We start from the raw sequence: 209,925 nt of genomic DNA on the forward strand, positions 1-209,925 counted from the left end.
CACCTGACCCTGAAGGCCGAAGAGGATCATCACCGTCGCGATCAGCCCGATCACCGACCACGGCTTGACCCGGGCCTGAAACGCCGCGATCCGCGCCTCGGACGCCAGTCTGCGCCGGGTCCAGATGCCCGCCGCGAGGGGAAGCGCCACGAAGAGCAGGACCGAGAGCAGCAGCGTCTGCCACGGGACGGTGATGTCAGTCACGCCCAGTAAAAAGGCGACGATGGGCGCAAAGGCAAAGACCATCACCACGTCGTTCACGCTGACCTGTAGCAATGTATAATTCTCATCGCCCCGGGTCAGTTGCGACCAGACGAAGACCATCGCCGTGCAGGGGGCCGCGCCCAGCAGGATCAGACCGGCGATATATTGCTGTGCGTCGGCGGGCGCGATGAGATCGGCGAAGATCCCTTCGAAGAACAGCACCGCGAGGGCGGCCATGGTGAACGGCTTGATCAGCCAGTTGATCGCCAGCGTGATGCCCAGGCCGCGCGGTTGCCGCAGCACGTCGCGCAGGCTGGAGGGATCGACCCCGACCATCATCGGGTAGACCATCGCCCAGATCAGCACCGCCACCACGAGGTTGACGCGGGCAACCTCCGCCGCGGCAATGGCATTGACCAGCCCCGGAATAGTGTTGCCCAGGGCGATGCCCGCGATCATCGCGAGGGCGACCCAGAGGGTGAGGTAACGCTCGAATGTGCTCATGTTGGTGTCTCCGATTCTTGGGCCGCATCAAGCCGCCCGGACGCGAGGGCCGAGACGGCGATCATCGTGCTTGCCGTGCCCAGCATAAGGGGCAAGCCGCCCGCCTGATAGGTCAGCCCCGAGAGCACCGTGCCCAGAAGCCGCCCGCCCGCGTTGGCCATGTAGTAAAAGCCAACATCCATTGTCACCCGTTCCGCCTGCGTGAAGGCGAGGATCAGGTAGGAATGCAGCGCCGAATTCACAGCGAAGATGGCCCCGAAGGCCAGGAGCCCGGCCACCAGTGTCACCGTCAGCCATGTCTGCGGCCCGCCCGCCAACAGTGCCGCGACGGTCAGGGCCACCGGCACCGCCAGCAAGGCCAGGGCCCAGCCCCGTGCCGCGCGAATGAGATCGCCTTCAGGGCGGAAGGCCGCGCGCATCAAACGCGGTGCGCTTGCCTGCACCGCGCCGTAAAGGATGATCCAGCCCGCCATGAATGTGCCGATCAGGAAGAACGCGGCGCGGTTTCCGGCCTCGGACCCGTCCGAGAGTACCCCGTAGAAATAGATCGGGATGCCCACCACGAACCACACGTCGCGCGCGCCAAACAGGAACACGCGCGCCGCCGAGAGCCAGTTGACATTGGCGGATTTCGAGAAGACCTCGGAAAACTTCGCGCCCTTGCGGCCCGTCGGCAGGCCTGGCGGCATGGCCAGCGCCACGGCCAGAAGGATCACCGCCAGTATCGCCGCCATCGCCCAGACCGCGCCGACAAAGCCGATCCCGGCCAGCAGCGCCGCGCCCAGCAGGAAGCCCAGCCCCTTGACCGCGTTCTTGGACCCGGTGAGCACCGCGACCCAGCGAAACAACCCGCCATCGCCCGTCGGTGCCAGCAGCTTGACGGCGGATTTCGAGGACATCTTGGCCAGATCCTTGGCCACGCCGGACGCGCCCTGCACACCCATCACGTAAGCGACCGACACGGCGACGGTCCACGTGGGATCAAGCTGCGCCAGCGCAATGAGCGCCACCACCTGAAGGCCGAGGCCCGCATAGAGCGTCGAGGTGAGGCCAAAACGCGCGGCGATCCAGCCTGCGGAGAGGTTGGTCACCATGCCCGCGATCTCGTAGAGGACAAAGAGATAGGCCAGCTGCACCGGGCTGAACCCCAGCGTGTGAAAGTGCAAGAGCACCAGCATGCGCAACGCGCCATCGGTCAGCATGAACGCCCAGTAGGCCGCCGTGACGGCAATATAGGCGCTCAGTCCCTCGGGCCGTGCCGTCACACCGTCGCCCCCACCATGCAGGCCACATCGACGAGGCGATGCGCATAGCCCATCTCGTTGTCATACCACGCATAGACCTTTACCTGCGTACCATTGATGACCATGGTCGAGGGCGCATCGACGATGCCGGAGCGGGGGTCGTTGGTGTAATCGGCGCTGACCAGCGGGCGCGTCTCATAGCCGAGGATGCCCGCGAGCGGCCCGTCGGCGGCGGCCTGAAAGAGGGCGTTGACCTCCTCCACTGTGGTTTCGCGCTCCATCTCGAACACGCAATCGGTGATCGAGGCATTGAGCAGCGGCACCCGCACGGCGTGGCCGTTCAGGCGGCCTGTCAGTTCGGGATAGATCAGCGTGATCGCCGTGGCGCTGCCCGTGGTCGTGGGGATCAGCGAATTGAGCGCCGAGCGCGCGCGGCGCAGGTCCTTGGCGGGTCGGTCCACGATGGTCTGCGTATTGGTCACGTCATGGATTGTGGTGATCGAGCCGTGCTTGATGCCGATGGCCTCGTGCAGCACCTTGACCACGGGGGCGAGGCAATTTGTGGTGCAGCTTGCCGCCGTGACGATGTGGTGGCGGGCGGGGTCATAGATATCGTGATTGACGCCATAGACGATATTGGCGGCACCGCCGTCCTTGACCGGGGCGGAGACGACGACCTTTTTCACGTCGGCGTCGAAATAGGGGGCGAGTTTCGCCTCGGTTTTGAAAACGCCGGTGCAGTCGATCACCACATCGACGCCGTCGAGCGGCAAGGCGGCCAGATCGCGCGTGCCGATGAAGGGCAGGCGGGTGCCGTCGATGGTGATGCTGCCTGCGTCATGGTCGAATGTGGCATCCCACCGGCCATGCACCGTGTCGAACTCCAGCAGGTGGGCGTGCATTTCGGCATCGCCCACGGCGTCGTTGATCCACGCGATCTGCGCGCCGCGCTCCAGCAGCGGCTTGAGGATCAGCTTGCCGATCCGGCCCAGACCGTTGACTGCATAAACCGTCATGCGCGGGCCTCCTCTGCCGCGCGGCCGATCTCGTCCACAGCGGCTTGCAGGCTGACGCGGTCGAGCGTTTCGACGGGAAGCGCGGCGAAGGCGGTGATCCGGTTCCTGAGCGTGCCGTAGGCCTGTTGGAAGGCGAGGCTTATCTGCGCGTCGGTGCCGGTGGCCAGCACCGGGTCGGGGGTGCCCCAATGGGCGCTGACCGGCTGTCCGGCCCAGGCCGGGCAATCCTCGTTGGCGGCGCGGTCGCAGACGGTGAAGACGAAATCCATCACCGGGGCATCTGGCGCGGTGAACTCGTCCAGATGCTTGGCGCGCAGGGCGGAGACGTCATGCCCCTTGGATTTCAGCACCTCGAGGGCGAAGGGGTTCAATTCGGAAAACGGCCGCGTGCCTGCGGACCAGGCGGTGAACCGGTCGCCTGCCATGTCGCGCAGGATGGTCTCGGCAAAGATCGAGCGGGCGGAATTGCCTACGCAGATGAAGAGCGCGTTGTAGGTCTTGTCGGCCATGTCCGGGCCTCCTTGCAGGGTGGGGGGCAGGGTGGCGACGGGGGCGCAGATATCGGGCCGCCCGCGACAGCAATCGTTGAGCAGGTAATCGAAGGTGCGACGCACCTCTGTCATGTTCATGGAATATCGCAGCGACGTGCCGTTGCGTTCCTGCGTGACCAGCCCGGCGCGCATCAGCGCATTGAGGTAAGCCGAGAGGGTCGAGGGCTTGAGGCTGAGCGCCTCGGCCAACTCGCCCGCCGGAACCCGGTCGGGATAGCGCCGCATCAGGAGCCGGAACAGCTCCAGCCGCTGCGGGTGGCCGAGGGTGGCGAGCCTGTCGGGAATCTCTTTTTCCATATTTCGTGAATATGTGAAATATAGAAGGGAGTCCAGTGAAGGTTTGATGACAGGGATGTGTCGAAGGGGACGCGCGGGGCGGGGGCCGCTCCGCGCGCGATGGTCTAGGTTACTTGACTGGCTTGCCCGCGATCACCGTGGGGTTTTTTCCGGCGTTGGAATTCGCGGTGGCAAGGACCTTGGGCGTTTCCTTCTTCGGCTTCTTGGCCTCGCGGTTGCCCCGGTTTTTCTCTTTGGACATGGGTTCGACTCCTGAAAGATCCCGGTCTGGCGGGGTGCCGGATCGGGCCGTGCTCAGGGGATCAGGGGAGCCTGACAGGGTCAGGGCGATGAGCCCTCGGGCGCAGCAGGCACGGCGCGGGGCCGGTGCTGCACCTTGGAAGATAAGCGTGCGGGGGCGTGTCGGCAAGAGGGGTGAAGGGGGCCGCGCGGTCGTCGGGCCGCGGTGCGGCGATCCAACAGGGGTTATGGGCACTTTATGGCCGCCAAATCCGGAAAACATCGGGGCGATGCGCGGGGGGTTGCCAAATCGCCGTGCCGTCACGCCAAAGGCGTGCCGATTATTAATGACGCACCTCCGGTGCGCGGGCGGCCCGGCACCGGAGGTGCGTTTCGCGCGGAAGGTGTCCAATATATCGTGTATCGTGACCAAAATGACGACTCTTGCCCTGTATGTCGGCCTTTCACTTGATGACCTAATGGAAATTTATACTTGGTTGACATATATGTGGTATGAACATCATACGCGCATGGACGCAGGCCTTGGGAGGTGTCTCTATGTCTATAAGATTCGATACCGCCGCACAGTACATTTGTGAGAAGTCTGGTTGGAGCCTGACCCAACTGTCGCTGCAAAAGATTCTCTATATCGCCCATATGGTGCATATGGGGCGTGAACGGGGACCACTTGTAGACGGGCATTTTGAGGCATGGGACTACGGACCGGTGCATCCAAAATTATACCAAAAAGTAAAAGCCTTTGGTGCTAAACCAATACCAAATGTCTTTTGGTCAAAGGAGGAAATTGACGAAGACACGAAGGCGATTCTAGACGAGGCTTGCGAAAATTTGCTCGATAAATCACCGGCAGATCTAGTGCGAAACACGCATTGGGAGGGTGGCGCTTGGGCAAAGCATTACCTTCCGAAAGCGCGTAATGTTCAAATACCAAGCAGTGCGATAATGGATGAATACAGGAACAGAATGGGACGTTCCGAAGCCGCTTGACGGCGAGGTTCTGTCCCATACACCGACATCAACCGAGAGAAGCGCCGCTCAGCTTGAAAGCGACCTCCAAGCGGAACGAGACTCGCGGAAAGAGGAGCGCTTTTATTGGATTGCGGCCCTTGTGATCGTGGGAAACGTACCGATTTTCAATGCGTTTTCTTCGGCATGGGCATTACTTCCCACCTTCCTACTTGAGCTTATCGTCCTGATCGGACTGGCCGACTGGTTGGGAGTTGACCGGGTAAAGGTTCTTTTGGAGAGGCTCTACTCAAGATTTCACAATGGAGATAAAGGGGCGTAGATTTCCCCTCATACATCCAACTCCTCCACGAACCTTGCATTCTCCGAGATATACTGGAACCGCAGTTCCGGTTTTTTCCCCATCAGGCGCTCCACGAGGTCGCCGGTCTGGCCGGGTTCGTCCTCGTCGATGGTGACGCGGATGAGTTTGCGGGTGGCCGGGTCCATCGTGGTTTCCTTGAGGTCCTTGGCGTCCATTTCACCCAGACCCTTGAAGCGGCTGTAGTCGATCTTGCCCTTGCCGCCGAGGCCCTTTTCCATCCAGGCGTCGCGCTCGGCCTCGTCGAGGCAATAGACCCGTTTCGCCCCTTGCGTCAGCCGGTAGAGCGGCGGGCAGGCGAGGTAGAGGTGGCCTGCGTCGATCATCGGGCGCATCTGGGTGAAGAAGAAGGTCATCAGGAGCGCCGCGATATGCGCGCCGTCGACATCGGCGTCGGTCATGATGATGACCTTGTCATAGCGCAGATCGTCGAGGTTGAATTTGGTCCCCAAGCCGACGCCGAGGGCCTGCGTCAGGTCGTTGATCTCCTGATTGCTGCCCAGCTTGGACGAGGCCGCGCCCAGCACGTTGAGGATCTTGCCCCGGAGCGGCAGGAGCGCCTGTGTCTTGCGGTCCCGCCCCATCTTGGCAGAGCCGCCCGCGCTGTCGCCCTCGACGATGAACAGTTCCGTGCCGTCGCGGGTGTTCGAGGTGCAATCCACCAGCTTGCCGGGCAGGCGCAGTTTCTTGGTGGCGGTCTTGCGGGCGGTCTCTTTCTCCTGCCGCCGGCGCAGCCGTTCCTCGGCGCGCAGCACGAGGAAATCTAGGATCGCACCTGCGGATTTGGTGTCGGCCGCCAGCCAGTTGTCGAAATGGTCGCGCACCGCCCCCTCGACCATGCGCTGCGCGTCGGTGGTGGCCAGCCGGTCCTTGGTCTGGCCGACGAATTCCGGCTCGCGGATAAAGCACGAGACCAGCGCGCAGCCCCCCGATATGAGGTCCTCGCGGGTGATCTGCGCGGCCTTTCGGGTGTTGCTCAGTTCGCCATAGGCCTTGATCCCCTTGAGGATCGCGGCCCAGAACCCGGCCTCATGCGTGCCGCCCTCGGGCGTGGGGACGGTGTTGCAATAGGACTGGATGAATCCGTCGCGCGCGGGCGTCCAGTTAATCGCCCATTCGACCTTGCCGGGCACGTTGTACTTGTCGCGAAAATCGACCGTCCCGGCAAAGGGGCGCTCGGCATAGGTGGTGCTGGTGCCAAGCGTCTCGGCCAGGTAATCGGCCAGGCCGCCTGGGAATTTGAACGTGGCCTCCTGCGGGGTGTCGCCATCGCTGATTTCGGTTTTCCAGCGGATTTCGACGCCCGAGAACAGATACGCCTTGGAGCGCGCCATCTTGAAGAGCCGCGCGGGCTTGAGCGTGAGCGCGCCGAAAATCTCGGGGTCGGGGTGGAAGGTGACGGCGGTGCCGCGCCGGTTGGGGGCGGCACCCACCTTTTCCAGCGGGCCCTGTGGCAACCCGCGTGAGAACGCCATGCGATACAGCTCTCGGTTGCGCGCCACCTCGACGCTCAGATGATCGGAAAGCGCGTTCACCACCGAAGAGCCGACCCCGTGCAAGCCGCCCGAGGTCTGGTAGCTATCGCCCGAGAATTTGCCGCCCGCATTGAGCGTGCAGAAGATGATTTCCAGCGCGGTCTTACTCGGGTCCTTGGGATGCGGATCAATCGGGATGCCGCGCCCGTTGTCGCGCACGCTGACATGGCCGTTTGCGTGCAGTTCCACCTCGATCCAAGTGGCGTGGCCCGCCACCGCCTCATCCATCGAATTGTCGATGATCTCGGCCACCATGTGATGCAGGGCGCGGTCGTCCTTGCCGCCGATATACATACCGGGGCGCAGGCGGACATGCTCCATATCCTCGAGCACCTGAATGGAGGAGGCGTCATACTCGGATTTCGGGGTGGACGAGAGAAGATCGTTCATGCCGCTGCTCTTTGCTTTTATGGGTTGGCGGGCATTATGACAGAGGGGGAGAGGCGGGGAAAGGGATTGTGCTCCCGGCGCTCTGTTGCGCAGATTGTAACTTCTGCAACACCGCTTTGTGATAAACTGCAATGTCGTTGCCTCAATTCAGCCACAGTTAACCAACAACCTTAGCGTGTAGTTATTTACCGCCTCCTGTTTTGTTTGAACGAAACCTCAACGCGGAGACAGAGCAAATGAAATACTGGTCAGCGTCGGCGCGTGCGGCCGAAAATTGGGTCGAAGTGCCCCGTGGGTATCGCAAGGTGCATGCCTGGACGCCACAGATCGGCGATATTTTTCCGAACTTCAATGTGCAGAGTACGCAAGGTGCGATCTCGTTCCACAATTGGGCCGAGGGCGAGTGGATCTATCTTTTCAGCCACCCGTCGGCCTTTACTCCGATCTGCACCACCGAACTCGCATCGATGGCGATGATGCTGCGGGATTTCGAGGACGCCGGGATCTCTGTCGCCGCGCTATCGATGAGCGGTCAGGCGGAAACAGCCCGCTGGGTGGCGGATGTCGAGGACACGTTCGGCCTCGATGTGGATTTTCCGGTGATGTCCGATCCTGGTGGGCGGGTCTCGCGGGAGATGGGGCTGATCCATCCCAAGGAGAATGCGGGCTGCACGATCCGCAAGAGTTTCATTATCGACCCGTCGCTGAAACTGCGGATGATGTTCGATTATCCGGCATTGGTGGGTCGCTCGAGTGAAGAGGCGCTGCGTGCCATTCTGGCGCTACAGGCGACCGATCGCACATCGCTCGGGGTTCCGGCCGACTGGCAGCCCGACGACGATCTTCTGGCGCGGGCGAGCGATTGTGGCGATGCCGATCTCGATGTCCGATACGGCAGCAAATGGACGCGGATGTGCGATTACCTGAAGGTGGTTCACGCGGGGGCGGTGAACTGACCGGCGGCGCGCGCGGGCCTCAGCCCGCGCGCGCCCTGAGCCAATCGGCCAGTGCGCCCGCATCGATCCGGCCCCGGGCGAGGCGGATGATTTGTTGGCCGGTGTCTTCGGTGTCATGCGTCAACAGCACACCATTGAGTTTCAGGCAAACGATCATCGCGCGGTAAGCCGTGCGCTTGTTGGCATCATTGAAGCAATGCCCCTGCGCGATCGCCTCGGCATAAGCGGCGGCGAGGTCGAACACGTCCTCGATCATGCCATAGAGAATGCGGTTATCGACGCGCGCCAAGGCCTCGTCGAGGGACTTGTCGCGCGCCCTGCCTGACAACTCTCCGGGGTTCAGCACCAGATCATGCAGCGTCCCGACCTGCTCGACAGTCAGAAGTAGAAGCTCATTTGTCTTTGAGATAGTCGCGCACGGGCCGTGCCTGCGCACGCGTCCATCACCTCGTCCATCGTCGCGTGGCGCGGTTCGTCCTGGAGGGTGGCGGCTTCAGGCGCGAGATAGCCGATGCATTAGGAGTTCTTCATGATGGCCACGGGCTTGCCCCCCGCCGCGTCGAGCACTTCTTGCGGCTCACGCAGTTCGGTCATGGTACAGATCTGGTTGGTGAAGAGGCGTTTCATGGAGTGCTCCATGTTTTAGGAGTGCTCCATGTTTTAGGCACTGGAAAATACACCTGAATGGTCATTACTGCAATATGTGACGCAGATGATGCAGGCACCCAAGCAGTGCCGCGTGGTCATCGGTGACAAGTGATATCGGCGTATTGCAAAGGATCTGTTTGTAGGGCCCTTTGGTGCAGAAATGGCGATGACAGCCCAGAGCGGTGAAATGAGGAGCGATGGCGCGGGCCAGTCCGCCACTCAGATAGACGCCTCCGGTGCTCATATGAGTGAGCGCCAGATTTCCCATTACAGCACCTAATATATTCCCGAAGGTTTCGAGTGTTTCGCACGCGTTCGGCAAGCTGGCCTTAAATCCGGCGATGATCCGGTCCGGGGCCTGCTCCTGTCCCGTGCGCAGCCGGTGCAGCCGCGCAAGACCCGGCCCCGACAGAAACGCCTCACAGGGTTTGTGCGCCATTTCGCGCCCAAGGGCGGCAATCAGGCCATTCTCTGCCGTCCCCATATGCGGCAAGCCGGACTGCCCGGCCTCGGCAGGTGGTACGTAAACCTTGCCGTTCACCCGATGCGCGACCGCGATGTTGCTACCCGTCCCCAGCCCCATGACCATGCGCGGGCCATTCGGATCCGGCACCCCCGGTACGAGGGGCAATAGGCTGGCGGGAGGCAGATCATCGAGCGCCTGCGCCTGCGCCTGGAGATCGTTCAGAAGATGCACCGCAGTTGCACCGGTGGCGCGGGCAAGCTCAGCGGGGTCGATAACCCAGTCGAGATTTGTCAGCCGCGCGGTGCCGTGGCGCACCGGCCCCGCAACCCCGGCGCAGACCGCATCGACTGTCGCACCGTCGAGATAGGCGGCCATCAGGGGGACCAACCCGGAGAATTCGGCATTGGCAAATCGCTGCGCCGTGCCCGGGCAAATCCCTTGCCTCGTGGCGCGCGCAAGCCGCGTATGGCTCGCGCCGACATCGGCCAGCAGCCAGTCAGCCATCGCGCCAGCGCGCTACGGTCGCGCTCGCCGCCTGCGCCAGCATCACCACGTCGACGCCGACGGCAATGAACTGCGCGCCCCAGTCGGCATAGCGCCGCGCCGTATCGTGATCGAGGGCGAGGATACCGGCCGCCTTGTCCGAGGCGGCGATACGCGCCAGAGCGTCGCGAATGATCTCCTGCACCTCGGCCGCGTCACTATCGCCGTCAAGGCCCATATCGACCGCCAGATCGGACGGGCCGATAAAAACGCCATCCACCCCATCGACGGCCAGAATATCGTCGAGCGCCTCGATTCCGGCGATGCTCTCGACCTGCACGATCAGGCAGATCTGGGCATTGGCGGTGGAGATGTAATCGCGGATCCGAGAGAAATCCGAGGCCCGCGCCAATGCCGCCCCGGACCCGCGTATGCCCTCTGGCGGGTAGCGGGTGGCGCGTACCAGATCGCGGGCCTGATCGGCGCTGTCGACCATCGGGATGAGCAGGGTTTGCGCGCCCGCGTCAAGGACCTGCTTGATCGCCCAGGCCTCTCCCATCGGCAGGCGCACCATGGGCAGGCTCTGTCGTCCAGTCAGCATGGCCAGCTGCGCCGAGATCGAACGCAGGTCGTTGGGCGCATGTTCGCCGTCGATCAGCAGCCAGTCGAACCCGGTACTGGCCAGAACTTCGGTCGCGTAGGGATCGGCGAAGCCGGCCCAGCATCCAATCAGGCGCTCGCCGCCTGTCAGGGCGGATTTGAAACGGTTTTCGGGGGCGGGCATGGCTGTCTCCTCTGGTGTAATCGGGCACAGCATAGACCGGGGCGAGGGACGATGGCGAGGGGGCAAGTGGCTGAAACCGGTTGCCGCGATACGCAGCGTCCCGCAAAGACAGATGGGTTTGAACGGAGGACGACATGACCGCACGCGATGACACGCCCCAAAGCGACGCAGGCCACGATCTAAAGATCCTGACGCCGAACATGGGCTGGAAAGGTCTGACCGTTCTGGGCGTTGTGATGCTGATCGGAGGTTTTCTGGCCTTCCTCAATCCGCTCGCGGTGACGCTGGCGCTCATTTCGCTGGCCGGGCTGGTGACGCTGATTGCCGTTGCGGCGGTGCTCTTGTGACGGTTCTGGGTGCGTTGCGTGTCGGTTTGGCATGGCATCTGCGGCCCGCGCAGGGCTGGGGCTGCCCGGTGCGGTGCTCGGGATTTCCGGCCTGTTCCCGGGGATCGACCTGACCATGACCGGGGCGGCGTCACTGGTCCTCGCCCGGGCGAAATAGACCCGCAGCTGAGCCTGACGCCGCCGCATGGACAGCGCCGCCGACCTGTGATTTGACTGACCCCCGATTAGGGAGGAGACAGCGGCGCATGTCCGAACATCTCAAGGGGCTTTTGGTCACCGCGCTCGGCGTGCTCTTGGTGGTGCCGGATTCGCTGTTCGTGCGGCTGATCGATGGGGACGCCGCGAGCATCGCCTTTTGGCGCGGCATCACGGCGGGGGGTGTGATCCTGCTCGGCGTGCTGGCCGTGACTGGTGTGCGCGGCTTTGCCGAGGTGGCGCGCACCGGGCGGCCCGGGCTGATCTATACGGTGTTGATCGGCGCCACCGCGCCCGGGTTTGTCTTTGCCGTCAGCATGACCAGCGTGGCCAATGTGGTTTTTATCCTTGCCTCGATGCCGGTCTTTGCCGCGATCTTCAGCCTGGTGTTTCTCAAGGAACCGATCAGCCGCCGGATGATCCTGACCATGCTGGGCGTGTTCGCGGGGCTGGCGGTGATCGCCCGGGGGTCGGGTGAGACCCATGGCGCGCATTGGAGTGGCGATCTGGTGGCGCTCGGGGTCTCGGCCAGCTTTGCCGCCGCGATGACGGCGGCCCGGCAGTTGCGCGCGGTGTCGATGATTCCGGCCATTCCGGTGGCGATGATCGCGGCCTCATTGGTGTTCTGGCCGCTGGCGCAGCCGCTGGCGGTCTGGTCGCTGAACTGGCCGCTGATCCTCGCGCATGGGGCGTTCATCAGTGTCTCGACCTGCCTGCTGACGCTTGGGCCGCGATATATCGCCTCGGCGGAGGTGGCTCTGCTCATCCTGCTGGAATCGGTGCTGGCACCGCTGCTGGTCTGGGCGGTGATCGGTGAGGACCCGGGCGGCTGGACCATCGTCGGCGGCGCGGTGGTGATCGGGGCGTTGTTCGCGTCAAACCTCTGGGCGCTGATGCATCGGCGCCGCTTGCGCAACCGGCCGCAACCGCGCACCGGACCGCCGGTCTGAGCCTCAGTTGTCGCGGTAGATCGCGAAACAGGACCAGCCGTCGTCCACGAGTGCGTCGGTCATCTCGCCGGGCCAGTCCTCGTGCATGTAGCGCCAGACTTGCGGATCGCCCAGAAGCTGCCAGAAGGCGGGAAGAACATCGCCTTGCCAGCGGCGGAATTCGAGAAGGTGGTTCGGTTTTGCCTTCCATGACAGCGGTGCAGAGGGCACGGCGTCGGGGCAGACGGTATCCTTGTCGGCGATGACCCCGCGGATCTGCATAGGATCATTTGCCAGCCGGGTGCCATTGGCCTCGCAGCTTGCCATTTGATCGGGGTTGAGAGGGCCGTCCCATCGCGATGGAAGGGTCGAGGCAGGCAGGTGTCGCCTTGAGGATATCTTGTCTCGCGCCCGTCGATCTGCGTGCTAGAATTTCACCGTGACGCCCGGCAGGTTCAGTGCCTTGATCAGGTCGCGCAATTCCTGACGCGCCGCGATATTCGAGATGTTGAGCCCCTTGACCCCGATATCCTTGAGGTCGAGCAAGGTCAGGCCGCGCGGAAACAACTCTCGAAAGATCACCCGTTCATTGAACCCCGGCGCGACGCGAAAGCCGATCCGCTTGGCAAGATTTTCGATGGCACGGCCCATCTTCTCCTTGTTGACCATGGCCTGAGCGCCCACCCGGTTACGCAGCACGATCCAGTCGATCGCCTTCAACCCGGCTTGCGCGCGCAACTGGCGGGCGTTCCAGACCATTTCGGAATAGACCGAGGGTCCGAGGATCTTCTGTCCGTCGCTGTCGATGCTGGCGAGCAGGTCGAAATCGATAAAACTGTCGTTGAGCGGCGTGATCAGCGTGTCGGCGAGGCTGTGCGCCACCTGGCTCAGCCGGGTATGCGAGCCGGGGCAGTCGATCACGATGAAATCGCTGTCGGATTCCAATTCCGCCACCGCCGCCGAGAGCCTGCGGTCATAGACGTTCTCGCCCGGCTTGAGCTGATCGGCGGCCACTTCGGGCAGGTCGTGATAGCGCGGGCTGGGCAGTTCGAGCCCCTCCGCCTCGAGGAACCGCTTGCGGTTCTCGGCATAGCGGCCAAAGGTCCGCTGCCGCAGGTCGAGATCAAGCGCGCTGGTCTTGTGCCCCATCCGTGCGAGCGCCGTCGCCACATGCATCGACACGGTGGATTTGCCCGCGCCGCCCTTTTCATTCCCGACGACGATGATATGCGCCATGGTCCCGTTCCCCTTGGTCGCGGGGTGCGCGGCCTGCGCGCCCCCGGTCTTTTTGTCAGACATTACCTGTCCCTGTCGCAATAGGGAAGGTGCGCAGGCGCGGTCAAGCGCCATCGCCATATCGCCTGCGTCTTTCGCTGGCACCTCATCCGCCCCGGCGTTAGGGTCGCGCGCATGACCGAGACCGCACTTATCTATTCCCCCGATCAGGCCGAGGCCCATGACCGCATCGCGGAGGCGCTGCGGAGTGTGGGCGTGGACCTTGAAGAGGGGCTTCTGACGCCCCCGCGTGAGGGCAAGCAGGCGGTGCTGGCGGTGGTGGGTAAGGCCGGATCGGGCAAGACGCTCTTGCTGGCCGCGCTCTACCGCGCGCTTGAGGAGGCGGGCGTCGATGTCGTTTCGGGCGATTGGGAGGGGCGCAAACGCCGCGACCGACGCACGCTGGCCATTCTCGCCCCGACCAACAAGGCGGCAAGCGTGCTGCGCCTGCGCGGGGTGCCCGCGACGACCATTCACCGCATCCTCTATACCCCGGTCTATGATCCGGAATATGAAAAGATCGCCGAATGGCTGGCCGGGAATGGCGACCGCCCCGAAATCGAGGGGCTGACAGATCTTGCGCTCGACCGGGCGCTGACCTTCTACCAGAGCAACAAGTCGATTCCAGGTGCTTTGGCGGCGGCGGGGCTGCGCGGGTCGGATTTCATCACCGGCTGGAAGCGCCGCGAAGAGCCGCTCGATATCGGCTTCGTTGATGAGGCGAGTATGCTGGATGGTCAGCAATTCGAGGATTTGAAAGAGATTTTCCCGACCTTGCTGCTGTTTGGCGATCCGGCGCAACTGCCGCCTGTCAAGTCCAATGACGGCATGGTGTTCGAGACCTTGCCCGCGCCCGCGCGGCTGGAGCTGAGCCGCATTCACCGGCAGGATGCCGACAACCCGATCCTTGATCTTGCCCATGCGCTGGCCGATCCGGCGCTGGAATTTCACCATTTCGAACGGATGATCGAGGACGCGGCCAAGCGCGATGAGCGCGTGCGATGGGCTGAGCGGGTCGAGGTCGATCTGATGGCGCGTTCGCCGGTGCTGGTCTGGCGCAACGCCACGCGCATTCGCCTCATCAATGCCTTTCGCGCGGTGCATGGCGCGCCCGAGACGGCGTTGCTGGAAGGCGAGCCGCTGGTCTGCGACGGGATCGAGCTACCGCTCAAGCACCGCAAGAAGCGGCTGGATCTGGAGGCGCGCGGGCTGATCAAGGGCGCGCAGGTGATCTATCTCGGCCCCGGCAAACGCCCCGGCTTTTCGCGCCTGCATGTCATCGGGGCCGAGGATCCGCGCCTGTCGGCAGCCTCGATCGTCAAGATTGAGAAGCCCGGTGAGGAAGAGCCGTTCATCCCCTATGCGGCCAATATGGGGGCCACCTTTCTGCATGGCGCGGCGGTGACGATCCACAAGGCGCAGGGTAGCCAATGGCGCGATGTGCAGGTCTTTGCCCCGGATATCTATGCGGCCGCCCGGATGGGCCGCTCGGAAGCCGGACAGCCCTTGTGGAAGCGGCTGTCCTATGTCGCGATTACGCGGGCGGAGGAGCGGCTTCACTGGGTGGTGCGTAACCGGTTGTCGAAACCGACCGCGCTCCTGAGCATCGATGATCTGCTCACCGCGCCTGTGCCACTGGAACTCGAACAGGAGGAGGAGACATGAAATCCGTTCTCGTCACCGGCGCAAGTGCCGGCATTGGGGCCGCCTGCGCGCGCGCCTTTCTTGCGGCTGGCTGGCAGGTCGGCCTGATGGCGCGCCGCCCCGAGGCGCTGAAAACCGTGGCAGAGGGAAATGACCGCGCGGTGATCCTGCCCGGCGACGTGACCGATCCGCAGGACGTGGCGCGCTGCTTTGATACGTTCACCGCCAAGGCGGGCCGCCTCGACGTGCTGTTCAACAATGCGGGCAGCTTTGGCCGCGCGGCGATGATCGACGAGCTGGGCTATGACGAATGGCGGCAGGTGGTCGAAGTGAACCTGCATGGCATGTTCCTCTGCGCGCAGGCGGCGTTCGGCCAGATGCGGCGGCAGCAGCCGCAAGGTGGGCGGATTATCAACAACGGCTCGATCTCGGCCCATGCGCCGCGCGAAGGGTCGGTTGCCTATACCACGACCAAACACGCGATTACCGGGCTGACCAAGACGCTGAGCCTCGATGGTCGCGCGTATGACATCGCCTGCGGACAGATCGACATTGGCAACGCGCGCACCGAGTTGCTGGAAGGGATCATCGCCGCCAATCCCGATACCCCGCCGCCGACTATGGACGTGGCCGAGGTCGGGCGCACGGTGCTGCACATGGCCGAGTTGCCGCCCGAGGCGAATGTGCAGTTCATGACGCTGATGGCGACCAAGATGCCCTATATCGGGCGCGGCTGAGCCCCTGTTGCCTCAGGTGGTGGCGAAGATATCCGCATACTCGGCGCGCAGCACGTTTTTCTGGACCTTGCCCATCGTGTTGCGCGGCAACTCGTTCAGGACGATGAGCTTGCGCGGATGCTTGAACCGCGCAAGGCTGTGCGACGCGGCCCCGGCGATGGCGTCGAGATCGAGCGTTTCACCCGTTTGCGGCACCAGAAAGCCCACCACCGTCTCACCGAAATCGGGATGCGGCACGCCCACCACGGCGCTTTCCAGCACGCCGGGCTGGTCGTCGAGCAGCAATTCGATCTCCTTGGGATAGATGTTGTAGCCACCAGATATGATCAGATCCTTGTTGCGCCCCACGATCTGCACATAGCCCTGATCGTCGATCAGCCCAAGATCACCGGTGATGAAAAAACCGTTCTGTCGCAACTCCTCGGCGGTCTTTTCGGGCATGTTCCAATACCCCTTGAAGACATTCGGGCCGCGCACCTCGATGAGGCCGATTTCGCCCTGCGGGAGGGTCTCGCCGGTCTGCGGATCGGTGATCTTGAGTTCCACCCCCGGCAGCGGAAAGCCCACCGTGCCCGCCCGGCGCGCGCCGTCATAGGGGTTGGAGGTGTTCATGTTGGTCTCGGTCATGCCATAGCGTTCGAGGATGCGGTGGCCTGTGCGTTCCTCAAAGGCGACATGCGTCTCTGCCAGAAGCGGGGCCGAGCCGGAGGTGAAGAGCCGCATATGCGCCACCGACGCGCGGGTGAACCGCGGATCGTCCAGCAGGCGGGTGTAGAAGGTCGGCACGCCCATCATTGAGGTGGCGCGCGGCAGCTGCGCGATCACCGTGTCCACGTCGAATTTCGGCAGGAAGATCATCGATCCGCCTGCGAGCAGGATGATGTTGGTGGCCACGAAGAGCCCATGCGTGTGAAAGATCGGCAGCGCGTGCAGCAGCACGTCCTTGGCGCTGAACCGCCAGTAATCGACCAGAACCTCGGCATTGGACAAGAGGTTGGTCTGCGTCAGCATCGCCCCCTTGGAGCGGCCCGTGGTGCCCGAGGTATAGAGGAACGCCGCCAGATCATCGCCCTCGCGCGCGGTGGTCTCGAATGTCTCGGGCAGGTCACGCGCCGCGTCGGGCAACGTACCGTTGCCGCCTGCATCCAGCGTCATCAGCGCCGCGCCTGCCGCCTCGGCCATCGGCGCGAGCGCGTCGGATTTGGCCGGATCACAGAGCAGCAGCTTCGCGCCGCTGTCGCTCACGAAATATGACAATTCATCGCCGGTATAGCCGGTGTTGAGCGGCAGAAACACGATGCCCGCCTGCACGCAGGCGGCATAGACCGCAAGCGCCTCGGGCGATTTCTCGATCTGCGCCGCAAGCCGGTCGCCGGGCGCAAGCCCCGCCGCGCCGAAGGCATGTGCATAGCGCGCGGTCAGCCGTAGAAAGGCGTCATAACTGAGCGTTTGCCCGTCGCCGAGGTGGAGAAACGGGGTGGATCGGCCCGCATGGCGACCGAACAGCGTATCATATAGGGGGTTGGCCATGGTCTTGTCCTTCATTCCGTCGTCTTGGCGACCGCAGCGGCGAGGGCTGTCACCTCTGTCGAGGCGGCGATCTCGCCCGAGGCTGCAAATCGCTCGTGGTTCTGCGAAATCTGGCGCAGGTCGTAAAGGTAATTTACCATCACGCCGCCCGATTGCTTTTGCCCGTTGCGCGACCGATCGGCCCCCGCATGGATCGCATGGATCGAGGCCCCGTTGCCGAGGTGAAAGCGCGCCACAGGGTCATAGGGCCCGCCCTTGTCGCGCTTGCCATTCAGAAGGTAATGCGCGGTGATCTGACCACGGGCTTCGTCATCCTCGGGCATCGTTTTGTCATGCTCTGACAGCCAGCGGGTGAGGCCGGGAACCGGCGAGAGGGTGACGAAGGTCTTGAGATTGGGCAATTCCTGCGACAGGTCCGCCACTACCTGCTTGATCAGCGAATTGCCGAAGGAAATGCCCGCCAGACCCGACTGGCAGTTGGAGATCGAATAGAAAACCGCGGTATCTGCGTCATCCGGCGCGATCGCCTCGCGCTCTTCCGACAGCACATCATGGATCGCGCCCGGAATGCCATGGCTCAGCGCCACTTCGACGAAAATCAGCGGTTCGTCGGGCATCGCGGGGTGGAAAAACCCGAAGCAGCGCCGGTCGGCCGGTTGCAACCGTCGGCGCAGGTCGTCCCAACTGTCAATGGCATGCACCGCCTCATAGGCGATGATCTTTTCCAGCACATCCGCCGAACTGGTCCAGTTGATGGGGCGCAGCACCAGAAAGCCGCGATTGAACCACGAGGCGAAGAGATGCTTGAGATCGAGATCGACCACCGAAAGGCTCGGATTTTCGTACGTAAGGCGTAAAAGGTCGGAGCGCATCGCCACAAGCTGCGCCGTGGCCCCCGGGACCTGGTTGAGACGGCGGGCAAGCTCTTGTCGTGGCGGCTCTGCGGCGGACAGGAAGGCGCGGTAGGTGTTGCGGTCGGGCGTGGTCTCGAACGCATCGAGCGTGTCGCGTACCGCCTCCGGATCAATACCCATGTCCTGCGTCAGGAACTCGAAGAACCCCAGTTTACCCGCATCGTCCATGCCCGCATACCGATCCAGGATCAGCCGGGCGAGCGCCATGCCCGACACCTCGCCGGAACTGCCCAGAAGATCGCGGCACAGCGCCTCGATGCTGCGGTTTTGCCGGTCAGGTTCGGCGGCACCGCGATAGCGCCGCTCGAACACCGTTGAAAGAAGATCCGCCAGTACGCTCATCAGCCCAATCCCATCACTGCGTTCGGCAACCATGTGGCCAGCCCCGGAAAGAGGCACAAGAGGATGATCGCGAGAATCATGCAGCCAACATAGGGAAGCGAGCCAACCAGGATCGTCTTGAGCTTGATATCGGGGGCGATGCCGTTGATCACGTAGAGGTTGAGGCCCACGGGCGGCGAAATCAGGCCGATCTCCATATTGATGGTCAGGACCACGGCAAACCAGATCGGATCAAAGCCGGCTGTGGTGATGATCGGCAACAGGATGGGTGCCGCCATCAGGATCACCGCGACGGGCGGCAGAAAGAAGCCCGCGATCAACAGAAAGACGTTAATCGCGCCCATGAGAATCCAACGATTGACGTCAAGCGTGCCGATCCATTCGGCGATGGATTGGGTGATGAAAAGCGACGAGAGCATGTAGGAGAACACCCCCGCCGCCGCGATGATGAAAAGGATCATCACGCTTTCACGGGTGCTGTCGCGCAACACAACCCAGAGCGCGCGGGGATCCCACAGCTTGTAGATCACCATGGCGATCACGAGGCAAAGAAGCGCGCCGACGGCCGCAGTTTCGGACGGCGTGGCGATGCCGCCATACATCGCATAGAGCACGCCGAGGATGATCGCGAGGAACGGCAGGACGCGGGGCAGGATCTCGATTTTTTGTGCCCATGTGTATGGCTTGGCACCGATCAGGCGCACATCGCCCGCCTTCCATGTCTGATAGAGCGACCACGCCATGAAGAGCGCGACCAATAGCATGCCCGGAATGACCCCCGCCAGAAACAGACGGCCAATCGAGGTCTCGGTAGCAATGCCGTAGACGATCATCGTGACCGAGGGCGGGATCAGAATACCGAGCGTGCCGCCCGCCGCGATGGAGCCCGCGGCGACGGAATCAGGATAGCCGCGCTTGCGCATCTCGGGGATGCCCATCTTGCCGATGGCGGCACAGGTGGCGGGCGAGGAGCCCGACATTGCCGAGAAGAGCGCACAGGCCCCGAGATTGGAGATCACGAGGCCACCCGGCACGCGGGTGAGCCACCGCTCCAATGCCTCGTAGAGGTCAGCGCCCGCCCGGGTCGAGGCGATAGAGGCCCCCATGATGATGAACATCGGAATGGACAGCAGCGCGAAATTGTCGAGCTTGCCGAAGAAGATTTCCGGCATGAGTTCAAGCGAGCGCATCCCGTCGAAGATGATCAGGAAGCCGCCAGAAACGATCAGCAGACCGACCGCGACGGAGACGCCGGAAAACAGCACGACGATGGTCGCGAGGGCGACGATAAGACCAAGCAGAAGCGGATCCATCAGGCGTCCTCCAGTCCGAAAGGGGTGTCGATGTCGAGGATGAGGGCCACGAGATCAGCAACCAGTTGCAACAAGAACAGGCCGAAGCCGACCGGGAGCGCGAGATAGGGGATCCACAGCCGCACCGCCCAGACCGTGTCTGACGTCCAGCCGCGCGCCCAGGCGAAATGCCAGAATTCAAAGCCATACCAGAGCATGACGCTGACTACGGCAATGGAGAGCGACAACGTCAACACCGCCAGCCCCTTGCGCATCCGGCGTGGCAGTGCGAGCGGGATCAGATCCACGTTCACATGCCCGCGCAGGCGTTGCACATAGGGCAGACCCAAGAGGGTCGCGGCGATCATGAGGTAGATAACCGCCTCGGTCTGCCAGATGGTCGAGCCGTTCAACACGAAACGGATCCAGATCATCTGACAGGTGATCAGCACTGCCGAGACGATCATGCCCGCCGAGATCCAGCCCGCGAGGCTGGATATCGCGGCGACGGCACGCAAGAAGGGGTTGTTGCCGGTGCGCGCGACGGCGCCCGAGATCTGGCCAGCCATTTGGCACTCCTGATGGTGGTCGGGGTTTCAGCCGAGACATGCCGCGCCCGGTCAGGGGGCGCGGCACGCATATCAGATCACTCGACGGCGAGCGCCATGTCGAGCAGTTCCTGTCCGTCGGGCACCTGCTCTACAAACGCCTTGTAAGAGGTTTCCTGCGCAATGGCCCGCCAGGCATCGAATTCCTCCGGCGTCATGTGAGCGATCTCGACACCCGCCTTCTCGAACACCTCGACGGAGTTGGCATCCTGCTTCTTGGCCTCTTCCAGGTAAAAGGCCTCGGCCTTTTCCGCCCCGGCCATCAGCGCGGCCTGCTGGTCTTCGGACAGTCCTTCGAAGGTGGACTTGTTCATCAGCAGCGGCTGATACATGAACCACAGCGCCACGTCGCCCGCGGGCGTGTAGCAGCTGACCTGCTCGTAGATGCGGTAAGAGACGAAGGACGAGGACGAGGTGTTGGCCGCATCCAGAACGCCGGTCTGCATGGCGTTGTAGATTTCCGACGACGCCATCGAGGCGATGGAGGCCCCGGCACCCGCAAGCATCTGCTCGAACGCCTTGCCCGCCGCGCGGGTCTGGAGGCCCTCGATATCCTCTGGCTTGGTGATGCACTTTTCCTTGCCGGCAAAGCCGCCCGCGAGATAGCCATGCACCAGCACCATCACGTCATCCTCGGCCATCTTGGCCTCAATCGCGTCCATGAAGGGGCTGTCCGAGAGGCGCGCGGCGTGGTCGTGGTTCTTCACCAACCCCGGCATCAGGGTGAGGTTGTACGAGGGCTGCTGCCCGCCTGCATAGCTGAGCGGCAGCACCGACATATCAAGCTGTCCACGGCTGAGCGGCGTGTACTGCTCGCGCGGCTTGAACAGCGATTTGGACCCGAAGATCTTGATCTCGAGATCGACATCGGCGGCGGCCACCTCATCGGCGACGATCTGTGCCACCTTGTGCCGCACGTCGTTGTTGGACCACTGATGCGACAGGCGCAATTCGGCGGCGTTTGCCATTCCTCCCAGAAGCAGCGCGCTTGCGGCGGTGGCCGCATAGAATGTGTGTTTCATGTATTCCTCCCATAACTGCCTTGGGCCAGATGACCCGTCAGCATGGAATCAGTCTTTGGTGTTTTGAATTCAGAGTCAATATTTTTGTATACAATAACTTCCTTCTTGCGCACAAAGGTTACGCCGCCTAAAGTTTTTCCATGTCACCACGCCGGGCCGATATCATTGCGGATGCGCTGGAAGAGCTTGTCTTCACCGGCGGGTTCAGCGACGGCGACCGGCTCGACGAGATCCGGCTGGCGCGGCAATTCGAGGTCTCGCGCACGCCGATTCGAGAGGCGTTGCAGCGGCTGGTCGCCTCGGGCCTTGCCGTGCAGATCCCGCGCCGTGGCGTGTTCATCCGCCATCCCGGCCCGGTCGAGTTGATGGAGATGTTCGAGACCATGGCCGAAATCGAGGGCGTCTGCGCCCGGCTCGCGGCGCAGCGTATCACCGAGGTGGCATTGCAGGATCTGGACGCTGCCAACGCGCGCTGTACGGCGGCGATCGAGGCGGGCGATACCGATGGCTATTACCGCGAGAACGAGCGATTTCACCACATGATCTACCATCAGACGGGCAATGGCTTTCTCGAACAGGAGGCGCTGCGCCTGCATCGCCGCCTGAAGCCCTTTCGCCGCATGCAATTGCGCCTGCGTGGCCGTATGGCGCAATCCATGGCCGAGCATGAGGCCGTGGTCAGCGCCCTGCGCGCGGGCGAGGAGCAGCGCGCCGCCGAGGAGCTGCGCGGCCATGTCGCCATCCAGGGCGAGAAGTTTCACCTGCTGATGTCGAGCCTGCGCGACGCGGCGGAGTGAGCGCGGCGGTGGCCCTCGCCCGCGCCGTGGTGTAAGGCGCGCGCATGTCCGATTACGCACCGCCCACAGATCCGCTCGACATCCTGCATCACGATCATGAAATCGTCGTGGTCAACAAGCCCGCGGGCCTGCTCAGCGTGCCGGGCAAGGGCGAGCATCTGGCCGATTGCCTGATGAGCCGCCTGCAAGACGCGTTTCCGACAGCCTTGCTGGTGCACCGGCTCGACCGCGACACCTCGGGCGTGATGATCTTTGCGCTGAGTCCGCATGCGCAGCGTCATCTTGGCCTGCAATTTGAGAAGCGGCAGGCGAAAAAGAGCTATGTGGCGCGGGTGGCGGGGCTGCTTGCGCCAAGGACCGGCGTGGTTGATCTGCCACTGACCGTCGATTGGCCGAACCGTCCGTTGCAAAAGGTTTGCCACGAGACCGGGCGCGCCGCATGGACCGAATGGCGCGTACTGCGGCAGGGCGAGGGCGAGAGCCGGGTGCGGCTAAGCCCGAAGACCGGACGCAGTCATCAGTTGCGGGTGCATATGCTCAGCCTCGGGCATCCGATTCTTGGTGATCCGCTCTATGCCAGCGGCGCGGCGCGGGACTATCCGCGCCTGATGCTACATTCCGAAGAGTTGCGCCTGCGCCACCCCGATGGCGGCGCAGGCGTGAAGTTTCGCGCCAAGGCCCCGTTCTGAGGCGCGGCCCTCACTCGGCGGGCTTTACCTCGAACCCGACCGAGGAATACCATTCGGCCACCGCGCGGATCTCGTCATTGGTCATCTCGGCGGCGATGGGGCTCATCACCTCATGCGTACGCTTGCCGGTTCGGAACGCCTTGAGCTGGGTATCGATATACATCACCGTCTCACCGGCAAGATTGGGTGCATCCTCGATCTGCGCGATGCCATCGGCTCCGTGGCAGGCAATGCAGGCCTCGGGCGCGTTCGCCGGGTCCTGTCCCGGGCCAAGCGTCGCCACCGGTTCCTGCGCGCTGTACCATGCTGCGAGATCGGCAATCGCCTGATCGCTGAGGCCCTTTGCCACCACGCTCATCATTTCATGCACGCGCTGGCCGTCGCGAAAGGCGGTTAGCTGATGTTCGATATAGGCCGGATTCTCGCCGCCGATATGCGGCACGATGGGCATTTTCGCGTGTCCCTCGATGCCGTGACAGGTGCGGCACTGCATGGCCTGCTTGCGCCCGGCCTGCGCGTCGCCCGTCACCTCCTGGGCATAGGACATCTGGGCGAGGAAAATCCCGCCCAGTGCCAGCAACATCATCGGTCGCATCAATTGCCCTCGTAGGAGATCCGGTAGATCGCTCCGGCCAGATCATCGGAGACGAGGATCGAGCCGTCGCGCAGCTGCGCCACGTCGACCGGGCGCCCAAGATATTCGCCATCATCGGTCAGCCAGCCCTCTGCAAAAGGCTCCATCGTGGCGTTGCCCTCGTCATCGATATGGGTGACCATGACGCGCGCGCCCACCGGATCGGTGCGGTTCCACGAGCCATGTTGCGCCGAGAAGATGGCATTCTTGTAATGGTCGGGGAACATGTTGCCGGTGTAAAACGTCATGCCGAGATCGGCGGCATGGGCGATCGTTTCGACGGCGGGCATCACCACGTCTACGGGCACCTCTTCGCCCTTGTACTCGTTGGTGCGCACATCGCCGCCGCCGAACCACGGGTGGCCGAAATGCTGACCCATCTCGGTCTGGCGGTTCAACTCACCGGGCGGTATGTCATCGCCCATGCCGTCAACCTGATTGTCGGTCCACCACAATTCGCCGGTTTCGGGGTGGAAATCCTGGCCGACCGAGTTGCGCACGCCGTAGGTGTAGACCTCGCGGCCGGTGCCGTCGGTGTTCATCCGGATGATGCCGCCGAGGCCCCATTTCCTATACTTGTCCAGCCTGTCCGCCGGGGCCACGTTGAACGGCTGACCGAGCGAGATGTAGATCTTGCCATCCGGCCCGATATCGCAGACCCGCGCGGTGTGGTTGAAGCTTTCCTCGTCCTCGGGGATAAGATCGCCCTTGGCCACGAGGTTGAACGCCGCCACGTCGGGGCTTTCGTAAAAGAACTCGGCGGCGGGGAAGAGCAGAACGCGGTTCTGTTCGGCGATATAGAGGAACCCGTCCGGCGAAAAGCAGGGGCCGTTGGGGATCGAGAATTGCAGCGAGGGCGCGAAATCCTTGACCTCGTCGGCGACGCGATCCTTGTTGCGGTCGGTGACCGACCAGACCTTGTCCTTGCGGGTGCCGACGAAGGTCACGATGCCCTGCGGGCCCACCGCCATGTGGCGCGCATCGGGCACCACGGCGTAAAGCTCGATCTTGAACCCGTCGGGCAGGGTGATCTTGTCCAGCGTAGCCTTGATCCCCTCGGCATAGTCACCGCCCTGCTCGATAAAGGTGAAGTCGGTGACGCCGGTGGTCTGGAAATTCGACAGCTTGTCGAGATTGTCCGGGACGTTCGCCGCCTGCCCCTGCGCCAGACCGGCGGTAAGGGCGAGCGTTGCGATGGATGACAGCAGATGTTTCATTTGGTTCCTCCCTGATACCTCTGTATGTCGGGCCACCGGATCACCGGCAGGCCAATCATCAGCATGTGACCCCACGATGCTGAACCGGCGCACGCTCTCCCCTTCGCACACCCGTAGCGAATACCGTTTGCGTTGTATTCACCAGGCAAGAGCCTATCGCGGTTTCCCCAAAGCGCAAGAGGTTGCTGCGGCCATCCGCTACAGACAAAAGGAGGAGACAAGTGCGGCGCGTCCCCGCTTGCGCGCCGCCGCATGTCGCGGGGCTGGACATTCGCGGCGCATTCTGGCTTTAGATCCCGCATGACCCAGCCGATCTACGCAATCCCCGATATCCACGGTCAGGACGCACTGCTTGCCGCCGCGCTCGATCTCGTGCACCGCGATGGCGGCGCCGAGGCGCGCATCGTCTTTCTCGGCGATCTGGTGGATCGCGGCCCCGATAGCCGCGCCGTGATCGACCGGCTGATGGAGGGGCAGGCCCAGGGCCGCCCCTGGACCGTGCTCAAGGGCAATCACGACCAGCTCTTCCTTGACTTTCTCGACGGCGGCGCGCTCCAGTCCCCGCAGGTCCGCTCTGGTCTGACGTGGCTAAATCCCCGGCTCGGCGGGGATGCGACGCTGGCCTCCTACGGGGTCGGCGCGTCCGAGACCAGCCCCGCCTGGCAGGCCGCCCGGGCCGCCGTGCCCCAGGCGCATCGCGACTGGCTGGCCGACCTGCCGCTCTTTGAGGAGGCGGATGAGTTGCTCTTCGTCCACGCAGGCATCCGCCCCGGCGTTCCCCTCAGTCAACAGAGCGCGACCGATCTGATGTGGATCCGCGAGGGCTTTCTCGACCACACCGCGCCGCATCCCTGGCTTGTCGTGCATGGCCACACCGCGCTCGACTGGCCGCAGCATTTCGGCAACCGCGTCGACCTTGACGGCGGCGCGGGCTATGGCCGCCCGCTCTGGCCTGCGGTGTTTCACGGCCCCATCTGTCATCTGATCACCGACAGCGGACGTGAGTTGCTCGGGCCGGAGGAATGATCCCTGTGCCCGCCATCCCCGCGAAAGCGGGGATCTTCCACATGGCAGTTCCGGGACAGCTGCGAGATCCTTGGATCAAGTCCGAGGATGACGGAACCGTAGAGGCGTGCGGGTGCGTCGGACAGCACGGCCTGCCCAAATGCGCGGTCGCCGCGCGTTGACACCACGTCCGCGTTGCCTTTTGCCCTGTCCTGCCGCTAGGGTCCTACCAACGTAAACCTGGGGGAGGATGACCCATGACCGATATCGTTATTCTGGATGGCTGCCGCACCGCGATAGGTACGTTCGGTGGGGCCCTTGCGGGCACGCCGCCCACCACGCTCGGTGCCACGGTGGCCCGCGAGGCGCTGGCCCGCTCGGGTGTCGAAGGCGGGCAGATCGGTCATGTGGTCTTTGGTCATGTCATCAATACCGAACCACGCGACATGTATGTCAGCCGCGTTGCCGCGATTGACGCAGGGATTCCCGATACGGCCCCGGCAATGAACGTCAACCGTCTCTGCGGGTCGGGCGCGCAGGCCATCGTGTCGGTTGTCCAATCGCTGATGCTGGGTGATGCCGATTTCGGCCTCGCGGGCGGGGCCGAGAACATGAGCCGCTCGCCCTTCATCGTGCCCGATCAGCGGTGGGGCGCCAAGATGGGCGACGTGAAGACGCTCGACATGATGCTGGGCGCGCTCAACTGTCCGTTCGGCACCGGCCATATGGGCGTCACCGCCGAGAATGTCGCGACCGAACATGACATCAGCCGTACTGATCAGGACGCCTTTGCCCTTGAAAGCCAGCGCCGTGCGGCGGATGCGATTTCAGAGGGCCGATTTACATCGCAGATCGTGCCGGTGGAGGTGCGCGTGAAACGCGACATGGTGGCGTTCGACACCGACGAGCACCCCAAGGCAACCACCGCCGAGGCGCTCGCCGGGTTGAAAACCGTGTTCCAGAAGGATGGCACCGTCACAGCCGGCAATGCCAGCGGCATCAATGACGGGGCTGCCGCCCTCGTGCTCGCCCGGGCCGAGGCGGCGGAGGCCGCAGGCCTCAAGCCCCGCGCGCGCGTTCTCGGTTACGCCCATGCCGGGGTGCGCCCCGAGGTGATGGGCATCGGCCCGGTCCCGGCGATCGAGGCTCTGCTCGCCAAGACCGGGCTCAGCGTGGCGGATTTCGACGTGGTGGAATCGAACGAGGCGTTTGCCGCGCAGGCGCTTGCCGTCAACAAGGGGCTTGGCCTCGATCCGGGTCGCGTCAACCCCAATGGTGGGGCCATCGCACTCGGCCATCCGGTGGGGGCGACCGGCGCGATCCTCACGGTCAAGGCGCTTTACGAGTTGGAGCGGACAGGGGGCAAGCGCGCGCTGATCACCATGTGCATCGGCGGCGGTCAGGGTATCGCGCTGGCGATCGAGGCGCTTTGACGGGTTTTTTGATCGGGTGAAGCGGGACGCGTAACCGGCCTTGAGCGGACATAGCGCCCCGCCAGAAGGTGCCGCAGGACGGCCCGGCGATCGCGCGGCACCTTCGGTGCGTTTCGCGCGGGATGCGGTACGACCGCTCGGGGCCCTTCGCGACCCGCGTGATGCTTACCAGTCCACCGGACCCTTGTCGGCGAATTGGTGGACCAGGAAATCAATGAAGGCGCGCACCTTGGGTTGGGTGAATCGCCCCGGCGGGTAGACCGCGTAGATACCCTGCATGTCGACCGGCAGGTCGGGCATCGCATCCTCGACCAGCCCCTGCGTCATCGCCTTGGCGTAAAGGAACGATGGCAGGTAGGCGATACCGAGCCCGGAAATCGCGGCATTGAGCAGCGACTGGCCGTCATTCACACTCAGGCCGCCCGCCGTGCGCACTTGCCGCTTTTCGCCCGAGGGGGCGGTCAGCTTCCAGACCGCGTTGCCCGCCTGACTGGAATAATGCAGCAGCTTGTGCTCGTTGAGATCGTCGATCTTTTGTGGCCGCCCGTATTTCTGGAAATAGGCGGGGCTGGCGATCATGCGCTTGGTGGTCTCGGTCAGTTTGCGGGCGCGCAGCGTGCTGTCCTCCAGCTCGCCGATGCGGATCGCCATGTCGAAGCCTTCGGAAATCAGCTCCACATAACGGTTGTTGAGCACCATGTTGACGGTGATGTCGGGGAATTCGTCCAGGAAAGATCCTAGGATCGGGCTGAGATGGTTGACGCCGAAATCGGTGGCGACCGAGATGCGCAAAAGGCCCGAGGGGTCGGACTGCATCGAGCTGACCAGCGCATCCGCCTCGCCTGCATCATTGAGCACCCGCAGCGCCCGGTCGTAATAGGCAAGACCGATTTCGGTGGGGCTGACGCGGCGTGTCGTGCGGTTGAGCAGACGTGCGCCGAGACGGGCCTCCAGGGACGAAACGTGTTTGGATACGGCGGATTTCGAAATGCCCAGCTTGCGCGCAGCGTCGGTGAACCCACCTTGATCCACCACCGTGGCGAAGGCCTCCATTTCCGTCAGGCGATCCATACTGATACCTCTTCTTGCGTGTCAGGCTCTGTTCTGCCCAATAAATCAGGCACAACTGCGGCGCATGCCCGACAATATCTTGATATTCCGAAGATCGTTCCCGGCGGGGAAACGCGGAAACACCAAGCTGTAAGTGGCGAAACACTGCATCGAGGCGCAACCTGTGTTAGTCTCGGGGCAGGAGGATCTACCATGACACGTATTGCAGCATTAATCACCGCAGGCCTTCTGGCCGTCGCCGCGCCCGCACTCGCCGGGGACACGCCCGCGCCCGAGGGGGCAGACGTCTATTTCGTCAATCTCTCGGACGGCGCGACTGTCGAGGCCCCGGTCACGGTGGTCTTTGGCCTCAAGGGCATGGGCGTGGCGCCTGCCGGCACCGAGAAGGAGAATACCGGCCATCACCATGTGCTGGTCGACCGCCCGCCTTTGGGTGAGGGGCCGGACGGGGCAGAGGAGTTGAACACCAGCCTGCCCGCCGATGAGAACCACATTCATTTCGGCGGCGGTCAGACGCAAGTGAGTCTTGACCTGGAGCCGGGAGAGCACACGCTGCAATTGGTTCTGGGCGACATGAACCATGTGCCGCACGATCCGCCGGTGACGTCCGAGGTAATCACGATTACCGTGGAATAACCCGCCTCAGAGCGTGGCTGCCAGCCGCGTGCCCTGATTAATAGCGCGTTTCGCGTCAAGCTCGGCGGCCACATCCGCGCCGCCGATGACGTGGCACGTCACGCCCTCGGCCTCCAGCGCATCTGCAAGGCTGCGTTCGCTCAACTGTCCGGCGCAGAGCACGATGGTGTCGGCCTCGATGAGTTTGGGTGTCTCGCGCGCCTCGCCAAAGCTGACATGCAGGCCGTCGGCGTCGATGCACTCATAATTGACGCCGCTCACCATCTCGACGCCTTTCATCCGCAGCGCAGCGCGGTGAATCCAGCCGGTGGTCTTGCCCAGCCGCTTGCCGGGGCGTTCGGCCTTGCGCTGCAATAGCGTCACGGCGCGGGCGGGCGGTTCGGGCTGCGGGCCTTGCGGTGCCAGCCCGCCGCGCACCTCTGCGGGGTCGCCCACGCCCCATTCCTCGCGCCACAGCGACAGGTTCTCGGTCGGGCTCTCGCCTTCATGGACGAGGAATTCGGACACGTCGAAACCGATCCCACCCGCGCCCACCACGGCGACGCGCTTGCCCACATTTGCCTTCCCGCGCAGCACGTCGATATAGCTGAGCACGTTTGGGCCGTTCTGCCCGGGGATACCCGGGTCACGCGGGATTACTCCGGTGGCGATGATCACCTCGTCAAAGCCCGCAAGGTCATTCGGCCCGACCTCAACGCCCAGCTTGACCGCGATGCCGGTCTCCTCGACCATCACCTCGAACCAGTCGACGAGGCCGTGAAATTCCTCCTTGCCGGGGATGACGCGGGCCATGTTGAGCTGGCCCCCAAGCCTATCTGCGCGGTCGAAGAGCGTGACCTTGTGTCCGCGCTCTGCCGCCGTGATCGCGGCCGAGAGGCCCGCAGGCCCGGCACCGACAACAGCGATGCGTTTCGGCGTGTCGGCGGGGGTGATTGTCAATTCGGTCTCGTGGCAGGCGCGCGGATTGACGAGGCAGGAGGTGAGCTTGCCCGAAAAGGTGTGATCGAGGCAGGCCTGATTGCAGGCGATGCAGGGGGCGATGGTCTGGCTGCGCCTCTCCGCCGCCTTGTTGACAAAATCCGCATCGGCCAGGAACGGTCGCGCCATCGACACCATGTCGGCCACGCCCTGCGCGATCAGGTCTTCGCCTACCTCCGGCGTGTTGATCCGGTTCGAGGTGATGACGGGAATGCTCACCTTGCCCATCAGCTTTTGCGTGACCCAGGCCCAGCCCGCGCGCGGGACGGAGGTGGCGATGGTCGGCACCCGCGCCTCGTGCCAGCCGATGCCGGTATTGAGGATCGAAGCCCCCGCCGCCTCGACCGCCTGGGCCAGTTGCACTACCTCGGCGTGGGTGCTGCCCTCGGGGATGAGGTCGATCATCGACAGGCGGTAGATCAGGATGAAGTCGGGGCCGACGGCCTCGCGGGTGCGGCGCACCACCTCGATGGGAAGGCGCATCCGGTTCTCATAAGAGCCGCCCCAGCGATCCGTGCGCTTGTTGGTGTGGGTGACGAGAAACTGGTTGAGGAAATAGCCCTCGGAGCCCATGATCTCGACCCCGTCATAGCCCGCCTCGCGGGCGCGTTCCGCCGCGGTGACGATATCGGCGATCTGCTTTTCGATGCCGTCCTCGTCGAGTTCGGTGGGCACGAAAGGCGATATCGGCGATTTGATTGCCGAGGGGGCGACGCATTCCTTGCCGTAGGCGTAGCGCCCGGCGTGCAGGATCTGCATGGCAATGAGCCCGCCCGCGGCATGCACCCGGTCGGTGACGACGCGGTGATTGGCGATATCCTCGGGCGTGAAGAGACCCGCCGCGCCAGGGAATACGCCGCCCTCGCGGTTGGGGGCCATGCCGCCGGTGACCATCAGGCCCACACCACCGCGCGCGCGGGCGGCATAAAATTCGGCCACCCGGTTCCAGTCCCGCGTCTCCTCCAACCCGGTGTGCATGGAGCCCATGAGCACGCGGTTCTTGAGCGTCACATGGCCCAGATCGAGGGGGGCAAGAAGGTGAGGATAATCGGTCATGGCTCTCTCCCTTGGTTCAAGCAATCTCAGAAAAGTTGACAGGTTCTTTCGGTTCGAAATTGCGCCAGAACATGCGCATTGATGCCTCGCCTGCGCGCGCTTGTCACCCATGAACGCTGCGTTACGTGGGGTGGGTGAGGGGCTGTGTTGCGGTAGGTTGTGGCGAGTCTTCGGAATTTGGAGAACTGAGCACGTCCAGTTGCATGCGGTTGTTGAAAAGTAGGATGCCAAGGTCCCAAGAACCGAAAGGCTGTCGTTTTGGCGCTGAAACTGACTGTTGATAAGGCGACAATAAGAATAAGGCACCTCCGGCGATGCTAGACAAGTTGTAAACCTGTCCGAAAATGTAGGACAACTTCATCAGCGCGGGCCACAGCCCGAACGACACGCCGAGCACCCGCGACACCGACAGGATCATGCGCGTGAGGCGCAGGCCCAACTGGCTGACCACCCGGCCGCGCAGGTGGATCAGTCACCCCGCGCGCACCCCCGACACGCGCTGTCCGAGCGGCTATCCTAAGGGGGCTGACAGCACGCCAAGGATGGCATGCGCGCCAGCAATGCCGCATTACCCAGAGCGAAAGCCCTGTTGCCTGCGCGTCGGGCGTGTCTAGACAGGCTCCGACACCGGATCACCGGCCCCCGCGCCGATATCCCAGAACAGCCCCGCCATTAGCCGCAGCGCGTCGCGGCAGACGGGTTTCAGGACATGCTCATCGGGCGCATGCTGCGAACAGCCGCGATAGGAATGCGGCACCCACACGGTGGGAAGGCCGAGGATTTCGGCAAAGGCGTCATTGGGTAGCGATCCTGCCAGATTGGGCAGCACATGCGGTGCCTGCCCCGATGTCCGCTCCAGTGACGCGGCGGTGAATTTTACCCAAGGGTGATCGGGGTCGAGCCGCGTGGCGCGGAAGAACCCGCGATCGTGCGGCACGATCTCGACCGCCTCGAACCCCTTCGCATCCAGATGCCGCCGTAGCGCGGGCAGGATATCTTCGGGCGTCGTGCCCACCACATAGCGCAACTGACAGGTCGCGCGTGCATGGGCTGAAATGGCATTGACCGGGGCCTCAGGCACGCCGCTCTTCATGGCCAGAATGGCAAAGCTGTTCCAGCCATAGGCGCGTTCGGCGGGGGTCAGGCTTTCCTCGCCCCAGTCGGGGTCGATCGCCGGGCCGTCGCCGCCCTCGATTGGCAAGCCGCCCAAGGCCGCGCGCACGCTGTTGCTCAGACTGTCGGGCCGCCATTCGGGAATGCGGATCTGCCCGCGCGCATCGGTGATGGATGACAGCGCCTGCGCCAGGATCATCGCCGGATCGGCGAGCAATCCGCCCCAATTGCCCGAATGATGCGCCCCTTCGCGCAGATCAACCACCAGATCAAACGTTACGCCCCCGCGCGAGCCCATGAACATGGTGGGCGTCTCGGGCTGCAACCGCGGGCCGTCCGAGGCGATCAGCACATCGGTCTTGAGCGCGTCCTTGTTGGCGGCAAAGAAATCATGCAGCCCCGGCGATCCGGTTTCCTCGCCGGTCTCGATCACGATCCGGCAGTTGAACCCCAATTGCCCGCGCGCCGCGATCACCGCCTCCATCGCCGCGATGTTGATCAGGTGCTGTCCCTTGTTGTCGGCGGTGCCGCGCCCATAGAGGCGATCACCCTCCTCGACCAGTTTGAAGGGATGCAGCCCCTCGCGCCACTGATCGGTCTGCGCGCGGATGACATCGCCATGCCCATAGCTCAGGATCGTGGGCAGGTCGTCGCCCTCGTGCCGTTCCCCCACCAGCAGCGGGCCCGCCCCCGGTGCGGGATTGTCGTGGATGGCACAGGCAAAGCCCATGCCCGTCAGCCGTGGCAGCATCGCCTCGTTCAGATAGCGCAGCAGTTCCGGGGCCTGATCGGGGTTCTGGCTCTCGGTCTCATAGGCTACCAGATCGGCCAGGTCGGTCTGAAACCGGCCGTCATCGAAGTAATCGGAAATCGTGGTGATCGCGGCATCTCTGGTCATGATGGTCCTGTCTGTTCTTCTGAAACGGCGTCACCCCAGGGTGACATGATCTCGGTGCAGCCGGTGTTCACTGCGCCCCGCCGCATCACCCCCGCAGGGCAGGCAAAGGCATAGGGGAACGGGCTGCGCCGGGTGGTATGCACGGTATATTCACTGCGCAGACGCGCCAGCACCGCATCGGGCAGCGTCTCATCGGCGACCACCGCCGCCGCCCCCGACACGTCGATGCGCGGATGATGAAAGGCCGCGCCAATCTCCATCCCGTAATCGGCGACAAACGACGCCATCTGCACCATTGCCGAGACGATCTTGCGCCCGCCCGAGGCACCGAAGGCAAACCGCGCCTCGCCCGCCGCGCCCAAAATCGGGCAGACATTCATCAGGCAGCGCTTGCCGGGGGCCAGCGAATTGGGCCGCCCCGGCACAGGATCGAACCACATGATCCCGTTGTTCATGGTGAACCCGGTCGAGGGCGACACCACCCGCGACCCGAAAATCGACAGCAGCGTCTGGGTCTGCGCCACCATGTTGCCCTGCCGGTCCACCACCGAGAAATGCGTGGTGCAGCCGGAATGCGCCTCGCTCTCGCCGGTGTCGCCCATCGACGCCAGCCGCTTGGCATAGGCCGCGTTCAAGCCGTCCGCATAGGCGGCAAACCCGTCGGCACCGGGCTGCGCCCCCATCTCCCGGCCCTCTATCACCCGCAATGCATCGGCAAAGGTCGGCCCGGCGGTCAGCCCCGGCGGAACATCGAACCGCGCGCCGCGATAATCGACGCACAGCGGGTCGCGAAACACCGCCTCATACCCGCGCAGATCGTCATGGCTCAGGCTGCCGCCCTTGGCCTGAATGTCGGCGGCCATCGCCGCCCCCAGATCACCATCGTAAAGCGCCCGCGCGCCATGCCGCGCGATCTGATCGAGACTGTCGGCCATCCGCGCCTGATCCAGCCGCTTTTCCGCCAGCGCCGTCCAACCCGAGATCGTCGGCCACTGCCCGTCCTCCAGAAAGAGGGCGGCGGCATCCGCATCCTTTGCCAGTTCCCGCGTTGTCGAGGCGATGATCAGCGCGGCATACCAATCGACCAGCATCCCCTCGCGGGCATGGGCGATGGCCGGCACCAACAGATCGGCCCAGGGCATCCGGCCATAGCGCGCATGCATCCGCCCCATGCCGTCAACCAGTCCCGGCACCGCCACGGCGGTGGCCCCTTGCACGTTGCGGTCGCCCTCGACCTGCTCCCACGGGAAGAGATCGCCCGCCACACCCTTACCGGTCAGCGGATAATCGGCGGGATCAAGGGCGACCGGCGCGCGCATGCCGTAATCCAGCGCCTGGGCCTGACCGTCCTCTGCGCGCCACAGCATCAGCGCGCCGCCCCCTGCCGGGCCGCTCATCCATGGCTCCAGCACGCCCACGGCAAAGGAGGTGGCAATCGCGGCATCCACCGCATCGCCGCCCGCCGCCAGCACATCCGCCCCGGCCTGCGCGGCCAGCCGGTGCTGGGCGGCAACGATGCCGTATTCGGTCTCAATGACGGTCTTGGTTGTGGTCGCCGTGCGCGATAGATTTACTGACATCTCAAGCCGCCTTTGGATTGTGCATCGGGCTTAGCGGATCGTGCAGGTGACATTCCACCCGCCCCGCCGACGTCTCGACGGCACGCGGTGCGGTGGTCTTGCACAGGTCCGTCGCCATCGGGCAGCGCGGGTGGAAATGACAGCCCGACGGCGGATCAATCGGATTGGGATAGGCCATGCCAAGCTGCGTGTCGGGCACGCCCAAGCCCGGCTCCGGCGTCAGCACCGACTTCAAGAGCGCCTGCGTATAAGGATGCGCGGCCTCATCGAACAGCCCCGCGACACCCGCCTCCTCGACGATGCGCCCCAGATACATCACCGCAACCCGCGTCGCCAGATGCTCCACCACCGCCAGATCATGGCTGATGAACAGATAGGTCAGCCCGAACTCGCGGCGCAGATCGCCCAGCAGGTTCAGGATCTGGCTCTGCACCGACACATCCAGCGCCGAGGTCGGCTCGTCGCAGATCACGATCTCGGGCTTCATGATCAGCGCCCGCGCAATCGCCACGCGTTGCCGCTGCCCACCCGACATCTGGCTGGGAAAGGTGTTCATCACCCGCGCGGGCAGACCGACGATATCGAGGATCGAGCGCACTTCCTTTTCCCAATGCGCCCGGTCGCCGATGCCATGCACCCGCAAGGGCAGCGACACGATGTCAAAAATGCTCTTGCGCGGATTGAGCGACGAATAGGGATCCTGAAAGATCGGCTGAATTCGCCGCGCCAGCGTCATGCGGTCCTGCGCGCCGATCTCTTCGCCATCGACCAGAACCTGCCCCGCCGTGGGTGCCTCTAGCCCCAAGAGGATTTTGGCCAGCGTAGACTTGCCACAGCCTGATTCACCCACCAGCCCCAGCACCTCGCCGCGCGGCAGCGAGAGCGACACGTCGTTGACCGCCGTCAGGGGCCGCGCGGTGCCGAAAAGGCCCTGCTTGACGTGATAGGTCTTGGTCACGCCGCGCAGTTCCAGAACAGCGGATGCAGATGCGTTGCTCATGCGGTGACCTCCTCTTCGGCATGGCGTTTGCCGTCGGGGTGAATGCAGCGAAACATATGCGTGCCCTCTTCCCGGCGCGGGATATCGGCCTTGCACTCCGCCTGCGCAAACGGACAGCGCGTGCGAAATGCGCAGCCCTGCACATCGCCGATCAGCGACGGCACGATACCTGGAATGGTGCCCAGCGTGCTGCCCCGCTCGGTCTTGCCCGGCTGCGGAATGCAGCGCAGCAATCCGCGCGTATAGGGGTGCGACGGCGTGTTGAACACATCGGTCGCCGGGCCGGTCTCCACCAACTCGCCCGCATACATCACCGCCACCTTGTCAGCCACGCGCGCGACCACGCCCAGATCATGGGTAATCAGGATCATCGCCATGTTCATCTCGCGCCCCAGATCATAAAGCAGCCGCAGAATCTGCGCCTGAATGGTGACGTCGAGCGCGGTCGTCGGCTCATCCGCGATAATCAGTTCCGGCTCGCACATCAGCGCCATGGCGATCATCACCCGCTGCCGCAACCCGCCCGACAATTGATGCGGATACTGGCCCAGACGGCTGCGCGCGGCGGTGATCCCGACCTTTTCGAGCAGTTCCACCGCACGATCCCGCGCCGCCTCGCGCCCCACGGATTTGTGCAACAGCAGCGCCTCGGTCAGTTGATCACCGATCGTATAGGCCGGGTTGAGCGAGGTCATCGGCTCCTGAAAGATCATCGCCATGCGATCACCGCGCAGGGCGCGCATGGCGCGCGGCTTGGCGGTCAGGATATCCGTGCCATCGAAATCCATCCGGTCGGCGCTGCGCCGGATGGTCTTGCCCAACAGGCCCATCAGCGCCAGCGAGGTCAGCGACTTGCCCGACCCGCTCTCACCCACGATGCACAGCGTCTCGCCGCGCATCAGGTCGAAATCAATGCCACGCACCGCGTGCAATATGCCGCCACCCACGGGAATATCCAGCGTCAGGTTGCGCACGCTCAACAGGGGGGTCTCCATGGTCTCAGCTCCGGTTTTCGGGGGCGGTGACGTCGCGCAGACCGTCACCCATCAGGTTGATCGCCAGCACGAGGATGAACAGCACGGCCCCGGGGATCAGCACCATCCACGGCTCGAAGAGCATCATGTTCTTGCCCTCCGACACCATCAGGCCCCAGCTTGGGGTGGGCGGCTGTACACCGAGGCCAAGGAACGATAGCGCCGCCTCAAGCAGGATCGCATGCGCCATTTCCAGCGTCACAACGACGATCAGGTTATTGGCGATATTGGGCATGATCTCGGACAGGATCACCCGCGGGGTCGAGGCACCGATCGCCCGCGCGGCGGCCACGTATTCGCGGCCCCGCACCTGAAGCGTCGAGGCGCGCATCACCACCGCGAACCGGTCCCAGAGCAAGAGCCCCAGCACCACGATCACCACCTGAAGCGATCCACCCAGAATGGCGACCACCGCAAGGGCCACAAGAACCACCGGCATCGCCAGCCGCACGTTGATGAGAAACGTCACCACCATGTCCACGCGGCCGCCAAAGTATCCGGCGGCCACGCCCATCGCGGTACCGATCACGCCCGAGATCAGCGCCGCGATCACCCCGATCATTAGCGACACGCGCGCACCATAGATCAACCGCGACAGGTAATCGCGTCCCAGATGATCAGTGCCCAGCGGATGCTCCCAGTCGCCGCCCAGAAACACCGGCGGCTCCATCCGGGTCATCAGGCTTTGGGCATAAGGGTCATGCGGGGCCAGCAGCGGCGCAAAGATCGCGATCAGCGTGAGGATCACCAGCACGACGACGCCGATCATCAGGCCCTGATGGCCAACCACGCGCTTGCGTAACATCTGCCCGGGTGTCGGGCCGGTGATCTCTGCCAGAATCGGATCCTGCGTATCAGGTTGGGTCATCTCAGCTGCTCCGCATACGGGGGTCGAGCCAGGCATTCAGCACATCGGCCAGAAAGGTGAAGACGATGTAGAACATCGAAAAGACGAGGATCAGCGCCTGCACCGTCGGCAGATCGTTGCGCGCGATACTCTCCCACGCAAGGAACCCCGCCCCGTGCAGCGCAAAGATCGACTCGACCACGATCGAGCCACCCAGCATGAAGCCCATCTGCACCGCAGCCAGCGACACCACCGGAATGATCGCGTTACGCAGCGCGTGCCGGAACAGCACCCGGCCCTCCGGCGCGCCCTTGGCCCGCGCGGTGCGGATGTAATCCGACGACAGCACATCGAGCATCCCGGCCCGCGTCAGGCGCATGATCGCGGGCATCGCGTAATAACCCAACACGATGGTCGGCATGATGAAATGCGCAGGTGTTGACGCGCCCGAGGGCGGCAGCCAGCCCAGTTGAATGGCAAAGATCACGATCAGTATCAGGCCGAACCAGAAGCTCGGCATCGCCTGCCCTGCCACCGACAGGAACAACGCCGCCCGGTCGATGATCGAATTCGGGCGGATCGCAGCGGCCACGCCCAGCGGTACGGCGGTCAACAGCGCGAAACTGATCCCGCAAACGCCCAGCGTCATGGTCACGCCCAGCCTATCGACGATCAACGACGACACCGGCAGGCGGAAATAATAGCTTTCCCCGAAATTGAACTGCAGCGCAGAAATCAGCCAGTCGCCGTATTGCACCAGCATCGGACGATCAAAGCCATAGAGCTTGCGCACCGCCTCGATATCCTCGCCACTCGCGGTCTCGCCTGCCAGCGCCGCCGCAGGATCGCCCGCCATGAACAGCAGGCTGAAGCTGATGAAGGACACGGTAAAGGCCACCAGAACGGCAAGGCCAAGTCGTTTGAGAATGAACACGAGCACGGTCAGGCCCCTCGTTTACTGGCAGGTCGCGGGATGTGCGGGCGACGGGGGATACGGAGGGCCGCAGGCGCGGCCCCCCGCTCAGACGGTGCGGATCACTTCCACTCCATCGTGGTGAACCGCAGCACCTCGTCGGCGGTCGGTGTGTATTCCACCTCGTTGGTGGACACGTAGTTGGTGTTGTACGAGAACATCGGCGCCCAATAGGCCTGCTCGGTGATCCGCTTGATGGCCTTGGTGTAATGTTCCACCCGGGTGTCGGGATCGGTCGCGCTGTCGGCCACCTCCAGATCGGCCAGCACCTGATCATCCCGCGCATCGTCCAGAGAGCCGTGCTTGAAGAACTGGCTGACCATCGCCGAGGCATCGTTGACCGAGAAGCTGCCCCAGGTCAGGAAGGCCAACGGCACATCGCCGGTCATGTTCAACTCACGCAGCGCAGAGTACTGCAGGAACTTGAAGTCTGACTTGATGCCGACGGCATTGAGATAGCTCAGGATCGCCTCGGCATATTCCCGGTCGCGATAGGCGTAGAGCTCGGTTGTGAACCCATCTGGATAACCCGCCTCGGCCAGCAGCGCCTTTGCCTTCTCGGGGTCGTATTCATAGGTCTCGGCGGCCTCTTCCACGCAGCCGAACTGGCTGGGGAAACACGGCGTCCAGACCACCTTGGATTTGCCCTTGAGCAGCGCCGCCACCAGCTCTTCGCGGTTGATCGCGTGGTTGACGGCTTGGCGCACCTTGAGGTTGGTGAATGGCGTGTCGCCCGAGCGCCCGGCGGCATCCATCGACAGATACCCGACCCGCATCGTGGATTCGTTGGTGACCGTGAACTGATCCATCTCCGCCAGCTTCTCGGCCTGGTCCGCAGGCACCTGCCAGATCAGGTCGAGCGAACCGCTGAACAGCTCGGCCATCTGCGTGTTGACGTCCGGTATGGTGCGGATATCGACATTGGTAATTTCGGGCTGACCCTTGGGGCTGTCATGGTAAGTCTCGTTCCTCTCCAGAACGAAATGCTGCCCCGGCGTGACCGACACCACCTTGTAGGGGCCGGTGCCCACGGGCTCCAGACCCATGCCCGACGGGCCCGCCTCGGCGTAATACTCGTTGGGATACATCGACACCGGGCCGGACAGAAATTCGATTGCCGCCGGGAACTTGTCCTTGAGATGGATGCGCACGGTATACTCGTCGATCTTCTCGGCGGATTTCATCCAGTTGACATTGCGCTGCGTCTTGACGCCGTTTTCTTCCTTGGCCACGAAATTGACCGTGTAGACCACGTCATCGGCGTTGAACGGCTCGCCATTGTGAAAGGTCACGCCTTCGCGCAGCTTGAATTCAAGCGTCAGGTCGTCGATCCACTCCCAGGACGTGGCAAGGTTGCCCTTGTATTCGTTGGTGGCCGGATCGCGGTAGATCAGCCCGTCCCAGATCGCGCGTTGCAAAACGACGCCCTCGCGCGACGAGTTGAAGTAGCTGTCGACGTTCTCCAGCTCCTTGGTGAAGGCCACGCGCAGCGTGTCATTGGCCTTGTCGGCATAAGCCGCACCAGACGCCGCGACGATCGCCAGACCGGCAATCGCATGTCTCAAAGAGGACTGTTTCATGTCTCTCTCCCTATGTTGGTCGCGCGCCGATATGGCGAGGCGCGTGATGTTGGCTTTTCGTTGACGTATCATATTATGATACGTATAATCGCCATATGATCCATTAATGCGGACATCCTTCACCACGTCAAGCCCGGGTTGCGACATCCCGCCACATTATACGAGCGATGCATGAAAACAAAGCAGGATACCCTCTACGTCGGATCGCTCGCCAAGGGGTTGCGCCTGCTGCGCGCCTTCGACGAGGGCCATACCGACCTGTCGCTCAGTGAACTCGCGCAGCGCACCGGACTGGACAAGAGCGCCACACAGCGCCTCGCCAACACGCTGCATGTCGAGGGCATGCTCGACAAGGACCCGGCCACGCGCCGATTTCGCCCCTCCCATGCCTGGCTACAACTGGCCTATGCGTACTATTGGTCCGACCCGCTGATCGGTCAGGCCATGCCCAAGCTCATCAACCTCAGCCAGGAATTGGGCGAGACGGTGAACCTTGCCGAGATCTCCGGCGATCACATCATCTATGTCAGTCGCCTGCCCTGCAAACGCACCTATTTCGCGGCCACCATCATCGGGCGGCGTCTGCCCGCGCTCTCCACCTCGGGTGGGCGCGCGATGATCGCCACCTTCCCCGAAGACGAGCGCCGCCACGCAATCGAGACATGGCCGATCACCCCCTTCACCCCCAGTACGACCCTCGACCGCGCCCTGATCGCCACCAGCATCGATGACGCCGCTCGCGACGGCTTTGCCGTCTCCACCGGACAGATGATTCTCAACGAGATCGGCGTCGCCAGCCCGATCATCGGCCATGACGGGCGCGCCTGCGCCGCCGTGCAATGCTCGGTCTCGGCCCATACCTGGACACGCGAACGCATCGTCGCCGAGATACTGCCCAAGCTGCAGGACACCGCCAACGCGATTTCCCCCGCCTTCCGTGCGCATCGCGCAGGCTGGGACTGACCGGCGCGCACCGGAAACGAGTATGCCCGCCGGTGCGGCAGGTATTCGGCCCGGACGTGACCGGTGATCTTACCGCGCGCCGACGCGCAGGGCGGCACCAGACCCCTCGGGTCTGCGCCCGCGACCGAACCGGACCGCAGCATCGCACCACGGCGCGCGCGCCGCAGGCAAAGCGGCGCGCCCAACCTCGGATCATTGAGCTTGTGGCGCATCTCGGGCCGGTTGGTGCCCGCGACGCTTGTCCGCAAGCGCGGAACCACGCGGTCTAAAGCAGGCCACTGGGACCGGATCATGGACGCGACCGCCAGGTAGATCAGCCCATGGAATTCGGGCGCGCAGAACATGGAAAATCCCGTTGATCACACGCCGGTCATCACCGCACCTCTTGACCCCGCGTCTTGTTGGGCAAGACCGCTTTGCTGAGTTCCCATTCCAGATCGCTCATGTCTGATCGCGGCATTTGACTGCTCCCGCCATTGATGTCGCGAGGATTGAATCACAAACACATGCGATAGATTAGGAATCCATGGATGTGCTGCCTAGTCCTCGCCGTCCACCCGGCCCCGTAATGCCTTGACTTCGCCACGAACCTTCTTGGCCTTGAGGCGGCGTTTCTTGGCACCGAGGGTGGGACGTGTCGGGATGCGGCGTTTGGGTTTGACCGTGGCCTGCAGGATCAGGTCGGCCAGACGGTCGCGGACGATGTCGCGGTTGCGGGTTTGGCTGCGGGTTTCGTCGCATTGCAGGACGAGCGCGCCTTCCTTGGTCCAGCGCCGCCCCGCAAGCCGTTTGAGCCGCGCCTTGACTGGGTCGGGCAGATTGGGTGAGCGCTCGGCCTCGAAGCGCAATTCGACCGCGCTCGCCACCTTGTTGACGTTCTGTCCGCCGGGGCCGGAGGCGCGGATGAACTGCTCGGTCAGTTCCCAATCCTCGATGGCGATCTGGTCTGTGATCCTCAGCATGGGGCGGTCCCGTTGACGACGTTTTGATTTCTGGCAGGCGTGGCAATTCAAAAGGGCCGCCCCGGATGGGAGCGGCCCTCTAGAAGCTACGGAGGTGGGCCGGTTAGGCGCACCAATCCGGGTGGCTTTCGCCTCGGGGCTGCCCTAGACGGCGGCCTCCCGAACTGTTCCGACACCTCGCTCCAATACCTCTATAGACACTGGACCACCTCCTTTCGCATTGTTGAACCTGACCCGAGCCTGCCACAAATTTCACCCATGTCAAAACAAAATCATGTGGCGGCGAAGAAATTTGACGCAGGATGCTGATTTATTGATCTTGCAGCACGGCCACGCATTGGCGCGGTAGATCTTCCATCGTCAGTTCGCGGCGGGGCTTGGGCTTTGGTGCGTCCGGGTCGGGCGGCGGCGGGTTGAGGATGTTGCGCACCCACTGCTCGGCCTCGGCGCAGCCATCGCCGGGCGGGGGGGCGACCTGCTCGACGCAGCCGCGCGCCTTGTCGGGGCAGTTCAGGCGGACGTGGAAATGATAGTGATGGCCCCACCACGGCCGGACCTTGCGCAGCCATGCGCGGTCGCCGGTCTCCTCGCGGCACATCTGCGCCTTGGCCCCCGGAAAGATGAAGATGCGCGCGGTGCGCGGGTCCTGGGCGGCGGCCTTTACGATTTCATGGTGCGCGCGGGTCCAGTTGCCGTTGATATAGGCGCCATTGGCCCGGCGCATGGAAATCGACGAGATATTCTCGCGCGCCGTGCGGCTGAGGGCCATGTTATCGGCGGGGCGCAGCCAGATATCGGCGTCGAGCCCCATCTGGTGGCTGCGATGCCCCGATAGCATCGGGCCGCCTCGTGGCTGGCTGATATCGCCCACGTAGATGCCGTTCCAGCCCGGTTGCGCTGCGGCCTTGCGCGAGAGGTCTTGCAGCAGGTCGATGGTCTCGGGGTGGCCCCAGTTGCGATTGCGGCTGAGGCGCATGGCCTGCCATGTGGGCCCGGTCTCTGGCAGGGCCACGGCCCCCGCGATGCAGCCCTTGGCATAGCTGCCATAGGCGGCGGGGGCGTGTTCGGAGCCTTGCCCTTGCGCGCCGAAAAGCTGTTTGGCCTGCACGCCTTGCATGGCCGCAGGGATGCTCTGGCTAGAGACGATGCCGGGGGCCTGCGCCTCCGGCGCGGGTTGCGTGCAGGCCGCAAAGCCCAGACAAAGTGCGGCTGTTATGACGATCCGGCCCATTGTTCCCTGTCCCCTTCCGCGTTGACCCAGCGTAGCAGCACAAGGCCGATCAGGAAAAGGAAAATCACCGGTGAGATGCCGATCCGGGCGCTGTCCGAGAGCGAGGTCACGAGGCCGATCAGCGCCGGGGCGAGAAACGCCGTGGCCCGCCCCGAAAGGCCATAGAGGCCGAAATTTTCGGTCGGGGTCGCGGGGTCGGTATGGCGCACCATGAGCGTGCGGCTTGCGGCCTGAACCGTGCCGCCCAGGCCCCCGATCAGCACGCCGCAGCCGAAGAAGATCGCGTCGGGGAGGGTGGAGCCGGGGGCCAGCACAATGCCGAAGATCTGATTGCGATCCATGCCGACGACCATGACGCAGACCGCGATCAGCCCCCAGATCGCCGCGATGATCACTGGCTTGGGGCCGAAGCGCGCATCGAGCCTGCCGCCCACCCAGCTGAAGACCGCCGCCGAGATCGCGCCGATGATGCCGAAGATGCCGACCGAGGTGATCGACCAGTCGAGCACCAGGATCGCATAGGTGCCGCCAAAGCCGTAAAGCCCGTTGAGCGCGTCGCGGTAGAACATCGACGAGCCGAGATAGGTGCTGAGGCTGAGGCGGTGGCGCAGCCCCTTGACCGTCTTGGCCAGCAGCCCGAGCGCATCGCCGATGCCGCGCCCCGTGCCCGCAGGCCCGGTGTCGCGCACCCAGAGGAAATAGGGGATCATGAAGACTGCGAACCAGAGCGCGGTGAACGGCCCGACAAAGCGCGTGCCCTCGCGTGTGGCGGCGTCAAGACCGAAGGCCGGCTCAAAGCCGATCAGGGTCTTGCCGCTGGGCTGTTCGACAAAGAGCGCCAGCATGATGAGCAGCGATACCACCCCGGCCACATAGCCGAAGGCAAAGCCCGAGCCTGAGATCGCGCCAACCTCGTCCTGCGTGCCGAGCGAGGGCAGTTGCGAGTTGATGAAGATGAGCGCGTATTCCGCGCCGATAAAGCCAAGGCCAAAGGCGATGAGCCCGAACCACAGGTTCGCGCCGTCCGGGGTCATCCCCCAGATCGAGGCGGCCCCGGTGACGTACATCAGTGAAAATACGATGATCCACGGCAGCCGTCGCCCGGTGGTGTCGGCAAAGGCCCCCATGATCGGCGCGCCGAGGCCGATGATCAGGCCGGTCACCGTCAGACAATAGGACCACATGGCTTGCGCACGCGCATCGGCGATGTCTTCGGTCAGCCCGGTTGACATGAAGTAATCGGAGGCGACCGAGGCGAAATAGGGACCGAAGATGAAGGTGATCAGCAGGGTGTGATAGGGTTGGCTGGCCCAGTCGAAAAAAAACCAGCCCCAGATACGCTTTCGCTTGGAAATACCCGTCATGCCTGCCCCAATGATCTTTGGGGGATATGAGCCCGGCAGGCGCGCGGGTGCAAGTTATTCTTGCACGGCGTCCTGCATCGGGGGCCAGGGGCGCAGGGCATCGGCCTCGATCCAGGCACGCACCCAGTCGGGTTGCGGCGGGCAGGGGGTGTCGCTGCCCAGTTCGACCATGACGGTCTCGGGCGGGACGATGCCGCCCTTGCCGGTCACGGCAGAGCGATAGAGGATGTGGTTGGCGCATTCCCCGTCGGATCTCCACATGGATTGTTCGACATAGACGAACTTGTCATCCCACCACGCGAGGCGCGAGCGCATCTCGACGCGGTCAAACATGCGGATGCGGCGGCGGTAGCGCACGCTTGCCCCGGCCATGGTCAGGCCCCAACGCTTGGCGCGCAGGACCTTGATCAGCCCCACGCGCCCCGCGAGCGGAATGCGCCCCAGATCGTAGAGCGTGAGCGTGCGCCCGTTGTTCAGCTCCATCCACAGGTCGATATCCCAGGGCAGGCAATAATGTTGCGACACATGCAGCCCCGTCACCGGCAGGGCGGGCGATTTGCGATGCTTGTAGAGCTGCCAGATCAGGCGCAGGACGGGATACATGGGCGGGTCTCCTTTGACCCGCGCCTGCCACCCTTGGGCGCTATGGTCAACCGCGACCGCGCGTCAGGCTTGCGCTCAGGGGCAGGCTTGCTTAGGTGAGAGGCGTTTCTGAGCCAAAGGACCACCGCCCATGCAATCGCTTTTCCAGATCCTGATGCTGCTGCTCGATATCGTGTGGTTCTTCATCCTCGCGCATGTGATCATGTCGTGGCTGATCAATTTCCAGGTGCTGAACCTGCAACAGCAATTTGTTGCGCAGATCTGGTACGGGCTCAACCGTCTGCTGGAGCCGATCTATTCCCGCGTGCGCCGGTTCCTGCCGCCGATGTCAGGCATCGACCTGGCCCCCCTCGTGGTGCTGGTGGCGGTCTATGCACTGCGGATCATCCTGATCAACAACGCGGCGGCGTTTTACTGATCCGGGGTCTTGTTCACCGAATCTTGGTGTGAAACACTGACTGTAAGAGCAGATATATAAAATCTTACAGGACTGCCATGCCGAGCGCTGCCACGCTTTTGCGCGATGTCTACGGGTTCGATGCGTTTAGGCCCGGACAGGAAGAGATCGTTCACACCGTTGCCAGTGGGTGCAACACGCTGGCGATCATGCCCACGGGGGGCGGTAAATCCCTGTGCTTCCAACTGCCTGCGCTGCTGCGTGACGGGGTGACGGTGGTCATCTCGCCGCTGATTGCGCTGATGCGCGATCAGGTGCGGGGGCTGCGCGCAGCGGGGGTCGAGGCGGGGGCGCTGACCTCGGGCAATACCGAAGAAGAGACGGCAGAGGTCTGGCAGGCGCTGGAGGCGGGGCGGCTCAAGCTGCTATACATGGCCCCGGAACGGCTGGCATCGGGGGCTACGCGCGGGATGTTGCGGCGCATCGGTGTCAGCCTGATTGCCGTGGACGAGGCGCATTGCGTTAGCCAATGGGGCCATGATTTCCGTCCCGATTACCTGGCGATTGGGGAACTCAGGCGCGCCTTGGGAGTGCCACTCGCCGCCTTCACCGCCACCGCCGATGCCGAGACGCAAGCCGAGATCGTGGACAAGCTCTTTGACGGGCAGCCGCCGCAGACCTTTTTGCATGGGTTTGACCGGCCCAATATCCACCTCGCCTTTTCCGCCAAGGACGCGCCGCGCCAGCAGATCATGGGCTTTGCCGCCGCGCGCAAGGGGCAGTCGGGTATCGTCTATTGCGGCACCCGCGCCAAGACCGAGAGCCTTGCGCAGGCGCTGTCGCAGGCCGGCCACAATGCCTGCGCCTATCACGGCGGGATGGAGCCGCAAGCCCGCCGCCGGGTGGAGCATCGGTTCAACACCGAGGACGGGCTGATCGTGGTGGCGACGGTGGCCTTTGGCATGGGTGTGGACAAGCCTGATATCCGCTGGGTCGCCCATGCCGATCTGCCCAAGAGCATCGAGGCCTATTATCAGGAAATCGGTCGCGCGGGCCGTGATGGCGCGCCTGCCGAGACGCTGACCCTCTTTGGTCCCGACGATATCCGCCTGCGTCGCTCGCAGATCGACGAGGGGCTGGCCCCGCCGGCACGCCGCATGGCGGATCACGGGCGACTCAATGCGCTCCTGGGTCTCGCCGAGGCGCTGACGTGCCGCCGTGTCACGCTGCTCGGCTATTTCGGCGAGACGGCGGAGCCCTGTGGCAATTGCGATCTGTGCGAGACGCCGCCCGAGACGTTTGACGGCACCGAGGCCGTGCAAAAGGCGCTGTCGGCCATCCTGCGCACCGAGGAACGGTTCGGCGCGGGGCATCTCATTGACATCCTGATGGGCAATGCGACCGACAAGGTGCGCGCGCGCGGGCATGACAACCTGCCGACCTTCGGCGTAGGCCGCGACATGGACAAGCGCGGCTGGCAGGGCGTGTTCCGGCAGATGTTGGGGCATGATCTGGTGCGCCCCGATCCCGAACGCCATGGCGCATTGGTGATGACCGAGGCCGCCCGCCCGATCCTGCGGGCGGAAACCCCGATCCACCTGCGCCGTGAGGTGGCAACCCGCACGCCGCGCCCCGCCGCCCGCGCGCTGGTGTCGGAGGAGGACGCGCCACTTTTGTCGGCGCTCAAGGCCAAGCGCCGAGCGCTCGCCGAGGCGGCGGGCGTGCCTGCCTATATCGTTTTCAACGACCGCACGCTGATCGAGATGGCCGAGACGCGGCCCGCCAATCTGGATGCGATGGCGCGCGTGGGCGGCGTGGGGGCGACCAAGCTGGAACGCTATGGCACGGATTTTCTGGAGGTGATCAACGGCGAAGCCGAACAGTTGCACCCCAAAAGGCGCAAGCTGGCAGGGCGCGCGGCGGGCGAGCTCTATGACCAGCTGATCGAGGCGCAGGCGCGGCTCTCGCGCGGGCCCGAGGGCATCGACAAGCCGCTGAGTTGTTCGGCCTCGCTGCTGGCACGGGTGGCAAGCCAGCGACCGCGCGACAGTGATGCGCTTGCGCGGCTGATCGGCGAGAAATATGCCGAACGCTTCGGTCCGGCCTTTCTGGACGTTCTGCGCATGGCGGACTAAGTCTGCCTCAACGCTGTCACGGAGGTATGTCGCGCATGCTGGTTGCTGTCTCGCCCGCCAAAAAGATGGATATGAGCCCGGTCGAGGGCGTCACGCCGACGCGGCCCGCGTTTCGCGCCGAGGCGGAGGATCTGGTGCAGGTGGCGCGCGGTCTCGATGTGGGCGATCTGCAAAAGCTGATGAAGATCAGCGAAAACCTTGCCCGGCTCAACGCCGACCGCTTTGCGGATTTCGGCACGATGGAGGAAAAGCCCGCAGCACTTGCTTTTGCCGGTGACACTTATCAGGGGCTGGAGGCGGGATCTCTGGATGCCGAGGAAATGGCCTGGGCGCAGGATCATTTCCGCATCCTGTCTGGTCTTTATGGTCTGTTGCGCCCGCTCGACGCGATCGAGCCGTATCGGCTGGAAATGGGCAGTCGGCTGGCGACCGACCGGGGCCGCACGCTCTATGACTACTGGGGCGACCGGATTTCCAAGGCGCTGAACGCACAGGCGCGCGAGATCGGCACCGACACGCTGGTCAACTGTGCAAGTCAGGAATATTTCGGCGCGGTGGACCGCGCGGCGCTCGACCTGCGGGTCATCACGCCGGTCTTCATGGAGGAAAAAGCGGGTACGCCGAAGATCGTCAGCTTTTACGCCAAGAAGGCGCGGGGGGCGATGGCGCGCTTCGTGATCCAGCACCGGTTGACCGACGCGGAAGCGCTGAAGGACTTTGACACCGGCGGCTATCGCTACAATGCCGAGATGTCCGACGGCGATAGCATGGTGTTCCTGCGCGACTACCCGGCCTGAGCCTCGGCCGTCTTGGGCTGTGGCGGCCGCGCCTCGGGCGGGCAGGCGTCCTGTATGCGCGCGACGATGGCATCCTTGCGCAAGGGTTTGGTCAGGTAATGATCCAGCCCCGCCGCGAGGATCTCGGTATCGTCGCCGGTCATCGCATGGGCGGTCAGGGCGACGATGGGCACGCGCCGCCCGCTCCCGGCTTCCAGCGCGCGGATCGCGCGCGTTGCCTCCTTGCCATCCATCTCCGGCATCGAGATGTCCATGAACACCAGATCGGGCTTGAAGCTCTGATAGAGGTCCACGGCCTCGCGGCCATTCTCGGCAAAGATCAGCTCGATCTCCAACGCCTGCACCATCTTGGAGAACACCAGCCGGTTGGTCTTGTTGTCCTCGGCGGCCAGCACGCGCATTAGGCGGTCCGGCGACGCGTCAGACTTCGCTTCACCGGAGAAGATGCCCGCGACATTGCGTAATAGCTCATGCCGGGCGACTGGCTTTTGCAGCACTGCCTGAAGATACCTGCGGCCCGGCTCGACTTCGGCCTGCCCGGCAGTCTGGCTGAGCAGGAGGATGGGCATGGCATGACCAGCCTCGCGCAGCGCTTCGGCCAGTTCCAGCCCGTCCATCCCGGCCATGGCGTGCGCTGTCACGACAAGGCCGACGCTCTCCCCTGCGCGGTCGAGCGCCTCTGCCGGGCTGCGGCAGGCGATCACCTCGAACCCCAATTGGCCCAGTTGGCGTTGCAGGAGCGCGCGGCAGGCGTCCTGGGGCTCGACGATCAGGGCACGGCCCGGGCTGCCCGGCAGGCGCGGCAACTCGCCTTGCGTCGGCTCTACGACCGGCAAGCGGACCGAAAACCCGAATACCGAGCCTTCGCCCGGGGTCGATTCGACCCAGATCGTGCCGCCCATCAGGCGCACCAGCTTTTGCGAGATCGCAAGTCCGAGGCCGGTCCCCTCGAACTTGCGATTGCGCGCATCGTCCACCTGGTTGAACTCGCCGAACACGTGCTCGATCTTGTCGTTCGGGATTCCGATCCCGGTATCCTCGACCGTGACATGGATATCGGCCATTTGCCCGGCCTCTTGCACTACGCCCGTGACCCGCACCAGCACATGACCGGCCTGCGTGAATTTCACCGCATTGCCCAGAAGGTTGGTCATGATCTGCCGGACCCGTCCCGCATCACCCGTGAAACGCGTGGGCAGGAACAGATCGTAATCCACCAGCAGATCGAGCCCCTTGCCGCGCGCATCGCTCTGCATCAAAGTGACAAGCTCGTGAATGCAACGCTCCAGATCGAAGGCGTCCTCGACCAGCACCAGTTTTTCGGCCTCGATCTTGGAATAGTCCAGCACGTCATTGATGATCACCAGCAGCGCCTCACCGGAATTGCGGATGGTCGAGACATAGAGCCGCTGTTCCTCGGTGAGGGGGGTATCCATCAGCAGGTCGGCCATGCCAACGACCCCGTTCATCGGCGTGCGGATCTCGTGGCTCATATTGGCGAGGAAGGCGGATTTCGCGCGATTGGCCGTCTCGGCGCGGCGGCGGGCCTCTTTCAGTTCCTTCTCGTAGCGGATCGTGGCGGTGATGTTCTGGACCAGGCTGACGATGTCCCCGCCCGCGCCGCGCCGGTCGGTGACGCGAATGTAATGATCGTTCCACAATCGCAGAACCTCGGTCTCCGGGGTCGGGCTCTGCCAGCGGTCGAGCATATGCTCGCGCCACTGCGCCGCGGTCATGTCGCCGATATTGATGATGCCTTCCTCGGTGATGATCTGAAGGATCTCGATATAGCTCATCCCCGGCTTCACCGCTTCGACACCATCGAACACGGCGAGCCACGCGTCATTTGCCGCGATCATTCGGGTGTCGGCATCGAAAAAGGCGAATCCGTCCTCGATCGTCTGGATCGAGTGCCAGAGGCGGCGTTCGGCGATCTCGACCTTCTGATGTGCCACGCTGAGATCGGATTTCACGCGCAGGTTCTCTTCGCGCACGTTCCGAACCTCGGCGCGGGTCTCGTGTACCTCGTGCGACAGGGCGCGCGCGTGCTTGCCCAGCTTGCGGTTGGCGGCATGCAGTTCCGCCTGTTTCTGTTCCAGCAGACGCTCGGCGGCGAGGCGCGCGCGCCGTTCCTCTGCCAGCTTGTTGGCAAGGCTCATGCCCATCCTCCGCCATGCCTGACCGTGATCTGCCACACAATCTGGCATCGTCGTGAAGATGGGGTTAAGGCGGTTGTGCCAGTTTCGCATTGCACAACACGTGTGCGGGCAATCGCAGTTGCCAAACCTGACGCACCGCCCCAGTTTGTCGCAGGAAACAACGCGACAGAAAAGGACACGACCATGGCACATCCGAAATTGCTGACGATCTCGGGATCGTTGCGCAAGGGTTCCTACAATCGCATGCTTCTGGCCCAGGCCGCCGAGGCGTTCGGTCCGGCGGAATTGATCGAGGGCGATCTCGACCTGCCGCTTTACAATGGCGATCTGGAAGAGGCCGAGGGCGTGCCGGAAAAGGTGAAGCACCTTGTTCAGCAGATCAAGGACGCGGATGCGATCGTGGTCGGCTCACCGGAATACAACAAAGGGATCACCGGGGTGCTCAAGAACGCACTCGACTGGATCAGCCGGGTGCCGGGATCGCCGATGAAGGACAAGCCGACCGTGGTCGTTTCGGCCTCTGCCGGGCGCACCGGGGGCGAGACGGCGCAATTCATGACGCTCTCGTGCCTCACGCAGCATCAGGCGCGGCTCATCCCCGGTACTGCCGTGCTGATCGCGGGGGCGATGAATGCCTTTGACGACGATGGGCGGCTCAAGGACGAGACCTCGCAGAAGCTGTTGGCGGAGCGGATGGAGAGACTGCGCGCGGAAGTGGTCTAGATGTGACCTCTCGGCTGGGTGTTTGTCCGGTTCGGGGTGAGGCTGTCATCGCCGACCCTCGGACGAGGCCCCGAAGGATAAGCACCCAGCACCACACGATGCGCAATACATGACGCTGCGGCGCCCGGATAAGGGGGGGTCCACCGTATTTCCCCCAGGATTTTCCCATAGTTTGCGCCAGAAGGCGCGCCGGGACAGAAAAGACCTTAAACCCGTTCTCATGGATGGCCGCACCGGGGGCCTTGCCCCCGGCGTGTCGCGGCGCTCGTTCTTCATGGCAGCCGGACGAGGGGGCCGTGTGGCTTGATTTCTCCGGCCATTGCGCGCTCAGGATCACTTCGCCCAAGGGGGTGACGGTGCTGTTCGATCCGGGGCGCGACGATCCTTCCGGCGCGTGGGGAATGTGGTTCAAGACCGAGTTTTCCGAAACGGTCGTCGATATCCGCATGTCCACCTATGCGCATTTCGATCATGATGTGGTGGACCGGCCGCAGTCCACCATGGTGCTCGACCGGATGGTGGGTCGCTTCGATTTCGCCAATCTCAGCATCACCGGTTTCGCCGACAAGCATACCTGCGTCGCCCCCGGCTGGTATCATTGGACCGACACGCTGGCCGAACTTTTGGTCGATGCCTGCCCGCCTGACAATGTGGGCCACATGGACAACTTGGCCTTTCTGATCGAGACCGGGGGCATCCGCACGCTGATCTGGGGCCGGTCGATGTGCCGACCCTGCCGGTGGACGGGCCCGCGCATATCCACTCGTTCGAGCAGGGCAACGAGATCGTCGCGCGGCTCAACCCGCGTATCGTGATCCTCACCCATTACCTCAACGAGACCACAAGCTACACGCTGACCATGCTGTAAGTGGCCGATGACTGGGTGAAATCGCAACGGAACCACCGCTTTCTCGACGGGCCGAGCCTGAACTTTGAGGCCGCCGAGATTGCGGGGATAGAGCAGGAGTTTCATTACTTCGGCCATCATGCGATGACCGCCTGAGCCATCCGGAAGCGTGGCGCAACGGGCACGCGGGGCGCATCGCGTCTCCCGTGTCGCACGCTGGCGATTGCCCAGGCGCGCTGCCTGCGCTACGCACGAGGCGGATAAAGCTGCACGAGTGATGCCATGAGCCGGATTTGCCATATCGAACTGGATGACGCCAACCTGCCGCCGCCCACGCCCGAGATCGAGCAGGAGCGCAAGGTGGCGATGTATGATCTCATCGAGGAGAACAGCTTTGCCCTGCCCGCGCGCGATGACCGCGTGACGCCCGATGGTCCCTACCGCGTCGGTCTGTCGATCCGTGAAAAGCGGCTGGTGTTCGACATCCGTACCGAAGGCGGCGATCCGGCGGCCGAGTTTCACCTCTCGCTCTCGCCGTTCCGTCAGGTGGTGAAGGATTACTGGGCGATCTGCGAGAGCTATTTCGATGCTGTCAAGAACATGCCGCCCAGCCAGATCGAGACTATCGACATGGCCCGGCGCGGTATCCACAACGAGGGCGCGCGCGTGCTGTCCGAGCGGTTGGAGGGCAAGGCGGAGATCGACAACGACACCGCCCGGAGGCTCTTCACGCTGATCTGCGTCCTGCATTTCGGGGGCTGATGCATGCCCGAGTCGTTGCCGCAATCGGTGCTGTTTTGCTGCGATCACAACGCGGTGCGCTCGCCCATGGCGGAAGGCATCATGAAGAAGTTTTACGGTGCCGGCACCTATGTGCAATCGGCGGGCGTCAAGAGCGACATGGAGATCGACGGGTTTTCTATCGCCGTCTGCCGCGAAATCGGGGTTGAACTGGACCGCCACCGCACGCGCAGCTTCGACGAGATGGAGCAGTGGGGCGATGATTTGACATCCTTCGACCTGATCGTCGCCCTCAGCCCGGCAAGCCAGCGCCGCGCGCTGGAACTGACCCGGTATTTTCATCTCGATGTCGTTTACTGGCCGATCATGGACCCTACCGGACTGGCACAGACCCGCGAGGCGCGGCTTGATGCCTATCGCAAGACCCGTGACCAGATCATCGGCCATTTGCAGGACAGATGGGGGCCACCCCGGGAGGAAACATGAACGAAACCGTCCGCGCCTATTTCAACGCCTTCAATCGCGGTGACACGCCTGCGATGCTGGCCTGCCTGAGCGATGATATCCGCCATTTCGTCAACGAAGGGCAGGTGCGGGAGGGCAAAGATGCCTTTCGCGCCTTTTGCGAGCACATGAGCCGCTGCTACCGCGAAGAACTGACCGACATCGTGATCTTCGAGGCCGAGGGCGGCACACGGGCGGCTGCCGAATATATCGTCAACGGCAGCTATCTGGAAACCGACGAGGGGCTGCCCGAGGCTCATGGCCAGACTTACCGCCTGCCCGCCGGGTCGTTCCTTTCGCTTGAGAACGGCCTGATCACCCGGGTTGTGACCTATTACAACCTTGCGGATTGGATGCGTCAGGTTACGGCGTGATTCAAGTGGAGCGGCTGACCGGCGACGCCCTTGGTCGGGCGTTGCCCGATGTGGCGGGGCTTCGTATCGAGGTGTTTCGTGCCTTTCCCTACCTCTATGACGGCGATCTGGCCTATGAGGAACGCTATCTTCAGGTCTACCGCGAGAGCGAGGATGCGATCCTCGTCGGGGCCTATGACGGCGACCGGCTGATCGGGGCCGCGACCGGCACCTCGATGGAAGACCACGCCGATGACTTCGGCGCGGCCCTCGCGGGCACGGGCCTGCCACTGGAGCGGATTTTCTACTGCGCCGAAAGCGTGCTTTTGCCCGGGTATCGGGGGCAGGGAATCGGGCACCGCTTTTTCGACGCGCGCGAGGCGCACGCGCGTGCGCTGGGCCGCAGCCATTGCGCCTTTTGCGGCGTGCTGCGCCCGACGGACCATCCGCTGCGCCCCGACGCCTATCGCCCGCTTGATGCCTTCTGGCGCAAGCGCGGTTACGCGCCGGTGCCGGGTGCCGTGGCGCAGTTCCGCTGGAAGGATCTCGACCGTGCGGACGAGACCGACCACGACCTGCAATTCTGGATGCGGGCGCTCTGAGCGGGGCCCCCACCCGCACCATGCCGGATGAGAGATCCTCGGGCCAAGCCCGAGGATGACGGGGCGGGGCCGGGAATTTTTGGGATTTCCGCCACTATTGCGAACTTTTGTCAAAGTTTCGCTGGCAAAACCTTATCCATATTTGCTACCCCATGCGTGCCGGGGGGCAACAACTGGGGAGCGCGCGGGATGACGCGTCTTTTTGTGATTGCCCTTGGCCTTTGCGTGGGCCTGACTTCGATGGCTCAGGCAGAGGGCCGCTACCGGATAGGCTATGGCGTCTTATTCACCAACGATGTGGCCGGCGATACCGAAGATCGCTGGCGCTCGGGCTCGGTGGCTTCGAGCCGGGTCTGGGCGGATGGCTGGACAGGGCAGGCCCCTGATCGCTTCGGTGACCTGATCGAGTTCCGCTTCAACGGCGAGATCATCACGCCTGAAAACCTTGCGCGCGGCGGGCCGAATGACCGGCCTTTCGCCGGGGCACTCGGCTTCGGGCTGCACACGCATTTTGAACAGGCGACCGTGGAATATGCGGTCGGGGCTGATCTGGTCTTTACCGGGCCGCAGACCGGGCTCGACGATTTTCAGGAGTTCATCCACGACATATTTGGCGGCAACGGCATCGGCCCCGCAGTGCGCCGTAACCAGATCGACAACAGCATCTATCCCTCTGCCGTGCTCGAGGCCGGGCGCAGCTTCGATCTTGGCCCGGCCCAGATCCGCCCCTTCGCCGAGGCGCGGCTGGGGCTTGAGGATCTGGTGCGCGCCGGGGTCGATATAACCATCGGCGGTCTCACCCGGGGCGAACTTCTGGTGCGCGATCCGGTCACCGGTCAACGCTACCGCGTGGTGCGCAAGGACGAGCCGGGCACCGCCTTCATCCTCGGTGGCGATATCGCCTATGTCGACAGCAGCGAGTTTCTGCCCGCGCGCAGCGGTGTCACCCTGTCCGAAGACCGCGCCCGCCTGCGCGGTGGCTTCCATTGGGAGGGCACCGGGGGTGGCTCGCTTTTTTATGGCGTGACCTGGCTGAGCGAGGAATTCGACGAGCAGAGCGAGGGGCAGGTTGTGGGATCTGTGCAATTCAGGTTGCGGTTCTGAGAATAATTATTTCTGGGGCTTTTCAGGGTGATTCGCCTTTGCTACGCTCCTTTTAATAAAAAAAGACAAGAGGCAGGCAGTCAGAGATATGGGGACGGGCTATAAAGGCACGTTCGTCATCTCTTGGTCGCAAACAGATTTGGATGGAGTGTCGGGCGCATCCGTGCGGTCGCTGGCGGTGGGGCATACCTGGCTCTGGCGCGGCGACGTGGTGCGCGTGGACGGACCTAACGAGCTTTTGCGCCTGGACATGGCGGAGGGAGAAGTCGTGAACCGCAAACGTGCGGCACGGATGGTGCGGCGTCTGGTGGGTGCCGCGGTAAGCAACACAAAGGATCTGGGCGCGATCGATGTGCCCGAGCCGATCATGGATACCGGCTTTGTCGTCACCGACGGCTTGCGCAGCTACACGGTGACCATCATCGAGGTTGCGGGCGATGCGCCGCCGCTTCTGATGTTTCTCGACGAGATTCCGCCGCGCGACACCGAGATGTGGATCGTTCACCATTCGCTCGAGGGGATGCGCGCGGCATCGACCGGCCCAGCGAGCGGCGGGGTGATCTGTTTCACCCCGGGCACCCGGATCGAGACACCCGAAGGCCCGCGGCTGGTGGAAGAGCTGCGCGAAGGCGACCACGTGCAGACCCGCGACAGCGGTGCGCAGGAAATCCGTTGGGTCGGAAGCCGTCACATGACCGGTGCGCGGCTCTTTGCCATGCCCCGGCTGCGACCCATCCGCGTGGGGGCGAGCGCGCTCGGCATAGGGCGCCCCGATGCGGCCCTGCTGGTCAGCCCCGAGCATCGCGTGCTGGTCAAGGGCGACGTTGCGCGCGCGCTCTTCAACACGCCCGAGGTGCTGGTGATGGCGCGCGACCTGGTCAATAACGATACGGTCGCGGTCGATCTGGCCTCGCGCGAGGTGACCTATATTCACCTGCTTCTGCCCAACCACCAGATCATCTGGGCCAATGGCGTCGAGACCGAGAGTTTCCATCCCGCGAGCACGGCGCTCTCGACCCTGACCGAGGCTGACCGCGCGCGGCTGCTGGCGCTCAACCCGACGCTGGAATACGAGCCGCATGTCTATGGCGGCTATGCGCGGCGCTGTCTCAACGGGTCTGAGGCGGCAATCCTGGCGCATGAGGCGGCGTGACGATCGCGCGCCAGCTTCGGTGCGTGTCGCGCGGGATGCGCAGAGGTCCGCTCTGGGCCCGTATCGCCTCACCGCATCACGTCGGCCAACACCCGGTTGACACCCGCACGCACCCCTGTATAAGCGCGGCTTCATTGGTGTTGGTGGCCCCCGCAAGGGGATGCCTGTCGGGAGCAATCCAAAGGACAACGCCCTTCGACACATAAAGAAGGAGATCAGCCGTGACCAAACGCACGTCTGCCAAGTACAAGATCGACCGCCGCATGGGCGAAAACATCTGGGGCCGTCCGAAATCCCCGGTGAACCGCCGCGAATACGGCCCCGGCCAGCACGGCCAGCGCCGCAAGGCCAAGATTTCCGATTTCGGCCTCCAGTTGCGCGCCAAGCAGAAGCTCAAGGGCTATTACGGCGATCTGACCGAGAAACAATTCCGCCGCATCTTTGCCGAGGCCGAGCGTGTACGCGGTGACACCGGCGAGCTGCTGATCGGCCTGCTCGAGCGTCGCCTCGACGCCGTGGTCTACCGCGCCAAGTTCGTGCCCACTATGTTCGCCGCACGCCAGTTCGTGAACCACGGTCATGTCACGGTGAACGGCAAGCGCGTCAACATCCCTTCCTACCGCGTGAGGGAGGGTGACGTGATCGAGGTCCGCGACAAATCCAAGCAGATGGCAGCCGTGCTTGAGGCCGTTCAACTCGCCGAGCGCGACGTGCCCGATTACATCGACGCCGATCATTCCAAGATGAAGGCCACCTTCGTGCGCCAGCCGGGCCTGTCGGACGTGCCCTATCCGGTGATGATGGAACCGAACCTCGTGATCGAATTCTACGCCCAGAACTAAGCGTTCTGACCAGATGCGAAGAGGCCGCGACGGGGAACCGCCGCGGCCTTTTTCTTTTGATGCTGGTCAAGGCGGTACGGCAAAGATAGAACCACCTGCGAGACACGGGGGATGACATGACCAAGATCACGCCACAGCCGGGCATCATGGATATCGCGCTCTATCAGGGCGGGGCCGGGCATGTGGAGGGCGTGGCCAATGTGGTCAAGCTCAGCTCCAACGAGAACCCCTTCGGCCCCTCCGAGGTCGCCAAGGAGGCGTTTCGCAAGGCCGCCTATGAACTGCACCGCTATCCCTCGACCGACCACGCCCCGCTGCGCACGGCCATAGCCGAGATCCACGGGCTCGATCCTGCGCGCATCGTCTGCGGTGTGGGCAGCGACGAAATCATCGCCTTTCTGTGTCAGGGCTATGCCGGGCCGGGCGATGAGGTGATTCATACCGAGCACGGCTTTGCCATGTACCGGATCAGCACACTGGCCAACGGAGCAACGCCGGTTGAGGTGCCCGAGCGCGAGCGTGTGACCAATGTCGATGCGATCCTCGCCGCCTGTACCGAGGCCACGCGGCTGGTCTTTGTCGCCAACCCCAACAATCCCACCGGCACAATGATTGGCGAGGCCGAGTTGCGCCGCCTTGCCCAAGGTCTGCCCGAGCGCGCGCTGTTGGTGATCGACGGGGCCTATGCCGAATATGTCGAGGGTTATGACGGCGGGGCCGCACTGGTCGAGAGCCGCGACAACGTGGTGATGACGCGCACCTTCTCCAAGCTGCATGGTCTGGGCGGCTTGCGCGTCGGCTGGGGCTATGGCCCGTCTCATGTGGTCGATGTGCTCAACCGCCTGCGCGGGCCGTTCAACCTGAGCCATGCCGCGCTGGTCACCGCCGAGGCCGCGATCCGCGACACTGCCTGGGCCACGAAATGCCGCGAGGACAACACCCGCCTGCGCGCCTGGCTGGCCGAGGCGCTGGCCGAGCATGGCGTGCCGTCGGACACCTCGACCGCGAATTTCATCCTTGCCCGCTTTGGCAGCCGCGACGAGGCCGAGGCCTGCGACGCCTGGCTGCAATCTCAGGGTCTGATCGTGCGGCGGGTGGCGGGCTACAACCTGCCAAACTGCCTGCGCATTACGGTGGGCGACGAGGCCGCCTGCCGTCGGGTGGCGCACGCGGTGGGGCAGTTCAAGGGCGGCGCAAGATGAGCGTGATCTACGACCGCGTGGCGCTGATCGGGCTGGGGCTCATTGCTTCGTCAATGTGGCATGCGATCTCGCGCGCCGGCGTCGCGCGCGAGGTGACGGGATATACCCGCAGCCCTGAGACCCGCGCCATCGCGCGCGAGATCGGTCTGTGTGACCGGGTCTGTGACAGCGCCGCCGAGGCCGCGACAGGGGCCGATCTGGTGGTGCTCTGCGTGCCGGTTGGGGCCATGGGCCCCGTCGCCGCCGAGATCGGCCCGGTGCTGAAACCCGGCGCCACCGTCAGCGACGTGGGATCGGTCAAGAAGGCGGTGATCGAGGCGGTGGCGCCGCATCTGCCCGACACTGTGCATTTCGTACCCGCTCACCCCTTGGCCGGGACCGAGCATTCCGGGCCGCGCTCTGGCTTTGCCGAACTTTTTGACAACCGCTGGTGCCTGATCGTCCCACAGGCGGGCAGCGACCGCGCCGCCGTCGAGCGCCTGGAGGCGTTCTGGCAGGCGCTTGGTAGCCATACCGACGAGATGGATGCCGAGCATCATGATCTGGTGCTGGCCGTGACAAGCCATGCGCCGCACCTCATCGCCTACACGATGGTGGGCGTGGCCGACGATCTGCGCCGCGTCACCGACAGCGAGGTGATCAAGTATTCCGCCGCGGGATTTCGCGACTTCACCCGCATCGCGGCCTCGGACCCAACCATGTGGCGTGACGTGTTCCTCAACAACAAGGAGGCGACCCTGGAAATTCTGGGACGTTTTACTGAAGAGCTGTTCGCGCTGCAGCGCGCCATCCGAACCGGCGACGGCGATCACCTGCACGCCTATTTCACCCGCACCCGCGCGATTCGGCGCGGCATCATCGAGGCCGGGCAGGACACCGACGCGCCGGATTTCGGCCGGGTGAAAAAGGCATGAGGCGCGCCGTGATCCTCGCCGCACTGGGCCTCAGCCTGTTGGCGACCGGCTGCGGGCGCGGCGATGACGCGGTGACGCGCGGTGGCGGGCTCTGTGGCGATCCGGGGCTGGTGGGCACGGTCTCGGGCTACGTGCCCGGCCAGATCAACGGCTGCGGCGTAGAGCGCGCGGTGCGGCTCGAATCGGTGCATGGCGTGCGTCTTAGCCAACCCGCGACGCTGACATGCCCGACGGCGCGCACGCTCGGGCAATGGGTGGACCGAAGCGCAAAGCCCGAAGTGGGGCGCACGGGCGGCGGACTAAGCGGGTTGCGGGTGGCCGCACATTACGCCTGTCGCACCCGGAACAGCCAGCCCGGTGCACGGATCTCGGAACACGGCAAGGGCAAGGCGATCGACATCGCCGCGCTGCAACTGCGCGACGGGTCCGAGATTTCGGTGCTTGACGATTGGGGGCGCGGGGCAAAGGGCCGCGTGCTGCGCCGCGTTCACCGCGATGCCTGTGGGCCGTTCGGCACAGTGCTTGGCCCCGAATCGGACCGGTTTCACCGCGATCACTTCCATTTCGACACAGCCGAACATCGCGGCGGGTCTTATTGCCGCTGAGCCACGCGGTGACGGGATGCCGCAGGTTCCATCACAAGTATGACCGGACGGTTGTAATTCTTTCTTAAGGCATTAGGCTAACCATAGAAGCAACGGAGGTTCGCCATGCCAAAGCTCATCCGCCTGTATATCACCCACGTCGCCATCGGCTTTGCCATCGCGGCGGCGTTCGTAGGGATGCTCCTGTGGTTCGATATCGCGAATCTCTGGCACTTGGTGACCCATTCGGACAAGGGCCTTCTGGCCGTGGTGATCCTGTGGTTCGCCAACGGGATCGTCTTTGCCGGGGTGCAATTCGCCATCGCCGTGATGCGGCTCAAGGATGACGGTGACGACGGGCCGCGTGGCGGCCATCGTCAGCGCGTGATGCACCGCGAATACGCGACCGTCCCGGCCCGCGCCAATGAGCGGGACGCTCGCGCATTCTGGCAGAAAAAGCGGTAGACCGCGCACCCGAACACTCAACCTGCAAAGGCCCCCGCGGGGGCCTTTTTCATGTGTCATGTTCGGGGCGCGAGTGACACATCGCGCCAGAAAAGCGGAGAAGGTGTGACGGGCCCGCACGCAGCCGTTTGGTTCTCTCATTCCCGAGGACCTGTGTGTACAGGTGGGCGCCGGGTAACCGGACCAGGGCCCGGACAGAGCCAGCTCCCTCGGAATTGCTTAAGGCCACCGGAATGCAACCGTTCACGAGAAGGGCAGCACCCGTCACGCGTCTGAAGTAATCCTTTGCCGGGGCCGCGACAAGGGGTTGCGTGCGTTCGTGTTTTGTTCAAGATGTGGCCATGGATCCGCCAAGCCTCCGCCCCTTGCAACCCGGTCAGATTCTGGCGCGTGGCGTCTGCCGTCATCTTCTGGGGTATGACTTTGTTCCGGTTGAGGAATTCTCGCCAGAGCGCGGCAAGCGGGTGGATGTCATGGCGGTCGGCCCCAAGGGCGAGATCTGGGTGATCGAGTGCAAGTCGAGCCGCGCCGATTTTCAGTCGGATGCGAAATGGCAGGGTTATCTCGACTGGTGCGACCGCTATTTCTGGGCGGTGGACGCGGAGTTTCCGACCGACCTCTTGCCGCCCGAGACCGGCCTTATCATCGCCGATGGTTACGGTGCCGAGATCCTTCGAATGGGTGAGGAAAGCAGACTGGCCCCCGCCCGTCGTGCCGCACTTATCCGCAAATTCGCCCGTGATGCCGCGCGCCGCCTGCAGTGGTTGCGCGACCCGCAATCATGATTTGCGCGCAGCGGCGGCCTTGGCGGCAGCCTGGATTTCCTGGGCGATTTCCTCGGCCTCTTCGGGGGTGAAATCCATGGGAATTTCAAGGCCCTGAGCCTCTACATAGAGGCGCACCATACCCTGATCGGTGGGCCCGATCTGGAGATTGGCTGTGATGTCGGTTTCCGAGTTGATGCCCATTCCAGCCTCCTTGCGCTGTGCGATCTGCTACGCTTTTACCTCTTGATTGGCAAGCCTTGCGGCGTTTTGCTATGCGCCATGAAGGATGCCGTCATTCGCTCGTTCCGCCTCGAGGGCGCCGTCTGGCGGGCGGTGCTCTTCTGCGTGCGGTTTGATCAGCATACCGCCAAGCTGCGGCTGTTTCTGTTGGTGCCGGAGGCGCGCGGACGTTGCCTTGGGCCGCGGTTGCTGGAGATCTGCATGGGCTATGTTCGCGTGCGTGGCTATCGCGGCATGCAACTCTCGCCCCACGATAGCCACCGCGCCGCCTGCGCGCGCTATGCCCGCAACGGCTGGCGTCTTGTCTTCTCCTGCCCGGTGCGGTCCTGCGGCTGCGGTCTGGTCGAACAAAGCTGGGAAATCGCCTTTCATTAGGCTTGCATTCGGCAGGCGGTAAAGTTAAATCGCGACCCAGTGCCGCCTTAGCTCAGTTGGTTAGAGCGCTGGATTGTGGATCCAGAGGTCCCCTGTTCAAGCCAGGGAGGCGGTACCATCTCCTTCATATCATCATCGCCCGCACCAGTTATGCAGGTCATATGCCATCCAGGGTATCCCCGCGCGACAGTGCAAACGCGAAAAGGGCCGCGTGTGCGGCCCTCTGCGTGTCCCGTTTTCCTGAGGAAAATGGAGCGGGCGAAGAGATTCGAACTCTCGACCCTTACCTTGGCAAGGTAATGCTCTACCCCTGAGCTACGCCCGCGTCCTTGGGTGAGGCGTGAGATATAAAGGATGGCGGGCGGCTGCAAGAGGAAAATGGGGGGTGGGCGGGAAAATTTTTGCAGTGCCTCACGCGGGTGCTGATGACGCATAGGTGTTTCCGGATCACAGCCCCGACGGCTAGGCTGCGGCACTGTCGCGGCGGTGGCCAAGCGCGGCCTCAGCCGGTGATCAATCCGCGATAGAGATCAATGATCGGGTCGGGGCCAAGGGTGACATCATCGAAGCTGAGCAACGACCCTCTTGCCACATCGCGGGTCATCGCTACACCATGCGCGAGGCCGATGGGCAGCGCGTCGCCCGCGCGCGCCACCGGCTGCGCCTTGCCCCAGACGGTATAGCCGCCTTCGCCGTCGAGCACTTCGCCTGCCCTGAGGTCGCGCTTGGCCACCGCCGCGACGGTGCCGCGCATCTCGCGCGACTGGCCGGTGGGCTCTTGGCGCAGGGCAGCACTCAGGACCGAAACCGACAATTCCAGCCCGATCAGGTGGAAGGGCTTGTACATCGACGCAAAGCGCCCGGTGGAATCGGTGGGCAGACCGTATTGCCTGAAGCAGGCGGCGGCGTAGTCGTTGGGCGCCTCTAGCACCACGTAGACGCCCCACCGCAGATCGCGAAATACGGGCCGCCCGTCGCGTTCGAGCGAGGAGACCGTTTCGGCCATGCCGCGCCGGTCGAGTTGGCCGCCCACCTCGCGCGGGCGCAGCACATGGGCGAGGTCATCGACGCCGCAGGGCGGGAAGGCGAGGCCGGTATCGGGCACATCGAGACCGCAGGCATTGGCGATGGCGACCATCTCGATCGCGCTTTTGGTGCCGTCAAGGAAGGAGTTGAACATCTGCGGGTTCATGCCCGCCGCGGCTGCCTCTTGGGCGGTCAGTCCGTAATGCGACCAGACGTCATCGGGGGTGACTTCGTGATAGGCGGGTAGGTATTTGGTGCCCTTGCCGGCGGCGGTGACGTGAAAGCCGGTTGCGCGGGCCCAGTCGACCATTTCCGACACGAGCGCCGGTTGATCGCCATAAGCCATGGAATAGACCACGCCCGCCGCACGCGCCTCGGCCGCCAGCGCGGGACCGGCGAGCACGTCGGCCTCTACATTGACCATGACGACGTGCTTTCCGCCCGCCATGGCGGCGCGGGCATGGGCGATGCCCGCGCGCGGATTGCCTGTCGCCTCGATTACCACGTCTACATCGTCGCGCCCCGCCAACGCCGCGCCGTCCTCGAGATAGGCGGTGGCATTGATGCGGTCCTCGTCCCAGCCCACGGCGGCGCAGGCGCGGCGCGCACGGTCGGGCGAGAGATCGGCGATGGCGCTCACCTCCAGCCCGGCGATGGTCGGCACCTGTGACAGGAACATCGAGCCGAATTTGCCCGCGCCGATGAGCCCCGCGCGCACCGGTGTACCGCGCGCGCTTGCCTCTGCTGCCAATCTTGCCAGGTTCATGTATGTGTCCTCCTGTTTCTAGGGAGATCACATCGCCTCACCGGGCAAAGTGCAAGCAGGTTTTCTGGCCGTCACCGCCGTTGAAACGCGATCATCACCAGCGCCAGCAGGCTCGACCCGACCATGAGCAGCAGCGACACCGCGTTGAGCAGCGGGGTAGAGCCCTCCTTGAGCCGGTCGAACATGGCGATGGTCAGCGGTGCGTCGGACCCCACCAGCATGAGCGTGGTGTTGAAATTCTCGAAGCTCATCAGGAAGGCCACGACAAACGCCCCGACCAGCGCAGGCATAAGGTAGGGAATGGTGATCGTGCGCACCGCCGTCAGGTGACCCGCACCTAGATTGAGCGCGGCCTCTTCCAGCGTGCGGTCGAATTTCTGCAACCGCGCCGCGATGACCAGCGTGGCGATGGTGGTTATAAAGGAAAACTGCCCGAGGATCACCAGCACGAGGCCGGGGCGCAGCGCCATGATGTCCCATTCCATCGCGTCCCATGCCGCATTGGCCACGGTCGAGGAAAAGACCAGGATCGAGATGCCCAGCACGATGCCCGGAATGACCAGCGGCGTCAGCATCAGCACATAGAGCAGCCCCCGACCGCGAAACTCGTAGCGGTTGAAGAGAAACGCATTGGTGGTGCCCACGACGACCGAGAGCACCGAGACGCAGACCCCGACAAGCGCCGAGGTGCCGATGGCGCGCAGGATCGGGCGTTCGTGAAAAACGCCGATCTTGGGTTGCGCTTCACCGAAGAACCAGTCCCAGGTGAACCCCTCCCAGGGCAGCGAGGGGAACTGGCTGTCGTTGAAGGCGAAGACCGCGACCACCGTGAGCGGCAGTGCGAGATAGGTGAAAAAGAGCACCACATAGGCGGTGTAGGTCACCTTGATCAGGCGGCTTTGGGGGATGGTGGGGATCATGGTGCGCCTCTTATCCCATGGTCTTTTCAAGGGTCTGGCCGGTTAGTCGTAACGTGCCCCAGACGATCACCGAGGACAGGATCAGCAGCATGAAGCCGAAGGCCGCGCCCAGCTCCCAGTTGAAGCGGACGATGAATTGCGAGTAGATCAGTTCGGTGAACCACAGGCTGTCCTTGCCGCCCAGCATGATCGGGGTGAGGTAATTGCCGAGCGACAGCATGAACACGACGATGGAGCCCGAGACGATCCCCGGCATGGCATGGGGAATGACGATCTCGCGCAGGATCGAGGGGCCTGAGCCGCCCAGATCATAGCCCGCCTCGATCACCGCGTCGTCGAGACTGTCGAGCGTGGTGATCAGCGGCACCACCATGAACAGCATCGAGGTATAGACGAGCCCGACCATGATAGCGGCGTCATTATAGAGCATCTCGACCGGTGCATCGGCCAGCCCCGCCCATTGCAGGACCGACGAGAACAGGCCGGTTTCGCGCAGCAGGATCATCCAGCCGAAGGTGCGTACCAGTTCCGACACCCAGAACGGCACGAGACATAGCAGGAACAGCGCCGAACGCACCCGTCCGCGCGCCATCTTGGCGATGTAATAAGCGACCGGAAAGCCGATCAACAGGGTCAGCGCGGTGGCCATGACCGACATCACGGCGGTGCGCGCGAAGGTCACCAGGTAAAGCGGTTCCTCGATGAAGCTGCGGTAATTGGCGAGGCTGGTGGCATATTCGCCGACGCCGACCCGCTCGCGCAGCGAGACGAGGAACATGTCGATATGCGGGATGATGATCAGCAGGCCCAGCCAAAGCAGGAGCGGTGCCACCAGCAGGAGAAACCCGAGCCTTTGTGCCGCCTGCATCAGCCTGCCTCCGCCGCGAAGCAATTGCCCTGATCGCTGGACCAGCCGACATGCACGTCCGATCCGCGCTCCAGATGGGCGAACTCGCCGGATTGCGGCAGGGCCACCTCGATTTCCTCGCGGCCCTCGTCAGGGCGTACCAGAATGCGGCTGGCCGCGCCGTTGAAGAGCAGGCTGGTCACGGTGCCCGTGAGACGGTTGTCGAAATGCGCCACGTCCTCGGGGCTGTGGCCAAGGCGGATCGCCTCGGGGCGCACATAGATATCCGCCGTGGTCCCGCCCGCGAGCGCCCGCCCGTGGCGGCTGCCCAAGAGCGCCAGCCCGCTGTCGCTGCGCAGGCGCAGGGCGTCGCCCTCCACGCTCTCGACGCGGCCGCGCCAGCGGTTGCTGTCGCCGACAAAGCCCGCGACAAAGGCGGTTTCCGGGCGGTAATAGAGGTCGCGCGCGGCACCCATCTGCTCGAACCGCCCGGCATTCATCACCGCGACGGTGTCGGACATCACCAGCGCCTCGCTCTGGTCATGGGTGATATAGACAAACGTGGTGTCGAAGGCCGCCTGAAGCGCCTTCAACTCGACCTTCATGTGTTCGCGCAGCTTCAGATCTAGTGCGCCAAGCGGCTCATCAAGGAGCAGCACATCGGGTTCCAGCACCATGCAGCGAGCAATGGCCACGCGCTGTTTCTGCCCGCCCGAAAGCTCTTCGACACGGCGCGTGCCGATATCGGGCAGGCCGATCCGTTCAAGCACTTCGCCCACCTTGCGAGCGATCTCGGGCTTGGGCAGGCCCTTGCGGCGCAGGCCGTAGCCGATGTTGTCGGCGATGTTCATCATCGGGAAAAGCGCCAGATGCTGGAACACCATGTTCACCGGGCGCTTGTTGGGGGCCACGTCGAGCACCGAGCGGCCCTTGATCAGGATGTCGCCATCGGAAGGCGCGAGAAACCCTGCGATCATCCGCATGATCGTCGTCTTGCCGCAGCCCGACGGCCCGAGGATGGAAAAGAACGAGCCCGGCGGCACCTCGAAGTTGACATCGTCGACGGCGGTCGTGTCGCCAAACCGCTTGGTGAGATGGGTGCAGGCAAGATCAGGCTGCGTCATATCAGGGGTCCTTCAATGCAAGAAGCCCCCGCCAGCGCGGCGGGAGCCTCGGGGATATCGTGCAGCTTCAGTTCGCGGCCTTGACGCGGTCGAGCACGCCGCCCTCGATCACCTCAAGCCCTGCGGGCACCGGCGGATACCACTTGATGTTGTCCACTGCTTCGGGCGGGAAGCTGGCCTGGTACTTGGCCTTGAGCGCGTCGGAGGCGTATTCGTCCGCGCCCTGTGATGCGGTGAAGTTGCCCGCCGATGCGGTGATCATGGCCGATACCTCGGGCTGCATCACGAAGTTGATCCAGTCATAGGCGGCATCATCTGCGCGGCCCTTGGCGGGCAGCACGAACGTGTCAATCCAGCCAAGCGCACCCGAGGCGGGCGCGACGAAGGTGATATCGGGATTGTCTTCGTTCAGCTTCCAGCCGCCGGTATCCCAGGCCATCGCGGCCACGATCTCGCCCGAGCGCATCAGGTTCATCAACTCGTCGCCGCCGCTCCAATAGGCTTTGACATTGGGCTTGCACTCGACAAGCTTGGCCTCGACCTTTTCCATGATCTCGGTATAGGCGGCCTCGTCGCCATAGGCGGCGAAGGGGTCCATTCCCATGGCGAAGGCAAAGCCGATCAGCGTCGGACGCATGAGGCGGTAGGAGACGTCACCGGCCACGTCGGGCGCGCAGAGGTCGGTGTAATCCTTGACCATGTCCGCCTTGGCGGTGTCGAGCACGAGGCCCGAGGTGCCCCAGACATGCGGCACGCCGTAGACCTCGCCACCCACGGTGGTGTTGGTCTTGGTCGCTTTGAGCATCGACGGAATGAAGAGCGACTCGTCGATCTTGGAGATATCCATCGGCTTGTAGATGCCGAACTCGGCCTGCGGGCCGGCGATGCGGTCCTGGCTGGGCTGGGCGAGGTCGAACCCACCGCCGCCGGTGGCGCGCAGCTTGGCGATCATTTCCTCGTTGTTGGAAAGCGTGACCTCGACGGTGTGGCCGGTCTCTTCTTCGAATTTGGCGATGACGTCCTCGGGGGCGTAGCCGCCCCATGTCAGCAGCCGCAGTGTATCGGCAGCGACGGGATGTGCGAAGGCCAGCGTTCCGGTCAGAACGGCGGCCAGGGTCGTATGCGTGGATGTGAGTTTCATGTGTTTTCCCTGTCTTGAACAACGTGATCGGAATTGTTCGTTTCTGAGTGTTAGCGCAGGTTCGGTGACGTTTCCATGAAAACCGTTCTTGCCTGCACCGGCTGTGATCCGCGCCCGTGATGTCCTTTCCCGAGGCCGCGCGGTGGCCCCGTTCAGGGTTTGCGAAAGAGCCGTGTCATCTCGAACAGGCTGTCGAGCCGTTCGAATCGGTCGCGCGCCTCGGGCCAGCGTTCCTCTTGCGTGGCGGCGATGAGGGCCTCGGTGAGCGAGAGCGTGGCGATGTTGGAATCCCAGGCTGACGGAATTTCACCCCAGCAGTGAAAGGTCGCCTCGGCCAGTCCCGCGACGGGGCTGGCCCATTGGTCGGTGATCAGGATCACCCGCACCCCGCGCGCCGAGGCAATTTCGGCCAGGCGCAGCAGGTTTTCCTCGTAGCGGCGGATGTCGAAGATCAGCAGCGTGTCGCCCTTGACCATGTCGAGCACGTAATGCGGCCATGTGGCGGCCGAGGAGGTGAGATGCGTCACCCGCTCGCGGATCGCCTGAAAATGGGTGAAGGCATATTCGGCCAGTGACCGCGTGATTCGCCCGCCGACGATATAGAGCCCCGCATCGCTGGCCAGCAGCCGCGCGGCGGCGTCGAATTGCGCGGTGTCGACATTGGTGAAGGTCTGCGCAAGGTTTTGTGTCACCGCCCCCGCAAAGCGGTTGAGCATGTGCGATTCGGGGGCTTCGGCGGTCCAGACCGCGCGGCGCTCGGTCGGGCCCGAGACCTTGGCCTGCAATTCCTGCAACAGCGTCTGATGGAACTGCGGATAGCCCTTGAAACCCAGTTTCTGCACCATCCGCGCCACAACGGGGGCCGACACGCCCGCGCCTTCGGCGGCAGTGGTGATCGAGGCGAGGCCGGCATTGGGGTAGTTTTCCATAAGGGTGTTGGCGAATTTGCGCTCGGACTGGGTGAGGTCCTGATACTGGCTGCGGATCAACTGGCGCACTGTTGGTGTGGCCGATGTCATCGGCCGAGCGGGCTCGGTTGGCGATTCGTCGGTCACGGGCGGGCCTTTCGCGGTGACAATCTGAGCAGAAGGGTGGGTGCGCGGCAGGTCAACGAAAATCTTCTCCGGCTGGTTCTGGAAAAATATTGACGAAAAACTTCTCGCATGGAAAGCTTTTTCCAACGACAGGGGCAAACATGACCGCAAATCGCACCGAGGCTTATGAAATCATCAACGCGGACGGGACAGGACCGGCCGTGATCCTCTGCGAACATGCGTCGAATCACATCCCCGCTGACTATGACGGCCTCGGACTGGAGCCGTCAGCGCGCGACAGTCACGCGGCCTGGGACCCGGGGGCGGAGGATCTGGCGCGGCGTCTGTCGGAGGCGCTGGACGCACCGATGATCGCCGGGCGCATCTCGCGGCTGATCTATGATTGCAACCGCCCGCCCGAGGCCCCGAGTGCGATGCCCGAGCGGACCGAGACGATCGCGGTGCCCGGCAATGTCGGGCTGGATGAGGCAGCGCGGGCGGCGCGTGTGGCGCGGGTCTATGCACCCTTCACGCGCGCCACATCCGATCTCATTGCGCGGCGGGGCAGTGCGGACACGCCCTTTGCGCTGATTACCGTGCACAGTTTTACGCCCCGATGGATGGAGCAGCCGCGCGCCGTGGAGATCGGCATCCTGCATGACACCGACGCGCGGCTCGCCGATGCGATGCTGGCGCAGGAGGCGCCGGGGCGGCAGGTCGAGCGTAACGCACCCTACGGCCCTGCCGATGGCGTGACGCACAGTTTATGCCTGCACGGGATTGCCAACAACCTGCCCAACGTGATGCTGGAAATCCGCAATGACCTGATTGCAACGCCCGCGCAGCAGGACCGCATCGCCGCCGAATTGCTTGGCCTGCTGCGTCCCGCGCTCGCGCGGCTCAAGCTGGGGGAGGCTCATGATGCGTAGCGCGATGCGAGGTTATATTCGCGCGATTGACCGGATGAACCGCTTCATCGGGCGTATCGCCATGTATCTGGTCTTTGTGCTGATGGGCGTTCTGCTCTGGTCGTCACTGTCCAAGGCAACGTCGACCCCGTCGTTCTGGACGTTGGAAACCGCGCAATTCGTGATGGTCGCCTATTACGTTCTGGGCGGTCCCTATTCGATTCAACACGGCTCGAACGTGCGAATGGATCTGTTCTATGGCGACTGGTCGCCGCGCAGCAAGGCGATGGTCGACGGGTTCACCGTGTTCTTTCTGCTGTTCTACCTTGGCGTGTTGTTCATGGGCGCTGTCAGTTCCACCGCCTATGCGCTTGGTTATTTCGGGATGGAGCCGTTCGGCTTTTTCGGGGATTTGTTCCTGACCCTGATCACCGAGGGGCCGAGCGCCGCGCAAGAGAAGCTTGGCTTTCTGGAACGCAGTTCAACGGCGTGGCGTCCGCCGCTCTGGCCGATCAAGATCGTGCTCTGCATCGGTATCTTCTTGATGATCCTTCAGGCACTGGCGGAGTTCTTCCGCGATATCGAATACCTGCGCGAGGGAGATGCCGATGTCGCATGAGATTATTGCCCTCGTCATGTTCGCGGGCATGATGCTGATGCTGATGACCGGGCAGCGGGTGTTCGGGGCCATCGGTTTCGTCGGTGCGCTTGCCGGCGTTTTGCTCTGGGGGACGGGTGGCGTTGAAATCCCGTTCTCGGCGGCGATGAAGCTGATGAAGTGGTATCCGCTGCTGACCCTGCCGATGTTCATATTCATGGGTTATGTCCTGAGCGAGAGCCGCATAGCCGACGACCTTTACAAGATGTTTCATGTCTGGATGGGGCCGGTGCGGGGCGGCCTGGCGATCGGCACGATCGGGCTCATGGTGCTGATTTCGGCGATGAACGGGCTGAGCGTTGCGGGCATGGCGATCGGGGCCACCATCGCGCTGCCCGAGTTGCTGCGCCGGGGCTATGACAAGATCATGGTGACGGGGGTGGTGCAGGCGGGCTCGTCGCTTGGCATTCTCGTGCCACCGTCGGTGGTGCTGGTGCTATATGCGATGATCGCGCGGCAGCCGGTGGGGCAATTGTGGCTGGCGGGGGTAGTGCCGGGGCTGCTCATGGCCTCGCTCTTTATCCTCTATATCTATATCCGCTGCCGCATCCAGCCGAATCTCGGCCCCGTGCTGCCCGAGGAAGAGCGCAACGTTTCACTGTCCGAAAAGCTGCGCCTGCTGCGCGCGGGGCTGCTGCCGCTGATGATCTTCGCGGTGATGATGGTGCCCTTCGTCAAGGGCTGGACGAGCCTCGTGGAAAGCTCTGCCGTCGGCGCGATTGCCGCTTTCCTCGCCGCTGTCTTCAAGGGGCGGATGACGCGGGCGGTGTTCGAGACGACGGTGCGCAACACGCTGGCGATCTCGTGCATGTTCATGTGGATCATCCTCGCTGCTCTTGGTTTCGGCGCGATCTTCGACGGGCTGGGGGCGGTGAACGCCATCGAAGGGCTGTTCACCGAGACGCTCAATCTCAGTCCCTGGATGATCCTCATCCTGATGCAGCTCAGTTTCATCCTCATGGGCACGTTTCTGGACGACACCGCGATGCTGGTGATCGTCGCTCCGCTTTACGTGCCGCTGGTGGGTGCGCTCGGCTTCGATCTGATATGGTATGGTGTGCTTTATACGATCACTACGCAGATTGCCTATATGACACCGCCCTTCGGCTATAACCTCTTTCTCATGCGCGCCATGGCCCCGCCCGAGATCGGGCTGCGCGACATCTACCGTTCCATCGTGCCGTTCGTGGGGGTGATGGTGGTGGCGCTGTCGTTGGTGATGATCTTTCCGCAGATCGCGCTGTGGCTGCCGGAATACGTATACGGAAAATAACCCCGACAAGAGCCCTGACGAAGGGGCCGTCATTGCAACAAGGAGAAGAACGATGACGACGACAAGACGCAAGTTCCTGAAAACTGCCGGTGCCGGTGCGGTCGCGGCCCCGCTCGCGGCCCCCGCGCTCGCGCAATCGACGATCACCTGGCGGATGCAGACCTATGCCGGCGCGGCCTTGGCCGAGCATGTGGTGAAACCGGCCATCGACACGTTCAACAAGATCGCGGGCGACCGCATGCAGATCGAGCTTTTCTATGCCGATCAGCTGGTTCCCACCGGCGAGCTTTTCCGCTCCATGCAGCAGGGCACCATAGACGCCGTGCAGTCCGACGATGACAGCATGGCGAGCCCGACGGAAGTGACAGTCTTTGGCGGCTATTTCCCGTTCGGCTCGCGTTACAGCCTTGATGTGCCGGTGCTGTTCAACCAGTACGGCCTCAAGGAAATCTGGGAAGAGGAATACGCCAAGGTCGGCGTCAAACATATCAGCGCCGGGTCCTGGGATCCGTGCCATTTCGCCACCAAGGACCCGATCCACAGCCTTGAGGACATGAAGGGCAAGCGCATCTTTACCTTCCCGACGGCGGGCCGGTTCCTGACGCAGTTCGGCGTCGTGCCGGTGACCCTGCCCTGGGAGGATATCGAGGTTGCGGTGCAGACCGGCGAGCTTGACGGCATCGCGTGGTCGGGCATCACCGAGGATTACACGGTGGGTTGGGCGGACGTGACCAACTACTTCCTGACCAACAACATTTCGGGCGCGTGGGTTGGCCATTTCTTTGCCAATATGGGCCGTTGGGAGGAATTGCCGGAAGACTTGAAACTTCTGCTCGCCACCTGCATGGAACAGTCGCATTACTATCGTCAGTGGTGGTATTGGGGCGGTGAGGCGCGCCTGCGGGTAAACGGTGACAAGATGAAGCTGACAACGATCCCGGATGCGGAATGGGCGACGGTGGAGACAGCTGCGCGCGAGTTCTGGAACGAGATCGCGGCGGAATCCGAGACCAAGGCCAAGGTCGTGGAGATCTTCAAGCAATACAACGCCGATATGGAAAAGGCCGGACGCCCCTACCGCTATACCTGAGCGGGGCGCATGCCGACATCAGAGGGGGGCCTGTCCCGGGCCCCCTTTGCCAAACCTGAATGGAGCGAACGACCATGACTGCCCTGACACTGGATGCGCTGAAAACCAAGGCCGCGAGCGGCGAGATCGACACGGTGCTGGCCTGCGCCGTGGACATGCAGGGCCGCCTTGTGGGCAAGCGGTTCCACGTGTCGAATTTTCTAGAGGCGGGGTTTGAGGAAACACATTGCTGTAACTACCTGCTGGCCACCGATCTGGAGATGGAAACGCCCGACGGCTATGCCGCGACCAGTTGGGCCATGGGCTATGGCGATTACACGATGAAGCCCGACCTCGCCACGCTCTGCCCGGTGCCGTGGCTCGAGGGCACCGCGCTGGTGCTGTGCGATTTCCTCGATCATCACGGTCATGCGCCGGTGCCGCATTCGCCGCGCCAGATCCTCAAGGCGCAGATCGAGCGCGCGACGGCCATGGGTCTCACGCCGATGATGGCGACCGAGTTGGAGTTCTTCCTGTTCCAGAACTCCTATGACGAGATCCGCGCCAGCGGTTACCGTGACCTCACGACGCTGGTGAAATACAATCAGGATTACTCGATCCAGTTCACGACCCGCGAAGAGCACGTCATGCGCCCGGTGCGCAATGCGCTATACGCCATGGGCATTCCGGTTGAGAACACCAAGGGCGAGGCCGAGATCGGGCAAGAAGAGCTCAACATTCGCTACGGCGATGCGCTCGAGGCCTGCGACCGGCACACGCTGGCCAAGCACGCTGTCAAGGAGATTGCCGCCCAGCACGGCCATGCCGCGACCTTCCTGCCGAAATGGCGCGCCGACAAGGTGGGCAGTGCCGCGCATATCCACCAATCGCTGTTTGGCGCCGAGGGCAACGTGTTCCATGACGCGGGCGCGCCGCATTCGATGTCGCAGGTGATGCGCCATTACGTGGCCGGGCTGTTGAAATATGCGCCCGACTGCATGCTCCTGATGGCGCCCTATATCAACAGCTACAAACGCTTCGTGCCGGGCACCTTCGCCCCCACCAAGACCGCGTGGTCGATCGACAACCGCACTGCCGGGTTCCGGCTGGTGGGCGAGGGTACCAAGGGCGTGCGCATCGAATGCCGCATCCCCGGCTCTGACATGAACCCCTATCTCGCCTGTGCCGGGCAACTGGCGGCGGGGCTTGCGGGGATCGAGGAGGAACTGGACCTGCCCGATCCCGCGCAGGGCGATCTCTACAGCATGGCCGACGTGGCCGAGGTGCCGCACAAGCTGAGCATGGCGACCGAGACCTTCCGCAATTCGGCGATGCTCCGGCGGGCCTTCGGCGATGCGGTGGTCGATCACTACACCCGCGCGGCAGAGGTCGAGCAGGAGGATTTCGACCGCGCCGTGACCGATTACGAGGTGCAGCGCGGATTCGAGCGGGCGTGAGGGCGCCGCCGTCGGAGTCGAGTATTTTTGGAACGATGAAAGGGCGGGACATGCGCCTGCTGGGAAGAGTGTGAACATGCCGGAACTGAAATGTATTTCCCCTATTGACGGATCGGTCTTTGCCACGCGCGAGACATTGAGCCCCGAGGTGGCGCGCGACGCCATTTCCGAGACCCGCGCGGCGCAGGCCGCATGGGCGGCGCGGCCCTTGCAGGAGCGTATAGACCTGGTGGTGGCGGGCGTCGCCGCTGTCGGCGAGATGAACGACGAAATTGTGCCGGAACTGGCCCGGATGATGGGCCGCCCGGTGCGCTATGGCGGCGAGTTCGGCGGCTTCAACGAGCGGGCCTCCTACATGGCCGAGATCGCCGCGCAGGGGCTCGCAGATATCGAGGTATCCGACAACGGCGCGTTCCACCGCTATATCCGCCGCGTGCCGCATGGCGTGGTATTCGTCGTGGCCCCGTGGAATTACCCCTACATGACGGCGATCAATACAGTGGCGCCTGCGCTCATCGCCGGGAATGCGGTGGTGCTGAAACACGCGACGCAGACCCTCTTGGTGGGTGAGCGCATGGCGCGGGCCTTTCATGCGGCGGGCGTGCCCGAGGCGGTGTTCCGCAACGTGTTCCTGGATCATGACACCACATCGACGCTGATCGCCGAAGGGGTGTTCGATTTTGTCAATTTCACCGGCTCGGTCGGCGGCGGTCAGACGATGGAGCGCGCCGCCGCGGGCACATTTACCGGGCTGGGGCTGGAACTCGGCGGCAAGGATCCGGGCTATGTGATGGACGATGCCGACCCGGTGACGGCAGCCGAGGGGCTGATTGACGCCGCGATGTTCAACTCGGGTCAGTGCTGTTGCGGGATCGAGCGGATTTATGTGCACGAAAACCTGTTTGATGCGTTTCTGGCGAAGGCGATCGAGATTGTGAACGGCTACCGTCTTGGCGATCCGATGGACCCCGAGACCACTATCGGCCCAATGGCGAACAAACGCTTCGCCGACGAGGTGCGGGCCCAGATCGACGAGGCCGTGGCGGCGGGGGCTGTCGCGCATATCGAGACCTTCCCGCAGGATGATGGTGGCTGTTACCTGACGCCGCAGATCCTGACCAAGGTCACCCATGACATGCGCGTCATGCGCGACGAGAGCTTTGGCCCCGTGGTCGGCATCATGCCGGTCAAGGACGACGAAGAGGCGATCGCGCTCATGAATGACAGCCCCTTCGGCCTCACGGCCTCGCTCTGGACACGTGATGCGGCGCGCGCCGCAAAGGTGGGTGATGCGATCGAGACCGGCACGGTCTTCATGAACCGGGCTGATTACCTCGATCCTGCGCTGTGCTGGACCGGCTGCAAAAGCACCGGACGGGGCGGCGCGCTCTCGGTCATCGGCTATCACAACCTGACCCGTCCGAAATCCTATCATCTCAAGAAGGCAACGACATGACACTTACCGCAAACTGGTCCTATCCCACCGCCATCCGATTCGGCGCGGGCCGCATCGCGGAACTGGCCGAGGCCTGCCGCAGCGCCGGGATCACCCGCCCGCTGCTGGTCACCGACAAGGGGCTGGCCCCGCTGCCGATCACCGCGCAGGCAATGGAGATCCTGCGCAAGGCGGGGCTGGAGGCCGCCGTCTTCTCGGAGGTCGATCCCAACCCCAATGAGATCAACCTCGCCGCCGGGGTCGAGGCCTACAAGGCCGGCGGCCATGACGGGGTGATCGCCTTCGGCGGCGGCTCGGGACTCGACCTGGGCAAATGCGTGGCCTTCATGGCGGGGCAGACGCGGCCCGTCTGGGATTTCGAGGATGTCGGTGATTGGTGGACCCGCGCGGATGCCGATGCCATCACACCGATCATCGCCGTGCCTACCACCGCCGGGACCGGCTCGGAGGTCGGGCGCGCAGGCGTGCTGACCAACTCCGTCAGTCATGAGAAGAAGATTATCTTTCACCCGAAAATGCTGCCCGCCACGGTGATCTGCGATCCCGAGCTGACCGTCGGTATGCCAAAGGCAATCACGGCGGGCACCGGGCTCGATGCCTTTGCGCATTGCGTCGAGGCGTTTTCCAGCCCGCATTACCACCCGATGAGCCAGGGCATCGCGCTCGAAGGCATGCGGCTGGTGATCGAGAACCTGCCGCGCGCCTACGCCACCCCCGACGATATCGAGGCGCGCGCGCATATGATGAGTGCTGCGGCCATGGGCGCGACCGCGTTCCAGAAAGGTCTGGGCGCGATCCACGCCATGAGCCATCCGGTGGGCGCGCATTTCAACACCCATCATGGCACCACCAATGCCGTCTGCATGCCAGCGGTTCTGGATCTGAACGCGCCCGTGATTGGCGGCCGCTTCGACCTTGCGGCGGGTTATCTGGGCATTGAGGGCGGCTATGACGGCTTTCGCGCCTTCGTGGGCCGCTTCAACGACAGTTTCAGCGTGCCCAAGGGGCTGGCCGCGCTCGGCGTGACCGAGGATGCGATACCGGCGCTGGTCGAGGGTGCGATCAAGGACCCGTCCTGTGGCGGCAACCCGGTAGAGCTGACCGAGGAAAACCTTACAGCACTGTTCCGGGCGGCGATGTAGCCAGCCTTACCCTGCGCGCGCGTTTTGCGGCAGGATGTAGGGGCGGTTGCCGGAGGGCGGCACGCTGACCGCCAGATCGCAGCCATAGACCGCAGAGAGCGTTTCCGAGGTGATCACCGCCTCGGGCGTGCCTTCGGCCACCACGCGGCCTGATTGCATCATCACCACGTGATCGGCGAACATCGAGGTGAGGTTGAGATCATGCATCACCGCGACCACCCCGCCGCCGCGCGCGGCGAAATCGCGGGCGAGGCGCATGACGCTGAGTTGATGGCCGATATCGAGGCTTGAGACCGGCTCGTCGAGAAAGAGCCAGTTGGGGCCGTCGGGGCACGCGGGCTCCCATATCTGGGCCAGCACACGAGCGAGTTGCACGCGTTGTTGTTCGCCGCCCGACAGGTCCTGGTAGGTGCGGCTGGCCATGTGGCGCAGCCCGACATGATCCAAGGCGCGCAGGGGCAGGTCGGGACGGTCGGCGAAACGCCCCGCGCCGTGGCCGATGCGGACGACCTCGATCACGGTGAAGGGAAAGGCCAGCCGGGCGCTCTGTGGCAACACGCCCCGGCGCGGGGCGAGGGCCATGGCATGGCGCGGATGGACCGGCAGGCCACACATGGCGATTGCGCCCTCAACTGCGAGTTCACCGGTGAGCGCACGCAACAGCGTGGTCTTGCCCGAGCCGTTGGGGCCTGCGATGGCGGTCAGCTGGCCTGAGCGAGCGGTGAGGCTGACATCGTGCAGGATGGGCGTGGCGCCGAGACGCAGCGAGACATGATCGGCTTGCAGCATCAGAAATCCACCAGGCCGCGCCGCCGCAGCAATATCCACAGGAATACCGGCGCGCCGAGCACTGCGGTGACGATTCCGATGGGCAACTCGGCTGGAGCGATGAGCAGGCGGCTGAGAATATCCGCGCCCAGAAGCAGGCTTGCGCCCAGAAGCGCGCTGTTGATCAGCAAGGGCCCGTGATCCGGACCTGTGGCCAGCCGCAGGAGGTGCGGCACGACGATGCCGACAAAGCCGATGCCGCCCGAGACCGCGACCGCAGCACCTGTGGCCCCTGCGACGATGAGGATGGCAAGGGTCTTGGTGCGCTGCACCGGGATGCCGAGATGCAGCGCCGTCGCCTCGCCCAAGGCCAACCCGTTGAGGCCACGCCCAAGCGTGGCGGCGGCAAGGAGGGCGAGGGCGATGATCGGGGTGGTGGTGGCAAGCTTGGCCCATGTCGCCCCGGCGAGCGAGCCGAGACCCCAGAAGGTGAGATCGCGCAATTGCTGGTCGTCGGCGGCATAGACCATCAGCCCCGACACCGCGCCAGAGAGCGCCCCGAGAGCGATGCCCGCCAGCAGCATCGTCGCCACCGAGGTGCGCCCGCCGCGCGTGGCCACCCCGTAGAGCAGCAGCACCGAGGCCCAACTGCCGAGAAACGCGGCCAGCGGCACGGTATAGACGCCGATGAGGGACTGAAACGCTGGGGGCAGCAACCCGCCCAGCACGATGGCGGTGATCGCGCCCAGCCCCGCACCCGCGCTGACGCCGACGATGCCGGGATCGGCGAGCGGGTTGCGAAAGAGCCCCTGCATCACCGCGCCCGACACGGCGAGTGCCGCACCCACGAGTGCGCCCATGGCGAGGCGCGGCAGGCGCACCTCCCACAGAATGATGCGCGCTAGGGTCTCGTCCTGCGTGCTGCCGGTGACGAGGCCGAGAAGCGAGACGCCCGATGCGCCGCTTTCAAGGCTGATCGCGCAGACCGCAACGAGCAGCAGCCCGAGCCACAGATGCGCCTGCCGCGCGGTGGCGCGGCGGTCGCGCGGGGCGGCGTGCGCCGGGTCAGCTTGGGTCAGTGTCATCATCGGCCCCGGGCGTTGCATAGACGGCGCTGTGCAGGTCGCGCGCGGCCTGCGCGGTGCGCGGGCCGAAGCCCAGAAGGTAGAGCCCCTGCATGCGGATCACCGCGCCGGTCGTGGCGGCGGGGGTGGCGCGGATCGCGGGCATGGACAAGAGCACCTCGTCCTCGATGGCGTGATCGCCGCCGCGATCCATCATCAGGATCACGTCGGGGGCGGTGCGGATGACCGCCTCGTCGGTCAGCTGTTTATAGCCCTCGAATGCGTCCACGGCGTTAACCGCGCCCGCCATCTCGATGATGCCCGCCGCCTGCGTGCCGGTGCCCCCGGCGAGGATGCGCCCGCCTTGCAGGCTAAGGATGAACAGGACGCGCCGCGCATCGCCGGGGGCGATCTGCGCGGTCCTGCGGGCGGTCGCGTCGAGCGCGGCGCGGATCTCGGCGATGAGCGTCGCGGCGCGGTCGGGCAGGCCGAGCGCGCGGCCCACTACCTCGATTTTCTCTAGGATGCCGGGGCCGTCACTGGCCTCGGGCACGGCCGTGAAGGGAAGGCCCGAGGCCTTGAGCACCTGAATCGTTTCCGGTGGGCCTGCGCCCTCGATGGCGAGGATATGGTCGGGCGCGACCGAGAGCACGCCCTCGGGGCTGAGCGCGCGGGCATAGCCCACGTCGGGCAGCTCGGTCACCTCGGGCGGGTAGGTAGAGGTGGTGTCGCGCGCAACGAGCCGGTCGCCCGCGCCGAGCGCGTGGACGATCTCGGTCACCGACCCGCCGATGGAGAGCAGGCGATCTGCGGACTGGCCGAAGGCGGGCAGGGCGCATAGAGCGGTGGCCTGCGCGAGTAGGGTGCGACGGGTGAGACGGGTCATGCGGGCACCCCTGCATCGGCGCGGTCGGGCAGGGCGGCGACCAGCGCGCCGAAGGCCGGGCGGTGGTCGCGATCCTCCTTGCGCAGGCCGAAGATTTGCAGGATCAGGCCGCCTTCGGCGTCGAACGCCTCGACCGAAATGGCGGGGCCGCGTTGTGTGGGCTTCTCGACCGCCCAGACCTCGGCGATATGGTCGCGGCGCAGGTGCAGGTTGAAGCCGGGATCAAGCACGTTCTGCCACGGTCCCATGGTCTTGAGCGTCTGGACCGGGCCGGAATGGATCTGGATGCAGCCGCGATTGCCGACGAAGATCATCGACTCGGTGCCGTCTGTGGCGAGGCGCGTCAGCAGCGTGTCTACCGCCTCGGGGGCGAGCGCACGCACGAAGGGCGCGCCCGCGATGCGGTAGGCGCCCAAGCGGTTCATCCTGAGCTTGGAGGTCAGGCGCAGGAACTGATGCGTGTCGGTCAGGCGCTGCCATTCCTCGCGCAAAATCTCGGTCTTGTCGGGGTTGGATTTGGGGGGCTCTGGGGCCTGACGCGCGGCGACATCGAGGGTCTGGCCCTGATCGGGCAGCGCCTGCGACAGGCGCAATCCGTCCCAAGCGGTGAGCGATGAGCCCTCGCGCAGGAAGATCTTGTGCACCGCGTCGCCTGCGGCGTCGAACACCTGAAGACTGCGGCGGAGGCCGGTGTCGGCCTCGGTTTCGACCATGAAGGCGTGGCACCAATGGCTGGGAAAGAGGCGCAGGTCGATCTCGGGCGTGAGGATCATCGCTGCGTGTTTGCCGGTGTGGTAATTGTCGTATCGTCCGACCTTTTCATGCACGCAGGAGGGGTTGCGGGTGAGCGCCATCACCTCGCCGAGTTTCTGCGCGGCCGCCATCACCTGATCGGGATGCGCCGCGATGCGCGTGGCACCCGCGCCAGTGGAGGCGGCGACAAGCTGCGCCTCGGAAATGCCCAGGCTGTCGGCTTGATCGCGGCTGCGCAGTTTCGGGTTCTCGGCCTGAAAGGCGCGGATTGCGTCGGGGGTTATGGGGGCGGTCTGAGCCATGCCTACCTCTCGTGTCGTTCGATTGGATGGCTGCATCGCGCTGCTGCGGATGTGGCTGCGGGGCGTGGGACCTGATCCCGCGCCGTGAATGTTGAGTCTTTTACTCGATAACATCCCGTCGGCGCAAGAGAGCGGGCAAGATAAACTTGACTGTAATACTACACTATTCTATCAGGCCGCATCGCCACCTAATCGCACCGCATACCCGGTCAGGCAGCTACCGATCAAACGGTCATCTGCGGGAAGGGACTGACATGGTGTTTATCAAACATTGGCGAAACGGGTCCGGGCTGGGCCTTGGATGTGTGCTGGCGGTGCATGCCGGATTTGCGTCGGCACAGGAGGGTGAGGCGGCAGCGCAAGACACGTTCCGCCTGCCCGATATCGTGATCTTCGGGGCCGCGCGGGACGAGCGTGCGCTGCTCGACACGCCGAACGCGGCGAGTGTCGTGGGCGAAGAGGAGATCCGCCGCCGCCAGCCCTCGACCTATGCGGAGATGCTCGACGATGTGCCGGGGCTGAGCATCGAGGGCGGACCGCGCGGCGTGAGCCAGGAGATCAACATTCGCGGTTTTCAGGACGAGCAGGTGGTGCTGCGCCTTGATGGAGGGCGGCAGAATTTCAACCTCGCGCATCGCGGGCGGTTCTTCACCGATCCGATGATCCTCAAGCAGGTGGAGGTGCTGCGCGGCGGAGCCTCGACGCTCTTTGGCTCGGGCGCGCTTGGCGGGGTGGTCTTTACTGACACCAAGGACGCGCGTGACGTGATCGACCCCGGCAAGACCGTGGGCGGCGAGGTGAGCACCGGTTACAATTCCAACGGCAATGAATGGAAATACGGGGCCACGGGCGCGGTGCAGCACGGCGCGTTCGACGCGCTGATCTTTCTGTCGGGGCGCGATCGGGGCAGCGATATCGAGGATGGCAGCGGTGCCGATATCGTCGATAGCCAGATCGACAGCGAGAATTACCTTCTGAAATTCGGGGTCGAGCCCGCGGATGGCCTGCGATTCGAGACCAGCTATCAGCGCTACGAGGATGACGGCGTCACCCCGCCCAACACCAATGTGCAGGGCACGCCAACCACCAGCGTCAATCGGGAACTGACCCATGAGGCGGTGCGCGCCGGGGTCGAGTGGAACCCCGCGGGCAATCCGCTGGTCAATGCCAACGCGCTGTTCTTTTACAACAATACTGAGGTGCGCGAGGACCGGATCTTCGACGGGCGGTTCGACACCACGGATTTCGAGACGGTGGGCTTCGAGATCACCAACATCTCGGAATTCGATATCGGCGTGCCGGTGGCGCTGTCCTACGGGTTCGAGGTCTTTGAGGATAGGCAGACGGGCACCCGCGACGGCGCGCCGCGCGCGCAGACGCCGGATGCGAAACAGCAATTCTATGCCGCCTTCGCGCAGGCCGATTTCACTGTCACTCCGACCCTGACCCTGACAGCGGGATTGCGCTATGACGTGATTGACACGAAGCCTGAAGGCGGCTTTGCCAGCCGGTCGGACGAGGAGTTTTCGCCCAAGCTGGCGCTATCCTGGCGGCCGACTGAGAATACACAGGTCTTCGCCTCGGCCTCGCGGTCGTTCCGCGCCGCCTCATTGACCGAGATGTTTCCGCAGGGCGTGCATTTCATCGCCGGGCCGGGCTTTCCGCTTGGCGGGCCGGGATCGCCGTTCTTTACCGGCGTGAACGAGTTCCTGCCAACGCCGACCCTGCGGCCCGAGACCGCCGATCAGATCGAGATCGGCATGCGGCACCGGATCGATGGCCTGTTCTGGCGCGGCGACCGGCTCGACCTGTCGGGCAACATCTACTACGCCGAGGTGGATGATTTCATCGACACGGTGGTGACCTTCATCGACCCCGCGACCACCGGTTTCAACCCTGTGACCGGGCGGCTGGAGGTCGCCGGGTCCACCACCTCGCGCAATATCGACGCGCGGCTCTACGGGTTGGAACTGAGCGCCGATTACGACGCGCAGTCTTGGTTCGGGGGCGCGTCGCTGTCGGTGCCGCGCGGCGAGAGGCGGGGTGGCGCGGGTGAGTTGGGTTCGATCCCGCAGGACCGGCTGGTGTTGACCGGCGGGCTGCGGCCTGCGCCGGGCTGGGAGTTGGGCGCGCGCGCCACCTTCCTGCGCAAGCTTGATGCCGGTGATCTGCCCGCCGGAACCCAGCCGGTGGCTGCGGCCGAAGTCTTCGACGTCTTTGCCAGTTGGCAGCCACAGCGCGGCATGCTGGAGGGCACCTTAATCAGTGCTGGCGTCGACAATGTGTTCGACGAGAATTACCGCATTCATCCCAACGGGCTGAACAATCCCGGCGTGACGGCGAAATTGACGATTTCCCGGCGTTTCTGACGCAGGACAGGGGCGCGCGGTTGCGCGCGCCCTTTTTCAGGCGAAGCCGGTGATAAGCTGGCGCAAGCCGATGGCCGCGCCCGCGAAGATCGCCGCGAAGGTCACCGGCGCGCTGAGCGACAGGACGGAAAAAGCCGAGATGCCCTGACCCACCGTGCAGCCAAAGGCTAACACCGCGCCGAAGCCCATGCAGACCGCGCCGAGGATCTGGCGCTTGAGTTCGCGCGGGTCCTCGCAGGCCTCCCACCGGAAATGTCCCTTGATCAGGCTGCCGCAGAACGCGCCCGCCAGCACGCCGAAGACCGAGGCCACGCCAAAGCTGAGCCCGCCGCCGCTGGCGGTCATCAAAAACAGGATGGATTCGCCAAGCGGCGCCGAAAACGTGTGGCTCTGGACCGGTTGCAGCATGAAGCCGTGGGTCGCTACCCAGGACGTGCCGATCCAACCCGAGGTGATGGCAAGCCCCACCAGCGCCCCCCAGAGCATCGACCGGCGATCGCGCAGGAACCCGCGCGAGCCGAGCGCCAGAAGCGCGATACCGCCCGAAATGATCAACCCCGCCCCGATCATCGGCAAACCGGTCAGACGCTCGACGATCTGGGCATAGCTTTGCGTGTCGAGGGCGGGGGTGGTGGCCTCGGTTGCCATCACGCGCAGCCGGGCCAGCGGGCCCGACATCATCGCATAGGCCGCGATGCCCATCACCAGCACGATCACGAAAGACCGCAGATCACCGCCGCCGAACCGCGCCAGCGCGCCAAAGCCGCAATTGCCCGCCAGCGACATGCCATAGCCAAAGAGCAGCCCGCCGAGGATCGAGGCAAAGGGCGACCAGGGCGTGAGCCAGTAGACGTTCATCGCGATATCGAACCCGCCAAGCGCCACCGCGGCAAAGGCCGACAGCCCCGCCACGCCGATCGCCAGCCCCCACATCCGCAGGCGCGTGTCGCTGTGCTGATAGAGATAATCCTCGATCGCACCAAGGGTGCAGAATCGCCCCAGCCGCGCCGCAAGGCCAAGGATCAGCCCGCCGCCGAACCCGATGAGCACTATCAGCACAGGTTCTGGAATGCCGCCGGGCATGTGTCTCCTCCATTTGTCGCTGGCAAGGCCCCGACTCCTCCGTCAGGGCTGCTTGCAAAAGAGATCGTGAACCACTTCGAGCATCGTGATCGCCCGTCGGTCTGTCAAACGGTAATAGATCGCCTTGCCGTCCCGTCGTGGTGTCACCAGCCGCTCTGTGCGCAGCCGCGAGAGTTGCTGAGAGACCGCCGCCTGACGCGCCGAGAGCAGGTTTTCAAGCTCGGTCACGGTCTTTTCCCCGGTGGCGAGGTGACACAGGATCATCAGCCGCCCCTCATGGCTGATCGCCTTTAGGAAATCGGCGGCGTCATGGGCGTGGCCCAGCATCGTGTCGAGGTTCTCTGGCGTGATGTCCATGCTTGGCAGAGGGGCTTTGCGCAGCATGGCCGGTTACCGCGGGGCCGTGGCGTCGGGATGCGCGTCAAGCAACTGCCCAAGCAGGAACCAGAAAAACTCGTCTCCGGCATAGCCCTCCATCCGGCCCAGTTCCTGCCCCTCGTGCACCAGCACGAATGTGGGGGTGAAAACCGGACGTGAGGTAAAGGCCACGTCCTCGGGCAGGTCATTGATCAGCACCCGGCGCAGCGGCGCGCGCGCGCCTTCCTCGGTCTTGGGATAGGCCGGGGCGATCTCGGCGTTCCACTGTTCGCACCAGTGACAGCCGTGTTGCTCGACCATGATCAACTCTGCCGCGCGAAGCGGCCCGGTAAGGCCAAGCGTCAGCCCAAGGCTGACCAGAACGGCGGCGCATATACGCATTTTTTTCTTCCGATTGACGGATGGTATAAAACATATGATAGTTTGAATGTGTTTTCGGATCAACCCATGTAAGGCCACCTTATGCTAGATGTCTCCATGCTTAGCGCGTTTGTCGGCGGGCTGATCGTATTCTTCTCACCCTGCGTACTGCCGATCGTGCCGTTTTATCTCAGCTACATGGCGGGGGCCTCAATGTCGGAAATCAGCGCCGAGGGGCGGCTGGCCCCGGGCGTACGCCGCCGCGCCTTTGCCGCATCGGTGATGTTCTCGGCGGGAATCATCACCGTGTTCGTGCTGCTGGGGGCGGCAGCCTTCGGACTGAGTCAGGCGTTTCGCGGGTTTCAGACCGAGTTTCGGCTGTTTGCTGCGCTGGTGGTGCTGATCCTCGGGCTGCATTTCCTGGGCGTGTTGCGGATCGGCTTTCTCAACCGCGTTTTCCAGATGGAGGCGGGCGATACCAGGAACATGTCGGTTCTGGGGGCCTATGTGGTCGGCTTTGCCTTTGCCGCCGGGTGGACGCCCTGCGTGGGCGGGGTGCTGACCGCTGTCGTCTTTACCGCGAGCACCGAGGCCACGGCAATGGAAGGGTTGGGGTTGCTGCTGGTCTTTGGCTTAGCGATGACCACGCCGTTCATGGTGGCGTCACTCTTTATCGGGCCGTTCCTGCGGTTCGCCTCGAAATTCCGCCGCCATCTGCCCAAGGTGGAAAAGGCGATGGGGCTGTTGCTGATCGTGTTTGCCGCGCTGATTGCCACCGACAGCGTCAACTATATCGCGCAATGGATGCTGGAGACGTTTCCGGTGTTCCAGACCATCTAGAAAGGAGGAGATTATGATACGACTTCTAAGTCTGCTGGCGGCCTGTCTGCTGGCGCTGCCGGTGGCCGCCGCCGAGTTGGGCGATGACGGCCTGCACAAGACCGATTGGATGCGCGACACGTTCAAGGACCTGCGCGAAGATCTGGAAGAGGCGAATGCCGAGGGCAAGCGCCTGATGATCATGGTCGAGCAGCGCGGCTGCATCTACTGCACGCGGATGCATGAGCATGTGTTTCCACGCCCCGAGATCGCCGACTATATCCGCGAGAATTTCTTTGTCGTGCAGCTCAACCTGCATGGCGATATCGAGGTAACGGATTTCGACGGGGAATCGCTGAGCGAAAAGGCCGCGACCCGCAAATGGGGGTTGCTGTTCACGCCGTCGATTCTGTTCCTGCCCGAAGACGTGCCCGAGGGGCAGACGGCGGCGCAGGCGGCGGTGGCGCTGATGCCCGGCGCGTTCGAGGCCGGCACCACGCTCGACCTGCTGACATGGGTAAATGAAAAGCGGTATGCGCTTGATACCGATGAAGATTTCCAGCGCTACCACGCGCGGCGCATCGAGGAACGCGCAGCAGAATGAGGCGCGTTTGGATGAGTGTCGGATTACATTAAATTCAAAGATTAGAATTTAATGTTGTGCGTTCACGCTATTGTGCCCTATGATATACAAAAATGTGAATGTGTTAGGGAGGACGCATGAAACGAACACTTATCACGATCGCGCTGGTCGGTGCCGCAACGGGTGCCGCAGCTGCCGAGATCGCCCCCGGCGAGGTGCCCTTCGAGGATGGTGCCGTGGCCGTTTCGCTGACCGGGGCGCCCGGTGACCCTGTCCGTGGCCGCGAGGTGGTGGGCAACAAGTCGCTTGGCAACTGCGTGGCGTGTCATGCCAATTCCGACATGAGCGACATTCCATTTCATGGTGAGATCGGCCCGATGCTTGATGGCGCGGGCGAACGCTGGAGCGAGGCTGAATTGCGCGGAATCGTGGCCAATGCCAAGATGATGTTTCCGGACTCGATGATGCCGTCCTTCTACCGGGTGGATGGGTTCACCCGGCCCGGCAACGCCTATACGGGCGAGGCGGCGGATGACAGTTTTGGCCCGCTTCTCACCGCGCAACAGGTCGAGGACGTGGTGGCCTATCTTTCAACCCTCAAGTACTGACCGCCGCCCCCACAAGGGGCGGTCTCGAACAGGAGTTCAGCACAATGACAATGACGAGACGTAGTGTGATGGTGATGGGCGCGGGGGCATTTGTGGCCTTTGGCCTGCCTATGCGAGCGAGCGCCGCAGGCGAGGACGCCATCGCGGAGTTCACCGGTGGGGCAGACATGGGCGGCGAGGGTCTGACCCTGACCGCACCCGAGATCGCAGAGAACGGCAACACCGTGCCGATCGAGGTCGACGCCCCCGGGGCCGAGGCGATTCTCGTAGTCGCGATGGGCAACCCGACACCCGGCGTGGCCGAGTTCAAGTTCGGTCCGCTGGCCGGTTCGAACAGCGCCTCGACCCGTATCCGCCTTGCAGGCACGCAAGACGTGGTGGCGATCGCCAAGATGAAGGATGGCTCTTTCGTCAAGGCCTCGAGCAACGTCAAGGTCACCATCGGCGGCTGCGGCGGCTGAGGCAGGAATTAGGAGAATCCGACAATGGCAGACAATGTGAAACCCCGCGTGAAAGCGCCGCGCAAGGCAAGTGCCGGCGAGACGGTCACGATCAAGACCCTGATCAGCCACCCGATGGAATCCGGTCAGCGCAAGGACGCCGATGGCAACACCATCCCGCGTTCGATCATCAACCGTTTCACCTGTGAGTTCGGCGGCGAGATGGTAATCGACGTGACCATGGAACCCGCGATCTCGACCAATCCGTATTTCGAGTTCCAGGCGGTCATTCCCGACGCCGGTGACATGAAGTTCACCTGGTACGACGACGATGGCTCTGTCTACGAAGAGACCAAGAGCATCGCGCTGGCCTGAGAAAGGCATCACCGTCAGGGAGGGACGATAATGAAAAGAACAGCACTGATAACGGCGCTTTTCGGAGCGAGTGCGATCACGGTGGGGGCGGCATGGGCCGAACCCGTCGAGGATACGCTGATCATCAACGAAGAGACCGAACTCACCACCTGGACCGACGCCCCGGCGGCGGTCGAGGGGGCGCTGCCCGAGGTGATCTCTGGCTGGCATTTCCGCGGCACCGAGACCCGCGCCATGCAGGCCGATGATTTCGACAATCCCGGCATGATCTTTGTCGAACAGGCGATGGATGCCTGGAACACGGTCGAGGGTGAGGCGGGTAAGTCCTGTGCAAGCTGCCATGGCGATGCCGAGGACAGCATGAAGGGCGTTCGCGCGGTCTACCCCAAGTGGAACGAGGACGCGGGCGAGGTGCGCACGCTGGAGATGCAGGTCAACGCCTGCCGAACCGAGAACATGAAGGCCGAGCCGCTGAAATACACCGGCACCGATATGACCAGCATGCTGGCGTTGATCTCGTCGGTGTCGCGCGGCATGCCCGTGAACGTGGCAACGGATGGCCCGGTGGCCGAAACATGGCAGCAGGGCAAGGAACTCTACTACACCCGCACCGGCCAGTTGGAGCTGAGCTGCGCCAATTGTCACGAGGACAATTATGGCCGCATGATCCGTGCCGACCACCTGAGCCAGGGCCAGATCAACGGCTTTCCGGTCTACCGGCTGAAGAACACCAAGCTGAACGCGGTGCATGCCCGCTTCAAGGGCTGCGTGCGCGACACCCGCGCCGAGACGTTCAGCCCCGGCAGCCCCGAATTCGTGGCGCTGGAGCTTTATGTCGCGAGCCGCGGCAACGGTCTGTCGGTCGAAGGGCCGTCGGTCCGCAACTGAGTGCCCCCCGCCTAGCCATGGGCCGGGCGGGGTTTTTCTTGACTAAAAACATTCAAAATCCCGCATGTGATACTGCGGGTGTGGAAAGGTCAAACATGATCTCGCGTCGCGATTTTCTTCAAACGAGCATGGCGGCTTCGGCCATCCTTGGGGCATCGTCCTTCGGCAACTGGGCGAAACTGGCCGCACAACAGGCGCTGACGCAGGATCAGCTCTTGCAGTTCGACACGTTCGGCAATGTGAGCCTGATCCACATCACCGACATTCACGCGCAACTCAAGCCGATCTATTTCCGCGAACCGTCGATCAATATCGGCGTGGGTGACAACAAGGGCGCGGTGCCGCATGTCACCGGGGCCGATTTCCGCAAGCTTTACGGCATCGACGATCGCAGCCCCTCGCATTACGCGCTGTCGTCGGGCGATTTCAGCGCGCTGGCGCAGGCCTATGGCAAGGTTGGCGGGCTTGACCGCGTGGCGACCGTGATCAATGCGATCCGCGCCGACCGCCCCGATGCGATCCTGCTCGATGGTGGCGACACGTGGCATGGCTCTTACACATGTTATCACACTGAAGGGCAGGACATGGTCAACGTGATGAACGCGTTGAAACCGGACGCGATGACCTTTCATTGGGAGTTCACGCTCGGCTCTGACCGGGTGCATGAGATTGTCGAGGGCTTGCCCTTTGCAGCCCTGGGCCAGAACATTTTTGACGCCGAATGGGACGAGCCCGCAGAGCTGTTCCCGCCCTACAAGTTCTTTGAACGCGGCGGTGCCAAGATCGCCGTGATCGGTCAGGCCTTCCCCTATATGCCGATTGCCAATCCCGGCTGGATGTTCCCCGAATACAGCTTTGGCATCCGCGACGAGAACATGCAGGCGATGGTGGACGAGGTGCGCGGGCAGGGGGCCGAACTGGTGGTGGTGCTCAGTCATAACGGCTTTGACGTGGACAAGAAGATGGCGGGCATTGTCAGCGGCATTGACGTGATCCTGTCGGGCCACACCCATGACGCCCTGCCCGAGCCGGTGCTGGTGGGCGAGACGATCATCGTGGCCTCTGGCTCAAACGGCAAGTTCGTCAGTCGCGTTGATCTGGATGTGCGTGACGGGCGGATGATGGGCTTTCGCCACAAGCTGATCCCGATCTTCTCGGACGTGATCGAACCAGACAAGGAGGTGGCCGCGCTCATTGATGAGCAACGTGCGCCGTTCAAATCCGAGCTGGAGGAGGTGATCGGCCAGACCGAGAGCCTGCTTTACCGGCGCGGCAATTTCAACGGCTCGTGGGATGACCTGATCTGCGAGGCGCTGATCGAGGAGCGCGAGGCCGATATCGCGATGTCGCCCGGCGTGCGGTGGGGCCCGTCCCTCATCCCCGGGCAGGACATCACCCGCGAGGATATCTTCAACGTCACCTCGATGACCTATGGCAAGGCGTACCGATCTGAGATGACCGGCGAGTTCATCAAGGTGATCCTGGAAGACGTGGCCGACAACATCTTCAACCCCGATCCTTATTACCAGCAGGGCGGCGACATGGTGCGGATCGGCGGCATGGGCTACCGCATCGACATCAACCAGCCGCAGGGCAGCCGGATCAGCGACATGACGCTGCTGAGCACCGGCGAGGTGATTGATCCGTCGAAGAATTACGTGGTCGCCGGTTGGGCCAGCGTGAACGAGGGCACCGAAGGCCCGCAGATCTGGGACGTGGTCGAGAACCATATCGCCAGGCAGGGCACCGTGCGTGTCGCACCCAATGACAGCGTCAAGGTGATTGGCGCATGAGAACCAGTCGAGAGGAGGCATTCGAGATGTCGAAGCTTTTCAAGGGAAAACCCACCTCGCGCCGCGCCTTCCTGCGCGGCAGCGTGGCCGCTGCGGCGGGGGTCGTCACGGCGAGCGCGGCACAGGCGGGCACGCCCGATCCGTTGATCACGGATGTGCAGCCCTGGGCCACGGGCCTTGGCGATGGTGTAGATGCCTCGCCCTACGGCTTGCCCATCGAATACGAATCGGATGTGGTGCGCCGCAACGTCGAATGGCTGACCGCCGATACGATCTCCTCGATCAACTTCACGCCGATTCATGCGCTTGACGGCACCATCACGCCGCAGGGCTGCGCCTTTGAGCGGCACCATTCCGGCGCTATTGATCTGAGGAAAGAAGATTACCGGCTGATGATCAACGGGCTGGTGGATCGGCCGCTGGTCTTCACCTATGCCGATCTCGAACGCTTCCCGCGTGAGAACCACGTCTATTTCTGCGAATGCGCCGCCAACACGGGCATGGAATGGGCGGGCGCTCAATTGAATGGCGCGCAGTTCACCCATGGCATGATCCACAACATGGAATATACCGGCGTGCCGCTGCGCACCCTGCTGGAAGAGGCGGGATTGGATGTGGCGGGCGATCTCAAGGACAAGTGGGTCTATGTCGAGGGGGCCGATGCGTCATCAAACGGCCGCTCGATCCCGATGGGCAAGGCACTTGGCGATTGCCTCGTGGCGTTCAAGGCCAATGGCGAGGCCCTGCGCAAGGAGCATGGATATCCCGTGCGCCTCGTGGTTCCCGGCTGGGAAGGCAACATGTGGGTCAAGTGGATCCGCCGTATCGAGGTGACCGACGGCCCGGTGGAGAGCCGCGAGGAGACCAGCAAATACACCGATACGCTGGCTGATGGCACAAGCCGCAAATGGACATGGGTGATGGATGCCAAATCGGTCATCACCTCGCCCAGCCCGCAAGCGCCCATAACTCACGGAAAAGGGCCGCTTGTGATCACCGGCCTTGCCTGGTCCGGCCACGGCGCGATCACCCGTGTCGATGTCTCCAAGGATGGTGGCAAGACCTGGGAAACCGCCCGTCTGGCCAAGGAGGGCGAGGCCAAGGCGCTGACCCGCTTCTATCTCGACACCACATGGGACGGCGAGGAGATGCTGCTGCAAAGCCGCGCGATGGATGACACCGGCTATATCCAGCCCACCAAGGCGCAGTTGCGCGAGGTGCGCGGCGAAAACTCGATCTATCACAACAACTGTATTCAGACATGGTGGGTGCGGCCCAACGGGGAGGCGGAAAATGTCGAGGTTTCTTAAATTCACGCTGGTCGCGGGCATCACCATCAGCGCCACCGCTACCGCCGTCTGGCCGGGCGAATACGGGCTGGGGCGCGAGGCGCTGCCCGAAGAAATCGCCGCATGGGATGTCAAGATCATGCCCGACGGGCGCGGCCTGCCGGAAGGGTCGGGCGATGTGTGGACCGGCGACGAGGTCTTTGCCGAACATTGCGCCGCCTGCCACGGCGATTTCGCCGAAGGCATCGGCAATTGGCCCAAGCTGGCGGGGGGGCAGGGCACGCTTGACCACAAGGACCCGCTCAAGACCGTGGGGTCCTACTGGCCGCATCTGTCGACGGTGTGGGATTACGTCAACCGCTCGATGCCCTTTGGCAACGCGCAGAGCCTGACACCCGACGATGTCTATGCGATCACTGCCTATATCCTTTATTCCAACAACCTGGTGGACGATGATTTCGTCCTGAGCCACGAGAATTTTGCCGAATTCGAGATGCCCAATGCGGACGGCTTCATCGTCGATGACCGCGCGGTCACGGAATACGCGATCTGGCATGGCGAGCCCTGCATGGAGAACTGCAAGGACAGTGTCGAGATCACCATGCGTGCCGCCGTGCTGGACGTGACGCCGGATGAGGAAGGCACTGAAACTGAGGCCGCCGCGCCCGCAGAGCCAGAGCCGGTCGAGGCGGCTGCCGTTGAGATCGCGCCGGAGCCCGCATCAGCGCCGGACCCGGAGCTTGTCGCCGCCGGTGAAAAGGTGTTCCGCAAATGCAAGGCTTGTCATCAGGTCGGCGAGGGTGCCAAGAACCGCGTGGGGCCGCAGCTTAACGATGTGATGGGCCGTGCCGCCGGCGCGGTGGATGGCTTCAAGTACTCCTCGGCCCTCGAAGGCATGGCCGCTGACGGGCTGGTCTGGGACCAGGAAAACCTTGCCGCGTTTCTGGCTAATCCGCGCGGCTTCATGAAGGAGACGCGCATGGCCTTTGCCGGACTCAGGTCGGACGAGGATATCGCGGCGATCACCGCCTATCTCTCGACCTTCGGGGAGTAACCCCATGCGCGCGCACCTGCCCGCGCTAACGCTCGCCGCGCTTCTGGTGGCGGGCGGCGCGCGGGCAGAGCTGATCGGCGATGCCGAGGCGGGCGCGCGGGCCTTCAACGCCTGCAAGGGCTGTCATCAGCTGGGCAACGGGGCCGAGGACCGGATCGGCCCGCATCTTAACGGTATTTTCGGGCGGCGCGCGGCGGCGCATGAGGGCTATGCCTATTCCGCGTCGATGGAACGGGCGGGTGTCGATGGGCTGATCTGGACGCTGGAGACGCTCGATGCCTATATCGAGAACCCGCGCGCGCTCGTCTCCAAGACAAGGATGAGCTACCCGGGCATGCAGAATGAGCAGGCGCGCGCCGATCTTTTGGCCTATCTGCGGACCTTTTCGGACAATCCTGCGAACATCCCCGAGGCCGAACCGACGGCCATCGGCACCGATCATTCGGTCGCCCCGGAGATCCTCGCAATTCAGGGCGATCCGGATTACGGCGCATATCTCAGCAGCGAATGTGTAAGCTGCCATCAGGTCGATGGCTCGGCCCTTGGCATCCCCTCGATCACCCGCTGGCCTGAGGAGGATTTCGTCGTGGCCATGCATGCCTACAAGGACAATCTGCGCCCCCATCCGGTGATGCAGATGATGGCCGGACGCCTGTCGAACGAGGAGATCGCGGCGCTGGCGGCCTATTTCAAGGACCTCGACTAAACGCGGTCCGTTCAAGGGAGGAGACAGCATGACTTTCGACCGACGCAAATTCATTGCCGTGGGCACGGCGGCGGTCGCCACGCTCTCGGCGCCTATGGTGCTGGCACAAGGCGCGGGCAAACCGCGCGTTGTCGTAATCGGCGGCGGCTCGGGCGGGGCCACTGCGGCGCGCTATATCGCCAAGGACAGCAATGGCTCTATCGACGTCACGCTGGTCGAGCCCTCGCGCAGCTATTTCACCTGCTATTTCTCCAACCTCTATATCGGCGGTTTTACCGAGCTTGAGGATATCAGCCACACCTACGGCACGCTGGCCGCCAAATACGGCATCAACGTGGTGCATGACTGGGCGGTTGACGTGGACCGCGTTGCAAAGACCGTCAGCCTCGCGGGCGGCGCGGTGCTGCCCTATGACAAGCTGATCCTCAGCCCCGGCATAGATTTCGTCGAGGATGCCGTGCCGGGCTGGTCGGTGGCCGCGCAGAACAAGATGCCGCATGCCTACAAGGCTGGATCGCAGAGCGAGCTCCTGAAGGCGCAGATCATGGCGATGCCCGAGGGCGGGCGCTTTGCCATGGTGGCCCCGCCGAACCCCTATCGCTGCCCCCCCGGCCCCTACGAGCGGGTCTCGATGGTCGCGCATGTACTGAGCCAGATGAACCCGACCGCCAAGATCCTCATCGCCGATCCCAAGCCGAAATTCTCCAAGCAGGCACTGTTCGAAGAAGGCTGGCAGCGCCATTACAGCGGCATGGTCGAGCGTATCGGCCCCGATTTCGGCGGCGAGAATGTGAGCGTCGATACCGAGGCGATGACCATCGACATCGACGGCATGGTCGAGAATGTGGATGTCTGTAACGTGATCCCGGCGCAGAAGGCGGGCCGCATCGCCGACATGGCGGGCGTGACCGGGGGGAACTGGGCCCCGGTCAATGCCGCCGACATGTCGTCGAAGATGGACCCGGACGTGCATGTGCTGGGCGATGCCGCCGCACAGGGCGACATGCCCAAATCCGGCTTTGCCGCCAATTCACAGGCCAAGGTCTGCGCCATGGCGGTGCGCGGCGCGCTGACCGGGTCCAAGGTGTTTCCCGCGAAGTTCACCAATACCTGCTGGTCGCTCATCGCCGAGGATGATGGCGTCAAGGTGGGGGCCACCTACGAGGCGACCGAGGAAAAGATCGCCAAGGTCGACGGCTTCATCTCGCAGACCGGCGAAGATGCGGCGACCCGCAAGGCGACCTACGAGGAATCTGTGGGTTGGTATGCGGGGATCACCACGGACATGTTCGATTGATCGGCGCGCGAACGCCTGTTTGACAAAGGAGTAAAGGCAATGAAACGGACAATCCTGGCCGGAGTTTTCGGCTTCATCGCGCTGCCGGTGGCGGCGCAGGAGGCGGTGACCTACCCGTTCAACGGCACCTTCGGCGATGCGACATTCGCGGTCGAAAGCGCCATCCTCGACCGGGGGCTGGTGATCGACCTCACCAGCCATGTGGGCGAGATGCTCAACCGCACCGGCGCGGATGTGGGCAGCGACGTCAAGATATTCGAAGAGGCGGATATCTTCCTTTTCTGCTCTGCCACCCTGTCGCGCGAGGTGATGGAGGCCGACCCGATGAACATCGCGCATTGTCCCTATGGCATCTTTGTCGCCGAACGCGGTGACGAGGTGATGGTGGGCTATCGCACCTACCCAGAGGGCGAGATGCAGAAGGTGCAGGCGTTTCTGGATGAGATCGTGCAGGACGCGCTGGAATAACGCACCGCTGCCAGGCCGCCCCCGCGCGGCCCGGTTGCCCCCAGGATTGACCCAGGTCAAGACATGCGCGTCCGTGAATGTGTATGCTGCCAGCATAACGCACGATGGAACCCTGCCATGCTGGAAACACTCATCGACACCTACGGCGACGGGGCCGTGCTCGCCATGGCGGGCGCGCTGGTCGGCGTGATTTTCGGCGCGGCGGCGCAGCATTCGCGGTTCTGCCTGCGGGCGGCGACCATCGAGGTGGCCGAGCGCGGACTGGGCCCGCGCCTGTCGATCTGGATCATTGCGTTTTCCGTCGGGGTTCTGTCGGTACAGGGGGCCATCGCGACAGGTGTTCTTGACGTGAGCGAGGCGCGCCCTCTCGCGGCGACCGGTAGCATGTCGGGCGCGATTATCGGCGGGCTGATCTTCGGCGCGGGCATGATCCTCGCGCGCGGCTGCGCGAGCCGTTTGCTGGTCCTTTCGGCCACCGGCAACCTGCGCGCGCTGGTGACGGGGCTGGTGCTGACGATCGTGGCGCAATCGGCGCTGCGCGGGGCGCTGTCGCCCGCGCGCGAGGGGCTTGCAACGCTCTGGCTGGTGCCGGGCGGCGAGGCGCGCAGCCTTCTGTCGCAGCTTGGTATCAGCCCTCTTGTAGCAGCGGGCATCGCCGCGCTGGTGCTGATCGCGGGCTTTGCGCTGGCTCTGGCGCGGCATGTGCGGCTGAGCCATGCGATTGCCGGCATGGGGGTCGGGCTGGCCGTCGGGCTGGGTTGGCTGGTGACCTACATGATCGCGCAGACCTCGTTCGAGGTGATCCCGATTTCCTCGGTCACCTTCACCGGCCCCTCGACCGACACGCTGATGGGGCTGGTCAACAGCACCTCGCTGCCTCTTGGGTTCGGCGTGGGTCTGGTGCCGGGGGTGTTCGTCGGGGCCACCGTGATGGCGGTTGCCACCCGCGAATGGAAGATCGAACGCTTCGGCCCCGACACACCGATGGAACGCCACCTGCTGGGCGCGGCGCTGATGGGCTTCGGCTCGATGCTGGCGGGCGGTTGTGCCGTGGGCGCGGGCATGTCAGGTGGTGCGATCTTTGCTTTGACCGCATGGGTGGCTGTCACTGCGATGTGGATCGGCGCGATGGCGACGCATCTAATGCTCAACCCGACGGCAATGCGCCCCGCGCTCGGCTAGGCGGTGGAGGGCTCGTCCCACGCCGCGCTCAGTCGCCAGATGAGATCGAGATCCATATGCGCCTCCAGATGCCCGGCGAGCGCGTCGAGCGCCCGCTCGATTGTGGCGTCATAGGCGAGATCCGAGACCGCGCCCAACCCTGCCAGATACGCGGCACGGAAGGCGTCGTTGCCAAAGAGCCCGTGCAGATAGGTGCCCTGGATGCGGCCATCCTCCGACGCGGCTCCCTCTGGCCTCCCCGCCACCCGGAGCCAGGCGCGTGCGCAATCCGGTCCGCTGGTGTCGCCCAGATGAATTTCATAACCCGAAAGTGGCGTGCCGGTTGCGATATCCTGCGCATCGCGGAGCGCGAGGCGCTTGCGCGGCTGCATGACGGTGTGAACATTGAGCAGGCCGAGGCCGTTGACCATGCCGGGCGCGCCCTCGATCCCGTCCGGGTCGGCGATGGTACGGCCCAGCATCTGGTAGCCGCCGCAAACCCCCAGCACGCGGCCCCTGCGCCGGACATGGGCGGCCAGGTCGATATCCCAGCCATTCGCGCGGAACGTGGCCAGATCGGCGATGGTCGATTTGCTGCCTGCGATCAGGATCAGGTTGGCATCGCCGGGCAGGGCGCTCCCGGCCTCGACGATCTGCACGGTGATGCCCGGTTCATTGGCCAGCGGCGTGAGATCGTCGAAATTGGCGATCCGTCCCAGATGCGGCACCGCGATCTTGCAGGCGCCACCCTTGGACGAGGCCAGTTCCAGAACATCCTCGGGAGGCAGGCGCCAGGCGTCGCGAAACCAAGGCACCACGCCGAGCGAGGGCCAACCCGTGCGGCTGACGATCTCTTGCAGCCCGTCATCGAAAAGCCCTACATCGCCGCGAAACTTGTTGATGACAAAGCCCTTGATGCGCGCGGCGTCCTGTGGGGCTAGCACCGCCTGCGTGCCGACGATCTGCGCGATTACACCGCCCCGGTCGATATCGCCCACCAGGATCACCGGCACACCCGCCGCCTCGGCAAAGCCCATATTTGCGATATCGCCCGCGCGCAGGTTGATTTCCGCCGGGCTGCCGGCCCCTTCGATCAGCATCAGATCGGCGGTTCGACTGAGGCGGGTGAAACTTTCCATCACCGGGGCCAGCAGGCGCGATTTTGCGCCGGTATAGGCGCGCGCGCCAAGGTGGCCCACGCGCTGCCCCTGCACGATCACCTGTGCGCCGGTCTCGTTCTCGGGTTTCAGGAGAACCGGATTCATGTCGCTATGCGGCGCGCGGCCTGCTGCCATTGCCTGCAAGGCCTGCGCGCGACCGATTTCGCCGCCATCCTCGGTGACGGCGGCATTGTTGGACATGTTCTGCGCCTTGAACGGGGCAACATTCAGACTGCGCCGCATGAACGCACGCGCCAGCCCCGCCACCAGCATGGACTTGCCGACATTGGACCCGGCCCCCTGTATCATGATCGCGCGTGTCATGGTCGGCCCCTGCTGCGGTCTGCCCGGATCGTGATAACGATAGGCCATCGCAAAGCAAAGGCCCCGCCGCGATGCGGCAGGGCCTTTGAGTCTTGCGACCTCGTTAGGTCTTAGGCAGCTTCGGCCAGTGCGGCTGCATTGCGCCGCTCGCTCTCTTCGCGCGACAGCGCGACGGAGGTGCGAACGCCCTTGGACACGAACTCCATCAGACCCGAGACGACGCGCTCGTTCGGGTCAATGCCCGCGCAGCTGAGAACCTCGCGGCCATCACGGGACCGCGCCCAACGAGCGATTTGCTCGGGGCCGTTGCCATACTTCTTGTCGTCGGATATGGCGTCATCCAAAGCAGCCAGTACAACGGCTGCGAAAAGTTTGCGTGCACGGTTGCCCTGTTCGGCATTGAAAGCCGTGCCGTCAACGAAATCCTTCATCATTCGTCCTGTTCTTATTGCTCTTGCGTTTTGGGCGTGCTGGTGGTTATGGCGAAGTTTGAGCGATTCGGATAGAGCGAAAACGCATAACAAACTTGCAAAATTTGCATAGCTACGGACGCCATCACACGAAATCTGGTTGTCTTGCCACGGGTCATAACGCGAGATATAGGTGCCGCCGAGCCCTTATCAACCTTTTGTCATGGTTTGAACACATGCCCAAGATCAACGGAAACGAGATTCGCCCCGGCAACGTGCTGGAGCATAACGGCGGCCTGTGGGCCGCGGTCAAGGTCGATCACGTCAAGCCCGGCAAGGGCGGGGCCTTTGCCCAGGTCGAAATGCGCAACCTGCGCAACGGATCGAAGTTGAACGAACGCTTCCGCAGCGCCGACAAGGTCGAGCGCGTGCGGCTGGAGCAGAAGGATCAGCAGTTCCTCTATCAGGAGGGCGAGAACCTCGTGTTCATGGATACCGAGACCTATGAGCAGATCGAACTGCCCGCAGAGATCCTTGGCGAGCGCCGCCCGTTCCTGCAGGACGGCATGACGATCACAGTGGAATTCCACGAAAGCGAGGCGCTGAACGCGACCCTGCCGCAGAAAGTCATCTGCAAGGTCGTCGAGACCGAACCGGTGGTGAAGGGGCAGACCGCGGCCAACAGCTTCAAGCCCGCTGTGCTCGACAATGGCGTCAAGGTGATGGTGCCGCCCTTCGTGGGGCAGGACGAGGATATCGTCGTGAACACCGAAACCATGGACTATTCCGAACGCGCCTGACGGGCGCGCCCTCTCTCTCGAGATACTGCGATCCGCATGACCCTCCGGGGTGGCAAGCGGGCGGCCGCTGCACATCCGGGCCGTTCTGGTCCTGTCTGCGCTGGCCTGTCCGGGTGCGGCGCAATTCCTCGGCGCTCGCTATGCGCCGATCAGTTGGTCGATCTGGTCTTTGGGCGACCCTTGGCGCAGGCCGAGATCGTCGGGATTGCCCTCGATCCGACCGCGATCGCCTGTCTCGGCCCTCTGCCACCCGCGCGCGACTGATGCAGTTACGGGCCCGGTTGTTCCGATTGCAAATCCGGCTCAGGCCAGCCATATAACGCCACGGCAATCACGGAGACGGCGCAGCGATGACCCATTACCTCGACTTTGAAAAGCCTCTGGCGGAAATCGAAGGCAAGGCCGAAGAATTGCGCGCGCTGGCGCGCACGAGCGAGGAAAAGGATGTCGAGGACGAGGCGGGCGCGCTCGACCGCAAGGCTGCCGAGCTGCTGCGCGATCTTTACAAGACGCTTAGCCCGTGGCGCAAATGCCAGGTGGCGCGCCATCCCGACCGACCGCATTGCCGCGATTATATCGACGCGCTTTTCAGCGAATACACGCCATTGGCGGGCGACCGCGCCTTTGGCGAGGACGAGGCGGTGATGGGCGGGCTTGCGCGCCTCAATGATCGCCCGGTGATGGTGATCGGGCATGAGAAGGGCAACGACACCAAGAGCCGTCTGGCGCGCAATTTCGGCATGGCGCGGCCCGAGGGCTATCGCAAGGCGGTGCGCCTGATGGAGATGGCCGACAAGTTTGGCCTGCCGGTGATCACGCTGGTGGACACGCCCGGCGCCTATCCCGGCAAGGGCGCTGAGGAGCGCGGCCAAAGCGAGGCCATCGCGCGCGCCACCGAGACCTGTCTCGGGATCGGTGTGCCGCTTGTGTCGGTTATTATCGGCGAGGGCGGTTCGGGCGGGGCGGTTGCCTTTGCCAGCGCCAATCGCGTGGCGATGCTGGAACATTCCGTCTATTCGGTGATCAGCCCCGAGGGTTGTGCCTCGATCCTGTGGAAGGATGCCGAGAAGATGCGCGAGGCCGCCGAGGCGCTGCGCCTGACCGCGCAGGACCTGATCAGGCTGGGTGTCGCGGACCGGATCATCGACGAGCCTTTGGGCGGTGCGCATCGCGACACTGCGGCGACGATCAAATCGGTGGGCAAGACCATTCAGGCGATGCTGAGCGAATTGTCCAAGAAGGACCGCAAGGCTTTGATCAAGGATCGCCGACAGAAGTTTCTCGATCTGGGCAAGCAAGGGTTGGCGGCCTGAGCGCGTTCAACGCCGCGCCCCCTGCACCCGGCGAATGGCGATCAGGGTCATGACCGGGCCGATCAGTTCGAACACCACCGTGGAGCCGATGGTGAGGGTGAGGATCATTTCGCCATGCTGTGGAAACTCACGCGCCGCGATCAGCGCCATGCCCACGGCGACCCCCGCCTGCGGCAGGAGTGCTGCCCCACACCAATTGCGGTCCAATGCCGAAACCCCTGAAAGCCGTCCACCGATCCATCCGCCTGCGATGCGCGCGGTGCTTCGCAGCAGGATGAAAAGCCCACCAATGAGGCCAATCCCGGCCAACAGCGACAGGTCGAGCCGTGCGCCTGCCAGCAGGAAGAAGAGCACCATGAATGGCCATTGCAGGTGTTCGATCTCGTGAAAGGCGCGCTCGTGATGACGGGCGAGGTTGGCGATCAGCATGCCCGTCACCATGGCCGTGATCAGGAACGAGACGTCGAGCCAGATCGCCAGACCGGCGGTGAGACAGACCAGGCCGATCGCCTCGGTCTCCAGTGGTTCGCCCTGGCTGAGCCGCCCGGTGAGATAAGCGGCGGGCCAGCCGATGAGGCCGCCAAGCGCCACCGCGCCGCCGATCTCCCACAACGCGCCGGTGAGCAGCCCCGTGCCCGCGCCCCCCGAGAGCATATGCGCGCCGACGGCGGCCAGTGAAAAGGCAAGCAGCCCCCAGGCGTCGTCGATGGCCACGATCCCGAGGATGAGATCGACAAACGGCCCCTCGGCCCCCGCCTGCCGGATCGCGTCCTGTGTCGCGGCGGGCGCGGTTGCCGTGGCAATCGCCCCCAAAAGCAGCGCCACCGGGGCAGGCAGACCGGCGAGCCAAAGCCCGAGGCTGACCACCGCCATGGTGATCAGAACGATGCAGACCGAGATCAGCAGGATCGCCCGCCCGTGCTGTGCCAGCCGGTCGAGGGTCAGGGAACTGCCCAGAAGAAACGCCACCATGGTGAGCGCCATGACCGACAGAAAATCGTAGAGCGAGCGCATTTCCGGCGGGATGAGGTCAAGGCCAGAGCCACCAACCGCGATCCCGCAGGCCAACAGCAGTGTGACCCGAGGCAGGCGGGTGCGCCGCCCGACCGTGTCGGCGACGAGCCCCGCCAGAAAAAGCGCGCCAAGCGTGATCAGAAGCGGTGCCAACTCCACCGCTCAGCCCACCAGCATGCGCAGGCCCTGCGTCACGTCCGAGCGTACCGCGAGGCGCAGGCTCGGTTCGTCCCCCGCCTTGAGCGCGGCGATCATCAGACGGTGACAATGCGGTGGATCCTTGCGCCGCAGCCGCCCGTAGAGTGCGCGCATGGTTGGGCCAAGCTGGAGCCAGACGGTTTCGGCCATGGCCAGCATCGCCGGGGCCTGCGCCCGCAGATAGAGCGTGCGGTGAAATTCGAGGTTGCGGCGGATATAGGCGACGGCATCCTGACGGGCGATATCCTCGGTGATCCGGGCGTTGATGGTCTGAAGCCGGTCGATCAGCGCGATATGCGCGCGTGGCAACGCGCGGCTCGCCAGTTCCACCTCCAGCAGCGAGCGCAGGGCGGCCAGTTCCTCGATCCGTTCATTGCTGAGTTCCGGGGTCGAAACGCGGCCCGAGTTCGACATGGTGAGCGCGCCTTCGGCGGAGAGACGGCGCAGCGCCTCGCGCGCGGGGGTCATCGAGACCTCGAATTCGGCGGCGATGCCGCGTAGGGTCAGCGCCTGGCCTGGGCCGATCTCGCCATGCATGACGCGCGAGCGCAAGCCGCGATAGACGCGGTCATGGGCCGCCGGGGCCGGATCGGGGCGGGGCGAAATGAGCATGCGTCTATGTGATCACAAAATGCGCGCCGGTCAATCGCTGAAACGATAGCGGTGCAGCGCGGCCCCCTCGCGGCGCAGCCATTTGCGCGGGGCCTCGTAGTCGGGCGAGAGCCGCGCCACCACCGCCCAGAACGCTGGGGAATGGTTCATCTCGGCGAGATGTGCCACCTCATGCGCGGCGACATAATCCAGCACCTCGGGCGGGGCCATGATCAGCCTCCAGGAATAGCTGAGCGCGCCGCGAGACGAGCATGACCCCCACCGCGAGCGGGTGTCCCGCAGGGTGATGCGGGAATAGCCCTGACCGAGCCGTGCCGCATAGCTATCCGACGCGGCTGCAAGTCGGTCGCGCGCACGCGCCTTGAGCCAACCTTCGAGCCGGGCGGGCAGCTGCGCGTCAGGCCCGGGCACCTCGATTGCATCGGCGGTCAGGCGCACGCCCCGTCCCGCCCCAGACCCGATTCGCAAAAGCCGCCCCTCGACCGGCACCTCGATCCCCGGTCCCACGCGCAGGCAGTCCGGTCGCTCGGCCAGCTGCGTGCGCAGCCAGTCACCTTTGGAGGCCGCGAATTTCAGTGCCTCGGCCTCGCTCACCCCGCGCGGGACAGTCAGCGTCACGCGCCCGTCAAGCCCCGAGACCCGCAGCGAAATTCGCCGCGCGCGAGCGCTGTGCCGCAGGCTGACCGCGACAGGGGGGTTGCCTGACAGGAGATGTTGGCCCATATGCCCTCCGAACCGGGTGTCGCATGCCGCCGCAAAGCCTTTGACAGCGCAAGGGCGTTATGGCAGGGGACGCGGATCACCTGCAAGAGATGTCAGTGAAAGAGGATCACCCATGGCCAAGGAAGAATGGGGCGTGAAGCGTCTGTGCCCAACCACCGGCAAGCGCTTCTACGACCTGAACAAGACCCCGATCGTCAGCCCCTATACCGGCGAGGTGGTGGAACTGGCCACCGGCAAGACCCGCTCCATGCGGCCCGATGCCGAGGACGCGGAAACCAAGAAGCTCAAGGGGACTGCTAAAGAGGAAAGCAGCGACCTGATCGACGATGATGACGATGTCGATGTGGAGATCGACGACGATCTTCTGGAGGATGACGAGGACGAGGATGTCTCGCTCGACGATATCGCCGACGTCGCCTCGGACGACAACGAGATGTAAAGAAGTTGGGGCGGGATTTTCCTCTTGATCCCGCCCGCCGCTTTGCCTAGATAGCGGCGCACGGCCCTATGCGGGCTTGGTTTCGGGGCCTTAGCTCAGCTGGGAGAGCGCTTGCATGGCATGCAAGAGGTCAGGGGTTCGATCCCCCTAGGCTCCACCATCCACCACTAGACCCATTGAAATCAGTAAGTTGGTGTTCTTTTGTGGTAACTATCGGGAACTGTTACGCTGAGGTGTTACAGTGAGGCGTCTCGAAAACATGCCCGGACACACCCGTTTGTCCCGCCGTGGCGCAGTCTACTATCACCGCGCCGCCATCCCCAAAGACATCGCTGACATCTACTCCAACCCGCGTTGCGTCACGATCACCACGCTGGAGGCCCCTGCGGCGCGCAACTCTCGCGCCAGATCGACCAAGGTTGTCGCGGGCAACGCCCTGTCGGGCACGATGCGTACCTCGTCGGGCGCGTCTTCGGGACGGGTGGCATAGAAAGCCTGCGCCGAGGCGACAGCCTCGCCCCGGTATGTCAGCCTGCCGTCCGGATGCGCGACAAGCGTATCGGGTGGTGCGCGACCGTCGAGATCGGAGGTACGCACGAGGCTCAGATCCCGGTCCATCGGCGGTGCGATGGTGCTGGCGACCATGAAAAAGACGAGCATCAGGAAGACAACATTGATCAGGGCGATCGTCGGCTCGATTCGCGCGCTATGTCTCTGCTTGCGCATCACGACCCCAACACGCTGATACTGAGCCGGTCAATTCCGCGAAGAACCACGAGAAGGTCGGTCAACCGCTGTGCCGTCACATCGTCCGCCATGCTGACGATCACCTGCAATCGGTCCGCCTCGGGCGACATGTCGGCAAATCGCTCCGGTAAACCCGTCAATCCGACATCCTGTCCGTTCACGCGAAGCGTTTCTTCACCCAATTGCAAAAAGCTTCTTTCGACGTCGCTGCTGCCCGCGCTGCCCGCACTGGCGGTGGAGAGTTCCACCTCGCCAAAGCGCGAGAAGGTCGAGGAGAGCATGAAGAAAAGCAGCAAAAGGAAGATGACGTCGATCAGCGATGTCATCGACAGGCGCCGCCGCCGGACCTGCCTACGCATGGGCGGGCTCCGCCGCGATGCTTGCGGCGGATTTGCGACCACCCTGGGGGTGCAGAACCGAGGCGATCGCACGCCCGGCGGTCACGCGCTCGGCATCCATCCGCCCTTCGAACCAGCTGAGCACCATCGCCGTGGGCATCGCCACGGCAAGACCCGCAGCGGTGGTCAGCAGCGCCACCCAGATGCCCCCCGCCAGCAACGATGGATCGACCTGCGTGCCGGCAGATTGCAGCGACTGGAAGGCGTCGATCATTCCCAGCACCGTGCCGAACAGACCCAGGAGAGGGGCAAGCTGCGCAACGCTGTCAAGCAGACGAAACCCGCCTTCCAGCCGGGCAAACCGTACCTCGGCCTCGGCCTCCAGCCGCGTGGCGTCTTCCGGTCCTGCCGCAAAAGCCATTTCGATCACCGGCGCGAGATAGCTTCTGGACTTCTGCAACGCGCTCGCCGCGGTGCTGCGATCGCCCCGGTCCCAGGCGGCAACCGCCTCTTTCAAGGCCCGGTGTCGGCCCACGCCGACCGCGAAAAACTGCCAGAGCTTGTATAGAATGGTCGCCAGCGTGATCACCGAGACAGCCAGAAGGATCATCACGACTGGCCCGCCGAGATCGGCGATCTGCCGCAGCCCCTCAAGAACCTGTGTCATCCGATCACCCCGATGCTGGTGCGGGTTTGCAGGATCAGACCAGCCTCGCAGGCGGTGTCGGCGAGATCCGGGGCCTCGCAGGTGCGGGCGCCGTTGATCAGGACCTGGCTGATCTCATCGCAGGCAATGCCCGGGATGGAAAACTGACGCACCCGGGGTCTGCCTGGCGGCAGGGTGCCGAAATCAAAGAGGGTCAGCCGCTCGACCTGTCCCGCGCTGTCGAACAGGACGGTTTCGTAGACTACCTTCTCAATCTGGCTGGCGTGCCCGTTGGTCACCATGAATGTCAGGGTGCAGCTCCCCTCGTTGTGGGTCATCGCGTTCAGTTCAATCGCCACGGCCTCACCCATGTCCGTGTCCTGCGCCACGGCTGCGGAGGCAAAGCCGAGGCTGGCGATGGTCGTCGCAACCACAAGTCGCATTATTTTCATCTGCATCTTCCTTTTATGGAGGCACCGCGCCTGCCGAGTTGAGATACGGTGCGTTGACATGTCAAGTTCGGGCCCGCGCCGCGCCGTCTCCGCGAAGGGCATCGCCACCGGGGAGGCGGTTTCGTTCGAGAGCGGAAGGCATGTGCATAAGCTCATGTGGTCACCTGTTCCGATAGAGAAAGACCAGCCGTTGACTGGTGCCTTGCGGTGGTGGCGGAAAGGGGGCCGCGCTTCTGACCTGTGCCGAGGCAGCGCGTCCGATATCCCCGGAGCCGGAGCTGGAGAGGATGCTGACCCAGGCCACTGACCCGTCGGGATTGATCGCGAACGACACCTGCGCCGTCCCGTGGGCGGCAGGGTAGACAACCGGGGACCGGTTGAGCTGCATCAGCACGCGACCGACGTAATTGGTCGTGCTCGCGTTCCCGGGATTGCGAGACCCGCTGAAGCCTGACGTTCCGGTCTGCGTACCGCTGCTGCCAGAGGCAAACGGGTCGATGCCGGTGCGTTTGTAAGCGGTAAGGGGGGACTCGATCGTGCCGCTCGAACGCCCTGCCGGAGTGCCTGCGCGCGCCCTTGCGGTGGGCACCGATGGCCGCTCTTTCGGAGGGCGCAGCGATGTTGTGACGGCCGAGCTAGTTGCCTCCTCGCTGTCCTGCGCGGTCAGTGTCTCTGGGTCATCGGGTGCGGGTGCCACCGTGATCTCCGGCAGCACGGGCTGTTGCACTTCGGGGGCCGGGCCGGTCGCGGCGCTTGGCGAAGGCACGGGCGCGACGGTCTCTGCGGGTGGAACGGTGGCCGCCTCGACGGTCTCCGGTTCGATCTGTTCGGGGTGTTCGTCCCCTGTCCCGTCCGGAGTTTCGGCCACCATGTCGGGTTCGAGCGGCGTCAAGACCGGCAAATTTTCGATTCTGTCATCTTCGCCCCCCGGTGGCTCTGAGGTTTCGGGAGCGGCGGCCTCGCTCACGGACGGCTCGACGGCGTCAGGCGCCACCACATCGACCGTTCCGGTATCGGGTGCCGTGACGTCCTGAGGATTGTCGGAGGCCACTAGCGCCTGCGTCATCGGGGTTTCCTCTGTCACCTGTTCAGGGGATGTCACGCTTGGCGTCTCGGGGGGCGAGGCCGGTTCGGGGTCCGCAGTCTCGACCGTGGTTTCGGCGAAATCCTCGAACGCGCGCCCGACATCGGTCACATCAGCGGTCCTGTCCTCGGACACGGGGGGCTGATCGTCGCTTGACGTGACCCTCAGCCCCAGTGCGTGCAGGAGCAGGGACAGCACAACGGCGGCGATTGCGGCATAGATCCTCCCCCTGGTCATTCAGGGATGCGGGCGCGGCACAGTACGACGGGCAGAACCATCAGGCACCAACGCGTGCCTGCGAGATCTGGTAAAGGCAAGATGATGACACGACATGGTCGCGCTCCTTATCTGTCCGACATGGCGCGCCGAGTACCGTCCGCGCAGGCCAGGTCCTCCGGCCAATACCTTTCGCTTTTATCGCAAAGATTATCCCCAAGGTAGGGCATCCGTCATCATTGTGAATAGAGGTCATCTGCCAGCAATGCCCCGTCCCGGGAATCAGATGTCGGTTACGGGGCAGCCCTGCCCGGCCGGTTGTTTCCAGCCGGGCCTGCCCGAGATGCAACTGTGGGCCGTGTCAGCCGCCCATTCCGGCCAGCACGCGCGCCACGAGCTCGTTCAACTGTACCCGTGCTGCGTCCACCGCCTCGACATATTGCGCGAGCGGGGCCTCGGCGGCTGGGATCATCTGCGCCAGGCTCGGGGCGGTAAGATAGACAATGGTGGCCAAAACGAAGGTGATCAGGGCCAACCGGAAGCCAGACCGGAACCCGCCGGAACGGGCCTGCAGCGGAATCTCGTCGGGAAGTGCGGCGGGCACCGGATCGTTGCGCTCGCCGACCGAACTCAGGGAGGAGTTGATCTCTTCGATGTCGGGCAGGAGGTTGCGCCGCGACGATGGGTCGATATCGTCCTGAGCCGGAGCGTCTGTGTCCTGAGTGCTGTCTGCTTCCATCCCGGACGGTTCGACCGGGTCGGCACCGCGCAGTCGTTCCATGCGAGCACGGGCTTGACGGCTGCGCTCGTCCTCGGTGGGTTCGGGATCCGCAAGGCCGAGATCGGGTTGCGTCTCGACGGCACCGGCGGTCTCGGCGGCACGGGCAGCGCGCTCGCGCTCGGCTTCTTCGCGCAGGATGCCTGCGACATTCGGATCGAGGCTACGTTGTGCGGACGGCTGCTGCGGAGCGGGCGGCGGCTCGGGAACGACGGCTTGCTCAGCCGGGGCATCTTGCGCGACGGGGTCCGGCGAAATGCCCGGCTCATCGACCTGCTCATCGGGTTCGGCGGGCGCGTGATCGGGGTGGTTCTGAAACCAGGTATCGCCGCAATTGGAGCATTGCACGTCACGTCCAGTGGTCGGGATCACCGCCTCTGGCACCTCGTATTGCGCCCCGCAATTCGGGCAAGTCAGCCTCATCACGCCACCTGTCGCCTGTTTCCTGCTACCGTTACCCGGGCCTTAGTCTCTGAGGGAAGCATAAGCGGTTCCTTGCTGTGGGAAAAGAGCAAAGCGAATCACGCGCTCGATCATTGCACATGTGTGGCCTCTGGGGCATTTAGGGAGGATACGCGTTACGAGGGGTGGCCGGTGATCGAGCTAGAGGACGTGGCCTATAACTATGGCGGGGGCGAGTTGCTCAGCGAGGTGTCGCTGTCGCTCAGTCCCGGGTCATTCCATTTCCTGACCGGGCCATCGGGGGCAGGCAAGACCACGCTCTTGAAGCTGTGTTACGGCGCGTTGGTGCCAACATCCGGGCAGTTGCGCCTGTTCGGGCAGGACCGGCGCGAAATGGCGCGCGACGATATCGCCACGGTGCGGCGGCGTGTCGGCGTGGTGCATCAGGATTGCCAGTTTCTCGATCACCTCAGCGTGGAGGACAACATCGCCCTGCCGCTCAGCGTGTCGGGGCGCGATTTGCTGGCCGAAGGGGCCAATCTCAAGGAATTGATCGGCTGGGTCGGCCTGCGCGAGCGCGCCAAGGCGCGGCCGCCAGAATTGTCGGGCGGCGAGCGGCAGCGCGCGGCGCTGGCGCGCGCGGTGATCATGTCGCCTGACGTGATCCTTGCCGATGAGCCCACAGGCAATGTCGACTGGGAGATGTCGCAGCGCCTGCTGCGCCTGCTGATCGAGCTTAACCTCATGGGCAAGACGATCCTGATCGCTACGCATGATTTGGCGCTGATCCGGGCCGCCAAGGCGCATGTGCAGGCGCGGGTCCTGCGGATCGCGGCGCGGCGGTTGCAACTGGCGGGGGCGGATCTGTGAAACTGGATATCCGTGCCTTGGGCGATCTGCTGATCGGGGATGTGCAGGCCGACCGTGTGGTGCCGCCCACCGGGTTCACCGCCTGGCTGACGCTGTTCAGCGCGGGGGCGATGGCGTTTCTGGCGGTGTTCGCACTGGCGCTGTCACTGGCGACGGGCCGTCTGGCCGAGCGTTGGGGGGATGAGCTGGCGCGCACCGCAACGGTGCGCATTTCGGCCCCCGAGGCGCAGATGGCGGCGCAAACGACCGCAGCGCTGCGGGTTTTGGAGACGACGACCGGCGTGGCGCGCGCCCGCGCGCTCGACGATGCCGAACAGGCGGCCCTTTTGGAGCCGTGGTTCGGCCCGGACCTGCCGCTGGACCAATTGCCCATTCCCCGCCTGATCGAGGTGATCGAGACGGGTGATGGTTTCGACGCCGAGGGGCTGCGCCTGCGCCTTCAGGCCGAGGTGCCGGGCGCGGTGCTCGACGATCACACACGTTGGCGCGCGCCATTGGTGCAGGCCGCTGACCGGCTGCGCCTCCTGGGCTGGCTGTCGCTGTTGCTGATCGGTGGGGCGACCGCGGCGATGATCACGCTGGCGGCCAACGCCGCCCTTGCCGCCAACGCGCAGGTCATACAGGTGCTGCGCCTCGTGGGCGCGCGCGACAGCTATATCGCGCGCGCCTTCGTGCGGCGCTTCACGCTGCGCGCCCTGGGTGGGGCCGCCATCGGCACGGCACTGGCCTGTCTTGCCATTCTCGCCCTGCCAAGCACCGATGCGGTGGCGGGCGGTTTTCTCACCGGGCTCGGGTTTCAGGGCTGGCATCGGCTCTGGCCGCCGGTGGTGCCACTTTTGGCGGCCGTGGTTGCGTTTGCCGCGACCCGGACTGCGGCGCACAAGACGCTGGAGGAGATGCCCTGATGCAGGTGGTTCAATGGCTGCGGTCACTGGTCTTCGTGGTATTCATCTATGCAATGATGCCGGTCGTGGGGCTGCTCTACCTGCCCTGGGCGCTGCTCAGCCGCAAGGGTGCGCTGGCGGCCTGTCATGCGTGGTGCCGGGTCGTGCGCTGGTCGGCGCGTTGGATGGTCGGGCTGCACACCGAAGTGCGCGGCACGCCGCCCTCCGACGAGGTGCTGATCGTCGCCAAGCATCAGAGTTTCCTCGACATCATCCTGATTTACGGCGCGGTCCCGGCCGGCAAGTTCATCATGAAGCGCGAATTGATGTATGCGCCGGTGATCGGGCAATACGCGCTGCGCATCGGCTGCGTGCCGGTGGACCGGGGCAAGCGCAGCGCCGCCATCAAGCAGATGGTGGCCGATGTCGGCAAGGGACGGTTGGAACCCGGGCAGTTGATCATCTACCCGCAGGGCACCCGCATCGCGCCGGGTGTCAAGGCCCCCTACAAGGTGGGCTCCGGTGTGCTCTATCAGGAATTGGGACAGGATTGCGTGCCGGTGGCTACCAATGTGGGTGTGTTCTGGCCGCGCAAGGGCATCTTGCGTAAACCGGGCCTTGCGGTGGTGGAATTCCTGCCGCGCATCGAGGCGGGGCTGGGTAAGGAGGTGTTCATGGCGCGGCTCGAAGAGGAGGTCGAGACCGCCTCGAACAGGCTGATGCGCGAGGCGGGCTTCGACCCGGAGCGCGGCGGCTGATCCGCAACAGCGTCGGACCGGATGTCAGATCGCCGAACTGTGCCCGTCGGCATTCATCTCGTATGCGTCGAACTGCCGGGCGATCATCCGCGTCAGCGGGCGCGCCTCCGGCGGGATGAAAAGCCCGCTGTCACCGAGTTTCAGATGCCCCTCATAGGCGTGCGCGACCTTTGAGAGCATGTCGTGCAGGGCCGCGCTTGAGATGTCGAACTCACGGGTGATTTCGTCGGCGTCGATGCAGAACTCGCACATCAACTGTTCGATCAGCCGCGAGCGCAGCCGGTCCTCGTCGGAGAATACATGCCCTCGCGTGGTCGAGAAGCACCCCTCGCGGATGGCCCCGGTATGGGTTCCGGTGGCGGGGGCGTTCTGCGCATAACCCTGTGGGAAGCGCGAGATCGACGATGCCCCGAGGCCGATCAGCGCCGCCGCTGTGTCATCGGTGTAACCCTGGAAGTTGCGGCGCAGGCGCCCGGCCCTCTGCGCCACGCTCAGCCCGTCCTCCCTGGTTGCGAAATGGTCAATTCCGATCTCGTCATAGCCGTCCCAGAGAAACAGGCGCCGCGCCGTCTCGAAAAGCGCGAGCCGTTCCTGCGGGGTGGGCAGGGCGTCCGAGGGGATCATCTGCTGGCGCTTGGCCATCCACGGCACATGCGCATAGCCATAGAGCGCCACGCGGTCGGGGTTGAGCGACAGGAGTTTTTGCACACTCTCGGTGATCCGCGCCTTGGTCTGGTGCGGCAGTCCGTAGAGGATATCGGCATTGAGGCTGGATACACCGCGCGCGCGGATTTCCTCGGCGGCCCAACGGGTGATGTCATAGCCTTGCAGGCGACCGATGCTTTTCTGGATCTCGTCATCGAAATCCTGCACCCCGATAGAGGCACGGTTCATGCCCGCCGCAGCAAGCGCATCGAGACGCGCGCCGTCGATCTCGTTGGGGTCGATCTCGACCGAGAACTCGGTACTTTCGGTGAACGGCGCGATGTCACGGATGGCCCCGGCCAACTCGCTTATCATGCCGGGCGAGAGGAGCGTCGGTGTGCCGCCACCCCAATGCAGGCGGGATAGGCGCACCCCCTCGGGCAGATGCGCGCCCAGCATCGCGATCTCGGCTTTCAGGGTTTCGAGATAGGCCTGGACCGGCTTGTCGCTTTGCGTGCCCTGGGTGCGGCAGGCGCAGAACCAGCAGAGCCGTCGGCAGAACGGCACATGCACATAGAGAGAGACCTCTGCGCCCTCCGGTATGGCCTTGATCCAACTGCTGAAATGATCGGGCCCCACAGCGCTGTTGAAATGGGGCGCTGTCGGGTAGCTGGTGTAGCGTGGCACTTTGGCGTCAAAAAGACCAAGTTTGCCCAGTTGAGTTTGCGTATCCATGCGCCTAGGGCTATGTTACAATCAGAACGAGAGCCTTGACTCAGATCAAAACGCGGGAAAAGTGACCCTTGATGTTGAAAGAACCCACCGCCGCACCGCGTGACTGCGCGGAGTGCCCGATCCGACATCGGGCGGTCTGCGCACGCTGCGAGTCGGACGAGTTGGAGCTACTCGATCAGATCAAGTATTACCGCAGTTTCGAGGCTGGGCAGACGCTGATCTGGTCCGGTGATCCGATGGATTTTGTAGGGTCGGTCGTGACGGGAATCGCAACCCTGACCCAGACCATGGAGGATGGGCGCACGCAGATGGTGGGCTTGCTTCTGCCCAGTGATTTCGTGGGCCGCCCGGGCCGCGACAGTGCGGCCTATGACGTGGTTGCGACGACCAATATCGTGATGTGCTGTTTCCGCAAGAAACCCTTTGAAGAGATGATGGCGCGCACCCCGCATATCGCGCAGCGCCTGTTGGAAATGACCCTCGATGAACTTGATGCCGCGCGCGAATGGATGTTGGTTCTGGGCCGCAAGACGGCGCGCGAAAAGATCGCATCGCTGATCGCGATCATCGCGCGGCGGGATGCCGCGCTGAGTATCGCGGGCAAGCGCGGCCCTCTGGTGATCGACCTGCCGCTGACCCGCGAAGCGATGGCGGATTACCTCGGGCTGACGCTTGAAACGGTGAGCCGTCAGGTCTCGGCGCTCAAGAAGGACGGAGTGATCGCGCTCGAAGGCAAGCGCCGGGTGACCATCCCGGATTTCAATCGCCTGCTCGACGAAGCGGGTGATGACAGCGATGGCGGGATGCTTGCCTGATCCGTTGCGCTTCGCCACCTACGACGTTTTCACCGAGCAGCGTTTTTCCGGCAACCCGTTGGCGATTGTCGAGAACGCTGACGGTTTGAGCACGGCGCAGATGCAGACCATCGCGCGCGAGTTCAACCTGTCGGAGACGATCTTTGTCCAATCACCCGACGATCCCGCGCATGATGCGAAAGTGCGCATCTTCTTTCCGACAGCCGAGATACCATTTGCCGGGCACCCGACCATAGGTTGCGCCATTCACCTCGCGCTGAAATCGGCGCCGAAGGTGGATTTCGAGACCGCCATCACGCTGGAGGAGGTCGCCGGGCTCGTGCCGGTCAGGGTCTCGCGCATCGGCGAAAGATTGCAGGCGGAGTTTCGGGCCCCGGTTCTGCCGCACCCGCCCGAGCACGGGGCCCTTCCCGATGTCGGGGAATTGGCGGCTGCGGTGGGGCTTGACCCGGCAACGATTGGAACCGGCGCGCATGGGCCGGGCCTGTGGCAGGGTGGTCCAAGCTACCTCTACCTGCCCGTGCGCGACCTTGCGTCCTTGGCCACGGCGCGCCCAAGCGAGCCTGCATGGAGCCGCGCAATGGAGATTGCCGAAGCCGACAGTATCTATCTCTATGCGCCGCTGCCCCAGGGCGAGGGGGCTGATTTCCGCGCGCGCATGTTTTCCCCGACGGCTGGAATCCCGGAGGACCCTGCCACCGGCTCTGCGGCCGCCATCATGGCGGCCCAACTGCACGCCGCCGGTGGTCTGAGCGAGGGCGAAACGCGCCTCACACTGCATCAAGGGGTCGAGATGGGGCGTGCATCGACGATTTGTCTTCGGATCGCCATTCGGGACGGCACGCTGTCCGAGGTCCATGTCTCCGGGAGCGCGGTACCGGTCAGTCATGGGTGGATCGACTGCCCGGACTGACGTCCGCGATCTTCAAGAGCGCTTGGCGTGGTGGTCGTTGCTCCCGATCTGCACAGAGTCAGGAAAGACGCCCGTGCTGCTGCATCGGGGCAATGCCATAGGCGGCGCGATAGACGCGGGAAAAATGGCCCGAGCTTTCGAAGCCGCAGGCGAGCGCGATCTCGATCACCGAGGCTTCGGTCTGGATCAGCAGGTGGCGCGCGCGGTCAAGGCGTAGCTCCATGAAGTACTTCTTGGGCGAGGTGTTGAGGAACTTGCCGAAGAGCCGCTCCAGCTGACGTGTAGAAATGCCGATCTCGGCGGCGATCTGCGCGGGGCTGAGCGGCTCCTCAATGGTCTCGCGCATGCGTTGGATGGCGCGGGTCAGGTGGATGTTGCGAATTCCGTTGCGCGATTGAAGCGACACGCGCTGTGCCGCCGTCGCCTCGCGCGCAGCACTATAGACCATCTGGTCTGCCACCGCCATCGACAGGTCTGCGCCGTGATCTCGCTCTATCAGATGCAGCATCAGATCAGCCGTTGCAGTGCCGCCCGAGGCGGTGAGGTGCCGCTCGTCGGCCACGAACACGTTGCGCACCAGATTTACCTCGGGAAAGCGCTCCATGAAACTGTCGTGGAATTCCCAGTGGATCGCAGCCGTCATGCCGTTGAGGAACCCGTCCTCGGCCAGGATCCACGCGCCCGAACACAGCGCGCCGATGGGCGTGCCGTGTCTTGCCTCGCGGCGCAGCATGGCCAGGAGCGGCGTGGTCAGATGGGTGCGCATGTTGATGCCCGATAGGATGAACAATCGGTCGCATTTGGGCAGGGTGTCCAGGCCGTGATGCACGAGCGTGACCGAGCCGTTGGAACAGGTGGCGCTCTGCCCGTCCTCGGACGCGAAGGACCAGCGATAGAGCGCCTCGCCGCTCAGGAGGTTGGCTATGCGCAACGGTTCCACCGCGCAGGAAAACGCGAGATGCGAGAACTCCTCGACCAGAACAAAGGTGAAATGCTGGGGCTTGGTCATGGCAGGTCCATCGGCGGGCTGTGATCTGTCTGACGGTGATTTCGCCGAGAGACAAGAATTATTCATTGCGTATACAATCTGTATATTATAGGAGGCAAGATAATTCTCACGCCAGAGGAGGCCCGGACATGGCCGCCAAAAATCGCAAGAGCACGCTCACGACGCATCTCAGACACGCGATTCTTACCGCTGCGCTCCGGCCCGGTGACGATCTTGACGAGGCGGCGCTTTGCGCCGAGTTCGACCTGTCGCGCACTCCGGTCCGCGAGGTGTTCCGCGAATTGGCGGGCCTTGGCTATATCGACCTGCGCGACAATCGTGGGCCGCGTGTCGCGGATCTCACGCATACCACGCTGCGCGATTTCTTCCTTGCCGCCCCGATGATCTATGGTGCGATCCTGCGGCTTGCCGCGCGCAATGCCACCGACGTCCAGATCGCCGCCTTGCGCGCCGCGCAAGCGACGTTCCGCGCCGCGCTGCGGACCGGTGCCACAGCCGACCGCACGCTCGCGAATAACCGCTTTCACGAGATCACCGGCGAGATGGCGGGCAATATCTATCTGCTGCCCTCGTTCCATCGCCTGCTGATCGACCATGCGCGAATTTCAATGACCTTTTACCGTCCGGAAAACACCACCATGGCCGATAACGTGGCCGAGGCCAGCCGCCAGCACGATGCGATCATCGAGGCCATCGCCGCGCGTGACGACGCGCAGGCCGCGCAATTGGCCGAGGATCACTGGAACCTTTCGCGCCACGAGATCGAACGTTTCGTGATGCCCACGGCTCTTGATGTGCCGATGGGCCGCATTACCCGCCCCAGCCCCGCATGAGGACCGCCATGACGCCACTCTTTCGCTTTGACGGGATTTATACCCCGGTCATTACCCCGTATCACCCCGATGGCGCGGTGAACCGTGACGCCTTGGGCGAGGTGATCGAGCACCTGATCGCCAGCGGCGTGCATGGGATCATCACCGGCGGCTCGACCGGCGAGAACTATGCGCAGACCGTCACCGAGCGGGTGGAGCTTGCGCGGTTGACGCATGACATGATCCGGGGTCGCGTGCCGATGGTCGTAGGCACCGGCGCGATGCTGACCGACGATTCCATCGCCCTGGCACGGGCCGCGCGCGAGATCGGGGCCGATGCGATCCTGCTCGCCTCGCCCCCCTATGCCGTGCCCACGGATCGCGAGAATGCGCTCAACGCCCTCGCCATCGACCGCGCGGCGGACCTTCCTGTGATGCTCTACAACTACCCTGGCCGCACCGGCACGATGATGGGCGAGGAATTCCTCGACCGCGTGGGCCGCAGCCGCAATTTCTGCGGCATCAAGGAAAGCTCGGGCGATATCAACCGCGTGCACCTGCTGGCTCGCGATTACCCGCATATCCAGATGGGCTGCGGCATGGACGATCAGGCGCTGGAGTTTTTCGCCTGGGGCGCGCCGTTCTGGGTCTGCGGCGGCTCCAATTTCCTGCCCGCCGAGCATGTGGCGCTCTATAACGCCTGCGTCACCCAAGGCGATTTTGCCAAAGGGCGACGCATCATGTCGGCCATGCTGCCGCTGATGCATGTGCTGGAGCAGGGCGGCAAGTTCATCCAGACGATCAAGCACGGCGTGACAATGACAGGGATCGACGCGGGCGAGGTGCGCGCGCCCCTCAAGGGCCTCAACAAGGACGACAAGCGCGCATTGGAACAGGTGGTGCGCGTGCTGAAAACCACCATCGCAACTATCACGGCGGAGGGCTGAAACATGAGCTTGCTGACACGCGACGAATATGCGGCCATTGCCGCCACGCTCAACCTGCCGACGGGGGCGTTCATCGACGGCGGCTATCGCCCGGCGATCTCGGGTAAGACGTTTGCCAGTTTGAACCCGGCTACGGGTGAGACGCTGGCAGAGGTGGCCGCCTGCGCTGCCGAGGACGTGAATTTCGCGGTGACCAAGGCGCGCGCGGCGTTTGACGATGGCCGCTGGTCGCGCCTGCACCCCTCCGCGCGCAAGGAGGTGCTGATCCGGCTGGCCAGGCTGATGTCGCGCAACGCGCGCGAACTGGCGGTGCTGGAAAGCCTCGATTCGGGCAAGACGATCTATGATTGCGAGACGGTGGACGTGCCCGAGACGATCCATTGCCTCAAATGGCACGCCGAGGCGATTGACAAGATCTACGATCAGGTTGCCCCCGCCTCGGACGATCATATCGCCATGGTCCTGCGCGAACCCATCGGCGTGGTGGGCCTTGTGCTGCCTTGGAACTTTCCCCTCTTGATGTTGGCGTGGAAGATCGGCCCGGCGCTGGCGGCGGGCTGTTCGGTCGTCGTGAAACCGGCGGAGGAAACCAGCCTCACTGCGCTGCGGGTGGCGGAACTGGCGCATGAGGCCGGTTTGCCGCGGGGCGTGCTCAATGTGCTGCCCGGCAGCGGGCCGGAGGTGGGCGAACCTCTGGGCCGTCACATGGATGTGGATATGGTGAGCTTCACAGGCTCCACCGTGACCGGCAAGCGTTTCCTGGCCTATTCGGCCGAGTCGAACGCCAAGGAAATCGTGCTCGAGATGGGTGGCAAGAACCCTGCCATCGTCATGGATGATGCCGAGACCCTCGACCGCGTCGCGGCGCATATCGTGCAGGGCGCGTTCTGGAACATGGGCGAAAATTGCTCGGCCACCTCGCGGCTGATCGTGCATCGCGACGTCAGGGACGCGCTTCTGCGGCGGATCGAGTCGCATGCCCGCGAATGGGTGGTGGGCGATCCGCTCGACCCCGAAACGCGCGTTGGCGCTCTGGTGAGCGAGGGGCATTTTATCAAGGTCTGCGGCTATCTCGAGCAGGCGGACAACATTGTCTTCGGCGGCACGGCGGAAAACGGCTTTGTCGCGCCGACGGTGGTGATGCTGCCCGACAACGACCACCCTCTCGCGCGCGAGGAAATCTTTGGCCCCGTGCTGAGCGTGATCGAGGTGGGCAGCTTCGACGAAGCCATCGCGGTGGCCAATGACACCGATTACGGCCTCTGCGCGGCGCTTTTCACCGCCAACGCCAAGCGCGCGCTGCGCGGCGCGCGGATGCTGCGGGCAGGGACGGTGACGGTCAACAGCTTCGGCGAGGGCGATATCTCCACACCCTTTGGCGGCTACAGGCAATCGGGCTTTGGAGGGCGCGACAACGGACTGCATGCGCATGATCAGTATACCCAAGTGAAAACTATCTGGCTTGATCTGGCCGACGATGCGGATGAGGCGGTGGATTGATCGGTTACCGCGCGCGCTTCACCCCACGCCATCTCGGCCCTGCCGCGTGGAACGCGATTCTGCCCGCGCAAGGTGCCGCGACCCCGCTCGAAGGCGACGCCACCGCCGATTTCGCGGTGATCGGCGCGGGCTTTGCCGGGTTGTCGGCGGCGCGGCGGCTGACGCAGCTTGCCCCCAATGCGCGCATCGCCGTGCTCGACGCGGGGCGCGTGGCCGAGGGCGCGGCGGGGCGCAACTCGGGCTTCATGATCGACCTGCCGCATGAATTGACCAGTGAGGATTACGCCGGGGCGGGTGACGACCGGGCGATGATTGCGCTTAACCGTTTGGCTCAGGATTTCGGGCGCGACGCGGTGGCGGATTACGGCATCGACCCGGCCTTTTTCGACCCCGTGGGCAAGGTCAACGGCGCGGTGAGCGAGACGGCGCACGCGCATAACAAGAGCTACGCGCGCCACCTCGCCAGTCTCGGTGAGACCTCCGAGATTCTCGACGCGCAGGCGATGCAGGAGTTGACCGGCAGTACGCATTACCGCTCGGGCCTCTACACCCCCGGCACGGTGATGTTGCAGCCTGCGGGCTACGTGCGCGGGCTGGCCGAGGGGCTACGGCGCGCCGGCGTGGCGATCCATGAGCAGAGTCCCGTCACCGCCATTGCCCGACAGGACGACGCGTGGCAGGTGGAGGCGCCAAACGGGCGGCTGAGCGCGGGCAAGGTGATATTGACGGTGAATGGCCATCTGGAAAGCTTCGGGATCGCGCGCGGGCGGCTGATGCAGGTCTTTCTCTTTGCAACGATGACGCCAGAGCTTGATGTGGATATGCTTGGCCGCCTTGGTGGTCAGCCTCGCTGGGGTGTCACGCCGTCGGATCCGATGGGCACCACCATGCGCCGCATCGACCGCGCGCAGGGTGGCAACCGGATTATCACGCGGACCTGCGCGGTGCTGCGCCCCGGAATGGCGGCGCGGCAGGGGGACATGACCCGAGCCGCCCGCGTGATGCAGCGCAAGTTTGACCGGCGCTTTCCGCAGCTTGCGGGGATGCGGATGGAACACGCCTGGGCCGGGCACCTGTGCCTGAGCCTCAACGGTGTGTCGGTGATGCGCGAGGTTGAGCCGGGGCTATACGCGGGTTGCGTGCAGAATGGCCTCGGTACCGCGCGCGGCACGCTGACGGGAATGGCTGCTGCGGAGCTGGCCTGTGGTGAGACCAGCGCCATCACCCGGCATTTCGCCGCAGAGGCAGAACCCAAGCGCCTGCCGCCGCAGTCGTTCGCCGAGATCGGGGCCAATGCGGTGCTGCGCTGGAAGGAATGGCGCGCGGGCGCGGAGTGAGCGGGGGCGCTGCCCCCGTCGCCCGTGCGGGCGACTCCCCCGGAGTATTTTTGCCAAAAAGAAGCCCTGCACCAAAAAAGGACCCGCCACGAGGGGCGGGTCAGTTCAGGGAGGGACTTCTCAATACTCCTGGTTAAGCGCGTCGGCTGCTGGAATGTCGCGTTCGCGCCGCGCAATGTAGTCCAAGAGTGCCTCGTCAACGCCTGGATCGAGATTTGGTTCCACATAGGCGTCAAGCAAGCGGCGCGCATGGGCGAGAGCCCGCTCGGTGACCTCTTTCGATCCATCCGCCACCCATTGTTCGATCGAGTTGTTGTCGAACAGGTCGGGCATGAAGAAGGCGGTCTGGAAATTCTCCTGCGTGTGCGGATGGCCGAGGTAATGGCCCCCCGGGCCCACGTCGGGCACCGCCGCGAGCGCCTGATCGAAATCGCCCCATTGCGGGCCTTCGGCCATGCGATGCGCCATGGCGCATTGCTCGGCATCGACCACGAACTTGGCAACCGAGCAATGCATCCCCGCCTCGTTCCAGCCTGCCGAATGCCAGATGTAATTGGCCCCGGCATGGATCACCGCCGACAGGGTCGTTGCACTCTCGTAGCCCGCCTGCGCGTCGAATGTCTTGGCCCCGCCGAGCGTGTTCGAGGTGCGCCACGGCACGCCGTAGAACCGTGCCATCTGGCCGATCATGAAATTCATGAGGGAGATCTCCGGCGTGCCCGCCATCGGCGCGCCGGATCTCATGCTGACGGTCGACAGGTAATGCCCGTAGATCGCCGGGCAGCCGCGCCGGATCACCTGCGTATAGGCCAGCGCCGACAGCGCTTCGGCATTCAGTTGTGCCACGGTGGCGGGCACGGAGGCGGGCGTGTTGGCCCCGCCGAGCACGAAGGGCGAGCAGAGCACCGGCTGGTTGCGGCGGCAGAAGGCGCGCATCGCGCCCAGCATCGTCTCGTCCCAGACAAGCGGCGAGTTGCCGTTGCAATTGCCGGTGGTGACCGGATGCTCCTCCATGAACGCTTCGCCGAAGAGGATGGCGCACATCTCCATCACGTCCTCGGCGTTCCTGGGGCTGGTCGTCATCCCCATGAAGGTCTTGTCCGAGTGTTTCATCGAGGAATAGGTGATGCGCAGGTGCCGCTGGCTGATCGGGTGATCGTAGGGCTCGACGATGTGATGCGCGCTGGAATGCAGGGCGGGCATCATGTGGCTGAGTTTGTGGAACATCGCAAGATCGGCCAGCGTCGGGTTGCGCCGCACGTCGTCGAGGTCGCGCAGATAGGGCGCGCCGGTCATCGGCACGAAGATCGAATGCGGCCCGCCGAGGCGCACGTTCTTTTGCGGGTCGCGCGCGTGATAGGTGAAATCCGATGGGATCGTGGCAATGAGCTCGCGCACAAGGCCACGGTCGAGATAGACGCGCTCGCCCTCCACATTTGCCCCCGCGCGTTTCCAATCCGCAAGTGCGATCTCGTCGCGAAACACCACGCCGACGTTTTCGAGGATGTCCATGGAGGCCACATCAATGCGCGCGACCTGGTCGGGATCCATCACCTCACATGTGGGCAGCGTGCGGGTCAGACCGGGGAGCATCTCGAATTTCGGCGTGCTGCGGATGCAGCGTCGCGCGGCGCGGCCACCGGCGCGGGCACGGGGTTTGGTCAGGGCTGTCATGGCGGGTCTCCTTCTGCCTGCCATGATGCGGAGGCCCCGCGCGCCCCGCGTGCAGCTTTGCGAAAGCCTTTTGCAGAAAGCGACATGTCGCAGGAAACATGAAGGGCACCCTTTGCGGGTGCCCTGTTCAGGAAAGGCCCAAGTCGGTCAATGCGCCATGAAAACCGGCAGGGTCGTTTGCTCCAGCATGTAGCGGGTCGCGCCGCCGAAGACCGCCTCGCGGAAGCGCGAGTGGCCGTAGGCCCCCATCACCACCATGTCGGCATCCATGTCACCCGCGTGACGCAACAGCACGTCCGAGACGCGCGGCAGGGTCTTAGAGAGCACGTCGATCTCGACCTTGACGCCGTGGCGGGCGAGGTATTGTGACAGAAGACCGCCGGGGTCGGAACGATTGGGGCCGTGGCTGGGCGGGTCGATGACCACGACATGTACCACATCCGCGCGCTTCAGCAGGGGCAGGGCGGCGCGAACGGCGCCAAGCGCCTCGCTGCTTTCGTTCCAGCCCAGCATGATGCGCGCCGGGCGCGGAACGGGCGTACCGCCCTTGGGGGCCACGAGGACCGGGGTGCGGCCTTCAAAGAGCGCCGATTCGGTCACTGGCTCAAGTTCGGCCCCGCGCCCTTTGGCGTAGGGTTGCGGCAGAATGACCATGTCGGAAAAGCGTGCGCGGGCCGCGACATGGCGTCCCAGATCGGCGAGTTGGCTGACGCCGACCTCAGCGCCCCAGCGGAGGGCGGACCCGTCCAGAACCTTGCGGGCTCTGGCCTCGATCGCTTCGGACTCTTCCTGAGCGCGGGCGATGGTTTCCTGCAAGACGATGGCGCTCGCACCTGCGTAGTAATAGCCGGACTGGCTGCGATCCACGCCGAGACAGAGTACGTCAAGATGCGCGTCGTGCTCAGTGGCGGCGGCCATGGCGTGGTCAAGGATTTCGTCGACAAGCGACTCGTCGGACAATACTGTGAAAAGGCTGTTATAGGTCATGTCGCATTCCTTTGACTGTGTTGCATTTGAATGCAGCATATGAAGCGATATGGGGTGGCGCCTTGACGCGGATCAAGAGATAGCCGTTCAGGTTTTGACACAGATCAAGGATAGTTGACTCCGATCCTATCAATACGGGGCACAGTCTAAACGCGCCCGTGCGGGGCAGCGACTCGTGCGGAAAGAGACGAAGGGACGCAACATGACGAACTATATCAAGCTGATCGTGCTTGGTCTGATCACGCTATTCGCGCTGATCGCGGCCAATTACGCGCGCGATCTGGCCTATCTGGTCAACGCGCTGACAGTGGCACTTGTGGCCGCAGGCCTTTTTCTGTGGACGCTGCGCCAAACCGATGAACCGACACGAGAGGTCGATCTGTCGGGGGAATACATGGATGGCGTCGTCAGGGCCGGGGTTGTTGCCACCGCCCTTTGGGGCGTTGTCGGCTTTCTGGCGGGGACATTTATCGCTTTTCAGCTGGCCTTTCCGGGGCTCAACTTCGAGTGGGCCCAGGGATTTGCCAATTTCGGGCGCTTGCGGCCGCTGCACACAAGTGCCGTGATTTTCGCCTTTGGCGGGAACGCGTTGATTGCCACCTCTTTTTATGTCGTCCAACGCACCAGTGCAGCGCGGCTCTGGGGCGGCAATCTGGCGTGGTTCGTGTTCTGGGGATATCAATTATTCATCGTTTTGGCGGCTACCGGATACCTGTTGGGTGCCAGTCAGTCGCGTGAATATGCCGAGCCCGAATGGTACACCGATTGGTGGCTGACCGTTGTCTGGCTTGCCTATCTTGCGGTTTTTCTGGGCACTATCGTCAAGCGCAAAGAGCCGCACATCTATGTGGCCAACTGGTTCTATCTATCTTTCATTATCACGGTCGCGATGCTCCATGTGGTTAACAACCTGAGCATCCCAGTGTCGGTTTTCGGCTCCAAATCGGTCTCGCTTTTTTCGGGGGTGCAGGATGCGATGACCCAATGGTGGTACGGCCACAACGCCGTGGGCTTTTTCCTGACCGCAGGTTTCCTCGGGATGATGTACTATTTTGTGCCGAAACAGGCCGAACGCCCGGTCTATTCCTACAAGCTGTCGATCATCCACTTCTGGGCGCTGATCTTCATCTATATCTGGGCCGGTCCGCACCACCTGCATTACACCGCGCTGCCGGATTGGGCCTCGACCCTTGGCATGGCGTTCTCGATCGTGCTGTGGATGCCGTCCTGGGGCGGGATGATCAACGGTCTGATGACGCTCTCTGGCGCTTGGGACAAGCTGCGCACCGATCCGATCATCCGGATGATGGTGATCTCGGTCGGGTTCTACGGCATGTCGACCTTTGAAGGGCCGATGATGTCGATCCGCGCGGTGAACTCGCTGTCGCATTATACCGACTGGACCATCGGGCACGTGCACTCGGGTGCACTTGGCTGGAACGGGATGATCACATTCGGCGCGCTCTACTTTCTGGTGCCGAAACTGTGGAACCGTGAACGGCTTTATTCGCTCAGCCTTGTCAGCTGGCATTTCTGGCTCGCGACGATCGGCATCATTCTCTACGCCGCCTCGATGTGGGTGACGGGGATTATGGAAGGCCTGATGTGGCGCGAAGTCGATGCCAACGGTTTCCTTGTGAACTCGTTCGCGGACACTGTGGCGGCCAAGCTACCGATGTATGTGGTGCGCGGTCTGGGTGGGGTCATGTTCCTCTCTGGTGCGATTATCATGTGCTATAATCTCTGGATGACTGTGAAACGTTCGCCGGCCGTTGAGGCCACGAACTCCACAGTTCCGGCTGAATAAGGAGGGCCGGAAAGATGGGAATTCTTGATAAACACGCAGTCCTGGAAAAGAACATCACGCTTTTGGCGGTGTTTGCCTTCCTCGTGGTCAGCATCGGGGGGATTGTTCAGATCGCCCCGCTGTTCTGGCTTGAAAACACCATCGAGGATGTCGAGGGCATGCGCCCCTATTCCCCGCTGGAACTGACCGGGCGCGACATCTATGTGCGCGAGGGCTGCTATGTCTGCCATAGCCAGATGATCCGCCCGATGCGCGACGAGGTGGAGCGGTACGGGCATTACTCCTTGGCGGCGGAGTCGAAATACGACCACCCATTCCAGTGGGGGTCAAAACGCACCGGGCCGGACCTGGCCCGCGTGGGGGGGCGTTATTCGGACGAATGGCACGTCGATCACCTGCGCAACCCGCAATCCGTGGTGCCTGAATCGGTGATGCCGAAATACGGCTTCCTTGAAAACCGCATGATCGACTCCGAGCATATCGAGGACCTGCTGGGCACGCATCGCCTCGTCGGGGTGCCTTACACTGACGAGATGATCGAGAACGCCAAGGCCGATTTCAACGTGCAGGTCGATCCGTTCGGCGACATCGACGGTCTGCTCGCCCGCTATCCTAACGCGCAGGTGCGCAATTTCGACGGCCAGCCGGGGATTTCCGAGGCCGATGCGCTGATCGCCTATCTGCAGATGCTGGGCACGCTGGTTGATTTCTCGACCTTCACGCCCGTGGCAAGCCGGTAAGGAGGACAGGAGATGGAAACCTATTCGCTGCTGCGTCAATTCGCCGATAGCTGGATGTTGCTGCTGCTCTTCGCGTTCTTCATCGGGGTGGTGATCTGGGTCTTTCGACCCGGAGCCAGCAAGACCTATGAAAACCCGTCGACCATCCCCTTCCGGCACGAAGACAAACCGGCACGCGACGATGATGCCGACGCCAAGGAGGCGTAAGACATGGCCAAGAAACCAATCAAGAAACAGGACCCGGATACCACCGGCCACGAGTGGGACGGTATCCAGGAATACAACAACCCGTTGCCGCGCTGGTGGCTGTGGACTTTCTACGCCTGTATCGTCTGGGCGCTATGGTACGTGATCGCCTATCCGGCCTGGCCGCTGATCAACGAGGCGACAGCGGGCTACAAGGGTTGGTCGACACGCGCCAATATCGCCGTAGAACTGGCCGAGGCTGAGGCCGCCAATGCCGAGATCAACGCGCGGCTGGCCTCTGCTGACCTGACCGCGATCGCCGATGATGCCGAGTTGCAGGGCTATGCGACCTCTGCCGGGGCGGCGGTCTACAAGACCTGGTGCGCGCAGTGCCACGGGTCGGGGGCTGCGGGGGCCAAAGGTTATCCCAACCTGCAGGACGACGCCTGGCTCTGGGGCGGGACGATCGAGGATATCCACTACACCGTGGCGCATGGTATCCGAAACGAGGAAGACGCCGATGCGCGCTATTCCGAGATGCCTGCCTTTGGCGATATCCTCGAGCCCGCGCAGATCGAGGAAGTCGTCAACTACGTGATGTCGCTCTCGGGCGACCCGCAGGATGCCAGCCTCGTGGCGGCAGGCGAGACGGTGTTCATGGATAACTGCGCTGCCTGTCACGGCGAGCAGGCGCAGGGCGATATCTATCAGGGCGCGCCTAACCTTTCGGATGCGATCTGGCTCTATGGCGGGGATTACGAGACGGTGAAACACACTGTCGTCAACGCGCGCTACGGCGTCATGCCACCCATGGGCGGGGCCGAACTGAGCGAGGCCGAAATTCGCGCCGTCGCGCTCTATGTCCACCAGTTGGGCGGGGGCGAGTAACCCGAAAAGAATACCCCGGGCCGCAAGGCCCGGGGGATGGCACCGGTCTTTCCGTCCTGTTCGCGCGTTTCCAGGAAGGGCCGGTGCCGATTACATTGATGAACATGACGATTTGTCAAGCTTGGGCCCCTGACGGGGCCTTTGTTGTGTCGGGGTCGTGTCGGGTTCAATACCGCCGCCGTGCCACAAGATGCGCCTCAAGATCTGCGCCGCTGCGTGCGTCGAAACGTTCTGCGGGGGGCCAGTGGGCGCGGCCGTGATGACGCTGACGGGTCTCGGGGCCATGCTCGAGGCGGGTTGCGGTTCTGAAAGTATTGGCGAATATTCCAAGCATTGCGTGAGCCTTTCCTGTGCTGTCGTTCTGCGCTTAATATGGTGCAAAAGGTCGTTTCACGCGACTCTGGAAATATTTCGACTTGTTAGATATACTAACATCATGGATTGGCAAACTCTTCCTCCTCTGACCGCGCTGCGCGCCTTCGCGGCCTTGGCCGAGACCGGCGGCACGGCGGCAGCGGGCGCACGGCTGAATGTCAGTCACGCTGCCGTCAGCCAACAGGTCAAGCAGCTCGAATCGCATCTGGGCGTGGCGCTGGTGGACCGGACGGGGCGGCAATTGCGGCTGACCGCCGAGGGGCGCGATTTGGCGGACGCGCTTTCGCTGGGATTTGGGGCCATTGCGCGGGCTGTCGATACGCTGACCGGGGCGGATGCCGACCGCCCCTTGCAGGTCTCGACGACGCCGGGCTTTGCTGCGCAATGGCTGATGCCCTGCCTGAGCGCCTTTCGCGAGGCACATCCGCAGATCGACATCATGATTGACGCCACACCCAAGGTGGTCACGCTGGAGCCGGGCGGAATTGACGTTGCCCTGCGCTATGGCGCGGGGCATTGGCCGGGACTAGAGGCCGAGCTGTTGTTTTGCTCACCGCTAGTGGCTGTCGCAGCCCCCAAACTGGTAGCGGGCATGCAGATCACCAGCCCGGCCGATCTTGTGCGTCTGCCGTGGCTCCAGGAAACCGGAACCACTGAATCAAGCGATTGGTTGCGCCAACGCGGGGTGACCGAGGCGCGCGCCGCGGGGCTTGTCCAGGTGCCCGTCAATCTTTTGCTGGATGGGCTTCGCAATGGTCAGGGGGTGGCCCTGACGGTCCGCGAATGGGTCAAGCATGATATCGCGGCGGGGCGGTTGGTGCTTTTGTTTGAGGACCCGGACGAAACCGGATACTATATCGTCACACGCCCCGGTGTCTTGCGCGCCCCGGCCAAAGCCTTCGTGACGTGGTTACGGCGGCAGGCGCGGCAGACGGTCTCATGTGAATAGGTCGATTCTGGAGTCAGAATTTGATGCAGGTCAAAGCTCTTGATCCTGAGCCCTGTCAAAAGACGATCAACAAATGCAAGATATCGGAGTACCTTCGTGGCCGATTCCCAGCCAGACACCCCCCAATCCCTCTATGCCGCGCGCGAGCCGGTCTTTCCCAAGAAGGTTTACGGCAAGTTTCGTAACCTGAAATGGGTGATCATGATTGTCGCCCTTGGCATTTACTATGTAACGCCCTGGATTCGCTGGGATCGCGGGCCAAGCCTGCCGGACCAGGCGGTGTTGCTCGATCTGGCGGAGCGGCGGTTCTTCTTTTTCTGGATCGAAATCTGGCCACATGAATTCTATTTCGTGGCCGGCCTTTTGGTGATGGCCGGGCTGGGGCTGTTTCTCTTCACCTCGGCGCTTGGCCGGGTGTGGTGCGGCTATGCCTGCCCGCAAACCGTCTGGACCGATCTTTTCATCCTCGTGGAACGTTGGATCGAGGGTGACCGCAACGCCCGGCTGCGCCTGCATCGGCAGAAGAAACTGGATGTGCGCAAGGTGCGGCTGCGGCTGACCAAGTGGATCACGTGGCTGTTGATCGCGGCGGCCACCGGCGGGGCGTGGGTATTCTACTTTACCGATGCACCGACGCTGCTGGTCGATCTCTTCACCCTGAACGCGCATCCGATCGCCTATACGACGATTGCCGTCCTGACTGGCACCACGTTCTTCTTTGGCGGTTTCGCGCGTGAACAGATCTGCATCTATGCCTGCCCCTGGCCGCGCATTCAGGCCGCGATGATGGATGAGGACACGCTGACTGTGGGCTACCGCGAATGGCGGGGCGAGCCGCGCAAGAATTCCGAGGCGGTCAAGCAGGGGGCCGAGCAAGGCGATTGCATCGACTGCATGGCCTGCGTCAATGTCTGCCCGGTGGGGATCGACATCCGCGACGGGCAACAGCTGGAATGCATCACCTGTGCGCTCTGCATCGACGCCTGCGACGACATCATGGAAAAGATCGGCAAGCCGCGCGGGCTGATCGACTACATGGCCTTTACCGACGAGGTGAACGAACGTGGGGGCAAGGCACCCAAGCCGATCTGGAAGCACATTTTCCGTCCGCGCACGATATTGTATACTGCGTTGTGGTCGCTGGTGGGGGTCGGCCTTGTGGTCGCGCTGTTCATCCGCTCGGATATCGACATGACCGTCGCGCCCGTGCGCAATCCGACCTTTGTCACCCTGTCCGACGGCTCGATCCGTAACACCTATGAGGTGCGCCTTCGCAACAAGCATCATGAGGCGCGACGCTTCAACCTTGCGGTGACAGGCGATCCGGCGGTCCGGTTGCAACTCGAAGGCACGCCCTACAGCTCCATCACCGTGCCCGCCGACGAGATGCGCCTGCAACGGGTTTACCTGATCGCGCCCCCCGGGGCGGAGGCGGCGCGGGATGAGCGCACCGATGTGCGGCTCTGGATCGAGGACACGCTGAACGGCGAGCGCGCCTACAAAGACACGGTCTTCAACGGGAAGGACAACTGATGACCGAGCGTCAGATCACCGGCAAGCATGTGTTCATCGGCTTTGCCACTGCCTTTGCGATCATCATCGGGGTCAATCTGGTACTGGCCTTTTCGGCGGTGCGCACCTTTCCGGGTCTGGAGGTCAAGAATTCCTATGTCGCCAGTCAGGAGTTCAACGATCGCAAGGCCGCGCAGGAGGGGCTGGGCTGGGACGTGACGGCGGATCATCAGGGCGGCGTTCTGACCCTGGGGATCACCGATGCTGAGGGCGCGCCCGTCGAGGTCGCCCGGCTGGAGGCGACGGTGGGCCGCGCCACGCATGTTCAGGACGACCAGACCCCCGAATTCCGCTTTGACGGCAGCGCCTATGTCGCCCCCGTGACGCTCGGTGATGGCAACTGGAATATCCGCATGAAGGCGTGGGACGAGGCTGGCACGCTCTTTCAGCAGCGGGTCGTTCTGCACAAGGACTAGGGTATGACCGTTACAATGCGCCCCACGCCGTCGGCCTGTCCGGCCTGCTCCGCCGCGCCGGCGGCAGAGGCATTGGCGGTGCGCGAGTTACCCAATGCGCAGATCGCCCTGTCGCTGCCGACGATCCATTGCTCGGCCTGCATTTCCAAGATCGAGCGGGCGCTGAACGATCATCCGCAGGTTAATTCGGCGCGGGTCAACCTCACGCTCAAGCGTGCCAGCATCGACGCCGCCCCCGAGGTGACGGCAGCCGAGATGCGCGCCCTTGTCGAGGGGTTGGGATACGAGGCGCATGAGCTTGATGCGGGCACGCTCAATGCCACCGCGACCGACCGCGCGGGGCGCGACCTGTTGATGCGGCTGGCGGTGGCGGGCTTTGCCAGCATGAATGTCATGCTCTTGTCGGTCTCGGTCTGGTCTGGGGCCGAGGACGCGACGCGCGACATGTTCCACTGGATTTCGGCGGCGATCACGCTGCCCGCGATTGCCTTTTCCGGCGTGCCGTTCTTTCGCAACGCCTGGGCCGCGCTGCGCAACGCGCGGCTAAACATGGATGTGCCGATCGTTCTGGCCATCGTTCTGGCTATCGTTACCTCGCTGTGGGAGACGATGCTGTCGGGCGAGCATGCCTATTTCGACGCGGCGCTTGCGCTGACGTTCTTCCTGCTCGCCGGGCGCTATCTGGATCATCGCACCCGTGCCATTGCGCGCTCCGCCGCCGAGGAATTGACCGCGCTGGAAGTGCCGCGCGCGACGCGTGTCAGGGACGGCGTCGAACAGGTGGTGAACGTGGCCGACCTGGCGGTGGGCGATCTGATCCTCGTGCGGCCCGGCGGGCGGATGCCCGTGGATGGCGAGATCGTCAGCGGCACGTCGGAGATCGACCGCTCGCTGCTGACCGGCGAGACGCTGCCGGTCTTTGCAGGTGAGGGGCAGGCGGTCAGCGCGGGTGAGGTCAATCTCACCGGTCCGCTGATCATCCGCGCCAGTGCCGTGGGGGCGGAAACCTCGCTGCATCGGATGGCTGATCTGGTGGCCATCGCGGAATCGGGGCGCTCGCGCTACACATCTCTTGCCGACCGCGCGGCCAAGCTCTATGCGCCGGGGGTGCATATCCTGTCGGCGCTCGCCTTCGCCGGTTGGTATCTCTACACATGGGATATGCGCACGGCGCTCAATATCGCTGCCGCCGTGCTGATCATCACCTGCCCCTGTGCGCTCGGCCTCGCGGTACCTGCTGTGACCACGGCGGCCTCGGGGCGGCTATTCAGGCGGGGGATGCTGATCAAGCATGAAACCGCGCTGGAGCGGCTGGCGCAGGTCGATACTGTCGTCTTCGATAAGACCGGCACGCTCACCACCGGCACGCCGCACCTGACCAATCTCGACGCCTTGCCACGCGCGGCGGTGGAGACGGCGCTTGCGCTGGCACAGGGTTCCTCGCATCCGCTGGCGCAGGCGATCACCAAATCGGCGCGCGACGCGGGCTATGCGGCAGGGGAGGTGGCAGAGGTGACCGAGGTGCCGGGCTATGGCACCAAGGGGATGATTGCAGGCGAGCAGGTGCGGCTTGGCCGCGCAAGCTGGACCGGGGCCGAAGGGCTGGCGCAAACCGCGACCTATCTGAAAATCGGCGCGGCGGACCCGCTGGCGCTCACCTTCACCGACGCCCTGCGCCCCGGCGCGGAAGAGGCGGTACAGGCGCTCGTCGATCAGGGTAAGCGGGTAATCCTGATGTCGGGCGACACCACCCCGGCGGTGGAGGCGCTGGCGCAACGTCTGGGTATTCCGCAGTGGGTGGCCGAGGCGCTCCCGGCGGATAAATCCGCCCGTATCGAGGCGCTGCGCGCCAAGGGGGCGCATGTGCTGATGGTGGGCGACGGGCTCAACGACACGGCGGCATTGGCCGCTGCCCATGTGTCTATCTCGCCCGCCTCGGCGCTCGATGCTGCGCGGGTGGCATCGGATATCGTGCTTCTGGGCAATGATCTCTCGCCAATCGGGGCGGCCTGCGAGACGGCAAAATCCGCCACTCGCCGCATTGCCGAGAATTTCCGCATCGCCACGGTCTACAACATCGTCGCGGTGCCGTTGGCGATGGCGGGGCTGGCGACGCCGCTGATCGCGGCCTTGGCCATGTCGCTCAGTTCGATTACGGTGTCCCTGAACGCCCTGCGACTGAGGTAAGCGATGAATATCCTCACCTACCTGATCCCGATCTCGCTCATTCTGGGGGGCATTGGCCTTGTGGCCTTTGTCTACACGGTGCGCAGTAACCAGTATGACGATCCCGAGGGCGACGCGCGGCGCATCCTGAGCGACGATTACGACGACAGGCCAAAGCCCTGACGGGTAGCGGCGGGGGAGGGCCCCGCCGCGCCGTGTCAGCTGTGGATCGGCCCGTCACCGCAGGCAAGTGCGGCCTCGCGCACGGCCTCGGAATAGGTCGGGTGCGCGTGGCAGGTCAGGGCCAGATCCTCGGCGCTTGCGCCGAACTCCATCGCGACGCAGATCTCGTGGATCAGATCGCCGGCCATCGGCCCGATGATATGCGCGCCGAGGATGCGGTCGGTTTCCTTGTCGGCAAGGATCTTGACGAAACCGTCGCCTGCGAAATTCGCCTTGGCGCGGCCATTGCCCATGAAGGAGAACTTCCCGACCTTGTAGGCACGCCCTTGATCTTTCAGGTTTTCTTCGGTCTGGCCCACATTGGCGACCTCGGGGTGGGTGTAGATCACACCGGGAATGACGTTGTAGTTCACATGGCCATGCTGGCCCGCCAGCACGCAGGCGACGGCCATGCCTTCATCCTCGGCCTTGTGGGCCAACATTGGCCCTTCGATGGCGTCGCCGATGGCGTAGACGCCCTTGATATTGGTCTGCCAGTGATCGTCGGTCTTGATCTGACCGCGCTCTGTCATTTCGACGCCCAGGCTGTCGAGGCCGAGGCCATCGACATAGGGTTTGCGGCCGGTGGCGACGAGGACCACATCGGCGTCAAGCTGGTGTTCGCTATCGTCCTTGCGCAGTTTGTAGTTAACCTTGGCCTTGGTCTTGAGCGCCTCGACCGATTGGACTGCGGCGCCCATGACGAATTTAATGCCCTGTTTTTTCAGGGTTCTCTGGAAGCTCTTTTGCACCTCGCCATCCATGCCGGGGGTGATCGCGTCGAGATACTCGACCACCGTCACCTCCGAGCCCAGACGGGCATAGACCGAGCCCATTTCAAGCCCGATGACGCCTGCGCCGATCACCACCATGGTCTTGGGGACCTTGGGCAATTCCAGCGCGCCGGTGGAGGTGACGACCACCTTTTCGTCGATCTCGACACCCGGGAGGCTGGAGGATTCGGAGCCCGAGGCGATGATGATATTCTTGGCCTCATGGGTTTCGTCGCCGACCTTGACCTTGCCCACTTCGGGGATTGAGCCCCAGCCCTTGAGCCAGTCTATCTTGTTCTTCTTGAACAGAAATTCGATGCCCTTGGTGTTTTGGCCGATGACGTCATCCTTGTAGGCGAGCATCTGTTTCCAGTCGACCGAAGGCGACTTGCCCTTGAGACCCATCTTGGCAAAGTTATGTTCGGCCTCGTGCAGCATGTGGCTCGCATGCAGCAGCGCCTTGGAGGGGATGCAGCCGACATTGAGGCAGGTGCCGCCCAAGGTTTCGCGGCCCTCGACCACGGCGGTTTTCAGGCCCAGCTGGGCGCAGCGGATGGCGCAGACATAGCCGCCGGGGCCGGAGCCGATGATGATCACGTCATAGGATGCCATGGGTCAGAGTCCTTTCGGTTTTGCGCGCAGGTATCGCGTCGGTATTCTGTCGGTATCGCGTCGGTGGGGTTTGGGGGCGCTGCCCCCGTCGCGCGCGGCGCGACTCCCCCGGAATATTTTGGGCAAGATGAAGCATCAGAGGAGCGCCGCCAAGAGCATGAGCAGGGTGGCGAGGAAGCCCACGGCCCAGATCAGCGAGCGCCACGGGCGCAGGCCGAGGTAATAGGCCGGGATATAGGCCACGCGGGCTGCAAGGTAGGTATACGCGCAGGCGGCGGTGAATGGGGTGGACTGATCGGAGAGCGTGACGGTGACGCAGGCGATGGTGAAGAGGATCAGCCCCTCGAAATGATTGCTCAGCGCCCGGCCCAGACGGGCGGTGCCGTCGGACATCTGTTTCGATGGCTCGCGGTCGCGGGCGGACATGGTGTAGCCGGGGCCAAGCTCGAGATTGGCCGGGACCGCGTAGAGCAGGAATTGGATGGCCTGCAGGAGCGCGGCGAGGGTGAGGGCGGTGAGTTCGGGGGTCATTTTGATGCTCTAGCGATTTGATCAATTGTGTCGTCGAAGTCCAACCGTGCGATCTTGGACAAATGGAAAAAGAAATAGCAGATGCCAAAGCCGGAACAAACTAAAGCAATTGTAGCAATCCATTCGCCATGAGCTAAAAAAGAAATGCCGTTGCCAACCAAGAACGCAAAGAGCCCCATGCCCAAGCCATCACATATTGACGATAAACTCTTTACTTCAAAATAAAGCCTTTCCACGAAAGCATTCTCCATCAGCACTAAAACTTTTGCTCTGTTTGGATTTTGGCCTCCAACCGTTGCTTTCCTCATGGCGTCACCGATCAGAACCGCCATCAGGCCCAACGCGTAAACAAGAAATAGGGCCGTGAAACCCACAAATAGCGAATGAATTGCATGCCTTTCAGGCGCCACGTTTTCGAGCATGAATTTGGAAAAACTGTAAGAGCCGCCGTATTCTGTTCTAAACAAAATTGACAATGGGTAGATACCTGCGGATGACAAAGTACCAACTGCTAACGCCGCAAACGCATTGGGTAGCGAGCTAGCTATTTGGGCGGCACTTTGTAGCAATTCACAATTCCATTAATATTGAGCGCCTTGGGCGATGGAGCTAGTGGGTTGGCACCCACCCTACGTGCGGTGGCGTAGGGTGGGTGAAACCCACCATTCCCGTTACAGATCCATCAGCAACCGCCGGGGATCTTCGAGCGCCTCTTTGACGCGCACCAAGAACGTCACCGCGCCCTTGCCGTCGACGATGCGGTGATCGTAGCTCAATGCCAGATACATCATCGGGCGGGCCTTGATCTCGCCGTTCACGACCATGGGCCGCTGCTGGATCTTGTGCATGCCGAGGATGCCCGATTGCGGCGGGTTGAGGATGGGCGAGGACATCAGCGAGCCGTAGACGCCACCGTTGGAGATGGTGAAGGTGCCGCCCTGCATTTCGGCCATCGACAACTTGCCGTCGCGGGCGCGGGCCCCTTTCTCGGCGATGGCCTTTTCGATGGCGGCAAAGCCCATCTGGTCAGCGTCGCGAATGACCGGCACGACGAGGCCGGTCGGGGTGCCCGCCGCGATGCCCATATGGACGAAGTTCTTGTAGACGATGTCGGTGCCGTCGATCTCGGCATTGACCTCGGGCACTTCTTTCAGGGCGTGGCAGCAGGCCTTGGTGAAGAAGGACATGAAGCCGAGTTTCACGCCGTGCTTTTTGTTGAACTCGTCCTTGTATTCATTGCGCAGGGCCATCACCTCGGTCATGTCCACCTCGTTATAGGTGGTGAGCATGGCCGCCGTGTTCTGGCTGTCCTTGAGGCGGCGGGCGATGGTCTGGCGCAGCCGGGTCATCTTGACCCGTTCCTCGCGGCTCGCATCCTCGGCCGGGCTGGCCGCGCGCGGTGCCTGTGCCGGGGTCGAGGACGCTGCGGGGGCCTGCGTGGCGGCGGCGGCGGCGCGTGCCACGTCTTCCTTCATCACGCGGCCATCGCGGCCCGAGCCCTGCACCTGATCGCGGCTGACACCCTTTTCGGCCATCGCCTTTTTCGCCGAGGGGGCATCTTCGACATCCTTGCCGGAGGCGGCGGGTTTGTCGTCGCTGGCCTCATCCGACGGCTCGGGGCGCGTCTGCGGCTCGACCGTGCCGTCGGCGGAGCCGGTAAGGATGGCAAGCTTGCCACCGGCCTGCACGGTGTCGCCCTCTTGTGCGAGAATTTCGCAGAGCGTGCCGGCGGCCGGGGCGGGCACCTCGACCGAGACCTTGTCGGTTTCCAACTCGCACAGCATCTCGTCCTGCGAGACGCTGTCGCCGACCTTCTTGAACCAGGTCGAGACGGTGGCCTCGGAGACCGATTCGCCGAGCGTGGGGACCATCACGTCGGTATTGCCCTTGTCGCCATTGCTGTCCGAGGACGCCTGCGCGGTCTTGGCCTTGTCGTCCTTGGTCTCTTTCGCCGGGGCGGATTTGGCGTCGCCCACGGTGATGGTAGCGAGGAGCGCATCGACGCCCACGGTCTCGCCTTCGGCGGCGACGATCTCGCCCATGGTGCCGGCGGCGGGGCTGGGCACCTCGACGGTCACCTTGTCGGTTTCCAGCTCGCACAGCATTTCATCCGCGGCGACGGGATCGCCGGGCTTCTTGAACCATGTGGCCACGGTTGCCTCGGAGACGGATTCGCCAAGGGTGGGGACACGAACTTCGGTGCTCATCACTTATTTCCCTTCGATGGTCAGCGCGGCATCCACCAGCGCCTCTTGTTGGTCTTTGTGCTGCTTAGCCAGGCCCGTGGCGGGCGAGGCGGCGGCGGCGCGGCCGGCATATTGCGGCCGCTTGTGCTTGGCCTTGATACGCGTGAGCACCCATTCGATATTCGGCTCGATGAAGGACCACGCGCCCTGGTTCTTGGGCTCTTCCTGACACCATACCATTTCGGCCTGCTTGAAGCGCTCCAGCTCCTTGACCATGGACATGGCGGGGAACGGGTAGAACTGTTCGATCCGCATCAGGTAGACATCGGTGATGCCGCGCTTGTCGCGTTCCTCGAGCAGGTCGTAATAGACCTTGCCGGAGCACATCACGACGCGCTTGATCTGCTTGTCGGGGGCAAGCTCGGTGTCGGAATTGCCATATTGCGCATCGTCCCACAGTACCCGGTGGAAGGAGGAGCCGGTGGTAAATTCCTCGGTCTTCGATACCGCCATCTTGTGCCGCAAGAGCGATTTCGGCGTCATCAGGATGAGTGGCTTGCGGAAGGTGCGGTGCAGCTGGCGGCGCAGGATGTGGAAATAGTTGGCGGGCGTGGTGCAATTGGCCACGATCCAGTTGTCGCCGCCGCACATCGTGAGGAACCGTTCCAGACGCGCGGAGGAGTGTTCCGGGCCCTGCCCCTCGTAGCCATGCGGCAGAAGGCAGACGAGGCCGGACATGCGCAGCCATTTCGACTCACCAGAGGAGATGAACTGATCAAACATGATCTGCGCGCCGTTGGCGAAATCGCCGAACTGCGCCTCCCACAGGGTGAGGGCGTTGGGCTCTGCGAGGCTGAAGCCATACTCAAAGCCCAGCACGGCGTATTCCGAGAGCATCGAGTCGATGGCCTCGTATTGCGCCTGCCCCTCGCGGATATGGTTGAGCGGGTAGTAGCGCCCCTCGTCATCCTGATTGATCAGGGCGGAATGGCGTTGGCTGAAGGTGCCGCGCGTGCTGTCCTGCCCCGAGAGACGCACCGGGTAGCCTTCGGTGAGCAGCGAGCCGAAGGCAATGGCCTCGGCGGTGGCCCAGTCGAAGCCGGTCCCGGATTTGAACATCTCGGCCTTGGTGTCGAGCAGGCGCGAGACGGTCTTGTGCAGGGTGAAGTTTTCGGGGGCGGTGGTCAGCGCCCGGCCAATGTCATCGAAGGTTTCGGGTTTGATCGCGGTTTCGCCGCGCTGGTAATCCTCGTCCTTGCGATCGAGATGGGACCATTTGCCATCCAGCCAGTCGGCCTTGTTGGGGCGGTAGTCCTTGCCTGCCTCGAACTCGTCGGCGAGATGCGACTGGAACGCCGCCTTCATGTCCTCGATCTCGCCCTCGGGGATGAGACCGTCCTTGACCAGCCGTTCGGTATAGAGGGCGAGGGTGGTCTTCTGCTGCTTGATCTTCTTGTACATCAGGGGGTTGGTGAACATCGGCTCGTCCCCCTCGTTATGGCCGAAGCGGCGGTAGCAGATGATGTCGATCACCACGTCCTTGTGGAACTTCTGGCGGAACTCGGTGGCGACCTTGGCGGCATGCACCACGGCCTCGGGGTCGTCGCCGTTGACGTGGAAAATGGGCGCCTCGACCATCAGCGCGATGTCGGTCGGATAGGGTGAGGAGCGGCTGAAATGCGGCGCGGTGGTAAACCCGATCTGGTTGTTGACCACGATATGCATGGTGCCGCCGGTCTTGTGCCCCTTGAGGCCCGAGAGGCCAAAGCCCTCGGCCACCACGCCCTGCCCGGCAAAGGCCGCGTCGCCATGCAGAAGGATGCCCATGACCTTCATGCGCTCGGTATCGCCCAACTGATCCTGCTTGGCGCGGACCTTGCCCAGAACGACGGGGTTCACGGCCTCGAGGTGGCTGGGGTTCGCGGTGAGCGACAGGTGCACCTTGTTGCCGTCAAACTCGCGGTCGTGGCTGGCGCCGAGGTGGTATTTCACGTCGCCAGAGCCGTCGACCTCGTCGGGCTTGAAGCTGCCGCCCTGAAACTCGTTGAAAATGGCGCGGTAGGGCTTGCCCATCACGTTGGCCAGCACCGACAGGCGGCCCCGGTGGGGCATGCCGATCACGATCTCCTCGATCCCGAGATTGCCGCCGCGCTTGATGATCTGCTCCATCGCCGGAATGAGGCTTTCGCCGCCATCCAGGCCAAAGCGCTTGGTGCCCATGTATTTCACATGCAGGTATTTCTCGAAACCCTCGGCCTCGACCAGCTTGTTCAGGATCGCCTTGCGCCCGTTGCGGGTAAAGCTGATTTCCTTGTCATAACCCTCGATCCGCTCCTTGAGCCACGACGATTGCTCGGGGTCGGAGATATGCATGTATTGCAGCGCGAAAGTGCCGCAATAGGTACGTTTGACGATGGCGAGGATCTCGCGCAGGCTCGCGACCTGAAGACCCAGCACATTGTCGATGAAAATGGGCCGGTCCATGTCGGACTCGGTGAAGCCATAGGATTTCGGGTCAAGCTCGGGGCGGTGGCCGTGATCGCGCAGGCCGAGCGGGTCAAGCTCTGCGATCAGGTGGCCCCGGATGCGGTAGGCGCGAATGAGCATCAGCGCGCGCACGGAATCGAGCACGGCACGCTGGATCGCCTCGTCGGTGACCTCGACGCCCTTCTCAGATGCCTTGGCGGCGATCTTCTTGCCTGCGTCCTTGAGCTCCGCCTCGGCGGGCCATTCGCCGGTCAGCGCGGCAGTGAGGTCATCCGAGGGCATCGGCGGCCAGTCGGCGCGCGCCCAGGAGGGGCCGGCGGCCTCGGCCTTCACGTTGTCATCGCCATCGCCAAGCGCGTCGAAAAAGCCGCGCCATGCGTCGTCCACGGCATTCGGATCGCTGGCATAGCGGGCGTAAAGCTGCTCGAGATACTCGGCATTGTGCCCCTGCATGAAGGAGGAGGCATGGAACTGGTCGTTGGGGGATTGGTCGGTCATGTTGGGACCTCGTTAGGGTTGGGATCGGGTTTTGAGGGGGATATCAGAACCAATAGGCTGGCCAGCAGGCCGATGGTCAAAATGCACATTCCGGTCACCATAGGCCACACCGTCGGGTTGCCACCCGAGGGGGCGATGCCAACAATCACGATACCCAAGCCGATCAAGACTGCGGCGATGCCAGATCCAATCCATATGGGATCATAACCGCCATCACGAGATTGTCGCGCGCTGGCGTTCAGAAGGGGGATAAGAAACACAAGGAAGACAAGGAAAGACCCTGCCCATTGCCCTGCTTTCAAGGCGACCACGCCGTTCAACGGTGCCCACCACCAGAATTCGGAGCGCGACGCACGCCCACGAAAAGTGAATGCCTGTTTAAGACTTGCTCGGACTGCTTGCGTCGCCCCCATCACAGGCCTCCCGCCCGGCGCTCATGCCGGACAGCCCCCGACCGCCCCCACGGGCGGGGGCTGCTCCCCCACCCGCGGTCGGGGGCTGCCCTCAGCGCTTGTGGACAAGGGTTCGGCATTGTCAGCCGATTGCCTTGAGCACGGCCTCGCCAAGGCCCGCGGGGCTGTCGGCGACGGTGATGCCGGCGGATTTCATTGCCTCGATCTTGTCGTCGGCGCCGCCCTTGCCGCCTGCCACGATGGCGCCCGCGTGGCCCATGCGGCGGCCCGGGGGGGCGGTGCGTCCGGCGATGAAGCCTGCCGTGGGCTTCCAGCGGCCGCGCTTTTTCTCGTCGGCGAGGAACTGTGCGGCGTCTTCTTCCGCCGAGCCGCCGATCTCGCCGATCATGATGATGCTCTCGGTTTCGTCATCGGCGAGGAACCATTCCAGCACGTCGATATGCTCGGTGCCCTTGATCGGGTCGCCGCCGATGCCGACGCAGGTCGATTGGCCCAGGCCCACATCCGAGGTCTGTTTCACCGCCTCGTAGGTCAGCGTGCCCGAGCGCGAGACGACGCCGCAGGAGCCGCGCTTGTGGATATGGCCGGGCATGATGCCGATCTTGCAGGCATCCGGCGTGATGATGCCGGGGCAGTTCGGGCCGATCAGCTTGGAGGTGGAGCCCTCGAGCGCACGCTTGACGCGCATCATGTCAAGCACCGGGATGCCTTCGGTGATGCAGATGATGAGCTCCATCCCGGCGTCGATCGCCTCGAGGATGCTGTCGGCGGCGAAGGGCGGCGGCACATAGATGACGCTCGCGTTGGCCTCGGTCACATGTTTCGCCTCATGCACCGAGTTGAAGACCGGCAGGTCGAGATGTGTGGTGCCGCCCTTGCCCGGCGTCACGCCGCCGACCATCTTGGTGCCATAGGCGATGGCCTGTTCAGAGTGGAATGTGCCCTGCGAGCCGGTGAGGCCCTGACAGATCACTTTTGTATTTTCGTCTACGAGGACTGCCATCTTGGCGTTCTCCTTACTGAATTCGTGGGGAAGGTGGGTTGGCACCCACCCTACGATTAGCCCTTGACCGCCTTGACGATCTTCTCGGCCCCGTCCTTGAGGTCGTCGGCGGCGATCACGTCGAGGCCGGAGGTGTTGATGATCTCCTTGCCCTTCTCGACGTTGGTGCCTTCCAGACGGACCACCAGCGGCACCTTGAGGCCGACCTCCTTGACCGCGGCCACCACGCCCTCGGCGATCACATCGCAGCGCATGATGCCGCCGAAGATGTTGACCAGGATGCCTTTGACCTGCGGGTCGGAGGTGATGATCTTGAACGCCTCGGTGACCTTTTCCTTGGTCGCGCCACCGCCCACATCGAGGAAGTTGGCAGGCTCGGCGCCGTAAAGCTTGATGATGTCCATGGTCGCCATCGCCAGACCCGCGCCATTGACCATGCAGCCGATTTCGCCATCCAGCGCGATATAGTTGAGGTCGTATTTCGACGCCTCGAGCTCCTTGGGGTCTTCTTCGGTGGTGTCGCGCAGCTCGGCGATATCCGAGTGGCGATAGATCGCGTTGCCGTCAAAGCTCACCTTGGCATCAAGCACCTTGAGATCGCCCTTGTCGGTCACGATCAGCGGGTTGATTTCCAGCATCTCCATGTCTTTTTCGACAAAGGCCTTGTAAAGCGTGCCCATCAGGGCGACGCATTGCTTGACCTGCGCGCCGCTCAGGCCAAGGTTAAAGGCGATGCGACGGCCGTGAAACGCCTGATAGCCGGTGGCGGGGTCGACGCTGAAGCTGAGGATCTTTTCCGGCGTCGCCTCAGCGACATCCTCGATATCCATGCCGCCCTCGGTGGAGGCGACGAAGCTGACGCGGGAGGTGACCCGGTCCACCAGCAACGCGAGATACATCTCGGTCTCAATCCCCGAGCCGTCCTCAATATATATCCGGTTGACCTGCTTGCCGGCCGCGCCGGTCTGCTTGGTCACCAGTGTGCGGCCCAGCATGCGCTTGGCTTCTTCGGCGGCTTCTTCGACGGATTTGGCAAGGCGTACACCGCCCGCTTCGCCGGCGCCGGCCTCTTTGAATTTACCCTTGCCGCGCCCGCCCGCGTGGATCTGGGCTTTGACCACCCAAAGCGGGCCGTCAAGGGCGCTGGCGGCGGTTTTGGCTTCTTCGGCGCGCAGAACCACGCGCCCGTCCGACACCGGGGCGCCGTAAGAGCGAAGCAAAGCCTTCGCCTGATACTCATGGATATTCATGAAACTGTCCCGTTTTGCTGCGATCAGGACAGGTATAGACATAGAATCACGGCAGCCTTAAACGCTTTTTTGCGGTTTAGGGCCAATTCGGGGAAAATTCGGTGATTTGTGATCACACGGGTAAATCGTGTGATCACAAACGGGATTGCATAATAAATTATCGGTCTGAAAAGAATCGGGGCTGGATCTTGTCCAGCCCCGAACCATTTATTTACGCTGGCAATCAGGCGAGCGAGCTATCGATTTCCTTGCAGGCCGCGACGAGGCCTTTGACCGCGTCGACGGATTTGTCGAACATCTCCTGCTCGTCCTTGTTGAGCGAGATGTTGACGATGCGCTCGATGCCGCCTGCGCCGATCACGGTGGGCACGCCCACATACATGCCCTTCACGCCCAGTTCGCCATCACAATAGGCGGCGCAGGGCAGCACGCGTTTTTGATCCTTGAGATAGGCCTCTGCCATTTCGATGGCCGAGGTGGCGGGGGCGTAGAAGGCAGAGCCGGTCTTGAGCAGGCCGACGATCTCGGCGCCGCCGTCACGGGTGCGTTGCAGGATCGCATCGAGTTTTTCCTGCGTGGTCCAGCCCATCTTGATCAGGTCCGGGAGCGGGATGCCCGCCACGGTGGAGTAGCGCACGCAGGGCACCATCGTGTCGCCATGCCCGCCCAGAACGAAGGCGCTGACATCCTTCATCGAGACGTTGAATTCCAGGCTGAGGAAGTGGCGGAAGCGGGCAGAGTCGAGCACACCGGCCATGCCGCAGACCTTGTTCGCGGGAAGCCCTGAGAATTTCTGCAGCGCCCAGACCATCGCGTCGAGCGGGTTGGTGATGCAGATCACAAGGGCGTCGGGTGCGTTGGCGGCGATGCCTTCGCCCACCGATTTCATGACCTTGAGGTTGATGCCCAGAAGGTCATCGCGGCTCATGCCCGGCTTGCGCGGGACACCGGCGGTGACGATGCAGACATCCGCGCCCGCGATATCCTCGTAGGATTGCGTGCCCTTGAGGGCCGCGTCGAAGCCTTCGGCAGGGCCGGATTCCGCGATGTCGAGCGCCTTGCCCTCGGGGGTGCCTTCGGCAATGTCGAACAGCACGATATCGCCCAGTTCCTTGAGCGCGGCGAGATGGGCGAGGGTGCCGCCGATCTGTCCGGCGCCGATCAGCGCAATCTTGGGTCTGGCCATTGGATAGTCTCCATCGGTTGAAAAGTTGCGCTTGGGCCTAGTCGGATTTTCGGCTTCATGCAAGGGTGCTGCGCCGCGGCAAATGCAGGCCGGGGACTGTTGCATGCCGGGGCATGCCGGTAAAGTGCAGAAAATGACTGGATTTAGAGGGGCCGCACATGGGCTGGGACGTGTTTGCAATCGGGGTGCTGGCGGCGCTGTTTGCGGGGGTGTCGAAGGGGGGATTCGGCTCTGGCGCGGCCTTTGCGGGGGCGGCGATTCTCGCGCTGTTCGTGGAGCCGGGCATGGCCCTTGGCATCATGCTGCCGCTGTTGATGCTGATCGACGTGGCCACCCTGCGGCCCTATTGGCGGCAATGGGGCCGCGAGGAGGCATGGTTTCTGGTTCTCGGGGGGCTGCCGGGCGTGGCGCTTGGCGTGGTGTTCTACCGGGTGGCGGATGCGGATCTGTTGCGCCTGCTGATCGGGGCGATCGCGATCGGATTCGTGGCCTGGCAGATGCTCGTGCGGGGCGGCGTGATCCGGGGGCCGCGCCGGGCGCTGCCCGGATGGGCGGGGATGCTGGCGGGGATGGTCGCGGGATTCACCAGTTTCGTGAGCCATGCGGGCGGGCCGCCCGCCGCCGTCTACCTGCTGTCGCGCGGCACCGACAAGACGCGCTATCAGGCGACCACGGTGATCGCGTTCTTCGTGGTGAATATTGCCAAGGCGGGGCCCTATGCGGTGCTGGGTCTGTTTAGCGCGCAGACCCTGCTGATTGATCTGGCGCTGGCACCCTTTGCGCTATTGGGCGCGTGGATCGGGGTGCGTGCGCACCGGGTTTTGCCGGAGCGCGCGTTTTTCGGTATCACCTATGTGTTGCTGGCAGTGACCGGGGCCAAGCTCATCTTCGATGGGCTGTGACGCGCTCGGGCGTCGCTGCCGGGTTTGGGAAGGTGATCGGCCATCGCCTCGAACGCCTGACCGCTGGCGATGAGGCAGGTCAGCCCGTCGGGTGACGTTACCGTGATCGTCCAGCTGCCAGAGGTTTGCGAGGCGAACACCTCCATCACCGCGCCCTGCCCACCTAGGCCCATGGACTGCCGGGTCTCACCGTAAGCATTGGCAAGACGGTCCACCACAACATCGCGCGGCGCGCAGGTGCCGGGTTGCGCCTGCGCGCCACCCGCGATCAGGGCAAGTGCAAATGCTGGGACCAGTCGTTTCCGCATCGTCTCATCCTTTCTCCGATCTGTCCCTGCCGTCTTCTGGCGAGCATGGCAAAGGAGAGGTGAACAACCGGTTAATGTGCCGCGACGGGGGCGGATGCTGCATCGCGGCAGAAAGGGGCTTGAACTTTTACGTTCAAAAATGCCATTCCTGCGCAAGATTGTTGCATGCAGCAAATTACCAGAGAGGGCAGACCCATGGACAGCAACGCGCATCCCTACCGTTCGGTGCTATATATTCCCGGCTCCAAGGAGCGGGCGCTGGAGAAGGCGCGCGATCTGCCGACCGATGCGATCATCTTTGACCTGGAGGATGCCGTCGCCCCCGATGCCAAGGCTGAGGCGCGCGCCACGCTGGTCGAGGCCCTGCGGCAGGGCGGTTATGGCAAGCGCTTCAAGGTCGTGCGGATCAACGCGCTGACCACCGAATGGGGGCTGGAGGATGCCCGCGCCCTGCGCGATGCGGGGGCCGATGCAATCCTGCTGCCCAAGGTCAACACCCCCTCGGATGTCGACAATCTCTCGGAAGTGATCGGCACCGACCTGCCGGTCTGGACGATGATGGAGACCCCGGGCTGTGTGTTCAACGCGCGCGAGATCGCGGCGCACCGGCAGGTGACGGGGCTGGTCGCGGGCACCAATGACCTGATCAAGGATCTGGGCTGTCGGGTGCGCGCCGACCGGATGCCGTTGATGACGGCGTTGCAAATGATCGTGATGGCGGCGCGCGCGGCGCGGATCGTGGCGGTGGACGGTGTCTATAACCGGTTCCGCGATGGTGACGGGCTCAAGGCCGAATGCGAACAGGGGCGTGATCTGGGCTTTGACGGCAAGACGTTGATTCACCCCGCGCAAATCGAGATCACCAACACCGCATTCGCCCCCAACAATTCCGAGTTAGAGCTAGCCGAACGCCAGATCGCCGCCTATGAAGAAAGCCGGGCCTCGGGGCAGGGGATCGCGGTGGTCGACGGGCAGATCGTGGAGAATCTGCATGCCGTCGCCGCACAGCGCACCCTTGACCGCGCGCAGGCGATACGGGACATGGCAGCGGAGTAGCAACCAATGACGTACCTTATCCTCGGGCTGATCCTGTGGGTCGCGGCACATCTCTTTAAACGGGTGGCCCCCGATCTGCGGGTGCGCATGGGGAATGCGGGCAAGGGGCTGGCGGCGGTGGGCATTCTGGCCGGTCTGATCCTGATGATCTATGGCTACCGGCAGGCGGAGGTCTTCAATGTCTGGTTCCCGCCCGCCTGGACGGTGCATCTCAACAACCTGATGATGCTGGCCGCCGTGTTCGTGTACGGTATGAGTGCAACCAAGGGGCGGCTGCGCGGGGCGATGCGGCATCCGCAGTTGACCGCCGTCAAGATCTGGGCGGTGGCGCATTTGCTGGTCAATGGCGATCTGGCCTCTCTGGTGCTGTTCGGCGGGCTGCTGGCCTGGGCGGTGCTGGAGGTGGTGGTGATCAACCTCTCGGAGGACTGGGAGCGTCCGCAGCCGGGCGAGGCAAAAAAGGATGTGCTGCTCGTGGTCATCACGGTGGTGATGTTCCTTGTCATCACCTTCATTCACAACTGGCTGGGCGTCTGGCCGTTCCCGGGGTAAGCCTATGAAACTCTATCGTTTTCTCTCTGCCGACGATACGTCGGAGTTTTGTCACAAGGTGACGGCGGCACTGAATGCGGGTTGGGAGCTTTACGGCCATCCGACCTATGCCTTTGACGCGGCCAATGGCGTGATGCGCTGCGGGCAAGCCGTGGTGAAGGAGAAAGAGGGCGACTATGCGCCCGGAATAAAACTGGGAGAGCAGTGACGATGAAGACCAATCCGGGCCGGTTTTTCGAGGATTATACCCTCGGTGAGGTGATCCGTCACGCGGTGCCGCGCAGCGTGTCAGGGGGTGAACGGGCGCTTTATCATGCGCTTTATCCGGCGCGGCATGCGCTCTATTCCTCGAACGAGTTTGCCCGTGCGAGCGGCCTGCCCGACAGTCCGATCGACGACATGGCGGCGTTTCACATCGTGTTCGGCAAGTCGGTGCCGGATATCTCGCTCAATGCCGTGGCCAATCTGGGCTATGCCGAGGCACGCTGGCTGCGCCCGGTCTATCCCGGCGACACGCTGCGCGCCCAATCCGAGGTGATCGGGCTCAAGCAGAATTCATCCGGCAAGACCGGGGTGGTCTATGTGCGCACCACGGGGGTCAACCAGCACGATTTGCCGGTTATGGAATTCGTGCGCTGGGTGATGGTGCGCAAGAACAATCTCGATGCGCCCGCGCCCGAGGCGGTGGTGCCTCAGACGGCGGCGGTGGTGAACCCGAGCGATCTGGTCATCCCGGCGGGGCTCGATTTCAGCCATTACGATTTCGGGCTGGCAGGCGAGCCGCACCGGGTGGGCGATTACGAGGTGGGCGAGCGGATCGACCACGTGGACGGCGTGACCATCGAGGAAGCCGAGCACATGATGGCGACGAGACTGTGGCAGAACACCTCGAAGACGCATTTCGATGCTACCCCGCGCGCCGATGGCAAGCGGCTGATTTATGGCGGGCACGTGATCTCGATGGCGCGGGCGCTGTCGTTCAACGGGCTGGCCAATGCGCAGATGATCGCCGCGATCAATGCGGGCAGCCACGCCAACCCCTGTTTTGCCGGTGACACCGTGCGCGCCTGGTCCGAGGTGCTGGACCGCGCCGAGGTGGATGCGCCGGGGGTGGGCGCGCTGCGCCTGCGGCTGGTGGCGACCAAGGGCGGCGATCCCTTCACGCTCAAGGGCGAGGACGGCAAATACCTGCCGGATGTGCTGCTCGATCTGGATTACTGGGTGCTGATGCCGGTCTGAGCGGTCAGAACCGACGCAGGATGTCCTGCAATTCCGGTTCCTCGACCAGCTTGGCGGCCTTCTTGGGGCGCAGCCAGAGGCGCTCGCGCTCCTCGACCTCGGGAAAGCGGTCGGACAGGTCGCGCTTGCGTACCCGCAACTTGTAGACCAGTGCGATCAGCGGGCGGCTCGTGCCGTTATCCAACCGCTTGTCGTAGGAAAACGTGCCCACCAGCTTGGCCTTGCTGGCGGTGCCGCGCACCCCGGCCTCTTCCCAGGCTTCCTGCAATGCGGATTCGGCGGCGTTCAGCCCGTCGATGGGCCAGCCCTTGGGTACAATCCAGCGGCCAGTATCGCGGCTGGTGACCAGCAGCACCTTTTTCCTGCCCTTGACCTTGCGCCAGCACAGCGCCGCCACCTGCATGTCAGGCGGGTAAGGCGGGCGCACCGCGACGGCGGACGCATCAAAGGCAAATCTGCGGGTCATGTCGTGGTCCTGCTCGACCATATTGTTCTAAGCTAACATGTGTACTATGCCTTGAATTTCAATGCAAATCATTGTGGTTTTCGCGGCTTGGCGCGCAGTGTCGGGTCGGCGTCGCGCGGATCCTCAGGCCAGGGGTGTTTCGGATAGCGCCCGCGCATCTCCTTGCGCACCTCCGCATAGGAACTGTCCCAGAAACCGGGAATATCCGTCGTCGTCTGCACCGGTTTGTGGCCCGGCGACAGGAGTGTCACCCGCAGCCTTGTGCCGCCCACCACCGGATGCGTGGTCTGGCCGAACATCTCTTGCAGGCGCAGGGTGATCTCTGGCGGGTCAGAGGCATAGTCGATCGGTATCCTGCGCCCGAGCGGCGTGGTGAAATGCGCCGGGGCTGCGTGGTCGAGGGCCTGCATCTGCTGCCATGAAAGCTGCGCGCGCAGCGCCTCCAGCATGTCAAAGCGTTTCCAGTCCTGCGCACTCTTAACCCCCTTGAGATAGGGCAGGAGCCAGTCCTCCAGCACCTCCAGCAGGGCCGCGTCGGACATGTCGGGCAGTCCGTCGATACTATCGCGACAGAGCATCACGCGCGCCTTGAACCGGCGCGCCGCATCGCTCCAGTTCAGCCCCAGGTCGCGCACCCCGTCGAGCATGGCGCGCGCCACGGCCTCGGGTGGGGCATCCTTCCAGTGCCGGTCGTCCAAGGTCAGCGCGCCAAAGCGTTCCTGCCGTCGCATCAGCACGCGCCGCTCGCGCCTGTCCCACAGACAGACATCATGCCAGGCGATCTGATCGGCGAAAAGCGCGCGGATCTCCGCCTCAGCGATCTGCATCGCCTGCCGGATACGGGCCTCGCGCGGGTTGCCGTCAAGGTCCGTTGCCACGATCAGGCGGGTGCCTGCCATCGGGTCCCCCTCGGGCATCACCGCGCCCTTGCCGCCCGACAGCACATAGCGCGGCGCCTCGCCCTTGCGGCGCAGCCCGATCCGGTCGGGATAGGCCAGTGCGGCGCATTCGGCATCGCTCAGCACGGTTTTCGCGGGCTTGGCCTGACGCGCGAGGCGTTTGGCCTCGGTGCGGATGCGCTGCACCGCGCCGCGATTGGCGAGGTGGGGGTGGCGGTCGGCATAGGCGCGCGGATCGCGGATCGCGGAGAGGCGAAGGGAGAGGTCCACGGGCGCGCCGCGCCCCAATGGATCGCGATCCGCCAGCAGCGCCGCCATGCGCGCGGCGTCCGGCCCCGCGACGGTAAGCATATGCGCGAGGCGTGGGTGTAGCGGCAGGGCGGCGAGGGCGCGCCCGTGATCGGTGATCAGGCCCCGCGCGTCGAGCGCGCCCAGCATGTTCAGCAGCGCCTGTGCCTCGGCGAAACTGCCGGGATTGGGCGGGGTCAGGAACGGCAAATCTTCGGGCGCGGCCCCCCAGAGCGCGAGTTCCAGCGCCAGCCCGGCCAGATCCGCCGCCTCGATCTCGGCGGGTGGAAAGGGCTGGAGCGCGCCGTCTTCTCCTCTGGTCCAGAGGCGGTAGCAGACGCCCTCGGCCACGCGCCCGGCCCGGCCCGCGCGCTGCGTGGCCTCGGCGCGGGTCACGGGTTCGGTCACCAGCCGCGACATTCCCGAGCCGGAATCGAAGCGAGCGCGACGCGCCCGACCGCCATCGACCACGACGCGAATATCCTCGATTGTGAGCGAGGTCTCGGCGATGGCGGTGGCCAGCACGATCTTGCGGCCCTGTTTCACCGGCGCGATGGCGGCGCGCTGCGCGGCAAAGTCCATCGCGCCGAAAAGCGGGCGGATCTGGCAGGCGGTCGGCAGGCGGTCTTTGAGTTGCGCCTCAACCCGCCGGATCTCGCCCTCGCCGGGCAGGAACACCAGAACGCCGCCCGTCGTCTCCGCCACCGCCTGCGCCACCAGATCGGCCACGCCCTCCTCGAAGCGCTGCGCCTTGCGGCGCGGGCGGTCGAGCCAGCGTGTCTCGACCGGATAGCTGCGCCCCGCCGAGGTGATCATCGGCACATCGCCCATCAGCCGCGCCACCGGCCCGGCATCGAGGGTGGCCGACATCGCCAGCAGGATCAGATCGTCGCGCAGCGCGTCCGCCACTTCGAGGCAGAGCGCGAGGCCCAGATCGGCATTGAGCGAGCGTTCGTGAAACTCGTCGAAGATCACTGCGCCAATGCCGGGCAGGTCCGGCTCTGATTGCAGCATGCGGGTGAGGATGCCCTCGGTCACCACTTCGATCCGCGTGGCACGCCCCACCTTCGCCTCGCCCCGGATGCGGAAGCCCACGGTCTCGCCAACGCTCTCGCCCAGGGTCTGCGCCATCCGCTCGGCGGCGGCGCGGGCGGCAAGGCGACGCGGCTCCAGCATCAGGATACGGTTCGACGTCAGCCCTGCGCGCAGCATCTCCAGCGGCACCACGGTGGTCTTGCCGGCCCCCGGCGGTGCCTGCAACACTGCCCGCCCGCGCCCGCGCCCGCGCAGCGCGTCGATTAGCGCGGGGATCGCGTCATGGATGGGCAGGGTCGGGGTCATGCCCCGCTTATCCGACAGCCGTGCGCGATTGGCCAGAGGGGGTGTGTCCTGGTTTCTTTATGGCAAAAATACTCGAATCCCACCGCCTGCGGCCAGCGGTGTGGTTGAGTATTTGGGACCATAAAGAATCATGGGGTGCTTGCCCCGGTCTGGACATTCGCGCCCCGGGCAAGGCATGAAGGTGTAACCGAAATCACCTCTCTGGCCGGGCGCATGGATATCACGGAACTGAGCGACAGGATCATCGCGGGCGACAGGCGCGCACTGGCGCGGGCGATCACCCTGATCGAGAGCGGGCGCGCCGATCACCGCGCGCAGGCCGCCGACCTGATGGAAAAGCTGAAGGATAGCGGGCGCGAGGCGGTGCACATCGGTCTGTCGGGCACGCCCGGGGTGGGCAAGTCGACCTTCATCGAGAGTTTCGGGATGATGCTGACCGCGCAGGGCCTGCGCGTGGCGGTGCTGGCGGTCGATCCCTCTTCGGCGCGCTCGGGCGGCTCGATCCTCGGCGACAAGACCCGGATGGAGCGGCTAAGCCGCGACCCGAACGCCTTTATCCGGCCTTCTCCCAGTCGCAGCCATCTGGGCGGCGTCGCCCGGCGCACGCGCGAGACGGTGGCGCTGTGCGAGGCGGCGGGGTTCGACGTGGTGCTGATCGAGACCGTGGGCGTGGGCCAGTCCGAAACGGTGGTGGCCGAGATGTCCGATCTCTTCATCCTGCTGCTCGCCCCGGGTGGTGGCGACGAGTTGCAGGGCGTCAAGCGCGGTATCATGGAGATGGCCGATATTATCCTCGTCAACAAGGCGGATGGCGATTTGAAACCCGCGGCGCTGCGGACCTGTTCGGATTACGCCGGTGCCTTGCGGCTGTTGCGCAAGCGGGTGCAGGATCCGGAGGGCTTTCCCAAGGCGATGACCGTCTCGGCCCTGCAGGAGGACGGGTTGCAGACGGCCTGGGACGAGATGCAGGCGCTCATCGACTGGCGCCGCGCCGAGGGGCATTTCGCCGCCCGCCGCGCCGCGCAGGCGCGTTACTGGTTCGGCGAGGAGGTGCGGCAGGCGCTGCTCGCCCGGCTGGAGACCGCCGGGGCCCGCGCGGTGATGGAGGACTATGCGGCGCGGGTGGCACGGGGCGAGGTGACGCCGACGGTGGCGGCGGCGCAGGTTCTGGACCGGGTGTAGGGACAGGGTGCGACTGGTCTGAAGCGGTCATTGACTGACCCGTAGAAGGTGGCGCGCGGGCGGTCCGTATGTCGGGTTGAGGTCACTTTCGCAGCCACCTGTCCCCGACACTAGCCCCGGTCTCCGCCCCGGATATAGACCCCCTCTGGCAGGTCAAGCGCCGCACCCAGATCGCGCAGCTGGTTCATCGACAGGGTGATCTTGTGCACCCGGTCGGTGCGCGGATCGTATTGCTCGACCGTGACGCATTCCTCGAAGGCGTTGACGATCACATCCTCGCCCAGGGGGGCGGGCCCCTCGTCGACAATGGTGATCACGGTGGCGTCGAAATCGTGTTCGATGGAAAACATGGCGTCACCCTAGCCGCTTGGCGGGTCTTTGCAAGGGGGCGTGGCCGGGGTTGGAAAGGGCTGTGCCCTGGGGCGATCCCTGCTAGAACCGGGGCATGACACTTCATTGTAATGACAGAGGTACGTGATGCGTTGGATTTCCGTTCTGGGCCTTGTGGTGCTGATTGGCTGCGTGCCCACGGTCGAGCAGGGCCCGGTCACGCGACCCGCCCCGCAGCAGGCCGCGCCGCAGGCACCGGCGACCCCGACACGCGCGAAAGTGCAGCAATTCATGACCGTGGTGCAGCGGGTAGAGCCGGTGGCCGAGCGCGAATGCCGGGTTCGCGCGCCGGGCATGAACTGCGATTTCCGCATCGTGGTGGATGACCGCCCTGGCCAGCCGGTCAACGCCTACCAGACGCTCGACCGGAACGGTCGCCCGATCCTGGCCTTCACCCTGCCGATGATCGCCTCGGTGCGCAATCCCGATGAGCTGGCCTTTGTCATGGGGCATGAGGCGGCGCATCACATCGCCGGTCACATTCCGCGCCAGCAGCAGAGCGCGGCGGCCGGTGCGCTCATCCTGGGCGGGCTTGCGGCGCTGACCGGGGCCGGTCAGGGGGTCGTCGATCAGGCGGTGGATATCGGTGCCGGCGTGGGCGCGCGCACGTTCTCGAAGGAATTTGAACTGGAGGCCGATGCGATGGGCACAGTGATCTCGCACCGTGCGGGCTACAACCCGCTGCGCGGGGTGGAATTCTTTTCGCAGATCCCAGATCCGGGCAATCGTTTCCTCGGCACCCATCCGCCCAATGCGCAGCGCGTGGCGACGGTGCGCCGGGTGGCGGCCGGGCTCTGATCCATGCGGCAATTGAAGGCGGTGGTGAACGACCGGGGGTCGAGCTACGCGGTCTCGGGCGGCGTCGTCCGCGACCGGGCCGGGGTCGACGGGTTTCTCAAGGCGCTGAAGCGCGACAAGAAATTCGCCCGGGCCACGCATAACACCTGGGCGGTGCTGTTGTCGGATGGCGGGCCGCTCAAGGGCGATGATGGCGAGGCCGGGGCGGGCCAGGTGATCCTGCGCATGCTGGAGCGCGAGGGGTTGCATGATCACGTGGTGGTGGTGACGCGCTGGTATGGCGGCAAGAAGCTGGGCGGTGCCCGGTTTCGCCATGTGCAGGACTGTGTGCGCGCCTATCTCGACGCGCTACCCGTTTGACGCAGATCAAGGCGTGCGGGGCGCGCGCCGGGCAGGCTGGTCTCAGAGCATAGGAGAGTTGGCATGCAAAGCACCACCACCCTCAAGCGGCACGCCGATCTGGTGGGTCGGATGGCCAATGTCCAGGGCGTTGATCTTGAAGAGAGAATGATGGCGGGAAAGATCCTGCCCGACGATCTGAGCGATGCGGTTCTGGCCTGCACTGGCTGCGCGAACCCTGGGGCCTGCGAGCATTGGCTGGCCGAGCGCGAGAGCGCAGCGACCACGCCCGATTACTGTCGCAACGCCGATCTTTTTGCGCGGCTCAAGCTGGGCAAGCACGCCTGAGCGCCGGTTTTTGGAATGCCGATGCCCCGCCGGATCACATTCCGGCGGCAAGCGCCGTGGCGATGCCCATGAAGAAACAGCCGCTCGCCACCGCCACGAAGACATGCCAGATTGCGTTGGCGAAGCGCAGGCCTTCCCATGCATAGAACACCACGCCGCCGGTATAGAGCAGCCCGCCCGCCAGCAGGAGCGCAAGGCTCTGGCCCGGCAGCACTGCGGAGAGTGGAACGAACAGCGCCAGACCGATCCAGCCGAGCGCCACGTAAGGCAGCCAGCCGGTTGTCATCTGGCCGGGTTTCGCCCTGATCTTGGTCACCGCGCCGAAGAGCGCGAGCACCCAGACCAGCGCCAGGATCACATAGCCGAAGGCGGTTCCAAGAAGCACGCTGAGCGGGGTGAAGGTGCCTGCGATCTTGACATAGATCGCCGCGTGATCGAGTCGGCGCAGGATCGGGCGTGCGGGGGTGTGGGCATAGAGGTGATAGGCCGCCGAGGCCCCCAGCATCAAAAGCAGCGCCCCGGAATAGACGATGGTCGAGGCCAGCGTCACCCCGTCCATCCGTAGCGCCCACATGGCAAAGAGCACCGCCACCCCGGTGATCGCGGTGAGAACCCCCGCGATATGCACCGCGCCATCGGCCACCCGTTCGGCCCGGGAATAATTGGGATAGGACATGTCGATCATTCCTCCAGTCTGGCGCGAAACCGTTAACGCTTCAACAGTATCCGAAAATTCGGGCGTCAATCCGGTGGCATTGTGGCGCAACCCCGCCTATCGCGCGGCCCGCTCCAGTGCCGGGTAGCGCAGGCCGAGTGTGACGCCGCGTGCGATGAAGCTGATCAAAAGCGCCAGCCACAACCCGTGATTGCCGAGCGACGGCACCAGCGCCGCCGCCGCCGCGACATAGACCACAAGGCTGAGCGCCATCATGTTGCGCATGTCGCGCGAGCGGGTGGCACCAATGAACACCCCGTCGAGCATATAGGCGGCAAGCCCAAGGATGGGCGCGGCGGCCATGTAGATCAGATAGCTGCGCGCCTCGGCCTGCACCTCGGGCACCTTGGCCATCAGGTCGATGATCGCGCCGCCGAAGGTGGCAAAGCCGACGGCGAGGGCGATGCAGACCACCAGCCCCCAAAAGCTGGTCATCAGCGCCCCGCGTCGCAGCAGGGCCACCGCCCGTGCGCCGTAAGCCTGCCCCACAAGCGCCTCGGCGGCGAAGGCAAAGCCGTCGAGCGCATGGGCGGTGATGTTGAGGAACTGCAGCAGGACCTGATTGGCTGCCAGCGTCACATCGCCGAAATCCGCGCCCAGAAACAGGAAGGAGATGAAGATGATCTGGAGCATCAGCGAGCGCAGCAGGATATCGGTATTCACCATGGCCATGTTGCGCAGGCGTTCGCGATCGAAGACGCGCGGCCAGTCGCGCCAGGCGGGCACGCCGAAGGCATCGCGACAGAACCAGAAGCCGAGCGCAAGCCCGCCCCATTCGGCGATCACCGTGGCCTGCGCCACGCCGGTGACCCCCATATCGAGCCACAGAACGAACCACAGGTCGAGCCCGATATTGACCCCGTTCATCAGCACTTGGATCATCAGCACCGCGCGCGTTCGTTCCTGCGCGATGAGCCAGCCGGTCATGCCGAAAAGCGCAATCATCGCGGGGGCGGACCAGACGCGAATGGCCATGTAATCGCGCGCGAGGGCCTCGACCTCGGCACTGGCAGGGGAGATCTGGAAGGCGGCCCAGAAGATCGGCACTTGCAGGGCGATGACGAAAAGCCCCCCGGTAAAGCCGATCATCAGCGCGCGGGTCAGAAGGGCCGCGACTTCGCCAGTCTGTCCCGCGCCATGCGCCTGACTGGTGAGGCCGGTCGTGCCCATCCGCAGGAAGCCGAAGATCCAGTAGAGGCCGGTCAGGATCACCGCGCCGATGCCCACCGCGCCGATCGGGGCGGCCAGCCCGATCTGCCCCACAACGCCGGTATCCACCGCGCCCAGAATGGGCACGGTCGCGTTGGAAATGACAATCGGCAGCGCGATCTTGAGGACGCGGGCATGGGTGACTGAGGACGCGACTGGGCGGGCGGCGTCACTCATCGCGGCGTGGCATCAGGAAATGGCCGGTGGCCTGCGCGAAGGGGCGCGAGCGGTTGTCCTGCCACGCCTCGACATGCACGGAGGCATAGCGCCGCCCCGAGCGGTTGACCTGCGCGCGGGCATAGGCATCGCGCGGCAGGCCGGAACGCAGGTAATCGACGGTGAAATCAATCGTCTTGGGCAAGCGTGGCAGACGGCCATTCGTCAGCGTTTCGACCTCCACCTTGCCGCTCTCGATCTCTTCCCACAAATGGCCCCAGCTGAGCCCGATGATCGAGGTGATCTCGAGAAACGCCGCCGTCGCCCCGCCATGCAGTGCGGGCAGCAGGGGGTTGCCGATCAGCTTTTCGTCAAACGGCATCACGGCGGTCAGCTCGTCGCCGCGCCGCTCGAACTGGACCCCGAGAAAACGGATATAGGGCACGCCGTCGACCAGCGCCTTCAAAGCGGCATCGCGGCGTTGCTTGACCACTTGCACGGGTTCGGGACGGGCGCGCGCCATTAGCCCCCCTCCACGGTGAAGGTGCCGGTCGCGGTGGCGACGGGGCGCGCGCTGTCGTCGTCCATCGCGCGGGCGCGCACGAAGGCCACCGAGCGGGTGATATGGTAGCATTCCGCATGTGCCCGGATCGCCTGCCCGGGCGTGGCCGGGCGCATGTAGTCGATGCGCAGATCAATGGTTGCGGTGCCGCCGGGGGCCTCGGGGTGGCTCATCGCCGCCGCCCCGCAGCAGGTATCCATCAGGGCCGAGACAGCCCCGCCATGAATCACCCCGGTTTCCGGATCGCCGATCAGGCGCTCGTCGTAGTCCATCTCGATCTCCGCGCGGCCCTCGCCCATTGCGGTCAGCCGCATGCCAAGCGCGCGGGCATGCGGCAGCGCCTGCATGAACTGCTGCGCGATCTTGTTCTTATTGTCATCCATGTGCGCCCCCGCTGCGATCTTGTGCCCTTTATGGGGTGCAACGGGCCGGGGCTGCAAGAGGGGCGGTTGCACGGCGCGCGCCTTGGCCCTAACCTGCCCTTGCAGGAGGGCCGGACGATGGTTGAGAACAGACTGTCCTTCAAGGAGATGTGCGCGAAATACGACGTCACGCCGCGCACGTTGCGCTATTACGAGTATATCGAACTCTTGCAGCCGGAGCGCGAGGGGCGGTCACGCTATTACGGGCCGCGCGAATGCGCGCGGATGACGCTGATCCTGCGTGGTCGGAAATTCGGCTTTGCTTTGGAAGATATCCGGCAATGGCTGATGATCTACGAGCATGAGGGCACCGATGCGCAGATGCGCAATTGGATCGACCTTGCCGACCGGCAGTTGCAAGAGCTGGCCGAACAGCGCCGCCAGATCGACGAGGCGATGGTCGAGCTGCGCCAGTTGCGCGATCAGACCGAGGCGAATCTCGACTGAGGCCGGGTGACGTAGGGGCAAGAAAGTGTCCCATCAATCGTCTTAACCTTGGCTTATCTTACGTCAATTAAAAAGTGACGTGACGTAGTAGTTACGTAAAGCCGCGCGGCCGTTGTAACCATGGAGCACCCGACGCAGAAGGTCGTCAGATGCTCTGCGACAGAGGCGACGCTATGACCGATGATGTGATGACAATCAGGCAGATGTGCGAGGCGTTCGACGTCACCCCGCGCACCCCGCGCACCCTGCGATTCTACGAGGCCAAGGAGCTGCTCTCGCCCGTACGGCAGGGCCAGCGTCGGCTCTTTACCCGGCGCGACCGCGCGCGGTTGAAACTGATCCTGCGCGGCAAGCGCTTCGGCTTCAGCCTGGAGGAACTGCGCCAGTTGCTCGATCTCTACGACAAGGGGGATCAGCAGCACACCCAGATTGCCCGCGCCTACGAGGTGGCAAGGGCACGTCTGGCCGTGATGGAGACACAGCGCAACGAGTTGGAGGCCGCGATCTCCGATCTGCGCGAACAGATGACATGGGGCGAGCGTATGCTGGCCTCGCTCAAGAACAACCGCGACGCCGCCGAGTGATACCGGCCCGGCTATTCTTTAGGGAGAGAGAACCAGATGCCAAGCTACACCGCACCGACCCGCGATATGCAATTCATCCTGCATGACGTGCTGAACGTGTCAGAGCAGGACACGCCGGGCTATGCCGAACTCGACCGCGATTTCACCAGCGCGGTTCTGGAAGAGGCGGGCAAGATTTCCTCGGAAGTGCTGTCGCCGCTGAACCCGGTCGGCGATAGTGAGGGCTGCGTTCTGGAAAACGGCGTGGTGCGCACGCCCAAGGGCTTCAAGGCTGCCTTTGATCAGGTGCGCGAGGGCGGCTGGACCGCGCTCGATCTGCCCGAGGAGTATGGCGGGCAGAACATGCCTTACGTGCTGGGCACCGCCGTGGGCGAGATGTTCTCGGGTGCCAATCAGGCGTTTACCATGTATCAGGGCCTGACCCATGGCGCGGCCTCAGCGATCCTTGCGCATGGCTCGGACCAGCAGAAAGACACTTATCTGCCCAATATGTTCGCCTGCGAGTGGACCGGCACGATGAACCTGACGGAGCCGCATTGCGGCACCGATCTGGGCCTGATGCGGACCAAGGCCGAACCGCAGGACGATGGCAGTTTCAAGCTGACGGGTCAGAAGATCTTTATCTCGTCGGGCGAGCATGACATGGCCGACAACATCATCCATCTGGTGCTGGCCAAAATCCCCGGCGGGCCCGAGGGGATCAAGGGCGTGTCGCTCTTCATCGTGCCGAAATTCCTGGTCAAGGAAGACGGTAGCCTCGGCGATCGCAACGGCGTGACCTGCGGCAAGATCGAAGAGAAGATGGGCATCCACGGCAATTCGACCTGCGTGATGAACTATGACGGGGCGACCGGCTGGCTCTTGGGCGAAGAGCACAAGGGCATGCGCGCCATGTTCACGATGATGAACGAAGCGCGGATCGGCGTTGGCATGCAGGGGCTGGCGCAGGCCGAGGTCGCCTATCAGAACGCGCTCGCCTATGCCAAGGACCGGCTTCAGGGCCGCGCTGTGACCGGGGTCAAGAACCCCGACGGCCCCGCCGATCCGCTGATCGTGCATCCCGATATCCGCCGCTCGCTGATGGATCAGAAAAGCTTTATCGAGGGCGCGCGCGCCTTCATGCTCTGGGGCGCGGAACTCATCGACCGGTCGCATCGCGGCGGGGATGCGGATGCCGAGGGGCTGATCTCGCTGATGACGCCGGTGATCAAGGGGTTTCTGACCGATCAGGGCTATGACATGACCGTGCTGGCGCAGCAGGTCTATGGCGGGCATGGCTATATCGAGGAATGGGGCATGTCGCAATTCACCCGCGACGCCCGTATCGCGATGATCTACGAGGGGGCCAACGGCGTGCAGGCGCTCGACCTGGTGGGGCGCAAGCTGGCGCAGGATTCAGGCCGTCACGTGATGGCGTTCTTCGAGATGGTCAAGACGTTTATCAAGGAGAACGAGGGCGACGAGGCGTTGAAGAACGACTTCCTCGACCCGCTCAAGGCGGCCTCGAAGGATTTGCAGGCCTCGGCGATGTTCTTCATGCAGAACGGCATGAAGAACCCCAACGCGGCGCTTGCCGGGTCGTATGACTTCATGCACCTTTTCGGCCATGTCTGTCTTGGGCTGATGTGGGCGCGGATGGCCAAGGCCGCGCATGCGGCGCTGGAGGTGGGCACCTCGGACGAGGCGTTCTATCGCACCAAGCTGGCGACGGGCCGTTTCTACATGAAACGCCGCCTGCCCGCGACCGCGCTGCACCTTGCCCGCATCGAGAGCGGTGCGGAGCCGGTGATGGAGCTTGACGCCGAGGCGTTCTGATAACGGGGTGGGGTGGAATCCCACCCTACGGGAGGAGGAGTAAACGATGCCGAAACGCTTTCGCCTGACGCGCCGCTTCAACGCGGCGATGACCGAGGATGGTTACCGCCGGTTGCGCAAGTTCAGCCAGGAGGCGGGGCTTGATGAGGGCGAGGCACTGTCCTTTCTCTTTGAGAATTTCGACAGCGTGATCGACGAGGACACGTTCGCGCATCGGCTCAGGATCTTCAATTCGGAGCTTGAGGCGCGCAAACGCTGACCATTCAGGGACGGGAGGCCCGGCGATGACATGGATGACGGACGAGCACCGGATGCTCGGCGAGATGACGGCGAAATTCATCAATGATGAATGGCGCCCGCATTACGCGCGCTGGCGCAAGGCCGGGATCATGGACCGCGAGACATGGCTTGAGGCGGGCGAGCTAGGTCTGCTCTGCCCCTCGATCCCCGAGGAATATGGCGGTGCGGGCGGCGATTTCGGGCATGAGGCGGTGATCTGTCTGGAACAGAGCCGCGCCAATCTGGCAAGCTGGGGCAATCCGATCCATTCCGGCATCGTTGCGCATTACATCCTCGCCTATGGCAGTGAAGAGCAGAAGCGGACATGGCTGCCGAAGATGGTCTCGGGCGAAATGGTGGGTGCGCTCGCCATGTCCGAGCCCGCCGCCGGATCGGATGTGCAGGGCATCAAGACCCGCGCGCTGTGCGACGGCAACGCCTATCGCCTGTCGGGGCAGAAGACCTTCATCACCAACGGGCAGCACGCCGACCTGATCATAGTCGCGGCCAAGACCGACCCCAGGGAAGGCGCCAAGGGCATCTCGCTCGTCGTGGTCGAGACCGAAGGGGCCACGGGCTTTGCACGCGGGCGCAACCTTGAAAAGGTCGGGCTGCATGCGGGCGACACGTCGGAACTGTTCTTCGACAACGTGGAAATCCCGCCCGAGAACATCCTAGGCGGCGAAGAGGGGCGCGGCTTTTACCAGATGATGGAGCAACTGCCGCAGGAACGGCTGATCATCGCCTGCGGCGCGCAGGGGGCTATGGAAGGCGCGGTGGAACGCACGGTGCGCTATGCCAAGGAGCGTCAGGCCTTTGGCGGGCCGATCCTGCAATTCCAGAACACCCGCTTCAAGCTGGCCGAATGTCAGACCAAAACCGCCGTCTGCCGCGCCTTCATGGACGCGTGCATTGCCGAGCACATGCGCGGTGAGCTGAGTGTCGAAAAGGCGGCGATGGCGAAATACTGGCTGACCGATGCGCAGGGCGAGGTGCTGGACGAGTGCCTGCAACTGCATGGCGGCTATGGCTACATGCAGGAATATGACATCGCCGAAATGTGGGCCGATGCCCGCGTGCAGCGGATCTATGGCGGCACCAACGAGATCATGAAAGACCTGATCGCGAGGGCGCTGTGATGGCCCGGGCAGTGGCGCATACGGTAAATGCCGGATGCCTCCGGCGGGGATATTTGGGGCAAGATGAAGAGGCAGAGGTCCACCCTGCCGCACGCGCGGGCCGATTGGCATCAGGCGCGACGACAGGGCTTCACCTTGCACGTCCATCGGCTTCCCAGCCTGTAACGCCATGCCACCAAAGCGCATTAACCTTAATCAATGATGAACGGTCCCCTGCTTCATCTTGCCAAAAATATCCAAATCCAACACCGCAAACGGGAGCTACGCCATGACGATCAAACTCCACTGCTTCGGCGAGAGCGGCAATGCCTACAAGGCGGCGCTGGCGCTGGAGCTTTCCGGTCTCGACTGGGAACCGGTCTTCGTCGATTTCTTCGGCGGTGAGACGCGCGGGGCCGACTTTCGTGACCTCAACGTGATGGGCGAGGTGCCGGTGCTGGTGGATGGCGACGTCACCTTGACGCAATCGGGTGTCATGCAGATGTATATTACCGAAAAGACAGGCAAGTTCGGCGGCAAGACACCGCAAGAGGCGCGCGAGGTGATGCGCTGGATGTTCTGGGACAATCACAAGCTCAGCTCTCAGGCCGGGATGATGCGGTTCCTGATGAACTTCCTGCCCGAGGAGAAGCGCCCGGCAGAGGTGATCGCTTTCATGCAGGGGCGGCTCAAGGCCGCCTATACCGCGCTTGACGTGCACCTGCGGGGGCGGGACTGGATCGTGGGAGAGGACCTGACCAATGCCGATCTGAGTTGCTGCGGCTACCTCTTTTACCCCGAGCCTTTCGGTTTCGACCGCAAGGATTGGTTCGAGATTGACCGGTGGCTCTCGAATATCGAGGGTCTGCCCGGCTGGAAACACCCCTATGACCTGATGCCCGGCAACCCGTCGGACCGGCAATGACAAAGGAGACCGACATGACAGATGCCTATATCTACGACGCCGTGCGCAGCCCGCGTGGCAAGGGCCGCAAGGACGGCGCGCTGCACGAGGTGACGAGTGCGCGGCTCTCGGCGGATATGCTCAATGCGCTCAAGGAACGTAACGGTTTTGACGGCCACGCCGTCGAGGATGTGATCTGGGGCAACGCCACGCAGGTGATGGAACAGGGCGGTTGCCTTGCGCGCACGGCCGTGCTGGCCTCGGATCTCGATGAGCGAATTCCCGGCCTCTCGATCAACCGTTTTTGCGCGTCAGGCATGGAGGCGGTGAACCTTGCCGCCAACCAGGTGCGCGCAGGGGCCGGTGACGGCTATATCGCGGGCGGGGTCGAGATGATGGGCCGCGTCGCCATGGGCAGCGACGGGGCGGCGATTGCCGTTGATCCGTCGATTGCCATGGACAGTTATTTCGTGCCGCAGGGGATTTCGGCGGATATCATCGCCACCGAATACGGGTTCAGCCGCGATGACGCCGACGCGCTCGCCGTTGAATCGCAGCGCCGCGCCGCCGCCGCCTGGGAGGACCGTCGCTTTGATCGCTCGATCATCGAGGTCAAGGACCAGAATGGCCTCTCGATCTTGAGTCGTGACGAGTACATGCGCCCCGGCACCGACATGCAATCGCTCGGATCCTTGAAGCCCAGCTTCAAGGACATGGGCGAGGTGATGCCGGGCTTTGATGCCGTGGCCAAGCTTAAATACCCGCACCTTGAGGCGATCAACCACATCCACCATGCCGGTAACTCCTCTGGTATCGTCGACGGGGCTGCGGGTGTGCTTGTGGGCAATAAGGCGTTCGGCGAGAAATGGGGTCTGACCCCGCGCGCGCGCATCCGCCAGACCACCAAGATCGGCACCGATCCGACGATCATGCTGACCGGCCCGGTGCCTGCCACCGAAAAGGCGCTGAAAGACAGCGGCATGGCGATTTCGGATATCGACCTCTTCGAGGTGAACGAGGCGTTTTCCGCCGTTGTACTGCGCTTCATGCAGGCGTTCGATGTGGATCACTCGCGCCTCAACGTGAATGGCGGGGCGATTGCCATGGGCCACCCGCTCGGGGCCTCGGGGGCGATCATCATCGGCACGCTTCTGGATGAACTGGAGCGCAGCGGCAAGGGTGTGGGTCTTGCTACTCTTTGCGTGGCCTCCGGCATGGGTGCCGTCACCATCATCGAACGCGTGTAAGGGGAGACTGCGACAATGACCGATTTCACGATGGAAAAAGGCGCCGATGGCGTCGCGATCATCACCTGGGACGTGCCCGGCAAATCCATGAACGTGATGAACCAACAGGGCTTTCTCGACCTCGAGGCGCTGATTGACGACGCGCTCGCCGATGAGGCCGTCAAGGGCGTGATCCTGACCTCCGGCAAGGAGGGGTCTTTCGCCGGGGGCATGGATCTCAACATCATCGCCAAAATGCGGGATGATGCGGGCGACGAGCCTGCCAAGGGCCTCTTCGAGGGCGTGATGGGCATGCATGCCATCCTGCGCAAGATCGAGCGCGCGGGGATGGACGACAAGAACAAGGGCGGCAAGCCGATTGCCGCCGCCCTGCCTGGCACGGCGCTTGGCATCGGGCTTGAGATTCCGCTGGCCTGTCATCGCATCTTTGCCGCCGATAATCCGAAGGCCAAGATCGGCCTGCCGGAGATCATGGTCGGCATTTTCCCCGGCGCGGGCGGCACCACGCGGCTGGTCCGCAAGCTGGGGGCGATGTCGGCCTCGCCGCTGCTGCTCGAAGGCAAGCTGAACGACCCCAAGAAAGCCAAATCCGCCGGGGTGGTGGATGAGGTTGTGCCTGCGGATGAGTTGATCGACAAGGCTCGCGAATGGGTCCTGTCCAGCCCCACCATCGTCAAGCCGTGGGATGAAAAGGGTTACAAGATGCCCGGCGGTGCGCCCTACCATCCGGCGGGCTTCATGACCTTCGTGGGTGCCTCGGCCATGGTGAATGGCAAGACTCAAGGCGCGTTTCCGGCGGCCAAGGCGCTGCTGAGTGCTGTCTACGAAGGGGCGCTCGTGCCGTTCGATACGGCGCTGAAAATCGAGGCGCGCTGGTTCACCAATGTACTGATGAACCCCTCGTCAAGCGCCATGATCCGCTCGCTCTTCATCAACAAGGAGGCGCTGGAAAAGGGGGCCAACCGTCCCGATGTGTCGGATCAGCGCGTCAGTAAGGTGGGTGTCATGGGCGCGGGCATGATGGGCGCGGGCATTGCCCTCGTCTCGGCCATGGCCGGGATAGAGGTTGTCCTCATTGACCAGAAACAGGAGGCCGCCGACAAGGGCAAATCCTACACCGCCGATTACATGGACAAGGGCATCAAGCGCGGCAAGGCCACGGAAGAGAAGAAGCAGGCCGCGCTCGATCTGATCACCGCCACGACCGAGTATTCGGCGCTCAAGGGCTGTGACCTGATCATCGAGGCGGTGTTCGAAGACCCCGCCGTCAAGGCCGAGGCCACCAGGAACGCGCTGGCCGAGGCGGGCGAGGATTGCATCTTTGCCACCAACACCTCGACCCTGCCGATCACGGAACTGGCCAAGGCGTCCGCGACCCCTGAGAACTTCATCGGCATCCACTTCTTCTCGCCGGTCGAGAAGATGATGCTGGTCGAGATCATCAAGGGGGCGATGACCGGACCGCGCGCCGTGGCCAAGGCGCTTGATTATGTGCGGCAAATCCGCAAGACGCCCATCGTGGTGAATGACGCGCGGTTCTTTTATGCCAACCGCTGCATCATCCCTTATATCAACGAGGGCATCCGCATGGTGGCCGAGGGCGTCGCCCCCGCGCTGATCGACAACGCGGCGCGGCAGTTGGGCTTTCCGGTGGGGCCGCTGCAACTGGTCGATGAGACCTCGATCGACCTCGGGGCCAAGATCGCGCGGGCAACCAAATCCGCCATGGGTGACGATTATCCCGACGCCGCCGTCGACGAGGTGATCTTCTGGATGGAAGGCGAAGGGCGGCTGGGGCGCAAGGCCAATGCCGGGTTCTTCGATTATGACGACAAGGGCAAGCGTCAGGGATATTGGGACGGCCTCGCGCAGAAATATCCCCGCGCCGAGGAGCAGCCCGACCTGCACGAGGTACAGCACCGGTTGATGTTCGCGCAGGTGCTGGAGGCGGTGCGTGCGCTGGAGGACGGCGTTCTGGAGGACATCCGCGAGGGTGATGTGGGTGCGATCCTGGCCTGGGGCTTTGCGCCGTGGTCGGGCGGGCCGTTCGCCTGGCTCGACATCATCGGCACGCCCTATGCCGCCGAGCGCTGTGATCAGTTGGCCGCGAAGTTCGGACCGCGCTTTGCCACGCCTGCGCTGCTGCGCGAGATGGCCGACAAGACCCAGGGATTCTATGCCCGGTTCGGCCAGCAGTCACGGGCTGCGTAAAAGAAAAAAGCCCCGCGTGCTCCAACCGGGCGCGCGGGGTTTCTTTATGGTAAAAATACTCAAAATCCCTGGCCTGCCACAGGGTGGCACCCGGGGGGCGTCACAGCGGCACGAAACCGCCTTGGCTAGCGCTATACTGTTCCAGCGAACCGCTGCCGATTTCGTGCCAGAGCCCGTGAAGCGTCAACTCGCCCGAGGCCACCGCCGTCTCGACGAAGGGAAAGCTCATCAGGTTTTCCAGCGACACCATCACCGCCTGTTTCTCCAGGGCGTTGAGCTGTGCCGTCTCGTCGCCCATATCCTTGACCCGCTCGTAGCCGGGCCGCAGGATATCGAGCCAGCGGCCCACGAAACTGGTCTGTTCCTCCAGTTCCGGCGCATGGCCCGCGCACATCTGCTGGCAACCCTTGACGCCGCCGCAGGCCGAATGGCCGATGACGATCAGATGCGCCACCTTGAGCGCGGTCACCGCGAACTCTACCGCCGCCGAGGTGCCGTGCTGCGCGCCGTCGGTCACGTAGGGCGGCACGAGGTTGGCGATGTTGCGGTGAATGAAGAATTCGCCCTGGTCCGCGCCGAAGATCGAGGTGACATGAACGCGTGAATCGCAGCAGGAAATCACCATCGCGCGCGGATGCTGGCCCTGTTGGGCAAGGTGCCGATACCATGCCTGGTTTTCCGTATAGCTGGTGGCCTTCCAGCCGTGGAAGCGGTGCACGAGATAGGTCGGCAGGGGGCGGGCGTAATCCATGATCTCTCCGGCGCTTGGGGCGGCTCTCGGCTGGATAATCGGTATTCATCTCGAATTCGAGCTATAATTCGCGGACGCGGAAACCTTTTGGCAACCGCGCAGATGCCATTCTCGACCGCGCCGTGGGGGCCAAGGGACGACAAGCGGGTGAGAAGGTGAACAACGTGGAACAACCGACGGTGCTGCAACAGCACGAATGCGTGCGGCTCGATGCCGACCGGCTGGAGGCGCTTTATCTGGAATTGGGCGAAACCAACGCTGAGGACGTGGTGTGCCGCGCGCTCGAGGAACTGGCGGCGCGGCTTGGCCAGGCCGAGCGATTCTACCGCGACGGCCGGTTGGGCGAGATGCGCAAGAGCAGCCGTAGCCTGATCGCCATCGCCGATCAGATCGGCATGGCGTTGCTGGCGCGGGTGGCGGGGGATGTGACGGGCTCGATTGACGCGGGCGATCACAATGCGCTCGCCGCCACCTTCGCACGGCTCTTGCGGATTGGCGAACGCTCGCTCTGCGATATCTGGGAGGCACAGAACACGCCCTTTTGAGAAGGGCGATTTGGCGGTTGCAGGCGGCGCAATCGGGGCTAGGCTGGCGGGGAACAGCCATTGGAAAAGGTCCGCCCATATGAGCCTCACATTCGCCGCCTCCGACATCCCCGCCATCCCGCTGCATGTGGTGGAGGCGGACGCGCTTGCGGATTGGCTCGACGCGCAGCCCCCGCAGGTCGCGTCCTGGGTGCGGGCCATGGGCTTTACCGCTGCGCTTGGTCGGGCGCTCGCCGTGCCGGACGAGGCGGGTGGCATCGCCTTGGCAATTGCGGGTTATGGCAACGCCACATCGCGCGCCCGGGGCCGGTTTCATCTGGCGGGCGTGGCATCGGCCCTGCCCGAGGGTACCTATCGGCTGGAGGGGTTGCCCGAGGGCGCGGCCGAGACCGAGGCGCTTGGCTGGCTGCTGTCGCATTATGCCTATGAACGCTACCGCGAGCAAAGCCCGGCCAAGGCGCGGCTGGTGGCACCCGAGGGCGTCGATGCCGCGCGGCTGGAGGTGATCGCGGCAGGCGAGGCGCTGACCCGCGACCTGATCAACACCCCGGCCAACGATCTCGGCCCCGACGCTCTGGAGGCTGCGTGCCATGCCATCGCCGATCAACAGGGCGCGCGGCTCACCTGTACGCGCGGCGCGGATCTGCTGGAACAGAACTTTCCACTGATCCACACCGTTGGACGCGCCGCCGCACAGGCGCCGCGCCTGATCGAGATGACATGGGGCGAAAGCGGGCCCAATCTGACCCTTGTTGGCAAGGGCGTCTGTTTCGACACCGGCGGGCTCAACCTCAAGCCCGGCGCATCCATGGGGCTGATGAAAAAGGACATGGGTGGCGCGGCCACGGTTCTGGGACTGGCGCATATGATCATGGCGCTCGATCTGCGGCTGCGGCTGCGGGTGCTGATCCCGGCGGTGGAAAACGCGGTTGCGGGCAATGCCTTTCGCCCCGGCGACATCCTGACCGCGCGCAACGGCATGACCGTCGAGGTCAACAATACCGATGCCGAGGGGCGTTTGGTGCTGGCCGATGCACTGGCCTATGGGGCGGAAGAGAGCCCCGATTTGATGGTCTCGATGGCGACGCTCACCGGCGCGGCGCGGGTGGCGCTCGGGCCGGATCTCTCGCCCTATTACACAGACGATGCGGGCTTTGCCGTGACGCTGGAAGCCGCAGCTGCGCGCATCGCCGATCCGGTCTGGCGCCTGCCGTTCCACACCCCTTATGAGGCGATGATCGAGCCGGGGATTGCCGATCTCGACAACGCGCCCTCGGGCGGGTTTGCAGGCTCTATCACCGCCGCGCTTTTCCTGCGCCGCTTTGCAGGCGGGCTCAATTACAGCCATTTCGACATCTATGGCTGGACGCCGACGGCGGCCCCGGCGCGGCCCAAGGGCGGTGTCGGCATGGGCGCGCGGGCCTTGCTTGAGGCGCTGCCCGAGGTGTTGGGCTTGTGAGTGACATGCCTCTCATCGGTTGGCCCCTTGTCGATCTGCGGCGCGCCCCGGATGGCCCGCGTGACCGGCAATTACTGATGGGCGAGGCCGTGGAGATCGCGCCGCTGTCACCCTCAGGCCTGGCACGAAAATCTCCCGGCTGGGTCGCGGTCAGGGCGCGGCGCGACGACTATCCCGGCCATATCCCCGAGGCGGCACTGACCACCGGCAGGGTCACCCACCGGATCAGCGCCCGCGCGACGCATGCCTATAGCGCCCCGGATTTCAAGAGCGCCGAGCGCCTGAGCCTCAGCCATGGTGCGCGGCTGGAAGTGCTGGCACAGGAGGGCCGATTTGCCGAGACACCGCAGGGTTATGTGCCGCGCGCTCACCTTGCGCCGCTGGCGGGGCGAGAGAGTGACCCTGTCAGCGTTGCCGAGCTTTTCCTTGGCACGCCCTATCTCTGGGGTGGCAATTCCGCGTTTGGCATCGACTGTTCGGGGCTGGTGCAGGCGGGTTGTCTGGCTTGTGGCATCGCCTGCCCCGGCGATAGCGGCGATCAAGAGAGTGCCCTGGGCGAGACGCTGCCCGAGAACGCCCCCCTGCAACGCGGCGATCTGCTGTTCTGGCGCGGGCATGTGGCCTGGGTCGCCGGCCCCGGCACGCTGCTCCATGCCAATGTGCATCACATGGCGGTGGCCTATGAGCCTTTGCAGGCCGCCATTTCCCGCATCGCGGCGCAGGGCGATGGCCCTGTGACAGCCCGCAAGCGACTGAAAGGACTGACATGACCTCCGATCCCTTCTTCCATCCCGTCTCTGGCTTCGAGATGCCGCGTTTTGCCGGGGTGCCGACCTTCATGCGCCTGCCCTACGTGCCGAAAGGGCATGCGCGCCATGACGATGTGCAGATCGGCCTCGTTGGGGTGCCTTGGGACAGCGGAACCACCAACCGGCCCGGGCCGCGCCACGGGCCGCGGCAGTTGCGCGACGCCTCGACCATGATCCGCGCGCAGCATCCCACCAACGGAATGCGCCCGTTCGAGACGGTGAATTGCGCCGATCTGGGGGATGTCGGACCCAATCCGGCGGATATCATCGACAGCATGGCGCGGATCACCGAATTCTATGACGGGGTAACCAGTGCGGGCATCATGCCGCTGACCGCGGGCGGCGATCACCTGACGACGCTGCCGGTGCTGCGGTCGCTGGCGCGGCGTGCGCCGGTGGGCATGATCCATTTCGACAGCCATACCGACCTCTATCACTCGTATTTCGGCGGCACGATGTATACCCACGGCACCCCATTCCGCCGCGCGGTCGAGGAAGGGTTGCTCGACCCCAAACGCGTGGTGATGATCGGACTACGCGGCACGATGTATGACACCGAAGATCGCGATTTCGCGGCGGCCGAGGGCATCCGCCTGATCCTGATCGAGGAATTCCATGCGCGCAGCCCCGAGGACGTGATGGAAGAGGCGCGCGAGATTGCCGGAGACGGCGACACTTATGTGAGCTACGACATCGACTTTGTCGATCCGACCTTTGCCCCCGGCACCGGCACGCCCGAGGTGGGCGGGCCAAACAGCTACCAGGCTTTGCAGGTGGTGCGCGGGCTGGAGGGCGTCAGGATCGTGGGGGCCGATCTGGTCGAGGTCTCGCCGCCCTTCGATGCGTCGGGCAACACCGCGTTTCTGGGCGCGTCGATCATGTTCGAACTGCTCTGCGTCATGGCGGGGCAGGTTGCGCGGGGCTGACGCCGCTCAGGCGAGATCGAGGGTTTCCGGCGCGTCCAGCGGCAGGCGCAGATGCGCCAGCGGTCCGAAATCACGCAGGTCGCGGATATGCGGGAAGAGCGACAGGAACTGGCGCAGTTGTCTGGCGTCCAGAGCGCGATCAAGCCCGGTGCCGGGATGGTAGCTCTCTGCCTGAAGCCCGTTCACGCAGATCACCGCATGTCGCCGCAGGCACAGGTGGTAGAGCGTGACCGGCTGACGTGGGGTGATGCAAACCGCGCCATGTCCGTCGGCCATCGCATGCGGCGGCGTCAGCACGTGATCCGATCCCAGCCGGTCGCGCAGGTGGCGCGGACGGCTGAGCAACCTGGCACCGGGCCCGGTCATCAAGTCCGAGAGCGGACGATTGATGCCGAAGGCATCGGCCATGATCCGGGTCAGCTTGCGGGTGGGGCCGGGGGCGCCGTCGGGATGCATCGTCATCGAGCCGATCCAGTGCACGGCCAGCGGCCCGTTGTTCACGGACAGCACCTTGTCACCCGGCAGCAGATCCTCCACCGCCAGCGGCCCGCGGGGTGTGCTGACCAGCGTGCCCCGGACGAAGGCGGAATGCGCGGCTTCGAACGGCGGGGTGGCGGGGGCGTCTTGCTCGGTTTCCTGGATGGCACCGAACCGATCAAGCCAAAGCGCGTGATAGCGGCGTGTGTGTTCGGTCAGATGGTGGCGAGCGACGGGCTGCGCTTCGGCAACGCCCTGTGGCGTCAGGCGGGGGATGGTCATGCTGTGGCACCTCAATATGCAAGGCTGTCACAACCGCGTCGGCCCCCACCGACAACGACAGATGGACAAAATCTGTTCACTTGGTGAGGACAGTTCTGCGCCACGGATACCGTTAGGTCAAGTTTTGGCAAGGATTGTCCGGCCCGTGCGAAAAATCCCGAAGCGTTGCAAGCTTTGTTCACGCGATGGGGGTGATTCCGCCACAATTCGACTCCGGGGCGCGAATCGTTCGGGCCTGCCCGGGTCACCAGCGGCTGAGCGCGTCCTCGTCCTCGTCCCGGGCGGCGACCCAATCGGCACCTGCCTCTGTCACTTCCTTTTTCCAGAAGGGGGCGCGGGATTTGAGATAGTCCATCAGGAATTCTGCCGCCTGAAACGCATCACTGCGGTGGCGCGACGCGGTGGCGACCATCATGATCATGTCGTCGGGGGCAAGGCGACCGTGGCGGTGCAGGATCAGCGCGTCGCCGATCTGCCAGCGGCTTGCGGCCTCGTCGGCGATGGCGCGCAGGGCCTTTTCGGTCATGCTTGGGTAATGTTCGATTTCCATCGCCGTCAGATCGCCGCCAAGGTCGCGGACGATGCCGGTGAAGGTCACGACCGCGCCCATCCCCACCTGGCGCGCGGCAAAGGCATTGGCCTCGGCCCCGAGGTCGAAGGGTGCTTCTTGCACGCGGATATCCATCGTCTCAGCCCCCGGTCATCCGCCGGTCATCGGTGGAAAGAACGCCACCTCACGCGCACCCGAGAGGGGCGCGTCGAAATCCCGCAATTCCTGATCGACCGCGACGCGCAGCGCCGAGAGGTCGGAGAAGGCCGCCGCATAGCGATCCTCGCGCGCGCGCAATTCCTCGACAAGGTCCATCACCGTTGCGGGGGCGCTGTCCACCCGGTCCTTGGGATGGCCGATGCGTTCGCGCACCCATGCGAAATAAAGCACATCCATCAGTGTTCATCCTTCAGATGCGGCGTGGCCTTGCGCAGGTAGTCCACGCCTGTGATCAGTGTCAGCCCGGAGGCCAGCCACAAGAGCCAGATGCCCAAATGCCCGGCCCAGACCATGCCGTGGTATTTCCACCAGAGATTGTGAAGATCCTCGGTGCGTTCGGCGAGAATGTCCGTCACGATTTCATTGTCCATGCCGAAGACCGACATGCCGAAGTAATGCTCGAACACACCCTGCGCAAAGAGCACGGCAATGGCGATCATCTGCGCCGTAGTCTTCCACTTGGCCAGTTTCGTGACCTTGAGCGTGCCTGCCGTATCGCCAAGATATTCCCGCAGGCCCGAGACGAAAACCTCCCGGAAGAGAATCACCGTCGCGGGCAGCACCAGCCAGGGCGACATCGAGGAATAGCCGACGATCACCATCAGCGCGATCACCACCATCGCCTTGTCGGCGATCGGGTCGAGCATGGTGCCGATCCGGCTCACCTGTTTCCAGCTGCGCGCCAGATAGCCGTCAAACCAGTCGGTGATCGCGGCACTGACAAACAGAACGAGCGCGAACCAGTCGGCATAAGGCCGCGTAAAATAGAGAAACATCACCGCCACGGCGGGGGCCGCAAGCAGGCGCAGCATGGTCAGGATATTCGGCAAGGTCCATGTCATGCCCCATTCTAACCTGAGCAATTGGCGAGGGAAAGCGCGGGTTTCGGAGTTTGCCGTCATCTTCGGGCCTCTCGTCATCCTCGGATCAAGCCCGAAGACGACGGGGCAGGGGGAGGATGACAGTCGCCCGGTCATCCCCGCTCGTGGAAGAAGTCGAAGAGCTTTTGCGCAAGCCGGTCCGACACGCCCTCTACCGCCTTGAGGTCGGCGAGATTGGCGCGGCTCACCGCCTTGGCCGATCCGAAATGCGCGAGCAGCGCGCGTTTGCGGGCGGCACCGACGCCGGGCACCTCGTCAAGCGGGGTGGCGGAGATGGATTTGGCGCGTTTGGCGCGATGCGTGCCGATGGCGAAGCGGTGCGCCTCGTCGCGCAGCCGCTGGATGAAATAGAGCACCGGATCGCCCCGGCGCAGCGCCATGGGCCGCTTGCCGGTGCGGTGAAATTCTTCCTTGCCGTGATCGCGGTCCACGCCCTTGGCCACACCTACCATTGGGATATCCTCGACCCCCATCTCGCGCATGATGCCGGCCACCGCGCTGACCTGTCCCGCGCCGCCATCGATCAGCAGCAGGTCAGGCCATTGGCCGTGGCTGCGGTCGGGGTCTTCTTTCAGAAGGCGTTTGAAGCGGCGCGTGAGCACCTCTTTCATCATGCCGAAATCGTCGCCGGGGGTCAGGCCGTCGCCCTTGATGTTGAATTTGCGATAGTGGTTCTTCATCATCCCCTCGGGGCCCGCCACGATCATCGCGCCGACGGCGTTGGTGCCCTGGATGTGGCTGTTGTCATAGACCTCGATCCGTTGCGGCGGGGCGTCGAGACCGAATGCTTCGGCGAGGCCCCTGAGCAGTTTGCCTTGGGTCGCGCTCTCGGCCATCTTGCGGGCGAGGCTCTCGCGCGCGTTGCGCAGGGCGGCGTCAATGAGTTCGGCCTTTTCGCCGCGCAGCGGTACGGTAAGTGTCACCTTTCGGCCCAGCTTTTCGGTCAGTGCGTGCTGCATCAGGTCGGGGTTTTCCAGATCATGCGACAGGATCAGCGCTCGGGGCGGTTCCTTGCTGTCGTAGAACTGGCCGATGAAGGCCTCTAGCACCTCGGGTTCCTCGACATCCGGGCCGACGCGGGGATAGAAATCGCGGTTGCCCCAGTTCTGTCCGGCGCGGATGAAGAACACCTGCACGCAGGCCTGCCCATTGTCGAGGTGGAGTGCTATCACGTCCGCCTCGGTCACGGTGCGGGGGTTGATGCCCTGCGCGGTCTGCACCTGCGTCAGCGCCTTGATCCGGTCGCGCAGGGCGGCGGCGCGTTCGTATTCCATGGCCTCTGCGGCCTCTGACATCTCTGCGGCCAGCTTTTCCTGTATCTCGGTGGAGCGGCCCGAGAGGTAGCGTTCGGCGTCGCGCACCTGTGTGGCATATTCGGCCTTGGAAATCTTGCCGACGCAAGGCGCGGTGCAGCGCTTGATCTGGTATTGCAGACAGGGGCGCGTGCGGCTTTCGAACATGGCGTCGTTGCAGTTGCGCAGCTGAAAGACGCGCTGCAACTGCGCCAGCGTCCGGTTGACCGCGCCCGCACTGGCGAAGGGGCCGTAATAGCTGCCCTTGTCGCGCTTGGCCCCGCGATGTTTCTTGATCATCGGGTAGTCGTGTGCGGTGACGAGAATGTTGGGAAAGCTCTTGTCGTCGCGCAAAAGGACGTTGTAGCGCGGCTTGAGCTGCTTGATGAGGTTCTGTTCGAGCAGCAGCGCCTCGGTTTCGGTCGAGGTGGTGAGGAACATCATCGACGCGGTCTCGCGGATCATCCGCGCGATGCGCCCGGTATGGCCCGTGGGCCGGGCATAGTTCGAAACCCGCGCCCGCAGGTTGCGCGCCTTGCCGACGTAAAGCACCCGCGCCTGCGCATCGAGCATGCGGTAAACGCCCGGCGAGGCGTCGAGCGTGCGCAGATAGCCCCGGATCACGTCGGGGCCGGATTCGGGAGGGGAGTGCGGGTCAGTGTCGGGCATATGTTTCCAGATATGATTCTCGTGCCGTGCTGCAATGATATAAGACCAAGAGCAAGGGGGAAGCTTTCCACCATTCCTGTGGATAACTCTGCTTATAAGTTTTCGTGAGCCGGAAATTTTCTTTGATTTCGGCAGGCTTCCCAAAAATGCCTAAAATTTAGGCATAAAGTCAAGTTACTGATTTCACGATATAAATAACTTAAACTGGAACAGGTGATTGAAAACATTGGCATTTTTGTAACGCTTACGTAACGGAAGCGCGACCGGTGCAAAACTTCTCTGCGAGCTTTATCTTTCCTACTCAACCCCAAGAACATCAGGGGTCTGCCAGCCTAGATGCTGACCACCATCGACGCAGATCAATTGTCCGGTCACGCCGGGGGCATTGAGCAGGTAGGCGAGCGCACCGGTGATGTCCGCCGCGTTGGCCCCGCGTCGAAGAATCGTCGCCTGTCGCTGGTTGGCGAAATGCGTGTCGCTCTGGCGATGGCCCTGCAAGGTGGGGCCCGGACCGATGGCATTGACACGCAGCCGGGGAGCGAGGGCCTGTGCCGCCGTCTGCGTAAAGGCCCAGAGGCCCATCTTGGCGATGGTGTAACTCATGAACTCGGGCGTCAGCTTGCGCACCCGCTGGTCGATCATGTTGACGACCAGTCCCTGCGCGCGCGGCTCGCCGTTCTCGTCCGGGATCGGGTCGGGGACCTGCCGCGCCAGTTCCTGCGTCAGAACGAAGGGCGCGCGCAGGTTGCTTTCGATATGCCGGTCCCAGCCCTGCCGGGTCGCGCTGTCGATCGTGTCATATTCAAAGATCGAAGCGTTGTTGATCAGGGTGGTGACCGGCCCGCCGAGCGCCTCCGCGGCGCGGGCGACCAGCGGTGTGACTTGTGCTTCGTCCAGCAGATCGGCCTGAAGGGTGACCGCCTGCCGCCCGAGCGCGCGGACCTCTGCCGCGACATCCTCGGCATCCTGTGCCGAGGTGGCATAATGGATCGCCACATCCTGACCATGCCGTGCCAGTTCCAGCGCCATCGCGCGGCCCAGTCGCTTGCCTGCCCCTGTCACCAGCCCACGTGTCATGCCTTGCCCTCGCTTATGTCAACACGATTGCTACATAGCCCACATAGGCCGAGGTCAACAGGATGCCCCAGAGCTTGCCAATGTCTCGCCCGAGAAACACGAAGGGGATGAGGACAAGCGACGCCGCCAGCATCACCCAGAGATCGAAATTCAGGAATTCGGACGTGACCGGCACGTCGCCGATCAGCGCGGTGATCCCGATGATGGCAAGCAGGTTGAACATGTTCGAGCCGATCACGTTGCCAAGTGCCACATCGGCCTGTTTGCGCAGCGCCGCCATCACTGTGGTGGCCAGTTCCGGCAGCGAGGTCCCGAGCGCGACAAGCGTCAGCCCGATCGCCGCCTCGCTGATGCCATAGCGCAGCGCGAGGATGGAGGCATTATCGACGAGGATATCCGCCCCAAGCGGCAGGCCGACGAGGCCGAGCACCAGAAAGGTGACGATCTGCCACCACGGCATGTCGGGGTCGGCGCCTTCGACATCATCGATGAAATCCACCTCGGACAATGCCTTGATCGCCGCATCGCGCCGGTGGCTGAGCGCGTCGCGCAGGGCGTCGCCCAGCATCAGCCCCAGTGCTGCCAGCAGGATCAGCCCCGCGATCCAGTCGAACGATCCGCGAAGGGCCAGCGCGATGAACAGCACGCTCGCGCCCAGCATTTGCAGGTAGGATTTGCCGCATTGGCAGCCGCTTGTGTGCAGCACCGACAGGATCGCCGGAATGCCCAGCACCAAGAGCACGTTCGCGGTGTTCGAGCCCACGACGTTGCCAAGCGCCAGCCCCGCCTTGTCGTTCAGAACCGCGTTCACCGAAATAAGCAGTTCCGGTGCGGAGGTGCCGAAGGCCACAACCGTGAGGCTGACGATCAGCGCCGGGATGCCCAGCCGCAGGCTGAGGTTGACCGCACCCTTCACCAGCGCATCGCCGGCCAGCAGAAGGATCACGAGCCCAAGCGCCACCATGAGCCATGGCATCATGGTTTGCGTCCCTTTTCGCAGGAGCAGGGCCCCTTTCCGATACGATAGCGGCCGCATTTGCGGCACTTGGCCGCCGCCAGCCGCTTCTGACCGGGAAAGCGCAACTTTCCGAACATTGCTAGAACGCCCATGGCCACGAGGAAAAGAACGACGATCTTTACCACCATATCAAAGACCGAACCGGGCATAGCTGGCCCGTTCCTCGACCGCGCTCAGTGCATCCTGTGCGAGCGTGGCACCGAAACGTGAGAGCAGCCCGCGCTTGCGGCCGTATTTGGCAAAGCGCACCTTGTCGCCGTATAGCTCTTTCATCTTGGGCATCAGATGCCCGATGCCATCGGCAAGGCCAAGGTCAATGCTGCGCTGCCCGAGCCAGAATTCACCGGTGAAGATGTCCGGGTCATCGGCCAGTTTTGCGCCGCGCCGGGCCTTGACATGGGCGATGAAGGCCTCGTGAATCTGTCCCAGCAGCCCCTTGAGCCGTTTCACATCCTCGGGCTTTTCCGGCAGGAAAGGGTCGAGCGTGCTCTTGGATTTGCCGGCGGTGTAGACGCGCCGCTCGATCCCCTGGCGCGACAGGAAGACCTGCGCGCCAAAACCCGCCGAAATCACCCCGATAGAGCCGAGGATCGAGCTGTCATCGACCCAGATGTCGTCAGCCGCAACCGCCAGCCAGTAGCCGCCCGAGGCCGCGACGTCCTCGACGAAGGCATGCACGGGGATTTCCTTTTCCGTCGCCAGCCTGCGGATTCGCGCCGCGATAAGCGAACTTTGCACCGGCGAGCCGCCGGGCGAGTTGATCACCAGCGCCACTGCTTTGGGCTTGCCCCGCGAGAACGCCTTTTCTATCACCGGGCCAAGCGCCTCGTCACTGAGTTGCGCGCGCCCGCCTGCGCCGATCACGCCCTGAAGGCGTATGACCGCCACCGTGGGCTTACGGTTAAGGAAGGGGATCAGATGCTTCATGCGCCCCGATGTAGAGTGCGAGGGGCACACAAACAAGGCGCATGGACCAACTGAGAGCGCCCAGCGTGAAAAAGGTCACGCGGAGTGCTCAGGACTTGATCCGGTAGCCGGTCTTGAAGATCCACCAGACCACCCCGAGGCAGAGCGCGAAGAACAGCCCGATGGCGGCAAGGCTCAGGCCCACGCTCACATCGGCCACGCCGAAGAACGACCAGCGAAAACCCGAGATCAGGTAGACCACCGGGTTGAAGAGCGTCACCGTCTGCCAGCCCTCGGGCAGCATCGAGACCGAGTAGAAGGCCCCCCCGAGGAACACCAGCGGCGTGATCACCAGAAGCGGGATCAGCTGCAATTGCTGGAAATTCTCCGACCAGATGCCGATGATGAAGCCGAAGAGCGCGAAGCTCACGCAGATCATCACCAGAAAGGCGACCATCATCACGGGGTGCTGAATGTCGAGATCGACAAAGAACCCGGCAGTGATCAGTATCACCCCGCCGATGAGCAGCGATTTCGTCGCCGCCGCCCCGACATAGCCCAGAACGATTTCGAAAAAGTTGATGGGGGCCGAGAGAAGCTCAAAAATCGTGCCGATGAATTTCGGGAAATAGATGCCGAACGAGGCGTTGGAAATGGCCTGTGTCATGACGCTGAGCATGATCAGACCGGGCACGATGAAGGCGCCATAGCTGACGCCCTCGACCTCCTCGATACGGCTGCCGATGGCGGCGCCGAAGACCACGAAATAAAGCGTGGTGGAAATCACCGGGGACAGGAGTGATTCAAAGATCGTGCGGAAAAACCGCTTCATCTCATAGACATAGATGGCCCTGATGGCGTGCAGGTTCATGCTGCATCCTCCCGCACAAGGCCCACGAAAATCTCTTCCAGACTGCTCTGCCGGGTCTCGATGTCGCGCACGTTCAGCCCTTCCTCTGCCAGCGCCTGCAACAGCCGGGTGATGCCCGTCCGCTCTCCGCCGGTGTCGTAATGATAGAGCAGCGCATGCCCGTCATGGGCCAGTTCCAGCGCGTATTGCGCAAGCGTTGCGGGCACTGCTGCGACCGGTTCCGCAAGGTCGATCTGCAGGGTCTTGCGGCCCATCCGGCGCATCAGATCGGCCTTGTTCTCGACCAGCAGTATCTCGCCCCGGTTGATGACGGCAATGCGGTCGGCCATCGCCTCGGCCTCTTCCAGGTAATGCGTGGTCAGGATGATGGTGACGCCACTTTCCTTGAGACCGCGCACCACCTCCCACATGTCGCGGCGCAGTTCCACATCGACGCCCGCCGTCGGCTCGTCGAGAAACAGCACGCGCGGCTCGTGGCACAGCGCCTTGGCAATGAGCACGCGGCGTTTCATCCCGCCCGACAATTCGCGGATGCGGTTGTTGCGCTTGTCCCAGAGCGAGAGTTGCCGCAGCACCCGCTCGACCAGCGTATCATCGCGCGACTTGCCGAATAGACCGCGCGAGAATTGCACGGTGTTGATCACTTTCTCGAACGGCTCAAGCGCGATTTCCTGCGGCACGAGGCCGATCATCGCGCGCGCGGCACGGTAGCCGGTGACGATGTCATGCCCGCCGACGCGGGCCTGTCCAGCGGTTGGCGTGGTGATGCCGCAGAGCGCCGAAATGAGCGTGGTCTTGCCCGCGCCATTGGGGCCGAGCAGGGCGAGAATTTCGCCCTCTTCTATATCCAGAGAGACGTCGCGGAGCGCCTGAAAGCCGTCTTTGTAGGTCTTGCTCAGCTGGTCCACGGTGACGATCGCGTTCATCTGATCATTCCTTGTTGTCCGGGCGCGACCCTAGAGGTTCGGTGCCTGAGTGCAATGTTCGTTCTCGCAGGCCGTTCTGTGCGGCGCGATCATAGCGCGGTGGTGAACAGTGTGTTCTTTGGGATTTTCTTAAACCTTTGATGCGAGCCTGCTAGAACTGGCGCCTGGGGGCGTCCGATCCGTGAAAGGTGAAGAGGCTTGAAAATGATACGACATATGATCGCGACGATTCTGCTGGCCCTTGGTTTGACCGGGTCACCCGCCTTGGCACAGGGGCAAGAGGCCCCCCGTATTCTGGTGATGGGCGATTCGCTCTTGGCAATGCACAAACTGACCGGGCGCGCGGTGTCGGCGACGCTGCGGCGCATGACCGGGGCACGGGTGACCGACCGTGCCATGGGCGGGGCGCGGTATTTCTACCGGTTGCCGATCAGCGGGGCCATCGGGCTCAATATCCGCAAGCAGTACCAGCCCGGCAACTGGGATTGGGTCGTGCTCAGTGGTGGCGGCAACGATCTGTGGCTGGGCTGCGGCTGCAATCGGTGCGAACGGCGGATGAATCGGATGGTCTCGCGGGATGGTCGGCGCGGGGTGATCCCCGGCCTCTTGTCCCGGCTGCGCCATGACGGGGCGCGGGTGATCTATGTCGGCTATCTGCGCACGCCGGGTGTGAATTCCCCGATCGAGCATTGCGCCGATGAAGGCGACGAGTTCGACCGCCGCATGGCACGCCTCGCCGCGCTCGACCGGGGCCTGCATTTCGTGCCCCTGGCCGACATGGTGCCGCATGGCGACCTGAGCTATCACGCCATCGACCGCATTCACCCCTCGGTCAAGGCCAGCCGCGAGATCGGTGCGCGGGTCGCGCAGATCATCGCGGCAGAGGCACCTCAGGTGGTGTCGCGCAATCGCGCGTCGATGGAGTGACGGTGAACCGCGGGGTACCGGACACAGCTTTTGCAAAAGCCGTGTCGCGCCTGGCACGGCGTGGTTGCGGTGGCGATGCCGCGCCCTAGCTGATCAGCCGCTTCAGCCAGCCTTTCTTCTCGGCCTCCGGCTCGGGGTCGTCCTCGGATGGGCCTTCGATCACCTCTTCCAGCCGGGTGAAGAACTGGTCGGCCATCCGCTTGGCAAAGCCATCGACGATGCGGCTGCCCAGTTGCGCCAGCTTGCCGCCGACATTGGCCTCTACATCATAACTCAGCCGGGTGCCGTCCTCGATCTCCTCGAGCCGTACATCGGCCGATCCCTTGGCATAGCCCGCAGCCCCGCCCTTGCCCTCGCCGGTCAGCGTCAGACTCTCCAACTCGACCATGTTCGACAGCGTTACGCCACCCTTGAACGTGGCCTTCACCGGGCCGACTTTCTGCGTCACCACCGCCTCGAACCCGTCTTCGGGCGTGCCGGTCACCTCCTGCGCGCCGGGCACGCATTCCTTGAGTACCTCGGGGCTGAGCAGCGCCGCCCAGACGGTGGCGCGGTCGGCCTTGATCTCACGGTTGTCGCTCATCTTCATCTGGCTGGTTCCTCCCTGTTCATCGGACCGAGCCTAACCCAGCCCCGCTGCCCCGCCAAGCGGTCTGAAAGTCGGAGACGCCCATATCCTTGGCATGGGCCGCGCGCCCGGCCATACTGCGCGCGACGGACCGGGGAGGGGCTGGATGCTGACAGGGCTGCGGGTGGTGGAATTCGAGGGGCTGGGGCCCGCGCCCTTCGCCGCGATGATGCTGGCCGAGATGGGAGCGGAGGTCGTGGTCGTACATCGCCCCGGGCCGCCCAATCCGGTGGCAGGCGCGTGCAACCCGCTCGACCGGGGCAAGCGGTCGATCGTACTCGATCTGAAGGATCCGGGGGACATTGCCATCGCGCAGGCGCTTGCCACACGTGCCGATGCGCTGATCGAGGGGTTTCGCCCCGGGGTGATGGAACGGTTGGGGCTGGGGCCGCAGGAGATGCGCGCCGCCAATCCGCGCCTCGTCTACGGGCGCATGACCGGCTGGGGGCAGGACGGCCCGCGCAGCGCGCAGGCGGGCCATGATCTCAATTACATCGCCACCTCCGGCGCGCTCTGGTATGCGGGTGCGGTCGGCACGCCGCCCCAGACGCCGCCCACCCTGCTCGGCGATGTGGGGGGCGGCGCGCTCTATCTCGTCGCCGGTGTGCTGGCGGGGCTGGTGCAGGCGGCCCGGACCGGGCAGGGCACGGTGGTGGATGCCGCCATCGTCGACGGCTCTGCGCATATGATGGCGCTCTTGATGTCGATGATGCCCTTGGGTCATCTCGCCATGGAGCGTGGGCAGAGCCTGCTCGACGGTCCGCATTGGAGCCGGGTCTATGCCTGCGCATGCGGCGGCTGGATCTCGGTCCAGTGTCTGGAACCGCAATTCTACGCCACCTTCCTTGTCTGCCTCGGGCTCTCCGAAGACCCGCGCTTTGCCGCGCAGCAGGACCGCGCGCAATGGCCTGCCCAGACCCAGGCGCTGGCTGCCATTTTTGCCGTCCGGCCCTTGTCGCATTGGGCGGAGGTCTTTGCCGGAACCGATGCCTGCGTAGCCCCGGTGCTGCGCCCCGACGCGGCGGCCCGTGATCCGCATATGGCGGCGCGCGGGGTCTGGCAAACTGGGGACGGTGGCCTATTTCCGTCTCCCGCCCCGCGTTTCGAAGGGCGGGTGCCCCGCGCAGCAACGCCGCCCGCGCGGGGCGCGCAGGGCGACGCGATCAGGGCCGAGCTTGGGTTGTGACGTCGCGCGGCGCGGATTTTTCCAACGGCCCGCTGCCATCGTGCCAGCGACGATGCACCCAGAACCACTGATCCGGGCGCGCGCGGACCTGCCGCGCCAGCCGGTCATTGACCACTTGCATCATGCTGACCGGGTCATCCGGCTGCACCGGCGCTTCTACGAGGATCTCGAAATCGAGACCGGTCTCGCCCCTGATCCCCCAGACCGGCACCAGCAGAGCGCCAAATTTAAGCGCCAGTTTCGCCGCCGTCAGCGGCGAGAGCGCCGGCTTGCCGAGAAAATCGAGCGGCACGCCATCCTGCGCCCGCACGTCGGTCAGGATCAAGACCGCACCGCTGCGACCGAGATGAGTGAGCATCTGCCGCATGCCGCGCCGACCCTGTTCGAAGATCGGTTCGCTGAGCGCCGCCATCGCGGCGACATAGCGCCGGTTGAACCAGCGATTGTGCATCGGTCGGTAGAACGAACCGAGGTCGAACCCCTGCGCGATCATCGCGAGACGCGCGGCGTTGAAGCTGCCAAGATGCCCGGTTACGAAGACCACCGGGCGGTCGCGCATGCGCGCGTCACGCAGGTGATCCAGACCCGGCCCGTGGACGCGCGCCGCCGCTGCGCGCGCCTTGAAGCTCGTCGGCGAGTGCAGTTCCGCCATGCTGCGCCCGGCCTGGTCGGGCACGGCGCGCATGAGGTGCCGGATCTCCGCCTCGGGCAGATCGGGCCAGACATGCGCGAGGTTGTCGCGCACGCGCCTGTCATATCCGGCAAGCGGCGCGACGATCCGTGCCGTCAGCCAGCCGGTGACCGCGATGCGCCAGCGATAGGGCAGGGGCCGGGCAAGTGTGATCGGGGCAGAGAGCGCCATGCCGAGTGCGACCTCGCCAAGGCGCCGGGCGACCGCAGGGCGGGTCATGGGCGTGCCGATGCGCCGCAGCCCGACATTGCCGTCAAGGCTGGCGCGGCAGCCCGGTGCCGATCATCGAATCGCGGGTCACGAGTGCTGCCAGCTCCGCCTCGGTCATGCCGTCGGTGCCCGCGGGGCGCGCGGGCAGCACGATGTAGCGCATGTCGGCGGTGCTGTCATGCACGCGCAGGGTGACATGATCGGGCAGGTCGAGCCCGAACTCTCGCAAGACGCTGCGTGGCTCGCGTACAGCGCGGCTGCGATAGGCACGGGTCTTGTACCAGTCGGGCGGCAGGCCCAGCAGGTTGCGCGGGTAGCACGAGCAGAGCGTGCAGACGATAAGGTTATGCGTGTCTTGGGTATTCTCCACCGCGATCAGGTGGAGCGGACCGATATCGAACCCCATCTCGCGACTCGCCTCCGAGGCATCCTCCAAAAGCCGCGCTTTGAACGCCGCATCGCTCCAGGCGCGGGCCACCACGGCGGCACCGTTGGCCGGGCTGCGGGCATCCATTGCCTCGATCTGCGCGGCGATCTCGGCGGGGGTCAGATTGCCTTTTTCCACAAGGAGTTCGCGCACCGCGATTTCCATCCGCTGCCAATAGCTGAGCGGTGCGTCGTCATCCGCGCGGTAGGGATGGCCAGAGGGACTCATGCCCTCGTGGTGGAAATGATCGTGATGGTCATGGGGCATGGGCACCCAGCCTTTCCAACCAGTGGCCATAGAGTTCGGCATCCAGCGTGTCGTCGGGGGTCTCGGCCCGGTCGCCCCAGACCTCGGCCATGGTAAATCGTACACGGTAGAGCGGCTTTTTTTCGGCAGGCAGGCCATAGGCCAGTTGCTCGGGATTGGCGAAGGCCCCGAGGGGCCGCTCGATCACGCCCTCCTTGCCGCGCAGATACCAGGGCGCGCGGACATGGCCGGGCGGGCTGAGCGGCTTGACGCGCACCCGCTCAGCCATCGCGCTGCGCCTCGCCGTAGGTGGGCCCGCGCCGTGCCACCTCGTCCATCCGGGCGGCCAACTCCTCCAGCGAATAGGCCCCGGCCTCGATCAGGTTCTGATTCACTGCGGCGATCCAGCGTTCGTAATAAGAGTATTTCTCAAAAGCGTCCTCACCCATGTCCTCGAGCGCGCGGCGCAGCCCATCGACGGTGAACAGCCCCTTTTGCCCGCAGAGCACCATGAGCGCATCGACGCGCTTTTCCCAAAGCGCGAAATCATGCCCGTCCATCGGCACAGGCCCTGCGTCCTGCCCGCCCATGTCGTGCCAGCGGCGTCCATCCCAATCACTCATGCAACTCAGCCTAGGCATGGTCCGGAGCGCTGTCCAGCCCTAGCCTTGCGCGTCCTCTTCCTCGTCGTCGTCGGGGCGGCGCAGGGTTATCTCGCCCGCGGCCTCGAGTCGGCGAATGGCGTTCACCACCTCGGTCATCGCCGCCTCGCCGTCGCGGGGGCGCACGCGGCCGGTCTCCTGCATCTCCTCGCGGATAGCCTCGGCCATGCGCTTGCCCATGTTGGACAGGATGAACTCCGCCACCGGGGCCAGATCGTCGGCCTGCGCCCCGGCAAGCGCAGTCACCAGGACCGGCTGATCGACCTCGCGCACAAGCCGGGGAATATCGGTTGGCACGACGCGTTCGGGGATATGTACGAAGGTGAAGATCGCGCGCCGCACCAGCGCCGCGAAATCCTGATCGGTTTCCTCCAGCCCCTCGAGGACCGTGTCGCGTGTCGCCGAGGCCGAGTAATTGAGAATCGCGCCGACACGTTCCACCGCCCCCTCGGCAAAGGCGCTCTCGGGGACGTCATGCAACTGTGCCGCAAGCGCAAGGCCGATCCGGTCCACGGCTTTGGGGCTGACGCCGCCAACACGGGAAATCGCGTAGGTGATACGCCGGGCCAGCGGGCCGGGCAAATGACCCAACAGATCGGCGGCCCGCTCGACATCGAGCTTGGACAGGACGACCGCCGCGACCTCCTCGCTCTCGCCCTCAAGGATTGGAACGAGCAGATCTGTCCCGGTCTTGCGAATCAAGTCCCAGGGGTCGCCGTACTGGCGCACGCCCGCTTCCTTACGCAGGCGCATCGCCGTCTGCGGGCTGATCCGGCCATCCAGCGCCGAGAGCGCCCCGGCCATGCCGCGCGGAAAGGTCAGGCCCATGCCTTCCAGCTCCTGCGCGAATTCCGCGACCACATCGGCCAGGGTACCGCGATCCACGTAGCGCATCGAGCCCATCTGCGTGGTCAGCCGCGCCTGCAAGCCATCCGGCAGGTCGGTCAGCGGCACATCGGTGCCCTCGTTCAGCAGGTACCGCACTATGATCGCCGCCTTCTGCGCGCGGGTCAGATGTGCCGCCGCCCCGTGCCGTGCCGGGGGCTCGATCCGTGCCAGTGGTGCGCCCATGCCTCGATTCCCGTTGCCCTGTCCGTCCTCGATCTTAGGGAGCAAGGCGTGAAAAAAACCTGAACGCTGGCCGGTTTTCTTTTTGGCTGAAATACCCCGGGGGGGGTGGGGGGCGGAACCCCCCATCACTATATCAAGTGTGGCGCAGCCACACCGCGTCAAGACGCCCGGTCAGTCGTCTTGCTCGGCGAGGAACTTTTCCGCGTCGAGCGCCGCCATGCAGCCCATCCCGGCGCTGGTGACCGCCTGACGATAGACATGGTCCGTGAGGTCGCCCGCCGCAAAGAGCCCCGGCACCGAGGTGCGGGTGCTGCCCGGCTCGACCTTGACATAATCGCCGTGATGCATCTCGACCTTGCCTTTCACCAGCTCGCTCGCGGGCGCATGGCCGATGGCGATGAACACGCCCTTGCAGGGGATTTCGGTGATCTCGCCGGTCTCGACATGGCGCACGCGCACGCCCTCGACGCCCTTGGGGTTGTCGGTGCCTGTGACCTCGTCGAGCGTGTGGAACCACAGCGGTTCGATCTTGGGGTTTTTCATCAGCCGGTCTTGCAGGATCTTCTCGGCCCGCAGCTCGTCACGGCGATGGATCAGCGTCACCTTAGAGGCGAAATTGGTCAGGAACAGCGCTTCCTCGACTGCGGTATTGCCGCCGCCGATGACCACGATTTCCTGTCCGCGGTAGAAGAACCCGTCGCAGGTGGCGCAGGCCGAGACGCCAAAGCCCTTGAACGCCTCTTCGGACGGCAAGCCCAGCCATTTCGCGCGTGCGCCGGTGGCGAGGATTACCGCATCGGCCGTGTAGGTCGCGCCACTGTCGCCTTTGGCCACGAAGGGACGGCGCGTCGTGTCCAACTCTGAGATGATGTCGCCCACGATGACACAGCCCATCGCCTTGGCATGCGCCTCCATCCGAACCATCAGGTCGGGGCCCTGCACCTCGGTATCGCCGGGCCAGTTCTCCACCTCGGTGGTGGTGGTGAGCTGCCCGCCCGGCTCGATCCCCTGCACCAGGATCGGCTCCAGCATGGCGCGGGCGGCATAGACCCCGGCGGTATAGCCGGCAGGGCCCGATCCGATGATCAGGCATTTGGTGTGGGTGGTCTGGGACATGGGGGTTCTCTTCCTGATGATCCGCGAATTCGGAGCAGAGATATAGCGGCACCAGGTTCGGGATGTAACCCCGCACAAAGCGGCATTGCGCCGCCCTGAATCGCAAAATGGTGAAATGATCTTGCGCGCAAGTGAAACAATATTGCGTGTGCCTGCAGCGGTGATATAACATCTGCGAATATCAAGGAGTTCACGACCATGGCGGCATCCCGCCTCGATGAGATCGATCGCAAGATACTTGCGGAATTGCAGGCCGATGGCCGGATGACCAATGTCGAACTGGCGCGGCGCGTCGGTATCTCGGCCCCGCCCTGCCTGCGCCGGGTGCGCACGCTGGAGGAACAGGGTTTCATTTGCGGTTATCACGCCGAGGTGGACCCGCGCGAGCTGGGGTTCGAGGTGCAGGTCTTTGCCATGGTCGGGCTGCAGAGCCAGGCCGAGGCGGATCTGTCGGCGTTCGAGGCGCGCTGCCGGGCCTGGCCGCTGGTGCGCGAATGCCACATGCTCAACGGCGAGGTGGATTTCATCCTCAAATGCGTGGCACCGGACCTGTCGACATTCCAACGCTTCCTGACCGAGGAACTGACCGCCGCCGACAACGTGGCGAGCGTCAAGACTTCGCTGGTCATTCGCGGTGCCAAGGACGAGCCCGGCGTGCCTTTCGACATTCTCGAGGCGCGGCTCAGCCAGTCCGCGTGAGGTCGGCTCAGTCGATCGCGCGGATCAGCTTGCGCTCCAGCACACGCAGCACGGTGCGCAGGTCGTGGCCGCGCTTCAGGATACGGCCATCCATGCCGATGACGCTGTATTGGCCCTGTTTGTCGCGCAGATTTGGACGTTTCTCGACCCGGTAGAGCGGCTGTTCGGCGGTGCGGCGGAAGATCGAGAAGACCGCCACCTCGCGCAGGCAGGAAATGCCGTAATCGCGCCATTCCCCCGCCGCCACCATGCGCCCGTACAGCGACAGGATCACGCCCAACTCGTCGCGCTGAAATGCCACCTGTTGGGGTCCCTGGTATGACATCATAGGGATTGGCGGTTGCGCGTTCATGGACAAACTTTCGCGCGCACCGGTTCGAAAATCAAGGAAAAATCAAGTCCGGTGTCCGGGTGCAGCCGAATCACCCGCGATGCTGGGGCGGCACCCAATCGGCGGTTTCGCGGTTCCAGAATCGGTTTGGGTTGTCCTCGTCCATGCCGCGACGATGGCGGCAGCGCTGTGCCGGGATCAGGTGGATCACCGGCTCTTCATAGGGGTGGGTATCGTAGATCGCGCAAAGCAGAGCGTCGAGCGCTGCGTCTTGTGCCGTGGTGAAGATTTGCCATTCAAGGCAATCCACCGTTGCCGTGTCTGTCGTGGCGTGGTTCCTGCCTCCTCCGAGCACGCGAAAGCTTTGCGTGCCAGCGGTGCTGCGAAAGGACACGCGGTCGTAGTCGCCATGCGCCAGCGGATCACAGGCCAGTACCGCCGCCTCGACGCGCGGTAGCGCTTCGGCAGGACATTGAACGAGGATACGTAGGCCGGTCTCGATGTGGTAGCGTTCAGGCATGGCTCAGCCCGTCCGGGTCGCAGCCGATCACCGTCGCAAGCGTGTCGCGTCCGTGTCCGGTCAGACGCAGGCCGCGTCGGGGGCCTGCGGGTTGTATCCAGTCCTCTGCCAGGGCGTGTTCCAGGATGGCCTGCCCAAGCGCACCCCCGATATGATCGCGCCGCTCCGACCAGTCGAGACAGGGCCGCGCGAAGGACGGGCGGAGCGAGATCGCCTCGGGCATAGCGAGGCCGAGATCCGCCCAGAACCGCGAGGGCTGCGCGATCAGCCCCCCATCAACGCGCCGGAGCGCGCCCCGTGTGATCAACGCGTCGCAGAGCGCCACGGCAACGGCACCGGCGAGGTGGTTGTAACACCGTCGCAGGGGGGCGAGACCCGCCGCCCTGACGCGCTGTGCACGAACCAGATGGTCGAGCGGTGTCAGGCGGGCGACATGCTCCAGCATCGCGGCCACGTCCGGCCCCGCGATCCGGTGATAAAGGCACCGCCCGCTGCGGCGCTGCGTGATCAGCCCCGCCTCTTCGAGATGGCGCAGATGGGCGCTTGCGGTTTGCGGTGTCACGCCTGCATCGGCGGCCAGTTCCTTGTTGGTCCATGCCCGCCCGTCCATCATCGCGCAGAGCATCCGCGCTCGGCTTGCATTGGCGAGGGCATGGCCGGTGATATCCAGTCTGGGCGTTGTCATGTTGTCAGCCTGCGCCATGCTGTTGGTGAGGTCCAGCGCCAACGCTTCGCCCGGTGCCTGAGCGTTCGCGCCTCACGCAAACCGCCCCTGGCAGAACCAGCCGCCCGAGATCTGGCCGCCATGTGCCTGGAAGAGCCAGAGGCGTTCGCCGCGGGTGGTGATGACCTGCCAGTAATCGCGCAGCCCGCTGCGCCAGTCGGGGTCGTCGAGCCACCATTCCGGGGCGATGCGTTCGGGGCCGATGGCGGCGGTCACGTGATGTTCGCGCCCGCGCCAGTGAAAGGCGGCGCAGGGGCGGGTGGGTTCCAGCACGCGCAGGGCTTCGGGCCGCCAGATCAGCAGCGGGCGGGGATGTTCGGGCGCGGGCCAGGGGCCGGGGGCGGGCTCGGACCAGGCGGCAGCGTGTGTGGCAGCGGTTTTCTCGGGGATGCGGCTTTCGGCGGGGTGGCGGCGGGTGATCGCATCGAGCCCGATGCGCCCGCCCAGCCGGGTGATGAGGTCATCGAGTGCCGCCTGCGCGCTGTGCCCGGCCTGGGGGTCGTGTTCGGGGCTGCGCAGCTGGCGGGCGGTGACGGGTTCGGTCACCCGCGCCTCGAGCCGCATCACGTCGATGCCGAAACCCGCGTCGAGCCGGTCAAGCTGGCCCTCCATCAGCGGCAGGATCGTGTCAGCTGAGTGGCTGGGGCGGGCGAGGCGCAGGTCGAGCACCTGAAGGCTGCCATCGCTGCGGAACGCCTCAAGCCGCAGGTGGCGCGTGCCCTGCCCCTGATCGCGTAGCCGGGCGCAGAGCCGGTCGGTCAGCCGGGCGAGCCCGGCGCGGATATCCTCGGTCAGGCCGATCGGGTCGGGTAGGCTCAGCCGTGTGGCGAACTGCGGGGACGGGGCGGCGGGCGAGAGCGGTTCGGGCACCAGCCCGAGCGCCTGATCGAGCCGCTGCATGAGATGCGGACCGAAGCGCCGCCCCAGCCCGGCGCGGGGCTGGCCAATGAGATCGCCGACCCGGCGCAGCCCGAGGCGGCCGAGATTGTGGAGCGTCGTCTCGGGCAGGCGCAGGGCCGCGACGGGCAGGGCGGCGAGGGCGGCGTGCATCTGTCCGGGTGGGGCGATCTGTGCGGTGCGGGTTGTGTGGGGCTGGGTGCGGGCCCAGTGCGGTCGCTTGGCGGCGCGCGAGCGGGTGGCGCGGGCCTCTTGCTGGATGGCGTCGCCGGAGCGGCCCGGTGCGGTGCGGTGCCCCGCGAACCGCGCGAGCGCCCAGGCCGTGCCGAGCGTGTCGGCGAGCCCGCAGCGGGTGGTCAGGCCGAGCGCCGTGGCCTCGTCTGTCAGGCTGTCCACCAGCCCCGCCTCGCCGCCGAAAAGATGCGCGCAACCGGTGATGTCGAGGCGCAGCCCGTCGGTGCCGTCGATGCCCACCAGCGGCGAGAAGCGATCGGCCCAACGGGCCAGCGCGCGCAGGAAGGCAGATTCGGCGGCGTGGTGCTGGGTTTGCGTGGCCAGATCGGGGCAGAGGGCCAGGGCCTCGCGCAGGGGCTGGCCTTGGGTCAGCCCTGCCGCCTCGGCCTCAAGCGAGAGCGAGGAGAGCACCTGCCGCTGGCCGTCATCGGCGACCACGGCAAAGGGCCGCGCGCCCGCATCGCCCCGGCGACGCAGGAGACGTTCGGCCCCGAGCCGGGGAAACCAGACAGAGAGAATGCGGCGGGCAGGCATGGTAGCATATGTTCATGATTTGTTCTAAATTAGGGCCAGTGTCGCGCAGAGTCGAGTCCTGCCCTGATTGCTATCCTGAGTCCGACCCCGGTCTCAGCCGCACCAGAGGCGTTGGATCGTGCCCGTGCTGTCGATATCCACATTCAGACGCCCGGGGCGGTGGTCCATTGTCCTCATCGCACCAGGCGGCAGAATGCGGGTTGGTGGGCTGATCGTTTCGTCCTCGAGCGCGGTTTGCGGCTGGCCGACAAGGTGCTGGAGGGCCTCTGCGCCGCAGCTTTCAGCCTGGTCCGGGGGTGGGGTCTCGGCCGTTTTGCAGGTGGCGAGCGCCATCGCTGCGACCATGAAGACAACAACAAGACGCATATCCAGCCCCTCCGATTTGGCCTTTATCCGAGACAATGGCATTCGTCGGCCACGCGCAAGCAGGTGTCGCACATTGAGTTGAAACCTTGCGGTACTTCGCTCAAAATCGGGTCAAATCAAACGAGAGGACAGATCATGCGCACACGTGCTGCCGTGGCCCTGGAGGCCGGGAAACCGCTGGAGATCATGGAGGTTGAGCTGGACGGCCCGAAGGCGGGCGAGGTTCTGGTGGAGATCAAGGCGACGGGGCTGTGTCATACCGACGAGTTCACCCGCTCGGGCGACGACCCCGAAGGCATTTTCCCGGCCATTCTGGGCCATGAGGGCGCGGGCGTGGTGGTCGAGGTCGGCGAGGGGGTGACGAGCCTTGAGGTGGGCGATCACGTTATCCCGCTCTATACGCCCGAATGCCGCGAATGCGACTATTGCCTGCATCCCAAGACCAACCTGTGTCAGGCGATCCGCTCCACCCAGGGGCAGGGCCTGTTGCCCGATGGCACGACGCGGTTCCGGATGCTCGACGGCACGCCGATCCATCATTACATGGGCTGTTCGACCTTCGCCAATCACACCGTGGTGCCGGAGATCGCCTTGGCCAAGGTGCGCAAGGACGCGCCCTTCGACAAGATCTGCTATATCGGCTGCGGCGTGACCACCGGCATCGGCGCGGTGATCAACACCGCCAAGGTGGAACTGGGCTCGACCGCGATCGTGTTTGGCCTGGGCGGCATTGGTTTGAACGTCATTCAGGGGCTGCGGCTCGCGGGGGCGGATCAGATCGTGGGCGTCGATCTCAACCCCGGCAAGGTCGAAATGGCGACGCGCTTTGGCATGACCGATTTCGTCAACCCCAAGGAGGTGGAGGGCGATCTGGTGGCGCATCTGGTGGAGCTGACCGGGGGCGGGGCGGATTACACGTTTGACGCCACCGGCAATGTCGGCGTGATGCGGGCCGCACTCGAATCGGCGCATAAGGGCTGGGGCGAGAGCATCATCATCGGCGTGGCGCCTGCGGGGGCCGAGATTTCCACCCGGCCGTTCCAGCTGGTGACCGGGCGGTCCTGGCGCGGCACGGCCTTTGGCGGCGCGCGCGGGCGGACCGATGTGCCGAAGATCGTGGATTGGTACATGCAGGGCAAGATCGAGATCGACCCGATGATTACCCACAAGCTGACGCTCGACCAGATCAACGAGGGGTTCGAGCTGATGCACAAGGGCGAATCGATCCGCGCCGTGGTGGAATATTGACCCTGCCGGGGATCGGCAGATGCGCGCGCGGGCCGGGGCCGTGCCCGCGCGCCTATTGCCGGAACGCGTAACCCGTCAGGCCAGCGTCCCGCCGCGCCGCGGTCATGTCGCGTCCTGCCCTTTCTCTTCCGGATCGCGCCGAAAGCCGACGCGCCCGACGCTCTCATAGGCGTCGAATCTGGCGCGCCTGGCATCGCGCACCGAGTAGATATTGCGCAGATCGGCCATGCGCGGGCTGGCCATCTTGCGCGCCAGCCGTTTGAGATCGAGGGCGCGAAACTCGTTCCATTCGGTCAGGATCACCAGAAGATCGGCCTTGTTGGCGGCCTTGTAGGGGTCGTCCTGCCAGATTACACCCGGCAAGAGCGCCTCTCCCTCGCGCTGCCCTTGCGGGTCGCAGACGCGCACCTTGGCCCCGCCGCCCACGAGCGCGGGGATGATGGTCAGCGCGGGCGCGTCGCGCATGTCGTCGGTATTGGGTTTGAAGGTAACCCCGAGAACCGCGATGATCCTGCCGTTGAAGGACCCGTCGCAGAGATCGAGCAGCTTGTCGATCATCCGGCGCTTGATCTCCTCGTTGACGGTGATCACCTTTTCGGTGATCTGCATGGGCAGGCCGTGATCCTGACCGATCCGGGCCAACGCCTTGGTGTCCTTGGGAAAGCACGAGCCGCCATAGCCCGGCCCGGCATGCAGGAACTTGTTGCCGATCCGGCCATCGAGGCCGATGCCATGCGCCACCTGTTTCACATCCGCCCCCGTGCGTTCACACAGCGCCGCGATCTCGTTGATAAAGGTGATCTTGGTCGCGAGAAAGGCATTGGCCGCGTATTTGATCATCTCGGCGCTTTCCAGATCGGTGGTGACGATGGGAAAGTCGCGCAGGTAGAGCGGGCGGTAGATCTTGGCCATGACCTCTGCCGCACGCTCTGATTGCACGCCCACGACCACCCGGTCGGGCTTCATGAAATCGTCGATCGCCGCCCCCTCGCGCAGGAACTCGGGGTTTGAGGCTACGTCGAACGCAAGACCCGGGGCGGCCTTTTTCACCGCCTGTTTCACGGCGCGGTTGGTGCCCACGGGTACGGTCGATTTGGTGACGATGACCACGTAATTGCGGGCGGCGCGCGCGACCTCTTCGGCGGCGGCCATCACATATGTCAGATCCGCATGTCCGTCGCCGCGCCGCGTGGGCGTGCCTACGGCGATGAACACGGCCTCGGCCCCGTCGATGGCATGGGCGAGATCGGTGGTGAAGCTGAGCCGCCCGGCCTCGACATTTTTGGCCATCAACGCATCGAGCCCGGGCTCGAAGATCGGCACCTCACCGCGCTCCAGCCGGGCGATCTTTTCGGGGTCCTTGTCGAGGCAGATCACGTCATGCCCGAAATCCGAAAAGCAGACCCCGGAGACGAGGCCGACATAGCCTGTCCCGATCATCGCGATTTTCATGACCCCTACCCTCGCTGCCCAAACGCTTTTGATCCGGTATGCGGCGCGGGCGCGAAGCTGTCAATTGACCCGGCACATCGCTGCCGAGCGGTGTTGCAAGGATTGGACAGACGTCGCCCGCCGCGCTAAGAAGCGTTGCAGGGGCCTGCCTCCGGCACAACATTACTCTGGAGACATCACCGATGGGCACGAAACTCTTCGGCACGGATGGCGTGCGCGGACAGGCCAACACCTGGCCGATGACCGCCGATATGGCGCTGCGGCTCGGGGCGGCGGCAGGGCGTTATTTCCGGCAGGACAAGCAGGAACATCGGGTGGTGATCGGAAAGGACACGCGCCTCTCGGGTTACATGCTGGAATATGCGCTGACCGCCGGGTTCACTTCGACGGGGATGAACGTGTTCCTGCTGGGTCCGGTGCCGACGCCCGCCATCGGCTATCTCACCCACAGTCTGCGCGCCGATGTTGGGGTAATGATCTCGGCCAGCCACAACCCGGCCTATGACAACGGGATCAAACTGTTTGGTCCTGACGGTTACAAGCTGAGCGACGAGGCGGAGGCCGCCATCGAGCATCTTCTGACCGAGGGAGTGGCCCCCTCGGTGCCAAAGAATATCGGGCGCGCACGCCGGATCGACGATGCGCGCGGCCGCTATGTGGAATATGCCAAGACCACCTTTCCGCGGCATCTTCGCCTCGACGGGCTGCGCATCGTGCTGGATTGCGCCAACGGGGCGGCCTATCGCACGGGACCCGAGGTTCTGTGGGAACTCGGTGCCGAGGTGATCTCGGTGGGGGTGGAGCCTGACGGCTTCAACATCAACCTCGATTGCGGCTCGACCCGGCCCGAGGCCGCCGCACGCAAGGTGCTCGACACGCGCGCCGACCTCGGGATCTGCCTTGATGGCGATGCCGACCGCGTTGTCCTGATCGACGAACAGGGCAGGGTCGCCGATGGCGATCAGTTCATGGCGCTTATAGCCACCCGCTGGGCCCGCGAGGGGCGTCTGAAGGGCAATACGCTGGTTGCGACGGTGATGTCCAATCTGGGTCTGGAGCGGCATCTCGATGCGCAGGGCATCGCGCTCGAACGCACGCCGGTCGGCGATCGCCATGTGGTCGAGACGATGCGCGCGGGCCGGTTCAACCTCGGCGGCGAGCAATCCGGGCATATCGTGATGACCGACTATGCAACCACAGGCGACGGGCTGATCGCGGCGCTGCAATTCCTCGTGGCGATGGTCGAAACCGGGCAGGCGGCGAGCAAGCTGGCGCAGGTCTTCGAGCCGGTTCCACAGCAACTGGTGAACGTGCGCTTTGCCAAGGGCAAGGCCCCGCTGGAGACCGACGTGGTGCAACGCGCGATGACCGAGGCGGAAAAGCAACTTGGCGATGACGGGCGGCTCCTGATCCGCGAGTCGGGCACCGAGCCGCTGATCCGGGTGATGGCCGAGGCGCTCGACCCTGCCGTGCTCGAACAGGTGATGGGCAAGGTCGTGGGCGCGGTGCGGCAGGAGAGCTGAGGCGGAGTGCAGGCCACCGCAGGTTAGGCGCGGCGTGCAGCATCCGATTGCGCCCAGTCCCAATACATCTCGCGCACCCGCTCGGTCACCGGGCCGGGCTGATATTGCCGCTCTTCAAAGGCCGAGACCGGCGTGACCTTCATCATGTTGCCCGACAGGAACACCTCGTCCGCCGCCTCGAAATCGGCAAAGCTCATAACGCATTCATGCACTTGCATCCCCTCGGCGCGCATGTTCGAGATATGCCGCGCGCGGGTGATCCCGGCCAGAAACGTGCCGTTCGGCACCGGCGTGAACACCTCGCCGTCGCGCACCGCAAAGACATTCGCCGTTGCCGCCTCGGCTACATTGCCCAGGGCATCGGCCACCAGCGCATTGCCAAAGCCGCGCGCGCGCGCCTCGGCCAGCATGCGGGCATTGTTGGGGTAAAGACAGGCCGCCTTGGCATTGACCACTGCATCCTCCATCACCGGGCGGCGAAAGCGCGTGCGGCTCAGCGTGGTGGTAAAGCCGGGGGGCGCCATCGGAATTTCCTCGAGGCTGATGGCAAAGCCGGTGCCTCCGCCCTCCTTGGGCACGATCGCGGACATGCCGCCGTCGATCCCCCAATACATCGGGCGGATGTAAACGGCCGCGTCCTCGGGATAGGCGCGCAGCCCCTCGCGCACGATTTCCACCATGTCTTCGGTGCTCACCGTCGGCGTTACCATCAGCGCCGCAGCCGAGGCATTGACCCGCGCACAATGCTTGTCGAGATCGGGGATCAGCCCATGCGCATAGCGCGCCCCGTCGAACACGTTGCTGCCCAGCCACATGCCGTGATCGGCGGCCTTCATCACGGCCAGGTCGCCGTCATGCCATTGGCCATTGAAATAGGTGCGGATGTTTGTCCCGGTTGGCATATCGGTCCTCCTTGCCTCGTCCGGGTCAGACCCTAGGCCGGTCTTGCCAGAGGGTCCAGAGCGATCAGCCCCGCGCCGGGGCTTCGGCCAGCAGGCGTTCGAGATCGAGCGGCTTGTTCACCATGGCGAGGTTTCCGCTCGCGTCGCGCGGCCACTCCGCCTCCGGCTTGTCGACATATAGCTCCACGCCGTTGCGATCCGGGTCCGAGACATAGAACGCCTCGCTCACCCCGTGATCCGCCGCGCCTTCGATGGCAATGCCCGCCTCGACTACCCGCCGCAGTGCATCGGCGAGCGCGGCCCGGTCGGGGTAGAGAAACGCGGTGTGGAATAACCCGGTATGACCTTTGGGCGGTGGCGTGCCGCCCGCGCTCTCCCAGGTGTTGAGCCCGATATGATGGTGATAGCCCCCCGCCGACAGGAACGCCGCCTGCCCGCCGGAGTAATATTGCATGGGTTCGAACCCGAGCACGCCGGAATAGAATTCGATGGCGCGCTCAAGATTCGAGACCTTGAGATGCACATGGCCGATACGGGTGGCGGGGTGAACAGGGGTCATGGTGGCGTCCTTTGCTGCGTCGCCAGCAGAATGCCAATTGCGCGCGCAGCGCTCAATTCCCCGATTATGCCCAGCTTATGTGCGCGAATGCAGATACGGTCGATCCATCCTGCTTATACACCGAATGGTCCGACTGCCCCGTGCTCACACCGCCGCCTTGCGGCTCTCGTCAAGATAGATTTCGCGCAGCCGTGTCGCCACGCGCCCCGGTGTGCCGTCGCCCAGGGTTGCCCCGTCGATCTCGACCACCGGCATCACGAAGGCGCTTGCCGAGGTCACAAAGGCCTCATCCGCCGCGCGCGCCTCGTCGATGGTGAAGCTGCGCTCTTCCACCTCCATCTGCGCCTCGCGGGCAAAACGCAGGACGGCGGCGCGGGTGATCCCGTGCAGGATGTCATTCGACAGATGCCGGGTGATGATCTTGTTGCCTTTCACGATATAGGCGTTGTTCGAGGTGCCTTCGGTCACATGCCCCTCCTCGATCATCCAGGCGTCGTCACATCCGGCCTTCTTGGCCATCATCTTGCCCATCGACGGATAGAGAAGCTGCACCGTCTTGATATCGCGACGGCCCCAGCGAATATCCTCTATGCTGATGACCTTGATGCCTTTTTTCGCGGCCGGATTGTCCGCCAGACCGGGTTTGGATTGGGTGAATAGCACCAATGTAGACGCGGTCGTCTCCGCATCTGGAAAGACAAAATCACGGTCGCCAGCGCTGCCGCGCGTGACCTGCAGATAGACCAGACCGTCCTCGATTTCGTTGACACGCACCAGCTCGCGGTGGATCTCCAGCAACTCGTCAAAGGCCGCGGGCTTGTTCATGTCAAGCTCCGACAGCGACCGCTCCAGCCGCGCCAGATGGCCCGCAAAATCAATCAGCTTGCCACCCAACACGCTGGTCACCTCATAGACGCCATCGGCCATCAGGAAACCCCGGTCGAAAATCGACACGGTTGCTTCGGTCTCCGGCAGATACTCGCCGTTCACATAGACAGTGCGCATGGTTCTACCCCCACAAAGCGGCCTCGGGCGGATGCACCCCGGCGTCATCAAAAGTTAAAGCGTTGTCCCGGTCTTCGGCCAAGAGAAGCGGGCCGTCAAGGTCCGTCACCATCGCGCCCTGCGCCACCAGCACCGCAGGTGCCATGGCCAGAGAGCTGCCGACCATGCATCCCACCATGATTCCGTAACCGTCTGCCCGTGCCGCATCGCGCAGCCGCAGCGCCTCGGTCAGCCCGCCGGTCTTGTCCAGCTTGATGTTGACCACGTCGTATTTGCCCCTGAGCCCCGGCAGACTCGCCTGGTCATGGCAGGACTCGTCGGCACAGACCGGCACCGGGCGCGCCATGCCGATCAGCGCCTCATCCTCAGCTGCGGGCAAGGGCTGTTCGACTAGCGCCACGCCAAGCCGCAGCAGATGCGGCGCGAGATCGGCATAGACTTCTGCGCTCCAGCCTTCATTGGCGTCGATGATGATCCTGGCTTGCGGGGCACCGCGCCGCACTGCCTCCAGCCGGGGCATGTCGTCGGGTGTGCCCAGCTTGATCTTGAGCAGCGGACGATGCGCATGCTGCGCCGCCTGCGCCTGCATCGCCTCTGCACTGTCGAGCGACAGGGTGTAGGCGGTGATTTCCGGCCCCGGCGTGGCCAGCCCGGCCAGATCCCACACCCGGCATCCCCTTGTTTTTGCCTGCCAGTCCCATAGCGCGCAATCCACCGCGTTGCGCGCCGCCCCGGCGGGCAGCAGATCATAAAGCGCGTCGCGCGTCAGATCATTCGGCAACGCCTCGATCTGCGCCGTGACACTGTCCAGCGTCTCGTCATAGCGCGCATATGGCACGCATTCGCCCCAGCCGGTCACACCGCCCTGATGGACCCGCACGGTCAAGACCTGCGCCTCGGTCCGCGAACCCCGGCTGATGGTAAACACCTGCGCCAGCCGAAACACATCGCGCGTCACAGAAATCTCCACGCGCATTCCCCTTTCATCGTTCCCAGAATACTCCCGCTGGGGGGTATTCTCTTTGTGTCATACGTTTTCACCAAGTGCCATCGGAATAAATTTTCCTTAAATATCGGCGTGTTAAGATTTCACAGCGTCCCGGAATGAACCGTGCAGCGTCAAGCCGGAACGTATATAACAAAGAGGAGCATTGCCAAGTTATTCGCCCTAGCGCCAAAAACTTGGCGATGCCAGCCTGAGGCATGTGGATGCCTCCATGTGGCGGCATCCACACCACCAAGTTTTGCCTACTCCCCATACCTGTACTGAGGCGCATGACAAAACCCAAGCAATCTGCTGCCTTCAAAGGCCATCGTTTCCTGCCTGAAATCATCTCCTACGCCGTTTTGGCGTACCATATTTCAGACGGCATGTACTATTTCAGAAATCAATGCGGCAGTATTTTTGACGTTGAACTTTCGCATGAGGCGGGCACGATGCACCTCGACAGTACGGTGAGATATCCCCAGAGCTATGCCGATTTCACGCGATGTGCTGCCATTGACCAAATGGTGCGTCACCTCGCGTTCGCGTGGGCTTAGATTTACGGAGCGATAGGATTTGCTTGCGATCTGTTCAAAGCTCCAGATCATCAGCGCGAAGGGATCCTTGGGGGTCAGGGTCATTCCCTTGGCGCGAACCCAGAAAATTTTCTTATCACAGGCCTGCATGAAGCGTTCATCTTCATAATAGCTATCGCCAGTCGCGCGCATGCGCGTTTCGCATTTTTCACCGATCTGGGTGAAATCGGCGGTTGAGGGGTATAGCTTCTGCACCGAGCGATTTGCCAATTTGTCACGGCTGTAACCGAACAGACGTTCAATGGCTTTGTTTGCTTCAATGATACGGCGATGGCGCACGACGATTTGCGCCACCGGAGATTCCAGAAAGCCGAGCATTGCCGCCTTTTGCGGTGTCGATGTGTCAGTCATGAATGCTTAACCACTTGGGTATTTACGTATAGCCACGTACCACAATACGTGATTCTACCAATAGCGCCATACGGTTTCAGTGTTATTTTGGCCTGATAACCTGGGGAGAGCGACATGAGCACTGGAATTTCCATCGTAGGTAGCGGCCACACTAAATTCGGCCGGTTGCAGGAAAACCTCGAAGATCTGATCGTCGCGGCGACGCGCGAGGCAGTCGAGGAAGCCGGCATTGATCCCGCCGCTATCGACGCCGTGTTTCTAGGGCATTTCAACTCGGGTATGGTGTCTGACGGATTTGCATCCTCGTTGATCCATCAGGCCTATCCGCAATTGCGCTTCAAGCCGGGGATGCGCGCGGAAAACGCCTGTGCTTCGGGGTCAGCGGCGATCCATGCGGGGATAAACGCGATTCAGGCGGGCAAGGCGCGCACGGTGCTGATCGTAGGGGCCGAGAAAATGACCAGCCGTTCGACACGTGAAGTGACCGAGGCCTTGGCCGGTGCAGGCTATCAGAACGACCCGGCCGAGGCAGCGCTGAGCTTTCCGCAGGTGTTCGGCGTGGCGGCCCGCGACTACGAGGCACGCCATTCCAGCCCGCTGGATGCGATGGCACGTATCGCGGTCAAGAACCACGCCAATGCGATTGCCAATCCGCTGGCCCATATGCACAAGGAGTTTACCTTTGAGCATTGCAGCACGGTGTCCAACTCCAACCCCGAGATCGCGCCGCCACTGCGACTGACCGATTGTTCGCTGGTGACTGATGGTGCCGCCGCGCTGGTGCTGACGACCGACGAAAATGCTGCAAACTTCCCGAAATCTGTTGGTCTGCGCGCTGCTGTGCATGTGAGTGATTTCCTGCCAATGGCGCGCCGCGATTTCCTGGCTTTCGAAGGCCCGGAGCGGGCCTTTGCCGAAGCGTTCGAAACCGCTGGTGTGGCGCTTGCTGACATTGATTTTGCTGAGGTTCATGACTGCTTCACCATTGCCGAATTGCTGACCTATGAGGCCATGGGGCTAACGCCGAAAGGGCAGGGGGCACGCGCGATCGAAGAGGGGACAGTCTGTCGCGACGGGGCCCTTCCGGTGAACCTGTCCGGTGGTCTCAAGGCCAAGGGACATCCGGTCGGCGCCACCGGCGTCTCCATGCATGCACTGGCCTATCGGCAATTGACGGATCAGGCCGGAGATATGCAGAAATCAGGCGCCGCTCTGGGGCTGGTCTTCAATATGGGCGGATCGGCGGTGGCAAACTATGTGTCAGTTCTCGAAGCTCGAAAGGGCTGAGGCGCAATGAACATCGCAAGCTGGCTCTATCAGACAGCGCGAGCCCGTCCGGATGCACCGGCAATCCGGTTCGGCACCGAGTTGCACGCGACCTATGGCGACTTTGCAAGGCGCAGTGCGAGCATGGGGCGCTATCTGGCTGAGGTGCTCAAGGTCGACAGAGGTGACCGGGTTGCACTTTTCATGCACAACTGCCCGGAATATCTGGAAATTCTTCACGCGGTGCTCTGGATCGGGGCGATCGTTGTGCCTATCAATCACAAATTACATCCGCGTGAGGCCGCGTGGATCATCGGCAATGCCGACGCCAAGGTCGCGATCACCGAGACCGGCGAGATTTATCCTGTTGCGGGCGATCTCGAAGGTGAGTGCATCGAATGCGGTATCCACGATTGCGGTCTTGTCAGGGCCACGAAGGATGACGCGTTGATGACGCCCCCCGTTGAAACAGCCGCCGACGATGTCGCATGGTTGTTCTACACCTCCGGCACGACCGGCCGGCCCAAAGGGGTTATGGCAACCCATCGCAATCTCATGGCAATGTCGCTGGCCTATGCGATGGATGTGGATGCTGTATCGGCGAAGGATAATTCGCTTTACGCCGCGCCGATGTCGCACGGCGCGGGGCTGTATCATTTTCCTATCCTGCGGGCAGGGGGCTGCCATGTCATACCACGTTCCTGTGGGTTCGACCCCACAGAAATTGCCGGGCTGGCGCAGGATCTAGGTAATCTCGTGTTCTTCGCCGCGCCCACCATGGTCAAGCGCCAGATCGCCCATGCCGCCGAAACCGGGTATGACGGCACCGGCATCAAGACGATCATCTATGGCGGTGGTCCGATGTACCTGTCCGATATTGATGAGGCGCTGAGCCGCTTTGGCCCGCGTTTCGTCCAGATCTACGGTCAGGGTGAAAGCCCGATGACGATCACCGTGCTACCGCGCGATCTGGTGGCCGATAGAACGCATCCCAACGCAAGTGCGCGGCGGGTCTCGGTCGGATTTGCACAGGCCGGCGTTATGGTGCGCGTGGTGGACGAGAAAATGCGCGACATGCCTGTCGGCGAGGTAGGCGAGATTGTGCTCGCGGGCGATACGCTGATGAAAGGCTATTGGCGCAATCCCGAGGCCACCGCCGACGCGATCGTGGACGGCTGGCTTCGCACCGGCGATCTGGGGTCGATGGATCCGGACGGATTTGTGACCCTGACCGACCGCTCCAAGGATGTCATCATTTCCGGTGGCACCAACATCTATCCCCGCGAGGTCGAAGAAACGCTTTTGGCCCATGATCAGGTTTTCGAGGTTTCCGTGATTGGAATGCCGAGTGCAGAATGGGGTGAAGACGTGATCGCCTTTGTCGTGCTGCGCGAGGGTGCATCCTGCGACACCGCAGAACTGGATAACTGGTGCAAGAGCCGGATGGCCTCGTTCAAGAAGCCAAAACACTATTATTTCGAGCAGGACTTGCCCAAGAATAGCTACGGGAAAGTCCTGAAAACCAGTCTGCGGGAACGTGCCGCTCAACTTCGGAGGTGAGTAGTCGGCATGAGCCTGCAGCAACAACAGGGCCAATCCCGAAACTAGGGGGCCCAAAAAAAGGGAGAGAGACATGAAACGCAGAACATTTATCAAGTCGGGCGCCGCCGCCGCGTCGGGGGCTTTTATCATGGGGACGCCGTCACTTGTGCTGGCGGACACATCGTTGAAATTTGACAGCTATGTGTCGGAAACTGCCGGTCCGTCCTGGATCGACCGTTGGTATCTCGACGAACTGGAAAAGCGCACCGAGGGTGAAGTGAATATCCGCCAATACTGGTCCGGATCGCTCAACAAGGTCGGCGAGCACCTTGCCGCCTCGCGTGATGGCACGTCGGAAATGACCTTGATTTCGCCCGGTTATTATCAGGCCGAACTGCCGGTGACGCGCGGTCTGGAATGGTATTTCCGTATGAACCGCGCCGATGCGCTGCAACAGGTCTGCCGAGATATTTATGAGCAGTTCGACCCCCTGCGCGCCGAATGGGAGGAACGCCACCGCTCGAAGGTGTTGTATTGGACCAATTGGAACTATGCGCCAATGATCCTGCGCGAACCCATCAATTCCATCGAAGATATCAAAGGCAAACGCATCCGCGCCTATGGCGTGTCCGCCGATGTGGTCGAGGCGCTTGGCGGCACCGCGATCCCGATGGCAGCCCCAGAGGTCTATCAGGCACTGGAGCGCGGTATTCTCGACGGGGTCTATGGTTTTGATTTCGTAACCGCAATCGCCTACAAACTGCACGAAACCGCGCCGGAATTCTATGATATCGGCGATGGTCCGCACGCGCCTGCTACCACGATCATGAACAAGCAGGTCTATGACGGATTGCCCGAGGATGTGCGTAAGGTTTCTGACGGTATCGTAGACGAAATCTATGGCGGCAAGTTCAGCGCCATCTACGAAGAGGTTCTGGCGAGATACGTCAAGATCGCCGAGTCCGAGGGCGTGACACTGCACACTATCCCGGACGATCAGAAGGCCATGGCCAAAGACCTTGTGCAGCCTGCACAGGTCAACGCATGGTTGGACGGTCCGGCCAAACAGGCGGGCATCGATGGCGAAAAAATGCAATCTCTGATCGACGATGCCATCGCCAAACACGACGCAAAGGGCACGCTGAAACGTCCCTATGAAATCAGCCAAGCGTCCTGATGGATAGTGGCGATCGCACCAAGCGAAGGACTGGATAATGCAGTTTTTGAACAGGATCCTTAAATTAGTGTCCGACGTGCTGGGTGCGGTCGCCATGCTGTTTCTTGCGTTTTTGATGTTTGGGATCACGCTGGACATAATTACCCGCGCCATAACCGGCAGCCCGATTTCCGGCGTGTTCGAGTTCACCGAACTTGCTTTGGTGATGATCGTGTTTTTCGGGGCGGGTTGGACGCAACGGGATGATGCGCATATCCGCGTGACCGTACTGACCGACAAACTATCCCGACCCGTCCGCGTCTGGGTTGTCGGTATTGGCTGGGGTCTTGGCGCATTGGGGTTGTTGTTGTTGGCAATTCCGGCGACGAACGAGGCGATCTATTCCATTTCAATCCGCGAATTTCGCTGGGGTTATGTCAAGATCCCGATCTGGTGGACCAAGGCCAGCATGGCGGCCGGCCTGTGGCTTGCCTGCATTCAGATGGCGATCCATTCCATTCAGATCCTCCTCTTCGGTGAGCCGGGCAAACAAGCCAGCGCCGGAACCGGCCCCAATTGACCTAAGGAAAAACAATGGATCTCAATCTCGCCCCGTATATCGCCGTGGCAATGATCTTTTTGCTGATGGCCTTTGGCACGCCGGTCTTTGCCGCACTGGCCCTGTCGGGCGCAGCGGGGATCATTATGGTCGAAGATCTGCACTTTCTGATGACCCGGCTCAAGTCGATCTCCTATTCGACAACTGCGGTTTACACCCTGACAATTATTCCGTTGTTCATCCTCATGGGCAGCTTTGCGCAACACGCCCAAGTCGGAAAGAAACTGTTTGACGTGGCCAGTCGGTGGGTCGGGCATCTTCCGGGCGGACTGGCGATGGCGGCGATTCTGACCAGCGCGGGTTTTGCCGCGACATCCGGCTCCAGCGTGGCGACGGCCGCGACGGTTGGTTCGGTGGCGATTCCGGAAATGAAAAAAGCTGGATATGCTGGCAGCCTGTCGGCAGGGGCTGTGGCTGCGGGTGGGGTTCTGGGGGTTCTCATTCCGCCCAGTGTCTTGTTGATCTTTTATGCCGCGCTGACCGAAACCTCGGCGGGTAAGATGCTGATCGCGGGCTTTCTGCCCGGCCTGCTTACGATGGTCGTATTCATGATCGGCATCTATTTCATCGCCGGGCGCGGCGCGGCGCGCAAAGCGGTGTCGCCGCGCGCACCCTGGGGGGTTGCCATCCGCGAAACCGGCAAGGCATGGCAGGTGGCCGTGCTTTTCCTGGTGGTCATGGGGGGGATATATCTGGGCCTCGTCACCCCGACCGAAGCGGGCGCGTTGGGGGCTTTCGTCGCATTCCTCATGCTGCTCACGCATCGCGCAAGTTGGCCCGGCCTGATGGGCCGGATCGTCGATAGTTTCCGTTCGACCATCGACACGACGGTGATGATCCTGTTCACAATGATCGGCGCCGCTATCTTCAGCTATTTCCTGACGCTGATCCAGGTGCCCAACCAACTGGCGGAGGCGGTCGTTCAATCCGGCCTGCAACCCTATCTGATCGTTGCGATGCTGCTGATGGTTTTCGTGCCAATGGGCATGTTTCTCGATGCGTTCTCGATGATGGCGATCACGATCCCGATCATGTTCCCGGCGGTGCAGTCGCTGGGCTTCGATCCGATCTGGTTCGGCATCCTGACGGTCAAGATGTGCGAGATCGGGCTGATCACACCACCTGTCGGGCTGAACGTCTATGTCATTGCAGGGATCGACCGGGAAACGCCATTGCCCGAAATTTTCAAAGGGGCGTCTTGGTTTGTCCTGATGGAGATTATCACGATTGCGATCCTTTTTGCATTCCCGGCGATAATCACGTGGCTCCCCCGGATAATGACTTCGTAGCCCGATAAAAAAGGGAAATCCGATGGCCTCATTCGAATAAGGGGCTGCCAGGATGGTTCTATTGCAAGTTTTGTAGGTGTTTTAGTACGTTCGGCGGCCCGTCGCGATCCTGAATCCCGACGCTGTGGACCTCGAACCCGACCAGAAATCCGCTCGTATCGGTGACGATATGGCGCTTGCGCCTCTTGACCCTCTTTCCGGCATCATATCCGTTAAGCCCGCCGCCCTCCATGGTTTTTATGGGAGCTGTCATGGGAAGAAAGTGCCGTCCCGATCTTTATCACCTCGGTAGAGGCCGTCACCCTGCCCCGCCTCATGTGGCAGGGGCTGCGGGATAATATCGACCCGGTCATCGCGGCCATTTCCGCGGTGCTGATCGTGGCGACAGTGGTGATAGGCCGCGCAGTGATCACGACACTCAAACACCGCAAAGCCTGAAGAAGAGAGCGCCGCACCTTTCCCATTGGTTTTTCGAAATTGACCGACGCGCGGCCCACAAATGGCAAAGCCCGCTACTTTGAGTAGCGGGCCAGCGTGCCGACAAATGGATTTGCCGCCTCTGATTACACCACAGGCACGCAGTCGGAGGTATCCATGGTCTGAACCGGATCGTTCGGGCCGCATTCCTCCCCGCTGACAGGGTAATGATGGCTATCGGTGCATCCTGCGATAGCTGACAGCATCCCGACAAGCGCGAGGGCGATAAGGTTTTTCATCTGTGTCTCCTTGGTTTTGAATCATGGCGCAGTTCTTGGCCGTTGGTTGCAATATACTCCCATTCACCGCTGCATGATTGACACAGGTCAAGTTCACCGATTTTTCAGGCCGACATCGTTTGACGAAACCGCAGCAGCACCACGGCGAACAACACCCGCCAACATCTTCCGACCAAAGCGCCACCGCCTTTCCGCAACATCCTACCGCCGATCTCAGGCTGACGCGTTTAGCCTGTAAACAACTATGCGGCGGAAATGGCTGCCTGAACGGCGCGCGGATCCTGGTCACGTCGCTACAAAACGACCTGACAAAGCCTGATGACAAGTTCTGGCAAAAACTCCCCTAACGCATTAGCCTTCAATCATGGAATTCCGCCATCTTCAAACGTTCGTCGCCATCGCTGAAACAGGGAGTTTTTCCTTGGCAGCCGAACAACTGAGTATGTCTCAGTCAGCGGTCAGCCAGACCATTCGGCGACTGGAAGAAGAGTTGAAGGAGCCTCTATTTGTTCGTAATGCACGCCACTGTGAGATTACTGAGGCTGGGAAGAACCTGCTTCCCCAAGCGCAAAGCCTGTTACGTCAGCGACAATCTCTTATGCCGGCAGGCAATCTGTCTCCAGAAGAGTACCACGGCCGAATTCGTGTCGGAACCAGCACGTCCGGCACGTCGTTCATATGGGCAAGGCTTTATCAGGCGTTCGGACGCATGTATCCGAACATTAGGCTCGATATTCGGACGACAACCCATACCGAACGCACAGCAGAGGACATCCTTAGCGGCGCTCTGGATATCGGCTTTCTCCCCATCCCATATGCGCATCGCAGCCCCAGAATAGAGCAGGTGGTGTTAGGCAGTCACCGCACCTTAATCGTGGCTCACCCGAACCATCCCTTGGCAGGGGTAAAAGGGGTGAAACCGAAGGATATCGCGCGCGAACGATTCATCCTGTACGAGCGTGGGATCAATTTCCGTTCAATTAGCGACCACTTCTTTGCACTGCACGGAATCACCCCTGATATCGTTGGTCAGAGCAACGACACGCATTTGATCCGCACCTTGTGCGAAATCGAAAGTGGCATTGCGTTTCTTGGCGATTGGGCCGTTGTGGACCTGTTGGAGCAAGGCAGGCTTGTCGCTTTGGATATCGACACAAACAACCTTTCCGAACAATTAGGCGCTGCGTTCGTCCCAGAACGGATGACACGTGCCGCCCGTCTGCTACTGCAATTTGCCCGCAAACGCACTGATCTTTTACCTGACGTGGTCTTACAATCCTTGCCCGAAGGCTGGATGCATTATTCGGAAATTGATAGCCCCTAGGGGCAAGCGCCTGTTCGGGCTTCCCGATCCATAAAATCCGCCCATCGTTGATAGCGACCGAACATCTCGGAATAGAGGTCAGTCTTTTCCAAATCAGGCCGGATCGTTGTCCGCGCGGAGACCTCAGGGATACCAGTCGGTCCGCACTTGGCCCACATCGCGATAAACGCGGCACCCAGAGCCGATTCAGCATGGTCGACTGTTTCAAGCGGACGCCCTAGGACGTCCGCGAGGATCTGCGGCCAGATTTTCCCGCGTGTCACGCCGCCCGCCACTCTGGCCGTAACGTCATGGGCCAGGTCAAGTTCCAGGCGCTGAATGCAATCCCGGAGCGAGAACGCGACCCCCTCCATGACTGCCCGAATGAAATGGCCTATATCATGTCGAGTATGAATACCTGAGAAACTTCCTCGCATATCGGGATTCCAATACGGGGCTCTTTCACCTTGCAGGTACGGGTGAAACAATAAGCCATCTGCACCCGCCGGCGCTGCCTTGACCATCGCGTCAACCTCGGAATGGTCTAACCCGCCGGCGAGCTGGCGCACCCATTGAAGGGCAACCGCCCCCGCATTCGTCCCGGCCTGATAATAATGGCCCGGCATTACAGCGTGCGGGTAATTCAGCACGCCTTGTTTGAAGACAGGCTTTCCGGGGGCCAGAATTGCAGCCGATGATCCGACGCGAATGACCGCAGGCGGGGCAACTGCCCGACCGGCACAGACTACGATTTCTGCGGCGCTATCTAGCGCACCGCTGATCACCGCGACGCCCTTAGGCAAGCCAAAGCTCTTCGCACCATCGCCAGTCTTTCCGACACACGTCGTAGAATCTACAACTTCGGGAAGAGCTTCCGGCGATAGGCCTGCAAGTACGCATAGTTCGAGATCCCAGCGTCGCTCACCGACATCATAAAGCAAGGTCGCGACTGCAGACGTCAAATCCATTTGATGCTGTCCCGTCAGCAGATAGATAAGGTAGTCTTTAGAAGACAATAAGGAAACTGTGCGTGCCAAGGATTCAGGTTCGTTCCCAGCCACCCAAGCAAGCTGAGGCAACGTCCAGGTGCAAGACGGCTGGTTCAAGGTAACCTGGCGTATCTTCGGGCCGTGATTGGCAATCAGCCAGTCGACCTCGACTGTACTACGCTGATCGCTCCACAAGATCGCCGGGCGCACCACCTGACCGTCTGCATCGAGCAGTACCGGCGAATGAGCTGCGGAACAAAAGCCGATCGCGACCAGATGCTCCATGTACTGCGATGCTTTGGCATATAGCTCGGCAACGGTCGCGGTCATCGCCGTGAGCCAGTCGGCGGGGTCCTGCTCGGACCAGCCGATTTGAGGCCGTAAGGTTGGATAATGCGCGGACGTTTCAGCAAGCACGGCACCGTGCCTGTCAGTCAAAACCGCTTTAAGGCTGCTGGTCCCGAGATCAAGGCCAAGGAAACAATCGTTATCGGCCATTGTTCAGTTCGCGCTCGGCAAGGTGTTAAGCGCACCCAGTGCAGCCTTCATACCGTGTTGAAGCGCCACAAGGTCGGTGGTGGCAGAAATCACACTGAGGCCATTCGGCACCAGCGCCAAAGCAGCTTCCCAATCGGTTGTCTGAAGTGCGCCGAATTTGCCGTGACGCTTGCATGCCGCCAGAATCGCATCAACATGGGTTGCCATTTCTGGCGACGTCAACTTAGGCGAAATCCCGCAAGACACACTTAGATCTGATGGGCCGATAAAAGCCATATCTATTCCTTCGACCGACAGGATGTCATCCAGAGCATCCAGTGCTGCTTCAGTCTCGATCTGGACCCCAATCAGGAGGTCGGCGTTAGCTTGCGGCAGGTACTCTGCGGGGTTGACGCGCGAAAAACGGGTGTGGGCGCGTGACATGCTGACACCGCGAGAACCCGATGGTGCGTAGTGACAGAAATCAACGATGGAGCGCGCATCATCAGCAGTTTCTACACGCGGCACGAGCACGCCTGCGGCGCCCAGTTCAAGCGGCGTCAGAAAGGCGTCGCGCCTGATTTCCGGTACCCGGACAATGGGCTGACACCGCCCGTTGCGAAAGCCTGCCATAAGCGAAGCCAGCATGTCCGGACCATAGCTACCATGTTCTTGATCCAGAATTGCAAAATCCATTCCGATTGAGTCTAGGAGCGCGCCTAGGAACGGAGTTTTCAATTCCGAAACCATGAGGCCGCGCAATACCGATCCGGCACTAAGAGCCGGTTTCATCCAGGCAGGAGAGATAGTCATGATATCTACTTTCGATTAGTCAAAAAGGACGCTGGGCAACCACAGCGAAAGGGCAGGGAAGGCGGACACCAATACGAGGACGCCGATGAGCAGCCCCAAGAAGGGCCACATCGCTTTGAAGACCTCTTCGAGTCTGATCTTTTCCATTCCGCAGATGGCAAAGAGCAATCCTCCCACAGGTGGCGTTGCCAGCCCGATCATGCAGTTTAGGACAACAATCATGCCGAACTGGATCGGATCGATCCCGATCATGTTGGCCAATGGCATCACGATAGGCACGAACAGCATGATGTTAACGTTCGGGTCCGAAATGCAGCCAAGTAAGAGGAACAGCACGTTAATGGCCACCAAGATGAATATTGGGCTTTCTGAAATTGATGTGACCCAAACGGCGAAATGCTGCGATACGCCTTCGGCGGTGAGGGCAAACCCAAAAACTTTGGCGGCGGGCAACAAGATAAGAATCGGGCCACAGGTCACAAAGACCGAGCGCATGCAGTCGACAAAATCTTTCAGCCCCAAGGCTCGGTAAACAAAGATCCCGAGTGCTAGTGCATAGAGCACGGCTACGGCGGCGGCTTCGGTAATCGTAACGACGCCCAGGTAAATGCTGGCTAACAGGATGACAGGCGTCATCAGCGGCAGAAATCCCGCGATCAGGGCAGCGACCAGCTGGGCGAAGTTAGCACGCTGGTCCATGGGATAGCCTCGGCGGCGCGACGTGACGTAGACATACCCAAAGATCGCTACGGCGATCATCAACCCCGGTATTGCGCCTGCAAAAAAGAGCTTTGCAATCGACGCACCCGAGACCATCGAGAAGACGATCATCGGAATCGATGGCGGAATGATCGGACCGATTACCGCGCTGGAGACTGTCACTGCAGCACTATAAGGCGCAGGATATCCTTGGTTGACCATTGCTCGATAGCTAAGGCGGCCAATCCCGCCGACATCTGCCACCGCGGACCCGGACATGCCTGAAAATACCACGGAAGTGACAGTGTTCACATGGCCCAGCCCACCATGAATACCGCCAACCATCGCTTGGGCAAAGTCAAAGATCCGTTGCGCAACGGATGTGCGGGCCATCACTTCCGAGGCGAGGATGAACAAGGGGATAGCCAACAAAACAAAGAAATCTAACCCGGCAAAAAGCTGGAGTGATAGAAAGGATAGGTCGAACCCGCTGTATAGAACGTAAGCCCAAGCAGCGATGATCATTGCGAATGCGACAGGCATCCCGAGCAGAAACAATACGGTGAAACCAACAAGCAAAATTGCCAGGCTCATGCCGATGCCTCCCGGTAGGCCGCGTAGTGGCGGCGAATAAGCGAAGCAAGGTGAACGAGACAGATTACCATTGTGATCGGCAGGATCGAATATGGGATTGCCTCGGGCATCCTAAGAGATGGCGTGGTCCGCAGCTTGCCTAACAAGCGGATGCTGGGGATCACCATTGAGACGAAGAAAACGACAAGTACCATGTCATTGAAAAGCTTGGCGCCAGCCTGCGCTTTCAGTGGTAAGAGATTGACAGCAAAGTCGACGCGTAGATGTTTCTCTTCGCCTAGCAAGTGGGCGCAGGATAGGAAGCCCGCCCAGACAAAGAGATAGTTGGACACTTCTTCGACCCAAGGAACAGCCGAGTTGAAGGCGTAGCGCATCACAATATTGATGCACAGAAGCGAGAACATGGCGAATAAGCAAAAGCTGCCGATCCCCACTTCCAAAGATTTAAGCAGACGGGTCATTATCACATCTCCATCCACCTATCCCGCGATTGCGGGATAGGTGGATTAATTCAGACTGTTTATTCGACTGCTTGGATCTGGTCGTAGAGTTCCTGAAACTCTGGGTACTTGGCCATCACTAGCGGCACCCGATCCACGAACGGCTGCTTGTCCACTTCAACTACCTGCATACCGTGCTCAGTAACGAGTGTATCCAATAGATCTGAAGTGGTCCCAGAAAACTGGACAGTCGGCTAAGGTGTATCCCAAACCTTTGAAGGGATACGAGAATGGCGAAGCGCCGGAACTTTACAGACCAGTTTAAGGCCAAGGTGGCGTTGGAAGCGCTACGTGGTGACAAGACCGTGCAGGAGATCGCGGC

Annotated in this window: 218 protein-coding genes, 3 tRNA genes and 3 pseudogenes (1 of these 224 running past the window's edge); 109 read left to right on the top strand and 115 right to left on the bottom strand. The window is 63.6% G+C overall.

Features of this window, described 5'->3' with window-relative positions; all coding sequences use genetic code 11:
• The 5 genes from arsB to BHD06_RS24215 all read right to left on the bottom strand — a co-directional run.
• Positions 1–708, bottom strand: the 5' portion of a protein-coding gene (gene arsB / locus BHD06_RS06120; RefSeq protein ID WP_080456109.1) for an ACR3 family arsenite efflux transporter. 300 nt of this gene lie to the left of the window's left edge; only the first 708 of its 1,008 coding nucleotides appear in the window; its start codon is at positions 706–708; the stop codon falls past the left edge of the window.
• Entirely contained in the window at positions 705–1,973 is a 1,269-nt protein-coding gene (gene arsJ / locus BHD06_RS06125) for an organoarsenical effux MFS transporter ArsJ (protein ID WP_080456110.1), read from the bottom strand. Before arsJ ends, arsB begins: the two co-directional genes overlap by 4 nt.
• Positions 1,970–2,968, bottom strand: a complete 999-nt coding sequence (locus BHD06_RS06130; protein ID WP_080456111.1) for an ArsJ-associated glyceraldehyde-3-phosphate dehydrogenase — start codon at positions 2,966–2,968, stop codon at positions 1,970–1,972. Before BHD06_RS06130 ends, arsJ begins: the two co-directional genes overlap by 4 nt.
• Positions 2,965–3,816, bottom strand: coding sequence for a helix-turn-helix domain-containing protein (locus BHD06_RS06135; protein WP_080456112.1), 852 nt, complete (start codon positions 3,814–3,816; stop codon positions 2,965–2,967). Before BHD06_RS06135 ends, BHD06_RS06130 begins: the two co-directional genes overlap by 4 nt.
• Before the next feature lie 109 nt (positions 3,817–3,925).
• A complete protein-coding gene (locus BHD06_RS24215; RefSeq protein ID WP_254892329.1) occupies positions 3,926–4,057 on the bottom strand; it encodes a hypothetical protein in 132 nt (43 codons plus the stop codon).
• A gap of 536 nt (positions 4,058–4,593) precedes the next feature.
• Here BHD06_RS24215 and BHD06_RS06140 point away from each other — a divergent pair.
• Entirely contained in the window at positions 4,594–5,043 is a 450-nt protein-coding gene (locus tag BHD06_RS06140) for a Panacea domain-containing protein (RefSeq protein WP_176214296.1), read from the top strand.
• A gap of 309 nt (positions 5,044–5,352) precedes the next feature.
• On the opposite strand, the gene parE is transcribed toward BHD06_RS06140, so the two are convergent.
• Positions 5,353–7,308 carry a DNA topoisomerase IV subunit B gene (gene parE / locus BHD06_RS06145; protein ID WP_080456114.1) on the bottom strand — a complete coding sequence of 652 codons (1,956 nt, stop codon included), beginning with the start codon at positions 7,306–7,308 and terminating at the stop codon, positions 5,353–5,355.
• 236 nt (positions 7,309–7,544) lie between these two features.
• Between parE and BHD06_RS06150 the strand changes: the two genes are divergently transcribed.
• Positions 7,545–8,264, top strand: a complete 720-nt coding sequence (locus BHD06_RS06150) for a redoxin domain-containing protein (RefSeq protein ID WP_080456115.1) — start codon at positions 7,545–7,547, stop codon at positions 8,262–8,264.
• A 19-nt stretch (positions 8,265–8,283) separates the two neighbouring features.
• On the opposite strand, the gene BHD06_RS06155 is transcribed toward BHD06_RS06150, so the two are convergent.
• The 3 genes from BHD06_RS06155 to BHD06_RS06170 form a co-directional block, all read right to left on the bottom strand.
• Complete coding sequence (locus tag BHD06_RS06155; RefSeq protein WP_254892330.1) at positions 8,284–8,700, bottom strand: type II toxin-antitoxin system death-on-curing family toxin; 417 nt, start codon at positions 8,698–8,700, stop codon at positions 8,284–8,286.
• A gap of 255 nt (positions 8,701–8,955) precedes the next feature.
• Complete coding sequence (locus BHD06_RS06165; protein WP_080456116.1) at positions 8,956–9,882, bottom strand: glucokinase; 927 nt, start codon at positions 9,880–9,882, stop codon at positions 8,956–8,958.
• Complete coding sequence (locus BHD06_RS06170; RefSeq protein WP_080456117.1) at positions 9,875–10,645, bottom strand: HpcH/HpaI aldolase/citrate lyase family protein; 771 nt, start codon at positions 10,643–10,645, stop codon at positions 9,875–9,877. The genes BHD06_RS06165 and BHD06_RS06170 overlap by 8 nt, the downstream gene beginning before the upstream one ends.
• Positions 10,646–10,779: 134 nt before the next feature.
• On the opposite strand from BHD06_RS06170, the gene BHD06_RS06175 reads away from it, so the two are divergent.
• The 3 genes from BHD06_RS06175 to BHD06_RS06180 all read left to right on the top strand — a co-directional run bounded on the left by BHD06_RS06175 (position 10,780) and on the right by BHD06_RS06180 (position 12,137).
• Entirely contained in the window at positions 10,780–10,992 is a 213-nt protein-coding gene (locus BHD06_RS06175; RefSeq protein WP_080456118.1) for a hypothetical protein, read from the top strand.
• Positions 10,993–11,023: 31 nt separating this feature from the next.
• Positions 11,024–11,149 carry a hypothetical protein gene (locus BHD06_RS24220; RefSeq protein WP_254892331.1) on the top strand — a complete coding sequence of 42 codons (126 nt, stop codon included), beginning with the start codon at positions 11,024–11,026 and terminating at the stop codon, positions 11,147–11,149.
• 88 nt (positions 11,150–11,237) lie between these two features.
• The gene (locus BHD06_RS06180; protein ID WP_080456119.1) at positions 11,238–12,137 is read left to right on the top strand and encodes a DMT family transporter; all 900 of its coding nucleotides are present in this window, start codon (positions 11,238–11,240) and stop codon (positions 12,135–12,137) included.
• 3 nt (positions 12,138–12,140) lie between these two features.
• Here BHD06_RS06180 and BHD06_RS06185 read toward each other — a convergent pair whose 3' ends face one another.
• Together BHD06_RS06185 and BHD06_RS06190 are read right to left on the bottom strand one after the other, a co-directional pair.
• Positions 12,141–12,398: a hypothetical protein gene (locus BHD06_RS06185; protein ID WP_176214297.1), complete on the bottom strand. Its 258-nt coding sequence runs from the start codon at positions 12,396–12,398 to the stop codon at positions 12,141–12,143.
• 144 nt (positions 12,399–12,542) lie between these two features.
• Positions 12,543–13,352 carry a division plane positioning ATPase MipZ gene (locus BHD06_RS06190; protein ID WP_080456313.1) on the bottom strand — a complete coding sequence of 270 codons (810 nt, stop codon included), beginning with the start codon at positions 13,350–13,352 and terminating at the stop codon, positions 12,543–12,545.
• A 174-nt stretch (positions 13,353–13,526) separates the two neighbouring features.
• Between BHD06_RS06190 and BHD06_RS06195 the strand changes: the two genes are divergently transcribed.
• Positions 13,527–15,056 (top strand): AAA family ATPase, encoded by a 1,530-nt coding sequence (locus tag BHD06_RS06195; RefSeq protein WP_080456121.1) that lies wholly within the window; start codon positions 13,527–13,529, stop codon positions 15,054–15,056.
• The gene (locus BHD06_RS06200) at positions 15,053–15,772 is read left to right on the top strand and encodes an SDR family oxidoreductase (RefSeq protein ID WP_080456122.1); all 720 of its coding nucleotides are present in this window, start codon (positions 15,053–15,055) and stop codon (positions 15,770–15,772) included. Before BHD06_RS06195 ends, BHD06_RS06200 begins: the two co-directional genes overlap by 4 nt.
• 12 nt (positions 15,773–15,784) lie before the next feature.
• On the opposite strand, the gene BHD06_RS06205 is transcribed toward BHD06_RS06200, so the two are convergent.
• The 5 genes from BHD06_RS06205 to dctP form a co-directional block, all read right to left on the bottom strand.
• The gene (locus BHD06_RS06205) at positions 15,785–17,302 is read right to left on the bottom strand and encodes a malonyl-CoA synthase (protein ID WP_080456314.1); all 1,518 of its coding nucleotides are present in this window, start codon (positions 17,300–17,302) and stop codon (positions 15,785–15,787) included.
• 11 nt (positions 17,303–17,313) lie between these two features.
• Entirely contained in the window at positions 17,314–18,558 is a 1,245-nt protein-coding gene (locus BHD06_RS06210) for a malonyl-CoA decarboxylase (protein ID WP_080456315.1), read from the bottom strand.
• On the bottom strand, positions 18,558–19,871 hold the full coding sequence (locus BHD06_RS06215) for a TRAP transporter large permease (protein ID WP_080456123.1): 1,314 nt from the start codon (positions 19,869–19,871) through the stop codon (positions 18,558–18,560). The genes BHD06_RS06210 and BHD06_RS06215 overlap by 1 nt, the downstream gene beginning before the upstream one ends.
• Positions 19,871–20,419 carry a TRAP transporter small permease gene (locus BHD06_RS06220; protein ID WP_080456124.1) on the bottom strand — a complete coding sequence of 183 codons (549 nt, stop codon included), beginning with the start codon at positions 20,417–20,419 and terminating at the stop codon, positions 19,871–19,873. The genes BHD06_RS06215 and BHD06_RS06220 overlap by 1 nt, the downstream gene beginning before the upstream one ends.
• A 77-nt stretch (positions 20,420–20,496) precedes the next feature.
• The gene (dctP, locus tag BHD06_RS06225; RefSeq protein ID WP_080456125.1) at positions 20,497–21,480 is read right to left on the bottom strand and encodes a TRAP transporter substrate-binding protein DctP; all 984 of its coding nucleotides are present in this window, start codon (positions 21,478–21,480) and stop codon (positions 20,497–20,499) included.
• Between the two features lie 140 nt (positions 21,481–21,620).
• Here dctP and BHD06_RS06230 point away from each other — a divergent pair, with 140 nt between their 5' ends.
• Both BHD06_RS06230 and BHD06_RS06235 read left to right on the top strand, forming a co-directional pair.
• Positions 21,621–22,277, top strand: coding sequence for a GntR family transcriptional regulator (locus BHD06_RS06230; RefSeq protein ID WP_080456126.1), 657 nt, complete (start codon positions 21,621–21,623; stop codon positions 22,275–22,277).
• Positions 22,278–22,321: 44 nt separating this feature from the next.
• Complete coding sequence (locus BHD06_RS06235) at positions 22,322–22,966, top strand: RluA family pseudouridine synthase (protein ID WP_080456127.1); 645 nt, start codon at positions 22,322–22,324, stop codon at positions 22,964–22,966.
• Between the two features lie 10 nt (positions 22,967–22,976).
• Here BHD06_RS06235 and BHD06_RS06240 read toward each other — a convergent pair whose 3' ends face one another.
• Positions 22,977–23,561: a cytochrome c gene (locus BHD06_RS06240; protein ID WP_080456128.1), complete on the bottom strand. Its 585-nt coding sequence runs from the start codon at positions 23,559–23,561 to the stop codon at positions 22,977–22,979.
• Positions 23,561–24,817 carry a sorbosone dehydrogenase family protein gene (locus tag BHD06_RS06245; protein ID WP_080456129.1) on the bottom strand — a complete coding sequence of 419 codons (1,257 nt, stop codon included), beginning with the start codon at positions 24,815–24,817 and terminating at the stop codon, positions 23,561–23,563. Before BHD06_RS06245 ends, BHD06_RS06240 begins: the two co-directional genes overlap by 1 nt.
• A 300-nt stretch (positions 24,818–25,117) precedes the next feature.
• Here BHD06_RS06245 and BHD06_RS06250 point away from each other — a divergent pair, with 300 nt between their 5' ends.
• Together BHD06_RS06250 and BHD06_RS06255 are read left to right on the top strand one after the other, a co-directional pair.
• Positions 25,118–25,843, top strand: a complete 726-nt coding sequence (locus BHD06_RS06250; protein ID WP_080456130.1) for a metallophosphoesterase — start codon at positions 25,118–25,120, stop codon at positions 25,841–25,843.
• A gap of 236 nt (positions 25,844–26,079) precedes the next feature.
• Entirely contained in the window at positions 26,080–27,255 is a 1,176-nt protein-coding gene (locus BHD06_RS06255; RefSeq protein ID WP_080456131.1) for an acetyl-CoA C-acyltransferase family protein, read from the top strand.
• A 165-nt stretch (positions 27,256–27,420) separates the two neighbouring features.
• Here the strand turns inward: BHD06_RS06255 and BHD06_RS06260 are convergent, their stop codons facing one another.
• A complete protein-coding gene (locus tag BHD06_RS06260; protein WP_080456132.1) occupies positions 27,421–28,326 on the bottom strand; it encodes a LysR family transcriptional regulator in 906 nt (301 codons plus the stop codon).
• 192 nt (positions 28,327–28,518) lie between these two features.
• On the opposite strand from BHD06_RS06260, the gene BHD06_RS06265 reads away from it, so the two are divergent.
• The gene (locus tag BHD06_RS06265; RefSeq protein ID WP_080456133.1) at positions 28,519–28,962 is read left to right on the top strand and encodes a DUF4399 domain-containing protein; all 444 of its coding nucleotides are present in this window, start codon (positions 28,519–28,521) and stop codon (positions 28,960–28,962) included.
• Between the two features lie 6 nt (positions 28,963–28,968).
• Here BHD06_RS06265 and BHD06_RS06270 read toward each other — a convergent pair whose 3' ends face one another.
• The 8 genes from BHD06_RS06270 to BHD06_RS06305 all read right to left on the bottom strand — a co-directional run bounded on the left by BHD06_RS06270 (position 28,969) and on the right by BHD06_RS06305 (position 40,021).
• Positions 28,969–30,996: an NADPH-dependent 2,4-dienoyl-CoA reductase gene (locus BHD06_RS06270; RefSeq protein ID WP_080456134.1), complete on the bottom strand. Its 2,028-nt coding sequence runs from the start codon at positions 30,994–30,996 to the stop codon at positions 28,969–28,971.
• A 610-nt stretch (positions 30,997–31,606) separates the two neighbouring features.
• Positions 31,607–33,007, bottom strand: coding sequence for a M20 family metallopeptidase (locus BHD06_RS06275; RefSeq protein WP_080456135.1), 1,401 nt, complete (start codon positions 33,005–33,007; stop codon positions 31,607–31,609).
• On the bottom strand, positions 33,004–34,587 hold the full coding sequence (locus BHD06_RS06280; protein ID WP_080456136.1) for a gamma-glutamyltransferase: 1,584 nt from the start codon (positions 34,585–34,587) through the stop codon (positions 33,004–33,006). The genes BHD06_RS06275 and BHD06_RS06280 overlap by 4 nt, the downstream gene beginning before the upstream one ends.
• A 1-nt stretch (position 34,588) precedes the next feature.
• Positions 34,589–35,587, bottom strand: coding sequence for an ABC transporter ATP-binding protein (locus tag BHD06_RS06285; protein ID WP_080456137.1), 999 nt, complete (start codon positions 35,585–35,587; stop codon positions 34,589–34,591).
• Positions 35,584–36,582, bottom strand: a complete 999-nt coding sequence (locus BHD06_RS06290; protein ID WP_080456138.1) for an ABC transporter ATP-binding protein — start codon at positions 36,580–36,582, stop codon at positions 35,584–35,586. The genes BHD06_RS06285 and BHD06_RS06290 overlap by 4 nt, the downstream gene beginning before the upstream one ends.
• Positions 36,583–36,586: 4 nt before the next feature.
• The gene (locus tag BHD06_RS06295) at positions 36,587–37,489 is read right to left on the bottom strand and encodes an ABC transporter permease (RefSeq protein WP_080456139.1); all 903 of its coding nucleotides are present in this window, start codon (positions 37,487–37,489) and stop codon (positions 36,587–36,589) included.
• Between the two features lies 1 nt (position 37,490).
• On the bottom strand, positions 37,491–38,408 hold the full coding sequence (locus BHD06_RS06300; protein WP_080456140.1) for an ABC transporter permease: 918 nt from the start codon (positions 38,406–38,408) through the stop codon (positions 37,491–37,493).
• Positions 38,409–38,503: 95 nt separating this feature from the next.
• The gene (locus BHD06_RS06305; protein WP_080456141.1) at positions 38,504–40,021 is read right to left on the bottom strand and encodes an ABC transporter substrate-binding protein; all 1,518 of its coding nucleotides are present in this window, start codon (positions 40,019–40,021) and stop codon (positions 38,504–38,506) included.
• Between the two features lie 171 nt (positions 40,022–40,192).
• Between BHD06_RS06305 and BHD06_RS06310 the strand changes: the two genes are divergently transcribed.
• Entirely contained in the window at positions 40,193–40,984 is a 792-nt protein-coding gene (locus tag BHD06_RS06310; protein WP_080456142.1) for an IclR family transcriptional regulator, read from the top strand.
• A 306-nt stretch (positions 40,985–41,290) separates the two neighbouring features.
• On the opposite strand, the pseudogene BHD06_RS24225 reads toward BHD06_RS06310, so the two are convergent.
• The 5 genes and pseudogenes from BHD06_RS24225 to BHD06_RS06335 form a co-directional block, all read right to left on the bottom strand.
• Positions 41,291–41,444: pseudogene (locus BHD06_RS24225) on the bottom strand (transposase); the annotation flags it as partial.
• A gap of 79 nt (positions 41,445–41,523) precedes the next feature.
• Positions 41,524–41,946, bottom strand: a complete 423-nt coding sequence (arfB, locus tag BHD06_RS06320) for an alternative ribosome rescue aminoacyl-tRNA hydrolase ArfB (protein ID WP_080456144.1) — start codon at positions 41,944–41,946, stop codon at positions 41,524–41,526.
• Positions 41,947–42,256: 310 nt separating this feature from the next.
• Positions 42,257–43,177 carry a penicillin-insensitive murein endopeptidase gene (mepA, locus tag BHD06_RS06325; RefSeq protein WP_080456145.1) on the bottom strand — a complete coding sequence of 307 codons (921 nt, stop codon included), beginning with the start codon at positions 43,175–43,177 and terminating at the stop codon, positions 42,257–42,259.
• Positions 43,159–44,541, bottom strand: a complete 1,383-nt coding sequence (locus tag BHD06_RS06330) for an MFS transporter (protein ID WP_080456146.1) — start codon at positions 44,539–44,541, stop codon at positions 43,159–43,161. Before BHD06_RS06330 ends, mepA begins: the two co-directional genes overlap by 19 nt.
• 54 nt (positions 44,542–44,595) lie before the next feature.
• A complete protein-coding gene (locus BHD06_RS06335; protein ID WP_080456147.1) occupies positions 44,596–45,144 on the bottom strand; it encodes an acyl-CoA thioesterase in 549 nt (182 codons plus the stop codon).
• Between the two features lie 130 nt (positions 45,145–45,274).
• On the opposite strand from BHD06_RS06335, the gene BHD06_RS06340 reads away from it, so the two are divergent.
• From BHD06_RS06340 to yaaA, 3 genes are all read left to right on the top strand, one after another.
• On the top strand, positions 45,275–45,562 hold the full coding sequence (locus tag BHD06_RS06340) for a YggT family protein (protein ID WP_080456148.1): 288 nt from the start codon (positions 45,275–45,277) through the stop codon (positions 45,560–45,562).
• A 77-nt stretch (positions 45,563–45,639) separates the two neighbouring features.
• On the top strand, positions 45,640–47,676 hold the full coding sequence (recQ, locus tag BHD06_RS06345; protein ID WP_080456149.1) for a DNA helicase RecQ: 2,037 nt from the start codon (positions 45,640–45,642) through the stop codon (positions 47,674–47,676).
• 35 nt (positions 47,677–47,711) lie between these two features.
• Positions 47,712–48,473, top strand: coding sequence for a peroxide stress protein YaaA (gene yaaA / locus BHD06_RS06350; protein ID WP_080456316.1), 762 nt, complete (start codon positions 47,712–47,714; stop codon positions 48,471–48,473).
• Here the strand turns inward: yaaA and BHD06_RS06355 are convergent.
• Positions 48,461–50,632, bottom strand: coding sequence for a response regulator (locus BHD06_RS06355; RefSeq protein ID WP_080456150.1), 2,172 nt, complete (start codon positions 50,630–50,632; stop codon positions 48,461–48,463). The two genes, yaaA and BHD06_RS06355, sit on opposite strands and share 13 nt — an antisense overlap.
• 183 nt (positions 50,633–50,815) lie before the next feature.
• On the opposite strand from BHD06_RS06355, the gene BHD06_RS06360 reads away from it, so the two are divergent.
• From BHD06_RS06360 to BHD06_RS06425, 14 genes are all read left to right on the top strand, one after another.
• The gene (locus tag BHD06_RS06360) at positions 50,816–51,355 is read left to right on the top strand and encodes an NADPH-dependent FMN reductase (RefSeq protein WP_080456151.1); all 540 of its coding nucleotides are present in this window, start codon (positions 50,816–50,818) and stop codon (positions 51,353–51,355) included.
• A 296-nt stretch (positions 51,356–51,651) separates the two neighbouring features.
• Positions 51,652–52,170: a hypothetical protein gene (locus BHD06_RS06365; protein ID WP_254892332.1), complete on the top strand. Its 519-nt coding sequence runs from the start codon at positions 51,652–51,654 to the stop codon at positions 52,168–52,170.
• Between the two features lie 314 nt (positions 52,171–52,484).
• Entirely contained in the window at positions 52,485–52,964 is a 480-nt protein-coding gene (locus BHD06_RS06370; RefSeq protein WP_080456152.1) for a UPF0262 family protein, read from the top strand.
• A gap of 3 nt (positions 52,965–52,967) precedes the next feature.
• Entirely contained in the window at positions 52,968–53,429 is a 462-nt protein-coding gene (locus BHD06_RS06375) for a low molecular weight phosphatase family protein (RefSeq protein WP_080456153.1), read from the top strand.
• Positions 53,426–53,821 (top strand): ketosteroid isomerase-related protein, encoded by a 396-nt coding sequence (locus BHD06_RS06380; RefSeq protein ID WP_080456154.1) that lies wholly within the window; start codon positions 53,426–53,428, stop codon positions 53,819–53,821. The genes BHD06_RS06375 and BHD06_RS06380 overlap by 4 nt, the downstream gene beginning before the upstream one ends.
• Positions 53,818–54,402 (top strand): GNAT family N-acetyltransferase, encoded by a 585-nt coding sequence (locus BHD06_RS06385; RefSeq protein WP_080456155.1) that lies wholly within the window; start codon positions 53,818–53,820, stop codon positions 54,400–54,402. Before BHD06_RS06380 ends, BHD06_RS06385 begins: the two co-directional genes overlap by 4 nt.
• Positions 54,403–54,591: 189 nt before the next feature.
• On the top strand, positions 54,592–55,506 hold the full coding sequence (locus BHD06_RS06390) for a lipid A-modifier LpxR family protein (RefSeq protein ID WP_080456156.1): 915 nt from the start codon (positions 54,592–54,594) through the stop codon (positions 55,504–55,506).
• Between the two features lie 88 nt (positions 55,507–55,594).
• On the top strand, positions 55,595–56,659 hold the full coding sequence (locus BHD06_RS06395; RefSeq protein WP_080456157.1) for a Hint domain-containing protein: 1,065 nt from the start codon (positions 55,595–55,597) through the stop codon (positions 56,657–56,659).
• A 221-nt stretch (positions 56,660–56,880) separates the two neighbouring features.
• Complete coding sequence (rpsD, locus tag BHD06_RS06400) at positions 56,881–57,501, top strand: 30S ribosomal protein S4 (protein WP_080456158.1); 621 nt, start codon at positions 56,881–56,883, stop codon at positions 57,499–57,501.
• 116 nt (positions 57,502–57,617) lie between these two features.
• Positions 57,618–58,703: a histidinol-phosphate transaminase gene (hisC, locus tag BHD06_RS06405; RefSeq protein ID WP_080456159.1), complete on the top strand. Its 1,086-nt coding sequence runs from the start codon at positions 57,618–57,620 to the stop codon at positions 58,701–58,703.
• On the top strand, positions 58,700–59,617 hold the full coding sequence (locus BHD06_RS06410; protein ID WP_080456160.1) for a prephenate/arogenate dehydrogenase family protein: 918 nt from the start codon (positions 58,700–58,702) through the stop codon (positions 59,615–59,617). Before hisC ends, BHD06_RS06410 begins: the two co-directional genes overlap by 4 nt.
• Positions 59,614–60,222: an extensin family protein gene (locus BHD06_RS06415; protein ID WP_080456161.1), complete on the top strand. Its 609-nt coding sequence runs from the start codon at positions 59,614–59,616 to the stop codon at positions 60,220–60,222. The genes BHD06_RS06410 and BHD06_RS06415 overlap by 4 nt, the downstream gene beginning before the upstream one ends.
• Positions 60,223–60,327: 105 nt before the next feature.
• Positions 60,328–60,666 (top strand): hypothetical protein, encoded by a 339-nt coding sequence (locus BHD06_RS06420; RefSeq protein ID WP_080456162.1) that lies wholly within the window; start codon positions 60,328–60,330, stop codon positions 60,664–60,666.
• Between the two features lie 341 nt (positions 60,667–61,007).
• On the top strand, positions 61,008–61,451 hold the full coding sequence (locus BHD06_RS06425) for an MmcB family DNA repair protein (RefSeq protein WP_080456163.1): 444 nt from the start codon (positions 61,008–61,010) through the stop codon (positions 61,449–61,451).
• On the opposite strand, the gene BHD06_RS06430 is transcribed toward BHD06_RS06425, so the two are convergent.
• Positions 61,446–61,634, bottom strand: coding sequence for a DUF6324 family protein (locus tag BHD06_RS06430; RefSeq protein ID WP_080456164.1), 189 nt, complete (start codon positions 61,632–61,634; stop codon positions 61,446–61,448). The two genes, BHD06_RS06425 and BHD06_RS06430, sit on opposite strands and share 6 nt — an antisense overlap.
• 78 nt (positions 61,635–61,712) lie before the next feature.
• On the opposite strand from BHD06_RS06430, the gene BHD06_RS06435 reads away from it, so the two are divergent.
• Both BHD06_RS06435 and BHD06_RS06440 read left to right on the top strand, forming a co-directional pair.
• Positions 61,713–62,048, top strand: a complete 336-nt coding sequence (locus BHD06_RS06435; protein WP_080456165.1) for a hypothetical protein — start codon at positions 61,713–61,715, stop codon at positions 62,046–62,048.
• A gap of 41 nt (positions 62,049–62,089) precedes the next feature.
• Positions 62,090–62,166 (top strand) — tRNA-His (locus tag BHD06_RS06440).
• Positions 62,167–62,298: 132 nt separating this feature from the next.
• Here the strand turns inward: BHD06_RS06440 and BHD06_RS06445 are convergent.
• The 7 genes from BHD06_RS06445 to BHD06_RS06475 all read right to left on the bottom strand — a co-directional run bounded on the left by BHD06_RS06445 (position 62,299) and on the right by BHD06_RS06475 (position 68,891).
• Positions 62,299–62,373: transfer RNA gene (locus tag BHD06_RS06445), tRNA-Gly, on the bottom strand.
• 177 nt (positions 62,374–62,550) lie between these two features.
• Positions 62,551–63,840 (bottom strand): NAD(P)H-dependent oxidoreductase, encoded by a 1,290-nt coding sequence (locus tag BHD06_RS06450; RefSeq protein WP_080456166.1) that lies wholly within the window; start codon positions 63,838–63,840, stop codon positions 62,551–62,553.
• Between the two features lie 71 nt (positions 63,841–63,911).
• Complete coding sequence (locus BHD06_RS06455) at positions 63,912–64,760, bottom strand: ABC transporter permease (protein ID WP_080456167.1); 849 nt, start codon at positions 64,758–64,760, stop codon at positions 63,912–63,914.
• A 10-nt stretch (positions 64,761–64,770) separates the two neighbouring features.
• The gene (locus BHD06_RS06460; protein WP_080456168.1) at positions 64,771–65,628 is read right to left on the bottom strand and encodes an ABC transporter permease; all 858 of its coding nucleotides are present in this window, start codon (positions 65,626–65,628) and stop codon (positions 64,771–64,773) included.
• The gene (locus tag BHD06_RS06465; protein ID WP_080456169.1) at positions 65,628–66,731 is read right to left on the bottom strand and encodes an ABC transporter ATP-binding protein; all 1,104 of its coding nucleotides are present in this window, start codon (positions 66,729–66,731) and stop codon (positions 65,628–65,630) included. The genes BHD06_RS06460 and BHD06_RS06465 overlap by 1 nt, the downstream gene beginning before the upstream one ends.
• A gap of 67 nt (positions 66,732–66,798) precedes the next feature.
• Positions 66,799–67,872, bottom strand: a complete 1,074-nt coding sequence (locus BHD06_RS06470) for an extracellular solute-binding protein (protein ID WP_080456170.1) — start codon at positions 67,870–67,872, stop codon at positions 66,799–66,801.
• Between the two features lie 152 nt (positions 67,873–68,024).
• Positions 68,025–68,891, bottom strand: a complete 867-nt coding sequence (locus tag BHD06_RS06475; RefSeq protein ID WP_080456171.1) for a MurR/RpiR family transcriptional regulator — start codon at positions 68,889–68,891, stop codon at positions 68,025–68,027.
• 176 nt (positions 68,892–69,067) lie between these two features.
• On the opposite strand from BHD06_RS06475, the gene BHD06_RS06480 reads away from it, so the two are divergent.
• From BHD06_RS06480 to BHD06_RS06510, 7 genes are all read left to right on the top strand, one after another.
• Positions 69,068–69,835 carry an N-formylglutamate amidohydrolase gene (locus BHD06_RS06480; protein WP_080456172.1) on the top strand — a complete coding sequence of 256 codons (768 nt, stop codon included), beginning with the start codon at positions 69,068–69,070 and terminating at the stop codon, positions 69,833–69,835.
• Positions 69,828–70,433, top strand: coding sequence for a TRAP transporter small permease subunit (locus BHD06_RS06485; protein WP_080456173.1), 606 nt, complete (start codon positions 69,828–69,830; stop codon positions 70,431–70,433). The genes BHD06_RS06480 and BHD06_RS06485 overlap by 8 nt, the downstream gene beginning before the upstream one ends.
• Positions 70,423–71,745, top strand: a complete 1,323-nt coding sequence (locus tag BHD06_RS06490; protein ID WP_080456174.1) for a TRAP transporter large permease subunit — start codon at positions 70,423–70,425, stop codon at positions 71,743–71,745. Before BHD06_RS06485 ends, BHD06_RS06490 begins: the two co-directional genes overlap by 11 nt.
• Positions 71,746–71,797: 52 nt before the next feature.
• Positions 71,798–72,835 carry a TRAP transporter substrate-binding protein gene (locus BHD06_RS06495; RefSeq protein ID WP_080456175.1) on the top strand — a complete coding sequence of 346 codons (1,038 nt, stop codon included), beginning with the start codon at positions 71,798–71,800 and terminating at the stop codon, positions 72,833–72,835.
• 74 nt (positions 72,836–72,909) lie between these two features.
• Entirely contained in the window at positions 72,910–74,271 is a 1,362-nt protein-coding gene (locus BHD06_RS06500) for a glutamine synthetase family protein (protein ID WP_080456176.1), read from the top strand.
• Positions 74,272–74,347: 76 nt separating this feature from the next.
• Positions 74,348–75,727 (top strand): aldehyde dehydrogenase family protein, encoded by a 1,380-nt coding sequence (locus BHD06_RS06505; RefSeq protein WP_080456317.1) that lies wholly within the window; start codon positions 74,348–74,350, stop codon positions 75,725–75,727.
• Complete coding sequence (locus BHD06_RS06510) at positions 75,724–76,869, top strand: iron-containing alcohol dehydrogenase (protein WP_080456177.1); 1,146 nt, start codon at positions 75,724–75,726, stop codon at positions 76,867–76,869. The genes BHD06_RS06505 and BHD06_RS06510 overlap by 4 nt, the downstream gene beginning before the upstream one ends.
• 6 nt (positions 76,870–76,875) lie before the next feature.
• Here BHD06_RS06510 and BHD06_RS06515 read toward each other — a convergent pair whose 3' ends face one another.
• From BHD06_RS06515 to BHD06_RS06530, 4 genes are read right to left on the bottom strand one after another with little or no spacing between them, the layout of a single operon-like run.
• Positions 76,876–77,658 (bottom strand): heme ABC transporter ATP-binding protein, encoded by a 783-nt coding sequence (locus tag BHD06_RS06515; protein ID WP_080456178.1) that lies wholly within the window; start codon positions 77,656–77,658, stop codon positions 76,876–76,878.
• Positions 77,658–78,722 (bottom strand): iron ABC transporter permease, encoded by a 1,065-nt coding sequence (locus tag BHD06_RS06520; RefSeq protein ID WP_080456318.1) that lies wholly within the window; start codon positions 78,720–78,722, stop codon positions 77,658–77,660. Before BHD06_RS06520 ends, BHD06_RS06515 begins: the two co-directional genes overlap by 1 nt.
• Positions 78,703–79,587 (bottom strand): hemin ABC transporter substrate-binding protein, encoded by an 885-nt coding sequence (locus BHD06_RS06525; protein ID WP_080456179.1) that lies wholly within the window; start codon positions 79,585–79,587, stop codon positions 78,703–78,705. Before BHD06_RS06525 ends, BHD06_RS06520 begins: the two co-directional genes overlap by 20 nt.
• Positions 79,584–80,642, bottom strand: coding sequence for a hemin-degrading factor (locus tag BHD06_RS06530; protein WP_080456180.1), 1,059 nt, complete (start codon positions 80,640–80,642; stop codon positions 79,584–79,586). Before BHD06_RS06530 ends, BHD06_RS06525 begins: the two co-directional genes overlap by 4 nt.
• A gap of 254 nt (positions 80,643–80,896) precedes the next feature.
• On the opposite strand from BHD06_RS06530, the gene BHD06_RS06535 reads away from it, so the two are divergent.
• Entirely contained in the window at positions 80,897–83,011 is a 2,115-nt protein-coding gene (locus tag BHD06_RS06535) for a TonB-dependent receptor domain-containing protein (RefSeq protein ID WP_080456181.1), read from the top strand.
• 36 nt (positions 83,012–83,047) lie between these two features.
• On the opposite strand, the gene BHD06_RS06540 is transcribed toward BHD06_RS06535, so the two are convergent.
• From BHD06_RS06540 to BHD06_RS06550, 3 genes are read right to left on the bottom strand one after another with little or no spacing between them, the layout of a single operon-like run.
• Positions 83,048–84,094 carry a YeeE/YedE family protein gene (locus BHD06_RS06540; RefSeq protein WP_080456182.1) on the bottom strand — a complete coding sequence of 349 codons (1,047 nt, stop codon included), beginning with the start codon at positions 84,092–84,094 and terminating at the stop codon, positions 83,048–83,050.
• A 42-nt stretch (positions 84,095–84,136) separates the two neighbouring features.
• Positions 84,137–84,478, bottom strand: coding sequence for a helix-turn-helix transcriptional regulator (locus BHD06_RS06545; RefSeq protein WP_254892333.1), 342 nt, complete (start codon positions 84,476–84,478; stop codon positions 84,137–84,139).
• Between the two features lie 6 nt (positions 84,479–84,484).
• The gene (locus tag BHD06_RS06550) at positions 84,485–84,853 is read right to left on the bottom strand and encodes a hypothetical protein (RefSeq protein ID WP_080456184.1); all 369 of its coding nucleotides are present in this window, start codon (positions 84,851–84,853) and stop codon (positions 84,485–84,487) included.
• Between the two features lie 81 nt (positions 84,854–84,934).
• Here BHD06_RS06550 and BHD06_RS06555 point away from each other — a divergent pair, with 81 nt between their 5' ends.
• From BHD06_RS06555 to BHD06_RS06615, 13 genes are all read left to right on the top strand, one after another.
• A complete protein-coding gene (locus BHD06_RS06555) occupies positions 84,935–85,672 on the top strand; it encodes a cytochrome c biogenesis CcdA family protein (RefSeq protein WP_080456185.1) in 738 nt (245 codons plus the stop codon).
• Positions 85,673–85,685: 13 nt separating this feature from the next.
• The gene (locus BHD06_RS06560) at positions 85,686–86,255 is read left to right on the top strand and encodes a thioredoxin family protein (RefSeq protein ID WP_080456186.1); all 570 of its coding nucleotides are present in this window, start codon (positions 85,686–85,688) and stop codon (positions 86,253–86,255) included.
• A gap of 116 nt (positions 86,256–86,371) precedes the next feature.
• Positions 86,372–86,842 (top strand): sulfur oxidation c-type cytochrome SoxX, encoded by a 471-nt coding sequence (gene soxX, locus BHD06_RS06565; RefSeq protein ID WP_080456187.1) that lies wholly within the window; start codon positions 86,372–86,374, stop codon positions 86,840–86,842.
• Positions 86,843–86,886: 44 nt separating this feature from the next.
• On the top strand, positions 86,887–87,303 hold the full coding sequence (gene soxY, locus BHD06_RS06570; RefSeq protein ID WP_080456188.1) for a thiosulfate oxidation carrier protein SoxY: 417 nt from the start codon (positions 86,887–86,889) through the stop codon (positions 87,301–87,303).
• Between the two features lie 24 nt (positions 87,304–87,327).
• Positions 87,328–87,657 (top strand): thiosulfate oxidation carrier complex protein SoxZ, encoded by a 330-nt coding sequence (gene soxZ / locus BHD06_RS06575; protein WP_080456189.1) that lies wholly within the window; start codon positions 87,328–87,330, stop codon positions 87,655–87,657.
• Between the two features lie 30 nt (positions 87,658–87,687).
• On the top strand, positions 87,688–88,545 hold the full coding sequence (gene soxA, locus BHD06_RS06580) for a sulfur oxidation c-type cytochrome SoxA (RefSeq protein ID WP_080456190.1): 858 nt from the start codon (positions 87,688–87,690) through the stop codon (positions 88,543–88,545).
• A 95-nt stretch (positions 88,546–88,640) separates the two neighbouring features.
• Positions 88,641–90,338, top strand: coding sequence for a thiosulfohydrolase SoxB (gene soxB / locus BHD06_RS06585; RefSeq protein ID WP_080456191.1), 1,698 nt, complete (start codon positions 88,641–88,643; stop codon positions 90,336–90,338).
• Between the two features lie 26 nt (positions 90,339–90,364).
• On the top strand, positions 90,365–91,648 hold the full coding sequence (soxC, locus tag BHD06_RS06590; RefSeq protein WP_080456192.1) for a sulfite dehydrogenase: 1,284 nt from the start codon (positions 90,365–90,367) through the stop codon (positions 91,646–91,648).
• Positions 91,632–92,681: a c-type cytochrome gene (locus BHD06_RS06595; RefSeq protein ID WP_080456193.1), complete on the top strand. Its 1,050-nt coding sequence runs from the start codon at positions 91,632–91,634 to the stop codon at positions 92,679–92,681. Before soxC ends, BHD06_RS06595 begins: the two co-directional genes overlap by 17 nt.
• 4 nt (positions 92,682–92,685) lie before the next feature.
• Positions 92,686–93,387 (top strand): c-type cytochrome, encoded by a 702-nt coding sequence (locus tag BHD06_RS06600; RefSeq protein WP_080456194.1) that lies wholly within the window; start codon positions 92,686–92,688, stop codon positions 93,385–93,387.
• A 28-nt stretch (positions 93,388–93,415) separates the two neighbouring features.
• The gene (locus BHD06_RS06605; protein ID WP_080456195.1) at positions 93,416–94,684 is read left to right on the top strand and encodes an NAD(P)/FAD-dependent oxidoreductase; all 1,269 of its coding nucleotides are present in this window, start codon (positions 93,416–93,418) and stop codon (positions 94,682–94,684) included.
• A 39-nt stretch (positions 94,685–94,723) separates the two neighbouring features.
• The gene (locus BHD06_RS06610) at positions 94,724–95,152 is read left to right on the top strand and encodes a DUF302 domain-containing protein (protein WP_080456196.1); all 429 of its coding nucleotides are present in this window, start codon (positions 94,724–94,726) and stop codon (positions 95,150–95,152) included.
• 117 nt (positions 95,153–95,269) lie between these two features.
• On the top strand, positions 95,270–96,334 hold the full coding sequence (locus BHD06_RS06615; protein WP_080456197.1) for a YeeE/YedE family protein: 1,065 nt from the start codon (positions 95,270–95,272) through the stop codon (positions 96,332–96,334).
• On the opposite strand, the gene BHD06_RS06620 is transcribed toward BHD06_RS06615, so the two are convergent.
• On the bottom strand, positions 96,331–97,797 hold the full coding sequence (locus tag BHD06_RS06620) for a cobyric acid synthase (RefSeq protein WP_080456319.1): 1,467 nt from the start codon (positions 97,795–97,797) through the stop codon (positions 96,331–96,333). The genes BHD06_RS06615 and BHD06_RS06620 overlap by 4 nt on opposite strands.
• A 110-nt stretch (positions 97,798–97,907) precedes the next feature.
• Positions 97,908–98,228 (bottom strand): DUF6280 family protein, encoded by a 321-nt coding sequence (locus tag BHD06_RS06625; protein WP_080456198.1) that lies wholly within the window; start codon positions 98,226–98,228, stop codon positions 97,908–97,910.
• 215 nt (positions 98,229–98,443) lie between these two features.
• On the opposite strand from BHD06_RS06625, the gene efp reads away from it, so the two are divergent.
• From efp to BHD06_RS06635, 3 genes are all read left to right on the top strand, one after another.
• On the top strand, positions 98,444–99,007 hold the full coding sequence (efp, locus tag BHD06_RS06630; RefSeq protein WP_080456199.1) for an elongation factor P: 564 nt from the start codon (positions 98,444–98,446) through the stop codon (positions 99,005–99,007).
• 36 nt (positions 99,008–99,043) lie between these two features.
• On the top strand, positions 99,044–99,271 hold the full coding sequence (locus BHD06_RS22930; RefSeq protein WP_139784650.1) for a hypothetical protein: 228 nt from the start codon (positions 99,044–99,046) through the stop codon (positions 99,269–99,271).
• Between the two features lie 86 nt (positions 99,272–99,357).
• Positions 99,358–100,320 (top strand): acetyl-CoA carboxylase carboxyltransferase subunit alpha, encoded by a 963-nt coding sequence (locus tag BHD06_RS06635; RefSeq protein WP_080456200.1) that lies wholly within the window; start codon positions 99,358–99,360, stop codon positions 100,318–100,320.
• A gap of 6 nt (positions 100,321–100,326) precedes the next feature.
• Here BHD06_RS06635 and BHD06_RS06640 read toward each other — a convergent pair whose 3' ends face one another.
• Genes BHD06_RS06640 through BHD06_RS06650 form a run of 3 tightly spaced genes read right to left on the bottom strand, consistent with a single transcriptional unit; the run spans position 100,327 to position 102,867 of the window.
• Entirely contained in the window at positions 100,327–101,493 is a 1,167-nt protein-coding gene (locus tag BHD06_RS06640) for a cation:proton antiporter (protein ID WP_080456201.1), read from the bottom strand.
• Positions 101,494–101,496: 3 nt separating this feature from the next.
• A complete protein-coding gene (locus tag BHD06_RS06645; RefSeq protein WP_080456202.1) occupies positions 101,497–102,144 on the bottom strand; it encodes a GntR family transcriptional regulator in 648 nt (215 codons plus the stop codon).
• A gap of 30 nt (positions 102,145–102,174) precedes the next feature.
• Complete coding sequence (locus BHD06_RS06650; protein WP_080456203.1) at positions 102,175–102,867, bottom strand: M48 family metallopeptidase; 693 nt, start codon at positions 102,865–102,867, stop codon at positions 102,175–102,177.
• Between the two features lie 112 nt (positions 102,868–102,979).
• On the opposite strand from BHD06_RS06650, the gene BHD06_RS06655 reads away from it, so the two are divergent.
• Both BHD06_RS06655 and BHD06_RS06660 read left to right on the top strand, forming a co-directional pair.
• A complete protein-coding gene (locus BHD06_RS06655; RefSeq protein ID WP_080456204.1) occupies positions 102,980–103,306 on the top strand; it encodes a TIGR02300 family protein in 327 nt (108 codons plus the stop codon).
• Between the two features lie 84 nt (positions 103,307–103,390).
• Positions 103,391–103,466, top strand: a tRNA-Ala gene (locus BHD06_RS06660).
• Between the two features lie 179 nt (positions 103,467–103,645).
• Here the strand turns inward: BHD06_RS06660 and BHD06_RS06665 are convergent.
• The 6 genes from BHD06_RS06665 to BHD06_RS06690 form a co-directional block, all read right to left on the bottom strand.
• The gene (locus BHD06_RS06665) at positions 103,646–104,032 is read right to left on the bottom strand and encodes a biopolymer transporter ExbD (protein ID WP_080456205.1); all 387 of its coding nucleotides are present in this window, start codon (positions 104,030–104,032) and stop codon (positions 103,646–103,648) included.
• Positions 104,032–104,379, bottom strand: a complete 348-nt coding sequence (locus BHD06_RS06670) for a biopolymer transporter ExbD (protein ID WP_080456320.1) — start codon at positions 104,377–104,379, stop codon at positions 104,032–104,034. The genes BHD06_RS06665 and BHD06_RS06670 overlap by 1 nt, the downstream gene beginning before the upstream one ends.
• A gap of 25 nt (positions 104,380–104,404) precedes the next feature.
• Positions 104,405–105,058, bottom strand: a complete 654-nt coding sequence (locus tag BHD06_RS06675; protein ID WP_080456206.1) for a MotA/TolQ/ExbB proton channel family protein — start codon at positions 105,056–105,058, stop codon at positions 104,405–104,407.
• Positions 105,055–105,489, bottom strand: coding sequence for a hypothetical protein (locus BHD06_RS06680; RefSeq protein ID WP_080456207.1), 435 nt, complete (start codon positions 105,487–105,489; stop codon positions 105,055–105,057). The genes BHD06_RS06675 and BHD06_RS06680 overlap by 4 nt, the downstream gene beginning before the upstream one ends.
• 160 nt (positions 105,490–105,649) lie before the next feature.
• On the bottom strand, positions 105,650–106,810 hold the full coding sequence (locus BHD06_RS06685; protein ID WP_080456208.1) for an energy transducer TonB: 1,161 nt from the start codon (positions 106,808–106,810) through the stop codon (positions 105,650–105,652).
• Between the two features lie 340 nt (positions 106,811–107,150).
• Positions 107,151–107,990, bottom strand: coding sequence for a zinc-ribbon domain-containing protein (locus BHD06_RS06690; RefSeq protein WP_080456209.1), 840 nt, complete (start codon positions 107,988–107,990; stop codon positions 107,151–107,153).
• Positions 107,991–108,161: 171 nt separating this feature from the next.
• On the opposite strand from BHD06_RS06690, the gene BHD06_RS06695 reads away from it, so the two are divergent.
• Genes BHD06_RS06695 through BHD06_RS06705 form a run of 3 tightly spaced genes read left to right on the top strand, consistent with a single transcriptional unit; the run spans position 108,162 to position 110,481 of the window.
• Positions 108,162–108,839 carry a cell division ATP-binding protein FtsE gene (locus BHD06_RS06695; protein WP_080456210.1) on the top strand — a complete coding sequence of 226 codons (678 nt, stop codon included), beginning with the start codon at positions 108,162–108,164 and terminating at the stop codon, positions 108,837–108,839.
• Positions 108,836–109,744 (top strand): ABC transporter permease, encoded by a 909-nt coding sequence (locus BHD06_RS06700; RefSeq protein WP_080456211.1) that lies wholly within the window; start codon positions 108,836–108,838, stop codon positions 109,742–109,744. The genes BHD06_RS06695 and BHD06_RS06700 overlap by 4 nt, the downstream gene beginning before the upstream one ends.
• Positions 109,741–110,481: a 1-acyl-sn-glycerol-3-phosphate acyltransferase gene (locus BHD06_RS06705; protein ID WP_139784651.1), complete on the top strand. Its 741-nt coding sequence runs from the start codon at positions 109,741–109,743 to the stop codon at positions 110,479–110,481. Before BHD06_RS06700 ends, BHD06_RS06705 begins: the two co-directional genes overlap by 4 nt.
• A 24-nt stretch (positions 110,482–110,505) precedes the next feature.
• Here the strand turns inward: BHD06_RS06705 and hemN are convergent, their stop codons facing one another.
• The gene (gene hemN, locus BHD06_RS06710) at positions 110,506–111,861 is read right to left on the bottom strand and encodes an oxygen-independent coproporphyrinogen III oxidase (RefSeq protein ID WP_080456213.1); all 1,356 of its coding nucleotides are present in this window, start codon (positions 111,859–111,861) and stop codon (positions 110,506–110,508) included.
• A 71-nt stretch (positions 111,862–111,932) separates the two neighbouring features.
• On the opposite strand from hemN, the gene fnrL reads away from it, so the two are divergent.
• Complete coding sequence (fnrL, locus tag BHD06_RS06715; protein WP_080456214.1) at positions 111,933–112,676, top strand: transcriptional regulator FnrL; 744 nt, start codon at positions 111,933–111,935, stop codon at positions 112,674–112,676.
• Positions 112,648–113,589: a PhzF family phenazine biosynthesis protein gene (locus tag BHD06_RS06720; protein ID WP_254892334.1), complete on the top strand. Its 942-nt coding sequence runs from the start codon at positions 112,648–112,650 to the stop codon at positions 113,587–113,589. The genes fnrL and BHD06_RS06720 overlap by 29 nt, the downstream gene beginning before the upstream one ends.
• 58 nt (positions 113,590–113,647) lie before the next feature.
• Here the strand turns inward: BHD06_RS06720 and BHD06_RS06725 are convergent, their stop codons facing one another.
• A complete protein-coding gene (locus tag BHD06_RS06725; RefSeq protein WP_080456216.1) occupies positions 113,648–114,598 on the bottom strand; it encodes a GlxA family transcriptional regulator in 951 nt (316 codons plus the stop codon).
• A gap of 128 nt (positions 114,599–114,726) precedes the next feature.
• Here BHD06_RS06725 and BHD06_RS06730 point away from each other — a divergent pair, with 128 nt between their 5' ends.
• Genes BHD06_RS06730 through BHD06_RS06745 form a run of 4 tightly spaced genes read left to right on the top strand, consistent with a single transcriptional unit; the run spans position 114,727 to position 119,194 of the window.
• Complete coding sequence (locus BHD06_RS06730; RefSeq protein ID WP_080456217.1) at positions 114,727–115,431, top strand: GntR family transcriptional regulator; 705 nt, start codon at positions 114,727–114,729, stop codon at positions 115,429–115,431.
• Between the two features lie 8 nt (positions 115,432–115,439).
• Positions 115,440–116,357 (top strand): dihydrodipicolinate synthase family protein, encoded by a 918-nt coding sequence (locus BHD06_RS06735; protein WP_080456218.1) that lies wholly within the window; start codon positions 115,440–115,442, stop codon positions 116,355–116,357.
• A 3-nt stretch (positions 116,358–116,360) separates the two neighbouring features.
• Positions 116,361–117,857, top strand: a complete 1,497-nt coding sequence (locus BHD06_RS06740; RefSeq protein ID WP_080456219.1) for an aldehyde dehydrogenase — start codon at positions 116,361–116,363, stop codon at positions 117,855–117,857.
• Positions 117,854–119,194, top strand: coding sequence for an FAD-binding oxidoreductase (locus tag BHD06_RS06745; protein ID WP_139784652.1), 1,341 nt, complete (start codon positions 117,854–117,856; stop codon positions 119,192–119,194). Before BHD06_RS06740 ends, BHD06_RS06745 begins: the two co-directional genes overlap by 4 nt.
• Positions 119,195–119,314: 120 nt before the next feature.
• Here the strand turns inward: BHD06_RS06745 and BHD06_RS06750 are convergent, their stop codons facing one another.
• The gene (locus BHD06_RS06750) at positions 119,315–120,868 is read right to left on the bottom strand and encodes a trimethylamine methyltransferase family protein (RefSeq protein WP_080456220.1); all 1,554 of its coding nucleotides are present in this window, start codon (positions 120,866–120,868) and stop codon (positions 119,315–119,317) included.
• 147 nt (positions 120,869–121,015) lie between these two features.
• Positions 121,016–121,855 carry a universal stress protein gene (locus BHD06_RS06755; protein WP_080456221.1) on the bottom strand — a complete coding sequence of 280 codons (840 nt, stop codon included), beginning with the start codon at positions 121,853–121,855 and terminating at the stop codon, positions 121,016–121,018.
• Between the two features lie 202 nt (positions 121,856–122,057).
• Between BHD06_RS06755 and ccoN the strand changes: the two genes are divergently transcribed.
• The 9 genes from ccoN (at position 122,058) to ccoS (ending at position 131,137) form a co-directional block, all read left to right on the top strand.
• Positions 122,058–123,662, top strand: a complete 1,605-nt coding sequence (gene ccoN / locus BHD06_RS06760; RefSeq protein WP_080456222.1) for a cytochrome-c oxidase, cbb3-type subunit I — start codon at positions 122,058–122,060, stop codon at positions 123,660–123,662.
• 14 nt (positions 123,663–123,676) lie between these two features.
• Positions 123,677–124,402, top strand: coding sequence for a cytochrome-c oxidase, cbb3-type subunit II (gene ccoO / locus BHD06_RS06765; protein ID WP_080456223.1), 726 nt, complete (start codon positions 123,677–123,679; stop codon positions 124,400–124,402).
• A 12-nt stretch (positions 124,403–124,414) separates the two neighbouring features.
• Positions 124,415–124,609: a cbb3-type cytochrome c oxidase subunit 3 gene (locus BHD06_RS06770; protein ID WP_080456224.1), complete on the top strand. Its 195-nt coding sequence runs from the start codon at positions 124,415–124,417 to the stop codon at positions 124,607–124,609.
• Between the two features lie 3 nt (positions 124,610–124,612).
• Positions 124,613–125,476, top strand: a complete 864-nt coding sequence (gene ccoP, locus BHD06_RS06775) for a cytochrome-c oxidase, cbb3-type subunit III (protein ID WP_080456225.1) — start codon at positions 124,613–124,615, stop codon at positions 125,474–125,476.
• A 436-nt stretch (positions 125,477–125,912) separates the two neighbouring features.
• Entirely contained in the window at positions 125,913–126,800 is an 888-nt protein-coding gene (locus BHD06_RS06780) for a LysR family transcriptional regulator (protein WP_080456226.1), read from the top strand.
• A 96-nt stretch (positions 126,801–126,896) separates the two neighbouring features.
• Positions 126,897–128,333: a cytochrome c oxidase accessory protein CcoG gene (gene ccoG, locus BHD06_RS06785; RefSeq protein WP_080456227.1), complete on the top strand. Its 1,437-nt coding sequence runs from the start codon at positions 126,897–126,899 to the stop codon at positions 128,331–128,333.
• Positions 128,333–128,788 carry a FixH family protein gene (locus BHD06_RS06790; RefSeq protein ID WP_176214298.1) on the top strand — a complete coding sequence of 152 codons (456 nt, stop codon included), beginning with the start codon at positions 128,333–128,335 and terminating at the stop codon, positions 128,786–128,788. The genes ccoG and BHD06_RS06790 overlap by 1 nt, the downstream gene beginning before the upstream one ends.
• A 3-nt stretch (positions 128,789–128,791) precedes the next feature.
• Positions 128,792–130,975 (top strand): heavy metal translocating P-type ATPase, encoded by a 2,184-nt coding sequence (locus tag BHD06_RS06795; protein WP_080456229.1) that lies wholly within the window; start codon positions 128,792–128,794, stop codon positions 130,973–130,975.
• Between the two features lie 3 nt (positions 130,976–130,978).
• A complete protein-coding gene (gene ccoS, locus BHD06_RS06800) occupies positions 130,979–131,137 on the top strand; it encodes a cbb3-type cytochrome oxidase assembly protein CcoS (RefSeq protein ID WP_080456230.1) in 159 nt (52 codons plus the stop codon).
• A 35-nt stretch (positions 131,138–131,172) separates the two neighbouring features.
• Here the strand turns inward: ccoS and lpdA are convergent, their stop codons facing one another.
• From lpdA to mdh, 9 genes are all read right to left on the bottom strand, one after another.
• Entirely contained in the window at positions 131,173–132,561 is a 1,389-nt protein-coding gene (gene lpdA, locus BHD06_RS06805) for a dihydrolipoyl dehydrogenase (protein WP_080456231.1), read from the bottom strand.
• A gap of 135 nt (positions 132,562–132,696) precedes the next feature.
• Entirely contained in the window at positions 132,697–133,092 is a 396-nt protein-coding gene (locus BHD06_RS06810) for an MAPEG family protein (RefSeq protein WP_080456232.1), read from the bottom strand.
• Positions 133,089–133,661, bottom strand: coding sequence for a hypothetical protein (locus BHD06_RS06815; RefSeq protein ID WP_139784653.1), 573 nt, complete (start codon positions 133,659–133,661; stop codon positions 133,089–133,091). The genes BHD06_RS06810 and BHD06_RS06815 overlap by 4 nt, the downstream gene beginning before the upstream one ends.
• A 102-nt stretch (positions 133,662–133,763) precedes the next feature.
• The gene (gene odhB / locus BHD06_RS06820; protein WP_080456234.1) at positions 133,764–135,299 is read right to left on the bottom strand and encodes a 2-oxoglutarate dehydrogenase complex dihydrolipoyllysine-residue succinyltransferase; all 1,536 of its coding nucleotides are present in this window, start codon (positions 135,297–135,299) and stop codon (positions 133,764–133,766) included.
• Between the two features lie 3 nt (positions 135,300–135,302).
• Positions 135,303–138,263, bottom strand: coding sequence for a 2-oxoglutarate dehydrogenase E1 component (locus BHD06_RS06825; protein WP_080456235.1), 2,961 nt, complete (start codon positions 138,261–138,263; stop codon positions 135,303–135,305).
• On the bottom strand, positions 138,260–138,676 hold the full coding sequence (locus BHD06_RS06830) for a DUF805 domain-containing protein (protein ID WP_080456236.1): 417 nt from the start codon (positions 138,674–138,676) through the stop codon (positions 138,260–138,262). The genes BHD06_RS06825 and BHD06_RS06830 overlap by 4 nt, the downstream gene beginning before the upstream one ends.
• 121 nt (positions 138,677–138,797) lie before the next feature.
• Positions 138,798–139,679 (bottom strand): succinate--CoA ligase subunit alpha, encoded by an 882-nt coding sequence (gene sucD / locus BHD06_RS06835; RefSeq protein WP_080455393.1) that lies wholly within the window; start codon positions 139,677–139,679, stop codon positions 138,798–138,800.
• A gap of 56 nt (positions 139,680–139,735) precedes the next feature.
• Positions 139,736–140,929 carry an ADP-forming succinate--CoA ligase subunit beta gene (gene sucC, locus BHD06_RS06840; RefSeq protein WP_080456237.1) on the bottom strand — a complete coding sequence of 398 codons (1,194 nt, stop codon included), beginning with the start codon at positions 140,927–140,929 and terminating at the stop codon, positions 139,736–139,738.
• Positions 140,930–141,152: 223 nt separating this feature from the next.
• Positions 141,153–142,115 (bottom strand): malate dehydrogenase, encoded by a 963-nt coding sequence (gene mdh, locus BHD06_RS06845; protein ID WP_080456238.1) that lies wholly within the window; start codon positions 142,113–142,115, stop codon positions 141,153–141,155.
• A gap of 158 nt (positions 142,116–142,273) precedes the next feature.
• Between mdh and BHD06_RS06850 the strand changes: the two genes are divergently transcribed.
• The gene (locus BHD06_RS06850; protein ID WP_080456239.1) at positions 142,274–143,017 is read left to right on the top strand and encodes a sulfite exporter TauE/SafE family protein; all 744 of its coding nucleotides are present in this window, start codon (positions 142,274–142,276) and stop codon (positions 143,015–143,017) included.
• Here the strand turns inward: BHD06_RS06850 and BHD06_RS06855 are convergent.
• Positions 142,966–143,325: a hypothetical protein gene (locus BHD06_RS06855; protein ID WP_080456240.1), complete on the bottom strand. Its 360-nt coding sequence runs from the start codon at positions 143,323–143,325 to the stop codon at positions 142,966–142,968. The genes BHD06_RS06850 and BHD06_RS06855 overlap by 52 nt on opposite strands.
• 195 nt (positions 143,326–143,520) lie before the next feature.
• Here BHD06_RS06855 and BHD06_RS06860 point away from each other — a divergent pair, with 195 nt between their 5' ends.
• Genes BHD06_RS06860 through BHD06_RS06875 form a run of 4 tightly spaced genes read left to right on the top strand, consistent with a single transcriptional unit; the run spans position 143,521 to position 146,172 of the window.
• Positions 143,521–144,381, top strand: coding sequence for a CoA ester lyase (locus BHD06_RS06860; protein WP_080456241.1), 861 nt, complete (start codon positions 143,521–143,523; stop codon positions 144,379–144,381).
• 6 nt (positions 144,382–144,387) lie between these two features.
• Complete coding sequence (locus BHD06_RS06865) at positions 144,388–144,933, top strand: NnrU family protein (RefSeq protein WP_080456242.1); 546 nt, start codon at positions 144,388–144,390, stop codon at positions 144,931–144,933.
• Positions 144,934–144,937: 4 nt separating this feature from the next.
• Positions 144,938–145,141 (top strand): DUF1737 domain-containing protein, encoded by a 204-nt coding sequence (locus BHD06_RS06870; RefSeq protein ID WP_080456243.1) that lies wholly within the window; start codon positions 144,938–144,940, stop codon positions 145,139–145,141.
• Positions 145,142–145,143: 2 nt separating this feature from the next.
• Positions 145,144–146,172 carry a MaoC family dehydratase gene (locus BHD06_RS06875; RefSeq protein WP_080456244.1) on the top strand — a complete coding sequence of 343 codons (1,029 nt, stop codon included), beginning with the start codon at positions 145,144–145,146 and terminating at the stop codon, positions 146,170–146,172.
• A 4-nt stretch (positions 146,173–146,176) separates the two neighbouring features.
• Here BHD06_RS06875 and BHD06_RS06880 read toward each other — a convergent pair whose 3' ends face one another.
• Positions 146,177–146,638 (bottom strand): NUDIX hydrolase, encoded by a 462-nt coding sequence (locus BHD06_RS06880; protein WP_080456322.1) that lies wholly within the window; start codon positions 146,636–146,638, stop codon positions 146,177–146,179.
• Positions 146,639–146,706: 68 nt separating this feature from the next.
• Positions 146,707–149,166 carry an ATP-dependent helicase HrpB gene (hrpB, locus tag BHD06_RS06885; protein ID WP_080456245.1) on the bottom strand — a complete coding sequence of 820 codons (2,460 nt, stop codon included), beginning with the start codon at positions 149,164–149,166 and terminating at the stop codon, positions 146,707–146,709.
• A 213-nt stretch (positions 149,167–149,379) separates the two neighbouring features.
• On the opposite strand from hrpB, the gene meaB reads away from it, so the two are divergent.
• On the top strand, positions 149,380–150,348 hold the full coding sequence (meaB, locus tag BHD06_RS06890; protein WP_080456246.1) for a methylmalonyl Co-A mutase-associated GTPase MeaB: 969 nt from the start codon (positions 149,380–149,382) through the stop codon (positions 150,346–150,348).
• 110 nt (positions 150,349–150,458) lie between these two features.
• Here meaB and BHD06_RS06895 read toward each other — a convergent pair whose 3' ends face one another.
• Positions 150,459–150,698 (bottom strand): hypothetical protein, encoded by a 240-nt coding sequence (locus BHD06_RS06895; RefSeq protein ID WP_080456247.1) that lies wholly within the window; start codon positions 150,696–150,698, stop codon positions 150,459–150,461.
• A 127-nt stretch (positions 150,699–150,825) separates the two neighbouring features.
• Between BHD06_RS06895 and BHD06_RS06900 the strand changes: the two genes are divergently transcribed.
• The 3 genes from BHD06_RS06900 to BHD06_RS06910 all read left to right on the top strand — a co-directional run bounded on the left by BHD06_RS06900 (position 150,826) and on the right by BHD06_RS06910 (position 152,223).
• The gene (locus tag BHD06_RS06900) at positions 150,826–151,536 is read left to right on the top strand and encodes a M48 family metallopeptidase (protein ID WP_080456248.1); all 711 of its coding nucleotides are present in this window, start codon (positions 150,826–150,828) and stop codon (positions 151,534–151,536) included.
• A gap of 3 nt (positions 151,537–151,539) precedes the next feature.
• Entirely contained in the window at positions 151,540–151,896 is a 357-nt protein-coding gene (locus tag BHD06_RS06905; protein ID WP_080456249.1) for a YigZ family protein, read from the top strand.
• Positions 151,897–151,959: 63 nt separating this feature from the next.
• On the top strand, positions 151,960–152,223 hold the full coding sequence (locus tag BHD06_RS06910) for a DUF6455 family protein (protein WP_080456250.1): 264 nt from the start codon (positions 151,960–151,962) through the stop codon (positions 152,221–152,223).
• Positions 152,224–152,257: 34 nt separating this feature from the next.
• Here BHD06_RS06910 and BHD06_RS06915 read toward each other — a convergent pair whose 3' ends face one another.
• The 4 genes from BHD06_RS06915 to BHD06_RS06930 form a co-directional block, all read right to left on the bottom strand.
• A complete protein-coding gene (locus BHD06_RS06915) occupies positions 152,258–152,899 on the bottom strand; it encodes a hemolysin III family protein (RefSeq protein ID WP_307718124.1) in 642 nt (213 codons plus the stop codon).
• Between the two features lie 96 nt (positions 152,900–152,995).
• A complete protein-coding gene (locus BHD06_RS06920; RefSeq protein WP_080456252.1) occupies positions 152,996–154,324 on the bottom strand; it encodes an MATE family efflux transporter in 1,329 nt (442 codons plus the stop codon).
• The gene (locus BHD06_RS06925) at positions 154,317–154,826 is read right to left on the bottom strand and encodes a PaaI family thioesterase (RefSeq protein WP_080456253.1); all 510 of its coding nucleotides are present in this window, start codon (positions 154,824–154,826) and stop codon (positions 154,317–154,319) included. Before BHD06_RS06925 ends, BHD06_RS06920 begins: the two co-directional genes overlap by 8 nt.
• Positions 154,826–155,248 (bottom strand): PaaI family thioesterase, encoded by a 423-nt coding sequence (locus tag BHD06_RS06930; RefSeq protein ID WP_080456254.1) that lies wholly within the window; start codon positions 155,246–155,248, stop codon positions 154,826–154,828. The genes BHD06_RS06925 and BHD06_RS06930 overlap by 1 nt, the downstream gene beginning before the upstream one ends.
• Positions 155,249–155,365: 117 nt before the next feature.
• On the opposite strand from BHD06_RS06930, the gene BHD06_RS06935 reads away from it, so the two are divergent.
• From BHD06_RS06935 to BHD06_RS06970, 8 genes are all read left to right on the top strand, one after another.
• Positions 155,366–155,734: a MerR family DNA-binding transcriptional regulator gene (locus BHD06_RS06935; RefSeq protein ID WP_080456323.1), complete on the top strand. Its 369-nt coding sequence runs from the start codon at positions 155,366–155,368 to the stop codon at positions 155,732–155,734.
• A gap of 173 nt (positions 155,735–155,907) precedes the next feature.
• On the top strand, positions 155,908–156,318 hold the full coding sequence (locus BHD06_RS06940; protein ID WP_080456255.1) for a MerR family DNA-binding transcriptional regulator: 411 nt from the start codon (positions 155,908–155,910) through the stop codon (positions 156,316–156,318).
• A gap of 36 nt (positions 156,319–156,354) precedes the next feature.
• Positions 156,355–158,133, top strand: a complete 1,779-nt coding sequence (locus tag BHD06_RS06945) for an acyl-CoA dehydrogenase C-terminal domain-containing protein (protein WP_080456256.1) — start codon at positions 156,355–156,357, stop codon at positions 158,131–158,133.
• Positions 158,134–158,179: 46 nt separating this feature from the next.
• Complete coding sequence (locus tag BHD06_RS06950) at positions 158,180–158,392, top strand: hypothetical protein (protein ID WP_080456257.1); 213 nt, start codon at positions 158,180–158,182, stop codon at positions 158,390–158,392.
• A gap of 25 nt (positions 158,393–158,417) precedes the next feature.
• Positions 158,418–159,551, top strand: coding sequence for an acyl-CoA dehydrogenase family protein (locus tag BHD06_RS06955; protein WP_080456258.1), 1,134 nt, complete (start codon positions 158,418–158,420; stop codon positions 159,549–159,551).
• Positions 159,552–159,819: 268 nt separating this feature from the next.
• Positions 159,820–160,455 (top strand): glutathione S-transferase family protein, encoded by a 636-nt coding sequence (locus tag BHD06_RS06960; protein ID WP_080456259.1) that lies wholly within the window; start codon positions 159,820–159,822, stop codon positions 160,453–160,455.
• A gap of 14 nt (positions 160,456–160,469) precedes the next feature.
• The gene (locus BHD06_RS06965; protein ID WP_080456324.1) at positions 160,470–161,681 is read left to right on the top strand and encodes an acetyl-CoA C-acetyltransferase; all 1,212 of its coding nucleotides are present in this window, start codon (positions 160,470–160,472) and stop codon (positions 161,679–161,681) included.
• A 15-nt stretch (positions 161,682–161,696) separates the two neighbouring features.
• On the top strand, positions 161,697–163,892 hold the full coding sequence (locus BHD06_RS06970) for a 3-hydroxyacyl-CoA dehydrogenase NAD-binding domain-containing protein (protein ID WP_080456260.1): 2,196 nt from the start codon (positions 161,697–161,699) through the stop codon (positions 163,890–163,892).
• Between the two features lie 100 nt (positions 163,893–163,992).
• Here the strand turns inward: BHD06_RS06970 and BHD06_RS06975 are convergent, their stop codons facing one another.
• Complete coding sequence (locus tag BHD06_RS06975) at positions 163,993–164,643, bottom strand: carbonic anhydrase (protein WP_080456261.1); 651 nt, start codon at positions 164,641–164,643, stop codon at positions 163,993–163,995.
• A gap of 164 nt (positions 164,644–164,807) precedes the next feature.
• Between BHD06_RS06975 and BHD06_RS06980 the strand changes: the two genes are divergently transcribed.
• From BHD06_RS06980 to speB, 4 genes are all read left to right on the top strand, one after another.
• The gene (locus tag BHD06_RS06980; RefSeq protein WP_176214299.1) at positions 164,808–165,188 is read left to right on the top strand and encodes a hypothetical protein; all 381 of its coding nucleotides are present in this window, start codon (positions 164,808–164,810) and stop codon (positions 165,186–165,188) included.
• Positions 165,189–165,267: 79 nt separating this feature from the next.
• Positions 165,268–166,647, top strand: a complete 1,380-nt coding sequence (locus BHD06_RS06985; protein WP_080456263.1) for a M17 family metallopeptidase — start codon at positions 165,268–165,270, stop codon at positions 166,645–166,647.
• Between the two features lie 5 nt (positions 166,648–166,652).
• Positions 166,653–167,417, top strand: a complete 765-nt coding sequence (locus BHD06_RS06990; protein ID WP_080456264.1) for a C40 family peptidase — start codon at positions 166,653–166,655, stop codon at positions 167,415–167,417.
• Entirely contained in the window at positions 167,414–168,382 is a 969-nt protein-coding gene (gene speB / locus BHD06_RS06995; protein WP_080456265.1) for an agmatinase, read from the top strand. The genes BHD06_RS06990 and speB overlap by 4 nt, the downstream gene beginning before the upstream one ends.
• A gap of 6 nt (positions 168,383–168,388) precedes the next feature.
• Here the strand turns inward: speB and BHD06_RS07000 are convergent, their stop codons facing one another.
• The 10 genes from BHD06_RS07000 to BHD06_RS07050 form a co-directional block, all read right to left on the bottom strand.
• On the bottom strand, positions 168,389–169,141 hold the full coding sequence (locus tag BHD06_RS07000; protein WP_080456266.1) for a Hint domain-containing protein: 753 nt from the start codon (positions 169,139–169,141) through the stop codon (positions 168,389–168,391).
• 244 nt (positions 169,142–169,385) lie between these two features.
• Entirely contained in the window at positions 169,386–169,826 is a 441-nt protein-coding gene (locus BHD06_RS07005; RefSeq protein ID WP_080456267.1) for a molybdenum cofactor biosynthesis protein MoaE, read from the bottom strand.
• 15 nt (positions 169,827–169,841) lie between these two features.
• On the bottom strand, positions 169,842–170,087 hold the full coding sequence (moaD, locus tag BHD06_RS07010; protein WP_080456268.1) for a molybdopterin converting factor subunit 1: 246 nt from the start codon (positions 170,085–170,087) through the stop codon (positions 169,842–169,844).
• On the bottom strand, positions 170,087–170,752 hold the full coding sequence (gene pgsA, locus BHD06_RS07015; RefSeq protein ID WP_080456269.1) for a CDP-diacylglycerol--glycerol-3-phosphate 3-phosphatidyltransferase: 666 nt from the start codon (positions 170,750–170,752) through the stop codon (positions 170,087–170,089). Before pgsA ends, moaD begins: the two co-directional genes overlap by 1 nt.
• 131 nt (positions 170,753–170,883) lie before the next feature.
• Entirely contained in the window at positions 170,884–172,752 is a 1,869-nt protein-coding gene (gene uvrC, locus BHD06_RS07020) for an excinuclease ABC subunit UvrC (RefSeq protein ID WP_080456270.1), read from the bottom strand.
• Positions 172,753–173,049: 297 nt separating this feature from the next.
• Positions 173,050–173,829, bottom strand: coding sequence for an SDR family oxidoreductase (locus tag BHD06_RS07025; RefSeq protein WP_080456271.1), 780 nt, complete (start codon positions 173,827–173,829; stop codon positions 173,050–173,052).
• A gap of 13 nt (positions 173,830–173,842) precedes the next feature.
• Positions 173,843–174,808: a calcium/sodium antiporter gene (locus BHD06_RS07030; RefSeq protein WP_080456272.1), complete on the bottom strand. Its 966-nt coding sequence runs from the start codon at positions 174,806–174,808 to the stop codon at positions 173,843–173,845.
• 168 nt (positions 174,809–174,976) lie between these two features.
• Positions 174,977–175,774, bottom strand: a complete 798-nt coding sequence (locus BHD06_RS07040) for a S49 family peptidase (protein ID WP_080456274.1) — start codon at positions 175,772–175,774, stop codon at positions 174,977–174,979.
• 88 nt (positions 175,775–175,862) lie between these two features.
• Positions 175,863–176,624 (bottom strand): ABC transporter permease, encoded by a 762-nt coding sequence (locus BHD06_RS07045; protein ID WP_080456275.1) that lies wholly within the window; start codon positions 176,622–176,624, stop codon positions 175,863–175,865.
• The gene (locus BHD06_RS07050) at positions 176,621–177,550 is read right to left on the bottom strand and encodes an ABC transporter ATP-binding protein (protein ID WP_080456276.1); all 930 of its coding nucleotides are present in this window, start codon (positions 177,548–177,550) and stop codon (positions 176,621–176,623) included. The genes BHD06_RS07045 and BHD06_RS07050 overlap by 4 nt, the downstream gene beginning before the upstream one ends.
• Before the next feature lie 216 nt (positions 177,551–177,766).
• On the opposite strand from BHD06_RS07050, the gene BHD06_RS07055 reads away from it, so the two are divergent.
• Positions 177,767–178,477, top strand: coding sequence for an SGNH/GDSL hydrolase family protein (locus BHD06_RS07055; RefSeq protein ID WP_254892335.1), 711 nt, complete (start codon positions 177,767–177,769; stop codon positions 178,475–178,477).
• A gap of 85 nt (positions 178,478–178,562) precedes the next feature.
• On the opposite strand, the gene BHD06_RS07060 is transcribed toward BHD06_RS07055, so the two are convergent.
• Positions 178,563–179,066: a CoxG family protein gene (locus BHD06_RS07060; protein WP_080456278.1), complete on the bottom strand. Its 504-nt coding sequence runs from the start codon at positions 179,064–179,066 to the stop codon at positions 178,563–178,565.
• Between the two features lie 145 nt (positions 179,067–179,211).
• On the opposite strand from BHD06_RS07060, the gene BHD06_RS07065 reads away from it, so the two are divergent.
• Positions 179,212–180,291 carry a CaiB/BaiF CoA-transferase family protein gene (locus BHD06_RS07065; RefSeq protein WP_080456325.1) on the top strand — a complete coding sequence of 360 codons (1,080 nt, stop codon included), beginning with the start codon at positions 179,212–179,214 and terminating at the stop codon, positions 180,289–180,291.
• On the opposite strand, the gene BHD06_RS07070 is transcribed toward BHD06_RS07065, so the two are convergent.
• The 6 genes from BHD06_RS07070 to trxB all read right to left on the bottom strand — a co-directional run bounded on the left by BHD06_RS07070 (position 180,269) and on the right by trxB (position 184,714).
• Positions 180,269–181,201, bottom strand: coding sequence for a lysophospholipid acyltransferase family protein (locus BHD06_RS07070; protein ID WP_080456279.1), 933 nt, complete (start codon positions 181,199–181,201; stop codon positions 180,269–180,271). The two genes, BHD06_RS07065 and BHD06_RS07070, sit on opposite strands and share 23 nt — an antisense overlap.
• Positions 181,202–181,235: 34 nt before the next feature.
• Positions 181,236–181,886: a nitrile hydratase subunit alpha gene (gene nthA, locus BHD06_RS07075; RefSeq protein WP_080456280.1), complete on the bottom strand. Its 651-nt coding sequence runs from the start codon at positions 181,884–181,886 to the stop codon at positions 181,236–181,238.
• Positions 181,876–182,154: an SH3-like domain-containing protein gene (locus BHD06_RS07080; protein WP_080456281.1), complete on the bottom strand. Its 279-nt coding sequence runs from the start codon at positions 182,152–182,154 to the stop codon at positions 181,876–181,878. Before BHD06_RS07080 ends, nthA begins: the two co-directional genes overlap by 11 nt.
• Complete coding sequence (locus BHD06_RS07085; protein ID WP_254892336.1) at positions 182,147–182,488, bottom strand: SH3-like domain-containing protein; 342 nt, start codon at positions 182,486–182,488, stop codon at positions 182,147–182,149. The genes BHD06_RS07080 and BHD06_RS07085 overlap by 8 nt, the downstream gene beginning before the upstream one ends.
• A gap of 39 nt (positions 182,489–182,527) precedes the next feature.
• The gene (locus BHD06_RS07090; protein WP_080456282.1) at positions 182,528–183,598 is read right to left on the bottom strand and encodes a flagellar motor switch protein FliG; all 1,071 of its coding nucleotides are present in this window, start codon (positions 183,596–183,598) and stop codon (positions 182,528–182,530) included.
• A 171-nt stretch (positions 183,599–183,769) separates the two neighbouring features.
• The gene (trxB, locus tag BHD06_RS07095) at positions 183,770–184,714 is read right to left on the bottom strand and encodes a thioredoxin-disulfide reductase (RefSeq protein ID WP_080456283.1); all 945 of its coding nucleotides are present in this window, start codon (positions 184,712–184,714) and stop codon (positions 183,770–183,772) included.
• A gap of 198 nt (positions 184,715–184,912) precedes the next feature.
• On the opposite strand from trxB, the gene BHD06_RS07100 reads away from it, so the two are divergent.
• Positions 184,913–185,413 carry an Lrp/AsnC family transcriptional regulator gene (locus BHD06_RS07100; protein WP_080456284.1) on the top strand — a complete coding sequence of 167 codons (501 nt, stop codon included), beginning with the start codon at positions 184,913–184,915 and terminating at the stop codon, positions 185,411–185,413.
• 7 nt (positions 185,414–185,420) lie between these two features.
• On the opposite strand, the gene BHD06_RS07105 is transcribed toward BHD06_RS07100, so the two are convergent.
• The 5 genes from BHD06_RS07105 to BHD06_RS07125 form a co-directional block, all read right to left on the bottom strand.
• Positions 185,421–185,765, bottom strand: a complete 345-nt coding sequence (locus BHD06_RS07105; protein WP_080456285.1) for a DUF2794 domain-containing protein — start codon at positions 185,763–185,765, stop codon at positions 185,421–185,423.
• 70 nt (positions 185,766–185,835) lie between these two features.
• Positions 185,836–186,264 (bottom strand): hypothetical protein, encoded by a 429-nt coding sequence (locus BHD06_RS07110; RefSeq protein ID WP_080456286.1) that lies wholly within the window; start codon positions 186,262–186,264, stop codon positions 185,836–185,838.
• Positions 186,257–186,949: a helix-turn-helix transcriptional regulator gene (locus BHD06_RS07115; protein ID WP_080456327.1), complete on the bottom strand. Its 693-nt coding sequence runs from the start codon at positions 186,947–186,949 to the stop codon at positions 186,257–186,259. Before BHD06_RS07115 ends, BHD06_RS07110 begins: the two co-directional genes overlap by 8 nt.
• 72 nt (positions 186,950–187,021) lie before the next feature.
• On the bottom strand, positions 187,022–188,653 hold the full coding sequence (locus BHD06_RS07120) for a DNA polymerase Y family protein (protein WP_080456287.1): 1,632 nt from the start codon (positions 188,651–188,653) through the stop codon (positions 187,022–187,024).
• Between the two features lie 93 nt (positions 188,654–188,746).
• Complete coding sequence (locus BHD06_RS07125) at positions 188,747–189,019, bottom strand: I78 family peptidase inhibitor (RefSeq protein WP_139784654.1); 273 nt, start codon at positions 189,017–189,019, stop codon at positions 188,747–188,749.
• Between the two features lie 135 nt (positions 189,020–189,154).
• Here BHD06_RS07125 and BHD06_RS07130 point away from each other — a divergent pair, with 135 nt between their 5' ends.
• Positions 189,155–190,267 (top strand): S-(hydroxymethyl)glutathione dehydrogenase/class III alcohol dehydrogenase, encoded by a 1,113-nt coding sequence (locus BHD06_RS07130; RefSeq protein WP_080456288.1) that lies wholly within the window; start codon positions 189,155–189,157, stop codon positions 190,265–190,267.
• A gap of 102 nt (positions 190,268–190,369) precedes the next feature.
• Here the strand turns inward: BHD06_RS07130 and BHD06_RS07135 are convergent, their stop codons facing one another.
• Positions 190,370–191,719, bottom strand: coding sequence for a UDP-glucose/GDP-mannose dehydrogenase family protein (locus BHD06_RS07135; protein WP_080456289.1), 1,350 nt, complete (start codon positions 191,717–191,719; stop codon positions 190,370–190,372).
• A 182-nt stretch (positions 191,720–191,901) separates the two neighbouring features.
• Here BHD06_RS07135 and glmM point away from each other — a divergent pair, with 182 nt between their 5' ends.
• Positions 191,902–193,242, top strand: coding sequence for a phosphoglucosamine mutase (gene glmM / locus BHD06_RS07140; RefSeq protein ID WP_080456290.1), 1,341 nt, complete (start codon positions 191,902–191,904; stop codon positions 193,240–193,242).
• A gap of 23 nt (positions 193,243–193,265) precedes the next feature.
• Here the strand turns inward: glmM and BHD06_RS07145 are convergent, their stop codons facing one another.
• From BHD06_RS07145 to BHD06_RS07165, 5 genes are all read right to left on the bottom strand, one after another.
• The gene (locus BHD06_RS07145; protein WP_080456291.1) at positions 193,266–194,144 is read right to left on the bottom strand and encodes a branched-chain amino acid aminotransferase; all 879 of its coding nucleotides are present in this window, start codon (positions 194,142–194,144) and stop codon (positions 193,266–193,268) included.
• Positions 194,145–194,208: 64 nt separating this feature from the next.
• On the bottom strand, positions 194,209–194,703 hold the full coding sequence (locus BHD06_RS07150; RefSeq protein WP_080456292.1) for a VOC family protein: 495 nt from the start codon (positions 194,701–194,703) through the stop codon (positions 194,209–194,211).
• Positions 194,704–194,847: 144 nt separating this feature from the next.
• Complete coding sequence (locus BHD06_RS07155; protein ID WP_080456293.1) at positions 194,848–195,708, bottom strand: D-amino-acid transaminase; 861 nt, start codon at positions 195,706–195,708, stop codon at positions 194,848–194,850.
• A gap of 4 nt (positions 195,709–195,712) precedes the next feature.
• Positions 195,713–196,678 carry an N-acetyl-D-Glu racemase DgcA gene (dgcA, locus tag BHD06_RS07160; RefSeq protein WP_080456329.1) on the bottom strand — a complete coding sequence of 322 codons (966 nt, stop codon included), beginning with the start codon at positions 196,676–196,678 and terminating at the stop codon, positions 195,713–195,715.
• 392 nt (positions 196,679–197,070) lie between these two features.
• The gene (locus tag BHD06_RS07165; protein ID WP_080456294.1) at positions 197,071–197,640 is read right to left on the bottom strand and encodes a PAS and helix-turn-helix domain-containing protein; all 570 of its coding nucleotides are present in this window, start codon (positions 197,638–197,640) and stop codon (positions 197,071–197,073) included.
• Between the two features lie 114 nt (positions 197,641–197,754).
• Between BHD06_RS07165 and BHD06_RS07170 the strand changes: the two genes are divergently transcribed.
• From BHD06_RS07170 to BHD06_RS07190, 5 genes are all read left to right on the top strand, one after another.
• The gene (locus BHD06_RS07170) at positions 197,755–198,927 is read left to right on the top strand and encodes an acetyl-CoA acetyltransferase (protein ID WP_080456295.1); all 1,173 of its coding nucleotides are present in this window, start codon (positions 197,755–197,757) and stop codon (positions 198,925–198,927) included.
• 6 nt (positions 198,928–198,933) lie between these two features.
• Positions 198,934–200,466, top strand: coding sequence for a class I adenylate-forming enzyme family protein (locus BHD06_RS07175; RefSeq protein ID WP_080456296.1), 1,533 nt, complete (start codon positions 198,934–198,936; stop codon positions 200,464–200,466).
• Between the two features lie 73 nt (positions 200,467–200,539).
• Positions 200,540–201,625, top strand: a complete 1,086-nt coding sequence (locus tag BHD06_RS07180) for a C4-dicarboxylate TRAP transporter substrate-binding protein (protein WP_080456297.1) — start codon at positions 200,540–200,542, stop codon at positions 201,623–201,625.
• A gap of 37 nt (positions 201,626–201,662) precedes the next feature.
• Entirely contained in the window at positions 201,663–202,184 is a 522-nt protein-coding gene (locus BHD06_RS07185; protein ID WP_080456298.1) for a TRAP transporter small permease, read from the top strand.
• Between the two features lie 14 nt (positions 202,185–202,198).
• Entirely contained in the window at positions 202,199–203,512 is a 1,314-nt protein-coding gene (locus BHD06_RS07190; protein WP_080456299.1) for a TRAP transporter large permease, read from the top strand.
• An 82-nt stretch (positions 203,513–203,594) separates the two neighbouring features.
• Here the strand turns inward: BHD06_RS07190 and BHD06_RS22940 are convergent.
• Both BHD06_RS22940 and BHD06_RS23660 read right to left on the bottom strand, forming a co-directional pair.
• Positions 203,595–203,753 (bottom strand): annotated as a pseudogene (locus BHD06_RS22940) (IS5/IS1182 family transposase); the annotation flags it as partial.
• 322 nt (positions 203,754–204,075) lie between these two features.
• Positions 204,076–204,228: a hypothetical protein gene (locus tag BHD06_RS23660; protein ID WP_176214300.1), complete on the bottom strand. Its 153-nt coding sequence runs from the start codon at positions 204,226–204,228 to the stop codon at positions 204,076–204,078.
• A 157-nt stretch (positions 204,229–204,385) separates the two neighbouring features.
• On the opposite strand from BHD06_RS23660, the pseudogene BHD06_RS22945 reads away from it, so the two are divergent.
• Positions 204,386–204,495: pseudogene (locus tag BHD06_RS22945) on the top strand (IS6 family transposase); the annotation flags it as partial.
• A gap of 97 nt (positions 204,496–204,592) precedes the next feature.
• Positions 204,593–205,552, top strand: coding sequence for a LysR family transcriptional regulator (locus BHD06_RS07200; protein WP_080456300.1), 960 nt, complete (start codon positions 204,593–204,595; stop codon positions 205,550–205,552).
• Here BHD06_RS07200 and BHD06_RS07205 read toward each other — a convergent pair.
• From BHD06_RS07205 to BHD06_RS07220, 4 genes are read right to left on the bottom strand one after another with little or no spacing between them, the layout of a single operon-like run.
• Positions 205,549–207,018 carry a xylulokinase gene (locus BHD06_RS07205; protein WP_080456301.1) on the bottom strand — a complete coding sequence of 490 codons (1,470 nt, stop codon included), beginning with the start codon at positions 207,016–207,018 and terminating at the stop codon, positions 205,549–205,551. The genes BHD06_RS07200 and BHD06_RS07205 overlap by 4 nt on opposite strands.
• Before the next feature lie 3 nt (positions 207,019–207,021).
• On the bottom strand, positions 207,022–207,810 hold the full coding sequence (locus BHD06_RS07210; protein WP_080456302.1) for an HpcH/HpaI aldolase/citrate lyase family protein: 789 nt from the start codon (positions 207,808–207,810) through the stop codon (positions 207,022–207,024).
• A 15-nt stretch (positions 207,811–207,825) separates the two neighbouring features.
• Positions 207,826–209,103 (bottom strand): TRAP transporter large permease, encoded by a 1,278-nt coding sequence (locus BHD06_RS07215; RefSeq protein ID WP_080456303.1) that lies wholly within the window; start codon positions 209,101–209,103, stop codon positions 207,826–207,828.
• Positions 209,100–209,564 carry a TRAP transporter small permease gene (locus BHD06_RS07220; protein WP_080456304.1) on the bottom strand — a complete coding sequence of 155 codons (465 nt, stop codon included), beginning with the start codon at positions 209,562–209,564 and terminating at the stop codon, positions 209,100–209,102. The genes BHD06_RS07215 and BHD06_RS07220 overlap by 4 nt, the downstream gene beginning before the upstream one ends.
• Positions 209,565–209,925 lie beyond the last annotated feature (361 nt).

The sequence above is a fragment of the Roseovarius sp. A-2 genome (assembly GCF_002072155.1).
Classification (GTDB): domain Bacteria; phylum Pseudomonadota; class Alphaproteobacteria; order Rhodobacterales; family Rhodobacteraceae; genus Roseovarius.

Coding starts and splice junctions, on each gene's coding strand:
- BHD06_RS06130 (WP_080456111.1), bottom strand. CDS start 2,968: ATGACGGTTTATGCAGTCAACGGTCTGGGCCGGATCGGCAAGCTGATC.
- BHD06_RS06135 (WP_080456112.1), bottom strand. CDS start 3,816: ATGGAAAAAGAGATTCCCGACAGGCTCGCCACCCTCGGCCACCCGCAG.
- BHD06_RS24215 (WP_254892329.1), bottom strand. CDS start 4,057: ATGTCCAAAGAGAAAAACCGGGGCAACCGCGAGGCCAAGAAGCCGAAG.
- BHD06_RS06140 (WP_176214296.1), top strand. CDS start 4,594: ATGTCTATAAGATTCGATACCGCCGCACAGTACATTTGTGAGAAGTCT.
- parE (WP_080456114.1), bottom strand. CDS start 7,308: ATGAACGATCTTCTCTCGTCCACCCCGAAATCCGAGTATGACGCCTCC.
- BHD06_RS06150 (WP_080456115.1), top strand. CDS start 7,545: ATGAAATACTGGTCAGCGTCGGCGCGTGCGGCCGAAAATTGGGTCGAA.
- BHD06_RS06165 (WP_080456116.1), bottom strand. CDS start 9,882: ATGGCTGACTGGCTGCTGGCCGATGTCGGCGCGAGCCATACGCGGCTT.
- BHD06_RS06170 (WP_080456117.1), bottom strand. CDS start 10,645: ATGCCCGCCCCCGAAAACCGTTTCAAATCCGCCCTGACAGGCGGCGAG.
- BHD06_RS06175 (WP_080456118.1), top strand. CDS start 10,780: ATGACCGCACGCGATGACACGCCCCAAAGCGACGCAGGCCACGATCTA.
- BHD06_RS24220 (WP_254892331.1), top strand. CDS start 11,024: ATGGCATCTGCGGCCCGCGCAGGGCTGGGGCTGCCCGGTGCGGTGCTC.
- BHD06_RS06180 (WP_080456119.1), top strand. CDS start 11,238: ATGTCCGAACATCTCAAGGGGCTTTTGGTCACCGCGCTCGGCGTGCTC.
- BHD06_RS06185 (WP_176214297.1), bottom strand. CDS start 12,398: ATGCAGATCCGCGGGGTCATCGCCGACAAGGATACCGTCTGCCCCGAC.
- BHD06_RS06190 (WP_080456313.1), bottom strand. CDS start 13,352: ATGGCGCATATCATCGTCGTCGGGAATGAAAAGGGCGGCGCGGGCAAA.
- BHD06_RS06195 (WP_080456121.1), top strand. CDS start 13,527: ATGACCGAGACCGCACTTATCTATTCCCCCGATCAGGCCGAGGCCCAT.
- BHD06_RS06200 (WP_080456122.1), top strand. CDS start 15,053: ATGAAATCCGTTCTCGTCACCGGCGCAAGTGCCGGCATTGGGGCCGCC.
- BHD06_RS06205 (WP_080456314.1), bottom strand. CDS start 17,302: ATGGCCAACCCCCTATATGATACGCTGTTCGGTCGCCATGCGGGCCGA.
- BHD06_RS06210 (WP_080456315.1), bottom strand. CDS start 18,558: ATGAGCGTACTGGCGGATCTTCTTTCAACGGTGTTCGAGCGGCGCTAT.
- BHD06_RS06215 (WP_080456123.1), bottom strand. CDS start 19,871: ATGGATCCGCTTCTGCTTGGTCTTATCGTCGCCCTCGCGACCATCGTC.
- BHD06_RS06220 (WP_080456124.1), bottom strand. CDS start 20,419: ATGGCTGGCCAGATCTCGGGCGCCGTCGCGCGCACCGGCAACAACCCC.
- dctP (WP_080456125.1), bottom strand. CDS start 21,480: ATGAAACACACATTCTATGCGGCCACCGCCGCAAGCGCGCTGCTTCTG.
- BHD06_RS06230 (WP_080456126.1), top strand. CDS start 21,621: ATGTCACCACGCCGGGCCGATATCATTGCGGATGCGCTGGAAGAGCTT.
- BHD06_RS06235 (WP_080456127.1), top strand. CDS start 22,322: ATGTCCGATTACGCACCGCCCACAGATCCGCTCGACATCCTGCATCAC.
- BHD06_RS06240 (WP_080456128.1), bottom strand. CDS start 23,561: ATGCGACCGATGATGTTGCTGGCACTGGGCGGGATTTTCCTCGCCCAG.
- BHD06_RS06245 (WP_080456129.1), bottom strand. CDS start 24,817: ATGAAACATCTGCTGTCATCCATCGCAACGCTCGCCCTTACCGCCGGT.
- BHD06_RS06250 (WP_080456130.1), top strand. CDS start 25,118: ATGACCCAGCCGATCTACGCAATCCCCGATATCCACGGTCAGGACGCA.
- BHD06_RS06255 (WP_080456131.1), top strand. CDS start 26,080: ATGACCGATATCGTTATTCTGGATGGCTGCCGCACCGCGATAGGTACG.
- BHD06_RS06260 (WP_080456132.1), bottom strand. CDS start 28,326: ATGGATCGCCTGACGGAAATGGAGGCCTTCGCCACGGTGGTGGATCAA.
- BHD06_RS06265 (WP_080456133.1), top strand. CDS start 28,519: ATGACACGTATTGCAGCATTAATCACCGCAGGCCTTCTGGCCGTCGCC.
- BHD06_RS06270 (WP_080456134.1), bottom strand. CDS start 30,996: ATGACCGATTATCCTCACCTTCTTGCCCCCCTCGATCTGGGCCATGTG.
- BHD06_RS06275 (WP_080456135.1), bottom strand. CDS start 33,007: ATGACCAGAGATGCCGCGATCACCACGATTTCCGATTACTTCGATGAC.
- BHD06_RS06280 (WP_080456136.1), bottom strand. CDS start 34,587: ATGTCAGTAAATCTATCGCGCACGGCGACCACAACCAAGACCGTCATT.
- BHD06_RS06285 (WP_080456137.1), bottom strand. CDS start 35,587: ATGAGCAACGCATCTGCATCCGCTGTTCTGGAACTGCGCGGCGTGACC.
- BHD06_RS06290 (WP_080456138.1), bottom strand. CDS start 36,582: ATGGAGACCCCCCTGTTGAGCGTGCGCAACCTGACGCTGGATATTCCC.
- BHD06_RS06295 (WP_080456139.1), bottom strand. CDS start 37,489: ATGACCCAACCTGATACGCAGGATCCGATTCTGGCAGAGATCACCGGC.
- BHD06_RS06305 (WP_080456141.1), bottom strand. CDS start 40,021: ATGAAACAGTCCTCTTTGAGACATGCGATTGCCGGTCTGGCGATCGTC.
- BHD06_RS06310 (WP_080456142.1), top strand. CDS start 40,193: ATGAAAACAAAGCAGGATACCCTCTACGTCGGATCGCTCGCCAAGGGG.
- arfB (WP_080456144.1), bottom strand. CDS start 41,946: ATGCTGAGGATCACAGACCAGATCGCCATCGAGGATTGGGAACTGACC.
- mepA (WP_080456145.1), bottom strand. CDS start 43,177: ATGGGCCGGATCGTCATAACAGCCGCACTTTGTCTGGGCTTTGCGGCC.
- BHD06_RS06330 (WP_080456146.1), bottom strand. CDS start 44,541: ATGACGGGTATTTCCAAGCGAAAGCGTATCTGGGGCTGGTTTTTTTTC.
- BHD06_RS06335 (WP_080456147.1), bottom strand. CDS start 45,144: ATGTATCCCGTCCTGCGCCTGATCTGGCAGCTCTACAAGCATCGCAAA.
- BHD06_RS06340 (WP_080456148.1), top strand. CDS start 45,275: ATGCAATCGCTTTTCCAGATCCTGATGCTGCTGCTCGATATCGTGTGG.
- recQ (WP_080456149.1), top strand. CDS start 45,640: ATGCCGAGCGCTGCCACGCTTTTGCGCGATGTCTACGGGTTCGATGCG.
- yaaA (WP_080456316.1), top strand. CDS start 47,712: ATGCTGGTTGCTGTCTCGCCCGCCAAAAAGATGGATATGAGCCCGGTC.
- BHD06_RS06355 (WP_080456150.1), bottom strand. CDS start 50,632: ATGAGCCTTGCCAACAAGCTGGCAGAGGAACGGCGCGCGCGCCTCGCC.
- BHD06_RS06360 (WP_080456151.1), top strand. CDS start 50,816: ATGGCACATCCGAAATTGCTGACGATCTCGGGATCGTTGCGCAAGGGT.
- BHD06_RS06370 (WP_080456152.1), top strand. CDS start 52,485: ATGAGCCGGATTTGCCATATCGAACTGGATGACGCCAACCTGCCGCCG.
- BHD06_RS06375 (WP_080456153.1), top strand. CDS start 52,968: ATGCCCGAGTCGTTGCCGCAATCGGTGCTGTTTTGCTGCGATCACAAC.
- BHD06_RS06380 (WP_080456154.1), top strand. CDS start 53,426: ATGAACGAAACCGTCCGCGCCTATTTCAACGCCTTCAATCGCGGTGAC.
- BHD06_RS06390 (WP_080456156.1), top strand. CDS start 54,592: ATGACGCGTCTTTTTGTGATTGCCCTTGGCCTTTGCGTGGGCCTGACT.
- BHD06_RS06395 (WP_080456157.1), top strand. CDS start 55,595: ATGGGGACGGGCTATAAAGGCACGTTCGTCATCTCTTGGTCGCAAACA.
- hisC (WP_080456159.1), top strand. CDS start 57,618: ATGACCAAGATCACGCCACAGCCGGGCATCATGGATATCGCGCTCTAT.
- BHD06_RS06410 (WP_080456160.1), top strand. CDS start 58,700: ATGAGCGTGATCTACGACCGCGTGGCGCTGATCGGGCTGGGGCTCATT.
- BHD06_RS06415 (WP_080456161.1), top strand. CDS start 59,614: ATGAGGCGCGCCGTGATCCTCGCCGCACTGGGCCTCAGCCTGTTGGCG.
- BHD06_RS06420 (WP_080456162.1), top strand. CDS start 60,328: ATGCCAAAGCTCATCCGCCTGTATATCACCCACGTCGCCATCGGCTTT.
- BHD06_RS06425 (WP_080456163.1), top strand. CDS start 61,008: ATGGATCCGCCAAGCCTCCGCCCCTTGCAACCCGGTCAGATTCTGGCG.
- BHD06_RS06430 (WP_080456164.1), bottom strand. CDS start 61,634: ATGGGCATCAACTCGGAAACCGACATCACAGCCAATCTCCAGATCGGG.
- BHD06_RS06435 (WP_080456165.1), top strand. CDS start 61,713: ATGAAGGATGCCGTCATTCGCTCGTTCCGCCTCGAGGGCGCCGTCTGG.
- BHD06_RS06450 (WP_080456166.1), bottom strand. CDS start 63,840: ATGAACCTGGCAAGATTGGCAGCAGAGGCAAGCGCGCGCGGTACACCG.
- BHD06_RS06455 (WP_080456167.1), bottom strand. CDS start 64,760: ATGATCCCCACCATCCCCCAAAGCCGCCTGATCAAGGTGACCTACACC.
- BHD06_RS06460 (WP_080456168.1), bottom strand. CDS start 65,628: ATGCAGGCGGCACAAAGGCTCGGGTTTCTCCTGCTGGTGGCACCGCTC.
- BHD06_RS06465 (WP_080456169.1), bottom strand. CDS start 66,731: ATGACGCAGCCTGATCTTGCCTGCACCCATCTCACCAAGCGGTTTGGC.
- BHD06_RS06470 (WP_080456170.1), bottom strand. CDS start 67,872: ATGAAACTCACATCCACGCATACGACCCTGGCCGCCGTTCTGACCGGA.
- BHD06_RS06475 (WP_080456171.1), bottom strand. CDS start 68,891: ATGACATCGGCCACACCAACAGTGCGCCAGTTGATCCGCAGCCAGTAT.
- BHD06_RS06480 (WP_080456172.1), top strand. CDS start 69,068: ATGACCGCAAATCGCACCGAGGCTTATGAAATCATCAACGCGGACGGG.
- BHD06_RS06485 (WP_080456173.1), top strand. CDS start 69,828: ATGCGTAGCGCGATGCGAGGTTATATTCGCGCGATTGACCGGATGAAC.
- BHD06_RS06490 (WP_080456174.1), top strand. CDS start 70,423: ATGTCGCATGAGATTATTGCCCTCGTCATGTTCGCGGGCATGATGCTG.
- BHD06_RS06495 (WP_080456175.1), top strand. CDS start 71,798: ATGACGACGACAAGACGCAAGTTCCTGAAAACTGCCGGTGCCGGTGCG.
- BHD06_RS06500 (WP_080456176.1), top strand. CDS start 72,910: ATGACTGCCCTGACACTGGATGCGCTGAAAACCAAGGCCGCGAGCGGC.
- BHD06_RS06505 (WP_080456317.1), top strand. CDS start 74,348: ATGCCGGAACTGAAATGTATTTCCCCTATTGACGGATCGGTCTTTGCC.
- BHD06_RS06510 (WP_080456177.1), top strand. CDS start 75,724: ATGACACTTACCGCAAACTGGTCCTATCCCACCGCCATCCGATTCGGC.
- BHD06_RS06515 (WP_080456178.1), bottom strand. CDS start 77,658: ATGCTGCAAGCCGATCATGTCTCGCTGCGTCTCGGCGCCACGCCCATC.
- BHD06_RS06520 (WP_080456318.1), bottom strand. CDS start 78,722: ATGACACTGACCCAAGCTGACCCGGCGCACGCCGCCCCGCGCGACCGC.
- BHD06_RS06525 (WP_080456179.1), bottom strand. CDS start 79,587: ATGACCCGTCTCACCCGTCGCACCCTACTCGCGCAGGCCACCGCTCTA.
- BHD06_RS06530 (WP_080456180.1), bottom strand. CDS start 80,642: ATGGCTCAGACCGCCCCCATAACCCCCGACGCAATCCGCGCCTTTCAG.
- BHD06_RS06535 (WP_080456181.1), top strand. CDS start 80,897: ATGGTGTTTATCAAACATTGGCGAAACGGGTCCGGGCTGGGCCTTGGA.
- BHD06_RS06540 (WP_080456182.1), bottom strand. CDS start 84,094: ATGCCCGGCGGCATTCCAGAACCTGTGCTGATAGTGCTCATCGGGTTC.
- BHD06_RS06545 (WP_254892333.1), bottom strand. CDS start 84,478: ATGCTGCGCAAAGCCCCTCTGCCAAGCATGGACATCACGCCAGAGAAC.
- BHD06_RS06550 (WP_080456184.1), bottom strand. CDS start 84,853: ATGCGTATATGCGCCGCCGTTCTGGTCAGCCTTGGGCTGACGCTTGGC.
- BHD06_RS06555 (WP_080456185.1), top strand. CDS start 84,935: ATGCTAGATGTCTCCATGCTTAGCGCGTTTGTCGGCGGGCTGATCGTA.
- BHD06_RS06560 (WP_080456186.1), top strand. CDS start 85,686: ATGATACGACTTCTAAGTCTGCTGGCGGCCTGTCTGCTGGCGCTGCCG.
- soxX (WP_080456187.1), top strand. CDS start 86,372: ATGAAACGAACACTTATCACGATCGCGCTGGTCGGTGCCGCAACGGGT.
- soxY (WP_080456188.1), top strand. CDS start 86,887: ATGACAATGACGAGACGTAGTGTGATGGTGATGGGCGCGGGGGCATTT.
- soxZ (WP_080456189.1), top strand. CDS start 87,328: ATGGCAGACAATGTGAAACCCCGCGTGAAAGCGCCGCGCAAGGCAAGT.
- soxA (WP_080456190.1), top strand. CDS start 87,688: ATGAAAAGAACAGCACTGATAACGGCGCTTTTCGGAGCGAGTGCGATC.
- soxB (WP_080456191.1), top strand. CDS start 88,641: ATGATCTCGCGTCGCGATTTTCTTCAAACGAGCATGGCGGCTTCGGCC.
- soxC (WP_080456192.1), top strand. CDS start 90,365: ATGTCGAAGCTTTTCAAGGGAAAACCCACCTCGCGCCGCGCCTTCCTG.
- BHD06_RS06595 (WP_080456193.1), top strand. CDS start 91,632: ATGTCGAGGTTTCTTAAATTCACGCTGGTCGCGGGCATCACCATCAGC.
- BHD06_RS06600 (WP_080456194.1), top strand. CDS start 92,686: ATGCGCGCGCACCTGCCCGCGCTAACGCTCGCCGCGCTTCTGGTGGCG.
- BHD06_RS06605 (WP_080456195.1), top strand. CDS start 93,416: ATGACTTTCGACCGACGCAAATTCATTGCCGTGGGCACGGCGGCGGTC.
- BHD06_RS06610 (WP_080456196.1), top strand. CDS start 94,724: ATGAAACGGACAATCCTGGCCGGAGTTTTCGGCTTCATCGCGCTGCCG.
- BHD06_RS06615 (WP_080456197.1), top strand. CDS start 95,270: ATGCTGGAAACACTCATCGACACCTACGGCGACGGGGCCGTGCTCGCC.
- BHD06_RS06620 (WP_080456319.1), bottom strand. CDS start 97,797: ATGACACGCGCGATCATGATACAGGGGGCCGGGTCCAATGTCGGCAAG.
- BHD06_RS06625 (WP_080456198.1), bottom strand. CDS start 98,228: ATGAAGGATTTCGTTGACGGCACGGCTTTCAATGCCGAACAGGGCAAC.
- efp (WP_080456199.1), top strand. CDS start 98,444: ATGCCCAAGATCAACGGAAACGAGATTCGCCCCGGCAACGTGCTGGAG.
- BHD06_RS22930 (WP_139784650.1), top strand. CDS start 99,044: ATGACCCTCCGGGGTGGCAAGCGGGCGGCCGCTGCACATCCGGGCCGT.
- BHD06_RS06635 (WP_080456200.1), top strand. CDS start 99,358: ATGACCCATTACCTCGACTTTGAAAAGCCTCTGGCGGAAATCGAAGGC.
- BHD06_RS06645 (WP_080456202.1), bottom strand. CDS start 102,144: ATGCTCATTTCGCCCCGCCCCGATCCGGCCCCGGCGGCCCATGACCGC.
- BHD06_RS06650 (WP_080456203.1), bottom strand. CDS start 102,867: ATGGGCCAACATCTCCTGTCAGGCAACCCCCCTGTCGCGGTCAGCCTG.
- BHD06_RS06655 (WP_080456204.1), top strand. CDS start 102,980: ATGGCCAAGGAAGAATGGGGCGTGAAGCGTCTGTGCCCAACCACCGGC.
- BHD06_RS06665 (WP_080456205.1), bottom strand. CDS start 104,032: ATGCGCAAGCAGAGACATAGCGCGCGAATCGAGCCGACGATCGCCCTG.
- BHD06_RS06670 (WP_080456320.1), bottom strand. CDS start 104,379: ATGACATCGCTGATCGACGTCATCTTCCTTTTGCTGCTTTTCTTCATG.
- BHD06_RS06675 (WP_080456206.1), bottom strand. CDS start 105,058: ATGACACAGGTTCTTGAGGGGCTGCGGCAGATCGCCGATCTCGGCGGG.
- BHD06_RS06680 (WP_080456207.1), bottom strand. CDS start 105,489: ATGAAAATAATGCGACTTGTGGTTGCGACGACCATCGCCAGCCTCGGC.
- BHD06_RS06685 (WP_080456208.1), bottom strand. CDS start 106,810: ATGACCAGGGGGAGGATCTATGCCGCAATCGCCGCCGTTGTGCTGTCC.
- BHD06_RS06690 (WP_080456209.1), bottom strand. CDS start 107,990: ATGAGGCTGACTTGCCCGAATTGCGGGGCGCAATACGAGGTGCCAGAG.
- hemN (WP_080456213.1), bottom strand. CDS start 111,861: ATGGATACGCAAACTCAACTGGGCAAACTTGGTCTTTTTGACGCCAAA.
- fnrL (WP_080456214.1), top strand. CDS start 111,933: ATGTTGAAAGAACCCACCGCCGCACCGCGTGACTGCGCGGAGTGCCCG.
- BHD06_RS06720 (WP_254892334.1), top strand. CDS start 112,648: ATGACAGCGATGGCGGGATGCTTGCCTGATCCGTTGCGCTTCGCCACC.
- BHD06_RS06725 (WP_080456216.1), bottom strand. CDS start 114,598: ATGACCAAGCCCCAGCATTTCACCTTTGTTCTGGTCGAGGAGTTCTCG.
- BHD06_RS06730 (WP_080456217.1), top strand. CDS start 114,727: ATGGCCGCCAAAAATCGCAAGAGCACGCTCACGACGCATCTCAGACAC.
- BHD06_RS06735 (WP_080456218.1), top strand. CDS start 115,440: ATGACGCCACTCTTTCGCTTTGACGGGATTTATACCCCGGTCATTACC.
- BHD06_RS06740 (WP_080456219.1), top strand. CDS start 116,361: ATGAGCTTGCTGACACGCGACGAATATGCGGCCATTGCCGCCACGCTC.
- BHD06_RS06750 (WP_080456220.1), bottom strand. CDS start 120,868: ATGACAGCCCTGACCAAACCCCGTGCCCGCGCCGGTGGCCGCGCCGCG.
- BHD06_RS06755 (WP_080456221.1), bottom strand. CDS start 121,855: ATGACCTATAACAGCCTTTTCACAGTATTGTCCGACGAGTCGCTTGTC.
- ccoN (WP_080456222.1), top strand. CDS start 122,058: ATGACGAACTATATCAAGCTGATCGTGCTTGGTCTGATCACGCTATTC.
- ccoO (WP_080456223.1), top strand. CDS start 123,677: ATGGGAATTCTTGATAAACACGCAGTCCTGGAAAAGAACATCACGCTT.
- BHD06_RS06770 (WP_080456224.1), top strand. CDS start 124,415: ATGGAAACCTATTCGCTGCTGCGTCAATTCGCCGATAGCTGGATGTTG.
- ccoP (WP_080456225.1), top strand. CDS start 124,613: ATGGCCAAGAAACCAATCAAGAAACAGGACCCGGATACCACCGGCCAC.
- BHD06_RS06780 (WP_080456226.1), top strand. CDS start 125,913: ATGGATTGGCAAACTCTTCCTCCTCTGACCGCGCTGCGCGCCTTCGCG.
- BHD06_RS06790 (WP_176214298.1), top strand. CDS start 128,333: ATGACCGAGCGTCAGATCACCGGCAAGCATGTGTTCATCGGCTTTGCC.
- BHD06_RS06795 (WP_080456229.1), top strand. CDS start 128,792: ATGACCGTTACAATGCGCCCCACGCCGTCGGCCTGTCCGGCCTGCTCC.
- ccoS (WP_080456230.1), top strand. CDS start 130,979: ATGAATATCCTCACCTACCTGATCCCGATCTCGCTCATTCTGGGGGGC.
- lpdA (WP_080456231.1), bottom strand. CDS start 132,561: ATGGCATCCTATGACGTGATCATCATCGGCTCCGGCCCCGGCGGCTAT.
- BHD06_RS06810 (WP_080456232.1), bottom strand. CDS start 133,092: ATGACCCCCGAACTCACCGCCCTCACCCTCGCCGCGCTCCTGCAGGCC.
- odhB (WP_080456234.1), bottom strand. CDS start 135,299: ATGAGCACCGAAGTTCGTGTCCCCACCCTTGGCGAATCCGTCTCCGAG.
- BHD06_RS06825 (WP_080456235.1), bottom strand. CDS start 138,263: ATGACCGACCAATCCCCCAACGACCAGTTCCATGCCTCCTCCTTCATG.
- BHD06_RS06830 (WP_080456236.1), bottom strand. CDS start 138,676: ATGGGGGCGACGCAAGCAGTCCGAGCAAGTCTTAAACAGGCATTCACT.
- sucD (WP_080455393.1), bottom strand. CDS start 139,679: ATGGCAGTCCTCGTAGACGAAAATACAAAAGTGATCTGTCAGGGCCTC.
- sucC (WP_080456237.1), bottom strand. CDS start 140,929: ATGAATATCCATGAGTATCAGGCGAAGGCTTTGCTTCGCTCTTACGGC.
- mdh (WP_080456238.1), bottom strand. CDS start 142,115: ATGGCCAGACCCAAGATTGCGCTGATCGGCGCCGGACAGATCGGCGGC.
- BHD06_RS06850 (WP_080456239.1), top strand. CDS start 142,274: ATGGGCTGGGACGTGTTTGCAATCGGGGTGCTGGCGGCGCTGTTTGCG.
- BHD06_RS06855 (WP_080456240.1), bottom strand. CDS start 143,325: ATGCGGAAACGACTGGTCCCAGCATTTGCACTTGCCCTGATCGCGGGT.
- BHD06_RS06860 (WP_080456241.1), top strand. CDS start 143,521: ATGGACAGCAACGCGCATCCCTACCGTTCGGTGCTATATATTCCCGGC.
- BHD06_RS06865 (WP_080456242.1), top strand. CDS start 144,388: ATGACGTACCTTATCCTCGGGCTGATCCTGTGGGTCGCGGCACATCTC.
- BHD06_RS06870 (WP_080456243.1), top strand. CDS start 144,938: ATGAAACTCTATCGTTTTCTCTCTGCCGACGATACGTCGGAGTTTTGT.
- BHD06_RS06875 (WP_080456244.1), top strand. CDS start 145,144: ATGAAGACCAATCCGGGCCGGTTTTTCGAGGATTATACCCTCGGTGAG.
- BHD06_RS06880 (WP_080456322.1), bottom strand. CDS start 146,638: ATGACCCGCAGATTTGCCTTTGATGCGTCCGCCGTCGCGGTGCGCCCG.
- hrpB (WP_080456245.1), bottom strand. CDS start 149,166: ATGACCCCGACCCTGCCCATCCATGACGCGATCCCCGCGCTAATCGAC.
- meaB (WP_080456246.1), top strand. CDS start 149,380: ATGGATATCACGGAACTGAGCGACAGGATCATCGCGGGCGACAGGCGC.
- BHD06_RS06895 (WP_080456247.1), bottom strand. CDS start 150,698: ATGTTTTCCATCGAACACGATTTCGACGCCACCGTGATCACCATTGTC.
- BHD06_RS06900 (WP_080456248.1), top strand. CDS start 150,826: ATGCGTTGGATTTCCGTTCTGGGCCTTGTGGTGCTGATTGGCTGCGTG.
- BHD06_RS06905 (WP_080456249.1), top strand. CDS start 151,540: ATGCGGCAATTGAAGGCGGTGGTGAACGACCGGGGGTCGAGCTACGCG.
- BHD06_RS06910 (WP_080456250.1), top strand. CDS start 151,960: ATGCAAAGCACCACCACCCTCAAGCGGCACGCCGATCTGGTGGGTCGG.
- BHD06_RS06915 (WP_307718124.1), bottom strand. CDS start 152,899: ATGTCCTATCCCAATTATTCCCGGGCCGAACGGGTGGCCGATGGCGCG.
- BHD06_RS06920 (WP_080456252.1), bottom strand. CDS start 154,324: ATGAGTGACGCCGCCCGCCCAGTCGCGTCCTCAGTCACCCATGCCCGC.
- BHD06_RS06925 (WP_080456253.1), bottom strand. CDS start 154,826: ATGGCGCGCGCCCGTCCCGAACCCGTGCAAGTGGTCAAGCAACGCCGC.
- BHD06_RS06930 (WP_080456254.1), bottom strand. CDS start 155,248: ATGGATGACAATAAGAACAAGATCGCGCAGCAGTTCATGCAGGCGCTG.
- BHD06_RS06935 (WP_080456323.1), top strand. CDS start 155,366: ATGGTTGAGAACAGACTGTCCTTCAAGGAGATGTGCGCGAAATACGAC.
- BHD06_RS06940 (WP_080456255.1), top strand. CDS start 155,908: ATGACCGATGATGTGATGACAATCAGGCAGATGTGCGAGGCGTTCGAC.
- BHD06_RS06945 (WP_080456256.1), top strand. CDS start 156,355: ATGCCAAGCTACACCGCACCGACCCGCGATATGCAATTCATCCTGCAT.
- BHD06_RS06950 (WP_080456257.1), top strand. CDS start 158,180: ATGCCGAAACGCTTTCGCCTGACGCGCCGCTTCAACGCGGCGATGACC.
- BHD06_RS06955 (WP_080456258.1), top strand. CDS start 158,418: ATGACATGGATGACGGACGAGCACCGGATGCTCGGCGAGATGACGGCG.
- BHD06_RS06960 (WP_080456259.1), top strand. CDS start 159,820: ATGACGATCAAACTCCACTGCTTCGGCGAGAGCGGCAATGCCTACAAG.
- BHD06_RS06965 (WP_080456324.1), top strand. CDS start 160,470: ATGACAGATGCCTATATCTACGACGCCGTGCGCAGCCCGCGTGGCAAG.
- BHD06_RS06970 (WP_080456260.1), top strand. CDS start 161,697: ATGACCGATTTCACGATGGAAAAAGGCGCCGATGGCGTCGCGATCATC.
- BHD06_RS06975 (WP_080456261.1), bottom strand. CDS start 164,643: ATGGATTACGCCCGCCCCCTGCCGACCTATCTCGTGCACCGCTTCCAC.
- BHD06_RS06985 (WP_080456263.1), top strand. CDS start 165,268: ATGAGCCTCACATTCGCCGCCTCCGACATCCCCGCCATCCCGCTGCAT.
- BHD06_RS06990 (WP_080456264.1), top strand. CDS start 166,653: ATGCCTCTCATCGGTTGGCCCCTTGTCGATCTGCGGCGCGCCCCGGAT.
- speB (WP_080456265.1), top strand. CDS start 167,414: ATGACCTCCGATCCCTTCTTCCATCCCGTCTCTGGCTTCGAGATGCCG.
- BHD06_RS07000 (WP_080456266.1), bottom strand. CDS start 169,141: ATGACCATCCCCCGCCTGACGCCACAGGGCGTTGCCGAAGCGCAGCCC.
- BHD06_RS07005 (WP_080456267.1), bottom strand. CDS start 169,826: ATGGATATCCGCGTGCAAGAAGCACCCTTCGACCTCGGGGCCGAGGCC.
- moaD (WP_080456268.1), bottom strand. CDS start 170,087: ATGGATGTGCTTTATTTCGCATGGGTGCGCGAACGCATCGGCCATCCC.
- pgsA (WP_080456269.1), bottom strand. CDS start 170,752: ATGACATGGACCTTGCCGAATATCCTGACCATGCTGCGCCTGCTTGCG.
- uvrC (WP_080456270.1), bottom strand. CDS start 172,752: ATGCCCGACACTGACCCGCACTCCCCTCCCGAATCCGGCCCCGACGTG.
- BHD06_RS07025 (WP_080456271.1), bottom strand. CDS start 173,829: ATGACACGTGGGCTGGTGACAGGGGCAGGCAAGCGACTGGGCCGCGCG.
- BHD06_RS07030 (WP_080456272.1), bottom strand. CDS start 174,808: ATGATGCCATGGCTCATGGTGGCGCTTGGGCTCGTGATCCTTCTGCTG.
- BHD06_RS07040 (WP_080456274.1), bottom strand. CDS start 175,774: ATGAAGCATCTGATCCCCTTCCTTAACCGTAAGCCCACGGTGGCGGTC.
- BHD06_RS07045 (WP_080456275.1), bottom strand. CDS start 176,624: ATGAACCTGCACGCCATCAGGGCCATCTATGTCTATGAGATGAAGCGG.
- BHD06_RS07050 (WP_080456276.1), bottom strand. CDS start 177,550: ATGAACGCGATCGTCACCGTGGACCAGCTGAGCAAGACCTACAAAGAC.
- BHD06_RS07055 (WP_254892335.1), top strand. CDS start 177,767: ATGATCGCGACGATTCTGCTGGCCCTTGGTTTGACCGGGTCACCCGCC.
- BHD06_RS07060 (WP_080456278.1), bottom strand. CDS start 179,066: ATGAAGATGAGCGACAACCGTGAGATCAAGGCCGACCGCGCCACCGTC.
- BHD06_RS07065 (WP_080456325.1), top strand. CDS start 179,212: ATGCTGACAGGGCTGCGGGTGGTGGAATTCGAGGGGCTGGGGCCCGCG.
- BHD06_RS07070 (WP_080456279.1), bottom strand. CDS start 181,201: ATGACCCGCCCTGCGGTCGCCCGGCGCCTTGGCGAGGTCGCACTCGGC.
- nthA (WP_080456280.1), bottom strand. CDS start 181,886: ATGCCCCATGACCATCACGATCATTTCCACCACGAGGGCATGAGTCCC.
- BHD06_RS07080 (WP_080456281.1), bottom strand. CDS start 182,154: ATGGCTGAGCGGGTGCGCGTCAAGCCGCTCAGCCCGCCCGGCCATGTC.
- BHD06_RS07085 (WP_254892336.1), bottom strand. CDS start 182,488: ATGAGTGATTGGGATGGACGCCGCTGGCACGACATGGGCGGGCAGGAC.
- BHD06_RS07090 (WP_080456282.1), bottom strand. CDS start 183,598: ATGGGCGCACCACTGGCACGGATCGAGCCCCCGGCACGGCACGGGGCG.
- trxB (WP_080456283.1), bottom strand. CDS start 184,714: ATGTCCCAGACCACCCACACCAAATGCCTGATCATCGGATCGGGCCCT.
- BHD06_RS07100 (WP_080456284.1), top strand. CDS start 184,913: ATGGCGGCATCCCGCCTCGATGAGATCGATCGCAAGATACTTGCGGAA.
- BHD06_RS07105 (WP_080456285.1), bottom strand. CDS start 185,765: ATGAACGCGCAACCGCCAATCCCTATGATGTCATACCAGGGACCCCAA.
- BHD06_RS07110 (WP_080456286.1), bottom strand. CDS start 186,264: ATGCCTGAACGCTACCACATCGAGACCGGCCTACGTATCCTCGTTCAA.
- BHD06_RS07115 (WP_080456327.1), bottom strand. CDS start 186,949: ATGACAACGCCCAGACTGGATATCACCGGCCATGCCCTCGCCAATGCA.
- BHD06_RS07120 (WP_080456287.1), bottom strand. CDS start 188,653: ATGCCTGCCCGCCGCATTCTCTCTGTCTGGTTTCCCCGGCTCGGGGCC.
- BHD06_RS07125 (WP_139784654.1), bottom strand. CDS start 189,019: ATGCGTCTTGTTGTTGTCTTCATGGTCGCAGCGATGGCGCTCGCCACC.
- BHD06_RS07130 (WP_080456288.1), top strand. CDS start 189,155: ATGCGCACACGTGCTGCCGTGGCCCTGGAGGCCGGGAAACCGCTGGAG.
- BHD06_RS07135 (WP_080456289.1), bottom strand. CDS start 191,719: ATGAAAATCGCGATGATCGGGACAGGCTATGTCGGCCTCGTCTCCGGG.
- glmM (WP_080456290.1), top strand. CDS start 191,902: ATGGGCACGAAACTCTTCGGCACGGATGGCGTGCGCGGACAGGCCAAC.
- BHD06_RS07145 (WP_080456291.1), bottom strand. CDS start 194,144: ATGCCAACCGGGACAAACATCCGCACCTATTTCAATGGCCAATGGCAT.
- BHD06_RS07150 (WP_080456292.1), bottom strand. CDS start 194,703: ATGACCCCTGTTCACCCCGCCACCCGTATCGGCCATGTGCATCTCAAG.
- BHD06_RS07155 (WP_080456293.1), bottom strand. CDS start 195,708: ATGCGCACTGTCTATGTGAACGGCGAGTATCTGCCGGAGACCGAAGCA.
- BHD06_RS07165 (WP_080456294.1), bottom strand. CDS start 197,640: ATGACTGACACATCGACACCGCAAAAGGCGGCAATGCTCGGCTTTCTG.
- BHD06_RS07170 (WP_080456295.1), top strand. CDS start 197,755: ATGAGCACTGGAATTTCCATCGTAGGTAGCGGCCACACTAAATTCGGC.
- BHD06_RS07175 (WP_080456296.1), top strand. CDS start 198,934: ATGAACATCGCAAGCTGGCTCTATCAGACAGCGCGAGCCCGTCCGGAT.
- BHD06_RS07180 (WP_080456297.1), top strand. CDS start 200,540: ATGAAACGCAGAACATTTATCAAGTCGGGCGCCGCCGCCGCGTCGGGG.
- BHD06_RS07185 (WP_080456298.1), top strand. CDS start 201,663: ATGCAGTTTTTGAACAGGATCCTTAAATTAGTGTCCGACGTGCTGGGT.
- BHD06_RS07190 (WP_080456299.1), top strand. CDS start 202,199: ATGGATCTCAATCTCGCCCCGTATATCGCCGTGGCAATGATCTTTTTG.
- BHD06_RS23660 (WP_176214300.1), bottom strand. CDS start 204,228: ATGAAAAACCTTATCGCCCTCGCGCTTGTCGGGATGCTGTCAGCTATC.
- BHD06_RS07200 (WP_080456300.1), top strand. CDS start 204,593: ATGGAATTCCGCCATCTTCAAACGTTCGTCGCCATCGCTGAAACAGGG.
- BHD06_RS07205 (WP_080456301.1), bottom strand. CDS start 207,018: ATGGCCGATAACGATTGTTTCCTTGGCCTTGATCTCGGGACCAGCAGC.
- BHD06_RS07210 (WP_080456302.1), bottom strand. CDS start 207,810: ATGACTATCTCTCCTGCCTGGATGAAACCGGCTCTTAGTGCCGGATCG.
- BHD06_RS07215 (WP_080456303.1), bottom strand. CDS start 209,103: ATGAGCCTGGCAATTTTGCTTGTTGGTTTCACCGTATTGTTTCTGCTC.
- BHD06_RS07220 (WP_080456304.1), bottom strand. CDS start 209,564: ATGACCCGTCTGCTTAAATCTTTGGAAGTGGGGATCGGCAGCTTTTGC.